This is a genomic window from Nitratireductor sp. XY-223, assembly GCF_004959855.1.
Lineage (GTDB): Bacteria > Pseudomonadota > Alphaproteobacteria > Rhizobiales > Rhizobiaceae > Hoeflea_A.
This window is the reverse complement of sequence record NZ_SPNT01000002.1, coordinates 225,309-452,574: the sequence shown is the minus strand read 5'-3', so window position 1 is coordinate 452,574 and position 227,266 is coordinate 225,309. Positions and strand designations below refer to the sequence as shown.

Annotated in this window: 216 protein-coding genes, 2 tRNA genes, 1 other RNA gene and 1 pseudogene (2 of these 220 only partly in view); 113 read left to right on the top strand and 107 right to left on the bottom strand. The window is 62.8% G+C overall.

The window, feature by feature from the left end; genetic code table 11:
- The 9 genes from E4M07_RS08725 to E4M07_RS08685 form a co-directional block, all read right to left on the bottom strand.
- On the bottom strand, window positions 1-180 hold the 5' portion of the coding sequence (locus tag E4M07_RS08725; protein ID WP_136657920.1) for a DUF1330 domain-containing protein. Its footprint begins 114 nt before the window's first position; 180 of the gene's 294 nt are visible here — the first part of the coding sequence; the start codon lies at window positions 178-180; its stop codon lies beyond the left edge, outside the window.
- Window positions 181-221: 41 nt separating this feature from the next.
- The gene (gene pyrF, locus E4M07_RS08720; protein ID WP_136657919.1) at window positions 222-932 is read right to left on the bottom strand and encodes an orotidine-5'-phosphate decarboxylase; all 711 of its coding nucleotides are present in this window, start codon (window positions 930-932) and stop codon (window positions 222-224) included.
- 79 nt (window positions 933-1,011) lie between these two features.
- Entirely contained in the window at window positions 1,012-1,596 is a 585-nt protein-coding gene (locus tag E4M07_RS08715; RefSeq protein WP_136657918.1) for an NAD(P)H-dependent oxidoreductase, read from the bottom strand.
- 28 nt (window positions 1,597-1,624) lie between these two features.
- Complete coding sequence (pmtA, locus tag E4M07_RS08710; RefSeq protein ID WP_136657917.1) at window positions 1,625-2,221, bottom strand: phospholipid N-methyltransferase PmtA; 597 nt, start codon at window positions 2,219-2,221, stop codon at window positions 1,625-1,627.
- 22 nt (window positions 2,222-2,243) lie between these two features.
- Window positions 2,244-3,383, bottom strand: coding sequence for a molecular chaperone DnaJ (dnaJ, locus tag E4M07_RS08705; RefSeq protein WP_136657916.1), 1,140 nt, complete (start codon window positions 3,381-3,383; stop codon window positions 2,244-2,246).
- 480 nt (window positions 3,384-3,863) lie between these two features.
- Entirely contained in the window at window positions 3,864-5,786 is a 1,923-nt protein-coding gene (gene dnaK / locus E4M07_RS08700; RefSeq protein WP_136657915.1) for a molecular chaperone DnaK, read from the bottom strand.
- Between the two features lie 304 nt (window positions 5,787-6,090).
- Entirely contained in the window at window positions 6,091-6,627 is a 537-nt protein-coding gene (locus E4M07_RS08695; protein WP_169054141.1) for an acyloxyacyl hydrolase, read from the bottom strand.
- A gap of 196 nt (window positions 6,628-6,823) precedes the next feature.
- Window positions 6,824-7,330, bottom strand: a complete 507-nt coding sequence (locus E4M07_RS08690; RefSeq protein WP_206057205.1) for an arsinothricin resistance N-acetyltransferase ArsN1 family B — start codon at window positions 7,328-7,330, stop codon at window positions 6,824-6,826.
- 4 nt (window positions 7,331-7,334) lie between these two features.
- Complete coding sequence (locus tag E4M07_RS08685; protein WP_136657912.1) at window positions 7,335-9,536, bottom strand: transglycosylase domain-containing protein; 2,202 nt, start codon at window positions 9,534-9,536, stop codon at window positions 7,335-7,337.
- Between the two features lie 173 nt (window positions 9,537-9,709).
- On the opposite strand from E4M07_RS08685, the gene E4M07_RS08680 reads away from it, so the two are divergent.
- Both E4M07_RS08680 and E4M07_RS08675 read left to right on the top strand, forming a co-directional pair.
- On the top strand, window positions 9,710-10,828 hold the full coding sequence (locus tag E4M07_RS08680) for an acyltransferase family protein (RefSeq protein ID WP_136657911.1): 1,119 nt from the start codon (window positions 9,710-9,712) through the stop codon (window positions 10,826-10,828).
- 35 nt (window positions 10,829-10,863) lie between these two features.
- On the top strand, window positions 10,864-11,619 hold the full coding sequence (locus tag E4M07_RS08675; RefSeq protein WP_136657910.1) for a class I SAM-dependent methyltransferase: 756 nt from the start codon (window positions 10,864-10,866) through the stop codon (window positions 11,617-11,619).
- Between the two features lie 8 nt (window positions 11,620-11,627).
- Here E4M07_RS08675 and E4M07_RS08670 read toward each other — a convergent pair whose 3' ends face one another.
- The 3 genes from E4M07_RS08670 to rocF form a co-directional block, all read right to left on the bottom strand.
- The gene (locus tag E4M07_RS08670) at window positions 11,628-13,010 is read right to left on the bottom strand and encodes a M20/M25/M40 family metallo-hydrolase (RefSeq protein WP_136657909.1); all 1,383 of its coding nucleotides are present in this window, start codon (window positions 13,008-13,010) and stop codon (window positions 11,628-11,630) included.
- A 379-nt stretch (window positions 13,011-13,389) separates the two neighbouring features.
- Window positions 13,390-14,448 carry an ornithine cyclodeaminase gene (locus E4M07_RS08665; protein ID WP_136658475.1) on the bottom strand — a complete coding sequence of 353 codons (1,059 nt, stop codon included), beginning with the start codon at window positions 14,446-14,448 and terminating at the stop codon, window positions 13,390-13,392.
- 23 nt (window positions 14,449-14,471) lie between these two features.
- Complete coding sequence (gene rocF, locus E4M07_RS08660) at window positions 14,472-15,401, bottom strand: arginase (RefSeq protein WP_136657908.1); 930 nt, start codon at window positions 15,399-15,401, stop codon at window positions 14,472-14,474.
- 116 nt (window positions 15,402-15,517) lie between these two features.
- On the opposite strand from rocF, the gene E4M07_RS08655 reads away from it, so the two are divergent.
- Together E4M07_RS08655 and polA are read left to right on the top strand one after the other, a co-directional pair.
- Complete coding sequence (locus E4M07_RS08655) at window positions 15,518-15,958, top strand: Lrp/AsnC family transcriptional regulator (RefSeq protein ID WP_136657907.1); 441 nt, start codon at window positions 15,518-15,520, stop codon at window positions 15,956-15,958.
- A gap of 68 nt (window positions 15,959-16,026) precedes the next feature.
- On the top strand, window positions 16,027-18,975 hold the full coding sequence (gene polA / locus E4M07_RS08650; RefSeq protein ID WP_136657906.1) for a DNA polymerase I: 2,949 nt from the start codon (window positions 16,027-16,029) through the stop codon (window positions 18,973-18,975).
- 8 nt (window positions 18,976-18,983) lie between these two features.
- Here the strand turns inward: polA and E4M07_RS08645 are convergent, their stop codons facing one another.
- Window positions 18,984-19,424 (bottom strand): NUDIX domain-containing protein, encoded by a 441-nt coding sequence (locus E4M07_RS08645; protein ID WP_136657905.1) that lies wholly within the window; start codon window positions 19,422-19,424, stop codon window positions 18,984-18,986.
- Between the two features lie 152 nt (window positions 19,425-19,576).
- Between E4M07_RS08645 and E4M07_RS08640 the strand changes: the two genes are divergently transcribed.
- Window positions 19,577-20,509: an NAD(P)-dependent oxidoreductase gene (locus tag E4M07_RS08640; protein ID WP_281404979.1), complete on the top strand. Its 933-nt coding sequence runs from the start codon at window positions 19,577-19,579 to the stop codon at window positions 20,507-20,509.
- A gap of 102 nt (window positions 20,510-20,611) precedes the next feature.
- Here E4M07_RS08640 and E4M07_RS08635 read toward each other — a convergent pair whose 3' ends face one another.
- Both E4M07_RS08635 and E4M07_RS08630 read right to left on the bottom strand, forming a co-directional pair.
- The gene (locus tag E4M07_RS08635; protein WP_136657903.1) at window positions 20,612-21,562 is read right to left on the bottom strand and encodes an AEC family transporter; all 951 of its coding nucleotides are present in this window, start codon (window positions 21,560-21,562) and stop codon (window positions 20,612-20,614) included.
- Window positions 21,563-21,661: 99 nt separating this feature from the next.
- Window positions 21,662-22,309, bottom strand: a complete 648-nt coding sequence (locus E4M07_RS08630; RefSeq protein WP_136657902.1) for a GntR family transcriptional regulator — start codon at window positions 22,307-22,309, stop codon at window positions 21,662-21,664.
- 253 nt (window positions 22,310-22,562) lie between these two features.
- On the opposite strand from E4M07_RS08630, the gene E4M07_RS08625 reads away from it, so the two are divergent.
- From E4M07_RS08625 to E4M07_RS08575, 11 genes are all read left to right on the top strand, one after another.
- The gene (locus E4M07_RS08625; RefSeq protein WP_136657901.1) at window positions 22,563-23,726 is read left to right on the top strand and encodes a zinc-binding dehydrogenase; all 1,164 of its coding nucleotides are present in this window, start codon (window positions 22,563-22,565) and stop codon (window positions 23,724-23,726) included.
- A 4-nt stretch (window positions 23,727-23,730) separates the two neighbouring features.
- Window positions 23,731-24,657, top strand: a complete 927-nt coding sequence (locus E4M07_RS08620) for a dihydrodipicolinate synthase family protein (protein WP_169054139.1) — start codon at window positions 23,731-23,733, stop codon at window positions 24,655-24,657.
- A 24-nt stretch (window positions 24,658-24,681) separates the two neighbouring features.
- Complete coding sequence (locus E4M07_RS08615; protein WP_136657899.1) at window positions 24,682-25,131, top strand: hypothetical protein; 450 nt, start codon at window positions 24,682-24,684, stop codon at window positions 25,129-25,131.
- A 131-nt stretch (window positions 25,132-25,262) separates the two neighbouring features.
- The gene (locus E4M07_RS08610; protein WP_136657898.1) at window positions 25,263-26,324 is read left to right on the top strand and encodes a C4-dicarboxylate TRAP transporter substrate-binding protein; all 1,062 of its coding nucleotides are present in this window, start codon (window positions 25,263-25,265) and stop codon (window positions 26,322-26,324) included.
- 58 nt (window positions 26,325-26,382) lie between these two features.
- Window positions 26,383-26,883 carry a TRAP transporter small permease gene (locus tag E4M07_RS08605; RefSeq protein WP_136657897.1) on the top strand — a complete coding sequence of 167 codons (501 nt, stop codon included), beginning with the start codon at window positions 26,383-26,385 and terminating at the stop codon, window positions 26,881-26,883.
- A gap of 44 nt (window positions 26,884-26,927) precedes the next feature.
- Window positions 26,928-28,274: a TRAP transporter large permease gene (locus tag E4M07_RS08600; RefSeq protein ID WP_136657896.1), complete on the top strand. Its 1,347-nt coding sequence runs from the start codon at window positions 26,928-26,930 to the stop codon at window positions 28,272-28,274.
- Between the two features lie 26 nt (window positions 28,275-28,300).
- Window positions 28,301-28,603: a DUF1330 domain-containing protein gene (locus E4M07_RS08595; protein ID WP_136657895.1), complete on the top strand. Its 303-nt coding sequence runs from the start codon at window positions 28,301-28,303 to the stop codon at window positions 28,601-28,603.
- Window positions 28,604-28,633: 30 nt separating this feature from the next.
- Complete coding sequence (locus tag E4M07_RS08590) at window positions 28,634-29,608, top strand: quinone oxidoreductase (RefSeq protein ID WP_136657894.1); 975 nt, start codon at window positions 28,634-28,636, stop codon at window positions 29,606-29,608.
- A 467-nt stretch (window positions 29,609-30,075) separates the two neighbouring features.
- Window positions 30,076-32,547 (top strand): PAS-domain containing protein, encoded by a 2,472-nt coding sequence (locus E4M07_RS08585; protein ID WP_136657893.1) that lies wholly within the window; start codon window positions 30,076-30,078, stop codon window positions 32,545-32,547.
- Between the two features lie 103 nt (window positions 32,548-32,650).
- Entirely contained in the window at window positions 32,651-33,601 is a 951-nt protein-coding gene (locus E4M07_RS08580; protein ID WP_136657892.1) for an adenylate/guanylate cyclase domain-containing protein, read from the top strand.
- Window positions 33,602-33,846: 245 nt separating this feature from the next.
- The gene (locus E4M07_RS08575; RefSeq protein ID WP_136657891.1) at window positions 33,847-35,454 is read left to right on the top strand and encodes an ABC transporter substrate-binding protein; all 1,608 of its coding nucleotides are present in this window, start codon (window positions 33,847-33,849) and stop codon (window positions 35,452-35,454) included.
- Between the two features lie 80 nt (window positions 35,455-35,534).
- On the opposite strand, the gene E4M07_RS08570 is transcribed toward E4M07_RS08575, so the two are convergent.
- Genes E4M07_RS08570 through E4M07_RS08560 form a run of 3 tightly spaced genes read right to left on the bottom strand, consistent with a single transcriptional unit; the run spans window position 35,535 to window position 39,232 of the window.
- Entirely contained in the window at window positions 35,535-37,199 is a 1,665-nt protein-coding gene (locus tag E4M07_RS08570) for an ABC transporter ATP-binding protein (protein WP_136657890.1), read from the bottom strand.
- A 3-nt stretch (window positions 37,200-37,202) separates the two neighbouring features.
- A complete protein-coding gene (locus E4M07_RS08565) occupies window positions 37,203-38,264 on the bottom strand; it encodes an ABC transporter permease (RefSeq protein ID WP_136657889.1) in 1,062 nt (353 codons plus the stop codon).
- An 11-nt stretch (window positions 38,265-38,275) separates the two neighbouring features.
- A complete protein-coding gene (locus E4M07_RS08560) occupies window positions 38,276-39,232 on the bottom strand; it encodes an ABC transporter permease (protein WP_136657888.1) in 957 nt (318 codons plus the stop codon).
- Between the two features lie 431 nt (window positions 39,233-39,663).
- Between E4M07_RS08560 and E4M07_RS08555 the strand changes: the two genes are divergently transcribed.
- On the top strand, window positions 39,664-41,739 hold the full coding sequence (locus tag E4M07_RS08555) for a patatin-like phospholipase family protein (RefSeq protein ID WP_136657887.1): 2,076 nt from the start codon (window positions 39,664-39,666) through the stop codon (window positions 41,737-41,739).
- Window positions 41,740-41,810: 71 nt separating this feature from the next.
- Here E4M07_RS08555 and E4M07_RS08550 read toward each other — a convergent pair whose 3' ends face one another.
- The 6 genes from E4M07_RS08550 to E4M07_RS08525 all read right to left on the bottom strand — a co-directional run bounded on the left by E4M07_RS08550 (window position 41,811) and on the right by E4M07_RS08525 (window position 47,476).
- Window positions 41,811-42,770: a D-glycerate dehydrogenase gene (locus E4M07_RS08550; RefSeq protein ID WP_136657886.1), complete on the bottom strand. Its 960-nt coding sequence runs from the start codon at window positions 42,768-42,770 to the stop codon at window positions 41,811-41,813.
- A complete protein-coding gene (locus E4M07_RS08545; RefSeq protein WP_136657885.1) occupies window positions 42,771-42,968 on the bottom strand; it encodes a hypothetical protein in 198 nt (65 codons plus the stop codon).
- Window positions 42,965-44,320 (bottom strand): amidase, encoded by a 1,356-nt coding sequence (locus tag E4M07_RS08540; protein ID WP_136657884.1) that lies wholly within the window; start codon window positions 44,318-44,320, stop codon window positions 42,965-42,967. The genes E4M07_RS08545 and E4M07_RS08540 overlap by 4 nt, the downstream gene beginning before the upstream one ends.
- On the bottom strand, window positions 44,320-45,684 hold the full coding sequence (locus tag E4M07_RS08535; RefSeq protein ID WP_136657883.1) for a TRAP transporter large permease subunit: 1,365 nt from the start codon (window positions 45,682-45,684) through the stop codon (window positions 44,320-44,322). The genes E4M07_RS08540 and E4M07_RS08535 overlap by 1 nt, the downstream gene beginning before the upstream one ends.
- Before the next feature lie 31 nt (window positions 45,685-45,715).
- On the bottom strand, window positions 45,716-46,315 hold the full coding sequence (locus E4M07_RS08530; protein ID WP_136657882.1) for a TRAP transporter small permease subunit: 600 nt from the start codon (window positions 46,313-46,315) through the stop codon (window positions 45,716-45,718).
- A 72-nt stretch (window positions 46,316-46,387) separates the two neighbouring features.
- Window positions 46,388-47,476 carry a TRAP transporter substrate-binding protein gene (locus tag E4M07_RS08525; protein WP_136657881.1) on the bottom strand — a complete coding sequence of 363 codons (1,089 nt, stop codon included), beginning with the start codon at window positions 47,474-47,476 and terminating at the stop codon, window positions 46,388-46,390.
- 250 nt (window positions 47,477-47,726) lie between these two features.
- On the opposite strand from E4M07_RS08525, the gene E4M07_RS08520 reads away from it, so the two are divergent.
- Complete coding sequence (locus E4M07_RS08520; RefSeq protein WP_169054138.1) at window positions 47,727-48,533, top strand: IclR family transcriptional regulator; 807 nt, start codon at window positions 47,727-47,729, stop codon at window positions 48,531-48,533.
- Between the two features lie 86 nt (window positions 48,534-48,619).
- On the opposite strand, the gene E4M07_RS08515 is transcribed toward E4M07_RS08520, so the two are convergent.
- A tRNA-Leu gene (locus E4M07_RS08515) sits at window positions 48,620-48,706 on the bottom strand.
- A 120-nt stretch (window positions 48,707-48,826) separates the two neighbouring features.
- Complete coding sequence (locus E4M07_RS08510) at window positions 48,827-49,351, bottom strand: methylated-DNA--[protein]-cysteine S-methyltransferase (protein ID WP_136657879.1); 525 nt, start codon at window positions 49,349-49,351, stop codon at window positions 48,827-48,829.
- Window positions 49,352-49,682: 331 nt separating this feature from the next.
- Between E4M07_RS08510 and E4M07_RS08505 the strand changes: the two genes are divergently transcribed.
- Window positions 49,683-49,907 carry an EF-hand domain-containing protein gene (locus tag E4M07_RS08505; RefSeq protein WP_136658474.1) on the top strand — a complete coding sequence of 75 codons (225 nt, stop codon included), beginning with the start codon at window positions 49,683-49,685 and terminating at the stop codon, window positions 49,905-49,907.
- A 463-nt stretch (window positions 49,908-50,370) separates the two neighbouring features.
- On the opposite strand, the gene lepA is transcribed toward E4M07_RS08505, so the two are convergent.
- Together lepA and E4M07_RS08495 are read right to left on the bottom strand one after the other, a co-directional pair.
- Window positions 50,371-52,203, bottom strand: coding sequence for a translation elongation factor 4 (gene lepA, locus E4M07_RS08500; RefSeq protein WP_169054176.1), 1,833 nt, complete (start codon window positions 52,201-52,203; stop codon window positions 50,371-50,373).
- A 99-nt stretch (window positions 52,204-52,302) separates the two neighbouring features.
- A complete protein-coding gene (locus E4M07_RS08495; protein ID WP_206057204.1) occupies window positions 52,303-52,728 on the bottom strand; it encodes a DUF2306 domain-containing protein in 426 nt (141 codons plus the stop codon).
- 105 nt (window positions 52,729-52,833) lie between these two features.
- Here E4M07_RS08495 and E4M07_RS08490 point away from each other — a divergent pair, with 105 nt between their 5' ends.
- Window positions 52,834-53,622: a LytTR family DNA-binding domain-containing protein gene (locus E4M07_RS08490; protein ID WP_136657876.1), complete on the top strand. Its 789-nt coding sequence runs from the start codon at window positions 52,834-52,836 to the stop codon at window positions 53,620-53,622.
- A gap of 3 nt (window positions 53,623-53,625) precedes the next feature.
- On the opposite strand, the gene E4M07_RS08485 is transcribed toward E4M07_RS08490, so the two are convergent.
- Window positions 53,626-54,498, bottom strand: a complete 873-nt coding sequence (locus E4M07_RS08485) for a YiiX/YebB-like N1pC/P60 family cysteine hydrolase (protein ID WP_136657875.1) — start codon at window positions 54,496-54,498, stop codon at window positions 53,626-53,628.
- A gap of 176 nt (window positions 54,499-54,674) precedes the next feature.
- Between E4M07_RS08485 and mbfA the strand changes: the two genes are divergently transcribed.
- Window positions 54,675-55,658, top strand: a complete 984-nt coding sequence (gene mbfA, locus E4M07_RS08480) for an iron exporter MbfA (protein WP_136658473.1) — start codon at window positions 54,675-54,677, stop codon at window positions 55,656-55,658.
- Here the strand turns inward: mbfA and E4M07_RS08475 are convergent.
- The 3 genes from E4M07_RS08475 to E4M07_RS08465 all read right to left on the bottom strand — a co-directional run bounded on the left by E4M07_RS08475 (window position 55,655) and on the right by E4M07_RS08465 (window position 58,263).
- The gene (locus E4M07_RS08475; RefSeq protein ID WP_169054137.1) at window positions 55,655-56,629 is read right to left on the bottom strand and encodes a diguanylate cyclase; all 975 of its coding nucleotides are present in this window, start codon (window positions 56,627-56,629) and stop codon (window positions 55,655-55,657) included. The genes mbfA and E4M07_RS08475 overlap by 4 nt on opposite strands.
- A gap of 99 nt (window positions 56,630-56,728) precedes the next feature.
- A complete protein-coding gene (locus E4M07_RS08470; protein ID WP_246660428.1) occupies window positions 56,729-57,277 on the bottom strand; it encodes a transglutaminase-like cysteine peptidase in 549 nt (182 codons plus the stop codon).
- A 203-nt stretch (window positions 57,278-57,480) separates the two neighbouring features.
- Complete coding sequence (locus E4M07_RS08465) at window positions 57,481-58,263, bottom strand: alpha/beta hydrolase (protein WP_136657873.1); 783 nt, start codon at window positions 58,261-58,263, stop codon at window positions 57,481-57,483.
- Between the two features lie 250 nt (window positions 58,264-58,513).
- On the opposite strand from E4M07_RS08465, the gene infC reads away from it, so the two are divergent.
- From infC to E4M07_RS08425, 8 genes are all read left to right on the top strand, one after another.
- The gene (gene infC, locus E4M07_RS08460) at window positions 58,514-59,050 is read left to right on the top strand and encodes a translation initiation factor IF-3 (protein ID WP_206057226.1); all 537 of its coding nucleotides are present in this window, start codon (window positions 58,514-58,516) and stop codon (window positions 59,048-59,050) included.
- 270 nt (window positions 59,051-59,320) lie between these two features.
- Window positions 59,321-59,521, top strand: coding sequence for a 50S ribosomal protein L35 (gene rpmI, locus E4M07_RS08455; protein WP_136657872.1), 201 nt, complete (start codon window positions 59,321-59,323; stop codon window positions 59,519-59,521).
- 31 nt (window positions 59,522-59,552) lie between these two features.
- On the top strand, window positions 59,553-59,954 hold the full coding sequence (gene rplT / locus E4M07_RS08450; RefSeq protein WP_136657871.1) for a 50S ribosomal protein L20: 402 nt from the start codon (window positions 59,553-59,555) through the stop codon (window positions 59,952-59,954).
- A gap of 124 nt (window positions 59,955-60,078) precedes the next feature.
- Window positions 60,079-61,161, top strand: a complete 1,083-nt coding sequence (gene pheS, locus E4M07_RS08445) for a phenylalanine--tRNA ligase subunit alpha (RefSeq protein ID WP_136657870.1) — start codon at window positions 60,079-60,081, stop codon at window positions 61,159-61,161.
- A 67-nt stretch (window positions 61,162-61,228) separates the two neighbouring features.
- Window positions 61,229-63,643, top strand: a complete 2,415-nt coding sequence (gene pheT / locus E4M07_RS08440) for a phenylalanine--tRNA ligase subunit beta (RefSeq protein WP_136657869.1) — start codon at window positions 61,229-61,231, stop codon at window positions 63,641-63,643.
- Window positions 63,644-63,711: 68 nt separating this feature from the next.
- The gene (locus tag E4M07_RS08435; RefSeq protein ID WP_136657868.1) at window positions 63,712-65,097 is read left to right on the top strand and encodes a nicotinate phosphoribosyltransferase; all 1,386 of its coding nucleotides are present in this window, start codon (window positions 63,712-63,714) and stop codon (window positions 65,095-65,097) included.
- 7 nt (window positions 65,098-65,104) lie between these two features.
- On the top strand, window positions 65,105-66,091 hold the full coding sequence (locus E4M07_RS08430) for a Gfo/Idh/MocA family oxidoreductase (RefSeq protein ID WP_136658470.1): 987 nt from the start codon (window positions 65,105-65,107) through the stop codon (window positions 66,089-66,091).
- A gap of 93 nt (window positions 66,092-66,184) precedes the next feature.
- The gene (locus E4M07_RS08425; protein WP_136657867.1) at window positions 66,185-66,787 is read left to right on the top strand and encodes a nucleotidyltransferase family protein; all 603 of its coding nucleotides are present in this window, start codon (window positions 66,185-66,187) and stop codon (window positions 66,785-66,787) included.
- Between the two features lie 17 nt (window positions 66,788-66,804).
- Here E4M07_RS08425 and E4M07_RS08420 read toward each other — a convergent pair whose 3' ends face one another.
- A complete protein-coding gene (locus E4M07_RS08420) occupies window positions 66,805-67,701 on the bottom strand; it encodes a sulfotransferase domain-containing protein (protein ID WP_169054136.1) in 897 nt (298 codons plus the stop codon).
- Window positions 67,694-70,771 (bottom strand): FG-GAP-like repeat-containing protein, encoded by a 3,078-nt coding sequence (locus E4M07_RS08415; protein ID WP_136657865.1) that lies wholly within the window; start codon window positions 70,769-70,771, stop codon window positions 67,694-67,696. Before E4M07_RS08415 ends, E4M07_RS08420 begins: the two co-directional genes overlap by 8 nt.
- A gap of 259 nt (window positions 70,772-71,030) precedes the next feature.
- On the opposite strand from E4M07_RS08415, the gene E4M07_RS08410 reads away from it, so the two are divergent.
- Both E4M07_RS08410 and E4M07_RS08405 read left to right on the top strand, forming a co-directional pair.
- Window positions 71,031-71,927, top strand: a complete 897-nt coding sequence (locus tag E4M07_RS08410; RefSeq protein WP_136657864.1) for an Lpg1974 family pore-forming outer membrane protein — start codon at window positions 71,031-71,033, stop codon at window positions 71,925-71,927.
- Between the two features lie 274 nt (window positions 71,928-72,201).
- A complete protein-coding gene (locus tag E4M07_RS08405) occupies window positions 72,202-73,095 on the top strand; it encodes an Lpg1974 family pore-forming outer membrane protein (RefSeq protein ID WP_136657863.1) in 894 nt (297 codons plus the stop codon).
- Window positions 73,096-73,154: 59 nt separating this feature from the next.
- Here the strand turns inward: E4M07_RS08405 and E4M07_RS08400 are convergent, their stop codons facing one another.
- The gene (locus E4M07_RS08400) at window positions 73,155-73,532 is read right to left on the bottom strand and encodes a GtrA family protein (protein ID WP_246660393.1); all 378 of its coding nucleotides are present in this window, start codon (window positions 73,530-73,532) and stop codon (window positions 73,155-73,157) included.
- The gene (locus tag E4M07_RS08395; RefSeq protein WP_136657862.1) at window positions 73,529-74,536 is read right to left on the bottom strand and encodes a glycosyltransferase; all 1,008 of its coding nucleotides are present in this window, start codon (window positions 74,534-74,536) and stop codon (window positions 73,529-73,531) included. The genes E4M07_RS08400 and E4M07_RS08395 overlap by 4 nt, the downstream gene beginning before the upstream one ends.
- 129 nt (window positions 74,537-74,665) lie before the next feature.
- Here E4M07_RS08395 and E4M07_RS08390 point away from each other — a divergent pair, with 129 nt between their 5' ends.
- The 7 genes from E4M07_RS08390 (at window position 74,666) to E4M07_RS08360 (ending at window position 82,628) form a co-directional block, all read left to right on the top strand.
- Complete coding sequence (locus E4M07_RS08390; protein WP_136657861.1) at window positions 74,666-76,477, top strand: hypothetical protein; 1,812 nt, start codon at window positions 74,666-74,668, stop codon at window positions 76,475-76,477.
- 116 nt (window positions 76,478-76,593) lie between these two features.
- Complete coding sequence (gene mepA, locus E4M07_RS08385) at window positions 76,594-77,586, top strand: penicillin-insensitive murein endopeptidase (RefSeq protein ID WP_246660427.1); 993 nt, start codon at window positions 76,594-76,596, stop codon at window positions 77,584-77,586.
- Window positions 77,587-77,764: 178 nt separating this feature from the next.
- A complete protein-coding gene (locus E4M07_RS08380) occupies window positions 77,765-78,790 on the top strand; it encodes a glucokinase (protein ID WP_136657859.1) in 1,026 nt (341 codons plus the stop codon).
- Window positions 78,791-78,896: 106 nt separating this feature from the next.
- Window positions 78,897-80,681 (top strand): ABC transporter ATP-binding protein, encoded by a 1,785-nt coding sequence (locus E4M07_RS08375; protein WP_136658468.1) that lies wholly within the window; start codon window positions 78,897-78,899, stop codon window positions 80,679-80,681.
- A complete protein-coding gene (gene dapB / locus E4M07_RS08370; RefSeq protein ID WP_136657858.1) occupies window positions 80,674-81,486 on the top strand; it encodes a 4-hydroxy-tetrahydrodipicolinate reductase in 813 nt (270 codons plus the stop codon). Before E4M07_RS08375 ends, dapB begins: the two co-directional genes overlap by 8 nt.
- A 20-nt stretch (window positions 81,487-81,506) precedes the next feature.
- On the top strand, window positions 81,507-82,142 hold the full coding sequence (locus E4M07_RS08365) for a 2,3-bisphosphoglycerate-dependent phosphoglycerate mutase (protein ID WP_136657857.1): 636 nt from the start codon (window positions 81,507-81,509) through the stop codon (window positions 82,140-82,142).
- A 6-nt stretch (window positions 82,143-82,148) separates the two neighbouring features.
- The gene (locus tag E4M07_RS08360) at window positions 82,149-82,628 is read left to right on the top strand and encodes a GNAT family N-acetyltransferase (RefSeq protein ID WP_136657856.1); all 480 of its coding nucleotides are present in this window, start codon (window positions 82,149-82,151) and stop codon (window positions 82,626-82,628) included.
- A gap of 399 nt (window positions 82,629-83,027) precedes the next feature.
- Here the strand turns inward: E4M07_RS08360 and hemW are convergent, their stop codons facing one another.
- Genes hemW through rph form a run of 4 tightly spaced genes read right to left on the bottom strand, consistent with a single transcriptional unit; the run spans window position 83,028 to window position 85,993 of the window.
- Entirely contained in the window at window positions 83,028-84,197 is a 1,170-nt protein-coding gene (gene hemW / locus E4M07_RS08355) for a radical SAM family heme chaperone HemW (RefSeq protein ID WP_136657855.1), read from the bottom strand.
- 5 nt (window positions 84,198-84,202) lie between these two features.
- A complete protein-coding gene (gene rdgB, locus E4M07_RS08350; protein WP_136657854.1) occupies window positions 84,203-84,829 on the bottom strand; it encodes an RdgB/HAM1 family non-canonical purine NTP pyrophosphatase in 627 nt (208 codons plus the stop codon).
- Window position 84,830: 1 nt separating this feature from the next.
- Window positions 84,831-85,259 (bottom strand): VOC family protein, encoded by a 429-nt coding sequence (locus E4M07_RS08345; RefSeq protein WP_136658467.1) that lies wholly within the window; start codon window positions 85,257-85,259, stop codon window positions 84,831-84,833.
- An 11-nt stretch (window positions 85,260-85,270) separates the two neighbouring features.
- A complete protein-coding gene (rph, locus tag E4M07_RS08340) occupies window positions 85,271-85,993 on the bottom strand; it encodes a ribonuclease PH (protein ID WP_136657853.1) in 723 nt (240 codons plus the stop codon).
- 154 nt (window positions 85,994-86,147) lie between these two features.
- Between rph and hrcA the strand changes: the two genes are divergently transcribed.
- From hrcA to E4M07_RS08325, 3 genes are all read left to right on the top strand, one after another.
- A complete protein-coding gene (gene hrcA, locus E4M07_RS08335; RefSeq protein WP_136657852.1) occupies window positions 86,148-87,224 on the top strand; it encodes a heat-inducible transcriptional repressor HrcA in 1,077 nt (358 codons plus the stop codon).
- A 107-nt stretch (window positions 87,225-87,331) separates the two neighbouring features.
- The gene (gene grpE, locus E4M07_RS08330; protein WP_136657851.1) at window positions 87,332-87,997 is read left to right on the top strand and encodes a nucleotide exchange factor GrpE; all 666 of its coding nucleotides are present in this window, start codon (window positions 87,332-87,334) and stop codon (window positions 87,995-87,997) included.
- Between the two features lie 36 nt (window positions 87,998-88,033).
- Window positions 88,034-88,669, top strand: coding sequence for a trimeric intracellular cation channel family protein (locus tag E4M07_RS08325; protein WP_136657850.1), 636 nt, complete (start codon window positions 88,034-88,036; stop codon window positions 88,667-88,669).
- A gap of 12 nt (window positions 88,670-88,681) precedes the next feature.
- Here the strand turns inward: E4M07_RS08325 and E4M07_RS08320 are convergent, their stop codons facing one another.
- The 3 genes from E4M07_RS08320 to E4M07_RS08310 form a co-directional block, all read right to left on the bottom strand.
- On the bottom strand, window positions 88,682-89,692 hold the full coding sequence (locus tag E4M07_RS08320; protein ID WP_136657849.1) for an adenosine kinase: 1,011 nt from the start codon (window positions 89,690-89,692) through the stop codon (window positions 88,682-88,684).
- A 178-nt stretch (window positions 89,693-89,870) separates the two neighbouring features.
- A complete protein-coding gene (locus tag E4M07_RS08315) occupies window positions 89,871-90,215 on the bottom strand; it encodes a hypothetical protein (RefSeq protein WP_136657848.1) in 345 nt (114 codons plus the stop codon).
- 27 nt (window positions 90,216-90,242) lie between these two features.
- Complete coding sequence (locus tag E4M07_RS08310; RefSeq protein ID WP_136657847.1) at window positions 90,243-90,629, bottom strand: GFA family protein; 387 nt, start codon at window positions 90,627-90,629, stop codon at window positions 90,243-90,245.
- 270 nt (window positions 90,630-90,899) lie between these two features.
- Here E4M07_RS08310 and E4M07_RS08305 point away from each other — a divergent pair, with 270 nt between their 5' ends.
- Window positions 90,900-91,580 carry a class I SAM-dependent methyltransferase gene (locus E4M07_RS08305; RefSeq protein WP_136657846.1) on the top strand — a complete coding sequence of 227 codons (681 nt, stop codon included), beginning with the start codon at window positions 90,900-90,902 and terminating at the stop codon, window positions 91,578-91,580.
- Between the two features lie 19 nt (window positions 91,581-91,599).
- Here the strand turns inward: E4M07_RS08305 and E4M07_RS08300 are convergent, their stop codons facing one another.
- The 4 genes from E4M07_RS08300 to E4M07_RS08285 form a co-directional block, all read right to left on the bottom strand.
- Complete coding sequence (locus E4M07_RS08300; protein ID WP_136657845.1) at window positions 91,600-91,974, bottom strand: VOC family protein; 375 nt, start codon at window positions 91,972-91,974, stop codon at window positions 91,600-91,602.
- Window positions 91,971-92,495: a gamma subclass chorismate mutase AroQ gene (gene aroQ / locus E4M07_RS08295; RefSeq protein WP_169054135.1), complete on the bottom strand. Its 525-nt coding sequence runs from the start codon at window positions 92,493-92,495 to the stop codon at window positions 91,971-91,973. The genes E4M07_RS08300 and aroQ overlap by 4 nt, the downstream gene beginning before the upstream one ends.
- 28 nt (window positions 92,496-92,523) lie before the next feature.
- Entirely contained in the window at window positions 92,524-93,522 is a 999-nt protein-coding gene (locus E4M07_RS08290) for a YHYH protein (RefSeq protein ID WP_136657843.1), read from the bottom strand.
- A 125-nt stretch (window positions 93,523-93,647) separates the two neighbouring features.
- Window positions 93,648-94,319, bottom strand: a complete 672-nt coding sequence (locus E4M07_RS08285) for a DUF4344 domain-containing metallopeptidase (RefSeq protein ID WP_169054134.1) — start codon at window positions 94,317-94,319, stop codon at window positions 93,648-93,650.
- A gap of 222 nt (window positions 94,320-94,541) precedes the next feature.
- On the opposite strand from E4M07_RS08285, the gene E4M07_RS08280 reads away from it, so the two are divergent.
- From E4M07_RS08280 to E4M07_RS08270, 3 genes are read left to right on the top strand one after another with little or no spacing between them, the layout of a single operon-like run.
- Window positions 94,542-95,258 carry a sulfate transporter family protein gene (locus E4M07_RS08280; RefSeq protein ID WP_136657841.1) on the top strand — a complete coding sequence of 239 codons (717 nt, stop codon included), beginning with the start codon at window positions 94,542-94,544 and terminating at the stop codon, window positions 95,256-95,258.
- A 26-nt stretch (window positions 95,259-95,284) separates the two neighbouring features.
- Entirely contained in the window at window positions 95,285-95,860 is a 576-nt protein-coding gene (locus E4M07_RS08275; protein WP_136657840.1) for a GNAT family N-acetyltransferase, read from the top strand.
- Between the two features lie 54 nt (window positions 95,861-95,914).
- Window positions 95,915-97,282, top strand: coding sequence for a dipeptidase (locus E4M07_RS08270; protein ID WP_136657839.1), 1,368 nt, complete (start codon window positions 95,915-95,917; stop codon window positions 97,280-97,282).
- 10 nt (window positions 97,283-97,292) lie between these two features.
- On the opposite strand, the gene nth is transcribed toward E4M07_RS08270, so the two are convergent.
- Window positions 97,293-98,051, bottom strand: a complete 759-nt coding sequence (nth, locus tag E4M07_RS08265) for an endonuclease III (protein ID WP_136657838.1) — start codon at window positions 98,049-98,051, stop codon at window positions 97,293-97,295.
- Between the two features lie 40 nt (window positions 98,052-98,091).
- Here nth and E4M07_RS08260 point away from each other — a divergent pair, with 40 nt between their 5' ends.
- On the top strand, window positions 98,092-98,610 hold the full coding sequence (locus E4M07_RS08260; RefSeq protein ID WP_246660426.1) for a DUF2244 domain-containing protein: 519 nt from the start codon (window positions 98,092-98,094) through the stop codon (window positions 98,608-98,610).
- 89 nt (window positions 98,611-98,699) lie between these two features.
- Complete coding sequence (locus tag E4M07_RS08255) at window positions 98,700-99,575, top strand: methylated-DNA--[protein]-cysteine S-methyltransferase (RefSeq protein WP_136657836.1); 876 nt, start codon at window positions 98,700-98,702, stop codon at window positions 99,573-99,575.
- Window positions 99,576-99,597: 22 nt separating this feature from the next.
- Here E4M07_RS08255 and E4M07_RS08250 read toward each other — a convergent pair whose 3' ends face one another.
- Window positions 99,598-100,833, bottom strand: coding sequence for a penicillin-binding protein activator (locus E4M07_RS08250; protein WP_169054132.1), 1,236 nt, complete (start codon window positions 100,831-100,833; stop codon window positions 99,598-99,600).
- Window positions 100,834-101,021: 188 nt separating this feature from the next.
- Between E4M07_RS08250 and rsmI the strand changes: the two genes are divergently transcribed.
- The 3 genes from rsmI to E4M07_RS08235 all read left to right on the top strand — a co-directional run bounded on the left by rsmI (window position 101,022) and on the right by E4M07_RS08235 (window position 103,541).
- The gene (rsmI, locus tag E4M07_RS08245; RefSeq protein WP_136657834.1) at window positions 101,022-101,906 is read left to right on the top strand and encodes a 16S rRNA (cytidine(1402)-2'-O)-methyltransferase; all 885 of its coding nucleotides are present in this window, start codon (window positions 101,022-101,024) and stop codon (window positions 101,904-101,906) included.
- Window positions 101,903-102,277, top strand: coding sequence for a YraN family protein (locus tag E4M07_RS08240; RefSeq protein ID WP_136657833.1), 375 nt, complete (start codon window positions 101,903-101,905; stop codon window positions 102,275-102,277). Before rsmI ends, E4M07_RS08240 begins: the two co-directional genes overlap by 4 nt.
- A 322-nt stretch (window positions 102,278-102,599) precedes the next feature.
- Complete coding sequence (locus E4M07_RS08235; RefSeq protein WP_136657832.1) at window positions 102,600-103,541, top strand: glycosyltransferase family 25 protein; 942 nt, start codon at window positions 102,600-102,602, stop codon at window positions 103,539-103,541.
- A gap of 111 nt (window positions 103,542-103,652) precedes the next feature.
- On the opposite strand, the gene E4M07_RS08230 is transcribed toward E4M07_RS08235, so the two are convergent.
- From E4M07_RS08230 to E4M07_RS08220, 3 genes are all read right to left on the bottom strand, one after another.
- A complete protein-coding gene (locus E4M07_RS08230; protein ID WP_136657831.1) occupies window positions 103,653-104,645 on the bottom strand; it encodes a BMP family ABC transporter substrate-binding protein in 993 nt (330 codons plus the stop codon).
- Window positions 104,646-104,854: 209 nt separating this feature from the next.
- Window positions 104,855-105,505, bottom strand: a complete 651-nt coding sequence (msrA, locus tag E4M07_RS08225) for a peptide-methionine (S)-S-oxide reductase MsrA (RefSeq protein WP_136657830.1) — start codon at window positions 105,503-105,505, stop codon at window positions 104,855-104,857.
- A gap of 22 nt (window positions 105,506-105,527) precedes the next feature.
- On the bottom strand, window positions 105,528-105,848 hold the full coding sequence (locus E4M07_RS08220; protein WP_136657829.1) for a hypothetical protein: 321 nt from the start codon (window positions 105,846-105,848) through the stop codon (window positions 105,528-105,530).
- 303 nt (window positions 105,849-106,151) lie between these two features.
- On the opposite strand from E4M07_RS08220, the gene E4M07_RS08215 reads away from it, so the two are divergent.
- The 4 genes from E4M07_RS08215 to E4M07_RS08200 all read left to right on the top strand — a co-directional run bounded on the left by E4M07_RS08215 (window position 106,152) and on the right by E4M07_RS08200 (window position 110,536).
- Window positions 106,152-106,242, top strand: a tRNA-Ser gene (locus E4M07_RS08215).
- A 126-nt stretch (window positions 106,243-106,368) separates the two neighbouring features.
- Entirely contained in the window at window positions 106,369-106,836 is a 468-nt protein-coding gene (locus E4M07_RS08210) for a hypothetical protein (RefSeq protein WP_136657828.1), read from the top strand.
- Between the two features lie 362 nt (window positions 106,837-107,198).
- Window positions 107,199-108,080 carry a choline kinase family protein gene (locus E4M07_RS08205; RefSeq protein WP_136657827.1) on the top strand — a complete coding sequence of 294 codons (882 nt, stop codon included), beginning with the start codon at window positions 107,199-107,201 and terminating at the stop codon, window positions 108,078-108,080.
- An 8-nt stretch (window positions 108,081-108,088) separates the two neighbouring features.
- Complete coding sequence (locus E4M07_RS08200) at window positions 108,089-110,536, top strand: FAD-dependent oxidoreductase (RefSeq protein ID WP_136657826.1); 2,448 nt, start codon at window positions 108,089-108,091, stop codon at window positions 110,534-110,536.
- 36 nt (window positions 110,537-110,572) lie between these two features.
- Here E4M07_RS08200 and E4M07_RS08195 read toward each other — a convergent pair whose 3' ends face one another.
- Window positions 110,573-111,565, bottom strand: a complete 993-nt coding sequence (locus E4M07_RS08195; RefSeq protein WP_169054131.1) for a formyltransferase family protein — start codon at window positions 111,563-111,565, stop codon at window positions 110,573-110,575.
- Window positions 111,566-111,776: 211 nt separating this feature from the next.
- On the opposite strand from E4M07_RS08195, the gene E4M07_RS29050 reads away from it, so the two are divergent.
- Window positions 111,777-111,947, top strand: coding sequence for a hypothetical protein (locus E4M07_RS29050; RefSeq protein WP_169054130.1), 171 nt, complete (start codon window positions 111,777-111,779; stop codon window positions 111,945-111,947).
- A 35-nt stretch (window positions 111,948-111,982) separates the two neighbouring features.
- Here E4M07_RS29050 and E4M07_RS08190 read toward each other — a convergent pair whose 3' ends face one another.
- Window positions 111,983-114,193 (bottom strand): adenylate/guanylate cyclase domain-containing protein, encoded by a 2,211-nt coding sequence (locus tag E4M07_RS08190; RefSeq protein ID WP_136657824.1) that lies wholly within the window; start codon window positions 114,191-114,193, stop codon window positions 111,983-111,985.
- Window positions 114,194-114,342: 149 nt separating this feature from the next.
- Between E4M07_RS08190 and E4M07_RS08185 the strand changes: the two genes are divergently transcribed.
- The 3 genes from E4M07_RS08185 (at window position 114,343) to E4M07_RS08175 (ending at window position 117,293) form a co-directional block, all read left to right on the top strand.
- The gene (locus tag E4M07_RS08185; RefSeq protein WP_169054129.1) at window positions 114,343-115,617 is read left to right on the top strand and encodes a tetratricopeptide repeat protein; all 1,275 of its coding nucleotides are present in this window, start codon (window positions 114,343-114,345) and stop codon (window positions 115,615-115,617) included.
- Between the two features lie 35 nt (window positions 115,618-115,652).
- Window positions 115,653-116,585: a FecR domain-containing protein gene (locus tag E4M07_RS08180; RefSeq protein WP_136657822.1), complete on the top strand. Its 933-nt coding sequence runs from the start codon at window positions 115,653-115,655 to the stop codon at window positions 116,583-116,585.
- Window positions 116,586-116,693: 108 nt separating this feature from the next.
- Window positions 116,694-117,293 (top strand): dimethylsulfonioproprionate lyase family protein, encoded by a 600-nt coding sequence (locus E4M07_RS08175; RefSeq protein WP_136657821.1) that lies wholly within the window; start codon window positions 116,694-116,696, stop codon window positions 117,291-117,293.
- Here E4M07_RS08175 and panC read toward each other — a convergent pair.
- The 6 genes from panC to E4M07_RS08145 all read right to left on the bottom strand — a co-directional run bounded on the left by panC (window position 117,275) and on the right by E4M07_RS08145 (window position 123,336).
- Window positions 117,275-118,150, bottom strand: coding sequence for a pantoate--beta-alanine ligase (gene panC, locus E4M07_RS08170; protein WP_136657820.1), 876 nt, complete (start codon window positions 118,148-118,150; stop codon window positions 117,275-117,277). The two genes, E4M07_RS08175 and panC, sit on opposite strands and share 19 nt — an antisense overlap.
- Window positions 118,147-118,992: a 3-methyl-2-oxobutanoate hydroxymethyltransferase gene (gene panB / locus E4M07_RS08165; RefSeq protein ID WP_136657819.1), complete on the bottom strand. Its 846-nt coding sequence runs from the start codon at window positions 118,990-118,992 to the stop codon at window positions 118,147-118,149. Before panB ends, panC begins: the two co-directional genes overlap by 4 nt.
- Window positions 118,993-119,143: 151 nt before the next feature.
- Window positions 119,144-120,823, bottom strand: a complete 1,680-nt coding sequence (locus E4M07_RS08160; protein ID WP_136657818.1) for a Na/Pi cotransporter family protein — start codon at window positions 120,821-120,823, stop codon at window positions 119,144-119,146.
- A gap of 244 nt (window positions 120,824-121,067) precedes the next feature.
- Window positions 121,068-121,811: a copper homeostasis protein CutC gene (locus E4M07_RS08155; protein ID WP_136657817.1), complete on the bottom strand. Its 744-nt coding sequence runs from the start codon at window positions 121,809-121,811 to the stop codon at window positions 121,068-121,070.
- Entirely contained in the window at window positions 121,792-122,751 is a 960-nt protein-coding gene (locus tag E4M07_RS08150; RefSeq protein WP_136657816.1) for an ROK family protein, read from the bottom strand. Before E4M07_RS08150 ends, E4M07_RS08155 begins: the two co-directional genes overlap by 20 nt.
- A gap of 12 nt (window positions 122,752-122,763) precedes the next feature.
- Entirely contained in the window at window positions 122,764-123,336 is a 573-nt protein-coding gene (locus E4M07_RS08145; protein WP_206057203.1) for a LuxR C-terminal-related transcriptional regulator, read from the bottom strand.
- Between the two features lie 363 nt (window positions 123,337-123,699).
- On the opposite strand from E4M07_RS08145, the gene E4M07_RS08140 reads away from it, so the two are divergent.
- The 6 genes from E4M07_RS08140 (at window position 123,700) to E4M07_RS08115 (ending at window position 129,493) form a co-directional block, all read left to right on the top strand.
- Window positions 123,700-124,902, top strand: a complete 1,203-nt coding sequence (locus E4M07_RS08140; RefSeq protein ID WP_136657815.1) for a substrate-binding domain-containing protein — start codon at window positions 123,700-123,702, stop codon at window positions 124,900-124,902.
- Between the two features lie 153 nt (window positions 124,903-125,055).
- Window positions 125,056-125,823: an ABC transporter ATP-binding protein gene (locus E4M07_RS08135; RefSeq protein WP_136657814.1), complete on the top strand. Its 768-nt coding sequence runs from the start codon at window positions 125,056-125,058 to the stop codon at window positions 125,821-125,823.
- A complete protein-coding gene (locus E4M07_RS08130; protein WP_136657813.1) occupies window positions 125,820-126,542 on the top strand; it encodes an ABC transporter ATP-binding protein in 723 nt (240 codons plus the stop codon). The genes E4M07_RS08135 and E4M07_RS08130 overlap by 4 nt, the downstream gene beginning before the upstream one ends.
- Before the next feature lie 9 nt (window positions 126,543-126,551).
- Window positions 126,552-127,544, top strand: coding sequence for a branched-chain amino acid ABC transporter permease (locus E4M07_RS08125; protein ID WP_136657812.1), 993 nt, complete (start codon window positions 126,552-126,554; stop codon window positions 127,542-127,544).
- Between the two features lie 9 nt (window positions 127,545-127,553).
- Window positions 127,554-128,657 carry a branched-chain amino acid ABC transporter permease gene (locus E4M07_RS08120; protein WP_136657811.1) on the top strand — a complete coding sequence of 368 codons (1,104 nt, stop codon included), beginning with the start codon at window positions 127,554-127,556 and terminating at the stop codon, window positions 128,655-128,657.
- Window positions 128,654-129,493 (top strand): alpha/beta hydrolase, encoded by an 840-nt coding sequence (locus E4M07_RS08115; protein WP_136657810.1) that lies wholly within the window; start codon window positions 128,654-128,656, stop codon window positions 129,491-129,493. The genes E4M07_RS08120 and E4M07_RS08115 overlap by 4 nt, the downstream gene beginning before the upstream one ends.
- Here E4M07_RS08115 and E4M07_RS08110 read toward each other — a convergent pair whose 3' ends face one another.
- On the bottom strand, window positions 129,494-130,342 hold the full coding sequence (locus E4M07_RS08110) for an alpha/beta hydrolase (protein WP_136657809.1): 849 nt from the start codon (window positions 130,340-130,342) through the stop codon (window positions 129,494-129,496).
- Between the two features lie 188 nt (window positions 130,343-130,530).
- Between E4M07_RS08110 and E4M07_RS08105 the strand changes: the two genes are divergently transcribed.
- Window positions 130,531-131,082: a class I SAM-dependent methyltransferase gene (locus tag E4M07_RS08105; RefSeq protein WP_206057202.1), complete on the top strand. Its 552-nt coding sequence runs from the start codon at window positions 130,531-130,533 to the stop codon at window positions 131,080-131,082.
- A gap of 6 nt (window positions 131,083-131,088) precedes the next feature.
- Here the strand turns inward: E4M07_RS08105 and E4M07_RS08100 are convergent, their stop codons facing one another.
- Complete coding sequence (locus E4M07_RS08100; RefSeq protein WP_136657807.1) at window positions 131,089-131,673, bottom strand: TetR/AcrR family transcriptional regulator; 585 nt, start codon at window positions 131,671-131,673, stop codon at window positions 131,089-131,091.
- A gap of 86 nt (window positions 131,674-131,759) precedes the next feature.
- Here E4M07_RS08100 and E4M07_RS08095 point away from each other — a divergent pair, with 86 nt between their 5' ends.
- From E4M07_RS08095 to E4M07_RS08085, 3 genes are read left to right on the top strand one after another with little or no spacing between them, the layout of a single operon-like run.
- A complete protein-coding gene (locus E4M07_RS08095) occupies window positions 131,760-132,014 on the top strand; it encodes a hypothetical protein (RefSeq protein ID WP_136657806.1) in 255 nt (84 codons plus the stop codon).
- A gap of 13 nt (window positions 132,015-132,027) precedes the next feature.
- On the top strand, window positions 132,028-133,185 hold the full coding sequence (locus E4M07_RS08090) for an aromatic ring-hydroxylating dioxygenase subunit alpha (RefSeq protein WP_206057201.1): 1,158 nt from the start codon (window positions 132,028-132,030) through the stop codon (window positions 133,183-133,185).
- Complete coding sequence (locus E4M07_RS08085; RefSeq protein WP_136657805.1) at window positions 133,185-134,243, top strand: ferredoxin--NADP reductase; 1,059 nt, start codon at window positions 133,185-133,187, stop codon at window positions 134,241-134,243. Before E4M07_RS08090 ends, E4M07_RS08085 begins: the two co-directional genes overlap by 1 nt.
- 12 nt (window positions 134,244-134,255) lie before the next feature.
- Here the strand turns inward: E4M07_RS08085 and E4M07_RS08080 are convergent, their stop codons facing one another.
- Window positions 134,256-135,122: a LysR substrate-binding domain-containing protein gene (locus tag E4M07_RS08080; RefSeq protein WP_136657804.1), complete on the bottom strand. Its 867-nt coding sequence runs from the start codon at window positions 135,120-135,122 to the stop codon at window positions 134,256-134,258.
- Between the two features lie 130 nt (window positions 135,123-135,252).
- Between E4M07_RS08080 and E4M07_RS08075 the strand changes: the two genes are divergently transcribed.
- Both E4M07_RS08075 and E4M07_RS08070 read left to right on the top strand, forming a co-directional pair.
- Window positions 135,253-136,794 (top strand): trimethylamine methyltransferase family protein, encoded by a 1,542-nt coding sequence (locus tag E4M07_RS08075; RefSeq protein ID WP_136657803.1) that lies wholly within the window; start codon window positions 135,253-135,255, stop codon window positions 136,792-136,794.
- 18 nt (window positions 136,795-136,812) lie between these two features.
- Window positions 136,813-137,910 carry an aminomethyltransferase family protein gene (locus E4M07_RS08070; protein WP_136657802.1) on the top strand — a complete coding sequence of 366 codons (1,098 nt, stop codon included), beginning with the start codon at window positions 136,813-136,815 and terminating at the stop codon, window positions 137,908-137,910.
- A 23-nt stretch (window positions 137,911-137,933) separates the two neighbouring features.
- Here the strand turns inward: E4M07_RS08070 and E4M07_RS08065 are convergent, their stop codons facing one another.
- A complete protein-coding gene (locus E4M07_RS08065; RefSeq protein ID WP_136657801.1) occupies window positions 137,934-138,833 on the bottom strand; it encodes a LysR substrate-binding domain-containing protein in 900 nt (299 codons plus the stop codon).
- A 137-nt stretch (window positions 138,834-138,970) separates the two neighbouring features.
- Between E4M07_RS08065 and E4M07_RS08060 the strand changes: the two genes are divergently transcribed.
- From E4M07_RS08060 to E4M07_RS08050, 3 genes are read left to right on the top strand one after another with little or no spacing between them, the layout of a single operon-like run.
- Window positions 138,971-140,482, top strand: a complete 1,512-nt coding sequence (locus E4M07_RS08060) for a trimethylamine methyltransferase family protein (protein WP_136657800.1) — start codon at window positions 138,971-138,973, stop codon at window positions 140,480-140,482.
- A gap of 27 nt (window positions 140,483-140,509) precedes the next feature.
- On the top strand, window positions 140,510-142,927 hold the full coding sequence (locus tag E4M07_RS08055; protein WP_136657799.1) for an FAD-dependent oxidoreductase: 2,418 nt from the start codon (window positions 140,510-140,512) through the stop codon (window positions 142,925-142,927).
- Window positions 142,928-142,938: 11 nt separating this feature from the next.
- Window positions 142,939-143,706, top strand: a complete 768-nt coding sequence (locus E4M07_RS08050) for an SDR family NAD(P)-dependent oxidoreductase (protein WP_136657798.1) — start codon at window positions 142,939-142,941, stop codon at window positions 143,704-143,706.
- A gap of 64 nt (window positions 143,707-143,770) precedes the next feature.
- On the opposite strand, the gene speB is transcribed toward E4M07_RS08050, so the two are convergent.
- The 4 genes from speB to dctP are packed head-to-tail and all read right to left on the bottom strand — an operon-like array spanning window position 143,771 to window position 147,715.
- The gene (gene speB, locus E4M07_RS08045) at window positions 143,771-144,736 is read right to left on the bottom strand and encodes an agmatinase (RefSeq protein ID WP_136657797.1); all 966 of its coding nucleotides are present in this window, start codon (window positions 144,734-144,736) and stop codon (window positions 143,771-143,773) included.
- Window positions 144,737-144,751: 15 nt separating this feature from the next.
- Window positions 144,752-146,032, bottom strand: coding sequence for a TRAP transporter large permease (locus E4M07_RS08040; protein WP_136657796.1), 1,281 nt, complete (start codon window positions 146,030-146,032; stop codon window positions 144,752-144,754).
- The gene (locus E4M07_RS08035) at window positions 146,029-146,637 is read right to left on the bottom strand and encodes a TRAP transporter small permease (protein ID WP_136657795.1); all 609 of its coding nucleotides are present in this window, start codon (window positions 146,635-146,637) and stop codon (window positions 146,029-146,031) included. Before E4M07_RS08035 ends, E4M07_RS08040 begins: the two co-directional genes overlap by 4 nt.
- Window positions 146,638-146,695: 58 nt before the next feature.
- Window positions 146,696-147,715, bottom strand: a complete 1,020-nt coding sequence (gene dctP, locus E4M07_RS08030) for a TRAP transporter substrate-binding protein DctP (protein ID WP_136657794.1) — start codon at window positions 147,713-147,715, stop codon at window positions 146,696-146,698.
- Between the two features lie 157 nt (window positions 147,716-147,872).
- On the opposite strand from dctP, the gene E4M07_RS08025 reads away from it, so the two are divergent.
- Window positions 147,873-148,751, top strand: a complete 879-nt coding sequence (locus tag E4M07_RS08025) for a LysR family transcriptional regulator (protein ID WP_246660425.1) — start codon at window positions 147,873-147,875, stop codon at window positions 148,749-148,751.
- 137 nt (window positions 148,752-148,888) lie between these two features.
- Here E4M07_RS08025 and E4M07_RS08020 read toward each other — a convergent pair whose 3' ends face one another.
- A complete protein-coding gene (locus tag E4M07_RS08020; protein ID WP_136657792.1) occupies window positions 148,889-149,809 on the bottom strand; it encodes a LysR substrate-binding domain-containing protein in 921 nt (306 codons plus the stop codon).
- Between the two features lie 337 nt (window positions 149,810-150,146).
- On the opposite strand from E4M07_RS08020, the gene katG reads away from it, so the two are divergent.
- Window positions 150,147-152,348 (top strand): catalase/peroxidase HPI, encoded by a 2,202-nt coding sequence (gene katG, locus E4M07_RS08015; protein WP_136657791.1) that lies wholly within the window; start codon window positions 150,147-150,149, stop codon window positions 152,346-152,348.
- Window positions 152,349-152,413: 65 nt separating this feature from the next.
- Here katG and E4M07_RS08010 read toward each other — a convergent pair whose 3' ends face one another.
- Window positions 152,414-152,812: a RidA family protein gene (locus tag E4M07_RS08010; RefSeq protein WP_136657790.1), complete on the bottom strand. Its 399-nt coding sequence runs from the start codon at window positions 152,810-152,812 to the stop codon at window positions 152,414-152,416.
- Window positions 152,813-153,180: 368 nt separating this feature from the next.
- Between E4M07_RS08010 and E4M07_RS08005 the strand changes: the two genes are divergently transcribed.
- Window positions 153,181-153,384 (top strand): hypothetical protein, encoded by a 204-nt coding sequence (locus tag E4M07_RS08005; protein WP_136657789.1) that lies wholly within the window; start codon window positions 153,181-153,183, stop codon window positions 153,382-153,384.
- Between the two features lie 9 nt (window positions 153,385-153,393).
- Here E4M07_RS08005 and E4M07_RS08000 read toward each other — a convergent pair whose 3' ends face one another.
- Genes E4M07_RS08000 through E4M07_RS07985 form a run of 4 tightly spaced genes read right to left on the bottom strand, consistent with a single transcriptional unit; the run spans window position 153,394 to window position 156,356 of the window.
- Window positions 153,394-154,506 carry a pyridoxal phosphate-dependent aminotransferase gene (locus E4M07_RS08000; RefSeq protein ID WP_136657788.1) on the bottom strand — a complete coding sequence of 371 codons (1,113 nt, stop codon included), beginning with the start codon at window positions 154,504-154,506 and terminating at the stop codon, window positions 153,394-153,396.
- A 26-nt stretch (window positions 154,507-154,532) separates the two neighbouring features.
- Complete coding sequence (locus tag E4M07_RS07995; protein WP_136657787.1) at window positions 154,533-154,748, bottom strand: SlyX family protein; 216 nt, start codon at window positions 154,746-154,748, stop codon at window positions 154,533-154,535.
- Window positions 154,745-155,179, bottom strand: coding sequence for a thioesterase family protein (locus tag E4M07_RS07990; RefSeq protein WP_136657786.1), 435 nt, complete (start codon window positions 155,177-155,179; stop codon window positions 154,745-154,747). The genes E4M07_RS07995 and E4M07_RS07990 overlap by 4 nt, the downstream gene beginning before the upstream one ends.
- A gap of 4 nt (window positions 155,180-155,183) precedes the next feature.
- Window positions 155,184-156,356, bottom strand: coding sequence for an iron-containing alcohol dehydrogenase (locus E4M07_RS07985; RefSeq protein ID WP_136657785.1), 1,173 nt, complete (start codon window positions 156,354-156,356; stop codon window positions 155,184-155,186).
- A gap of 174 nt (window positions 156,357-156,530) precedes the next feature.
- On the opposite strand from E4M07_RS07985, the gene E4M07_RS07980 reads away from it, so the two are divergent.
- The 6 genes from E4M07_RS07980 to deoA are packed head-to-tail and all read left to right on the top strand — an operon-like array spanning window position 156,531 to window position 162,732.
- The gene (locus tag E4M07_RS07980; protein WP_136657784.1) at window positions 156,531-158,066 is read left to right on the top strand and encodes an ABC transporter ATP-binding protein; all 1,536 of its coding nucleotides are present in this window, start codon (window positions 156,531-156,533) and stop codon (window positions 158,064-158,066) included.
- Window positions 158,063-159,199 (top strand): ABC transporter permease, encoded by a 1,137-nt coding sequence (locus E4M07_RS07975; RefSeq protein ID WP_136657783.1) that lies wholly within the window; start codon window positions 158,063-158,065, stop codon window positions 159,197-159,199. The genes E4M07_RS07980 and E4M07_RS07975 overlap by 4 nt, the downstream gene beginning before the upstream one ends.
- Before the next feature lie 4 nt (window positions 159,200-159,203).
- The gene (locus E4M07_RS07970) at window positions 159,204-160,175 is read left to right on the top strand and encodes an ABC transporter permease (RefSeq protein ID WP_136657782.1); all 972 of its coding nucleotides are present in this window, start codon (window positions 159,204-159,206) and stop codon (window positions 160,173-160,175) included.
- A gap of 19 nt (window positions 160,176-160,194) precedes the next feature.
- Window positions 160,195-160,587: a cytidine deaminase gene (gene cdd, locus E4M07_RS07965; RefSeq protein WP_136657781.1), complete on the top strand. Its 393-nt coding sequence runs from the start codon at window positions 160,195-160,197 to the stop codon at window positions 160,585-160,587.
- Entirely contained in the window at window positions 160,584-161,375 is a 792-nt protein-coding gene (locus E4M07_RS07960) for a purine-nucleoside phosphorylase (RefSeq protein ID WP_136657780.1), read from the top strand. The genes cdd and E4M07_RS07960 overlap by 4 nt, the downstream gene beginning before the upstream one ends.
- 28 nt (window positions 161,376-161,403) lie before the next feature.
- Window positions 161,404-162,732 carry a thymidine phosphorylase gene (deoA, locus tag E4M07_RS07955; RefSeq protein ID WP_136657779.1) on the top strand — a complete coding sequence of 443 codons (1,329 nt, stop codon included), beginning with the start codon at window positions 161,404-161,406 and terminating at the stop codon, window positions 162,730-162,732.
- Here the strand turns inward: deoA and E4M07_RS07950 are convergent.
- The 7 genes from E4M07_RS07950 to E4M07_RS07920 form a co-directional block, all read right to left on the bottom strand.
- Window positions 162,722-163,246, bottom strand: a complete 525-nt coding sequence (locus tag E4M07_RS07950; RefSeq protein ID WP_136657778.1) for a TIGR02281 family clan AA aspartic protease — start codon at window positions 163,244-163,246, stop codon at window positions 162,722-162,724. The two genes, deoA and E4M07_RS07950, sit on opposite strands and share 11 nt — an antisense overlap.
- A 161-nt stretch (window positions 163,247-163,407) precedes the next feature.
- Window positions 163,408-164,037, bottom strand: a complete 630-nt coding sequence (gene upp, locus E4M07_RS07945) for a uracil phosphoribosyltransferase (protein WP_136657777.1) — start codon at window positions 164,035-164,037, stop codon at window positions 163,408-163,410.
- Window positions 164,038-164,135: 98 nt separating this feature from the next.
- The gene (locus tag E4M07_RS07940; protein ID WP_136658464.1) at window positions 164,136-165,092 is read right to left on the bottom strand and encodes an adenosine deaminase; all 957 of its coding nucleotides are present in this window, start codon (window positions 165,090-165,092) and stop codon (window positions 164,136-164,138) included.
- Between the two features lie 8 nt (window positions 165,093-165,100).
- Window positions 165,101-166,321: a phosphopentomutase gene (locus E4M07_RS07935; RefSeq protein WP_136657776.1), complete on the bottom strand. Its 1,221-nt coding sequence runs from the start codon at window positions 166,319-166,321 to the stop codon at window positions 165,101-165,103.
- A gap of 242 nt (window positions 166,322-166,563) precedes the next feature.
- Window positions 166,564-167,169 (bottom strand): TadE/TadG family type IV pilus assembly protein, encoded by a 606-nt coding sequence (locus tag E4M07_RS07930; protein ID WP_169054128.1) that lies wholly within the window; start codon window positions 167,167-167,169, stop codon window positions 166,564-166,566.
- 34 nt (window positions 167,170-167,203) lie between these two features.
- Window positions 167,204-167,821 (bottom strand): TadE/TadG family type IV pilus assembly protein, encoded by a 618-nt coding sequence (locus E4M07_RS07925; RefSeq protein WP_136657774.1) that lies wholly within the window; start codon window positions 167,819-167,821, stop codon window positions 167,204-167,206.
- A 133-nt stretch (window positions 167,822-167,954) separates the two neighbouring features.
- Entirely contained in the window at window positions 167,955-168,359 is a 405-nt protein-coding gene (locus tag E4M07_RS07920) for a pilus assembly protein N-terminal domain-containing protein (RefSeq protein WP_136657773.1), read from the bottom strand.
- 422 nt (window positions 168,360-168,781) lie between these two features.
- On the opposite strand from E4M07_RS07920, the gene E4M07_RS07915 reads away from it, so the two are divergent.
- From E4M07_RS07915 to E4M07_RS07875, 9 genes are all read left to right on the top strand, one after another.
- Window positions 168,782-168,949: a Flp family type IVb pilin gene (locus E4M07_RS07915; protein ID WP_136657772.1), complete on the top strand. Its 168-nt coding sequence runs from the start codon at window positions 168,782-168,784 to the stop codon at window positions 168,947-168,949.
- A gap of 169 nt (window positions 168,950-169,118) precedes the next feature.
- Entirely contained in the window at window positions 169,119-169,628 is a 510-nt protein-coding gene (locus E4M07_RS07910) for a prepilin peptidase (protein ID WP_136657771.1), read from the top strand.
- 230 nt (window positions 169,629-169,858) lie between these two features.
- Window positions 169,859-170,653, top strand: a complete 795-nt coding sequence (gene cpaB, locus E4M07_RS07905) for a Flp pilus assembly protein CpaB (protein ID WP_136657770.1) — start codon at window positions 169,859-169,861, stop codon at window positions 170,651-170,653.
- Window positions 170,654-170,755: 102 nt separating this feature from the next.
- Window positions 170,756-172,210, top strand: coding sequence for a type II and III secretion system protein family protein (locus E4M07_RS07900; protein ID WP_136658463.1), 1,455 nt, complete (start codon window positions 170,756-170,758; stop codon window positions 172,208-172,210).
- Between the two features lie 17 nt (window positions 172,211-172,227).
- Window positions 172,228-172,944 carry a CpaD family pilus assembly protein gene (locus E4M07_RS07895; RefSeq protein ID WP_246660390.1) on the top strand — a complete coding sequence of 239 codons (717 nt, stop codon included), beginning with the start codon at window positions 172,228-172,230 and terminating at the stop codon, window positions 172,942-172,944.
- 45 nt (window positions 172,945-172,989) lie between these two features.
- Window positions 172,990-174,270, top strand: coding sequence for a CtpF protein (locus tag E4M07_RS07890; RefSeq protein ID WP_136657769.1), 1,281 nt, complete (start codon window positions 172,990-172,992; stop codon window positions 174,268-174,270).
- Between the two features lie 34 nt (window positions 174,271-174,304).
- A complete protein-coding gene (locus E4M07_RS07885) occupies window positions 174,305-175,789 on the top strand; it encodes a CpaF family protein (RefSeq protein ID WP_136657768.1) in 1,485 nt (494 codons plus the stop codon).
- A gap of 44 nt (window positions 175,790-175,833) precedes the next feature.
- Entirely contained in the window at window positions 175,834-176,844 is a 1,011-nt protein-coding gene (locus E4M07_RS07880) for a type II secretion system F family protein (RefSeq protein WP_136657767.1), read from the top strand.
- Between the two features lie 40 nt (window positions 176,845-176,884).
- Window positions 176,885-177,862: a type II secretion system F family protein gene (locus E4M07_RS07875; protein WP_136657766.1), complete on the top strand. Its 978-nt coding sequence runs from the start codon at window positions 176,885-176,887 to the stop codon at window positions 177,860-177,862.
- Window positions 177,863-177,941: 79 nt separating this feature from the next.
- On the opposite strand, the gene E4M07_RS07870 is transcribed toward E4M07_RS07875, so the two are convergent.
- Complete coding sequence (locus E4M07_RS07870; RefSeq protein WP_246660424.1) at window positions 177,942-178,640, bottom strand: tetratricopeptide repeat protein; 699 nt, start codon at window positions 178,638-178,640, stop codon at window positions 177,942-177,944.
- Between the two features lie 282 nt (window positions 178,641-178,922).
- Between E4M07_RS07870 and E4M07_RS07865 the strand changes: the two genes are divergently transcribed.
- The 3 genes from E4M07_RS07865 to E4M07_RS07855 all read left to right on the top strand — a co-directional run bounded on the left by E4M07_RS07865 (window position 178,923) and on the right by E4M07_RS07855 (window position 181,597).
- Window positions 178,923-180,296 (top strand): leucyl aminopeptidase family protein, encoded by a 1,374-nt coding sequence (locus E4M07_RS07865; RefSeq protein WP_136657764.1) that lies wholly within the window; start codon window positions 178,923-178,925, stop codon window positions 180,294-180,296.
- Between the two features lie 90 nt (window positions 180,297-180,386).
- Window positions 180,387-180,737 carry a MarR family winged helix-turn-helix transcriptional regulator gene (locus E4M07_RS07860; RefSeq protein ID WP_136657763.1) on the top strand — a complete coding sequence of 117 codons (351 nt, stop codon included), beginning with the start codon at window positions 180,387-180,389 and terminating at the stop codon, window positions 180,735-180,737.
- A complete protein-coding gene (locus E4M07_RS07855; protein WP_136657762.1) occupies window positions 180,734-181,597 on the top strand; it encodes an NlpC/P60 family protein in 864 nt (287 codons plus the stop codon). Before E4M07_RS07860 ends, E4M07_RS07855 begins: the two co-directional genes overlap by 4 nt.
- Before the next feature lies 1 nt (window position 181,598).
- On the opposite strand, the gene E4M07_RS07850 is transcribed toward E4M07_RS07855, so the two are convergent.
- The 9 genes from E4M07_RS07850 to E4M07_RS07810 all read right to left on the bottom strand — a co-directional run bounded on the left by E4M07_RS07850 (window position 181,599) and on the right by E4M07_RS07810 (window position 195,525).
- Entirely contained in the window at window positions 181,599-184,007 is a 2,409-nt protein-coding gene (locus E4M07_RS07850; RefSeq protein ID WP_206057200.1) for a fatty acid cis/trans isomerase, read from the bottom strand.
- A 68-nt stretch (window positions 184,008-184,075) separates the two neighbouring features.
- Window positions 184,076-185,773: an adenylate/guanylate cyclase domain-containing protein gene (locus E4M07_RS07845; RefSeq protein WP_136657761.1), complete on the bottom strand. Its 1,698-nt coding sequence runs from the start codon at window positions 185,771-185,773 to the stop codon at window positions 184,076-184,078.
- 77 nt (window positions 185,774-185,850) lie between these two features.
- On the bottom strand, window positions 185,851-186,795 hold the full coding sequence (locus E4M07_RS07840; protein WP_136657760.1) for an oxidoreductase: 945 nt from the start codon (window positions 186,793-186,795) through the stop codon (window positions 185,851-185,853).
- A gap of 107 nt (window positions 186,796-186,902) precedes the next feature.
- The gene (locus E4M07_RS07835) at window positions 186,903-188,531 is read right to left on the bottom strand and encodes an ABC transporter ATP-binding protein (protein WP_136657759.1); all 1,629 of its coding nucleotides are present in this window, start codon (window positions 188,529-188,531) and stop codon (window positions 186,903-186,905) included.
- Window positions 188,528-189,673, bottom strand: a complete 1,146-nt coding sequence (locus tag E4M07_RS07830; RefSeq protein ID WP_136657758.1) for an ABC transporter permease — start codon at window positions 189,671-189,673, stop codon at window positions 188,528-188,530. Before E4M07_RS07830 ends, E4M07_RS07835 begins: the two co-directional genes overlap by 4 nt.
- Before the next feature lies 1 nt (window position 189,674).
- Window positions 189,675-190,772 (bottom strand): microcin C ABC transporter permease YejB, encoded by a 1,098-nt coding sequence (locus E4M07_RS07825; RefSeq protein ID WP_136657757.1) that lies wholly within the window; start codon window positions 190,770-190,772, stop codon window positions 189,675-189,677.
- Window positions 190,773-190,811: 39 nt separating this feature from the next.
- Entirely contained in the window at window positions 190,812-192,704 is a 1,893-nt protein-coding gene (locus tag E4M07_RS07820) for an extracellular solute-binding protein (RefSeq protein WP_136657756.1), read from the bottom strand.
- 3 nt (window positions 192,705-192,707) lie between these two features.
- Window positions 192,708-194,513 (bottom strand): extracellular solute-binding protein, encoded by a 1,806-nt coding sequence (locus E4M07_RS07815; protein ID WP_246660423.1) that lies wholly within the window; start codon window positions 194,511-194,513, stop codon window positions 192,708-192,710.
- 247 nt (window positions 194,514-194,760) lie between these two features.
- A complete protein-coding gene (locus E4M07_RS07810) occupies window positions 194,761-195,525 on the bottom strand; it encodes a cytochrome c family protein (protein WP_136657754.1) in 765 nt (254 codons plus the stop codon).
- 152 nt (window positions 195,526-195,677) lie between these two features.
- On the opposite strand from E4M07_RS07810, the gene E4M07_RS07805 reads away from it, so the two are divergent.
- Together E4M07_RS07805 and E4M07_RS07800 are read left to right on the top strand one after the other, a co-directional pair.
- A complete protein-coding gene (locus E4M07_RS07805) occupies window positions 195,678-196,415 on the top strand; it encodes a 3-deoxy-manno-octulosonate cytidylyltransferase (RefSeq protein WP_136657753.1) in 738 nt (245 codons plus the stop codon).
- Window positions 196,416-196,450: 35 nt separating this feature from the next.
- Entirely contained in the window at window positions 196,451-197,317 is an 867-nt protein-coding gene (locus tag E4M07_RS07800; RefSeq protein ID WP_136657752.1) for a prephenate dehydratase, read from the top strand.
- Window positions 197,318-197,341: 24 nt separating this feature from the next.
- Here E4M07_RS07800 and E4M07_RS07795 read toward each other — a convergent pair whose 3' ends face one another.
- The gene (locus tag E4M07_RS07795) at window positions 197,342-197,803 is read right to left on the bottom strand and encodes a DUF123 domain-containing protein (protein ID WP_206057199.1); all 462 of its coding nucleotides are present in this window, start codon (window positions 197,801-197,803) and stop codon (window positions 197,342-197,344) included.
- A 123-nt stretch (window positions 197,804-197,926) separates the two neighbouring features.
- Between E4M07_RS07795 and E4M07_RS07790 the strand changes: the two genes are divergently transcribed.
- Complete coding sequence (locus E4M07_RS07790) at window positions 197,927-198,391, top strand: DUF302 domain-containing protein (RefSeq protein WP_136657751.1); 465 nt, start codon at window positions 197,927-197,929, stop codon at window positions 198,389-198,391.
- A gap of 4 nt (window positions 198,392-198,395) precedes the next feature.
- Here the strand turns inward: E4M07_RS07790 and E4M07_RS07785 are convergent, their stop codons facing one another.
- The 3 genes from E4M07_RS07785 to E4M07_RS07775 form a co-directional block, all read right to left on the bottom strand.
- A complete protein-coding gene (locus tag E4M07_RS07785; RefSeq protein WP_136657750.1) occupies window positions 198,396-199,709 on the bottom strand; it encodes an adenylate/guanylate cyclase domain-containing protein in 1,314 nt (437 codons plus the stop codon).
- Between the two features lie 44 nt (window positions 199,710-199,753).
- Entirely contained in the window at window positions 199,754-200,965 is a 1,212-nt protein-coding gene (locus E4M07_RS07780) for an MFS transporter (RefSeq protein WP_136657749.1), read from the bottom strand.
- Window positions 200,966-201,040: 75 nt separating this feature from the next.
- Entirely contained in the window at window positions 201,041-201,511 is a 471-nt protein-coding gene (locus E4M07_RS07775; protein ID WP_136657748.1) for a 2TM domain-containing protein, read from the bottom strand.
- Window positions 201,512-201,657: 146 nt separating this feature from the next.
- Here E4M07_RS07775 and E4M07_RS07770 point away from each other — a divergent pair, with 146 nt between their 5' ends.
- The 6 genes from E4M07_RS07770 to E4M07_RS07745 all read left to right on the top strand — a co-directional run bounded on the left by E4M07_RS07770 (window position 201,658) and on the right by E4M07_RS07745 (window position 206,010).
- Window positions 201,658-202,353: a DUF2161 family putative PD-(D/E)XK-type phosphodiesterase gene (locus tag E4M07_RS07770; protein WP_136657747.1), complete on the top strand. Its 696-nt coding sequence runs from the start codon at window positions 201,658-201,660 to the stop codon at window positions 202,351-202,353.
- Window positions 202,354-202,461: 108 nt separating this feature from the next.
- Window positions 202,462-202,878 carry a glyoxalase/bleomycin resistance/extradiol dioxygenase family protein gene (locus E4M07_RS07765; protein WP_169054127.1) on the top strand — a complete coding sequence of 139 codons (417 nt, stop codon included), beginning with the start codon at window positions 202,462-202,464 and terminating at the stop codon, window positions 202,876-202,878.
- Between the two features lie 49 nt (window positions 202,879-202,927).
- Entirely contained in the window at window positions 202,928-203,170 is a 243-nt protein-coding gene (locus E4M07_RS07760; protein WP_136657745.1) for a hypothetical protein, read from the top strand.
- Entirely contained in the window at window positions 203,167-203,652 is a 486-nt protein-coding gene (gene bfr, locus E4M07_RS07755) for a bacterioferritin (protein ID WP_136657744.1), read from the top strand. Before E4M07_RS07760 ends, bfr begins: the two co-directional genes overlap by 4 nt.
- Window positions 203,653-203,855: 203 nt before the next feature.
- Window positions 203,856-204,632: an alpha/beta hydrolase gene (locus E4M07_RS07750; protein ID WP_136657743.1), complete on the top strand. Its 777-nt coding sequence runs from the start codon at window positions 203,856-203,858 to the stop codon at window positions 204,630-204,632.
- A 199-nt stretch (window positions 204,633-204,831) separates the two neighbouring features.
- Window positions 204,832-206,010, top strand: a complete 1,179-nt coding sequence (locus tag E4M07_RS07745; RefSeq protein WP_136657742.1) for an ankyrin repeat domain-containing protein — start codon at window positions 204,832-204,834, stop codon at window positions 206,008-206,010.
- 49 nt (window positions 206,011-206,059) lie between these two features.
- Here the strand turns inward: E4M07_RS07745 and E4M07_RS07740 are convergent, their stop codons facing one another.
- Together E4M07_RS07740 and E4M07_RS07735 are read right to left on the bottom strand one after the other, a co-directional pair.
- The gene (locus E4M07_RS07740) at window positions 206,060-207,739 is read right to left on the bottom strand and encodes a pyridoxamine 5'-phosphate oxidase family protein (protein WP_136657741.1); all 1,680 of its coding nucleotides are present in this window, start codon (window positions 207,737-207,739) and stop codon (window positions 206,060-206,062) included.
- Window positions 207,740-207,793: 54 nt separating this feature from the next.
- Window positions 207,794-208,414: a glutathione S-transferase gene (locus tag E4M07_RS07735; RefSeq protein WP_136657740.1), complete on the bottom strand. Its 621-nt coding sequence runs from the start codon at window positions 208,412-208,414 to the stop codon at window positions 207,794-207,796.
- 163 nt (window positions 208,415-208,577) lie between these two features.
- Here E4M07_RS07735 and E4M07_RS07730 point away from each other — a divergent pair, with 163 nt between their 5' ends.
- Entirely contained in the window at window positions 208,578-209,492 is a 915-nt protein-coding gene (locus E4M07_RS07730; protein WP_136658459.1) for a LysR family transcriptional regulator, read from the top strand.
- Between the two features lie 2 nt (window positions 209,493-209,494).
- On the opposite strand, the gene recR is transcribed toward E4M07_RS07730, so the two are convergent.
- Window positions 209,495-210,103 carry a recombination mediator RecR gene (gene recR / locus E4M07_RS07725; RefSeq protein WP_136657739.1) on the bottom strand — a complete coding sequence of 203 codons (609 nt, stop codon included), beginning with the start codon at window positions 210,101-210,103 and terminating at the stop codon, window positions 209,495-209,497.
- Window positions 210,104-210,233: 130 nt separating this feature from the next.
- On the opposite strand from recR, the gene gshB reads away from it, so the two are divergent.
- Entirely contained in the window at window positions 210,234-211,184 is a 951-nt protein-coding gene (gshB, locus tag E4M07_RS07720) for a glutathione synthase (protein WP_136657738.1), read from the top strand.
- Window positions 211,185-211,197: 13 nt separating this feature from the next.
- On the opposite strand, the pseudogene nudC reads toward gshB, so the two are convergent.
- Window positions 211,198-212,154 (bottom strand): annotated as a pseudogene (gene nudC / locus E4M07_RS07715) (NAD(+) diphosphatase).
- Between the two features lie 12 nt (window positions 212,155-212,166).
- Window positions 212,167-212,571 carry an HIT family protein gene (locus tag E4M07_RS07710; protein ID WP_136657737.1) on the bottom strand — a complete coding sequence of 135 codons (405 nt, stop codon included), beginning with the start codon at window positions 212,569-212,571 and terminating at the stop codon, window positions 212,167-212,169.
- Between the two features lie 161 nt (window positions 212,572-212,732).
- Here E4M07_RS07710 and E4M07_RS07705 point away from each other — a divergent pair, with 161 nt between their 5' ends.
- Window positions 212,733-213,128: a DUF3224 domain-containing protein gene (locus tag E4M07_RS07705; RefSeq protein WP_136657736.1), complete on the top strand. Its 396-nt coding sequence runs from the start codon at window positions 212,733-212,735 to the stop codon at window positions 213,126-213,128.
- A 20-nt stretch (window positions 213,129-213,148) separates the two neighbouring features.
- Here E4M07_RS07705 and E4M07_RS07700 read toward each other — a convergent pair whose 3' ends face one another.
- Window positions 213,149-214,039, bottom strand: a complete 891-nt coding sequence (locus E4M07_RS07700; RefSeq protein ID WP_136657735.1) for an AEC family transporter — start codon at window positions 214,037-214,039, stop codon at window positions 213,149-213,151.
- Between the two features lie 171 nt (window positions 214,040-214,210).
- Here E4M07_RS07700 and ffs point away from each other — a divergent pair.
- The 4 genes from ffs to E4M07_RS07680 all read left to right on the top strand — a co-directional run bounded on the left by ffs (window position 214,211) and on the right by E4M07_RS07680 (window position 218,547).
- Window positions 214,211-214,308, top strand: an RNA gene (gene ffs / locus E4M07_RS07695) — signal recognition particle sRNA small type.
- Between the two features lie 104 nt (window positions 214,309-214,412).
- Window positions 214,413-216,212 (top strand): DNA polymerase III subunit gamma/tau, encoded by a 1,800-nt coding sequence (locus E4M07_RS07690; RefSeq protein WP_136657734.1) that lies wholly within the window; start codon window positions 214,413-214,415, stop codon window positions 216,210-216,212.
- A gap of 45 nt (window positions 216,213-216,257) precedes the next feature.
- A complete protein-coding gene (locus tag E4M07_RS07685) occupies window positions 216,258-216,581 on the top strand; it encodes a YbaB/EbfC family nucleoid-associated protein (RefSeq protein ID WP_136657733.1) in 324 nt (107 codons plus the stop codon).
- 94 nt (window positions 216,582-216,675) lie between these two features.
- Complete coding sequence (locus tag E4M07_RS07680; RefSeq protein WP_136657732.1) at window positions 216,676-218,547, top strand: acyl-CoA synthetase; 1,872 nt, start codon at window positions 216,676-216,678, stop codon at window positions 218,545-218,547.
- A gap of 4 nt (window positions 218,548-218,551) precedes the next feature.
- On the opposite strand, the gene E4M07_RS07675 is transcribed toward E4M07_RS07680, so the two are convergent.
- From E4M07_RS07675 to E4M07_RS07665, 3 genes are all read right to left on the bottom strand, one after another.
- Complete coding sequence (locus tag E4M07_RS07675; protein ID WP_136657731.1) at window positions 218,552-219,271, bottom strand: haloacid dehalogenase type II; 720 nt, start codon at window positions 219,269-219,271, stop codon at window positions 218,552-218,554.
- Window positions 219,272-219,416: 145 nt separating this feature from the next.
- Window positions 219,417-220,094: an ankyrin repeat domain-containing protein gene (locus E4M07_RS07670; RefSeq protein WP_246660389.1), complete on the bottom strand. Its 678-nt coding sequence runs from the start codon at window positions 220,092-220,094 to the stop codon at window positions 219,417-219,419.
- 225 nt (window positions 220,095-220,319) lie between these two features.
- Window positions 220,320-222,488 carry a malate synthase G gene (locus E4M07_RS07665; protein WP_136657729.1) on the bottom strand — a complete coding sequence of 723 codons (2,169 nt, stop codon included), beginning with the start codon at window positions 222,486-222,488 and terminating at the stop codon, window positions 220,320-220,322.
- Window positions 222,489-222,718: 230 nt separating this feature from the next.
- On the opposite strand from E4M07_RS07665, the gene E4M07_RS07660 reads away from it, so the two are divergent.
- The 3 genes from E4M07_RS07660 to E4M07_RS07650 all read left to right on the top strand — a co-directional run bounded on the left by E4M07_RS07660 (window position 222,719) and on the right by E4M07_RS07650 (window position 224,556).
- Window positions 222,719-223,483, top strand: coding sequence for an SDR family oxidoreductase (locus E4M07_RS07660; RefSeq protein ID WP_136657728.1), 765 nt, complete (start codon window positions 222,719-222,721; stop codon window positions 223,481-223,483).
- A 155-nt stretch (window positions 223,484-223,638) separates the two neighbouring features.
- Window positions 223,639-223,917 carry a hypothetical protein gene (locus tag E4M07_RS07655; RefSeq protein ID WP_136657727.1) on the top strand — a complete coding sequence of 93 codons (279 nt, stop codon included), beginning with the start codon at window positions 223,639-223,641 and terminating at the stop codon, window positions 223,915-223,917.
- A gap of 195 nt (window positions 223,918-224,112) precedes the next feature.
- Entirely contained in the window at window positions 224,113-224,556 is a 444-nt protein-coding gene (locus E4M07_RS07650; protein WP_246660422.1) for a L,D-transpeptidase, read from the top strand.
- 6 nt (window positions 224,557-224,562) lie between these two features.
- Here the strand turns inward: E4M07_RS07650 and E4M07_RS07645 are convergent, their stop codons facing one another.
- The 3 genes in view from E4M07_RS07645 to E4M07_RS07635 are tightly spaced (at most 39 nt apart) and all read right to left on the bottom strand, a layout consistent with a single transcriptional unit that may run on beyond the window.
- Window positions 224,563-225,108 carry a GNAT family N-acetyltransferase gene (locus E4M07_RS07645; protein WP_136657725.1) on the bottom strand — a complete coding sequence of 182 codons (546 nt, stop codon included), beginning with the start codon at window positions 225,106-225,108 and terminating at the stop codon, window positions 224,563-224,565.
- Window positions 225,109-225,147: 39 nt separating this feature from the next.
- Window positions 225,148-227,136 carry a hydantoinase/oxoprolinase family protein gene (locus E4M07_RS07640; RefSeq protein ID WP_136657724.1) on the bottom strand — a complete coding sequence of 663 codons (1,989 nt, stop codon included), beginning with the start codon at window positions 227,134-227,136 and terminating at the stop codon, window positions 225,148-225,150.
- A 10-nt stretch (window positions 227,137-227,146) separates the two neighbouring features.
- Window positions 227,147-227,266, bottom strand: partial view of an undecaprenyl-diphosphate phosphatase gene (locus tag E4M07_RS07635; protein ID WP_136657723.1) — the 3' portion only. 687 nt of this gene lie beyond the right edge of the window; only the last 120 of its 807 coding nucleotides appear in the window; its start codon lies off the right edge, out of view; it ends in the stop codon at window positions 227,147-227,149.

The following is a 227,266-nucleotide window of genomic DNA, read 5'->3' as shown; positions in this document are numbered from 1 at the left end:
GGCGAATTCGATGACCACGTTGCGTGCCCGCGGTTCGCCCTCGAGCACGTCGATGGCGCCGCCGCGTGCCAGGAAGTTCGCGCCGAAGCGTTCGAAGGCGGGCCTGGCGGTCGACACGTAGTCCTTGTAGCGCTCCGGGTCTTTGACCTCGACGCTGGCAATCCAATAGGCTTTCGCCATGGTTTCCTCCATCGGATTTTGACTTTTTGGTCTAATTATTATTAGAGCGCATTTTCCGTCATGGCGCCATCCATTTCGGAGAGGATCGCCCGGGCCGCCGCAACCGGGTCGGGTGCGGCGACGATCGGCCGGGCGACGACAAGATGGCTCGACCCGTTGCGCAGGGCGTCCGCCGGCGTGACGACCCGCTTCTGGTCGCCGTGGTCGGCGCCGGCGGGGCGGATTCCCGGAGTGACCACCGCCATGTCCGGCCCGACGATCCGGCGCACCGCGCCGGCCTCGGCCGCCGAGCAGACGATACCGCCCATGCCGGCCTCCGCCGCCTGTTGGGCTCGCTTGGCCACCAGCGCCTGCGGATCGTCTAAATAGCCAGCATCGTGCAGGTCCGCGGCGTCCATGGAGGTCAGAACGGTGACCCCGAGCAGGCACAGATCGGATCCCCGGGCAGCCTCGACAGCGGCGCGCATGGCTTTCGGATAGGCATGCAGCGTCAGCATGGAGACGTTCATTTTGACAATGTTTTCAACGCCTTTGGCAACCGTGTTGTCGATATCCAGCAGTTTCATGTCCAAAAACACGCGCTTGCCGTCGGCGATTAGCTCGCGTGCGAATTCCAGCCCCCCGGCAAAGGCGAGCTGGTATCCGATCTTGTAGAACTCGACCGTGTCGCCGAGCGCGGAAACGATTGTCGCAGCCCGCTGCGTCGTCGGCACGTCCAGGCCGACGATCAGGCGCGATCTGGCATCCTGCATTGCGGTACCTCGCTGATTTTGAGAATCGTTGCGGCCTTCGTTTAGGCTGCCGCGAATTGTCTGTCCAGTGCCGGCGTTCCTAACCCGCCCGCCCGTGCCGCTTGCAATGGTCGACCAGCGACCGGCAGGTTTTCTCCAGCATGCCGGCCGCGCGCTCGTCGGCGACCCTTCCGTCCTCGTCGAACGCCGAGGACGCCCCGCCGACCGCGCATTGCTCGGTGATGACCTGCGTGCCGACGGCCATCATGACCGCGCGCAGGTGATAGAGGCAGCGAATGCCGCTGAGCTTGCCGTTCGACGCCGCGCCGAGCGCCACGTATCGGCCGTTCCACGGCTTGAGCCGCCTGCCGCCGTCATCGGAAATGAGGCTGACCCAGTCGATGGTGTTTTTCAGCAGCGGCGGAATCGATGCGTTGTATTCCGGGCTGACGACAAAGAGCCCCTCATTCTCGGCAATCAGGCGTCCGAGGTTCATGGCGCCCATGGGAATGCCCTCGCGTGCCTTCAGGTCCTCGTTGACGATGGGCATGGGATAGTCGAGCAGTGAAATACGGGTGACGTCCGCGCCCATTTGCGCCAGCACGAGCTGTGCGGCATCGGCAAGTTTGGCATTGATCGAGTTGGACTTGGTCGATCCGGCGAAGACGAGGATGCGCGGTGTCATGGTCGTTTGCCCTCAGCCTGCTCCACGCCTAGCCCGCCCGCCGGTACATCCACATCTGCGCCGGCGGGATATTGCGGATCTCGATGCCGAAGCGTGTCACGCTGTAGTGGCCGTGGCCCGGCGGGATGGGTGACGACGGACCATAGGAGAATTGCAGGAACGGCCGGCCCCTCGGGATGCGGCTGAGGACGTCCTCGAGCAGGCGGACCCGCGATTCCACCGGGAAGTTGAGCAGCGGTATGCCGGAAATTACGCAATCGAAACGGGCGGTGCGCAACGCGCCGAGCGTATCGTCGAGCCGGAAGGCGTCGCCGCGTATCAGCCGGACGGCGGGCAGTTCGTCGCGCAGATGCCGGCAGAACTCGGGTGAGTACTCGACGGCGACTAGGTTTTCCGGCGCCACCCCGCGCCGCAGCAGGGCGCGGGTGACGACACCCGTACCCGGACCCAGCTCGAGGACCGGCAGTCCCGATTTCGGATTGGCGACGCTCGCCATGCGCCGCGCCATGTAGACCGAGGTCGGGACGATGGCGCCCACGGTTTTGGGCTGACTGACCAAGCCTTTGAAAAAGCGCAGTTTTCGGCTGAATTTGTCAGCGACATGCTGTTGCAGGTGCTGCCGCATTCACGCGTACTCCCTGATGGCTCTAGTCACTGAGCGTGTCGAAAAAGTGCCGCATCTTGGAGAAGAAGCCGGAGGACTCCGGATTGTTCTCCCGCGATGACAGGGACTCGAATTCCTCCAGCAGCTCCCGCTGCCGTTTGGTCAGCCTCTGCGGCGTTTCAATGGCGATCTGAATATAGAGGTCGCCGGATTGCGACGAACGCAGCACCGGCATGCCCTTCGATTTCAGACGGAACTGGCGGCCGGTCTGGGTGCCTTCCGGGACCTTGACGCGTGTCTTGGCGCCGTCCAGCGTCACCACGTCGAACTGGCCGCCGAGGGCGGCCGTGGTCATTGATATCGGCACGATGCAGTAGAGATCGGCGCCGTCGCGCTGAAAGAACTCGTGCGGTTTGACCGACAGGAAGATGTAAAGATCGCCGGATGGGCCGCTGCGCAGCCCGGCTTCGCCCTCGCCGGCGAGGCGGATGCGTGTTCCGTCCTCGATACCGGCCGGGATATTGACCGAAAGCGACCGCTCCTCGTTGACCCGGCCTTGGCCGGAGCATTTGGAGCAGGGGTCGCTGATCGTCTCGCCGCGCCCGTGGCAGGTCGGACAGGTGCGCTCGACGGAGAAGAAACCCTGCGATGCGCGCACCCGGCCGGACCCGTGACAGGTATTGCAGGTCACTGGCTGGCTGCCGGGCTTGGCGCCGGAGCCGGAGCACTCGTCGCACTGCACCGATGTCGGCACGCGGATCTGGGCCGTCTTGCCGGTGAAGGCCTCTTCGAGCGAGATTTCCATATTGTAGCGCAGGTCGGCGCCGCGTTCGCGGCCGCCCGCATTGCGGCGAGACCGTCCGCCGCCCATCATCTCGCCGAAAATATCTTCGAAAATATCCGAGAAGGCGTGCGCACCGCCGCCGAATCCGCCGCCGAACCCGCCAGGGCCGCCCTGCTCGAAGGCGGCGTGGCCGAACTGGTCGTAGGCCGCCCGCTTCTGCGGATCCTTCAGCGTCTCGTAGGCTTCGTTGATTTCCTTGAACCTGCGCTCGGCCTCGACATCGTCGGGATTCTTGTCCGGGTGGTATTTCATGGCCAGCCGACGGAAGGCGCTTTTCAGGTCCTTGTCGCTTGCACCCTTGGACACGCCGAGAGTTTCGTAGAAATCAGCCTTGGCCATCAGACCGCTTCATGGTTGGTTTGAATCATTTGACCGAGGCGATTTTGGTCGCTGACTAGACGGTTTGCGCGCCGTGGTGCCATCCCACCACAAGCGGGAACCAACGCAGTCAGAGGGCAAAATCGCTCGGCCCATTCAGCTCTGAGTTTCAAATCGATAGTCCTCTCCAGGGTGGCGGTAAATCGGACCATCGGCGTCGTTGCGCCGCTTGCCCGATGTTCCACATCGCGCTGCGCGACGCGCCTAGCCGAGTGAACCGATTTTCCGCCATCAAATGCTTCAACCCAACCATGAAACGGTCTTATATGCTCCGCAGAACGAAATTCACCCGCTCTCATTCGTTCGTTCCGGGCGATGGCTCACGGGAAACGCCCGCCGAATGATTGAATCGGTTTTCCCGGAAAGTCAAAATGCGATTGCAGGAAAACCGGAACGAGCGAACGGCCGGCGGGCGTCTGTCGCGTCCACCGGCCGTCCGGCTTAAGCCGATTTTTTCTCGTCGTCGTCGTTGATCTCTTCGAAATCGGCGTCGACGACGTCTTCGCCTTCCGCTGCGGCATCGGCCGCGGCGTCCGTTTCAGCGGTTTCGGCCTGCTGGGCCTCGTACATCGCCTGGCCGAGTTTCATCGAGGCTTCCGCGAGCGTTGCGGTCTTGGCCTTGATGTCTTCCCCGTCGGGCTCTTCCGCCTCGACGGCGGCCTTCAGGGCCTCGACGGCATCGGTGATGGCCTTGCGATCGTCCTCGCTGACCTTGTCGCCGTAGTCGGCCAGCGACTTTTCCGTCGAGTGAATGAGGCTTTCAGCCTGGTTCTTCGCTTCGACGGCATCGCGCCGGGCCTTGTCCGCCTCGGCATTGCTTTCGGCATCCTTGATCATCTGCTCGATATCGTCGTCGGACAGACCGCCGGAAGCCTGGATGCGGATCTGGTGCTCCTTGCCGGTCCCTTTGTCCTTCGCCGATACGTTGACGATGCCGTTGGCGTCGATGTCGAAGGTGACTTCGATCTGCGGCACGCCGCGCGGCGCCGGCGGGATACCGACCAGGTCGAACTGGCCGAGCATCTTGTTGTCGGCGGCCATTTCGCGCTCGCCCTGGGCAACGCGGATGGTCACGGCATTCTGGTTGTCCTCGGCCGTGGAGAAGATTTGCGACTTCTTGGTCGGGATCGTCGTGTTGCGGTCGATCAGGCGGGTGAAGACACCGCCGAGCGTCTCGATGCCGAGCGACAGCGGCGTGACATCCAGCAGCAGCACGTCCTTGACGTCGCCCTGCAGGACACCGGCCTGGATGGCGGCGCCCATGGCGACCACCTCATCCGGATTGACGCCCTTGTGCGGCTCCTTGCCGAAGAACTGCTTGACGACTTCCTGGACCTTCGGCATGCGGGTCATGCCGCCGACGAGGACGACCTCGTCGATTTCGCCCGGCTGGATGCCGGCATCTTTGATCGCCGCCTTGCACGGATCGACGGTGCGCTGGATCAGATCGTCGACCAGGCTCTCGAACTTGGCCCGCGACAGCTTCATCGTCAGGTGTTTCGGACCGCTCTGGTCGGCGGTGATGAACGGCAGGTTGATTTCGGTCTGCGCCGAGGACGACAGCTCGATCTTGGCCTTTTCAGCCGCTTCCTTGAGCCGCTGCAGCGCCAGCTTGTCGTTCTTCAGGTCGATGCCCTGGTCTTTCTTGAATTCCTTGGCGAGGTAGTCGACCAGGCGCATGTCGAAATCTTCACCGCCGAGGAAGGTATCGCCGTTGGTGGATTTGACCTCGAAGACGCCGTCGCCGATTTCAAGAACGGAAATATCGAAGGTGCCGCCGCCCAGGTCGTAGACGGCAATGGTCTTGCCTTCCTTCTTGTCGAGGCCGTAGGCGAGCGCGGCCGCGGTCGGCTCGTTGATGATGCGCAGCACTTCCATGCCGGCGATCTTGCCGGCGTCCTTGGTGGCCTGGCGCTGGGCGTCGTTGAAATAGGCCGGAACGGTGATGACGGCCTTTTCGACGGCCTCGCCGAGATAGGCTTCCGCCGTTTCCTTCATCTTCTGCAGGATCATGGCCGAAATCTGCGACGGGGAGTAGCTGCCGCCGCCGGCCTCTACCCAGGCGTCGCCATTGTCGGCCTTGACGATCTTGTAGGGAACGAGGCTCTTGTCCTTCTCGACCATCTTGTCGTCATAACGGCGACCGATCAGTCGCTTGACGGCAAATAGCGTGTTTTCGGGGTTGGTTACGGCCTGGCGTTTGGCCGGCTGTCCGGTGAGACGCTCGCCGTCGTCTGTAAACGCGACCATCGAAGGTGTGGTACGCGCGCCCTCCGCATTCTCAATGACCTTGGCGTCTTGTCCATCCATGACGGCGACGCAGGAATTGGTCGTTCCCAGGTCAATACCAATTACTTTTGCCATTTTACATTCTCCTTGAAGCGAACTGTCCGGACCCGTAGCGGCGTTCCATGTGACAGTCCCTAGCGGTATGATCCCCCAGCATCCGGCAGGATGCCGTAGTTGAGCCGTATATAAGAAAGCCGTTATGGGACTGCAAGGCAGGATTCGGATTCGATCTTCGCTCTTAGCGCGACCGCCGATAGCATTGCACAAGCCATTCTGAAAAGCCCTGAATCGCGACGGCCGGCGATTTTCCTGCAATTCACCATCATGGCGGGAAAATACCGTCGCGTTGCAACCGCCGGATGGGTCGCTCCGGTCGTGCCTAGAAGCGGTAACCCATGCGCCCGCCGACCGATTCAAGTCCTATGTTGAAATCCGTCAGGCTGGCGTTCGAATAGTGATTGTAGAACACTTCCACGAGTATGTCTTCGGTGATGTCGACGCCGACCGACGCCTGCAGGTGGAACAGCCAGTCGGACCCGAGATCCTTGGTGGCGCCCGACACCGGGTCGGTTGTCACCTGCGAGCTGTTCCACGAACCGCCGCCGGTGAACCCGATATAGAGCCACCTGGTCAGGTGCACCTGCCAGTTGAGGCCGGTATAGACCACATGGATCGGATTGTCGGAAATGGCGATGTCCGCGCCGATCACCGGGCGCGGCGAACCGAGGGCGGCAAGGATGTCTGGCGATGGCAACAGGATTTCGCCGTTGATCACGGCGCCGGAGAAATGATTGGGCGATGCCGGACCGGTGTCGTACGCTCCCCCACCGAAACGTACTTCCCAGTCCTTGGCATGCTTGCCGATTTCTACTCTGCTTAAGAACGCGTCATCCGAAGCGTACGCAACACCGAACACATACAGTTGCGCCGCAAAAAACGCGGCGACTCCTAACCGAAATCGCATTACAGAAAATGGCCCCCGCCACGTCGATGCGTTAACCAAACAAAACCGTGCCGGAGGGCAATTTGCAAGGCCGATAAATGCACCGGCGGACATAAGGCAGACGCTGTTGCATTTTCGCATCAGTCGGCGTCGTGCGCCCGGCTCCGCGTCAGCGGTCGAGGATGCGTTGCCACCAGCCTACGTCGTGCCACTCTCCGAATTTGAATCCGACCTCTTTGTAGATGCCGACCGGTTCAAATCCGACCGCCTCGTGCAGCCCAACACTTGCCGGATTGGGCAGGGCGATCCCGGCGAATGCAGCGTGAAATCCTCCCCTGGCTAGAACGCCAAGCAATTGCGTATAGAGCAACCGTCCCACGCCTTGGCCGCGCGCTGCTTCGGCGACATAGGCGGAGACGTCGGCGGACTTGCGATAGGCTGCCCGTTCCCGGTGCCTGCCGCCATAGGCATATCCGATAACCGCGCCATTGCGTTCGGCCACCAAAAAGGAATGGGTTCTGAGTGAGTCCTCGATGCGCCGCGCCATGTCCTCGACGCTCGGCACGGCCTCTTCGAAGGAGATGACCGTTTTTTCCACGATCGGCGCGTAGATGTCCCGAATTCCGGGTGCGTCGCCAGTCGTGGCGTTTCTGATCAAGATGTCTGCAGACTTCACAGCGTCAGTTTCCCAGCAGAATGTCGAGCAGCGTTGTCGTCTCGTCGCCGTTGCGCGTGTCGACATCCGCCGGCGGCGGCCGCCGCGATGTCGAGCCGGTGCGCTCCTGCGCTACGCCGCCCGGCCACGAATGTGCCGGCGCGTCGCCGATCGCGCCCGCGGGTCTGCGCACGACCCGTTCGTCCGGGCGGGTCATCGGAACCGCGACACGGCTCGGATCGCTCGGCACCGCGTACTGGCCGGGAAGCCGGGCGATCGACGAGCCGCTGTGGGCCGCCTGCATGAAGCTCTTCCAGGCGAGCGCCGGCATGGCGCCGCCGGTCACGTTGCGGGTCGGCTTGCTGTCGTCGTTGCCGAACCACACCCCGGTCGTCAGGTGCGCGGTGTAGCCGATGAACAGTGCATCGCGGAATGCCTGGCTGGTGCCGGTCTTTCCGGCCGCCTGATGGCTGGCGAGGCGGGCCTTGCGGCCTGTTCCGTCATTGACGGCCCTGACCAGCATGCCGTTCATCATGGCGATGATCTCCGGCCGCAGCACGCGGGGCGGATTGTCGTAGGTGTTCTCGTAAAGCACCTTGCCGTCCGTGGTGCGCACCCGCTTGATGATATGCGGGGTCGCCTTGTAGCCGCCGTTCATGAACGGCGCATAGGCGGCGGTCAGCTCGGTCAGGGTGACTTCCGAGGTGCCCAGCGCAATGGAGGCATTGGTCTGCAGTTTCGATTCGATACCCAGGCGTCGCGCCGTCTTGGCGACATTGTCGGCCCCGGCCTCCATGACCAGTTGCGCTGCGATGGTGTTAAGCGATTTCGACAGCGCCTCCGACAGCGTGACCGGCCCGCGATATTTCTCGTCATAGTTCGAAGGCGTCCACTTGCCGATCCGGATCGGCGCGTCGTTGCGCACGGATTCGGGCGTGCGGCCCATCTCCAGCGCCGCCGTGTAGACGAAGGGCTTGAACGCCGAACCCGGCTGCCGCTTCGCCTTCGTCGCCCGGTCGTACTGGCTGACCGAATAATCGTAACCGCCGACGAGGGCGCGGATGGCGCCCGATCCGTCGATCGAGACGAGCGCGCCCTGCGACACGTTGAGTTTCCGCCCGCTGTGGTCGATGGCGCCGCGGATGGTTTTCTCCGCCTGCTGCTGCAGCCGGAAATCGATGGTCGTGTCGACGATGAGGTCGCGGGTCACCTTGCCGCCGATGAGCGCCTCGATCCGGTCCATGACGAGATCGGCGCCGTAGTTTTCGGCACCGGTCCAGTAGCTCTTGGCACGGGTTGGCGCCTGCGTCATCGCCGTGGTGATCTCGCGGTCGGTAACGAAGCCCTCGTCGCGCATGGCTTCCAGGACGAGCTGGGCGCGTGCCTCGGCGGCGTCCGGATTGCGCGCCGGGGAAAGGCGCGACGGCGCCTTCAGAAGCCCGGCGAGCAATGCCGCCTGCGCCAGGTTGACGTCGCGCGCGGGTTTCTTGAAGTAACGCCTGGAGGCGGCTTCAACGCCATAGGAGCCTGACCCGAAATACACCCGGTTCAGGTACATTTCCAGGATCTGGTCCTTGGTGAAATTGTATTCGAGCCAGAAGGCAAGCAGCACTTCCTGGACCTTTCGCTCGACGGTGCGTTCCGGTGAAAGGAAAAGGTTCTTGGCCAGCTGCTGGGTCAGCGTCGAACCGCCCTGCTCCATGCGCCCGGCCATGACATTGTGGACCATGGCGCGTGCAAGGCCGATGGGGTCGAAGCCGAAATGCGAATAGAAGCGGCGATCCTCGATGGCCACCACCGCCTGGGGAATGTACGGCGACATGCGCGAAAGGGTCAACGCCTCGCCGCCGGTCGCGCCGCGATTGGCCAGCGTGCGCCCGTCGCTGGATACGATCTTGACGTTGGGCGGCCGCTCCGGAACCGTCCAGGTGGTCGCGCTCGGCATCTTGGCGCCGTAATAGGCGACCAGCCCGCCGACGCCGATGGCGAGCCAAAGGCCGATGACGAAGCACCAGTAGACCGATCGCTGCAGGAATCCGGTCAATCCGCGCCGCGCCGATCCGGACCGCGACTTGCGGCGTCCGGATGCGGATTTCCGTTTGCCCTTGCGTCCGCCGGATCCGTGGCCGCCGGCCACCCGGTCGCCGGCGCGCGCGCGCAGGCCGCCGCTGCCCCGGCGTGACATCGACGGTTCGATACGGGTCTGTTTTTTGCGTTTCTTGGCCATGCGTCCCGGTGCTTTCTGATGGATGCCGATTGGACTCTAAATGCGGCAATTTAAGGGGGCGTTAATCGTTTCGCCGAGCGTGGCCTTCGAGATCGCGGATGTTAACGCTTCGCTTGCCTCGTGCTGCTATTTTTCTGCGCAACCGCCAGTTCCAGCCCCTCACGGATCCCGCCATGGCCTATGTGGAAAAACAGTCCCCCGCAGTCGCTGCGGTTCGCGCGACACGCGACTATGTTCACCTGGAATCGGGCCGCGTCGTCTGGGTCGACTACCTGAAGGGGTTCTGTATCCTTCTGGTCGTCATGCTGCACGCCGTTGCCGGGGTCGAAAAGGCGGCCGGTGCCGACGGCTGGATGCACATCTTCATCGAAGTCAGCCAGCCGATGCGCATGCCGGCCTTCTTTCTGGCATCAGGCCTGTTCTTCATGCGCGGTGTGGACAAGCCCCTCGGCCGGTTCATCGACGGCAAGGTTCTCCACTTTGCCTATTTCTATGTCCTTTGGCTGACCATCCAGTTCGCCTTCAAGGCGCCGGGCATGGCCGCCGAGGGCGGCATCGCCGCGCCGGTCGCGAATTATCTGCTGGCATTCGTGCAGCCCTTCGGAACGCTCTGGTTCATCTATATATTGCCGGTCTTTTTCGTCGCCACGCGGCTGGTGCGCGGCCTGCCGGTTCTTCTTGTGCTGGCCGTTGCTGTGCTTCTTCAGGTCCTGCCGGTCCGCACGGGTGCCGTCGTGGTCGACGAGTTCACGTCCTATTTCGTCTGGTTTTTTGCCGGCTACGCATATTCCGGTAAGGTGTTCGCACTGGCCGACTTCGCCCGCCGGAACCCGTTCACGACGCTGACAGCCGCCGCGACCATCACCGTCGTCACCTATTTCGCCACTAGCTGGTCGGCCCCGGTCGCCCTCCTGCCCGAGTGGGCGTCCCGTTTCGCCGCCGCGCCGACGATCGCCTTTTCGATGCTGCCGGTGGTCTCGCTGGTCCTGGGGATCGGCGGAATTGTCGTGCTGGTGTCGCTGAGCGCCCTGCTTTCGGCTTTCGGGCAGGCCGGGTTCATCCGCTGGTGCGGCGCCCATTCGATCGTCATCTACCTCGCCTTCTTCTTGCCGATGGCGGTGACGCGCGTCGTCTTGCTGAAGCTTGGCATCGTGACGGATATCGGCACCGTTTCCCTCCTGGTCTGGATTGCCGCGATCTGCGGGCCTATCCTGTTGTTCTGGATAGTGCAGACCACTGGCTTCGGGCGCTTCCTGTTCGAACGGCCGCGATGGGCGCGGCTTGAACGGTAGGCGCACCCGGCCGGTGCGGACGGGGGGCCGGCTCGATGACAGCGTCCTTTACGATGAACTCCCATCTCGGCAAGCGGATCCTGGCGCTGGTGCGCGAGGGCAACTACGCCCATGCCGGCGAGGAAGAGGCGATCGAGCTGGCACTGGCGGATCTTCCGAGGGACGGTGAACGGGCCCTGCTGGACGCGGGGTGCGGCCGCGGCGGCACCGCGGACTATATGCAGAAAAACGGCTGGGGCCGGGTGACGGGCGTCGATATCGAGCCCGATTCCATCCGCGAGGCGGAGCGCGCCTATCCCGATATCCGGTTCGAGGCGGGCGACATCGCCGATCTCGGCCAGCGCTACGCCGGCTATTTCGATGCCGTGACCATGTTCAATGTCCTTTATGCGATACCGGACCACGCTCGGGCGCTGGCGGCGCTCGCCGAGGCGGCGCGTCCCGGCGCCACGCTGGTGATATTCGACTACGAGGATCCGGGCGGCTACGCCGACCATGCGATCATGGAAGGCGGCGCGGGTTTCCTGGCCAACCCGATGGTCGCCGGACGGATCGCGGACATTCTCGACCACACCGGCTGGTCGGTGACCGGTCGGTGCGACATTACCGACGCCTATGTCGGCTGGTACCGGCGGCTCGTCGACCGGATCAGGACACGGCGCGCCGACATCGAAGCCCTGGCGCAGGCCGAAGGCTATGAGCGCGTGCTCGGCCTTTATTCACAGCTTCTCGGCGTCCTGCGCGAAGGACGGTTGGGCGGCGCGATCATCCGTGCGGAGCGCCGCGCCTGACCCGCGGGTCAGCGCGCCAGCGCGTCGAGGATACGGACCCAGGAGCGCACGCCCTTGTGGAACGAGCGCAGATCGTACTTTTCGTTGGGCGAGTGGATGCGGTCGTCTTCCAGCGCGAAGCCGACCAGCAGCGAATTCATGCCGAGCTGCGACTGGAAATCGCCGACGATGGGGATCGAGCCGCCCATGCCGAGCAGCGCGGTGGGCTTGCCCCATTCCTCCTCGAGGGCGGAACCGGCCTTTGCCAGTTCCGGTGCGTCGTAGGACAGTTGAATAGCGCCGGACGTGCCGTGCTCGGCAAATTCCACCGAGCAGTCCGCCGGAATGCGGTCGCTGACGAACTTGCGGAAGTTCTCCCTGATTGCATGCGGGTCCTGGTCGCCCACCAGCCGGAACGAGACCTTGGCTGATGCCTGCGCCGGGATCACCGTCTTGAACCCCTCGCCGGTATAGCCGCCGGTGATGCCGTTGACCTCCGCCGTCGGGCGTGTCCAGCAGCGCTCGAGGATGCTGCGGTCCCGTTCGCCCGACGGGATGGAGAGCCCGATATCTTCCAGAAAGCCCTTCGGGGGTCCGAGTTCCTCCCACATCGCCATGATGTCTTGCGGCGTCTCGTGAACGCCGTCGTAAAAATGCGGGATGGTCACGCGTCCGTTCTCGTCATGCATGGCGCCGAGGATTGACGACAGTATGTGGATCGGATTGGCGGCATTGCCGCCGTAATGGCCCGAATGAAGGTCCCTGTCCGCGGCCTTGACGGTGACCTCTTCGCCGGTAAGGCCGCGCAAGGCGACCGAGATGGACGGCGTGTCGGCATCCCACATTCCCGTATCGCAGACCAGCGCAAGGTCCGCCTTCAGTTCGTCCGCGTTCTCGTCCAGAAAGGGCTGCAGCGATACGGACCCGGATTCCTCCTCGCCTTCGAACAGGATCGACACCCGGCATGGCAGCGCGCCCGTGGTCTCCTTGTAGGCCCGGCAGGCCTCGACGAAGGTCATGAGCTGCCCCTTGTCGTCGCTCGTTCCCCGGCCGGTGATCACCTTGCGGCCCGGCGTAAGCTCCGTCACCGCCGGCTCGAACGGGTCGCTGGTCCACAGTTCGATCGGATCGACCGGCTGCACGTCGTAATGGCCATAGAACAGCACATGCGGCGCCCCGTCGGGGCCGTCGTGGTGGGCGACGACCATCGGATGGCCGATGGTATCGCGAACGCTGGCGGAAAAGCCGATCTCGGCAAGCGCCTCGACCAGCCATTCGGCGGCCTTGCGGCAATCGGGGGCGTAGGCGGGATCCGTCGAAATCGACTTGATGCGCACAAGCTGCGAGAGTCGGTCGAGGCTGTCATCGAGATTGCTGTCGGCCCGTGACAGCGTGGCGGCGAGATCGGCCATGAAGTGCTCCTGAATACGGGAATCGCAAACGGGACATTAGAGCGAGTTGCGCCGCAAACACAACATCCGGTTTATCGGGCAGTGAGTCTGTGCGGCCGTGCCTGTGTTTGGGGCAAAAAGATGCCACCGTGGCTGGAGGGGAAAGTCACGGTGGCGTTGGGGATGTGAGCGGCGACCCGGAGAGGGGGGGATGAGGTCGCCGCTCATGTCCGGCGTGGCGGGGGACATGCCTCTCGCCAGACATCGGCATTTTTGCTTGCCGGTGACTGTGATTTGGGCTGATGAATGTGGCAATTCAAGGACACAACCGCGAGATTGCGGTCACGACTATGTTACAGTGGAAAAACCAGTTACCCACACCCCTCAAATCTTTGGGGAATCAGGCTGCCGCCGGCGGCTGCTGCGGTCCGCGGAAAGGACTGCTTCCGCGGCCCAGGACGCCGAACAGGTCGCGCGGGTCCTGCAAGTCGGCGATCAGATCAAGTTCCTCGAAGATTCCGTGGCTTAGGGCCTGTTCACGGACATAGTTGAGGGCCGAGAAATCCTCGATCGCGAAGCCGACGGAATCGAACAGCGTGATGTCCCGGGCAGACTGCCGCCCCGGTTGCGTTTCGGCAATCACCTGCCAAAGTTCGGTCACCGGATAATTTTCCGGCAGCTGCTGGATTTCACCCTCTATGCGTGTCTGCGCCGTAAATTCGACAAAGATCCCGGAGCGCAGGAGGATGTCCCGGTGCAGCTCGGTCTTGCCCGGGCAGTCGCCGCCGACGGCATTGATGTGAACGCCCTCGCCGACCATGTTGTCGGTCAGGATCGTGGCGTACTGCTTGTCGGCCGTGACGGTGGTGATGATGTCGGCGCCGGACACCGCATCCTGCGAGGTCGGGCAGATGGTGACATGGAGGCCGCGGCCGGCAAGATTGGCGGCGCATTTGCGGCTGGCGGCGCGGTCGATGTCGTTGAGCCGAATGCGCTCGATCCCCGCAATCGCGGCAAAGGCCAGCGCCTGGAATTCCGACTGCGCACCGTTGCCGATGATCGCCATGCAGCGTGAATCGGGACGGGCGAGGTGCTTGGCGGCCATGGCGGAAGTCGCCGCTGTGCGCAGCGCCGTCAGCAGTGTCATCTCACTGACGAGGATCGGATAACCCGTTGAAACATCGGATAGAACACCGAACGCGGTCACCGTCTGCAGGCCTTCCTTCATGTTCTTCGGATGGCCGTTGACATATTTGAAACCGTAGTGGTCGCCGTCGCTGGTCGGCATCAGCTCGATGACGCCTACGCTGGAGTGGCTGGCGATGCGCGGGGTCTTCTCGAAGTTCTGCCAGCGCTTGAAATCGCCCTCGATGGCGCCGCAGAGCCCTGTCAGGAAATTCTGGAGACCGGTCCGCTCGACCAGCTTGATCATCGCCTCCACGCCGACAAAATGGACCATGACCGATTCCTCCTTGTTCTCGCTCAATAGGACCGCGTCGGGCGGTCCATGACCCGCTTGCCGAACAGGCTGGCAACCAGGTCCACCATCAGTTTCGCGGTGCGGCCGCGCTCGTCCAGGAACGGGTTGAGCTCGACGACATCGAGCGATGTCACCAGGCCGCTGTCGTGCAGCATCTCCATGACGAGGTGGGCTTCGCGGAAAGTGGCGCCGCCCGGAACGGTTGTGCCCACCGCCGGCGCGATCGTCGGATCGAGAAAGTCGACATCGAGGCTGACATGCAACCGTCCGTCGGCGGCGCGCACCCGCTCCAGAAACGCGTTCAGAAGGCTCGGCACGCCATGTTCGTCGATCGACCGCATGTCGTGCACGCTCACGCCGTTGCGGGTCAGGTCCTCGCGCTCGTGCTCGTCGACGGAGCGGATGCCGAACAGGCACACATTGCGCGGATCGACGGTTGCGTGAAGCGGCGGGAAATGCGCCTCGAAACCCGGCTGGCCGGTCACATAGGCGACCGGGGTTCCGTGCAGGTTTCCGCTTTTCGTCGAATCGAGCGTGTGAAAGTCCGGATGGGCGTCCAGCCACAGCACGAACTGGGTGCGCCCCTGCTCGGCCGCATGGCGCGTGACGGCCGGAACGCTGCCCATGGAAATCGAATGGTCGCCGCCCAGAAACACGGGCAATTCGCCCTCCGCGGCGGAGCGGTAGCCCATCTCGCTGAGCGCCCGCGACCAGCCGATGGTTTCGCCGAGGTTGCGGATGGCCGGATTGGCGTGCGTCACGCCGTTTTCAGGCGCCGCGCGGGCGTTGCCCCGGTCCCGGACATGGTAGCCGAGGCCGGTCAGGACATCGCTGATTCCGGCTGTCCTGAGCGCGTCCGGCCCCATCAGGCAGCCGGGCTGGCTGGCTCCGGTCTCCACGGGTGCTCCGATCAGGCTGAGATGGGTCGTCATTTGTGTTGTCCGATTCGCATTTGGAGAATTATCCCTCTTACGATCGGCGGAAAAAACTTGGCAAATGATCCAATTTGAGCTATCGGATGCTCAAAATGGTATGAGAATTATCCGAAATGGACGGTACTGACCAGAAACTGATCTCGGCGCTGCGCCACAATGGCAGGGCCGCCATATCCGACCTCGCCGTCGAACTGGGCGTCTCGCGGGCGACGGTCCGCACCCGTCTGGAGAAACTGGTCCGGTCGGGCGAGATCCTCGGTTTCAGCGTCATATTGCGCTCCGACGCCTTCGAATTGCCGGTGCGCGGCATCATGCTTCTGTCGATCGAGGGGCGCGGCACCGACCGCATCGTGGCGAGGCTGCGCGGCATGCCCGAGATTACCGCGATCCACACCACCAACGGCAAGTGGGACCTCGTCGTGGAGCTGGGCACCGACACGCTGTCCTCGCTCGATGCCGTATTGCACAAGATCCGCCTCATCGAGGGCATATCGGCCAGCGAGACGAATCTCTATCTTGCGACCAAGCGCAGCGCCGAACGTCCGGCGATTTGACAGCAATGCGGCGTCAATTTGCCGTTGCGCCATGGACGCGGTGAAACGCCTGCGTTATCCCTTTCGCCATGAACAAGGACGATCATCTCTTTCTCGTTGACGGCTCGGGATACATATTCCGCGCCTACCACGCATTGCCGCCGCTGACCCGCAAGACCGACGGCCTTCCGGTTGGCGCCGTCTCCGGTTTCTGCAACATGCTGTGGAAGCTCCTGTCGGAGGCGCGCGACACGTCGGTCGGCGTGACGCCCACCCATCTGGCGGTCATTTTCGACCATTCCTCCCAGACCTTCCGCAAGGAGATGTATCCGGAATACAAGGCCAATCGCTCGGCGCCGCCGGAGGATCTCATTCCGCAGTTCGGGCTGATCCGCGCGGCGACGCGCGCCTTCAACCTGCCCTGCATCGAGATGGAGGGATTCGAGGCCGACGACCTGATCGCCACCTATGCGCGGCTCGCCGAGGAGGCCGGCGCCGACACAACCATCATCTCCTCCGACAAGGACCTCATGCAGCTGGTGACCGACCGGATCGTCATGTACGACACCATGAAGGACCGCCGCATCGAGGCCCCGGAAGTGGTCGAGAAATGGGGCGTTTCGCCGGAAAAGATGATCGACCTGCAGTCCCTGACGGGCGATTCGACCGACAATATTCCGGGAATTCCCGGCATCGGGCCGAAGACGGCGGCGCAGCTTCTTGAAACCTTCGGCGATCTCGACACGCTGCTCGAGCGGGCCGGCGAGATCAAGCAGAACAAGCGGCGCGAGAACATCATCGAGTTCGCCGACCAGGCGCGTCTTTCGCGCGAGCTGGTGACCTTGCGCAAGGATGCGCCGGTGGACGACACGCCCGCCGACTTCAGGCTCGAGCCGCAGGACGGCCCGAAGCTGATCGCGTTTTTGAAGGCCATGGGCTTCAACGCGCTGACGCGCCGCGTCGCCGAGGCGACCGAGACCGACGCCGCGGCGATCGAGGCGGCGGACGTGCCGGTGGAATGGGGCCCCGAGGCGCGCGGACCCGACCTCGACGCCGGTGACGCGCCCGAACCGAAGGCGGTGCCGCGCGCAGCGTCGGGCGGCGGCTGGAAGCCGGCGGATCTTGCCGCCGCGCGCGCCAGCGCGGCGGCCGACGCGAAGATCGACCATGAAAGCTATGCCTGCATCCGCGACGCGCAGACACTCTCCGGCTTCATCGCCGTGGCGCGCGAGACCGGCGTTGTCGCGTTCGATACGGAATCCACGTCGCTCGACGCCATGCAGGCCGAACTCGTCGGTTTCTCACTCGCCTATCAGCCGCAGGACGGTGCCTCGAACGCCGCCGGCCCGGTCAAGGCCTGCTATGTGCCGCTCAGCCACAGGAAGGGCCAGGACGATCTGCTCGGCGGCGGACTGGCAGACGACCAGATCCCCATCGACGACGCCCTGGCACAGCTCAAGGCGCTGCTCGAGGATCCGGCGGTCCTGAAGATCGCACAGAACCTCAAATATGACTGGCTGCTCATGAAGCGCTACGGCATCGAGGTGCGCGGCTTCGACGACACGATGCTGGTTTCCTACGCGCTCGATGCAGGCCGCGGCGGCCAGGGCATGGATGCGCTGTCCGACCGCTGGCTCGGCCACAAGCCGATCGCCTACAAGGAGGTGGCAGGCAGCGGCAAATCGGCCGTGACCTTCGATTTCGTCGAGATCGACAAGGCGACCGCCTATGCCGCCGAGGACGCCGATATCACACTGAGGCTCTGGCAGGTCCTCAAACCGCGCCTCGCCGCCGAGGGGCTTGCCTCCGTCTATGAGCGGCTCGAGCGGCCGATGGTGCCTGTGCTGGCAAAAATGGAATTGCGCGGCATCAGCGTCGACCGGCAGATCCTGTCGCGGCTGTCCGGCGATTTCGCGCAGGGCGCCGCCGCGCTCGAGGACGAGATTTACGAGCTCGCCGGTGCCAAGTTCAACATCGGCTCGCCCAAGCAGCTCGGCGAGATCCTGTTCGGAAACATGGGCCTGCCGGGCGGCTCCAAGACGAAGACCGGCCAGTGGTCGACCTCGGCGCAGGTGCTCGAGGACCTTGCGGCCGAAGGCCACGAACTACCGCGCAAGATCGTCGATTGGCGCCAGCTTACCAAGCTGAAATCCACCTACACGGACGCCCTGCCCGATTACATCAATCCGGAAACGAAACGCGTCCACACCTCCTACGCGCTGGCGGCGACGACGACCGGCCGGCTCTCGTCCTCCGACCCGAACCTGCAAAATATTCCCATACGCACGACCGAGGGCCGCAAGATCCGTACCGCCTTCGTGTGCGAGCCTGGCAACAAGCTGGTCTCGGCCGACTATTCGCAGATCGAATTGCGGGTGCTTGCCCATGTCGCCGACATCGACGCGCTCAAGCAGGCCTTCGCCGACGGCATGGACATCCACGCTATGACCGCCTCCGAGATGTTCGGCGTGCCGGTCAAGGACATGCCGTCCGAGGTTCGCCGCCGCGCCAAGGCGATCAATTTCGGCATCATCTACGGCATTTCCGCCTTCGGTCTCGCCAACCAGCTGGGCATCGAGCGCTCCGAGGCGAGTGACTATATCAAGACCTATTTCGAGCGCTTTCCGGGCATCAAGGACTATATGGACAACACCAAGGCCGCGGCGCGCGACAAGGGTTATGTCGAGACGATCTTCGGCCGCCGGGCGCACTACCCGGACATCGCCTCCGGCAATCCGCACATGCGCGCTTTCAACGAGCGCGCTGCCATCAATGCGCCGATCCAGGGCTCGGCCGCCGACATCATCCGCCGCGCCATGATCCGGATGGACCCGGCGCTGGAAGAGGCGGGGCTTGCCGCGCGCATGCTCCTGCAGGTGCATGACGAACTGATCTTCGAGGTGCCGCGGGACGAGGTCGACAAGACTATTCGTGTCGTGACCGACGTGATGGAAAATGCCGCGATGCCGGCCGTCGCGATGAAGGTGCCGCTGAAGGTCGATGCCCGCGCCGCCGACAACTGGGACGAGGCGCACTGACGCGCTGTTCAGCCGCCGCCCAGCAGCGCGACCAGGTCCTCGGGATAGACGGTGTCGGTGGTTTTCAGGATTTCGCCGCGTGTCCACCAGCGGTGCTCTTTCATCACCTGCGTTTCCAACACGGTCCAGCCGCTGCGTGACACAGTGGGCTGTTGCACCGCGATGCGGAAAAAGCGTTCGTCCGCTCTGACGATTTCACCGTCCGGAAGCTGCAGTTCGAATTGTCGCCGCGCGATTTCCGGTCCGACATCGCCGGCTTCGATCCCCGTTTCCTCTCTCAGCTCCCGCAGGGCCGCACGCCTGAAGGTTTCGCCCGCTTCAAGGCCGCCGCCGGGCGTTGCCCAGTAATCCCGGCCGGCGAGCGGTCCGCGCTCGAACACGAAGCGGAAGAGCAGCACCCGTCCACGCGGGTCGAGAACGATCAGCCTTGAGGCAGGGCGTGTGCGCATGGTCCGTCCGCCGATGTCCGGTGTGTGTTTCGAGGAGGCACATCGGATAACCGATTTGCGGCTTCTTGGACAGACCGCGCGGCGTTGCAACGGTTAACCTCTAACGATTATCGATAAAAGTATTGACCTTTGCCGAGGAAAACCCAAGCCTTGTGGCGCAATCGGGGTTGGGAGAAGAAACGATGAATTCCGACGTGGGCATGATCGGACTGGGCATCATGGGCTCGGCCATGGCCGGCAATCTCTTGAAAGCAGGGTATTCTGTAGCCGGCTATGATCCTGATAAAGCCGCCATGGCAGGGCACCGCGAAGCCGGCGGCCTTGCCGCCGGTTCCGCCGGCGAGGTCGCCGAAAGCGCCCCGGTGGTGCTGCTGTCCCTCCCGGGCAGCGCGGCCCTTGCGGCCGTGACCGCCGAGATCTGCGCCAGCGGTGCGGCGGGCCGCATCCTGGTCGAGTTGAGCACCCTGCCGATCGAGGACAAGACCGCCGCGCGCGACGCGCTGCAGGAAAAAGCCGTTGTGCTGCTCGACTGTCCGGTGAGCGGTACCGGCGCGCAGGCGGCGAAGGGCGACCTTGTCGTCCTTGCCAGCGGCGACGAGCAAGCGGTGGAGCGCTGCAGACCCGTCTTCGACGCGATCGCCCGCCAGACCCGCTATCTCGGCGCCTTCGGAAACGGCATGAAGATGAAATTCGTCGCCAACCTGCTGGTCGCCATCCACAACACGGCCGCCGCCGAGGCGCTGCTGCTGGCGCAGATGGCCGGGCTCGACCTTGAGGAGACCTACGCCGTGATCGGCGCCGGTGCCGGATCGTCGCGCATGTTCGAGCTGCGCGGCCCGATGATGGTGTCCGGCCGCTATACGCCGCCGACGATGAAGAACGACGTCTGGCGCAAGGATCTCGACCTGATCGCTGGCTTCGCGGCCAGTCTCGGCTGCCCGACGCCGCTGTTTTCAAAGTGCGACCGGCTCTATGCCGGAACGCTGACGCCGGACCGCGCCCAGGAGGATACCGCCGCAATCAAGCGTGTGCTCGACGACATGGCCGCGGAGCGTGCCGACGAGGAGAGCGGACCGGCCAGATGATCCAGGCCAAACTTGCGACGGTTGCAGGTAAGAATGCACGGGTGGGTCCCTGTCAGAATTGCCCTGGAAGACCCGCCTTACGCCACACGGGCCCGGCCGCAATCAGATTGAAAAAGAACCTGGATAAATGCGTGACAGCGCAATCAGCCACAAAACGAGCGTAATGACCGAAATCGCGGTCGTCAGCGATATCGTCTCGCCAGTTAGCTCCTCCGACAGATGGTATTGTTTCGCAAATATGTACTCGCTCTTGGATGTCGGCAGTGCGGCGGATACCACGACTGCAACGGCGACAAGCGGGTCAGCACCTATCACCAGAACAATCAAAAGAGCGAGAGCTGGCAGGATTATCAGCTTGGTCGAAGCAGCCACGAGAACGATCTTCCCGCTTTCGACAATCGAGGCTGGTTTGATTGACATGCCGACAGCAAAAAGGGCACACGGCGCCACCGCGGCACTCAGTATATCCATGTAGTTGACCACGATTTTCGGCAGAGTGAGCGGGCTTATTGCATAGGCAAGACCGACGATGGTCGATAACACCAGCGGATTCAGCACAGCCTTTTTCATGTGTTCGAGCTTTGAGCCCGAACCATCAGTCGTATCCGATCTGTCTAATTCAAGGAAAAAGATCTGGATGAGGAACAACGCGATGACAACGATGTTGGCCAGAGCGGCCAGTACGATCACCTTGTTGCCGAACAGGGAGTGCAGCAGTGGCAGGCCGATGATGCCCGTGTTGCAAGCAACGGAAATCATGGCCAGCATTGTTGCCGCAACTGGACGTGACTTGAGAACATATATTCCGAAAGCCAGCATAAGGAAGAACACAATCACCAAGGCGCCACCAAAGCCGATGATGAAGGGCCAGTTCAAAAGCGCCCATGTTTCCTCTTGCGCTATGACAACGAAAAGAAGTGCCGGGATGGCCACATAAAAAAGGAACTGGATCAGCGAATCCCCGACCGAGTCCGGAAGCAATTTCAGCCGGGAAAACAGGTATCCGGTGACGATCACCGCAAAAACCGGAAATATCAGTTCAACAACTTCCATGCGTCGCCCTCACAGAGTTATCGGTGAGTCATAAAGCATGTCTTGGCAACACTTGTGAAGATCGCTGCAAAGGCTGACCGCGCCCTTCCAGGCCAATCTCTAGGATACGGAACCACCGTCCGGCTTGTTGTCGAGGACATGCTGTTTCGCCGTTTCATGGGCAAGCGCGCCGTCGCCCGCGGCTATGGCCTCCACGATCGGCAGGTGGGATTCGGCGAGGTCGATGAGGTTGCGGCTGCTGCGCGCCACGTTGACCATGGTGCGCATCTTGACGTTGAGCGTTTCCCACATGTCAAGCAGCACCCGGTTTCCCGAGCCTTCGACGATGGCGCGGTGGAACGCCATGTTGTGATCCGCGAATGCCATTGAATCGCCCTTGCGCGCCGCCTTCCTCATTTTGGCGACACAAGCTTCCAGCCCGGCCTTGAGCGCAGCGCCGTTCCGGGCGGCCAGCTCGCTGGCATAGCCCTCGAGTTGCGCGCGTACATCGTAGATCTGGCGCAGTTCCTCGTCCGAAATGACCCGCACCCGCGCGCCCTTGTTGCGCAGTGTCTCGACCACCCCCATCGCCTCCAGCTCGCGCAGGGCTTCGCGCACCGGCGCCTGGCTGGTGGCCATCTCGCCGGCGATCTTCAGTTCGACCAGCCGGTCTCCGGGTTTCAGGGCGCCGGTCATGATCCGGCTAAGGAGGCGGTCTCGGATCTGCTGTGACAGGGATATTCGGGAAAGCGGCGGTGCAGTCGACATGGTTCTGAAGTTAACGGATTCCCTTGTTGCGGGACCTGTTTCGGGCGCGGTTTATGGCTTCACGATATAGACGATTGCCGCCAAATGCCAAGAGACAAGCCCTGTTTTCGTGGCGAAATTCACGATTTTTTCGATAATCTTTGACCGATTATCGATAATATTTGACTCATGATAGGCGCTGTGTATCATGATCTGAGAAATCGATTTTCGGGGATCGTACAGCCACGGTCCCTTCTCCAGACTGGATGCGTGAATGGCCAGCGAAAGCTCCGTGAAGATGTCGTCTGACATGCCGATACCCGAGACCATGAAAGCCTGGGTCCTCGGCGACCCGGACGAATTGCGGCTGACGGAAAAGCCGGTCCCGGTGCCCGGCAGGGCCGAGATCCTGGTTCGCATCGACGCCGTCGCGATCTGCGCGACGGATCTGGAGATCATCCACTACGGCACACCGGCACTGATCGGCGGCGGCCCGCCCTTCAACAAGAACTTCACGCCGGGCCACGAGTATATGGGCACCGTCGCCGCCCTCGGTCCGGGGGTCGACGAGTTCGAGATCGGCGACCGCGTGACGGTGGAGATCCACGCCGGCTGCGGCCAGTGCAAGCGCTGCCGCCAGGGCATGTATACCTCGTGTCACAATTACGGCCTCAACTACGGTGACCTCGACAAGGGTCACCGCGCCAACGGCTTCACCACCGACGGTGGCTTTGCCGAATACGCGGTCAACAACATCAACACGGTCATCAAGGTGCCGGACGGCATGTCCGACGAGGAGGCCACGCTGGTCGTCACCGCGGGCACGTCCATGTACGGCCTGACGGAACTCGGCGGTCTCGTCGCCGGCGAGAGCGTCGTCGTCACCGGCCCGGGTCCCATCGGCCTGCTCGCCGTCGCTGTCGCCAAGGCGCTCGGCGCGTCGCCGGTCATCCTGACCGGCACCCGCGATGCGCGGCTGGACATCGGCCGGAAGCTCGGCGCGGACCACGTGATCAACGTGCGCGAGACGGATGGCGTCGAGGCGGTCAAGGAGATCGTCGGCACGCGCGGCGCAGACTACGTTGTCGAATGCGCCGGCACCGAGGTCGCTATCAACGATGCGATCCACATGACCAATCGCGGCGGCAAGATCTGCCTTGCCGCCTTTCCGCACGATCCGGCGAAGGTCGACCTGCCGCACGTGGTCAAGAACAACATCTATCTTTACGGCATTCGCGGCGAGGGGCGCAGCGCCACCCATCGCGCCATGGCCTTCATGGCCGGGCGGCGTTTCGACGCCTCGCTGATCCATACCCACACCTTCGCGCTCGACGATCTGCCCGAGGCGTTGCGCTATGCGCGCGAACGGGTCGAGGACGCAATCAAGGTGGTGGTCAAGGCGCGCGGCGTGGGCGAGAAACTGCAGGTGGCGGAGTAGCACCATGAGCAAGGCCAACAGGGGTGTTTACGCTGCTTCTCTCACACCGGTCGGACCCGGCGGCGAGCCCGATGGCAGAAAACTCGCGGACTATTGCCGCTGGAACCTCGAACAGGGCCTTGACGGCGTGGCGCCGCTCGGCACGACGGGCGAGGGCAACTCGCTGCCGCTTTCGTTCCGCATGGAATTACCCGGCCTGTTCTCCGACGCCGGCTTCAAGTCCTCCGAGGTCATCTTCGGCACCGGTTCCTGCGCCGCCGGCGACGCGATCGCCGCGACCAAGGCCGCGGTCGACGCCGGATTTTTCAACGTCCTGGTCCTGCCGCCCTTCTATTTCAAGAATGTGTCCGACGAGGGTCTTTTTGCCTATTACGCGCGGCTGATCGAGGGCGTCGGCACCGACCGGCTCAGGGTCTATCTTTATCACTTCCCGCAGATGTCGATGACGCCCATCAGCATCGGCCTGATCCAGCGGCTGAAGCGCGAATTCGGACCGCTGATCGCCGGGTTGAAGGACAGTTCGGGCGATTTCGAGGGCACCCTCGGATTTGTCCGGGCAGCCGACGATATCGATGTGTTTCCGTCCAATGAGGGTGTGCTCCTGGAGGGGCTGGGCAAGGGCTGTGCCGGCGTGATTTCGGCGACGACAAATGCGTCGGCGGCCCTTGCCCGCGCAACCCTGTCGGCCGGTGGCGGCGAGGCGGCGGCGCTGCAGGAAACGCTGACGGCGGTCCGCGTCGCGATATCGCAGTATCCGCTTAGCGCCGCGCTGAAACAGATCGAGGCCTGGCGCACGGGCGACGATTCCTGGCTGCCGGTGTTTCCGCCGCAGGTCGCGCTGACGCCGGAGCAGAAACAACAGTTGAAACGTGATCTCGAGGCGCTGGAGCCGGCGAGTGGCATCCTGGGTCGCGGCCGCGCCGCCGCGTAACGGGGTCGAGCGAAGGAGAAGAAGATGGCTCAAACCAAGATCGTTGAGCAGCCGAGCACGGGCGACAACCCGCGGGCGCACTGGCCGCAGGAACTGCAGGACGAGTTCGAAAAACACGGCAACAACGGCGCCGTCGGCTCGGTTCTTGTCTCCGAGACCGACAAGGTCCGGGTCTGGCATCTGCATCTGCCGCCGGGCAAGCGCTGCCCTTTCCACCGTCATGTTCTGGACTATTTCTGGTCGGCCCATTCGCACGGCAAAGCGCGCGGCTGGTATGATGACGGCCGCATTCAGGATGTTGTGCATTATCCCGGCGAAACCCTGCATTTCAAGTTCGGGAAGGGCGAGGATTTCACCCACTCGGTCGCCAATATCGGCGACACGGACCTTTTGTTCACCACTGTCGAATTCAAGGACAGCGCCAACGCGCCGCTGCCCATTCCCGAAGAAGTGCGGCTGAAGGAGCCGGCTTGAGGCCCGGCGTGCCGGGCAAAAGCGAACCGACGGAAGGAGAATGCGACAACCGCCGCAGGCGGCAACCAGTTTCCAAGACCCGGGACCGGACGGATTTTGCCGGCCCATTTTGGAATAGAGGGAGGAAGACCATGAAATCGACTGCATTTGCAGCCGCCCTGACGGCGGCGATCGGTCTCGGCGCAGGCAGCGCCCTGGCCGAAAACATCAATCTGCGCATCGGCTCAGGCCACCCGCCGGGCGTTGTCTATGCCGGCCTCATGCAGAGCTACTTCCAGCCGGAGCTGAAGAAGCGCGTCGAGGAGCGGACCGACCACACGATCACCTTCGTCGAGGGGTATTCCGGCTCGATCGTCAAGGTGACCGAGGTTCTGGAAGGCGTTCAGGACGGCATCATCGACATCGGCGGCTTCTGTTTCTGCTTCGAGCCGTCCAACCTGCCGCTGCATGCCTTCCAGGTCATGCTGCCCTTCGGTACGATGGACCCGACGACCAGCCTGAAGACCGCGCAGGATGTCTACGCCAAGGTGCCCTACCTGCAGAGCGTGTTCGAGGACAAGTTCAACCAGAAACTGATCTCGCGCATTGCCGATGGCGGCTACAACCTGGGCACCAGCTTCCCGTGGGAAAAACTGGCCGACCTGAAGGGCGAGAAGATCGCCGGCGCCGGCCTCAATCTCAACTGGCTCGAATATGGCGGCGTGACGCCGGTCCAGAGTTCGCTGGCCACCGCCTATACGGAAATGAAGACCAATGTCTATGAAGGCTGGATCATGTTTCCGAGCGCCTGGGTCAACCTCAAGCTCTACGAGCCCGGCCCCTACTACACGCTGATCGGCTTCGGTTCGATCACCTGGCACGGCCTGACCATCAACACCGACACCTATAACGGCCTGCCGCCGGAGGTTCAGGAGATCCTGCTCGAGGTGGCCGCCGACTATGAGGAGCAGACGGGGATCGTCAACAAGGAACGCTACGCCAAGGATGTCGCGACCCTGCGCGATCTCATCACGGTGACGGAAATCGATCCGGCCGTGCGGGCGGACTGGGCCAATTCGCTGGCGACCTGGCCGCAGAAAATGGCGAGCGAGCTCGACGCACAGGGACTGCCGGCCTCCGAGGTTCTGAAGCTGACCATCGAGGCGGCCGAGAACAACGGCTATACCTGGCCGGTCCGCTACGACATCAAGTAGTCAGACAATCGTGCGGGGCCGCATCGGCCCCGCGCGCCATCCGCACCCGGAACGCTCCATGGCCCTCATTCGTCTCAATGACCGCATCACCAAGCTGCTGATGATCCTGGCGGCGTCCTGGGCCTTTGTCCTTTGCTTCATCGCCCTTGCCGACATCGTGTTCCGCGCCATGAACCTGCCCCTGCAGGGCACCAAGGAAATCGTCGCGAATTCCGTCGTCATGATCGTGTTCCTGCAGCTCGGTTTCGCCATCCGCAGCCGTTCCATGCTCAGTGCCGATTTTCTCATCCACGCGTTCGGGCCGCGGGCGCAGCGGGCGCTGGCGGCGTTCGGCTATCTCCTGGGCGCGGTGTTCTTCGCCATCCTGTTTCACGGCGGCATCGAGCTTGCGCTGCGCTCCTTCGCCAATGGCGAATTCGACGGCGAGGGCGCATTGCGGGTCCCGGTCTGGCCGGCCCGCTTCACGATACTGATCGGCAGCGCGCTGGCCGTCATCAACTATCTGCTTCTGGCAGCGATCGAACTGTTCGATCTGGATGTGGAGGAACTGACCCTTTGAACGCAACCCGTCCCGCCACCAACGCATCGGAGCTTTAGCGCGCCATGTTCGACGTCAACACGGTTGTCGTGATCATTGTCATGCTGCTCGGGCTGGTGCTGCTGGGCGTTCACGTCGCGGTCGCGCTGGGGATAACCAGCGTCGTCGGCATTTATCTGGTCACCGGCAAGTTCCAGATTGTCGAAAGGATGCTTGCGAGCACCGCCGCGGAGGCGCTGCGCGACTTCACATTCGCCGTCATACCGCTGTTCATGCTGATGGGTGAATTCATCGCCCGGTCTGGCGCGATCACCGACATTTACGCTGCCATCAATCGCGGCGTGCGGCGGCTGCCCGGGCGTCTGACGGTCGCCACCGTTATCGGCAACACCATCTTTTCCTTCGTCACCGGCGTTTCCATCGCGTCAGCCGCGGCCTTCTCCCGCATCGCTTATCCGGAGATGCGGGCGCTCGGCTATCACAAGGGCTTTGCCCTCGGCTCCATCGCCGGCTCGAGCTGCCTCGGCATGCTGATTCCGCCGAGCGTCCTGATGATCGTCTGGGGTATATTGACCGAGCAGTCCATAGGCAGGCTGTTCCTGGCCGGCATCCTGCCCGGCTTCCTGCTTGCCGTGCTGTTCCTGATCTATGTGGTCACCACCGCGATCCTGTGGCCCCAGGCGACGGGCGAGCATCGCCGCAAGGAAACGGCGGAGGACGGGGCAGCTGCACAGCCGCAGCCGCCGGAGGCGGACGGTCTCAAGGTGCTCGGCAGTTTTGCAGGCATAGGGTTCATCATCGTCGGCGTGCTTGGCGGTATCTGGTTCGGCATATTCACGCCGACCGAAGGTGCCGGCGCCGGCGCAGCGGTCGCGCTGCTTTTCGCCATCGTCAAGGGCATGCGCGGCCGCGAACTTCTGGCGGCGATCTTCTCGGTCGGCAAGACGGCGGCGCCGATCCTCATCCTCCTTTTGATGGCGGCGCTCTACTCGCGGACGCTGGCCATGACGGGCGTCACCTCGGCGATCCAGAACTTCTTTCTCGATTCGGGCCTTTCGCCCTACGTCATCCTGGCGCTGATGGTGGTCGTGTGGTTCCTGCTTGGCATGGTGATCGATTCCATTTCGATCATGCTGTTGACCGTTCCGATCTTCGAGCCGCTGGCGGCGGCGCTGGGATTTGACCGCATTTCATTCGCGGTGGTCGGCATATTGGCCATCGAGGCGGGGCTTCTGACACCGCCCTTCGGTCTGCTCGTCTACACGGTCAAGGCGGCGATCGCCGACCCGGATGTCGGGGTGCGCGAGATCTTCCGCTATTCGATCCCCTACTGGATCATCATGCTGATCGGCATGGTCTCGATCGTCGCCGTCCCCGGCATCGCCAATTACCTGCCCAACAAGCTCTTTTAAACGAGCGCAGCAAGGAGGAGCCGAACATGCCTGCCTATTGGGTCGCCCGTTCGAAGATCAACGATCCGGTCGCCTACAAGCGCTACACCGATGAGGTCCCGGCGATCATTGCGGCTTTCGGCGGCCGGGTCCTGGCGCGGGGCGGCGATTTCCGCATTCTCGAGGGGCCGGAGAAATTCCACCGTTTTGTCGTCATCGAGTTTCCTTCGCTGGACGATGCCGAGGCCTGCTGGCGTTCCGACGCCTACCGGTCCGCTTCCGCGCATCGCCGCGCCGGCGCCGGCGAGGTCGAGCTGATCCTCGTCGACGGCGGCGATGCGACGACATAAGCGGCAACCAACAATTCTGCGGAGAACAAGATGAAGACCACAGCAGTGATCATCAACGAACAGGGGCCGGCAGAGGTCATGCAGATCGTCGAGACCGAAGTCGGATCGCCGGGCCCCGGCGAGGTGCAGGTCGAACAGACGGCCATCGGGCTCAACTACATGGATGTCTATCAGCGCTCCGGACACTACCCGCTTGCGCTGCCCTCGGGGCTCGGACTGGAGGCGGCGGGCGTCGTGCTGCATGTCGGCGACGGCGTTTCCGATGTCGCGCCCGGCGACCGGGTGGTCTACGGCCCCGTGCTCGGCGCCTATGCCAGGCATCGCAATGTTCCGGCGGCAAGGCTGATCAGGATCCCCGACGGCATCGACGACGCCACCGCCGCGGCCGTGCTGATGAAAGGCATGACGGTCGAATATCTGATGTGCCGGGCCTATCCGGTGAAGGCCGGCGAGGATGTGCTCTTTTATGCCGCGTCCGGCGGAGTCGGCCACCTGGCAGGCCAGTGGGGAAGGCACATCGGTGCGCGCATGATCGGCGTCACCTCGGGACCGGACAACGTCCGCCGGGCGCTCGACAACGGCTACGCCGATGCGATCGACCGCAGGAGCGAGGACATTGCCGAGCGGGTGCGCGAACTGACCGACGGCAAGGGTGTCAGCGTGGTTTTCGACTCGGTCGGCAAGGCGACCTTCGAGGCGTCGATCGATTCGCTTGCCCCGCGCGGCTACTTCATGTCCTTTGGCTCGACAACGGGCGAGGCGCCGCCGGTGCCGCCGAGCCTGCTGCAGCACAAGGGATCGCTCTATTTCTGCCGGCCCACCCTCGCCAACTACGTGTCGGCGCGCGAGGATCTGGTTCATTCGGCGTCGAAAGTGTTCGAGCTGGTCGCTGCGGGTGCGCTCAATGTCTCGATAAGCCAGCGCCGCCCGCTCGCCGAGATCGTCGACGTGCACCGGGCTTTCGAGGCCGGCGAGACCACCGGATCGACCATTATCGTGCCGTGACTGCGGCGCACCGGGCGCCAGCGCCTGGCCTGCAAAGCACAGAAGGCCCTTCCGAAGAAGGACCTTCCATCGCGCCTGAGAATAATGTTCTCGTAATATATATAAAGTAGGCGCTGCTGAAATTTCGCTTCCTCGATCAGAGGCCGCCGCCCCCGAAGGCAATTTCCCAGAGCCTGTTTACAATTAAACTGTACAACATTGACCAACTCCACAACAACGGTTTTATACCGACTATGCCGATTTTTTAACGCAATGCGTAAAATTATCGATTCGGCGAACGCGGGCACGGCAACGCTTCGTTAACCAAACGCTTCAACCAAATCGCAGCAATCCGCTGCTAGGCTTCCCGCGTTTTTGCATTCGGCGACCGACAGGGTGGGGAACCTCGACGGTTGCGCAGCATGATCGCTGTGCACGAGATCCGGATCATGATTTGAGCTGAAGATTGGGCAAAGAGGAGAATCTTCATGGATTCGCCGCTTGAATGCCGTTTAACGGATATTGTCGAGAGCATCCCGGCCGGGTTTTTGATGTGCGATCCGGATGATCGCGTCGTGGCCTGCAATTCTCTGTACAAGCAATGGTTCTTCCCCGGTTGCGAGGAACGGCTTTCGCTGGGCATGACCTATCGCGAATTGCTTGATGCGTTCACCTCGCACAGCCCCTGTGCCACGAAGACAATGGACGCCGAGTGGACCGAGCGGCGCATGGCTCGGCGGCGCAATCCGGAAGCGCCGTTCGAGCATCGCCTCGCCGGCGGGCGGGTATTGCGCTCGTCCGAGATGCGCATGGCCGACGGCTCCACGATCAGCATCCATGTCGACATGACCGAACTGCATCGGCAGAAGGAAGAAGCCGACGCGAAATCCGACCAGCTCAAGGTGATCCTCGAAACGATCGACCAGGGCATCAGCATGTTCGACGGCGATCTCGAAGTCGTCGCCTTCAACGAGAGGTTCCTCGATCTTCTGGAATTTCCGGCCGATTTCGGAAAGACTGCCGGCAGGTTCCAGGACTTCATCCGCTTCAATGCCGAACGCGGAGAATACGGCGAAGGCAATATCGACGAGCTGGTCGAGGAACGCGTGGAACTTGCCAAACAGTTCCAGCCGCACCGGTTCGAGCGGGTGCGCCCCGACGGCACCGTTATGGAGATCCACGGAACGCCGATCCCCGGCGGCGGCATGGTGACCACCTATACAGACATCACGGAGCGCAAGAGCAGCGAGGACGCCCTGCTGAAGCGCGACGAGGAGCTGACCGAACAGAACCGGCGTTTCAACGCCGCGCTCGACAACATGTCGCAAGGCCTGTGCATGTTCGACAAGGACCGCCGGCTGCTGGTCTGCAACAAGCAGTTCCTCGAGCTCTATGACCTGCCGGAGCGTTTCGCGGAACCGGGCACGACCTTCGACGATCTCATCCGCTTCAGGATCGAGCGCGGCGACTATGCCGACATCGATCCGGACAAGCATCTAGAAAAATGGATCGAGATCATCGACTCGGGCGAACCGATGGTGAAGATCCAGACGCTGTCGAACAACCGGACGGTCGCCATCGCCCACCAGCCGATGACGGATGGCGGCTGGGTTTCGACTCACGAGGATACCACTGAACTGCAGCGCATCCAGGCACGGCTTGCGCATATGGCTCATCATGACGAGCTGACCAACCTGCCCAACCGGACGTTCCTGCGGGAGCGTGTCGAGACCTCGATAGCGGCGCTTGGACGGGACAAGAGCTTCGCGATCATGTGCCTCGATCTCGACCGGTTCAAGAATGTCAACGACACGATCGGACATCCCATGGGCGACAAGCTGCTGCAGGCCGTCGCCGAGCGGCTGCGCGGCTGCGTGCGGCAGTCCGATACGATTGCGCGCCTCGGCGGCGACGAGTTTGCCATACTCCAGGTCTCGGCGGACCAGCCGCAGGCGGCGACCGCGACGGCGGAGCGCATCTGCGAGGTTCTCGCCGAGCCGTTCGATCTCGACAATCATCAGGTGGTGATCGGTGCCAGTGTGGGCATTGCCGTCGCGCCGTCGGACGGCTGCGATGCCGACCATCTCATCAAGAATGCCGACATGGCGCTCTATCGCGCGAAAAACGACGGCCGCGGCATCTACCGTTTCTTCGAGGCCGAGATGGATGCGCGCATGCAGGCGCGGCGCAATCTCGAACTCGATCTGCGGCGTGCTTTCAAGAGCGGTGAATTCGATTTGCACTACCAGCCGCTGATCAATCTGGAATCGGACGAGGTGACCGGTTTCGAGGCGCTCCTGCGCTGGCATCACCCGGTGCGCGGCAATGTCTCGCCGGCGGAATTCATTCCCGTTGCCGAGGAGATCGGGTTGATCATTCCGCTCGGTGAATGGGTGGTGAACCAGGCCTGCATGGACGCCCGGCACTGGCCGTCGCACACCAAGGTCGCGGTCAACCTGTCGCCGGCGCAGTTCCGCAGTGAGAACCTGGTGAATTCCGTGTTCGGCGCGCTGGCCCGCTCGCGCATCGCCCCGCAGCGCCTGGAACTCGAGATTACCGAGCATGTGTTGCTACAGCACAATGATTCGACGCTGCATACACTGCACGCGCTGCGTGACATGGGCGTGCGCATCGCCATGGACGATTTCGGCACCGGTTATTCGTCGCTCAGCTACCTGCGCAGCTTCCCGTTTGACAAGATCAAGATCGACCGGTCCTTCATCAACGACCTGTCCAATCAGGACGAGGCCGATGTCATCGTCAAGGCGGTCGCCAGTCTCAGCCAGAATCTCGGCATGATGGCGACGGCGGAAGGTGTCGAGACGGAAACCCAGCGCGAGCAGGTCAAGGCCGCCGGCTATACCGAGATGCAGGGATTCCTTGTCAGCCCGGCCCGCCCGATCGCCGAGATCAATGCCGAGTTTTTCCCGGAGCTTGATCCGAAAAAGACCCGCGCCTGAGCGGCATCTTCATCACCTGCCGCCTTTCATTCGCCCCGCTGAATTCTTATATTTCCGCGTAGGCGCATATCGGTGGTCCTGTGCTTGAGCAGGGGGTGAAATCATGACCGCGACCGGTTCCAGGGTTGAACGTAAGCTGACGACGATCCTTGCCGCCGATGCGGCCGGCTACGCCAGCGCCATGGATGCCGATGAGGTCGGCACGCTTGCATCGCTGCGCGCGGCCCGCGAGATCTTCTCCAAATTCATCACCCGCCACAACGGCCGTATCGCCAATACCGCCGGCGACGGGCTGATCGCCGAGTTTCCATCCGTCGTCGAGGCCGTCCAGTGCGCCATCGAGGTGCAGCGTGAACTCGGCTCGAACGACCGTGAAGGCAGCCTGCGCTTCCGGATCGGCGTTCACCTCGGTGACGTGATGGTCGACGGAGAGGACCTGCTGGGCGAGGGGGTCAACCTGGCGGCCCGGCTGCAGGCCATGGCGGAACCCGGCGGCGTGCTCGTATCGCAACAGGTCTACGACCAGGTGCATTCGAAGCTGTCCGTGGGATTTCAGTATCTGGGCGAAAGGCGGCCCAAGAATTTTTCCGAGGATGTCCCGGTTTATTGCGTATCGTTTGCCGACGAAGAACAGCACGGCTGGTTTGGCCGGCACGGCCGCGGGACATCGCACAAGCCCACGCCGGAAACGCCGAAAATGCCGCACCGGGAAACGCCGCCCGCCGCCGATGCCGGTGAACTGCGCACACGCGTGATCCGGCATGCCAAGACGCTTGGCGCCGTCTGGATCGGTCTCCTGGCGATCAACCTGGCGACCGGTGGCAATTTCTGGGTCCAGTGGCCGGGTATCGTCATGCTGGCGACGATCGGCTTCGAGGCGGCGCCGTTGCTCGCGAGAGGTCGTTATGGCGTCTATGTGGCGCGGCTGGCGGTCGTGGTCGCCACGGCTGCCCTGGTCAATCTCTTCACCTGGTCGGGCACGCTCTGGGTTGTCTGGCCGGCGGGCGCGTTGGTCGTCGCCGAAGTCATTCGCCGCATCAATGCCCGCGCCTAGCCGGCGAACGCCCTCCGCAAAACTCCGATTTCAGGGGCCGCGCGCGCTTTTCACGCAGGCAATATGCCGATGTCGCCCCGTTGCCGACGGGGCCCGGTGACATATATTTCTCGTCAGTCCGAAATGTGTCGCTTCTCGCGCCGATTAACGTCGATTTTCGGAAATCACTGGATTTTCCCCGTCTGTAGGCTAGGCTGGCGGCAATAAAAACAACGAAGTCAAGATGAAACTCTACGGGAGACACTATGAGCAATCGAGATACCGATGCCCTTCTGGCACAGATTATTGAGGCAGCGCGCAGAAAACGCCTGAGCCGTCGCGGCTTTATGGAGGGCGCGTTGGCAACCGGTGCCACGGTTGCCGCAGCCTCGACGTTGTGGTCGACGCAGGTTGCTGCGCAGACGCCGAAGCGCGGCGGAACGTTCCGCGTGGGTGTCCATGACGGCAACACCGCCGACAGCCTGGATCCGGGCACGACGGAAAGTGTGTTCATGATCCAGCTGTCGCATGCCTGCCGCAGCTATCTGACTGAGATCACCAACACCAACGAGCTCGGCCCCGACATTGCCACCAGCTGGGAAGCAACGCCCGACGCGTCGGAGTGGCGCTTCAAGCTTGCGTCCGGCGTCACCTTCCACAGCGGCAAGGCAATGACCGCTCAGGACGTTGTCGACTCGCTCAATTTCCACCGCGGTGAAAACACCACCTCTGCTGCCAAGGCGCTGCTCTCCGACGTCACGGACATCACCGCCGAGGGCGACGACACCGTTGTCATCACCCTTTCCTCCGGCAATGCCGATCTGCCTTTCCTCGTTTCGGACTATCACCTCGTGATCCTTCCGTCCGACGGTAGTGGCGGCGTCGACTGGCAGAGCGGCGACGGCACCGGGCCGTACAAGATCGTCAACCATGAACCGGGCGTACGCACCGAGCTCGTCAAGCATGACGGCTGGCATCGCGAAGGCGCCTATTTCGACGCGGTCCACATGCTCGTCCTGAACGACGCCAACGCCCGTCAGACGGCGCTGATCACCGGCGATATCGACGCCATCACCGACGTCGATCTCAAGACGGTCGGCCTCCTGAAGCGTGCCCCCGGCATCGTCATCGACGACGTGCCCAGCGGCTCGCATGTGACGCTGCCGATGTTCTGCGACCAGGCGCCGTTCGACAATGTCGACGTCCGGCTGGCGCTGAAATACGCCATCAACCGCGAAGAGATCATCGAGAAGATCCTCTTCGGCTACGGCAGCATCGGCAACGACCATCCGATCGCACCGTCGCTGCCCTACTGGGCCGATCTGGAACAGCGTACCTACGATCCGGACAAGGCCAAGTTCCACATGGAGAAATCGGGCCTCGGCAACATCAATGTCAGCCTCTCCGCGGCAGACAGCGTGATGAGCGGCGCCGTCGACATGTGCGTGCTCTATGCCGAGCACGCCAAGGCGGCCGGCATCAACATCGATGTCGTGCGCGAGCCGAATGACGGCTACTGGTCCAATGTCTGGCTGGTGAAGCCCTTCGTCTTCGTTCAGTGGGGCGCGCGTCCGACGCCGGACGTGATGTTCTCGCTCGCCTACAAGGACGACGCAGCCTGGAACGAAAGCCACTGGCAGAACAAGCGGTTCAATGAGCTGCTGCTTCAGGCCAAGTCGGAACTCGACCAGAACAAGCGCGCGGACATGTACAAGGAGATGCAGCTCCTGTGCAAGGACGACGGCGGAACCATCGTGCCGTTCTTCCGCAACCGCACCATGGCGCGTCGCGACAATGTCATGCACGGCGAGTTCATCGCCTCCAATTGGGAGCTTGACGGCGCCCGCGGCTACCAGCGCTGGTGGTTCGGCTAGGACAAGAAGAAAGCCCCGGATCGGTGTGATCCGGGGCTTTTTACAATCCGCCAAAGATGAGCCTGACGGCCCGCCGGTCGTCAGGCTTTCTTTTGATGCGCCGCCTCGCCGATATTGTCGACGCCGCGGCTTTCCAGGAGATTGGTCAGCCAGTCCGGGTCCATCTCCGGAACCGACGACAGCAGCAGGTCGGTGTACTCGTGGTGCGGCGGCTTGAACATCTCGTCCTTCGGGCCCATTTCGACGACCTTGCCCTCCTTCATCACCACGACGACGTCGGCGATGGAGCGGACGGTGGCAAGGTCGTGCGTGATGAACATGTAGGCGAGGTTCAACTCCTTCTGCAGCCGGTCGAGCAGCCGCAAAATGCCCTCGGCCACCAGCTGATCGAGCGCGCTGGTGACCTCGTCGCAGATGATGAAGCTCGGTTCCGCCGCCAGCGACCGGGCGATGCCGACACGCTGTTTCTGGCCGCCCGACAGTTCCGAAGGCAGGCGATGATAGTAGAGCGACGGTTCGAGCTCGATCTGGTCGAGCAGCTGGTCGACCCGCTTCTTCAGGTCGGCCCCGCGAAGGCCGCCATAGAACTGCAGCGGCCGTCCGATAATCTCGCCGATGGTCTTTTTGGGATTAAGCGCCGTATCGGCCATCTGGTAGATCATCTGCGCCTGGCGCAACTGGTCCTTCGAGCGGTCCTGGTAGCGCGGCGGCATGGGGCTGCCATCATAGAGGATCTCCCCCTCGCTCGGCGGCAACAGCCCGGTGATGCAGCGGGCCGTGGTCGACTTGCCGGATCCCGATTCGCCGACCACCGCGACGGTCTGGCCCCGGTAGATGTCGAATGAAACGCCATCGAGAACCTTGACCGGCCCATAGGCGGCCGAGACATTCTTGACCGAAATCAGCGGGGTCTCGTTCGCCGCCGGCGGCGGCTTCTGCTCGCGCTTGAAGCTGCGCACCGCCCAGAGCGACTTGGTGTAGTCCTCTTCCGGGTCGGCCAGCATCTTGCGTGTCTCGGCCTCCTCCACTTCATCGCCCTTCAGGAGCACCTTGATGCGGTCGGCCATCTGGGCGACGACGGCGAGGTCGTGGGTAATGTACAGCGCCGCCGTATTGAACTGGTCGACGATATCGCGCACCGCCGCCAGCACCTCGATCTGGGTGGTCACGTCGAGCGCCGTGGTCGGCTCGTCGAAGATGATGAGATCGGGTCGGCAGCTCATTGCCATGGCCGTCATGGCCCTTTGCAACTGTCCGCCGGACACCTGGTGGGGATAGCGGAAGCCGATCTCCTCCGGGTTCGGCAGCCGCAGCCGCCGGTACAGCTCGATGGCGTCCTCTTCGCTCTCCGACTTGGTGTTGACCTTGTGCAGCAGCGCCGATTCCGTGTGCTGGTCGATCAGCTTGTGCGCCGGGTTGAACGACGCCGCCGCGGATTGCGCCACATAGGCGATGCGCGAGCCGCGCAGCGCCCTGCGTTCGGCCCGCGTCGCCGTTGTCAGGTCCATGCCGTCGAACAGCACCGTGCCGTTGGAAATCCGGCAGCCGTCGCGGGTAAAGCCCATGGCCGCAAGGCCGATTGTCGATTTGCCGGCGCCCGATTCGCCGATCAGGCCCATCACCTCGCCGCGATGCAGCGTGAGGTCGATGCCGTGAACGATCTCGATCCACTTCTCGTCCGAGTAGCCCTCGATCTTGAGGTCCTTGATTTCGAGCAGGACGCTCTTCTTTTCTTGATCGCTCATGGTCTACTCCTTCAAGCCGGAGGAAATGTGCAGCATCCAGTCCACCACGAAGTTGACCGCCACGGTCAGCAGCGCGATCGCGGCGGCCGGGATCAGCGGCGTGACTTCGCCGAACGAGATCAGCGTCGCGTTCTCGCGCACCATCGATCCCCAGTCCGCGGTCGGCGGCTGGATGCCGAGCCCCAGGAACGACAGGGCCGAGATGGCGAGAAAGACGAAGCAGAACCGCAGGCCGAACTCGGCGGCGAGCGGCGCCGTGATGTTCGGCAGCACTTCCTTGGTGATCAGGTACCAGGTGGATTCACCGCGCAGCCGTGCCGCCTCGATATAGTCCATCACCACGATATTGCCGGCGACGGCCCGGGCGAGCCGGAAGATCAGCGGCGAATAGAGCAGGGCGATGACCAGCGTCAGGTTGAGCACGCTGGTGCCGACGATGGTCAAAAGCAGCAGCGCGAAAATGAGCTGCGGGATGGCCATCAGCGTGTCGACGATACGGCCGAGCACCTGGTCGACCCAGCCGCCCATCTGCGCGGCGACGAGACCGGCGAGCGTGCCGACGATAAAGGCGATTGCCGTGGTCATCAGCGCGATGCCGACCGTGTTGCGCGCGCCGTAGATCAGCCGGCTGAAGAGGTCGCGTCCGAGCTGGTCCCCGCCGAGCAGCATCACGTCGTCCGGCGGCGCGAAGGAACCGCCGACGACTTCCGCCTCGCCGAAGGGGGCAATGAGCGGCGCGAAGACCGCGGCGATGACATAGGCGATGATCACCAGCAGTCCGAAGGACGCCGTCAGCGGCGCCGTGCGCATGAGCTTCGCGCCCTCGGGCGGCAGCACCTGGATCAGCGATTCCCGGAAACTGTAGGAAAGTCCGGCCGCCGCGGCGAGCAGCGCCACGCATATGGTGATGTTGACCAGGACCTCGGCACCGAACAGCAGGCCCGAGATCAGTGACACGCACAGCAGCGTGAACAGCAGCAGCAGCGCCGTGCGGTACTTGTAGTAGGCTGCGACACAGCAGGCGAGGATCAGAAACGCGTAGTAGATGATGACGAATGTAAGCATTTATCCGATCCTCACTTCGGGTGGCGCAAGCGCGGGTTGGACAGGATAGCGCCGACATCCGCGATCAGATTGAACAGGATGAACGTTGCGGCGAAGATCAGGCAGCAGGCCTGTACGACCGGAAAATCACGCTTGGTCACGCTGTCGACCAGCAGCTGGCCGACGCCGGGATAGACGAACACAACCTCGACCAGGACGACGCCCGTGATCAGGTAGGCCAGGTTGAGCGCCACCACATTGATGATCGGCGCCAGTGCGTTCGGCAGCGCGTGCCGGGTGATGACCTTGGAATTCGGAACGCCTTTCAGGCGCGCCATCTCGATATAGGGCGAGGCCAAAAGGTTGATGATGGCCGCGCGCGTCATGCGCATCATGTAGGCGGTGACGACGAGCGCCATGGTGATGGCCGGCAGCAGCGTGCGGTACAGCCGCTCGCCCATCTCCATGTCGGGCGTGACGTTGGAGATCGCCGGAAAGATCTGGTTCTGCACGGCGAAGAAGACGATGAGGATGTAGCCGAGGAAGAATTCCGGTGACGAGATCGACACCAGGCTGACGGCATTGGCGACACGGTCGAAGACCGAGTTGCGGTAAAGCGCGGCCAGCACGCCGAGGCCGATGGCCAGCGGCACCGATATGAGTGCCGCAAGCCCCGCGAGGAACAGCGTGTTGGCGAAACGCGGACCGAGTTGCTCGGCGACGGATCGCTGGTTGGCGAGCGAGGTGCCGAAGTCACCCTGAACGGCGCTGCCCAGCCACTCGAAATAGCGCACATAGGCCGGCCGGTTGAGGCCCAGTTCCTCGCGCAGTGCAGCGACGGTCTCCTCCGTCGCGGACTGGCCGAGGATCTGCTGGGCGATGTCGCCCGGAAGCAGTTCCACCGCCCCGAAAATGATTATGGAAACGACAAGCAGGGTCACCAGACCAAGCAACAACCGTTTGCCGATCAACGGCAATACGCCACCCATATTCCCCTCCTTATTAGGCCTCGCGCCGGGCGCAAGGCCAATGTTTATTGAGGGGATGTTCGCAATTGGCGCAGGAATAAGTCAACCTAAATCACACGACTTGTGAATAGGTGAGGGTGTTTGTGAAGCCGCTGGTGGCGACTTGGTGCGATGCTTGTCTGCAAGCGACAATGTGTGTCGCTGCCGGTGTCCCGGGTGGGCGCGCGGACCAGCGCCTGCGACCCCGTCAGGGCCCGAATTTGTAGGAAATGCCGAACAGGACGGCGTGCGTTTTCACGTCCACGTTCATCCCGACGGGCCCCCCGGTCGGCACTACGGCCCGTATCGCGCCCGCACCCCGCGATTGACGGTGATAATTGTCACAGTGCCCGGTGGTGCAAAGGGATAAACTGCCGGTTGAGCCTGTTGGCGATCTTAAATTGGGGGTGGCGATGTCGGACGAGCCGGTCTTCACATTGGGTCTTACCATGGCGGGCGCGGTCTCTGCAGGAGCCTACAGCGCCGGTGTCTTCGATTTCCTGGTGCAGGCGCTCGAGGAATGGGAAAAGGCGCGGGCCTCGGATGCGGCCTTGCCCGAGAACGAGCGCAGGGTTCCCAATCACCGGATCCTCATTCCGGTGATATCCGGTGCGTCCGCCGGCGGCGCGACCGCCGCGCTCGGAACATTCGCGCTGGCCGCGCCGACCCGTCTTCCCACGCCGCAAGAGGCGCCCGGCACGCGCTGTGTTGTGCCGGCGCTCTTCGAGACCTGGGTGGAAAGCGTCTCCTTTACCGCCGGTCGTGAAGGAACGCTGCTTGGGACTTCCGATCTTCAGGACGGCGGCCGGGTCGCCTCGCTGCTCGACGGCTCGGTGCTGCGCAATACCGCGGAAAGGATCATCGGGAAGACCGAGACCGGCGCCGCGCCGCGGCCCTATCTTGCTGAAAACCTGCATATTTTCATGACCGTGACGAATCTGCGCGGCGTGCCCTACGGAATCCGGTTTACCGCCTCCGACAAGGCGGACACCGCCGCCCATGTCATGGCGCTACACGCCGACCGTGTGCACTACCGGTTCAGCAAGGTCGGCAGCGGCAAGTTCGAAAGCGCGTGGCTGCGGGAATATGGCGATTCCGGAACGCCCATGGACGCAGACATGCTGAAGGCCTCCTATGGCGAAAAGCCGGACGGCGCGGACAAGGGCAGGCCCCACCAGTTTGTCGAATCGGCCCTGGCGACGGCGGCCTTCCCGATCGGTCTGCCGGCGCAGCAGATAAATTCCCACACCAGCGACTATGATGACAGGGCATGGCCCTATGCTTCGAAGGAGGGTATCGGTTCGATCCGGCCGGTCTGGCCGAAGAACAATGCCGGCGAGCGCTCCTATGACGTTCATTATGCCGGCGTCGACGGCGGCGTGATCAACAACGAGCCGTTCGAGATCGCCCGCTGGACGATCAAGAAAAAACCCCTGCACAAGCGCAACGAACCCGATGCCGTGTTGGCGGACAGGGCCGTTCTGCTCGTCGATCCGTTCCCGCAGTCGACGGAGTTCATTCCCGATCTCTCCGATGACGAGAGGCTGGCGCAGATCTGCCTGAAAGCGGTCGTCACGTCCCTGTTCCCCACCCTGAAGAACCAGGCGCGGGTCAAGGCGATCGATCTCGCCCGGTCGGGCAACGACAAGCTGGTGTTCAGCCGCTTTTTGATCGCGCCATCCCGTCAGATCGGGCAGGGTGACGACGAACGGGCGGCGGCCGACCCTCTGGCCACCGGTGTCCTTGGCGCCTTCGGCGGGTTCCTCAGCAGCCGGTTTCCGGAGCACGACTACCAGCTCGGCCGACGCAATTGCCAGCACTTCCTGCGTAGGCATTTCCGCGTTGCTGCTGGCAACGATATCACCAAGAGCTGGCCGGCAGGATGCGATCCGAAATACACGATCAAGGACAAGGGTGGCACAGCCTACCGCGTGCTCGTTCCGCTCTTCGCCTCGGCCGATATCGAGGTGACGCGGCCGCAGTGGCCGCGGGTCGGCGACGCGGAAATCGATGAATTCATCGATGCGGTGAAGCGGCGCAGCAACGCGCTGGTAAAGGCGATAGCAGCGACCGAGTTCGACAATTGGTATCTGCCCTGGATCGCGCGGGTCGCCTGGCGGATCAAGCGCGGCGCCGTACTGCGCTGGATCAGGAAAACGCTGACAGCCGATCTCGTGCGCCGCGACCAGCACGAACGCTACGCCGGTCTCTCCGGCGATCTTGAGCACAATGTGCTGGCCTGTCTGTTTGATCTCGATGCGGACGAATGCACGCCGTTAGGGATCGCCGATGCGGTCAACAAGCGCAACGGTGCGAAAACGCACGCGCGGCGAACCGACGAGCGGGAGGTCAGGAAAGTGCTGGACGGCGGGCTTGTGGACTATGTTGAGTCAGAGCGTAACAGCAAATACGCGCTGCGCCCGCCATACAGGCCTTCCGATACCGACACGGTTCTGGGAAGAATTTCCGGCTTCTTCGGCAGGAGGTGATCCGCCGGCGGTGCCTGGCCTGACGCGCCGGCCGATGCGGATACCGGCTGGTCCGCCAGCGTTGCCAGGCGTCACAAGAGATCTTTCGGCGTCCTGCCTGAAAAAAAAGCGTCGACATTGTCGAGCGCGCGAAAGCCCATCGCATCGCGTGTTTCCACCGTCGCGCTGCCGATATGCGGCAACATGAACACTTGCGGCAAGCCGGCAAAATCCGGATTTCCGCCGGGTTCCGACAAAAAACAGTCGAGGCCGGCAGCAGCGACATGACCGCTTTCGATCGCGGCCTTCAGGGCAGATTCGTCGATAAGCGCGCCGCGTGCCGTGTTCACGACGACTGCGCCCTTCGGCAGCAGAGACAGGCGGGTGCTGTTCATCAGCCCCGTGGTCTGCGGCGTTGCCGGGCAGTGCAGCGACAGGAAATCGGCCACCGGCAAAAGGCTTTCCGGACTGTCGTGGAATTGCGCGCCCTTTTCCTCTTCCGGGCCGAGGCGTTTGCGGTTGCAATAGTGGATTTCCATTTGGAAACCGCGCGCCCTTTCGGCCAGGACCCGGCCAACGCGCCCCATGCCGATGATGCCGAGCCTTGCGCCGGTCACCTGCTTGCCAACCATGAAGGACGGCGACCAGAAGTCCCACGCGCCGCCGCGGACCATCTGGTCACCTTCGATGGCCCGCCGTGCCGCGCCGAGCATCAACAGCATTGCGATCTCCGCTGTGGCATCGGAAAGCACATCAGGCGTGTTGGTGACAACGATGCCGCGAGCCTTGAGGGCGGGAAGATCGCAGTGATCGACGCCGACCGAATGGTTGGCGATGATCTTGAGGCGACTGTCCAGTTTCTCGGCGACATCGGCCGTGAAAAATTCGGAATGGCACGGCACGATCCCGTCCACCGAGGCGCTCATGGCGATGATTTCTTCGGCGCTGCTTTCCGTATCATCCCAGTTGATGACGCATTCATAGTCACGCTGTGCGCGTTCAAGTGCGGCGTTGCTCAGGCGGCGCGGAAACCACAGGCGGGGGCGGGCCATTCATTTGTCCTTTTTGACGGCTTCTTCCCAGAAATCGTAGATCGCCAGCGCGATGACGAAAATGACGATGACCATGAACGGAAGGCCACCCCAGAAGCCCGCGAATCCGGTTGAAATGGAATGCGACAGACCAATCACGAAAACCGCCATCAGCGCGGTTCCGATCGCTGCGACGATTATGGTGGCCAGGCGGGTCACAGGGCTCCTCCTTCAGATTGCCGGGCAAGTTCCGTTTGAAACCAGGATGCGGTGCGCAGCAGGCGGTCGTCTTCTTCCGGCCCGCCGACAAGCTGGACCCCGATCGGCAGGCCGGTCTCGCCGACAAGGATCGGCAGGGTGACCGCCGGCAGGCCTGCAAGCGTCCAGATCGTGCAGAACACCGGATCGCCGGTGCCCCCCGATGCGAGCGCCGGCGCCTCGCCGGTCGCGGCCGGCGCCAGTATGGCGTCGAAATCGTTGAAATGGCCGGAAAAGAACGTTTCGGCCGATTGTTTCACCGCCAGCGCGTCCTCATATTCGGCCCGGCTGATCGCCAGGCCGCGCGCCACGATGGGCTCCAGGGTCGGACTCAAACGTGCGCGATGCTCATCGATGATCTCCGCCAGGTGCTGGCAGAATTCATACTCGTGGATCTTGGCGTGGACATCGACAAGTGCCGCCAGCTGCGGGGCGGCACCAAACCGTTCCACCTGGCCGCCGAGGGCGTCAATCACGCTCTCCAGCCCCTCCGCGGCATCGCTGTCCAGCCGGTCGTGATGCGGCAGGTCGAACCAGGCGAAGACCGGCTCGACCGGAGGCTCGCTGCGGGCGCCGCCCAGCATGTCCGGCCGCGGGCGGGCAAAACTTTCGGGATCGTCCGGATCAAATCCGCCGAGCACGTTTGCAAGCACCGCAACGTCTTCGAGGCTGCGGCCGAAGGTGCCGACCTGATCCAGCGTCACGGAAGTCCGCAGGATACCCGTTCGCGAGATCACGCCCCGCGTCGGTTTGAACCCGTACACGCCGCAGAATGAAGCCGGGCGAATGACCGATCCGTTGGTTTGCGTTCCCATGGCAATCGGCACATGCCCGGCGGCGACGGCCGCCGCCGATCCGCTTGACGATCCGCCGGGCGTCCGCGCGGCGTCATGCGGATTGGCCGTGTCCGTCGGGTGCGCGAAGGCAAATTCGGTGGTTTTGGTCTTGCCGAGGATCACCGCACCGGCCTCGCGCAGCCGGTTGACGATCGCAGCGTCCGTTTCGGGCCGGCGTCCGGCACAGATCGGCGTTCCGAGCTCGGTCGGCATGTCGCGTGTGTCGACGATGTCCTTGAGGCCGACGGGAACGCCGTGCAGCGCGCCGGTGGCGCGGCCGGATTTCCGGATGCGGTCCGCTTCCCGCGCCTGCTCCAGCGCCAGGTCGGGATCGACATGCGCCCAGGCCCGGATCTGCGCATCGGTCTGCGCAATCCTTTCAAGGCATGCGGTGACCAGCGCTTCGGATGAAAGCCTGCCGGCCCTCATTTCGCTCACGGCATCCAGCGCCGTCAGGTTCGGAAGCGTCTCGGACATCACGGAATATATTCGCCGAAGAGGTAATCTGGGAACCAGAGCGCGATCTCGGGGAACTGGTACATCAGCACCATGCACAGGATCACGATGCCGAGATAGGGCATCAGGCCCGAGAAGATCTGCATCAGTTCTATTCGGTGTTTCAAGACGCCCTTTAAATAGTAGGCCGACATCGCCATGGGCGGAGTCAGGAACGACGTCTGCAGGTTCAGCGCCACCAGCATGGCGAAGAAATAGGGATTGACGCCGAACGTCTCGAGCATCGGCAGGAAGATCGGTACGAAAATGATCAGGATTTCGGACCATTCAAGCGGCCAGCCGAGCAGGAAGATGATCAGCTGCGCCAGGATCAGGAACTGCCACGGCGCCAGGTTCATGGCGACCACCCAGTCCTTGATGATGTCGTGCCCGCCCAGATAGGAAAATACGCTCGCAAAGGTCCACGAGCCGACAAACAGCCAGCACACCATCGCCGTGGCCTTGGCGGTCAGGAAGACGCTTTCCTTCACCTTTTTCCAGGTCAACGACCGATAGAGGAAAGCCAGCACGAGCCCGCCCAGTGCGCCCATGGCCGCTGCCTCGGCCGGCGTCGCCAGCCCGCCCAGGATGGAGCCCAGCACCAGCATGATCAGCACCGTCAGCGGCACAAAGGAGATGATGAGATTCTTGTAGATCTCCAGCGGCGGCGGAATGTCCTCGTCCCTGGGCTTGGGTGCCAGGGACGGATTGAGACCCACCCGGGTGATCACGTAGACAATGTAGAGCCCGGCGAGCAGCAGGCCGGGAAATACCGCCGCAGCGTAAAGCCGCAAGGGCGACAGCTCGGCAATCGCCGCATAGACGATAAGCATGATAGACGGAGGGATCAGAATGCCAAGGGTTCCGCCGGAGCAGATCACGCCCGCCGCGAAACTCTTGTTGTAACCCGCCTTGGCCATCGCCGGGTAGGCCAAAAGACCCATCAGGGTGACCACCGCGCCGACAATGCCCGAGGCGGTGGAAAACACCGCACAGGTCACCAGCGCGGCAATCGCCAGCGAGCCGGGAAGATGCCGTGCGGCCTGGTAGAGCGAAAAGAACAGCCGGTCGACGATATTGGCCCGCTCGACAACATAACCCATGAACAAAAACAGCGGGATAGCGACCAGCGTGTCGTTTTCCATCACCGAATAGGTGTTCTGGTTCAGAAGGTAAAAGATGTTGTTTTGAAACAGGTCGCCGATGCTTTCGGGGGCCTGGCTGTAATAGGCGTAGTAGCCGAAGGCGACGCCCATTGCGATCAGCGTGAACGCAATCGGAAAACCCAGCAGCACCAGGAATATGAACAGGCACAGCATGAGGATTGCAACTTGCGGGTCGGTCATGAAGCCACTCTTGTTGTTGTCCGTGCCACCATCAGCTGCGGCGCTCCGGATCGTCGTCCAGCAGCGCAGCCCCATCCTGTGTATGCATCAGCATGTCTTCGGTTTCGCGCACATCGTCGAGCCGCTCCAGCCACTGGCCCGAGCGCATGGCCAGCCAGCACCGCATGATCTCGGCAATGCCCTGCAGCATGAGCAGCGCCCCGGCCAGGGGAATCAGCGTCTTGAAAAAGTAAATCTGGATGCGCGCCGGGCTGTTCCAGCTGACTTCCTGGTAGCGCCAGCTGTCCGATGCGATTTCCCACCCGTACCAGAACAGCGCGAGCATGCCCGGAAAGAAGAAAATGATGTAGAGGACAAGGTCGATGCGTGCCTGCCAGCGCACCGGAAACAGGCGATAAATGACGTCGCCGCGCACATGGCTGTCCTGCGCGAGCGCATAGGGTCCGGCCATCAGGAACAGGGCGCCGTACATCTGCACCATCATGTCGAAGGCCCAGACCGTGGGCGCGTTGAGGACGTACCGGACAAAGACCTCGTAACTGACACTCAGCGTCAGGATCAGGATGCACCAGCCGAAGGCGCGGCCCACCCATTGGCTGAAACCCTCGATCGTATGGATGATGTTAACCAAGCGCGTTCTCTCAATCATTTGCCGGGGGCCAAGTCGTTGGCTCCCGGCAAGTCTTCGGTTTTGCGGCGATTATCAGCCGAAATAGTGCTTGTAGGCCAGCTTGTAGTCCGGCTGGTTCAGATTGAGATAGTTCATCACATCCTTCGCGTAGGCCTTCTGGCTTTCGACGACCTTGGCAAAGAACGGGTCCTCGGCGGAAATACGGCCGATAACCACATCCCAGGCTTCAAGCTGCTTGGCCATTACGCTGTCGGGTGTGCGGTACACGTTGACACCCTGCTCATCCGACAGCTTTACAAGGTCGTCCGCGTAACGCTTGGTGTTGTGCCAGTAGAAATTGGAGTTCTCGGCTTCCGAGGCATATTTCAGGATGGCCTTCAATTCGGCGGGCAGGGCCTCATATTTCTGCTTGTTGAAGGTGACCTCGAAGAACTCCTGTGACTGATGGAATGAGGCCAGGTGGTAGTGCTTGGAAACGTCCTGCATGCCGAAATCGCGGTCGGATGTCGGGTTGTTGAATTCGGCGGCGTCGATGAGCCCGGATTTCATGGCCGGCTGGATTTCACCGCCAGGAAGCTGGACAACCGACATTCCCATTTCCAGCAGAACGTCGGCGGCAAGGCCGACGGTGCGGTATTTCAGGCCTTCCATCTGGCCCGCATCGGTAATTTCTTCCTTGAACCAGCCAAGCGGCTGCGCCGGCATCGGCGAATTGAAGAACGAAACGACGTTCAGGCCGAGAGTGCCCATGAGTTCATCGAACAGTTCCTGCCCGCCGCCGTAGTTCACCCAGCCGAGCACCTCCTGTGACGACCAGCCGAAGCAGGGTCCGGTGCCGAAGAGCGAGGCGGTTTTCGATTTTGAATACCAGTACGCGGGCACATAGTGCGCGGCGTCGAGGACGCCCCTGTGGACCGCGTCCTGCATCTGGCTTGTCTTGACGACCGAATTGACAGGCAGCAGTTCGATTGTCAGCGCGCCGCCCGACATTTCATTCACGCGGTTTACATAGGACTGGGCGTTTTCTAGAAAGATGCCTCCGCCCCAGGCGGCCTGCATCTTCATGGTCATCGGTTTGCTCTGTGCAATGGCCGGACTGGCAACCGCGGCAGCGCCCACGAGTGCCGAACCGCGTAAAAAATTACGACGAGTTGTTGTCATGGTACTTCCTCCCTTGATCTTATTCCGCGCGTCAATACCGTGCGCAGCTTCACCTTGTGGGTGATGATCCCATGCTAAATCGAAAATCGTCGATTTTCCATTTTTTTGTTTCGAATAGGCGTTGGCGGTGCAGATTTTGCTTAACTTATTGAAATATAAGGATTTCAAATTTCCATTTTTTTTTGCAATTTCTGACTGTTAAACTAAAGTCGTAGAAAAGAGCGTTGTGACAATGCCCAGGCAGCAATTGTTGGATGACATCGGCAGAAAGACGGGCAAGGCATCCGAGGACGGCTCGGATGTCGTCGTCGCGCTGGACCGCGGTCTGGCCATTCTGGATCGGCTGGCCCGCGGCGGCGGCGCCACCTTGAGCGAGGTTTCCCGGGACACGAAAATCCCCGTCTCGACGACATTTCGCCTGCTTTCGACCATGCGCAAGCGCGGGTTTGTCGAATTCTCCGAAAGCGCGCAGGGCTGGTTCGTCGGAACACAGGCGTTCAGCGTCGGCAATGCCTATCTCAGCCGCATCAATGTGGTGGAGGTCGCGCACCCCTTCATGCGCGAACTGATGGAGCGGTCCGGGGAGACCGTAAATCTCGCCATAGAAAACAACGGCGAAGTGGTTTTCATCTGCCAGGTCGAGGCCAACAATCCCGTGCGCGTGCACTTCAAGTCCGGATCACGCGCCCCGATGCACGCCTCGGGTATCGGAAAAGTCCTTCTTGCCCATATGCCCGACGAATTCGTCAAGAACCTGATTGCCCGGCGCGGCCTTGAGGCCATGACCGAACACACGATCACCAGTCCGGAACAGCTTTTCGCCGAGCTGCGGCGCATTCGCGACAATGGCTGGGCGCTCGACGATGAAGAGCGCTTTGTCAGCATGCGCTGTATAGCGGCGCCCATATTCGATCCCATCGGCAATGTCGTGGCCGGTGTCTCGATTTCGGGCCTGGCAACGCGGCTGACACCGCGTGAACTGGACCGCTACCGCGATCTGGTTCTCGAGGCATCCAGAAAGATCGTCAAGGCGATCGACGACAAGTCCCACGAATAGGCCGGCAATCGCCGCGTGTGAGCGGCATCGGCCAGGCTCGCCAAACGCGGTCCGGCTTGTGCCTGAAATCTCGGGATTATCGGGAATGGTGCCCAGAAGAGGACTCGAACCTCCACGACCATGCGGTCACCAGCACCTGAAGCTGGCGCGTCTACCAATTCCGCCATCTGGGCAATCAAATCGTGCCGGCGTGATGTAAGGCGGCGGCCGGTCCCTGTCAATGTTTTATTTGACGCAATTGCGGCAGCCGCGTCCGGGTTTCAACCAGACGGTCGCACAGGCGGCGCGCGGCGCTAGAGCAGGAAGGGAAAGCCGCCTTCGTGCTTGAGCAGCCGGATCTTCGTCTCGACGCCGCCTTCGCCTGAAAAGCCGCCCATGCCGGTCGCCGACAGCACCCGGTGGCAGGGCACGATGATCGGGATCGAATTGGCGCCGCAGGCCTGGCCGACCGGCTGGCCGTAGGTGTCGAGCTCCTTCGCGATGTCGCCATAGGTGCGGGTCTCGCCAAAGGGAATGGCGAGCATCTTTTCCTGCACCTGCCGCTCGAACGGGCTGGATGAAAGCTCCAGCGGCAAATCGAAAGCCGTGCGTTCGCCGTCGAAATAGGCACCAATCTGCTGCGCCGCCTCCTTCAGCAGCGCTGTCTCTTGCGTCGGCGGATAATCCTCGGTCTCGCGGCCCCAGAAGAGCCGCGCGATCCGGCCGTTCCGCGCGATGATGACGACGATGCCGAGCGGCGTTTGCACGTGGGCGATCTGTTCGCCGGCCTCGGCGCTGCCCGCAATGTCGGTTGTGGCGGTTGGCGATGGATTCGTCATGGGCGAATCCTGCCTCCGGGCGGGGCGCCTGTCAATTCACAGGGCACCCTGCGGGCCGCGATGAATTGTGCAGCTATTTCCGCTGTTTAGACGGGCGGTCCACACAGGTGTGCACAGGCCTTCAACTTTGGTTAGTAACCCAAATATTTCAACAAGTTATATTAATCACGGTTACCCATAGTTTTGTCCAGAAATGATCCTGAACGGGCCATTTTTCCTCCCCTTTGAAACCACAAATCGGGACCAATGTCCTTCTCGTCCGGCGGGGCCGGGCGGACGGATCGCCTCCCAAGCAAGTTGATCCGTTCTGTAAAGTACAAGGAGAGTACCGATGAAGAAGCTTCTTTTGGCGATGGGTCTTGCGGCCTTCTCGACGGCCGCCTCGGCCGCGATGGTCGATTTCAACACCGCCGATGCAGACGGCAATGGCGCTGTCACGATGGAAGAAGCAAAGGCAGCACTGCCGGAAGTGTCACCCGACGCTGTAGCGGCGGCAGACAGCAACGGGGACGGGGTTCTCACCGTAGCCGAATACGAAGCGTTGGCCAGCCAGTAATTGGCGCTACCCCTCTCACATGTTCCCTACGGGCAATATTTGGAACATGTGTGCAACTGGCTGACCGGCGCTTTTGCCGGGACCCCCGCTATGGTTTCCATGGCGGGGGTTTCTCGTTTTCATGTCCTCACGGTTGAGCGCGGCTTCGCCGCTAACCTCCGGACGGGGTGCCGAACGGTCGGCGGCACGCGGTCGCGTGCGTTTGGTGAGTTATTTGGCGCTCACGCATGAGCGGGCCTTCGGCCCTATGCTCCGCGAGGGCGGCCAAAAGTGGCCGACGCGCGGTCGCGCTTGCGGTGCTGTGCACCGAGTTCTGTTTCCTTGGGAGGTTTTAAGGGAAAAGAGTTCGAAGCGCTGCGCGCTTCGCAAGGCCGACCGGCCGTCGCCGCTTATGCGGCGCGCCCGCGCAGGCCAGCCGCAAAGCGGCGGTGCGGCCGTGAGCGCAAACAAATGGCCTGCAGCCCTAGTCCTCCTTCATCTTCAGCGCCGCGATGAAGGCTTCCTGGGGGATATCCACCTTGCCGAACTGGCGCATGCGCTTCTTGCCGGCCTTCTGTTTCTCCAGGAGCTTGCGCTTGCGCGTCGCGTCGCCGCCGTAACATTTCGCCGTCACGTCCTTGCGCAGCGCCGAGATGGTCTCGCGCGCGATGATCGTGCCGCCGATGGCCGCCTGGATCGGGATCTTGAACATGTGGCGCGGGATCAGGTCCTTGAGTTTCTCGCACATTTCGCGGCCGCGCTTTTCCGCCGCCGCGCGGTGCACCATCATGGACAGCGCGTCGACCGGCTCGCCATTGACCAGGATCTGCATCTTAACGAGGTCGCCCGGCCTCAGCTCGGTGATCTGGTAGTCGAACGAGGCATAGCCCTTGGAGATCGATTTCAGCCGGTCGTAGAAATCGAACACCACCTCGTTGAGCGGCAAATCGTAGGTCAGCATCGCCCGTGTGCCGACATAGGTGAGCTCCACCTGGATGCCGCGCCGGTCCTGGCACAGTTTCAGGATCGGCCCGAGATATTCGTCCGGCGTCAGGATGGTGGCGCGGATCCACGGCTCGTGGATCTCGGCGATCTTGACCACATCGGGCATGTCGGCGGGATTGTGCAGCTCGCGTTTGCTACCGTCGGTCATCACCAGCTCGTAGACCACGGACGGCGCAGTGGCGATGAGGTCGAGATCGAACTCCCGCTCCAGCCGCTCCTGGATGATCTCCAGGTGCAGAAGGCCCAGGAACCCGCAGCGGAAGCCGAAACCGAGCGCCGCCGAAGTCTCCATCTCGAAGGAGAAGCTGGCATCGTTGAGCCGCAGCTTGCCCATGGCGCTTCGCAGGTCCTCGAAATCGGCCGCATCGACCGGAAAGAGGCCGCAGAAGACCACCGGCTGGGCCGGCTTGAAGCCCGGCAGGGCCGCTGCGGTCTGGCGCTTGTCCTCGGTGATGGTGTCGCCGACGCGGGTGTCGGCCACCTCCTTGATCGAGGCGGTGATGAAGCCGATCTCGCCCGGTCCCAGCCCCTCCACATTGGCCATTTTCGGCGTGATCACCCCGACCCGGTCTATGAGGTATTTGGCGTCCGTCCCCATCATGCGGATCGTCTGGCCCTTCTTCAGGACACCGTCGATGACCCGCACCAGAACGATGACGCCGAGATAGGCGTCGTACCAGCTGTCGACCAGCAGCGCCTTCAGCGGCGCGTCCGCATCGCCCTCGCGCGGCGGCGGCAGGCGGTGGACGATGGCCTCAAGCACGTCGGGAATGCCCTGGCCGGTCTTTGCCGAGATTTCGACGGCGTCGGAAGCGTCGAGCCCGATCACCTCCTCGATCTGCTCCTTGACCCGGTCCGGGTCGGCAGCCGGCAGGTCCACCTTGTTGAGCACCGTGACGATCTCGTGGTCGTTGTCGATTGCCTGGTAGACATTGGCGAGCGTCTGCGCCTCGACCCCCTGGCTGGCGTCGACGACCAGCAGCGAGCCCTCGCAGGCCGACAGGCTGCGCGAGACCTCGTAGGCGAAGTCCACGTGGCCGGGCGTGTCGATCAGGTTGAGGATATAGGTCTCGCCGTCCTCGGCCTTGTAATGCAGGCGCACGGTCTGCGCCTTGATGGTAATGCCGCGCTCGCGCTCGATATCCATGCTGTCGAGCAGTTGCTCCGACATCTCCCGGTCGGCCAGCCCGCCGGTCATCTGGATCAGCCGGTCGGCAAGGGTCGACTTGCCGTGGTCGATATGGGCGACAATCGAGAAATTGCGGATACGCGAAAGCGGAATACGGGATGAAGCGGTCATGCCACGCCCTATAGATCAAATCATGGGGCGGTGAAAAGCCATTTCGCACGTCTTTTGGACCCGTTTCCGCGGCCCCCCCGGCACGGGAGCGAGACGGGGTGGTCCGCACGGTCAGTCGCCGGCGACCGCTTTGCCGGCCGTGAGAGCAACGATCAGGACTTTGTGCATGATGCGCTCCGGCGCGAAGCTGAAGGCGCCGGCGATCAGAAGCGCGCCCACATAGGTCGACACCATGGTGAGGCGGTGACTGCGGATCATGCCGGCGCGCGCCAGCAGGACCGCGGCAAGAAGGCTTGCCAGCGTCAGGATCGACAGAATGTGGATCGGGCTCCAGCGCCCCCATAGGCGCAGCTCGTAAATTGCGAAGGAGGAAAGTGCGGCGATGGCCATCAGACCGACCCAGACGCGGCCGGCAAGCCTGTGGGCGGGCGAGCCCTTGGGCCGCAGGAATATGACCGCGCCGAGCAGCGCGGCGCCGATGGCCGACACAACGTGTATCTGTATGGCGGCGGATGCCGCGAGCAGGGGTTCCAGCATGAGATCGTCCGGGTCCGGGTGTGAAGCGTGCCGTGGTTGCCATCGCGACATGCCCGGCTACACTTCCCTTCGGAATCACCTTTTCGCGGAAGGCTGGATAAATTCGTGACCGACAGGACCCTGCAATTCACGCTTCGCGAGTGGCGGCGGCTGATCCTGGCGCCGCAGCTTGTCGTGGCGGTCACGGGCGCCGGCCTGGTGCTGGGTATTTCCGGTCCGTTCGGCACCTATGCCACGATGCCGCCCGTGCCGCGCATCCTTTACTGGCTGATCGTCGCGCACGTCACTTTCGGGATCGGGCTGCTTGACGCGCGGCTGATCGCCGAACACACGCCGGCGCGCCACCTCGGCGTTCTGCCGGCCTACGCGGTCGCCGGCGTCGTCGGCGGTGTTCCGATCACGGTGGCGGTCGAACTCATCAACTGGCTGGGCGCGATCGACACGATCGACGACTGGCAGGAAATCGGTGTCTCGCTGGCCTATTGCACGGCGATCAATTTCTGCATCTGCATGGCGGCGGCCTGGTACGATCCGGGTGAAATCGGCGACGAACCGCTAGCGGCTGCGGCGTCGATGCCCAGGCTCCTCAAGCGCCTGCCCATCGAGTTGCGCGGATCGCTGTCGCACCTGTCCATGCAGGACCACTACGTCGAAGTGGTGACGGAAAAGGGCAGCAAGCTGATCCTGATGCGCCTGGCTGACGCGATTTCCGAGACCGAGCCGGTTGCCGGCATTCAGGTCCACCGGTCCCACTGGGTGGCGCTCGGTGCCGTGGCCCGAACGCAGCGCGAAAAGGAGCGGTACTTTGTCGAGATGAAGAACGGCGCCGTTCTTCCGATCAGCCGTTCCTGCCTGCCGGCGGCCCGTGATGCCGGCCTGGTTGTGGCCGCCTGAACGCTACGACCCGTTTTCGGGTGCCGGCGGCGCCTTGCTTTCGTGCACGACAAGGTCCCGTTCCGCCACCGCTTCCTCGCCGTCGCCTGGTTCCCAGTTGAGCTGCTTGTAGTCGAAGCCGTGTTCCAGCGTCGGCTTGACGACACGGAAATAGGGCGACAGGTCGAAATCGCGCGGCGTGTAGAGCGAATGATGCCGGATATGCAGGATCTCGCGCTGTGAATAGCTCGATTGGGCGCTCACGTGCCCGGGCAGACGGCGGATCTCAGGCAGGATCGGATAGCGCACCGACTGGAAGGCCTGCGCCAGCAGCGACGAGCAGATCGCCCGCGTTGGATCGCCCGAGCCGAAGGAAAGCATGCGCCGCCGCCAGCGCACCGGTACCGGCGGTGTCGGCAGGAAATAGCGCAGCATGTCGAGGATGTTCTTCGTGTCGTATTTCAGGCCGATGCGCGAAATCATGTATTCAACGACCGCGCGCCGGTCGTCGCCGGTCAGCCCGACCGGCCGGCAGATGCGGGTGTTGTAGGTGGCGTATTTGCGTAAAGGAACGGCGATGCAGCCCTCGCCGAGCACCACTTCGACGAGCTGCAGCCGTTCGCTCCCCTCTTTCGGATCGCCGCACGCATCGCCGACGAACATCGCGGCGTGCGACCAGGTGGACTGGGTCAGGTATTTGATGGCGGTCGAGATTTTCTGGTTTCCCTCGACCAGCAGCACATCGCCCGGCTGCAGCGTCCGCTCCAGCGTTTCGGCATCGGACGGCGTATAGGGCTCGTAACCGGAGGTTTCGGTGCTTAGCCGCTCGGCAACGAACCGGCCGAGCCGGTCGAGCAGCGTGTCCTTGGCCGCCAGGATTTTTGCGTCGCTCTCCATGACCCCACTATTTGGCGCTATGCGCGCGATATCAAGTGCCTTGGAAGGCCGGTGCGACAACTCTTGTTGAGCCGGAAGGGCACACCGGTCACATGAAATTCAGATATGGCGCGTCGGACCTTGACCGTTTTGTGCAGCCCATTAAATTAGAATAATTCTAAAAAAGGTTGAACACCATACTGAGCCGCATCACCGGAGCCGGACGCCGTTCCTTCTCGTCCTTGAGCGAACAGGAAATCCTGGCGCTCGCCATATCATCGGAGGAAGACGACGGCCGCATCTATCTCGCCTATGCCGACGCCTTGCGCGACAACTACCCGGCATCGGCCGAGATCTTCGAGGAGATGGCCAGGGAAGAGAACGGCCACCGCCGCCGGCTGATCGACCTCTACCGCAAGCGTTTCGGCGAACGCATCACGTTGATCCGGCGCGAGCATGTGCGCGGGTATATGGAACGCCGCCCCTTGTGGCTGACGAAGAGCATGTCCGTCGAGAACATCCGCGACGAGGCAGAGCGCATGGAGCGCCAGGCCTGGCGGTTCTATCTCGAGGCGGCCCGCAAGGCAGAGGATGCGGCGACGCGCAAGCTGCTGGGCGATCTGGCCGAAGAAGAACGCGAGCACGGCTCCATGGCGCACCGCCTTGCCGAGGCGCACACGCCCGAGAATGTCCGCAAGCAGGAGGCCGGTGTCGAACGGCGGCAGATGATCCTGACCTATATCCAGCCGGGCCTTGCCGGCCTGATGGACGGTTCGGTATCGACGCTCGCGCCGATCTTCGCGGCCGCCTTCGCCACCGGCGACACGTGGCAGACCTTCCTCGTCGGCCTGGCCGCGTCCATCGGCGCCGGCATTTCGATGGGTTTCACCGAAGTTGCGTCCGATGACGGGGTCATCTCGGGCCGCGGCGCGCCGATCAAGCGCGGTCTTGCCACCGGCATCATGACGACAGTCGGAGGCCTCGGCCACGCCTTGCCCTATCTCATCCCACATTTCACGCTGGCGACGACGATCGCCATCGCACTGGTGTTCGTCGAGCTGTGGGCGATTTCCTGGATCCAGCACCGTTTCATGGAAACGCCCTGGTCGCGCGCCATTTTCCAGGTGGTGCTCGGCGGCGCCCTGGTGTTCGCCGCCGGCCTGCTGATCGGAACGGCCTAATCGGTTCCGTAGAGGTTTTCCAGCGCCTCGTGCCGCGCCCGGAACGTCGTGTGTGTGGTGCCGTCCTCGGAATCGGCGGCTTCTGCGTCGGGTGCCTCGATCGTGTTGCCGCCGGCCTTGGCCGCGGTCTCGACCCGCTCATCGGCGAGGATCATGATCCGCTCGCCGTCGCGCATCTCGCGGTCGGCCTGGGCAAGGCCGATGCTGACGCTGCTCCACGCAGCGCTGTCGTCCTGCGCCGCAGGATCGCTGCGGATTGCCCGCAGCAGCCGCGCGCAGGCGCGGGCCGCCGATTTTGCGTCCGTGTTCGGAAAGACGATGGCAAAACGGTCTTCCGCGGTCCGCCCGATGCTGTCATAGGCGCGTGTTTCCCGCACCAGCGTCTCGGCCAGCCATTGCAGCAGGCTGTCGCAGGCCGCGTCGCCCCGCGAGTCGCTGATCGCGGCATAGCGGTCCACCTTTATGACGGCCACCGAAAGCGGCATGTGAAAACGCCGGTACCGGTTGAACTCGGCATCGAGAATGTCGGTGAGGTGCTGCGAGTTGGGCACCCCGGTCAGGCCGTCGACCAGCGACTGCGAGACCAGCCGCCGGTGGGCGAATTCGAAGTCCCGGATGCTGAGCATCGCCTGGATCCTTTCACCCTTGACCACCGGCATGTGGCGGATCTTCTTCTCCACCATCAGTTCGTAGATGTCGTCCATCGGATCGTCGAGACCACAGGTAATCACGTCGGTCGTCATGATATCGGCGACGGATTTCTGGAAATAACCGTCCTGGAAACTGACGATGGAGCGCACCAGGTCGCGCTCCGAGATTATGCCGAGAATCTTGTCTCCGTGACCGACGACCGGCAGTGCGCCGATATTGTACGCGCACAGTATATGTGCCGCGTCGAACAGGCTTTGTGTCGACTGGATGGTCTGCAGTTCAAGTTGAAATTTCTGTGCAAGCAATTCTGAAATACGCATGATTATCCCCGCCCGGAACAGTGTTGCGGGACAATCGTGCGGATTTTTCATTAACAATGGGTGCATCGGCACCCCGATATCCTGCGGGTCCGGCGTCCTTTATTCGCCCGGGATCGAGCCGACCATCAGTTCGTCGCCATTTTCGATATCGACCCAGCGGCCGGCGTGGAAGGATGCCTGGCGCTTGAGATAGGTGTAAGGCGTTTCGGTCCACACCTTCACCTCGTCCTCGAGATTGTCGAGTACGAAATCGCCGTCGGCGGTGCGCAGGGTCAGCACCGCGTGGCCTTCGCCATTGGGCTTGCGCACAACGGTGATCAGAAGATCGGACTCGGAAAAGCCGCGCTCCATCAGCATGGCCCGCTTCAGAAGCACATAGTCCTCGCAATCGCCGACGACGTCGGGATAGGACCAGACTTCCTCGCGGCCGTGAATCTCGTAGTCGGTCATCGGCAGGACGGCGTAGTTCACCGATTCATTGACGTCGTGCACAACGGTCCAGCCGAATTCGGTGACGCGCGGCGGCGCGGTCCGCGTGCCGCTTCCGCGGCATTCCTCGCGGTTGCGCTTGCAGAATTCATAGTGGCCGATCGGCTGGGAAGTGATGTTCCCAACGACCATCGACGTGCCGATCGGTTGCGCCGCCATGACGATCGGCGTCGACGAAACCGCGACAAGACAGCCCGCAAGCATGGCTTTTAAAATCACGCCCTTCATAGACGGCCAGTCCCTGTTCACCCCTTGTTATCCTTAACAAACAGTTAACAGGTCAGAGGGGACTCAAGTCAACAAACAAACCGGCCGAGTTGGAAATATGGTTACCGGACCGGTGGACAAGTGTTGCATTTTAGTCAGTCGTGCAGCATCTGGGCGGCGGCGTTGAGCAGCAGACTGATGTCCTGCGGCCGCGAAAGCCGGTGATCGCCGTCGCGCACCAGCGTCAGCACCACGTCGTCGGCCGGCAGGTGTTCGATCAGCCGCAACGCGTGGGAATAGGGCACGTCCGGATCCTCCATGCCCTGTATGATGTGGACCGGGCAGCCGGTCTCGATCATGCCCGTCATCACCCGGTTGTTGCGCCCGTCCTCGAACAGGGCGCGCGTGAAGACGTTGGGGTCCGGCCCGTAAGGTGTCTCTTCCTCGTAGTAACCCTTCGTGTCCAGGTCCCGTTTCTGCGCCTCCGTCAGCAGCGGCTCGTGCAGGTCGCTGGTGAAATCGGGCGCCGGCGCCAGCAGGAGCAGCCCGCTGACCCTTTCGGCTTTGCCCGATTTCCTCAATTCCTGCAGCATGCGGATCGCGATCCACCCGCCCATGGACGATCCGACGAGGAGCTGCGGGCCGGCGGTGAAGCGATCGAAGACCGCAAGGCTCTCCTCCAGCCAGCGCGAGATGGTCCCCAGTTCGAAGTCGCCGCCGGATTCGCCGTGGCCAGAATAATCGAAGCGCGTGCAGGCATGGCGCTTTTCGTCCGCCCAGCGGTCGAGTTCCACGGCCTTGGTGCCAGCCATGTCGGACCGGTAGCCGCCGAGCCAGACGATGCCGGGCCTGTCCGGCGGTCCGGCGCGGTGGCGTACGGCAATGACGCGGGCCTCAGGCCCCGTGCCGACTTCAATTTGCGTTGCCGATTGTGTCATGTCGAATCCCCGTTGGCAGCCGTGCTTGCCGGTGATCCGGCCCCTGCCGATTTACCGTCCGCGGGTCCGATCGTAAACCGAAACAGGCGCCCGTGGGATGATCGGAGGCCGATCGCGGGTGATTTTTTTGGCAAGTCATGCTATTGACTTGACGGCGGCGATGGTGACATTGCCGCTTTGGCCGGCGCGTCTTTGGCGTGTACGGCCGATTTGCGTAGCCAGTGACGAAACAGCCAAGGAGACTACGGCCATTCGCAGACCATTCAGAGCGCCGCCACCCACCAACACGGGACCGCGCGCCAACGACGACATCCGGGTTGCCCGGGTGCAGCTGATCGATGACGAAGGAAACAACCGTGGCGAGGTTGCCATAGAAGAAGCCCTGAACATTGCACAGGACGCCGGGCTTGATCTCGTCGAAATCTCGCCGAACGCCACACCGCCGGTGTGCAAGGTTCTCGATCTCGGAAAACTCAAATACCAGACGCAGAAGAAAGCCGCCGAGGCCCGCAAGAAGCAAAAGACCGTCGAGGTCAAGGAAATCAAGATGCGGCCCAACATCGACACGCACGACTATGACGTGAAGATGAAGGCGATGAACCGCTTTTTCGACAGCGGTGACAAGGTCAAGGTGACCCTGCGTTTCCGCGGCCGCGAGATGGCCCACCAGCAGCTCGGCATGCAGTTGCTGCAGAAAGTCAAGGAAGACACCGTCGACATCGCCAAGGTCGAGGCCGAGCCCAAGCTCGAAGGCCGGCAGATGATGATGGTCCTCGCGCCCAAATAAAGCACCACGTTTCGACGCGGACCGGCCGGCAAACGGTTCACATGCCGCTTGCGCTCGCGCGCAATGGCCGCTATAAGGCCGCGTCCGAACCGTCCGGCAGGGCATGCCGTGGCGGTTTTGAATGCAAAACCACGACCCCGAACGACGACAAGGCCGGGTCCTGAAAAGGGCGGACGGTCGGCGTCGGCCAGATAACCCGCCGGCAACGTCCGTCGGGGCGGGGCGAACAACAAGCGGTTCGCCATGGCGGGCCAAATACGGAGAAGCAAAATGCCCAAGATGAAGACGAAATCGTCTTGCAAGAAGCGGTTCAAGATCACTGCTTCGGGCAAGGTCAAATCAGCCGCCGCCGGCAAACGCCACGGCATGATCAAAAGATCCAACAAGTTTATTCGCGATGCACGCGGCACCATGGTTCTTTCGGAGCCTGATACCCGCATCGTGAAGAAATTCATGCCCAACAGCCTCTAAGGCCAGCACAAGCATTCAAGGAGCTTAGATCATGGCACGCGTCAAACGGGGTGTGACCGCCCACGCAAAACACAAGAAGGTTCTGGCCCAGGCAAAGGGCTACTACGGCCGCCGCAAGAACACGATCCGCACGGCGAAGGCCGCCGTCGACCGGTCGAAACAGTATGCCTACCGCGACCGCAAGACCCGCAAGCGCAATTTCCGCGCCCTGTGGATCCAGCGCATCAACGCCGCGGTCCGCGAGCACGGCCTGACCTACGGCCGCTTCATCGACGGCCTGAACAAGGCCGGCATCGAAGTGGACCGCAAGGTTCTTTCCGATATGGCGATCAACCAGCCCGAGGCCTTCGGAGCGCTGGTTGCCAGCGCCAAGGCGTCGCTCGCCTACCTCAAAGACACCACACCGAATGCTTTTGAAAGCGCTGTCCGCTAAGCCAGCGTTTTCCCAAGGCATGACATGACGAGTTTGGGAAACCCGCGCTGGCAGGGCCGGCGCGGGTTTTTTCATGAGAAAGCGACAGATGCTGAACACCAACGGTTCAACAGGAACACAGACGATGAGTGATCTGGAAGAGCTCGAACGCTCCATACTGGCCGACATTGCCGCGTCCGACAGCGAGCAGGCGATCGAAACCGTGCGCGTGTCGGCGCTCGGCAAGAAGGGCAGCATTTCCGAAAAGCTCAAGACGCTTGGCAAGATGAGCGCCGATGAGCGCAAGGTCATGGGACCGGCGATCAACGGGCTGAAGGCGCGGGTGACCGACGCCATCGCCGAACGCAAGGGCGCGCTGCACGATCTGGCCATCGAGGCGCGGTTGGCCAGCGAGACGGTGGATGTCACGCTGCCCGTGCGCCGCTCGCCCGCCGAAGCCGGCCGCATACACCCGATCTCGCAGGTTGTCGACGAGATCACCGCGATCTTCTCCGACATGGGCTTCTCGATCGCCGAGGGCCCGGATATCGAGACCGACTACTATAACTTCACCGCGCTGAACTTCCCCGAGGGCCATCCGGCGCGTGAAATGCACGACACGTTCTTCTTCCGGCCGGATGCGGACGGCGAGCGTATGCTGCTGCGCACCCACACCTCGCCGGTGCAGATCCACACGATGGAGCGGCACAGTCCGCCGATCCGCATCGTCATTCCGGGAAAGACCTATCGCTGCGACAGCGACGCGACCCATTCGCCGATGTTCCACCAGCTCGAGGGCCTGGTGGTCGACAAGAGCGCCAATGTTGCCAACCTCAAATGGGTCCTGCAGGAATTCTGCAAGGCCTTCTTCGAGGTGCCGCATCTCAACATGCGTTTCCGGCCGTCCTATTTCCCGTTCACCGAGCCGAGCCTCGAGCTCGACATCCAGTGCGACCGCTCCGGCAACGAAGTCCGCTTCGGCGAGGGCACCGACTGGATGGAGATCCTCGGCTGCGGCATGGTCAATCCCAATGTGCTGCGCAATGTCGGGCTCGATCCGGACGAATACCAAGGATTTGCCTGGGGCATCGGCATCGACCGGCTGGCCATGCTGAAATACGGCATGCCGGACCTGCGCGCCTTTTTCGACGCGGACGTGCGCTGGCTGAACCATTACGGTTTCAGGCCGCTTGACGTGCCGACGCTTTTTGCCGGCCTGACCGGCTGATGGGCGGCCATCACACAAAGACAATGGCCGCCCGGCGGCACAATCGATCGAGACCACGGAAGAACCGATGAAATTCACACTCTCCTGGCTGAAGGAACATCTCGAGACCGAAGCGACGCTCGACGAGATCGTCGAGGCGCTGAACATGATCGGCCTCGAGGTCGAGGACGTCGACGACAAAGCGGCGCTCAGGCCATTCGTCATCGCACGGGTCCTGACCGCCGAGCAGCATCCCGACGCCGACCGCCTCAAGGTGCTGACCGTCGATGCCGGCAGCGGCGATCCGGTGCAGGTCGTCTGCGGTGCGCCCAATGCCCGCGCCGGCCTGATCGGCGCCTTCGCGCCGCCCGGAACCTACATTCCCGGGATCGATCTGATGCTGTCGGTCGGCAAGATCCGCGGTGTCGAGAGCCACGGCATGATGTGCTCCGAGCGCGAGTTGCAGATGTCGGACGAACACGAGGGCATAATCGACCTGCAGGAGGAGCTCGAGATCGGCACCAGCTTCGCCGCCTATGCCGGATTGGACGATCCGGTGATCGAGATCGGTCTGACGCCGAACCGGCCCGACTGCACCGGCGTTCGTGGCATCGCCCGCGATCTGGCCGCCTACGGCCTCGGCACGCTCAAGGACGGCACCACCCCGCCGGCCGGCGGCACGGAGCCGTGTCCCGTGGGCCTGTCTCTGGAATTCGGCGACACGCAGCCGCTTTGCCTCGGTTTTGCGCTGCGTATGGTCAAGGGCGTCAAGAACGGCCCGAGCCCGCAATGGATGCAGAAGCGGCTGACGGCCATCGGCCTGCGCCCGATCAACGCGCTGGTCGACATCACCAACTACGTCACCTTCGACCGCGGCCGCCCGCTGCACGTTTTCGATGCCGGCAAGGTGCACGGCGACCTTGTCGTGCGCCGCGGCCGCGACGGCGAGAAGGTGCTGGCGCTCGATGAACGCGAATACGAGGTCAACGACGGGATCTGCGTCATTGCCGACGATGAAGGCGTCGAGTCCCTCGCCGGCATCATGGGCGGCGAGCGCTCGGGCTGCGACGGGAACACCACCGATGTGCTGATCGAATCGGCGCTTTGGGACCCTTACAACATCGCCCGCACCGGCCGCGACCTCGGCATCATTACCGACGCCCGCTACCGCTTCGAGCGCGGCGTCGATCCGGCTTATATGGCCGAGGGCATGGAGTACGCGACCAGGCTGGTCCTGCAGCTGTGCGGCGGCGAGCCGACGCAGCCGGTCATCGCCGGGTATTCGGAACCGGAAAGGAAGATCGTGTCCTTCCCGGTGTCCGAGGTCGGGCGGCTCACCGGAACGGATGTGCCCCGAAAAGAGGCGCTTGCCATCCTTTCGCGCCTCGGTTTCGAGCCGGCGGGAGACGGCGATACCGTCAATGTGGCGGTTCCGACCTGGCGCCCCGATATCGACGGCAAGGCGGATCTCGTCGAGGAGGTCATGCGCATCTACGGCGTCAACCGTATCGATCCGCAGCCGCTGCCGCGCAACACCCACATCAACGAGCGCATCCTGACGACCCTGCAGATCCGCACCCGCTCGGTGCGCCGCGCGCTGGCGGCACGCGGCATGCTGGAGGCGGTGAACTGGTCCTTCATCGCGGCCGATCAGGCGGCGCTGTTCGGCGGTGGCGGCGAGGCACTGAAGCTTGCCAATCCGATTGCGGCGGACATGTCCGACATGCGGCCTTCGCTGTTGCCCGGGCTGCTCGCCGGCGCACAGCGCAATGCCGACCGCGGCCATGCCGACATCGCGCTCTTCGAGGTGTCCGACATCTACGAGGACGGGACCTATGCCGGCCAGCACCGGCAAGCCGCCGGCGTGCGCCGCGGCACGGCCCGGCTCGAGGGAAGCGGGCGGCACTGGGACGGTTCGGCCGCGCCCGTCGGCGTCTTCGATGCCAAGGCGGACGCGCTGGCCGCGCTCGAGGCCTGCGGCGCGCCGGTCGGCCGCGTGCAGATCGAGGCCGGCGCTCCGGACTGGTATCATCCCGGCCGCAGCGGCGTCATCAAGCTCGGGCCGAAGGTTGTTCTCGGCACGTTCGGTGAGTTCCACCCCAAGGCGCTGGACCGCATGGATGTGGACGGGCCGGTCTGCGGCTTCGAGATCCGGGTCGATGCGGTGCCGGAGCCGAAACGCAAGGCGACCCGCACCAAGACGCCGCTTGAAATCTCGCCGTTCCAGGCGCTCAAGCGCGACTTCGCGTTCGTGGTCGATGCCGATGTTGCCGCCGCGCAGATCATCAGCTCGGTCACCGGGGCCGACAAGAAGCTGATCGCCGACGTGCGCGTGTTCGACCTGTTCGAGGGGCCGTCCCTTGGCGCCGGCAAGAAATCCGTTGCCGTCGAGGTCGACATACAGCCGACCGACCGCACGCTGACGGATGCCGATCTGGAAGCGCTCGCCGGCCGTATTGTCGACAATGTCGGCAAAAAAACCGGTGGTGTTCTGCGCGGATAGGGTATGGTGGGGCCTGTTATGCTGACTGTGAGCATAAGTTGGCTCCATCTCCGGGCGAGGGCTGGATTATGAACATGATCCTGAATACCGACAGCTACAAGTATTCCCATTTCGCCCAGTATCCGCCGGAAACGGCGGCGATCTCCGCCTATATCGAAAGCCGGCCGGGCGGGCGGCACGACAACGTGCTGTTCTTCGGCCTGCAGATGTTCCTGAAGGAGTATCTCACCCGCCGCATATCGACGGCAGACATCGACGAGGCGGACGAACTGGTCACCGCCCACGGCCTGCCCTTCAACCGCGACGGATGGGAAACGCTGGTCAGCCGCCACGGCGGCAGCCTGCCGCTGTCCATCGAGGCCCTGCCGGAGGGCTCCGTGGTGCCGGCCGGAACGCCGCTCGTCCAGATCCGCAACACCGATCCGGATTTCTTCTGGCTGCCGACCTTCATCGAGACGGCGCTGCTGCGCGCCGTCTGGTACCCGTCGACCGTTGCGACGGTGTCCTATTATGTGCGTCAGATCATCACCGAGGCGCTGGAACGGTCCTGCGACGACTACACGGACGTGCTGCCGTTCCGGCTGCATGATTTCGGTGCCCGCGGCGCGACGTCTCTGGAACAAGCCGGCCTCGGCGGCGTTGCCCATCTCGTCAGTTTCATGGGCACCGACACTGTCTCGGGTATCGTCTACGCCCGCAAGTACTACGCCGAGCCCATGGCCGGTTTCTCCATACCCGCCGCCGAACACTCGACGATGACCGCCTGGGGTGAGGAGCGCGAGGCCGAAGCCTACGGCAACATGATCGAATCCTTCGGCGGCGACGGGAAGATGGTCGCCGTCGTGTCCGATTCCTACGATCTTTACCGCGCCGTTTCGGAAATCTGGGGCAAGGAGCTGCGCTCCAAGGTCGAGCAGATGGGCGGCACGCTGGTGGTGCGGCCCGATTCCGGCGATCCGGCGGTCGTGCCGATCGACACGGTCGACATGCTGGGCGCCATTTTCGGCTATACGACCAACGCCAAGGGATACAAGGTCCTCAACCCGGCCGTGCGGGTGATCCAGGGCGACGGCGTGACGCCCGATACGATCAAGATCATCCTCGACAGGCTGATGGGCCGCGGCTGGTCTGCGGAGAACATCGCCTTCGGAATGGGCGCCGGACTGCTGCAGAAGGTCAACCGCGACACGCTGCGTTTCGCCATGAAGGCCAATGCGCGGCTCGACACCGCCGGCAACTGGACCGGGATCCACAAGGATCCGAAGACCGACCCCGGCAAGGCGTCGAAACGCTATCGGCAGGCGGTGGTCATGCAGGACGGCGCGCCCGTGGCCGTGCCGCTGAAGGAGCTCGGCGCGCGCGAGAATCTCATGCAGCCGGTCTGGGAAGACGGCACTCTACTCAAGGATTGGACGCTGGCCGAGATCAGGCAGAGAGCGGCCGGAAAGGAATAATATGGCATTGTTCAGATGGGGCGTCCTTTCAACGGCGAATATCGCGCAGAACCAGCTGCTTCCGGCCATGCAGGATACCCGCAACGGTGTTGTCTCGGCTATCGCCAGCCGCGACGAGGCAAGGGCGCGGCAGCTCGCCGACCGGTTCGGGGCACCGCACGCCTTCGGGTCGTACGACGCATTGCTTGCCTCCGATACGGTTGACGGCGTTTACATCCCGCTGCCCACCAGCGATCACGTTGCCTGGAGCCTGAAGGCGGCCCAGGCCGGCAAGCATGTGCTTTGCGAAAAGCCGATTGCCCTGAAGGCGGACGAGATCGACGCACTCATCGCCGAGCGCGACCGCTCGGGCAGGATCATATCCGAGGCATTCATGGTGTTTTACCACCCGCAGTGGCACAAGGTCCGCGACCTGATCGCCGGCGGCGCGATCGGTCGGCTGCGCCACGTCAGCGGCGTCTTCACCTATTACAACACCGATCCCGAAAACATGCGCAACAAGCCGGAACTGGGCGGTGGCGGGCTTCCCGATATCGGCGTCTACCCGACCGTTTCGACGCGCATCAGCACCGGCCTGGAGCCGCAGCGCGTGCGCGCGGCCGTCGAACGCGATCCGCAGTTCGGAACCGACATCTATGCCGACGTGACGGCCGATTTCGGCGATTTCATCATGGATTTCTATTGCTCGACCCAGATGGCGCTGCGCCAGGAAATGCTCTTTCATGGTGAAAAGGGCGCCATCGAGGTCACCGCCCCGTTCAACGCCGGCGACTACGGCCACGCGGTCGTCAACCTCCACAACCAGGACCGTTCAGAGGCGCAGGTCTTTCGCTTTCAGGGGGTGCGCCAGTACCGCAACATGCTTGAGACCTTCGCCGACGTTGCGCTCGGTAACGGCGGTGAACTGTTTTCCCTGGAAAGTTCGAAGGCCAATCAGAAACTGATCGATGCGGTCTACCGCGCCGGTGAGAGCGACGGCTGGGAGACAGTCTGAAGCAGCCCGGCTTCTTGAATTTGACGCCCCGGCCGATCATCATCATCGCCTGTACCGCGTCGATTCGCCTTCATTGGGACCACAGAGGTTTTCTTGGATCACCTGCGCTATGCCGGCCTGCCTTTTGCGCGCCAGCGCGCCGTCCTCATCGACATCGTGCGCGATGAGCCGATCGTTCGCGATGCCCTCGTCGCGGCCCGTGAATTCGGTCTGCCGCAATGGCGCATCGTCGCCGGCGCCATCTACAACACCGTGTGGAATGTCTTGACGGACCGCCCGTCGGGCCACGGCATCAAGGACATCGACCTGTTCTACTACGAGCCGCACGACCTGTCCTGGGAGGCCGAGGACCGGGTGATCAAGCGCGGCCACGATGCTTTTTCCGGCGCCGCATTGCCGGTCGAGATCCGCAACCAGGCGCGCGTACATCTGTGGTTTCCCGAAAAGTTCGGCGAGGAATACGCGCCGCTGGAAAACGGCGACGAGTCGATTTCGCGGTTTTCCTCGAAAACCCACGCCGTCGGCATTCGCCTTGAAGAAGATGATAGCCTGGACGTATGCGCACCGTTCGGGCTCGACGACATCTTTTCCTTCAGGGTCGTCCCCAACCGGGTGCTGTACAATGAGCCCGGCTACACGGCAAAGGCGGAACGGGCGCTGCAGTGCTGGCCCGAACTGGACGTCGAGCCCTGGTAGCACCCGCGGCGCTGCGTTCAGGTGCCGGCCTGTTTGGCCTCATAATCGATCGGCCAATAGCCGAAACGTTCCATTTGCTCCCGGTGGTCGTCGACAATTCTCCTGAACTGCTGCGGAGACAGCACCTCGCGCCACTGATCGGTGCGGCCCTCACGGAAGAAGCGCTTGGCCTTTTTCGGCTTTTCCCTGAAGCCTTCCTTCTTCTCCTGCTCCTGCAGCTTCTCAAATGACGACATTTCAATGGCCGCGTCCAGCTGTTCGTCGGTCGGCCTGAGCAGCAAATGGCTCGCCAGTGCGCCGAAGGTCTTTCGCGGATCCGCCTTCATGTCCTCGTAGCGCATGATGTAGATCGCCCGGTGGTCGTTCCTGGTCCAGCTGTGGACGTGCTGGCTCCAGGACCCGTAGACCTCATAGACCGATTTCTCGGTGACCGGCGTCTCGACGTTGTCGCTGCCCATGGCGTCGATGGTGTCGTCAAGGGTCTTCGACATGTGATGAGAGTAGGAGACGGCGACATCCAGCGGGTTGCGGACAATGTAGATCGCCCCTGACGTCGCGGCGAAATTGATCGTCGGGAAACCACGATCCATGACCAGTGCGTTGTGGGTCTTGACGAAGGACAGGCCTTCGCAGTCATCGGCGATCTGCTCCTGGACCTTGAGCCGGGCTTCCGCAATCTCGCTTTGCTCGGCCTCCATGGGATGCTTGCCTATGATCTTTTCGTAGCGTTCGCTGCTCAGATCCCAGGTGGTGAACTCGTTCATGCTGTTGATGTCTTGCGCGGATCGTCCCGATCCCCGCATCAACTGAAGCAGGTTGTGCAGGAACGCCCGGGTCCAGGTGTTTCCCGACTTGGGATAGGACGCCAGCCAGACAATACCCCGCGGAACTTCGTTTGGGTCGTTTTCAGTCATGACGTCGGCGCTCGATCTGGTAAACCGCATTTGCGGCAAATGGACCCTCCAGACGGGAGTGCTCGCCGGTTGACCAACGGATTTCAATTTCGTCGATCTGCGTTTCGGGCCCGAGGCCGAAATGGGCCTCGATGGGGTCGAAGCTGTTGAAACCGCCGCCTAGCTGCAGTTCGCGCATTTGATTGTGTTTCTCCGGGCCACCGTATTTGATGGTGATTTTCGAGCCGACGCCAAAGCGATTGCCGATTTCGTCAACAATGCCGATCCGAACGGAATTCCGGTCCTGCGCATTGTTGATGTAAGCGACCATCGGTGCATTGATCGGAGCTGCGATCATGTCCAGATCGCCGTCATTGTCGATGTCGCCGGCCGCGGCCGCCGGCATGACGAAGTAATCTTCAAGGCCGAACTGCTCGGTAGCATCGATGAATTTCATTTCGCCGAGATTGCTGAAATAGACATTCGAGGGAGAGGCACCCTGTCTCGGCCACCAGCCATTGACCACGTATATGTCCTGCAGGCCGTCATTATCGAAGTCGGCTATCTTGTTGTCCCAGCTCCAACCGCCGAGTTCGAGTCCCGCCTCTTCTGTCCCGTCCCTGAAGCGTCCCTCGCCGTCGCGCTCGAGCAGCACGTTGCGGCCGGGTATTTGCGGAACATAGTCAGCTAAGGGAATGTCCTCAATTTCAGGCGAGGGCAGGAAGTGGACGGCGCAGAATTTTCGTGCCAGCGGCTGGTGCGGCTTTATGTAAAGGCAGATGTCCGGCCTATTGTTCTGAATGGCCAGATCTTTCACCATCATCGCCTTGCAGGCTTCGATGTCGTCACCGCTGAGTGACAGGCAATTGACCGCAAGGGACGGGTCGAGTTTCCGGCCAGGCCGATACCAGGTTCGGATGTCGACGTTTTTCTGGCACTCTCGACGGTCCGCATCCCGTTCTATCTCTGAGCAGTAAAGCGCGTTTTCCTGAAAATTGATCCGCTCGGACGCATCTTCGGCCTGACCTGCAATCTGGGCTGTGTAGATTTCTGGAACCAGGTCGTTGTTGAGATCCGCCGTTTTGATACTCATTGTCGTTCTTGTGGAGTTTTCGATAATGCCCTGTTCGGCGCCGATATTCTCGAATTCCCCATCTTCCCGTCCGACATAAAAGATATCCGGAATGGCAAAGTCATTGCCGACGATCAAATCGAGCTTTTCGTCGTTGATGTAATCGCTGAGCAGGATCGACAGGGTCTCGCCCGGCACGGCGGAGAGTTCGGAAAACCGTTCTCCGCTTAATGCTCCCTCGTTGAATACAATACGGTTGCGCGATTCTTCGCCCGGCAGGCGCCGGTACCAGCCCGATGCCCAGTTTCCGACGGCCAGATCCAGATCGCCGTCCTGATCGACATCGCCGAAGGAGACAGCCATGGCGACCCGGGCATCATCGCGGTTGCGCGTTTCGGTAATGCGGTCGTTGTCGAACTTGCCGTTTTGGCTCCAGACCACGCGGTTGCCGTCGGCATAGGTTGCCAGGAAGAGGTCGAGCCAGCCGTCATTGTCAAGATCGACCGGCACGGCATTGACCACTTTGAGTTCATCAATGGCGGGCAGGTCGAGTTCGACCGGTTGAAACCGACCGGAGCCGTCATTGGAAAAGATCCTCAGGCCTCCATCCGTCCTCGCCAGGACGAAATCGAGGTCGCCATCCCGGTCGAGATCGGCGAGCGACACGCTGCCGTTGGTCGTCCAGAAGGGCGCCCACATGTCCTCGAAGGCGAACTCGATGGGCCGGTCAATGCCGATATGGTGCGCTTCGATCCGGCGGAACGGCGTCTTTCCCTCAGCCGAAGAAGGGGCGAAGGCGCGCAGTTTCGTTATCGTGACCGGGCTCTCTCCGCCGGCATCCTCCGACAGGCCGGCAGCGCTGGCTGTGCCGACGAAACCGATGCCGGTATCGGAAAGCAGCAGATCCAGCGCCTTTCCGGTCTGCCATTCGTGATACCGTTCAACGATCAGCCCGCCGGCCAACGAGACGACGAAGATCGCTGCCGCGAGCATCGCGGCAAAGCGGAAAGAGACCATGCGCCAGACAATGAAATACGCGTAAATACTGAAAATACCGAGTGAAAACAGCATGACCGAGACGAATGCGACCGGCAGCCCGGCCGCCATCAGCGCGGAAACGAGAACGACGTCGAATGCGATGGGCACCGGCAGAAAGAGGCTGAACAGCGCGACGGCCGCAAGATGAAACAGGCTCACATTCAGATCGTTCAGATAATCGTAGGGCAGCAGGTGCGCGGCCGCCGCGCCGAGGGCCCCGGCCAGCACCATCAGCGGCACGGTCATGCGAATGATGTACCAGAGATTTTCGAGGAACAGCCTGATCGTGTCGGCGAAATCCGTCCAAAGACCGCCTCCCCCCTTCACCGGGATATCGATGGGACACGCCACGGCATTCTGCTCCGTTGCCTGCCCTTCGAGGTTTGAAGAATGGCGGCCCGATACCGCCATCGGGACGACAATGAAGATGACGACAAGGGACAACGCGATTTTCGAGACGACGAGGTAGACGGGAAGCAAGGAGAACATCATCGTCAGGACGATGATGTTGAAGGTCGGAGATGCGAGCATAGCGGCCAGCGACGTCTCCAGGCGCGCACCTCCCTTGTAGATTCCCTGCGCGATGGGCGCAGCGCAATTGACGCACACGCCGAGCGGTGCACCCATGCCGAATCCCAGTAGCGTGTTCAGATATTTCGATCTGAAGGCACGCCGCCGCAGCTGGCCGAGAAGGGTCAGGAACGCCGCACCGAAAAGGACGCCGAAAACCATTCCCTGCAGGTTTGTCTTTATCCAGTTGACGGTGGACAGAAGGATCTTCTTGGCAAGGGGATCGCTTTGTTCAACGGGGAAAAGCGCTTCGAAACTCAACGGATCTTCGAGCTGAATGGCGCCTCCCATCAGCGCCTTGTCTCCAAGGGACGGATAACGGGAGGTTGTCCAGAAGGTCAGCAGGATTGCGGCCATGATGGCGCCGGCGATCAGCACGCGCCTTGTTCCGACGCCTGCTTCCAGACGCATGCGAATTTCGCCTCTTGTATCCTCACGGTTTGACAACGGGAGTACCCTTGGTCGCGGATCTATGGATTGAACTGGCTACCACTCCGTTTGCACGATTGCCACGTCCAATTGTTGCAAAGCGACAACATATACAAAAAATTGCCCTGCTCTCCGATTTTTTGTGCCTCGCCTTGTTGAAGCGTGAATCAGAATGGGGTTTTGTGATCAAGGGATTGCTATCTTTTTGCAGTTCGCTCAATGCGAATGAGGGGTCACCAAAATGGCAGCTGGCAAGCGTAGAACGCGGCGCGCATTCAGGGTGGTGTTGCTGTCGACGGTTTCGGCCGTCGCTCTGGTGGCTCTGGTCGAGGGCGATACGGTTGCTCAGGAACGGATATCGTCCTGGTGGCTGGAATTCGGCGGCATGTACGATTTCTGGGATGCCTCCGACGCCAATCAGTATTTCATCCTGCCAGGCAATACGGTCAAACCCGGCGACGGGTTCCATATCAGCGGCGAGGTCGGCGCCTATATCGGCGACACACCATGGTATGCCACGCTGGGTGGAAAGTGGGGCAAAAGCCAGGATGAGACGGCGTCGTTCTATTCCGGTGCCTTTACCACCGGCGGCTCGGTGGAAAGCAGTGAGGAACACGCGGTTGTCGATTTCCAGGTCGGCCGCGATGTGGGTCTCGGCATTCTCGGCCTTCCGGAGGGCGCCTTGAAGGCGAATGCCGGTGTCCGTTACACCTATTTCAAGGGTTCTGAGTCAGGCATTGGCACTTACAGCGGCTTTGGCACAGGGCCAATCGGCAACACACGCAAATTCAGCGGGCTGGGGCCGCGTATAGGCATCGAGGGTTCCGTACCGTTGCAGGACAGCAAGTTTGCTGTCGATTTCAGCGCAGGCGGCGCGATCCTGTTCGGCAAGCAGAAGACATCGATCAATAGCGACGTGTCGTTTGCTACATACGCATTCACACGCCGGGATACCAAGGCCGTGCCCAATGTCGACGCGTTTTTGGGCATCTCCTTCAATGACGCGAATTTCTCGGTGAGCGCCGGATACAGCGTCGATGCCTATTTCGGCATGGTCGATGCGGGCTACTTCACCAATGTGGACAGCGACCGGATTTTTCACGGCCCCTCCGTGAAGCTGAAAGTCAAGTTCGACTAGTTTTTATTCCGCCGGCGTGGGAATTTCCTCCATGAGGGACCAGGTTCGACGCGCCGCCGGGTGAGCCGCAAAGAAGCCGGCTATTCTTCAGGCAAATCTGGTGTGATCACTGTATGTTGCATTGTGACAACACCTGCAAAATATCAGTAAATATTCATTTTTTTTGCCTGTGAGTTTATTGAATCCAAAGGCGGAATCAGATTGTGTCAAATGGCGCGGGCGGCGCGACAATTTGATTAGCCATTGTATTTGTTGATTGTGAGAGGGGCCCAAGATGAATCCTGGCGAGCGCAGATCCCGGCGCGAATTGCGGATAGCGTTGCTGACGACTGTCTCAGCGGTTGCACTGGTCATCCTGGTTGAGGGCGACACTGTCGCCCAGGACCGCAAGACATCCTGGTGGCTGGAAGTTGGCGGGATGTACGATTTCTGGGATGCTTCGGAATCCAATCAGTATTATTTCTCGCCTGGCCATATGATCAAACCCAGGGACGGTTTCCATATAAGCGGCGAGATCGGGGCCTATTTCGGCGACACGCCGTGGTATGCTTCGCTGGGTGGAAAGTGGGGTAAGACCCGAGAGCAGTCGGCGTCCTACAGTTATAGCTCCTTTATCACCACCACCGCCGCCGTGGAAAGCCGGGAAGAACACGCGGTGATCGATTTTGAGGTCGGGCGCGACGTGGGTCTCGGCATACTCGGCATACCCGAGGGAACGCTGAAAGCCAAAGCCGGCATCCGCTACACCAATTTCAAGGGCACCGAAGACGGCACGTTCAGCGGATTCACATCCGGAACGATCCGCAATACCCGGAAATTCGAAGGCTTTGGACCGCGCATCGGCCTTGAGGGTTCGGTACCGGTCAGGGACAGCAAATTCTCGGTGGATTTCAGCGCCGGCGGCGCCATCCTGTTCGGCAAGCAAAAGACGACCCTGACCAACATATACCCCACCTATGCTACGAGCATCGCCCGCAGCGAAAACAAGACCGTGCCGAATGTCGACGCGTTTCTGGGAATCTCGTTCAACGACGCAAATTATTCCTTGAGCGCCGGCTACAGCGTGGACGCCTATTTCGGCATGGTCGATTCGGGCTACACCACAGGTATGAACAGCGATCGGATTTTCCACGGTCCCACCGTGAAGCTGAAGTTCAGGTTCGACTAGATCCGGTTCCGCCGGCCATTTCGGCCGGTGGGGTTACCACCACCCATGATCGACCGGACCTACCGCCCGAAGACCAGCTTGGCGTAGCCCGTGTAGGAAAAGATGGTCGCGGTGGCCGATCCGATGGTCAGCGCGATGACCGGGCGCAGGTCCGGGACAAACACGATCAGCCCGGAATAGACGAGATAGTTCAACAGGCTCGTGGCGATCCCCACGCCGCCGTAGCGCATGCCCTCGACGGCCGCATGGCTGCTGCTCTTGCCGAACGTGAAGTTCCGGTTGAGCAGCCAGGTGACCTGCAGCGCAACGGCAATGGCGATGAGTCGTGCAGTAAAGGGGTCGAGCGCCGAGAAGCGCAACAACCCCATCAAAATTACCGCATCCGTCACAAATCCAATTCCGCCGACAACGACGAAACTAAAGAGACGTTTTATCATGCAGCGATTGGTTTCCTTGCCTTGCCGCCTGATGGGCGCTGATCATCTCCGACCGGGCGCGGCTCGCCGCGTGTCGTCGGGAGACCCATATACAGCATCCTTTTGTGTTCTGCACGGCTTCGGGCCAAAGAATCCAAAATAACGCCCGCGACAAAAAACAGCATGGAAATCATCAAGAGCGCGATCGCCGCGATCCATGTCGGAACCCGGCTCACGGTCCCGGTTTCGAAATATTCGGCAAGCACCGGTGCCATGAAGGCAAGGCTGGCGACGAGCAGGGCGCCGCTGATGCTCGAGAAGAACAGGAACGGCCGGGTCTCCTTGACGAGCAGCATCAGCATCCAGAGGATCTTGAAGCCGTCCTTGAAGGTTGAAAGCTTGCTGTCAGAGCCCTCCGGGCGGCGCCCGTAGTCGAGCGTGAGCTCCGAAACGGGCATGCGCAGCATCGACGCGTGCACCGACATTTCGGTTTCGATCTCGAACCCGCCGGACAGCGCCGGAAAGCTCTTGGCGAAACGCCTGTTGAAGACCCGGTATCCGGAAAAGATGTCGGTGAAATCACTTCCGAACAGCGCCGTGTAAATAAAATTGAACAGCCGGTTGCCGAAGGCATGGCCGGAGCGGCCGGCATCCGCGGTCACGCCGCGGCGCGTGCCGACGACCATGTCGCTGCGCTCGGTCACCAGCGTGCGCACCAGATCAGGCGCATCCTCGGGTGCATAGGTGCCGTCGCCGTCGGCCATGACATAGATGTCGGCATCGATATCGGCGAACATGCGCCGCACCACGTGGCCCTTGCCCTGACGCGGCTCGCGCACCACGGTGGCGCCGGCGCGGGCGGCCAGAATTGCCGTCCGGTCGCTGGAATTGTTGTCGTAGACGAAGACATGAGCGTTCGGCAGTTCGCGCCGGAACCCCGTAACGACATCGCCGATGGTTGCCTCTTCGTTGTAGCAGGGCAGCAGAACGGCGATCTGCAGGTCGTCGAAAATCAAATCTGACATCATGGCCTCGTCTTGTCGATTGCAGGCAATGGGCCCGGACGCGCTCGCGCGCGCCTTTACTATTTCTTGGGAAGGTTAAGGCTAGGTTGCGCCGTGGCAATTAAATCGGATGTCTGGGGAGACACGGACTTGACGAGCGTCGGCGAATCCAATCCGGGAACGGCATCGGGCGGCGAAGACCGCATTTTCCTGCCGGTTCTGCTGACAGCGCTGCTGACGGCGTTGTTCCTGGCGGGCATGCATTTTCTCTATGGCACCGACTATGTCGGGGACGACAATGACGACGTGATGCGTCTCGTGCAGATCCGCGATCTCATGGCCGGTCAGGGCTGGTTCGATCTCACCCAGTACCGCCTCGGTCTGGAGGGCGGCACCCAGATGCACTGGTCGCGTCTGATCGATGTGCCGCTCGCCAATCTCATCGGCTTCTTCTCCCTGTTCATGGACATGCGCGACGCGGAGGCCGCGGCGCTGTTCGTGTGGCCGCTCATCCTTCTTGTCCCGCTGTTCATCGGCATCGCCGCCGCGGGCCGCAATCTCGGCGGCCGCTCCGGCATGCTCGTCGCCCTGTTTCTCGGCGCATTCTTCGTCATCGCGCAGAACCGCTTCCGGCCAGGCGCCATCGACCATCACAATGCACAACTGGCACTGATCATCCTGATGCTGGCGGGATTGACCGATCCGAGGCTGAACCGCGTCTGGTCGGCCGTTGCCGGGGTCGCCGCGGCGCTGGCCATCGTGATCGGCGCGGAGACGATGCCGCTTGTTGCCGCCGGATGCGCCGCGATGGCCGTGCTCTGGGCCTGGATGGGCCGGCCCGCCATGCAGGCCGCCAGCGCCTTCGGCCTGTGCTTCGCGGCAACGCTCGCCGGCTGTTTTTATCTGCTGACGCCGCCGAACGCCTACGGTGCGGTCGTGTGCGACGCGTTTTCGGGCGGGTTCTATTTTCTCGGCACCGCCGGCGGCGCCGTGCTGTTCTTCCTGGCCGCGCTGACCAGCGACCGCAGCCGCGCGGCCCGGTTCGCGGCCCTGGCCGGTGCTGGTGTCGCCGTTGCCGTCGCGGCCCTTCTCATCGTCCCGGAGTGCCTGCGCAGCCCGCTTGCCGATCTCGACCCGGTGCTGCGTACCATGTGGCTTGACCGGGTGGCCGAAGCGCGGTCCGTCGTCAGCCAGCTGAAATTCAGCCCGGAAAACCTGACCGGCTTCTATGCCGTTCCCCTCATCGCGCTGATCGCCTGTGTCTGGCAGGTCCGCCGCGGCGTGCGGCCCCGGCAGAACCTGTGCTTTGCCGCGGCAATCGTCGTCGCCTTCCTGATCTCGCTGGTGCAGGTGCGCGGTTCGGTCTTTGCCAACCTCCTGGCCGTCGTTCCGCTCTCGGCCATCATCGCCGAGAAACAGCAGCTGTACCGCGCCCAAAACAGGCTCGGACTTGCGGCCGCGCAATACATCCTCCTGGCGGTGATCTCCATCCAGTTCGTCTGGATGATCGGCGGGGCCGTGGCTGTCGACGGCGTGGACTCCGTCAAGACCCATTCCACCGAGGCCGAAGAGAAACTGGCCATGTGCGACGCGCCGCGGAACATGGCGGCACTCGCCGCCGAACCGCCGGGCGTTGTCTCGGCCGTGTCCAATCTCGGCTCCGACATCCTGCGTTTCACGCCGCACCGCGTGCTCTCGGCGCCCTATCACCGCAACCAGGGCGGAATGCTGACGCAGCTTCAGATCGCCATGGGCACCGTCGACGATGCCGAGGCTTTCATCCGCGGGTCCGGCGTGACGCTGGTTGCCTTCTGCCCGTCGGACCCGGAAGCCCGCGATATTGCCAGCAAGTATCCGGAGAGTTTCTATGCCGGGCTGGCGGAAGACCGGATACCGGCCTTCCTCGAGCCGGTCGCGATCGCCTCGGACAATCCGATCCGCCTCTACCGGGTGATTGAATAGAGATTGCGCATAAATTGGCGTAGTATGGCGCCGTGCGATTTGGTCTGCCAGGAGCCTTTCCGATGATGGTACGCATTGCGCATGCGAAGTTGCTGAGCGGCCTGCTGTCCGTGCTGATGGTTGTTTTCAGTCTCGGGCAGGCCTCGGCAAACGACAAGACACCGGCAAAGCAGCTCTTCGGCGGCAAGAGGCTGCCGGCCGTCATGCCGGCCCAGGCGCACGGGTTCTATTCCAAGGGCTGCCTGTCCGGCGGCATCGCGATCGCCACTGACGGACCCTACTGGCAGGCGATGCGCCTGTCGCGCAATCGCCGCTGGGGGCATCCCGCACTGATCAAGACGATCGAGAAACTGTCGAACGATGCCGCGCTGAAGGACGGCTGGCCGGGATTGCTCGTCGGCGATCTGTCGCAGCCGCGCGGCGGACCGATGCTGACCGGGCATGCATCGCACCAGATCGGACTTGACGCCGACATCTGGCTGACGCCGATGCCGAACCGCCGCTATTCGGCCGATGAGCGGGAAGCGACCAGCGCCATTTCGGTCCTCAAGGCCAAGTCGGTCGTTGTCGATCCGAACGTGTGGACCGACGCCCACGGGCGCCTCATCATGCGCGCCGCAGGCTACCCCGAGGTCCAGCGCGTCCTCGTGCATCCGGGGATCAAGAAGAAGCTGTGCGAGACCTGGAAGGGCAACCGCAGGCACCTGAACAAGGTCCGGCCCTACTACGGCCATCACTACCACATGCATATAAGGCTGCGCTGCCCCAAGGGCTCGAGGGGCTGCAAGGCGCAAAACGCGGTACCCGCCAGTGCCGGGTGCGGCAAGGAACTGGACTGGTGGTTCAATGTGGCTCTGAAGCCGAAGAAGCCGCCGAAGAAGACCACCAAACCGACCAAGCCGAAAAAGCCCAAGCACATCATGCTGTCGGACCTGCCGACGGCCTGCGCGGTCGTCCTGAATTCGGCCGGACCCGCGTCAGAGGCGGCGGTGACCTCCAGGGCCGGGGGCAGCGCGCAGACGGCCTACGCGCCGGTCAAGCCGGTCCAGTCGCCCTTTGCCTTGCCGGCCCTGGTTCCGGTGCCCAAAGAGCGTCCGTTCGTGCAATAAGACTGCAACATTTCCCGATTAAAGCGGCTTTGAAGTAAAATAAGCACCGCAGCTGCTTTCAATTGCCTTTGCAATTCCCTATAGGGAGAATTCAAATCGATTTAATGCGGCGGATTTAAGCTTTGGCGATGCCCCGGCAGGGCGCGCCGACGTGTCTGATTTCGGAGACCTACGGAACATGCCCAATATCATGGACCAGGAAGCAATCATTCATTTCCCGATCCTGATCGGCGACATCGGCGGAACCAATGCGCGTTTCGCCATTCTCGTGGATGCCTATGCGCAGCCGAAGGAATTTCCGATTCTTGCGACAGCCGATTTCGAGTCCATAGAAGAAGCCATTCAGACCTGTGTGCTCGACAAGACCTCGGTGCAGCCCCGTTCGGCGATTTTTGCCATTGCCGGACCGGTCGACGGCGATGAAACCCGCCTGACGAACTGCCCCTGGATTGTCCGCCCCAAACAGATGATGCGCGACTTCTTCCTGGAGGATGTAATCGTTCTCAATGATTTCGAGGCGCAGGCCCTGGCGGCCGCGTCGCTGGACGAGGAGCATCGGCACAAAATCGGCGGCGGAGAGATCGATTCCAACGCCTCGCGCGTCGTCCTGGGCCCTGGAACCGGTCTTGGCGTTGCCGGGCTGGTCTATTCCAACCACAACTGGATACCGGTCCCGGGAGAAGGCGGCCACATCGATCTGGGCCCGCGGACGGAGCGCGATTTCGCCGTTTTTCCGCACCTTGAACGTATCGAGGGCCGCGTTTCGGCCGAACAGATCCTGTGCGGCAGCGGCATGGTCAATCTCTACCGGGCGATCTGCAAGGCGGACGAAATCAAGCCGGTCTTCAAGGCGCCTCACGAGATCACCGCGGCCGGACTGGAGGCCGATGATCCCGTGGCGACGGAGACCCTGTCCCTGTTTGCCACCTATCTCGGCCGGGTCGCCGGCGATCTGGCACTGATCTTCATGGCGCGGGGCGGTGTTTTTCTGTCCGGCGGAATCGCCCAGAAGATCGTCCCGGTCCTTGAAAAACAGGAGTTCAGGGCCGCGTTCGAGGACAAGGCGCCGCACAGCGCACTGCTGCGGTCCATCCCGACAAGCGTGATCACGCATCCGCTCGCCGCGCTCTTCGGTCTCGCATCCTTCGCACGCACGCCGGTCCGCTTCGGTGTTGCGACGGAAGGGCGCCGTTGGAGGGCATAGGCAAAGCCCCTCGAAGCGTATATAGAGCCGCTGTACAGAACAGATCGGGACATAAGCAGTGGCACAATCAGACGAAAAGCGGATCGATCCCTACACGATCATCGGCATGCTCAGACGCATCCTGTCTGAGAATGTGCGCGATTACGTCGGGACCTACGCATTCGCTATCATGTGTCTTGTCGCCGTTTCTATGTCCACGGCATTCATGGCCTGGATCCTGCGCGATATCGTCAACGAAGCCTTCGCCAAGCAGCGCATCGAGGTCATCTGGACGATAACCGGTGCGATCTTCATCGCCTTTGTCGTGCGGGGCCTTGGCACCTACGGCCAGGCGGTGGCGTTGGCAAAGATCGGCAACAACATCGTCGCCCGCTATCAGCGCCGGCTGTTCTCGCACCTGATGGAGCTGGGCGTCGGCTATCTGGGAGAAACCCGTTCGGCGCAACTGGCCGCCCGGATCGGCCAGAACGCCAGCGGCATCCGTGATGTGCTCAACCTGACAATCACGTCGCTGGCAAAGGACCTGCTGACGCTCGTCGCCCTTGTCGGCGTCATGTTCTATCAGGACTGGCAGTTGACCCTCGCCGTGTTCCTGGTCGGACCGCCCGTGGTGCTTGCCCTGCGCTACATCGCCAAACGCCTGCGCAGCGTCACGCGCGAGGCCGTGCTGGTCAACAGCCGCGTCTACGGCGTCATGCAGGAAACGATGCAGGGCATCGCCATCGTCAAGGCCTTCACGATGGAGGACCAGCTTCGCGGCAAGGTGGACGAGCTGGTCGCCGATGCCGAGGCAAGGTCGAACCGCATCGTGCGGCTGACGGAACGCACCGGCCCGCTGACGGATTCGCTGGCCGGTCTGGCCGTTGCCGGCATCCTTGCCTATGCGGCCGTGCAGACGGTCAATGCACAGGAACTGCCGGGTGCCTTGGTCTCATTCATAGGCGCGCTGCTTTTCGCCTATGATCCGGCGCGCCGGCTGGCGCGCCTCCAGGTGAACATGGAAAGGGCGATCGTCAACGCCCGGATGATCTACGAGGTGCTCGACATCGATCCGCACCAGCCCGATGCGCCGAATGCCACGGAACTGCAGATTTCAAAAGGCGAGATCCGCTTCGAGGACGTCGAATTCGGCTACGCCCTGGCAAGCCCCGTATTGCATGGTGTCAGCTTCACCGCCGAGGCGGGCAAGACGACCGCGCTTGTCGGTCCGTCCGGCGCCGGCAAGACGACGATCGTCAATCTTCTGCCGCGTTTCTACGACCTCGGCAGCGGCCGCATCTTCATCGACGGTCAGGACATCGCCAATGTGACCAAGCACTCGCTGCGGGCCGGCATCGCCTATGTCTCGCAGCATCCTTATCTGTTCGAGGGCTCGATCCGCGACAACATCCGCTACGGCCGCCCCGATGCCACCGACGAGGAAGTCGAGCAGGCCGCAAGGCTGGCCTATGCCCACGACTTCATCCTCGAGCAGCCGCAGGGCTACGACACGCCTGTCGGCGAGGGCGGCTCGACGCTGTCCGGCGGACAGCGCCAGCGGATTTCGATCGCCCGGGCGGTGATCCGCAACGCGCCGATCCTGCTTCTCGACGAGGCGACTTCGGCGCTCGACACCGAATCGGAAGTGCTGGTGCAAAAGGCGCTCGACGATGCGATGAGCGGGCGCACCGTCCTGGTCATTGCCCACAGGCTTTCGACCATCGCCCGCGCCGACAAGATCATCGTCATGCTGAAGGGCCGGATATCCGAACAGGGCAGCCACGCGGAGCTGGCGGCGCTCGAAGACGGAATCTACGCCAAATTCCTGAAACTCCAGGCACTGGGCCTTGACGGAAACGAGGATCTGGGAATTCAGATGACACCGGCAAAAAGCGAGGTCGAACATGGCTGATATGCGACTGGCCGTCGTTGGTGCAGCCGGCCGCATGGGCCAGGCTCTCATCCGGGCGATCGACGCGGTCGACGGCGCCGTGCTCGCGGCTGCGGTCGAGCGCGACGGCGCCGATGCGCTCGGGCGCGATGCCGGGGAACTCGCCGGTATCGGCCAAGCGGGCGTTGCCGTCACCGATGATCCGGCAGCCGCCTTTGCGGTTGCCGATGGCGTTCTCGACTTTACGGCGCCAGCCGTGTCGGTGAATTTTGCCGGCCTCGCGGCCGATGCAAACATCGCGCATGTGATCGGCACGACCGGCCTCACCCCCGAGCACGAGGACGAGATCCGCGCCGCCGCGGCGCGCACGCCGATCGTCAAATCCGGCAATATGAGCCTCGGCGTCAACCTCTTGAGCGTCCTCGTGCGCCAGGCTGCAAGGGCCCTGGACGCCGCCGACTGGGATATCGAGGTGGTCGAGATGCACCACAAGCACAAGGTCGACGCACCGTCCGGAACTGCCTACCTGCTCGGCGAGGCGGCTGCTGAGGGCCGCGGCATCGATCTGGCGGACAACAGCGTGCGGGTGCGCGACGGTCAGACCGGTCCGCGCCCGCAGGGCACGATCGGCTTCGCAACGCTCAGGGGCGGCTCCGTCGTCGGCGAGCATTCCGTAATGCTTGCCGGTGAAGGCGAGGTCGTGGAACTCACCCATCGTGCCCTCGACCGCTCGATCTTCGCGCGCGGCGCCGTCAAGGCCGCGCTTTGGGCCCGGGGACGCGATCCCGGGCTCTACTCCATGCTCGATGTCCTTGGAATTTCCTGAACCCTGAAAGGCGGAAACTCATGTCCGGAACCCTCGTCCTCGTTCGCCACGGCCAAAGCGAATGGAACCTGAAGAACCTGTTCACCGGGTGGAAGAATCCTGACCTGACCGAACAGGGTCTGGAGGAAGCCGAGACCGGTGCAAAGGCCCTCAAGGATTACGGGATCCGCTTCGACATCGCGTTCACATCGGTGCTGGTGCGCGCCGAGCGGACCTGCCAGATCATCCTGGACGGCGTCGGTCAGCCGGACCTTGAGACCATTCATGACCAGGCGTTGAACGAGCGCGACTACGGTGATCTCGCGGGGCTGAACAAGGACGATGCACGGGCCAAGTGGGGCGAGGAGCAGGTGCATGTCTGGCGCCGCTCCTATGACGTTCCGCCGCCGGGCGGCGAGAGCCTGAAGGACACCGGCGCCCGGGTCTGGCCCTATTACATGACCGAGATCCTGCCGCGTGTCCTGGCCGGCCAGAACGTGCTCGTTGCCGCGCACGGCAACTCGCTGCGGGCGCTGGTCATGGTTCTCGATCGCCTCAGCCGGGACGAGGTCACGGGCCTGAACCTGGCGACCGGTGTGCCGATGGTCTACAAGCTCAAGGCCGATTCCACCGTTTCCTCCAAGGAAGTCCTGGGGGACATGTCCAAGGCGCATTGAACCCCCATGACTGAGATCACGGTTCGTCCGGCGCGGCGGGAGGAGGCCGAAAGCCTGTCGGCGCTGTGCCACCGATCGAAGGCCCACTGGGGCTATGACAAGCGTTTCATGGAATTCAGTCGTGACGCACTGACGGTCGATCCCGAGCGCATTGCCGGGGGTTGGGTGCTGGTTGCGGAGCTCGATGGGGTGCCGGCCGGCGTCGCGGCGATCGGACCGGACGGCGACGGATTCGAGATCGACCAGTTCTTTACCGATCCGGATATGATGGGCAAGGGCGTCGGTGCACGCCTCTTTGTCGCATTGCTCGATCTGGCGCGTGCGCGGGGCATCGAGCGGCTGTCGATCCTTTCCGACCCCAATGCCGCCGGCTTTTACGAACGCATGGGTGCCCGCCATGTCGGCAGCGCCCCGTCCGACGCGGTGCCGGGCCGCACGCTACCGCTGCTGGAAATCGTTGTCCCGCCATCAAATGCTTCTATTTAGGGCCAAGACTGTCTAGGGTCTGCCGGCAAGCGGCAACCAAAATCGAACCTGCAGCGGGGCACGGCGTGAAAACGAAATTGTTTCAATTTTCGACACTGGCCGCATTGGCCATGTTGATTTCCGGCTGTGTGTCGGAGGTCGGATACGAGGCGGGCACCAGTTCCTATGCGCAGTGCAGGGCGGCAGCCTGGGAGCGATATCCTCCGAAGCCGGTTCTGAACCAGGAGCCCGGCTATATCGGCGACAGATGGGTCCCCTGCGGCGACGGAAGCAGCAGGCTCTGTCCGCCCGCCAGCGCGTCGTACTACGCTGATCAGGGAACCTACTGGGACTACAACAGGACGCCTCGACAGCTCTTCCTTCGGCGGTGCTTATCCGGCTAACATAATACGAAACAGCTCAGGCGGCGAGATCCGCAACGACGGCGTCCAGCACCAGCATGCCGGCCGGCGTGCAGCGCAGCCGCGAGTTGCCGAGCCGCTCGAGCAGCCCGTGCGACACGAGAAAGCTCTCCTTGTCCGGATCGACCGAGCGCCCCGAAAGATCGCGCCAGCGTGACAGGTCGAATCCCTCGCGCAGGCGCAGGCCCATAAGCATCAGCTCGTCGGCCTGGGCCTCGGTGTCCAGCCGCTCCTCCGACTCCATGCCGTGACCCAGCGATTCCACCTGTTCGAGCCAGTGCTCCGGCAGCCGCCGGTTGACGGTCCCGGTCTTGCCGCCCGAATGCGACAGGCGGCCATGGGCACCGGCGCCCAGCCCCACATAGTCGCCGTAACGCCAATAAGTGAGGTTGTGACGGCTTTCCGCTCCCGGAACCGCGTGGTTGGAGACCTCGTAGGCCGGCAGGCCGCTGGCAGCCGTGAGCGCCTGTGTCGCATCGTACAGATCGGCGCAATGGTCGCCGTCGGGAACCTTGAGGCGGCCGCTTTTGTAGAGTCCGTAGAACGGTGTTCCCTGTTCGATGGTCAGTTGGTAGAGCGACAGGTGATCGGCCGCGTGCCCGATGGCCTGGTCAAGCTCTTTCTCCCAGGCCCCAACGCTTTGGCCCGGACGTGCATAGATCAGGTCGAATGACAGCCGCGGAAATATCGCACGCGCCAGTTCGATTGCCGAAAGCGCGTCGGCGACACTGTGCAGGCGGCCGAGAAACTTGAGATCGTCATCATTGAGCGCCTGGACCCCGAGCGAGACGCGGTTGACGCCCGCGGCCCGGTAGCCCCGGAACCGGTCGGCCTCGACACTCGATGGATTAGCTTCGAGGGTGATTTCGGCATCGACGTCGACATCCCATGCCCTGCCGATCGCCGACAGGATCTCGTCGACCGTTTGCGGTTCCATCAATGACGGCGTTCCGCCGCCGAAAAAGATGCTGGTAACGGAGCGCGGGCCCGTCTTTGCGCGCATCTGCTGGATTTCGCGTTGAAAGGCGGCAACGTAGCGCGGCTGGTCGACCGGATTGTGGCGCACATGGCTGTTGAAGTCGCAATAGGGGCACTTGGCCGCGCAAAACGGCCAGTGCACATAGATCCCGAATCCCGGATCGAGATAACTCAGCGTCGCCCCACCCATCGTTTTCAGCCTTCAAGGCACTCTTCGGCAAACCGTTTGAATGCTCTTGCCCTGTGCGACAGCGCCTCATCCTGGCCATGTCTCCAGCCGTGCTTCTGATCCGCGCTCATTTCGCCGAATGTGATGTCGTGCCCATCCGGCTGGAAGATCGGATCGTAGCCGAAACCCCGGTCGCCGCGGGGAGGCCAGACGATGGTGCCTTCAACTTCGCCGCGGAAATATTCCACATGACCGTCCGGCCATGCAAGACAAATTACCGATACAAACCGCGCCTGTGGATTGTAGGGAGACCTGGACTGCAACTCGGCATGAACTCGCTCCATGGCCATCGGGAAATCCCTGTCGGGCCCCGCCCAGCGGGCCGAATAGATGCCGGGTGCGCCGTCGAGCCCGTCGACGGCGAGGCCCGAATCGTCCGCAAGCGCCGGCAATCCGGCGGCCGTCGCCGCCGCCACCGCCTTCAACCGGGCGTTCGCCTCGAATGTAAGGCCTGTTTCCTCGGGCTCCGGCAGGTCAAGTTCGCTTGCCGTCGCCAGCGTGTAGCCGAGCGGATCCAGGAGCGCCTTCAGCTCGTCGATTTTGCCCTGGTTGTGGCTGGCGATAACCAGCTTCTTCTCGGTAAGTCGCCTCAAATCAATCATCCGTTTCTGTGCCGAAACCCCAGATGCGGGGTTCGGCGAATTCGATGCTGTTTCCAGCCGGATCGCGTATATAGATGGAGCGGCCGCCGCCCGGCCATTCGAAATCCGCCTCGATGGCGATGTCCGCGTCAAGCAGCGCCTTTTCGATCGATCGAAGTTCGTCGGCGGTTGCGCCGAAACAGATGTGGCCCTCGCCGCGGGTGCCGTGAACCGGCACGGGCATCGCCGGGTTGTGCGGCGGCTTGACCGATTCGTCGGGATTGAAGATCAGCACCATGCCCTGGCCGCAGCGGAAGAAGACGTGCCGGTCGCCCATGCGGGTGACCTTCTCAAGGCCGAGCAGCCCGCCGTAGAACCGTTCGGCCGCGTCGAGGTCGTCCGCGTAAAGCGCCGTTTCGAGAACGTGACCGGGCGCCTTCATCGCATGGACCGTCACTGGGCCGCCGTGGCCTGCTGCTGCAGCTCCACAAGCGCGGCGATTCCGTTCTTGGCAAGACCGAGCATTGCGTCGAAATCCGCTTCGCTGAACGGCGCGCCCTCGGCTGTGCCCTGGATTTCCACGATGCCGCCGGAACCGGTCAGCACGAAGTTCGCATCGGTCTCCGCGGATGAATCCTCCGTGTAGTCGAGATCGAGCACGGGCTGGCCGAGGAAAATACCGCAGGAGATTGCCGCGATGTGGTCCTTGAGGACTTTTTCGGTCGACACCATACCCTGCGCCTCCATCCATTTGAGGCAGTCATGCAGCGCCACCCAGGCGCCGGTAATCGACGCGGTCCTTGTGCCGCCATCGGCCTGGATGACATCGCAGTCGATGGAAATCTGCCGCTCGCCCAGGGCTTCGAGATCCACGACGGCACGCAGCGAACGGCCAATAAGTCTTTGAATTTCCTGCGTTCTACCGCTCTGCTTCCCGGCCGAGGCCTCGCGGCGCATGCGCTCGCCCGTGGCCCGCGGCAGCATGCCGTATTCGGCCGTCACCCAGCCTCTTCCGGCGTTGCGCAGCCACGGCGGCACCCGTTCTTCGAGGCTGGCCGTGCACAGGACATGGGTGTCGCCGAACTTCACGAGGCACGATCCCTCGGCGTGTTTGGAATAGCCGCGTTCGAAGGAAACCGCCCGCATTTCGTCGGTTCTTCTGCCTGATGGGCGCATAAGGGGACTCCCGATTTGTTCTCCGATAGGTCCTAGCGCCCCTTTGCGGCGCTTGCAAAGAAAATGCACTATATAGGCAGTATGCGATTTGATTTTTTTGCGGCAACGGGGAAACTAGGGCCGATAGTCGTGCAGCTACAGCGAGACCGTCTGTATGAGTGAGGAAACGCGATTGGGATCGGCACAGCCCGCACCGCTCGACGAACGGACGCGGGAGATCTTTCGCAGCATTGTGGAACTCTACCTCGATTCCGGCGATCCGGTTGGATCCCGGAACCTGTCGCGAGTCTTGCCGATGGCGCTTTCACCCGCCTCGGTGCGCAACGTGATGAGCGATCTCGAGGAGCTCGGCCTGATTTACGCGCCCCATATCAGCGCCGGCCGCCTGCCGACGCAGCAGGGTCTGCGCTTCTTCGTCGACGCCTTCATGGAGACAGGCAACCTTTCCACCGAAGAGCGCGACATGATCGAACGGCAGGTCAGCAGCATCGAGCGTGACCAGTCGGTCGAAACGCTGCTGACGGAGGCCAGCCAGATGCTGTCCGGCCTGTCGCGGGGCGCCGGCCTTGTCATCGCCAACAAGAGCGATGCGGTCATCAAGCATATCGAGTTCGTCCGGCTGGAGCCGACACGCGCCCTCGTCGTGCTTGTCGGCGGCAACGAACAGGTCGAGAACCGCATTATCGACTTACCTGCCGGTGTCACCGCCGCGCAATTGACCGAGGCCGCGAATTTCCTCAACGCCCACCTGGCCGGACACACGCTGGCCGAATTGCGCGGCGAACTGAAGCGGTTGAAGAACGAGGTCAGCCGCGAGCTGGATGCCCTGTCCCAGACGCTTGTTGAGCGCGGCGTCGCGGTATGGTCGGGCAGTGCCGAGGGACAGCCGGCACGCCTCATCGTGCGCGGCCGTGCCAATCTTCTCGACACCATATCCGATATGGAGGAGGTCGAAAGGCTGCGGCTTCTGTTCGACGATCTCGAGAAGAAGGACGGTCTGATCGAGCTTCTCGACCTGGCCGAGGAAGGCTCGGGCGTGCGCATCTTCATCGGTTCGGAAAACAAGCTGTTTTCGCTGTCCGGCTCGTCGCTGATCGTCGCGCCCTACCGCGACAGCGACGACCGCGTGGTCGGTGCCGTCGGCGTCATCGGCCCGACACGCCTCAATTATGCCCGCATCGTGCCGATGGTTGACTACACGGCCCAGATGGTCTCGCGAATGATCCGTTGAAATATGCGTTTGCGGCCTGTTGAGACGGAGCAATCCCTTGATTTTTTCCGTCGAAACCTCGATATGCGGTGCAACAAATCAAAACAGCGTGAAGGAAATGTCGCATCATGTCCGATGAGACAAGAAAAACGGGTTGGGGTGAGCAGCCCGGAGCGCAGCCCGCGGATCAGGCCGCAGCGGACGCGGCGGAGAAAGCTCAGGTCGATGGCACCGAAGCCCCGGACGACGCTGCCGCGGCGGCGGCGGAGCCTTCTCCCCTGGATCTGATCGCCGCGGAACGGGACGAGCTGAAGGACAAGTATCTGCGGCTCGCCGCCGAAATGGACAATCTGCGCCGCCGCACCGCGCGCGACGTCAAGGATGCGCGTTCCTATTCGGTATCCAATTTCGCCCGCGACATGCTTGCGGTCTCCGACGATCTCCGCCGCGCCCTGGACGCCATTCCCGCCGAGGCGCGCGAAACCGGCGATGCCGGGCTCAAGGCATTGATTGAGGGTGTCGAGTTGACCGAACGTTCGATGCTTTCGGCGCTTGAGCGTCACGGCGTCAAGCGGTTGTCGCCGCACGGGCAGAAATTCGATCCGAATTTCCATCAGGCGATGTTCGAGGTGCCCAATCCCGAGGTCCCCAACAACACGGTGGTCGAGGTCGTCCAGGACGGCTATGTCATCGGCGACCGTGTGCTGCGCCCCGCCATGGTGGGTGTCGCAAAGGGCGGCCCGAAGCAGGCGGCCGAAGCGCCGGCCGAAGAGGCCTCCGAAGACGCCGAATAGGCTTGCCGTCAGCCGCGCCGGCGATATGCTTGCGTTGTGACGATTCTGACTTTTCTCGACTATACCGGTGTCGCGGTCTTTGCCGCGACCGGTGCGCTCGCCGCCTCGCGCAAGCAGCTCGACATTATCGGTTTCCTGTTCTTTGCCTGCGCCACGGGCGTCGGCGGCGGCACGCTTCGCGACCTGGTTCTCGGCCTGACGCCGGTCTTCTGGGTGCGCGAGCATCTCTATCTTTTGATCTGCGTGGTCGTGGCGGTGCTGATCTTCTTCACCGCCCACCGGCTCGAATCGCGCTACCGCTGGCTCCTGTGGCTGGATGCGGCGGGCCTGGCGGTCTTTTCGGTCATGGGCGCCGTCATCGGCTTGTCGGCGACAGGTTCGCCCGTTGTCGCGGTTGTGACCGGCGTGCTCACGGCCACGTTCGGCGGCGTGCTGCGCGATCTCGTCTCCGGCGAGCCGACCGTGCTGATGCGCCGGGAAATCTACGTGACGGCCGCGCTACTCGGGGCGCTGGTCTTCGTGCTGGCCGTGCGCATCGGCCTTTCCGGCCCGCTGGGGTCGGTTCCGGCCTTCTTGGCCGCCTTCATCCTGCGCGGCGGCGCCATCCGCTACGGCTGGACGCTGCCGTCCTACCGCCATTCCCCCGGCAGGCCGCCGGACGAGATCTCCTGAAAGAAAATCGGTCTAACCCGCTAGTTCCGCCGCGATCAGACCGCTGTCGATGCCGGCCTGCTTCAGCGAGCGGTGCGGGCGCGGCCCGATCTGCTGGATGACGAGGCCTGCGGCAAGGCTGCCGAGATGGGCGCAGTCCTCCAGCGACCGACCGGTCGTGTAGCCGTGCAGGAAACCCGAGGCGTAAAGGTCTCCGGCGCCTGTCGTATCGACCAGTTCGGCGATCTCGATAGCGTTGACGGAGATCCGCTCGCCCTTGCGCGCGACGGTCGAACCGTGCTCGCTGCGTGTGACGATGGCGAGCTTGCAGTCGGCCTCCATGGCGTCGAGCGCCGTCTCCAGCGAGGCGGTCTGGTAAAGCGACATCGCCTCGTGCTCGTTGGAAAAGACGATATCGACCGTGCCGGAGCGCATCAGGTCGAGGAACTCGTCGCGGTAGCGGTCGACGCAGAACGGGTCCGACAGCGTCATCGACACCTCGCGGCCGTGGGCGTGGGCGATCTTCGCGCACTGGCGGATCGCCTCCTTGGCGCGCGGCGGATCCCACAGGTAACCCTCGAAATAGGTGACCTTCGAGGCCGCGACGATCTCCTCGTCGACATCCTCCGGGCCGAGTTCCACGCAGGCGCCGAGATAGGTGTTCATCGACCGTTCGCCGTCGGGCGTCACGAAAATCATCGAACGCGCCGTCGGCGGCGGGCCTTCAAGCCGCGAGGTGCGGAAGACGACGCCCTGCGCGGCGATGTCGTGCTCGTAGATATCGCCCAGCGCATCGCGCGCCACCTTGCCGAAGAACGCCGATCTGCCGCCGAAACTGGCGATCCCGGCCGCCGTGTTGCCGGCGCTGCCGCCGGATGCCTCCACCGCCGGGCCCATGCGGGAATAGAGCAGTTCGGCGCGCTCCGCGTCGATCAGGTTCATCGCCCCCTTGGTGATCTGGTTTTCGATGAGAAAGTCGTCCTCGCATCGCGCGATGATGTCGACAATGGCATTGCCGACGCAAAGAACGTCGAGTTCTTCCATGAGGCGTAAGGCTCCGGTGCGGTTCGTCCGCCGACCGTCCTAGACGGTTTCGGCGCCGATGAGAAGCGCCGGACGGTGGAAAAGGCTCACAGCAAAGGTTTTTCGACCGATGTTGCATGGAATTAATCCGATGGACTATTCGGTGACTTGACCACGCAAACGGCTGCGTTGGACTGAACTATTCAGACGCGGTGGCACGGTCCCATATCGCTTCAAATTCTCCTGCCGAAATTTCTGCCGCCAGGAATTCATCATCTGCATTAATTTCTTCGATCGACGGAAACGCCGATTCAGGCATGACATCGCGCCAGTTCGGACTTGCGAAACTGTACGCAAGCAGCCTTCCATCCCGGAATCGGCGGACACATCTTATCGACCACCTCGCCTTATCGAGCTCATCATAATAATCGCAGGGATCGTCGCCCGATGCAGTTTTCCAGACGACATGGCAATAGCTGGCAGGGACTCCTCTACCCATTTCAGACAGCAGCCGGCGTTCCTGTTCGTAATCAAATTCGCTCATTGCAGGCTGGCTCCCAGATCCAGGTCTCTATTGATCGTTCTGCGGCAGCCCGTCGGCGATTGCGTAGTAGTCGCCCTTGTCGGCCACGAAGATGTGCCGCTCCAGCGTTGTTCCCGTCGGGGTGTCGAAGGCGCCCATGGCGATCGCGGTCCAGTTATGCTTGTCGCGGTCGAGCGGGTCCCAGAAGAGCGACGAGCCGCAGACCTTGCAGAACCCCCGCCGCGCCTTGGTCGAGGAATACCAGGTGACGTATTCTTCACCGCGCACGGTGACGGCGTCGCGCGGAACATCGGTCGAGGCCTCGAAATGCCCCGAGTGCTTGCGGCATTGCCCGCAGTGGCAGGCACTCGGCCGCGGCAGGTCGCAATCGACCTCGAATGTCACTTTGCCGCACAGGCATGATCCCTTGTGCATGGTTGTTGGTCCCTTTCTCGGTATCCTTGCTTGTTCCCGCGACTGGTTTGCTCAGAAAACGCGTCAGCCACACGTATTGGTCGCATTTTCTACTCTTCAAACCGCTGATTTTAATGTCATTTTAACAAATCGCTTATTGTATCTAAACAACGTCAAACGCCTTCTTTAGCCGACTGAGGTGCCGATTTGTTTTTTGCCAGTAAGAGGATGCCAAATTACCGGCACTCGGAAGGTACGCGAGGTCAGTATTTCAGACGGCTGTGGGAGCTGATGCGCCACATCCGCGCCATGTCGTTGTATCACACCTACAGCCTGCTTTGGGACCGCAAGTTCGAGGGCATGGAGCAGATAGCGACCCGGGGAACAGTCTTTCCGGATCAGCTGTCTCCGGTCAACAGCGCCCACGCGAACCTCACTTATGAATACGGCCCGTCCCCAAGGCCGGTGGTGGAATGGCTGCTCAAGGCGCTCAAGGTCGATTTCAGCCAGTATTCCTTCGTGGATATCGGCTCAGGCCGCGGCCGCGTTCTTCTAACGGCGGCGACCAAGCCGTTCAAGCAAGTGCACGGTGTCGAGTTCTGCAGCGTCCTGCATGAACAGGCTTCAAGGAACATCGCCGGCTATCCCGGCGAGCGCCTGCAATGCCGGGACGTGCAGTCCATTTTGTGCGATGCCCTCGACTATGAAGTGCCCGAAGGCAATTGCGTCCTCTATTTCTTCAATCCCTTTGATGTCCAGCTGGTCGAGCGCGTGGTCACGAAGTTCCTCGACAGCGCCGCGCGGAACGGCAACCGCGTCATCGTCATCTACTACAATTCGAAAGTGCCCGAACTTCTTTCCGGGGACCGCCGGCTGGCTTTCCGGCCGTTGTCGAAATTGTGCCGGTTGCGGCTGAAGCTGTTCAGCCCGCATCCGGTTCAGGTCTACGAACGCGTCGTCGGCGAGGCCTGACGCTCACGCCGAACGACATTCAATCCTGTTGGGAATTGCCCTTTCGCGGGCCGATGATCTCAGCGACCGTTCCGTCGGGAAGCCGAAAGTGCTGCCAGGCGTTGCGTTCGTTCTGCTGGATTTCCGTCAGGAACTCTATTCCCTTTTCGACGAGCGCGGCGCGGCAGGCATCGAAATCCTCGACTTCGAATCCGATCACCGGCCCGGTGTCGAAGAACCGGTGAAAGTCATCGTCCGTACCGTAGATTTCGACGGCCGTCCCGTCGGCTGCAACGAATGAAACGGAAGCCTCCGACGCGTCTTCTTGCGATGCGCCGAGACAATCCCGAAAAACCGCCGCCACCTCATCGAGGCGGCTGGTCCTGATGCCGACAAATCCGATTTTCCTGATCATTGCAATGCGATTTCCCCGAGCGCCCGTGCCATGGCTGCGCTGGCATCTCCACTAAGGCACTCTGCAACAACAATATCGTGAAAGGCCTCGGAACCGGCGGAACGGCCCTCTCGTATATCCACCGCGATCGCCGCAACGATCGCATTGCCGAGGCGCAGCAACTCCGGGCGGATGACCTCCACGAGATCGGCGCCTTGCGCCGGGCGCGCTTCGCCGGACGACCAGCGTCCGATCCAGCAGGCCTGGATATGCTTCGCGGCATCGATCTGCGCCTGGAAGAAGGCGCGCGTCGTTTCCGGCACCAGCCCATGCTCGGCGGCGGCCTTCACCACCGCGTCGAGCACCACCGCCTCGCGCGCCAGATCCTCGACCGGAATGTCACGCTCCGCCTTGTAGATGGCGACGTCCTTCATCAGCGACAGGCGCTCGGCGATCAGCGGCGGCGCCGTCGCATCGGCGGCCGCGATGCCGGGAAGCAACAGGAAAAAAAGGAACGGGATAGCAGCCGGCCGTAGCATCATTTCATCCTTTCGGCACCATCGTGGAATGTTATCGCCTGCCGGCACTGAAGGAGCGGTCCGGCGTGCCCTTGAGGCACGCGATCGCCCAGGGAAACGCATCGATGACATAGTAGCCGTAGGACCCGTTCACGGTCATGCCGTTGCATTCGTCGAGATCGCCCTCGCCGGTGAACTCGTAGTCGGCGCGGTAGAGCCCGTCATAGGCGCCGCCCGGATTTCCGGCCCCGGAGGGGCGTTCGCCGCTGCGCAGGGCATATCCGGAAACCGCCTTGCGCACGGTCCCGTCCGCATCCTTGAAATAGGACCCGTAGACGGGAAACCCGTCGGCGGCAAAGCCGATCAGCGGCGAGCCGTCCGGTCCGGGATCGTCGTCGAACAGGGCCATCGGATTGCCGTGATAGTGATACCGCCCGTCGGGCTGGGTGTGGCCGTGGTGGTCGTCCTCGGCAAAGGTTGCCAGCGGCGACATGGGATCGATGAGCCAGGGATCGTTTGCCGCGCAGCCGGCCAGCACATTGCCGTTCCTGTCGGCGCGCCGACCGTCCGGGTTGTAGCAGCCGGCGGACAGGATATCGATGACGACGCCGTTTAACAGGATGGCTTCGTAGCGGCCGTGCGAAAGCGCGGTCGGGGCGCCCGCGGCCTTCGGCGAACGGGGGATATCGAAGCGCTTGCCGATGGCGGCAATGGGCGTCGCGAAGGGCCGCTTCGAGCCGCCGCCGAAGCTGTGGTTGGGAATGCCGTTGGAGGTGACGGTGCAGGCACCGTCTTCAACGGAAACGATGACCGCACCGGTAAAGGTGCGGTTCTGCTGAAGATCGTTCGCCTCCGAAATCGACGATTGCGCGTAATCGGCGCAATCCGGCGACGTGCCGGTCAGGATCACATCGGTCATGTCGACGCTGTCCGGGTCGCTCTCGACCGCTCTAAGGATTTCCTCGGCGTCCTGGGCAAGGCTCGCAGACGCCGAAAACAGGAAGACTGCGGCGGCTGTTGCAACGGCCATTGGCGTGGAATAACGCGGCATGTTCAATCGTCCCATTCTCATGATGCGTGAATTTCGAAGTATCTTTCACCCGATGGTTTAAATGTCACCCAACAAATTGCTTCAAATTCGAGACTGTCGACCCGGCGGGGTCCCGAAGGAGTGGCCTAGAGCCTTTTTTCAAGCGCCAGCATGTGGTCGACGAATTCGGTGCACATGGTCAGGATCCGGCCGTCGCGGTCATAGAACGCATTGGTCTGCCCGCAGGATTCGACCCGCACGACAACCGGGTTGCTGAGCGTGTAGTTGGCATTGAAATCCGCGACTTCGTCGGCAACGATTGCGTTGAGCACATCGGCATGGCGGCCCGATCCCGGAACAAAGACAAGCGTGTCCTTCTGCGCGCGGGACGACATTTCATCGAGAACCGATCCCCAGGCATCGGAAGCCTGTTCGTATTCCGTCGGGCACCAGTCGGCGCGTTCCGGCGGCAGGCCCAGGTCCTCGGCCAATGCGGCGCGGCGTTCCGGAGCGGCGCCGTAAAAGATGCAGACGTGGTTGTAGAAGCGTTGCTCGTCCGGCCCGTGCGTATCCCAATAGACAATTTCACTCATGCCCTGCGGATCATTCAGATAGCCGAGCGCTGCGTCGAAGGCGATCGCCTGCGCGTCCTCTTCCAGGAATGTCTCGTGGATCAGAAGTGCCGACAGGACATCGGCGGCATCCTCCTCCTGGCCGAAGATCGGCACATCTTCGGTATGGATGATCGCATGGCCCATCTCATGGTAGAACACGCCGATCATGTTGGCCTGGACGAAATCGAATTGGCCATCCGACATTTCCGAACGGGCCGGTCCGACAGCGAGTACGGACACGCAACAGAGGGCACCCAAAGTCAGCATTCGCATCCGGCGGCTTCCCGTATGACGGTGGAGCATTGGTGTTCGACTGACATAAGGGCGCCCCGGTGCAAATGCAATCGAATGTAAGACAATCCCGTGTGCATTGAACACGCCGTGCCAATGCCTATCTGAAAGCCATGCTCCACCGGAACACCGCCCATGATTGTTGAAGCCGCGCGTCTTGCCGGGCGCAACCTTTTTGCGCCGGAGACCCGATCCGCCTTCTGGAAGATCCTCGGCATCACCGTTTTGCTGCTGATCGGGCTGTGGACGGCCCTGCGCGGCCTGTTCGTCACCTACGCGATGCCCTGGCTGGACCAGCTCGTTCCCGGCATTCCCGAGTGGGCCGGCTGGCTGGGCATCGTCTTCGGTATCATCGCCAGCCTCGGTCTTGCCGTCGGCCTTGCGCTGCTGATCGCGCCGGTGACGGCGGTCGTCGCCGGCTTTTTCCTCGACGGGGTCGCCGAGATCATCGAGAACCGCGACTATCCCGCCGATCCGCCGGGCGAGTCCGTGCCGATCGGCCGCGCCATCGTCTACACGGCCAAGTTTCTGGGCGTCGTCATCGCCGGCAACATCGTCGCCGTGATCCTCTTGTTCGTTCCGGGCATCAACATCATCGCGTTCCTCCTGGTCAACGGCTACCTTTTCGGCCGCGAGTTCTTCGAATTCGCCGCCATGCGCTTCCGCAGCGAGGAGGAGGTGAGGCGCATGCGCTCCAGATATCGCGGGACGATCTTCGCCGCCGGCCTCGTCATCGCCGCGTTTTTGTCGATCCCGCTGGTCAACCTGCTGACGCCGCTCTTCGCCGCCGGCTTGATGGTGCACCTGCACAAGATGCTGGCCGCGAGGGATCCGGAATTCGCGCTGCGCTGACAAAAAACAAAAGGGAGGTTTCAGACATGCCTCTGCCCCACGAACGCCCGACCGACAGCGCCGTCGCGAAAGGGATCGCCGGGCAACTGGCTGCCGTCGTTCCGGTCATCGAAACGGAGCGGCTGCGGCTCAGGGCGCCTGCGATCGGCGATTTCCAGGCCTACGCGGAAATCGTCGAATCGGCCGCCGGCCGGTTCCTGCTCGACGAACCCGACCGCGAGGGTGCCTGGCACGACTTCGCGCAGATGACCGCCACGTGGATGCTGCAGGGCCATGGCGTGTGGACAGTCGAAAACAAGCGCACGGAGGAGCTCCTCGGTTTTGTGCTGATCGGCATGGAGCCGGGCGACCACGAGCCGGAACTCGGCTACATGTTCCGCGAAGGCGCGCAGGGCAGGGGCTTTGCGACGGAGGCGGCCCGCGCCGCGAAGGCTTACGCGTTCGAAACACTGCAACTGGAAACGCTGGTGAGCACGATCGACAAGGAAAACGCCCGCTCCTGCGCTCTGGCCGAGCGCCTCGGCGGCGTGCGCGACAAAAAGGCCGAGGCCGCCCACGGGAATGCGATCCTGGTCTACCGCTACCGGCATGAAACCGGTTAAATGGTCAACGCCGTATCGACGACGCGAAACCCCGAAATCCGCAGGAGAGAATCGATGGAGTGGCAGGCATATCTTGATCGTGAGCAAGACCGGTTTGTCGACGAGCTGATCGAACTGGTCCGGATACCGTCGATCTCCGCCAAGCCGGATCACGCGGCCGATGTCGTCGCGGCGGCCGAATGGGTCGCCGGCAAGCTGAAGAGCATCGGCATCGAGAACGTGTCGGTGATGCCGACCGACGGCCATCCGGTCGTCTACGGCGACTGGCTGCATGCACCCGAAGGCGCGCCGACGGTGATGATCTACGGCCATTTCGACGTCCAGCCCGCGGAGCCGCTCGATTTGTGGGAGAAGCCGCCCTTCGAGCCGGAAATCCGCGACGGCCTGATGTACGGGCGCGGTGCGTCGGACGACAAGGGCGGAATGATGGTGCCGATCGTCGCGGTCGAGGCGCTGCTTGCGACCACGGGCCGCCTGCCGGTCAACCTGAAGTTCTTCTTCGAGGGCCAGGAGGAGATTGCTTCGCCCGACCTTCCGCCTTTTGTGGAAGCGAACCGTGAGCGCCTCGCCGCGGATATGATCTTTTCCGCCGACGGGCTGCAATGGGACGAGAACACGCCGCAGCTGATCATGGGCCTGAAAGGCATCGTCTCGCTGGAAATCGTCGTCACCGGGCCCGACGCCGATCAGCATTCCGGCCTGCGCGGCGCCGGCATCGGTAATCCGGCCATGGGGCTCGCGCAAGTGCTGGCGACGCTGAAATCGCCCGACGGACGCGTCACCGTCGACGGCTTCTACGACGATGTCGTGCCGTTGTCGGAGGAGGACCGCCAGGCCATCGCCCGGGTTCCGTTCGATGAGGCAAAGTTCCTCGCCGAAACGGGCGCGCCGGCGGCGGTCGGCGAGCCCGGCTATTCGACGCCCGAAAGGCTCTGGGCTCGCCCGACGCTCGATGTGAACGGGCTGACGAGCGGATGGCAGGGCGCCGGCACCAAGACCATCGTTCCGGCAGAGGCCAGCGCCAAGGTCACCTGTCGCCTCGTCGCCGACCAGTCGCCGGAGCGCATCTTCGATCTGATCCGCGACCATGTGGAACGCGTCCTGCCGGACGGCCTGCGCGCCGAGGTGAGAAAGCTTCCGGGCCGCGGCGATCCGCTGCTCGTCCCCCACGGACACAACGCCACCGCCGCGGCTGCCGCCATTTTGGAGGAAGTTTACGGCAAGACGCCCTACCGGACCCGTGTCGGCGGCTCGATCCCGGTCATGAACACCCTCCTGGAGGTGCTCGGCGTACATCCGGTCATGTTCGGCTTCCAGCATGACGACGAGAGGATGCACTCGCCGAACGAGTTCTTCCGCCTGTCCGCCTTCCGGCGCGGCCAGACCGCCTATGCGCGGTTGCTGGAATCGCTCGCCGGCTGACGGCGTAACCCTATCCGAACGGCACCAGCGCCGCCGGCACGTCGCAGGTCTTTTCCTTCGATTTGCACAGGTCCGCGACGACGCAGGCCGGGCAGTCCGGCTTGCGCGCCTTGCACACATAGCGTCCGTGCAGGATCAGCCAGTGGTGGCCGTGCTGCAGATAGGGTTCGGGAATGGTGCGCAAGAGATTCTGCTCCACATCGTCGACGGTCTTGCCCGGCGCCAGCCGCATGCGGTTGGCGATCCTGAAAATGTGGGTGTCGACCGCCATGGTCGGCTGGCCGAAGGCCATGTTGAGCACCACATTGGCGGTCTTGCGGCCGACGCCCGGCAGTTTGGTGAGCGCGTCGCGGTCGGCCGGCACTTCGCCGTCATAATCCTCGATCAGCGCTTTCGACAGCGCGATGACGTTCTTTGCCTTGTTGCGGAAAAGACCGATCGTTCGGATATGCTCGCGGACCCTGTCCTCGCCGAGATCCAGCATCTTCTGCGGCGTGTCGGCGATGGCGAAGAGCGGCCGCGTCGCCTTGTTGACGCCGGCGTCCGTCGCCTGCGCCGAGAGCACCACCGCGACAAGCAGCGTATAGGGATTGACGTGCTCCAGCTCGCCCTTCGGTTCGGGCCGCTGGACCGAGAAACGACGGAAGATCTCGGCGATTTCATCCCTTGTATAGGCGCTTTTCGGCAGGCGCTTGCGCTTCGCGCCGGCCTTTTTCTTCGTACCGTTTCGTGATGTCGGGGCTGGGGAATTCGTTTTGGCCTTTTCCATGAACCCTCTATATTCTGTGGTCATGAGGGAACGCAATGCCATGCGTGGCGAGGGGCCGGAAAACGAGGAAAACGACAAGGCGGCCCGCACCAATGAAGCGCCGGTTTTCGAGGCGCTGCTGACGCCCCACCGCTCGCTCGGGCGTATCGGATTCGTCGTGCTGATGTGCATCATGACGGTTGCGACGATCGTCCACGGCATCGTCTTCGCGATCGCCGGCGCGTGGCCGATATTCGTCTTCCTTGTCCTGGACCTCATTCTTGTCTTCGGCGCCTTCTGGCTGAATTACCGCGCCGGGCGTGCCCGCGAGATCGTCAGCGTCTCGCGCACCGATCTCTCGGTCTCCAAGATCGCCCCGTCCGGACGCACCCGCAATTACCGATTCAACCCGTTCTGGGCACGGTTCCACGTCGCGCGCCACGACGAGGCCGGCATCACCGGCATGCGCATCACCGGGGAGGGCCGCTCGACCGATATCGGCTCGTTCCTGAACCCGGACGACCGCGAGTCCTTCGCCGAGGCGTTTTCGCTGGCGCTTGCGTCGGTTCAGAGGCGATAGACATTCGCACACGATCGGCGCAAGAAACGGGTGGCGCGAGCCCCTCCGGCGTGCTTGTCTGGGCCGAAGCAACAACGACGCACCCGCTCATGAATATCGACCAGACCCGCGAAATCAAAGAGGCCCGGACCGATCCCGACTACGAGACCGTCCGCCATGCACTGGAGCTGATCGCCACGCGCTACCGCAGCCAGCCCTCGCTGGAGGAGGTCGCCGGCGCACTCGGCCAGTCCCCGACGCAGCTGCAGAAGACCTTCACCCGGTGGTCGGGCCTCAGCCCCAAGAGCTTCCTGCAGGCCGTCACGCTCGACCGCGCCAAGAAACTCCTGTCGCAGGAGGGCCTGCCGCTGCTCGATGCCAGCTACGAGCTGGGCCTTTCAGGCCCCGGACGCCTGCACGACCTGTTCGTCACCCACGAGGCCGTGTCACCGGGCATCTGGAAGGCCAAGGGAGAGGGTCTGGTCATCCGCTACGGTTTCCACCCCTGCCCCTTCGGCATTGCACTGATCATGGCGACCGACCGCGGCCTTGCTGGTATCGCCTTTTGCGATCCTGGCGGCGAGCGCGACGCGCTGGACGACATGTGCGCCCGCTGGCCCCGCGCCCGCTATGTCAGCGAGCCGTCGGCCACGGGCCCGCTCGCCGAGCGGTGCTTCGATCCGGCGCGCTGGAATGCCTCGCAGCCGCTGCGCGTCGTGCTGATCGGCACCGATTTCCAGATCCGCGTCTGGGAAGCGCTATTGGAAATTCCGCTGGGTGCGGCGATGACCTACGCGTCGATCGCCGGAAGAATCGGAAAACCGTCGGCGCCGCGGGCGGTCGGCGCGGCTGTCGGGCGCAACCCGATTTCCTTCGTCGTGCCCTGCCATCGCGCGCTCGGAAGCACCGGCGCGCTCACCGGCTACCATTGGGGCGTCACCCGAAAGCGGGCCATGCTCGGCTGGGAGGCCGGGCACCTGGTCTAGACTTCACCGTGCTTTATATGGATCAGAATTGCGCCGGCTCGAAGCCGCCACCGAAGCTCTGCGGTGCCGGATCGACGACAATCGCCTCGCCTTCCTGGATCTGGTAGACCGCAAGCCCGCGCTGCGTCTCGCCGTCATTCATGAAGCGGAAGATGCCGGTGACGCCGCGGAAGCCGGCCGGCCGTTCAAGGTTCTGCCGCGACAGGGCCGCCGGATTGCCGGTCGAAATCAGGTCGGCGACCAGCGTCACCGCATCGTAGCCAAGGCCGGCATTGACCGACGGCTCCGCCTGGAAGCGTTCCTTGTATTGCACTTTGAAGGCCTCGAAGCCGGTCTGGTCCATATCGGCGAAGATGGCGCCCTGCAGATAGGCCGACGACAGCTTCGACGAGCGCCACTGGCCGGTGCCGATCAGCCGCTTGTCGCGCAGCTTGACGCCCTCGGCCTGCAGCACACGGGCGATCGCGGCCGGCGAGGTGCCGCCGTCCGGGATGAAGATCGCGTCGGACTGCTCCACCGCCGGCAACACCTGCTGCACCGCGGCAACGACCGATTCATTGTTGTACTCGTAGCGCGACACCCCGTTGAGAACGCCGCCGCGCTGCTGCAGCGTGGCGCGCAACTGCCGTTCCACCAGCGTGCCATAGGCGCCCTGCGGCAGGATCGCCGTGAAGGATGTCAGGCCGATGCCGGTGGCATAGGCCACCGTCCGGTCGACCACCTGGTTGGGCAGGAAGGACATCAGGAAGACACCGCCCGAGGCCGCCGACGGGTCGGACGAGAAGGCGATCATGATGCGGTTCTGCGGTCGTGCGACCGAGGCGGCCGAGGTCACGCTGCCGGAAAACACCGGGCCGAGGATGATGGCCGATCCCTCGCGCACCGCTTCTTCGGTGCGCGCTATGGCGCCGGCCGCCGTGCCGCCGGTGTCCTTGATGACCAGCTCCATCGCCTGCTGGCCGCGTGCTTCAATGGCAAGCTCGGCGGCGTTTCGGTACTCGGCGGCGATGGCCGCGCCGTTCCCGGGCGCGGTCTTGGGCAGAAGCAATGCCACCCGCACCGTTCCGGTTCCCAGCACCTCGCCGACGGCCGGGCCGGTCTTGATGGGCAGGCTTTCCGGGACCGCGGGCTCAACCGCCGTGTTGCCCCCGCGCGAAAATCCGTAGTCGACCGCCTGGCAGCCGGAAAGGACAAGGCCCGCGGAGAAAAGCGCCAGCATGGCCGGTCGGCGAATGAGTGAGCGCAGAGTGTTTTTCATTTGTGGTCCCGGCCGCGTGTGTGGCATTTGCCCGTGGGGCAAGATGCGTACATATTGCCTAAACACCCGCAGGTAAAGATCAAGGCGAAGGCGGTGCATCTCACAGGATAATCGGAATCCGATCCGTTTACCTAGAGCAAATCTGATCCGGTTTTTGCTCTGACGCGCGTTCGGATAAACGGGGTTTTATGCAGGGATCATTTCAAATCGGCGCACATGCGATACCGGCCGGGCCTCTGGAGCCGGCGCTCTATCTGGTGGCGACGCCGATCGGCAATCTCGCCGACATCACGCTGCGTGCCCTGCAGGTTCTCGCCTCCGCCGACATCCTGGCCTGCGAGGACACGCGGGTCACGAGGACGCTGCTGTCGCGCTATGCGATCGCGAACCGACCGGTCGCATACCATGAACACAATGCGGCGCGCGCCGGCCCGAAACTTGTCGCCGCCCTGAAGGAGGGCAAAAGCGTCGCGCTGGTCTCCGATGCCGGAACGCCGCTTGTCTCCGACCCGGGCTACCGGCTCGTCGAGCTGGCGCTTGAAGACGGGATAACGGTCATCCCCGTTCCGGGTGCTTCGGCGCCGCTGGCGGCGCTCGTGGCATCGGGGCTGCCGAGCGACAGTTTCCATTTCGCCGGTTTCCTGCCCGCCAGGGACAAGGCGCGCCGCGACCGTCTCGATTCGCTGAAGGACGTGCCGGCAACGCTCGTCCTTTTCGAATCGCCGCGCCGCCTGGCCGCGGCGCTCGCGGCTGCCGCCGACGTGCTGGGCGCCGGGCGCTCCGCCGCCGTCTGCCGTGAACTCACCAAGGCTTTCGAGGAGATCCGCCGCGCGCCGCTCGGCGAACTGGCGCGGCACTATGCGCAGGCCGATACGGTCAAGGGCGAGATCGTGCTTGTCATCGGCCCGCCCGCCGATGAGCCCGCCAGCCCGGAGGATGCGGACGCGCTGCTTCTGGAGTTGCTGAAATCGCATGCGCCCGGCAAGGCCGCGACGGAAGCCGCCCAGCGCACCGGCCTGCCGCGCAAGGCACTTTACCAGCGCCTCCTGAGCATGAAGGACGCAGCACCTTGACCCGCGGCCCGCTTCACGGCGGCGCTGAGCGTCGGCGCGCCTATCGCCGCGGCCACATCGCCGAATGGCTCGCCGCGGTTGCACTGATGGCCAAGGGCTACCGCATCGTCGCGCGCCGCTTCAGGACCCGGGCCGGGGAGGTGGACCTGATTGCCCGCAAGGGCGACCTCGTGGCCCTTGTCGAGGTCAAGGCCCGCGCCAGCGAGCAGGCGGCCATCGACGCGGTGACAGGAACCGCAGCAAGGCGTATCGCCGCGGCCGGAGACATCTGGCTGTCGCGCCAGCGCGATGCCGCAAGGCTCTCCGTCCGCCGTGACATCATCGCCGTTCTTCCGCGCCGCTGGCCGAGACATTTTCCGGACGCGTTCTAGATCCGCCTGGCCCAATACTCCGCGTCATGGCCTGACGGACGGTCCGGTGACCTGTTTTCAGAATCATCCTTACATCTTACGCGGTGAGCGTATAGACGCGCCAATTTCAAGTGTTTGACAGGCGCTTTGTATTTGTTGAAATACCAAGTATTGAAAAACACAAGCAGAACTGGCTAAAATACTGGAAGAAAGCACAGGGAGAGAGGAGCTTCTGCTTGAGAGGCAACGTTTAGCCTCGGCGCAGAGCTGGAGAGTGGGGGATTTAACCTGCAGACCGGTCAACCTGATCTGTTGAGGCCGTTCCCCGAGTAAAGAAGTATCAATGTCTCATAGTTTGTTGGTGAAATCGCCGGGCGCGACGGCGCGCCGTGCCGCCGGGCCGCAAGAGCCGAAGAAAAGGGCCCTGAAGGTCTATCTGATCAACCTCGATCGAAGCGCCGACCGCCTGCGTTGGTTTGTCGGTGCGACACGCAGGCTCGATTTCGATCTTGTCCGGATTCCGGCCGTTGACGGATCCCTATTGCCGGAATCGAAGGTCGCCGAGTACGCCGGCAGGGCCAGCGGGGAATTCGGACTGACGAGGGGCGACATCGGCTGCTTCCTCAGCCACCGCAATGCCTGGAGACTGATCGCCGAAGCGCCGGATCGCTGGGCGTTCGTCGCAGAGGACGATGCGCATTTCTCGGACGATAGCGCTCGGTTTTTTCAAAGCGACGACTGGCTGCCGGACGATGCCGATATCGTGAAAGCCGAAACCGTGTTCCAGAATGTCCGTTTGTCCGGTCAAAGGAGGCGGGTGTACGAGCATTATTTGTCGCGCATGCGTTCCAGTCACGTCGGCACCGGCGGTTACTTCATCAGCCGCGACTGCGCCCGCTATCTTCTGGACAGGACCGACGGCCTGATGGAACCGGTGGACCAGCTCTTGTTCAATCCGCGACTGGACCTGTTCAAAACGCTGCGGATCTATCAGATCGAACCGGCGCTCTGCGTCCAGGATTTCAATCTGCGCGACGGGCGGAAGGTCGGTTTCGAGACGACCATAATGGACTGGAGCCGGCACACGTGGACGAATCCAAAGCGGCGCGGCATTGCAAAAATCAGGCACGAGGCCTGTCGCCCGTTTGTACGCCTCTTTCGTTTTAGCATGCGTGTTGCAGGTTTTCATCGCGTCGGGGTGGTCGAATTCGGCTTCGATGACCGGAAAACAGTGCGTGTGGAGGCCGTTCGTCCGCGCCGCGCTCAGCAACACGCCGCGGTATGATCGCCGCGGCGGCGCGACGCGCATTGCGCCGGATTCCATCCATGCCTGCATAAAAAAACCGCCGGACGGGCTGTCCGGCGGTTTCGAATGTTGTCGGCTTGATGGAGCCGGTCAGTACGGGCAGTTCTCGTCGGACGTATAGTCGTGGACGGAGATCTTGCCGGCAATGATGTCGGCCTTTGCCTGCTCGACCGCGTCGCGCATGTCCTGATCGACGAGCTTGGCGTTGTTGTCGTCCATGGCGTAGTCGACGCCGTTCTCGGCAAGGCCGAGGACATTGAAGCCGTAGGTGAATTTACCTTCCTTGGCATCGTCGAACGCGTTGTAGACGGCAACGTCGACGCGCTTGAGCATCGAGGTCAGGACCGCGCCCGGCTGCAGGCCGTTCTGGTTGGAGTCGACGCCGATGCCGAGCTTGCCTTCGTCGGCAGCCGCCTGCAGGACGCCGATGCCGGTGCCGCCGGCGGCAGCGTAGACGACGTCCGAACCCTGGGCGATCTGCGACTTGGCGATTTCGCCGCCCTTGACCGGGTCGTTCCAGGCGTCCGGCGTGGTGCCGGTCATCGCCTCAAGAACCGTCGCATCCGGGTTTGTCGCCTTGACGCCACCTGCATAGCCGCACGCGAACTTGCGGATCAGCGGAATGTCCATGCCGCCGATAAAGCTCACCGTGCCCGATTCCGAGGCCTTTGCGGCCATCACGCCGACCAGATAGGAGCCTTCCTGCTCCTTGTAGACAATCGAACGCACATTCGGCAGGTCAACGACCATGTCGATGATGGCGAAATCGGTGTCGGGATGTTCGGCCGCAACCTTCTCAAGCGCTGCAGCCCAGGAGAAACCGGCCATGACAATCGGGTTGTTGCCGTCACGGGCGAATTTACGCAGCGCCTGCTCGCGCTGGGCGTCGTTCTGGATCTCGAAGTCGCGGTATTCGATGCCGGTATCGGCCTTGAACTTCTCCGCGCCGTTATAGGCCGACTCGTTGAAGGATTTGTCGAACTTGCCCCCCAGATCGTAGATGATCGCCGGTTTGATATCCGCAGCCAGCGCGGTTGCCGACATCGCAGCCATAGCGAGAATGCTGAGTAGTGTACGCTTCATATTCACCAACCCTGTGTTTTGTTTCGTTTTTTTCCTTTTCGCCGCGTCCAGGATGCGGCTTCCTCAAAGCCTCTTGAGCCGGTTTCCGGCAAGGCTTGCGCATATCCTTACATGGCTTCCTGTAAAGATCACGCGAAAAATGAACCGTTTGATCAACAATTTCAATGGATTTGTCGGCTTATGCTTTACGGCGCGAGCCGGTGCGGAACCTAGGGTGCGGAGCAGGCCACGCCCGTGCCCCGGACGCCGCAATAGCCGTTCGGGTTCTTGGCCAGATATTGCTGGTGATAGTCCTCGGCGAAGTAGAATGGTCCCGCCGGCGCGATTTCCGTGGTGATCGACCGGTCGAAACCGGCGTCGCGCAGCGATTTCTGGTACTGCCGGCGGCTTTCTTCGGCATGTGCGGCCTGCGTCTCGCCGACCGTGTAGATCGCCGAGCGGTAGGTGGTGCCGACATCGTTGCCCTGGCGCATACCCTGTGTCGGGTCGTGTCCCTCCCAGAAGATTTTCAGCAGGTCGTCATAGCTGACCTTTTGCGGATCGTAGACGACGAGCACCGTCTCTGCGTGGCCGGTCATGCCGGTGACCGTTTCCTCGTAGGTCGGGTTCGGCGTCTGGCCGCCCGCATAGCCGGCGGCGGTCACATAGACGCCGTCGCGCTGCCAGAAGAGCCGCTCGACGCCCCAGAAGCAGCCCATGGCGAAATAGGCGGTTTCCATGCCCTCCGGATAGGGTTCCTTGAGCGGATGGCCGTTGACGAAATGATGGCTTGCCGTCTCCAGCGGCGCCTCCCGGCCGGGCAGCGCCTCGGCCGCGGACGGCATCTGGGTCTTCTTGGAAAACGGATTGAGGCTGATCATGGCAGAACTCCGCGTTATCGCTCTAACGGGCCGCGAACCGGCCGGCGGGCCGCGGCTTTCGCCAGGCGATGAGGTAGAAGAACAAGGCCAGGACAATAAACACCGCCCAGGTCGGCTGCAACAGGATCCACTGCACCACCGGGTCCCAGATATAGGGGTGCAGATTGCGCTGGATCACCGCCTGGGCGAGATTGAGCGTATCCGGGCTGATCGAATACCACGAGGCGCCCAGCGGCGTGATCACCACCTCGGAGGCGGCAACGGAACGGATCGTGTCGACGACGGCGCTGATAACGGCGACGATCAGCGCCAGGAGGCTGATGGCGCGAAGAAGAAAACGCATTTCTGCTTTGACTCCTATCCCCTTCTTTTTCTTTTTAAGGACCCCCGGAATGCCGGAGCGCCACCGGCCCTTACCCCCATGAATAGCGCATGAAATGCTCACGGGGAAATCAACTGCTTGAAATAATGATTGAGGCTCTGGAAAACTTTGCCTGGCCGATTGGCCTTTGGGCCGGCAAACCGGTATTTTTTCTGCGTTTATCTGTCACGCAAGCGTCAGATTCCGGTTGATCCTTGAGGCGTCTTGACTATAGTGCGCGCCGGTTCGCCCGTCTGCATCGCGCTGGCGGTCGGATCCTTTCGCGGAGAGGTGGCCGAGTGGTCGAAGGCGCACGCCTGGAAAGTGTGTAGGCGGTGATACCGTCTCGAGGGTTCGAATCCCTCTCTCTCCGCCATTCTCATGCTTGCAAAAATGATGCATCACCCGTGAACGGGCGCGAGCCGGCTTGAACCCTGACGGACCTTTCGGCCCTGCCGGATCCTCGAGGACTTCGAGAATTGTGAATTTGGAACGGCGACCTATGGACATGGCGAATCTCCTAAATGGTGACACCGCACAGGTCAGAAAGTTCCATAGCCTCGATCGAATGGTGCAAAATGCAATCCAGCCGTGTATCGTCCGGCGAGCATTTCGAGTTTTCGAATTAACGGATTTTCTGATGAAGCGATTTTCGACACTTGCGGCAGTTGCCGCACTTTCGGCAGGATGCGTACAAACGCCGGAATCTATAGCGCCTGCCTATGTCTCATTGACCGAGTACCGGGACCTGTCGTGCTCTGAGCTGCGGCGCGAGTCGAGACACCTGGACCAGGCGTTGGCCGAAGCAACGCCGCGGCAGAAAACCGCCGCCAGCAACGATGTTGCCGCCCTGATCATTATCGGCGCGCCGATCTCAAAGGCGTCAGGCAAGGACCTCAGCGAGCAGATCGCCGATATCAAGGGCCGGCAGAAAACCTTGAAGCAAACGCAAATCCAGAAGGGCTGTTGAACAGCGTCCGGGGTTCTCGGCGTGGCAACGATTTGGCGCCGGTATTCGGTCATGTGACAGTCTCAGTCGGTGTACGCAAATTGCTGCCACGGCGGTCGACTGAAAGACAAAAAGAAAGAAATGAAGATCTATTGATAAAAGAAAGCTCTTAAAAAACAAAATATTATGCGAATTCAGCGGTTTCCTCTCGCCGCCATTTCTTTGCTATCAGCGTATAAAATCTCAGCTTTTTTTTGGAGTTTCAGGCTCCCTGGCTTGGTACATTTCACTTGTGCGTCCGCTTCTCGCTGCCCGAAGCGGGTCGCAAGGTTACAGATTCTTCACGGTCGGCTATTTTGACAATGCAAACAGGAAACTGAATCATGAACCAATCCGACCTGCCGTCCCATATTCGGACCCTGCCGATCTGGCAGGGTAAGATAACGGTCAAAGAGCTGGCAGGGGGGATTACCAATGTGAATTACCTGGTGGAGGACGCCGCCGGCAAATATGTGGTGCGCGTCGGCCGTGACATTCCATTGCACCACGTGATGCGCTTCAACGAACTGGCCGCCGCGCGCGCCGCCCATGCGGCGGGACTTTCCCCTGCCGTGGTCCACGCCTCGGACAATCTGATCGTGCTGGAGTTCGTCGAAAGCCGCACGCTGAGTGAAGAGGACATCCGCGATCCGGATATGCTGGTCCGTGTGCTCGACCTTGTGAAGGCCTACCACAGGGAGATGCCGAAGAATTTGCGTGGACCCGCCCTGGCATTCTGGGTGTTCCATGTTATCCGGGACTACGGCGCGACCCTGGAGATACTGGGCTCGGACCACGCCGCGCTCATACCCGAATTCGTTCAGGCTGCAGACATGCTGGAACGGGCGGCCGGACCCTTTGACATCGTCTTCGGCCACAATGATCTGCTCAGCGGCAATTTCCTTGACGACGGGCGGCGGCTGTGGCTGATCGATTTCGACTATGCCGGCTTCAATAGCCCGCTGTTCGACCTGGGTGGCTTTGCCTCCAACAACGGCCTCAGTGCAGCTCAGGAAAACTGGATGCTCGAGACCTATTTCGAAGCGCCGGTCACCGATGAATTGCGGCACCGTTACAGCGCGATGAAATGCGCTTCGCTGCTGCGCGAGACGATGTGGAGCATGGTCTCCGAGATGACGTCCGATATCGATTTCGATTATGCGGCCTACACATCGGAAAACCTCGCGCGATATCGCGCAGCCCATGAAGAATTCCTGCTGAGCTGAGCGCCGACATGACCAAAATTCCATCGACCGCGAAGGCTGTAATCATCGGTGGCGGCATCGTCGGATGCTCAACCGCCTATCACCTGGCAAAGCTTGGCCTGACCGATACGGTGCTGCTGGAACGCAAGAAACTGACCTCGGGCACGACCTTCCACGCGGCGGGCCTGGTCGGGCAGTTGCGCGCCAACGCAAACATCACGCAACTGTTGGGATATTCCGTGGATCTCTACAATAGAATAGAGGAGGAAACGGGTCTCGGAACCGGCTGGAAGATGAATGGCGGCCTGCGGCTGGCCTGCAGCGAGGAGCGCTGGATCGAGGTGAAACGCCAAGCGACCACCGGGCACAGCTTCGGTCTGGAAATGGAATTGCTGACGCCCAAGGAGGCTCAAGAGCTGTGGCCGCTCATGGATGTCTCCGATGTGATTGGCGCCGCCTTTCTGCCAACCGACGGGCAGGCAAACCCTTCGGATATCACCCAGGCACTGGCCAGGGGCGCGCGTATGGCCGGCGCCAAAATCTTCGAAGACACAAAGGTCACGGATATCGAGATCGACGATGGCAGGATCCGCGCCGTCATCACCGAACACGGCCGCATCGAATGCGAAAAGGTGATCTGTTGCGCCGGCCAGTGGACGCGCGACTTTGCCAAACGGTTCGGTGTGAACGTGCCGCTGGTGTCCCTGGAGCACCAGTACATGGTGACCGAGCCGATCGACGGCGTCTTGCCGAACCTTCCGACCCTGCGCGACCCGGACCGGTTGACCTACTACAAGGAGGAAGTCGGCGGCCTCGTCATGGGCGGCTATGAGCCAAACCCGGTCCCCTGGGCTGTCGATGGCATTCCGCAAGGCTTCCACCACACGCTGCTGGACAGCAATTTCGACCATTTCGAGCAGCTGATGGAGTTGGCTCTCGGCCGTGTTCCGGCTCTGGAGAATGCGGGCATAAAGACGCTGACCAACGGCCCGGAGAGTTTCACGCCGGACGGCAATTTCATTATCGGCGAGGCACCGGAGCTCGACAACTTCTTCATCGGCGCGGGCTTCAACGCCTTCGGCATCGCGGCAGGCGGCGGAGCGGGAATGGCCCTGGCGGAATGGGTGCACAAGGGCGAGCCGCCCTTCGATCTTTGGGCTGCGGATATACGCCGTTTCGGCCGCCCGCATTTCGACACCGATTGGGTTCGCAAGCGAACCGTCGAGGCGTATGGCAAGCACTACACCATCGCCTGGCCGCATGGGGAACATGATTCCGGCCGTCCCCTCCGTAAATCGCCGCTTTACGACACGCTGGCCGCGCAAGGGGCCTGTTTTGGCGAAAAACTGGGATGGGAGCGCCCGAACTGGTTCGCGGACGCGTCCGGCGGAGAGGTGCCGAAGGACGAGTACAGCTTCGATCGACAGAACTGGTTCGAGGCCGTGGGACGCGAGCACAGTGCGGCCCGGGAAGCCGCGGTGTTGTTCGATCAGACCTCCTTCGCCAAATTTGCATTGAAGGGGCCGGACGCGGCAGCGGCGATGAACTGGATTTGCGCCAATGATGTCGACAGGCCGACCGGCACGCTGGTGTACACGCAAATGCTGAATGACAGGGGCGGCATTGAATGCGATCTTACGGTCGGCCGCGTCGCACGCAACGAGTTCTACATCGTTACCGGAACCGGATTTGCAACGCGCGACTTCGGCTGGATCAGCGGCAACCTGCCGGACGGTGCAAATTGCCAGCTCCATGACATCACGTCTTCCCGCGCGGTGTTGTCGCTGATGGGCCCCAGGGCGCGGGCAATCCTGGAGAAGGTTACGCGCGACGACGTTTCAAACGAAGGGTTCGGGTTCGGCACCATTCGCACCATCGCAATAGCAGGGTGCCCGGTCCGGGCACTGCGGGTGACCTATGTGGGCGAATTGGGATGGGAACTGCATCTGCCGGTCGAATACGCGCAAACCGTCTACAGCGCGTTGATGGAGGCCGGTGCCGGTCACGGGCTGATAAACGCGGGCTATCGCGCCATTGAATCCTTGCGGCTGGAAAAAGGCTATCTGGCCTGGGGTGCCGATATCGGGCCGGATCATACGCCGCTCGAAGCCGGACTGGGCTGGGCCGTGAAGCTGAACAGGAATATCGACTTCAAGGGACGTACCGCGGCGGAAGCGCAGAGGGCCAATGGCGTCAAGAAACTGCTCGCCTGTTTCACCGTCGATCCGGCGATCGTGCTTTTGGGCCGCGAAACGATCTATCGCGACGGCGAGCGCGTCGGCTGGCTGAGCTCCGGCGGCTATGGATATACAGTCGGAAAGTCGATCGGCTACGGCTATGTGCGAAACCCCGAAGGCGTCGATGCAAACTATGTGAACGCCGGTACCTATGAACTGGAGGTCGCGACTCAGCGCGTGCCGTGCGAGGTAACACTTCTTCCGCTGTACGATCCGAAGGCGGAGAGGGTGAAAGCATAGACTCGCAATCCCGATCCCGAAGGCCGCTCCCGCAGCTCAGTCCGGATCGCTTCCCCGCAGGAGCCGGGTCATTTGGTAGAGGGCGACCGGAATGGATGCGTGCTTGAACATCGAGACCGCCTTTCTCATGCGCAGCAACCGTATCCTTGCATCGCGGATATCCATCTCGATGAAAAGCGGCGTAAGCCGCGGTGCCTCGCCGGTCGGCGCTGAGACCACTGAGAACGACCGGTGGATCGCGATCGACTGGCGCCTGCCGGGGAGGTCGGGTGCGACGGCGCGGAACTCGACACCGGCCGGCATGGAAAACAGCCGCCGGACATCATCAGCCGTTTTGCGCGGCTCGACACAGAAATCAATGAGACTGCTTTTTCGGTAACTGCCGGAGCCCTCGACCTGGGGGACGGCCTCAAGCGCACCTTGAAGGTAGGACTGCAGCTCCGCTCTCGCGATTTCGGCGGCGGCCAGGGCGAGCCGGTAGATCCAGACGTTGAAATTCTCCCCCGGCGCCATCGGCAGCTTGCGCTGGGCGATGATGTCGCCCGTATCGATCCCGCTGTCGAGGCGGTGGACGGTGATGCCGCCATAATTGTTCACCTCGCCGTCGACCAGCAGGCTGAAGGTCGGCTTCGGCCCCTTGTAGAAAGGCAGCAGGGCGGGATGCACATTGACCGCCCGTTTGCCGAATTGGTCGAGCATCCAGTCCGGAACGATCTGATGGGTCATCAGCGTGATCAGGGTGTCCGCGCCTGTCGCCGACAGCAGATCGCTCGTTTCCGGCCGGTTCTTCAACGGCCCGTTGCGGACCACAGGAATGGCGTGGCGCCTGATCTGCTCCTCGAGGGTGGGCACGGCGCTTGCCAGGGAAAGGAGCTTCTGGGAGGAATCCGAAGCGAGCGATTTCTCGTCCTTTGTCCAGAACGCCGCGATCGTGTTCCCGCATGCGAGCCAGGCGTCGACGAATGCGGAACTGATGAGGTTGTTTTCCGCGATGATCAAGGCATGGAACCTGTCCGGTGCATCAGCCAATTTCGTCTCCAGCGCAGTCCGCGGGTCGCACCATGGATGGCCGGCAAAGGGTGCGTCGCTCGCGATATATTACGTGCGAAAACCGCGGTTTGAATTCTCTGGCAAACAAAAATGCAGGAACCTTCGCGCATGGTCCATTCCGTAACGCGTCGCGGGGTCAACACGCCATCAACCATCCGCTGGACCGGTTCAACCTGACTGGAGATTTGCCGTGAAACTGACTGCGCCAACGAACCTCGTCTTCCTGATATCCCTCATCATCGCCGTACTCGGCATCCTTTCGGGCATAGGCGCCGTCTCGCTGATCTCGATTTCGGCCTTCTGGATGGTCACCATCGGCTACGCCATCCTCGCCGTCGGCTGCCTTCTGAGGGGGCTGTAGGCGGAACGCGCAGTACTGGATCCGAAAAGCGGTCGCTATTTTTCCGTAAACCGGTAGACGCCGTTCCATTCCTCGGGCGGCGCGGCGGCAAAGGCCGCCAGACGGTCGAGATAGGTCTTGTAGAGCCCGCTCAGCACCGGCGGCGCGACTTCCTTCAGCGACCGTGCCTGCTCGTAGGCCGCCTCGAAGTCGCCGGCGCGATAGGTCTCCAGAAACGCCGATTGCGCACCTGTCAGCACCTTCGGGCTGAGCCCGTTGAGCTGGTTCTCGTCGAACACCGTGTGCAGAACCAGCGGCTCCTCCCGGCCGACAACCTGGACGCTGTCCACCTCGAGGACCACCTGCGGTCCCGGCGCAGGCGCGTCTTCCAGCACGGAATCGGCGAGCAGCACCGAGAGGCGGTAGGCCTTGGTGATGCTTTCGATCCGCGCGGCCACGTTCACCGCGTCGCCGATGGCCGAATAGTTGAAACGCTGCATGGAGCCAAGGTTGCCGACACAGCAGGCGCCCGAATTCAGCCCGATGCCGATCCTGATGTCGAAGCCCTTTTCCGCGTTCAGCAGTTCGAGCCGCCTGGTCATGCCGAGGGCCGCCTTCTGGGCGGCGGCCCGGTGGTGCGGAACCGTCAGGGGCGCGTTCCAGAACGCCATGATGGCATCGCCCATATATTTGTCGATCGTCGCGCCGGTCTTCAGCAATTCGTCGGTCATCGGCGTCAGGAATTCGTTGAGGAGCCGCGTCAGGCCCTCCGGATCCAGGTTCTCCGACAGGGAGGTGAAGCCGCGTATGTCGCAGAAGAGCAGCGTCACGTCGCGCAGTTCGCCGCCGAGCTTGAGCGAATGCGGGTCGGTCGACAGCTGGTTGACCATGGCCGGCGAAAGGTAGCGGCCGAAGGCGCCGCGAATGAAGCGCTTTTCCCGTTCGCTGCTGAGATATTGCGCGATGGTGACCGAGACGAAGACCAGCACCACGGCCAGCGACGGCAGCAGCGGGTCGAGCAGCACCTGGCGCGTCGAGAAAAGGTACCAGGACACCGCCAGGATCAACGCAAGCAGCACCAGCGCCGATGTCGTGCCCATGAAGGGCCGCCCGGGCCGAACCGTGAAGATCAGCACCGCGGCGACGAAGATCGCCAGGAAATACTCGACCCCGGGCATATAGTCGGGACGGTTCAGGAAGGTGCCGGAGAGGATTTGATCGATCAGTTCGGCATGGATCGCGACCCCCGGAACCCCGGAGCTCAGGGGCGTTGCCCTGAGATCGTGCAATCCGACGGAACTCGTCCCGATCAACACGATATGTCCGGCGACGCGCGGCTCCAGCGGTCCGGGATCGAACGGCTCGGCCAGCAGCGCCCGGGCCGGCATGCTGCTGTCCGACATTTTGCCGGAATAGTAGACCCACAGATTGCCTTCGCCGTCGGTCGGTGCCTCGAAGGCCCCGATGCGCACACCGACGATCGCCGGCGCGCCGGCTTCGACCTCGCCGCTCGCACCGGTGCTCATCACGACGAAGTTCGAAGCCTGCTGGGCGACGCGAAGCGCCTCGATGCCGAAAGACGGATAGAGCGTGTCGTTGGCGTGGGCCACAAGCGGAACTTTCCGCACGACACCGTCAAGGGTCGGCAGATAATTGATGAACCCGAGCCCTGCGGCCGCCTCGTCGAAGGCGGGGAGACTGAGCACCCCGCCGCTGTACGGCAGGAGGATTTCCTTCGGATCGCGGCCGCCAAAGGCGAAACCGGCCTTCGGATTCGGCAGGTCGGACGAAAAGTCATGCGTCAGCGCGAAACTGGTGATCGTCGGATTGCGGTTGAGGATCTTGGTGAAGATGACATCGTTGTCGAGTTCGGGAATCCCGTTGGGGAACGACACCTCGGCACCGGCTTCGCGCAGGCTCTCCAGCGTCCGGCTGAGCGAGGTGCGGTCCTTCTCGGGAAATGTCACATCGAAGGCGATTGCCGCGGCGCCCAGTTGGCCGAGCCGGTCGACAAGCAGGGCCAGTTGCGAGCGTGGCCATGGCCATTGACCGATTTCGCTGATCGACTGTTCGTCAATGTCGACGATCAGGATCGGTGCGCCGGCCGGTTCGCGCGGCTTGAATCGCTGGTACTCATCGAATATTTGTGTCGTCAGCCGTTCGAACTGACCCTCTCCAAGCGATGCGGCAATGAAAAGCAGCGCCAGGGAAAGAAGACCGGCATAAAATGCCATGAGTTGCGGGGAACGGCTTTTCCAGAAATACAAGTCATTTCCTCTTTTTATTGTTGCCGCAACGGATTCTAACTGACTGAAACACGTGTTTGATTTACAAATGCTCTGAAATCGTCCTACTATATTTCGACGAGGGGCGCATGTTGAGTGGGGACATGCTGAAATTATTGAAGAAAACGGCTTTGTCTACGTTTTTTTCGTTGGCGGTGGTCGTCGCTGCCGGCGCGCAGGATGTCACCTATCAGGACATTCTGGACAATCCCGACGATCTTGAACTCAACTATCTGTACGCCCAGCAGCAGGTTATCAAGGGAGACCTGGAGCAGGCGGCCGCCGCGCTCGAGCGTGTTTTGCTGCTCCAGCCCAACTGGGACAATGCTCGTCTGTTTTACGCGCTTGTGCTCTACCGGCTCGACGATATGGCCGGCGCCAAGCGGGAACTGACGATACTTTCGGACCGGCCCCTGAGCGCCGGCCAGTCCAAGGAAGTCAGAAAATACCTGGCGCTGGCCAGCGCCAAATCAAAGAGCACCCGCCTGACCGGCCGGATCGCGGCCGGGTTTCGGGTCGACAGCAATCCGGATCTGACAACCAGCTCAACGGTCGATCTCAACGGAAACCCGCTCGATACGGATGCCCGGGTCGACGGTGCCTTCACCGCCGGCTCGATGTTGCGCCTCGAGAGCGATTTGCCCGGCGGCACCGGCAGCTACGGTTTCGTCCAGCTCAACACCAACCTCAACGAGCAGTTCAGCGTCAGCGAGGCGGATTACATCACCGGACGCGTCCGCGCGGGCGCCAGCCTGTTTTATGACGACCTTCAGATCACCCCCTATGGCGTAACGCAGCTCCTTGTCCTGGACGGTCAGGTGTACCGGACGGACTACGGCGGCGGCGGCCGTGTGAACTACAGCATCACCCCGCAGGTATCGGTCTTTGCCGCCGGGGAAGGCGTGTTCCAGAACTATGAGGCTGTTTCCACCGATTCGGTCGGCAGCGCCCGCAACGGGTGGCTGGCCAAGGCGACCGGCGGATTCACGGTTCGCCCGACGGAGCGGAACCGGATCACGGCGCGGGTGACGGGCTACTTCAAGGACGCCCGCAACGACAGCTACAGCTACGATGCCATAGAGATCGCGGCGAGCAGTCTTTGGCTGCTCGGTCAGGGCCAGTACATCCTGGCGTCGGCGTCCTATCGCTGGCAGGACTACGATCAGCCCGATCCGACCTATTCGGCCACCGTGACGCGTGAGGACGAGCTGTTCAAAACCCGGCTCGCCTACGGCGTTCCGCTCGACGTCATGCTCGAGAAAATCAATGTGCCGACGGCGGAGGTCACGTCGAATGTCAATTTCCAGGTCGGTGTCAACTACTTGAACCAGGATTCAAACATCCCCAACTTCGTAGCTGACAGCGTTTCGGCCGACATCATGCTGATCAAGCGATTTGCGAATTGAATTTGGCGGGGCGCAGGGAGAGACGGAGAGATGTCATGACCGCCCTATCGAGCCGTTATCTTGCAGTGGCCGTTTTCGCGGTCGCCTCGATCCTTGTCCCGGTGCAGGCCTACGCGGCGGCGAAGATCGGCGTCAGCGCGGCGGTGCGCGGCAAGGTCTTCGTGAAAAGCGGCGAGACCAGCGATCAGCGGCGCGCCAAGGTCGATGAGAGCATCCTGCTGCAGGACGAGGTGCTGACCAAGCAGGAAAGTGCCCTGCAGATCCTGCTGCTCGATCAGTCGGTATTCACCATCGGCGAGAATTGCGAGATGATCATCGACCGCTTCGTCTACGATCCCGACCGGAAGGCCGGGGAGATGAGCGGCACCGTGCTCAAGGGCGCCTTCCGCTTCATGAGCGGCCGCATCGGCAAGGCCAATCCGACGAAAGCCAACATCAACACGCCCGCCGCGACCATCGGCATTCGCGGCACGATGTTCGAGGGCGTGGTCGGTCCGGACGCGATCAAGCTTGCCCAGCTGCTCGGCCTTGCGACCCAGGGCGCCGATCAGCAACGGGCCGTCCTGGTGATCCTGCGCGGACCCGGCCGCAACACCAATTCGCTGTCCAACAACGGCATTATCAGGGTCGGAAACAGCGCCGGCCAGAAGACCATTTCGTCGCCTAACTACGCGGTTTTCGTGCCGGGTCCCGGCCAGCCGCCCATCGGTCCAATCAAGGTGACGCAGGAAGTGCTCGACTATTTCGACTTCTACCTGCGTTCGCTCCCCAACGGCCCGACCTTCGGCAACGACGATAACACCGGAGAAGGACAGTCCGGGCAGGATGCGTTCAACGTTCCGGGCGGCGATTTTCCGCCCCTCAACGACCTTTTCATCGACGAGCTGTTCGACAATCAGTTCGAGGAGCCGGATATCCCCGATTGTAAAGTCAGGGACTGCGACGACTACTACGACATCGAGGGTTAGAGGCCGGCCTTCTCAATCGCACAAGACCATGTCGGTTTTGGGCGCTGATTGCGGCCGCATTTCGTGTTTCGTGTCTCGTTCGGAGACTGCGTTACATGGAGAGATGCGGTGCGGGACTACTCATCATTCGGGCAACTCCTGGCCCATTTGGCGCGACTGTATGAGGGCGAGGGCAGGGCTGGTGGAGACCAGGCCGCCGCGGCCTTGAATGCGGCGGTCTCCAACCTCCCAAAAAACCTCCCGGAACCCTACAATTATCTCCCGGGAATGGCGGAACGGGCGCTTGAACGCGACCCGCACCCGGACGCGCCGATCGTTGCCGCCGCCCTGCCGCTGATCCGCTGGTTCCATGTTTCCGACAGCCTCGGTTCGATCGGAGCGGAGATGGGCGGCCGCATGATGGTCTGCGAATTGCTGGGCCCGAACGGCATGATCTTCAATGACAGGGTGCGCGTCGGCCTGTTCGTGCAGTGCCCGCATCTCGACTATGTCACCCGCAGCCACAGCGCCGAGGAAACCTATATCATTCTGGGCGGAGAGGCGTTCTGGAGCAGCGGCGGGGCGGAACCCGAATTGAAGACGGCCGGCGACATCGTCTTCCATCCCTCCGGCATACCGCACTACAGCGTCACCCGCGAGCAGCCGACCATTGCCGCCTGGCGCTGGTCCGGCGACATCAGTTACGAGGCCTACGCCTGCACCGGCTGATTGTCTTGGATAGGGGTGACCGGAACATTGTCGATCAGCCTGACATCTCCGAGCCATGCAGCTGCGAGCAGCCGCGCCGGCCGATCGAGGCGGTCAAGCGGGCAAAGTCCGTCGTCAGAGCGCAATTCCAGATACTCAACTTCGCGGAAACCGGCATCAAGGAGGGCCTTTCTGCCCGATTCCAGGGTCTCGGCAACCGGTCCACCGACGGACAGCCGCTCTGCAACGGTGTGCAGAACATCGGATTTCGCGGGAGCGGTAAAGCGTTGCGATGCCGATAGCCGAAGATTTCGTGATGACATGGCGAGCCCGTCATCCTCTCGCACCGTCGGGCAGGCGACGATCTCGACGGGTATGTCGAGGTCGCGCACCAGGCGCCGGACAACCTGAAGCTGCTGGTAGTCCTTTTCCCCAAAATAGGCGTGATCCGCACCGGTCTGCAGAAGGAGCTTGGTGACGATGGTGGCGACGCCGTCGAAATGCCCGGGTCGCTGCGTGCCGCACAACCCCTCACTAACCCCGCCCACCGAAATATTGGTGGCGAAACCGTCCGGATAGATCTCCCCGACATGGGGCGCGTAGAGAATATCCACCCCCAGGGGGCGGAGCTTTTCGGCATCCTCTTCCTCGGTTCGCGGATAGTTGGTCAGGTCGTCTGCGTTGTTGAACTGTTTCGGATTCACGAACAATGTGACGATAACACGGTCTGCCTGAGAACGGGCGATGCGTACGAGGCTGAGGTGGCCGTCATGAAAGGCGCCCATTGTCGGCACGACGGCAACGGTTTCACCGTTGCGACGCCACCCGTTAACGACCGCGCGCAAATCGGCGACGGTCCGGATTGTGGCGATACTCATGCCGCGTCTCCCTGATGCACCGGTTGGGCGCGGTCGCCGTAAACATGCTCGGCTGCCGGAAATCGCCCTTCGCGCACTTCTTGCGCATAGCTGGCGATCGCATCGGCGGCGGCTGTGCCGAGTTCTGCGAACGCCTTCACGAATTTCGGACGGAATTCGGCAAACATGCCCAATGCATCCTCCGTCACAAGTATTTGCCCGTCGCAGGCAGGCGATGCCCCGATACCGATTGTCGGTATGGAAATGTCCTTGGTGATCCGGCGCGCCAATGGCTCCGGGACCTTTTCCAGCACGACAGCGAACGCGCCCGCCTCGGCAACCGATGCAGCGTCGTTGCGGACACTGTCTCCGTCTTCGCCGCGTCCCTGCACCCCATAGCCGCCAATGGCGTGCACCGCTTGCGGTGTCAGACCGATATGGGCCACGACCGGGATTCCGCGTGCGGTCAGAAACGCAATGGTCTCGGCCATGGTCTTGCCGCCCTCCAGCTTGATAGCGGCGCAGCCGGTCTCGCGCATGATCCGGGCAGCATTGCAAAATGCCTGTTGCGGTCCTTCTTCATAGGTGCCGAAAGGCATGTCGACGACCATCAATGCGCGTTCCAAACCGCGCCGCACTGCCCTTCCATGCATGATTATCATCTCGAGATCCACGCCAAGCGTCGAAGGCAGGCCATGCAGGACCATTCCGACGCTGTCCCCGACAAGCACCATATCGCAATGGGAATCGACCAGCCTTGCCATTGGCGTCGTATAGGCTGTCAGACACACGAGCGGTGTCGTGCCCTTCTGTTCGCTGAACTGCGGTGGTGTTAACGATCCGGCCCTGACTACAACACTCATCGCGATCCTCCCCAAAGCGTAATCAAAGTGTATGTTGCATTGCACACGCACATTGTGCGGCTGCGAACACTAGTTGCCGGATGTTAGAGTGTCAAATTGGTACGCTCAGCGCAGGGATCGGTTTGGAAACTTGCCCCCGTGGCGGGCGCAGCTATGCCGCTGAAGGCGCCCCGCTCGCACCGCTGTCACGCGATGCACCACGGCGTTCCAGTATGGGATAGGCAACGGAAGTCAGCAGGCTGTTGATCTGCAGCAGGTCGCGGATCATATCGAGGTGGATCTCACTGCTTTCGATGCTTTTGACCGTTCCCTTGCGCAACCGCTCCATGTGCCGGTTGAGGCTCGCCTGTTCAAGCTGACGTACATTCCGTTTTTCCTCCGTCAGCGCGCGTGCCGAGCTGACATCGGCGGATGCCAGAACGTTCAACGCAAGCTGCAGGTTGTCGGCGACACGTGCATGCAGGTCGCGCAACTCGTGCCACCCGTGTTTGGAAAAGGCCAGCTTCCGGGCGCGTTTCTTCTCGGCAAGCGGCAGGAGGTTTTTTACCGTGATGTCGCCGATCTGCTCGAGCCGGATGCAAAACCACATGAGCTCATTGCAGCGCTGCTTCTCCTCCTCGGACAGGTCGTGGCGGCCGACCTCGGTAAGGTAGCGCTTGATATTTGCGTGCAGTTGATCGACCTCGTCGTCGAGCCCTGCGATCTGCTCGATGGTCTTGCGGTCACCGTCGGAAAAGGCCTCAAAGGCCTCCTGCAGCATGATCGTCACGGTGTCGCTCATTCTCAGGATTTCGCGCAGGGCTCCCGTGATGGCTTGCTTCGGTTGAAGCATGTTTCGCGGATCGAGCGAGGTCGTTTGGTTGATGTCCGATGACTCACCCTCGCGATCGGACTGCCCGGCCGCCGGCCGCAAGGTCTCGATCAGACGGATAACGGGCCCGACCAGGGGCAGTCCGACGACAACCACTGCGGCGTTGACCGCGATATGCGCGCCGACGACAACCGCTGCCGGCGAAGTCCCGGAAAAAATGGCATCGGCGTCGATCCACCGCAGCGCGATCACACCGGCCACCGCCAGCGCAGCGCGCAGTACGAAGTTGGCGACCGGGACGGTGGATGCCGGAGGTTCCAGTGTTCGGGTCAGCAGCGTGGCAATGATGCCGCTCCCCAGATTGATCCCCAGAAGCAGGACCAGTGCCAGACCGATCGGCACGATATCGGCGGCGCACAGCGATGCAAGCAGCAGCACGGCCGCGACACCCGAATGCATGAGCCAGGTCAGCAGCGCGGCCAGCAGAAAGGCTGTAATCGGGTCCTCCCTGAGAAAATCGATGACCAGCGGCAGCAGCCGGCTTTCCTTCAGCGGCTGGGACGCTTCTCCAAGGAGGCGCAGGGCGAGCAGCATCAGCGCGATGCCGATGACGATCCGCCCCGCCTGCCGCACGCTGCGGCGTTCCCCGGTCAGGAACGTCGTGACACCGGCTACGAGCAGAACGGGAACGAGGAGCGACAGGTCGAGCGACAGGATGCGCACGACCAGCGCCGACCCCAGATCCGCACCGAGCAGGATCGACAGGCCGACCGGCGCCGTCATCAGACCGCTGGTCAGCGCGCCGGTGACGAGCAGCGCTACGGCAGTGGAGCCCTGCAGGCCGACCGCGAGGACCATTCCGGATCCGGCTGCGCCCAGCCGTGTCGCCGCTGCGTGTTCAAGGAACTGGCGCAACCGCGCACCGTGCGCGCGGTCGACGCCGGTGCGCACCATTCTGGCCGCCCAAAGCAGCAGAGCCACCGCACCGGCGATATTCAAGAGTGTAACTGAGCCTGACATTTGGATACTCACAGATCTGCACACGTGCAGATGTTGCCTTTCAACATGGTCTCAAACGACGAGATTTTCGGAAGTTACAGTCAGGTAGTGCACACAGTGCGCTTTTTTGCAACAAAAAAGACCTGCGCCACCCGAATAATCGGAGGAATTATAACAATAAAAATAAATAGCCGGCTTTATAGCTAGATTTTATAGTGTAATGGCGGTGGTTTGGCGGGTCCGGGCGGATTACGGACTGCTTGCGCTATCGCGATTCAGCCTCGGAAAAGCACGAAAGTGCCTGTTTGGCCGCCCGGACAGCGTTGCCATCGGCCGCGATGAGCGATTCGCTCGCCGAAAATCCGAGGGCGGGTATGGCCGGATCGAACTGCCGCGTGGCGCGGCTGAAGGAGCCGTGGATATCGCGTACGCCCGTCTGTTCGACGATTTTCGCGACATTGCCGGCATTGATGCCGCCGCCCGCCATGATCGACAGCCGGCTATCAGCGTACTCGACACAGCGGCGGATTTCCTCGATCCCGGCAGGCGCGGAATGGGCGCCGCCCGAGGTCAGTATGCGTTCGATCCCGAGATCAGCCGCAATGTCGATGGCAAGCACCCTGTCGTCAACCAGATCGAAGACGCGGTGCAAGGTGACGAAGAGACCGTCGGCGGCATCGACGAGCGCCTCGACGGATGTCTCGTCAAGCCGGCCGCCGGCTCCCGCTCCGATGACGATACCGGCAAGACCCACCTCGCGGCAGGCCTGTACATCGTCGATCATCTGATCGACTTCGCCTCGGCTGTAGTCGAAATCTCCGGCGCGCGGCCGGATCAGGGCATGAACGGGCACAGAGACATCCGCCGCCGCCATCATGAAGCCGGCACAGGGTGTCAGTCCTCCAAGCTCCAGCGCCGAGCACAGTTCAATCCGGTCTGCGCCCGCGTCGGCCGCCGTGCGCAGGGACTCCAGATTGTCGACGCAGACTTCAAGGCTGATCGTGCTCATTCGGTCCCCCCGCTTCCCTCAGAAGCTGTGCATAGATGCCCCAAAGGCCGCCGTTCTGGCCAGTCTGTCCCTTGACGACCAGCGGCTCGGGCCTTGGCTGCAGGATTTTGCGCTGCACTTCACCGTTTATAACTGACAGAAGGGCAGGTGCATTGGACAAGCCGCCGCCGACCGGCACGATACGCGCGCCCGTGATATTGAGGGTCAGCGCCAGCGCGTCGCTCAGCAGCGAAACATAGGAGGCGACGGTCGCGGCACAGCCGGTGTCGCCGTCGGCCCAGCCGTCGATGATGGCCTTGCTGTCGCGCATCGGGTTTCCGGCGGCCGCATGCATGGCCTCGAGACCGCGTGCGCCGCCGATTGTGTTGATGCAGCCCTTTTGCCCGCAGGCGCAGGCGAATTGCGGCACGAACCCCGGCAAGGACGGGTCTTGTTTCTGGATGAACGGTCCATGGCCCCACTCGCCGGCGGTGCCGCCGAATCCGCGAAGCAGCGCGCCGCGATAGACCTGCGCGCCGCCGACGCCGGTGCCGAGAATGATCGCGAAGACATTGTCGAAGGCGCGCCCCGCGCCGAATGTGGCTTCGGCCATGGCGAAGCAGTCGGCATCGTTTTCGACGCGAATTGCCTGTCCCATCGGCCCGCCGAGCCGCGCCTTCAGCGCTGCCGCGAGGTCGGAGGCGAAGTCGACGCTTGCCAGGAACGGCAGTTGCGCCGCGTGGACGGAGCCGTTGTCGGCGTCGATGCTGCCGGCAATGGAGACACCGAGGCGATCCTGCGGTGCGAAGCCGTTTGTCTCCAGGAACGCGGCGGTTCGGTCCACGAACGCACCGTATTCCGGGGGCGTTGCGATCGTGCCGACCTCTTCAAGGCCGTCGCCGTTGCCGGTTCCCAGCTTGATGAACGATCCGCCGATATCGAGGCAGTAAATCTTTTTCATCTGGATTGGAACCTAGCCCGGCATGCCGCCGACATTGGACAACAGTTCGGCGACATTCGATGCGCCCAGCTTCTTCAGCAGCCGGGCCCGGTAGGCTTCCACCGTGCGCGGCGAGATTTCGAGGATCCGGGCAATATCCTTGCTCGTGCGTCCTTCGCCGAGATGCATGACGATCTGGCGTTCACGCATGGTCAGCGCGATCACCGGTCGTTCGTGCGACAGGTCCGCCATGCTCCAGACGGCGTGGGCGAGGGGCTCGTCGCGGGTCAGCGAGTTGCCCCGCACCCGGCACCAGAAGAGCGATCCGTCGCGGCGCGCCATGATGCGCTCGTCCGAATAGCGACCGGTATCGCGCAGTGGCTGCAGGCCGATATTGCCGATCTTCACGAACTCGTCGAGCGACGGGTAGAGGATCGCGAACGACTGGTCGCGCAGTTCGTCGCCCTCGTATCCGAACATCGCGGCAAAGGCCTTGTTGTAGAACCGGATAATCCGGTGCTGGGTCATCACGATGCCGACCGGCGCTTCGTTGAAGGCCATTTCGAGCATGGCCTGCGGTTCCATCGGGGAGTGCGGCGGTATCATGGGACAGTCGCTGTACTACGGTTTTCCTTGAGGTCTGGCTATTCGGTTACCGACCGGTCGGGTTTTGTTGGCGGATATATTGTGTTTTCAGCATGTGTCTCGATCAGTTTCGGGTCGAAAAACTTGAGGAGAAACAAAAACTTGCACGCGGACTGCCGAATTGCGGCACCGTTTGGATCAAGGCGTATATTCCATCGCGATTCAACCCCTGACGGTAGCGTATTTCTACCATCTTGATCGCCGAGCGCCAAACACGGGATAATGGGCCATCCATCGCACAGAAGGTCCGGCGATACACGAACCCCGTTCACGCAAGAACCGGGGACGACGGCGTATTGTTGCCGGTCCGGGAGGAGGAGAAGCATGAAGAAACTGGTTTCCACCCTGGCCGTGGCCACGGCGCTGTCGCTTGCAGGCATCGCATCCGCCGCGGACGGTCCCGTCAAGATCGCGCTTGTCCACGGTCTGTCGGGCTCAACGTTCGAGGCCTTTTCGAAACAGAGCCACACGGGTTTCAAACTCGGCCTCGAATACGCAACCGGCGGCACGATGAAGATCAACGGCCACGACATCGAAATCATCGAGAAGGACACGCAGTTCAAGCCCGATGTGGCGCGCGCCGTGCTCGCCGAGGCCTATGGCGACGATGACGTGCTGATCGCCGTCGGCGGGACCTCGTCGGGCGTCACCAAGGGCATGCTGCCGATCGCCGAGGAGTATGAGCGCATCCTCCTCGTCGAGCCGGCGGTCGCTGATTCGCTGACCGGGCCGGATTCCAACCGCTACGTCTTCAAGACGTCGCGCAATTCGTCCATGGATATGCAGGCCCAGGCGCTGGCGCTGAAGCCCGGACCCGACCTGCACGTGGCGACGCTGGCCGAGGACTACGCCTTCGGCAAAGACGGCATCGCCGCCTTCAAGAAGGCCCTGGAAGGCTCCGGTGCGACCATCGTCGCCGAGGAATATGTGCCGCTGAAGACGACGGACTTCACCGCCGCCGCCGAGCGCATGTTCGCCGCGCTCAAGGACAAGGACGGCCGCAAGGTCATCCTGATCTACGTTGCCGGCGGCGGCGATCCGATGGGCAAGATCAAGGCGATGCAGCCCGAGCGCTACGACATCGAGATTTCGACCGGCGGTCATATCCTTCCGGTCCTGCCGACCTACAAGCGCGTCCCCGGCATGGAAGGAGCGATCTACTACTATTTCGAGAACCCGGACAATCCGATCAACGACTGGCTCGTCGAGGAGCACAACAAGCGCTTCGGCTCGCCTCCGGACTTCTTTACCGCCGGTGGCATGGCGGCCGGCCTTGCCGTCGCCAAGGCGCTGCAGAGCACCGACGACTGGGACACCGAAAGCCTGATCGAGACCATGGAAGGCATGTCCTGGGACACGCCCAAGGGTCAGATGACCTTCCGTCCGGAAGATCACCAGGCGCTGCAATCCATGTACCATTTCAAGATCAAGGTCGATGACGCTGTCGACTGGGCCATTCCGGAGCTCGTCCGCGAGATCAAGGCGGGCGAGATGGAGATCCCGGTCGGCCGCAACAACCAGGAATAGGGTCTCGCGCCCGGAGCCTTTCCGCTGCCGCCCGCGCGGGGTGGGAAGGTTCCGGACACGCCCTGTCCGCTGCGCCGGAACGGGGCCCGCGGGCCTGACTCTGTTATCCTGACATCTGCTATCCTGCACATGAGTGAGACAACGGTAGACGCCATGACCTCCGTATCATTGCGCACAGAGGACCTGACCATCCGTTTTGGCGGCCATGCCGCGGTCAATGGGGTGACCTGCGCATTCACGGCCGGTGAGCTGACGGTCATCGTCGGCCCCAACGGCGCCGGCAAGACAACCTATTTCAACCTGATTTCCGGGCAGTTGCGCCCGTCCGCAGGCCGCATCGTAAAGGGCGACCGCGACATCACTGCGCTCAGCGCCTCGGCGCGCGCCAAGTCGGGCATCGGCCGCGCCTTTCAGCTCACCAACCTGTTTCCCCAGCTTTCGGTCCTGGAGAACGTGCGCCTCGCGGTGCAGGCACAGCACGGGCTCGGACCGGTCATCCTGCGCAGCGCGCGGTCCTTCTCGAACCTGCGCGACGAGGCCTATTCCTATCTGGAGGCAACCCGCCTGCAGGCCGCCGCCGGGCTTCCCGTGACGGCGTTGCCCCATGGTGACCAGCGCAAGCTGGAGATCGCGCTGCTGCTGGCGCTCAAGCCCGACATCTTCATGTTCGACGAGCCGACCGCCGGCATGTCCGTCGACGAGGCGCCGGTCATTCTCGAACTGATCGAGGAGATCAGGAAGGACACCGAAAAGACCGTCCTTTTGGTCGAGCACAAGATGGACGTCGTTCGGTCCCTCGCCGACCGCATCATCGTCCTGCACAACGGCGAGCTGGTCGCGGACGGCAATCCCGACGAGGTCATCGCGCTGCCCCTGGTGCGCGACATCTATCTCGGCATGCCGGCGGAGGATGCGGTATGACCGACCCGATCCTGGAACTTGCGGGCGTCAGCACCGATATCGCCCAGTATCACATCCTGCACGACGTTTCGCTGAGCGTGCCGGAGGGCGGCGTTCACGTGCTCCTGGGCCGCAATGGCGCCGGCAAGACGACCACGCTGCGCACCATCATGGGCCTGTGGCAGGCGCGGGCCGGCGCGATCCGCTTCCGCGGCGACGACATTGCCGCGCTGCACACCAGCGATATCGCCCGCAAGGGCATCGCCTTCGTGCCCGAGAACATGGGCATTTTCGGCGGCCTGACGGTGGAGGAGAACATGCGCCTCGCCACCCATGACGGCAGTTTCGACCGCGACAGGCTCGGCCGCATCTACGCCCTGTTTCCGGCGCTCGAGACATTCTGGACGAAATCCGCCTGGTCGCTCTCCGGCGGCCAGAAGCAGATGCTGGCGATCGCCCGGGCGATCATCGAAAAGCGCGACCTCATCCTCATTGATGAGCCGACCAAAGGTCTCGCGCCGGCGATCATCCTCTCCATGGTCGATGCCTTTCGCGAGATCGCCAGGGAAACGACGATCCTGCTCGTCGAGCAGAATTTCCTCTTTGCCAAATCGCTGGGCCAGACGGTGGCCGTCATCGACGACGGGCGCATCGCCCACACCGGAACGATGGCCGAACTCGTAGAGGACGCGGCGTTGCAGACACGGCTGCTCAGCCTGTCGCTCGATGCGCATCAGTAAGGGACTGTTATGGAATCCTTCAATTCGGTATTCGAACGCTTCGGAGGCATCAATCTTCTGCCCGCCATCCTCGCGCTGATCGCGTTCGTGCTGATCGGCTCGCCCTCCACCTGGGTCACATTGACGGTGGCGGGGCTCGCCATGGGTATGATGATCTTCCTGATGGCCTCCGGGCTGAGCCTCGTCTTCGGGCTCATGGATGTGCTCAATTTCGGCCACTCGGCCTTCGTCTCCTTCGGCGCCTTCATCGCCGCATCCGTCCTGGCGGCACTCGCCGCCTGGGTTGCCGCCGACAGCGTCATTCTCAATCTCGCTGCCCTTTTCCTTGCCATCGCCGCGGCGGCGCTGTTCGGGCTGATCGCCGGATGGGCCTTCGAGAAGGTCATCATCAAGCCGGTCTACCGCGATCACCTGCGCCAGATCCTGATCACCATGGGCGCGCTGATCGTTGCCGAGCAGATCATCCTGGCGATCTGGGGCGGTTCGCCGATCTCGGTGCCGCGGCCGCATTTCCTGTCCGGCTCGCTGATCATCGGCGATGTCTCCATAGAGCTCTACCGGCTGTTCGCGTTCGCGCTCGGGCTCGTCGCCTATGTCGCGCTCTACGTGATCCTCAACCGCACGCGTGTCGGCCTGCTGGTGCGCGCCGGCGTTGAAAACCGCGAAATGGTCGAGGCGCTCGGGTTTCGCATCGACCGGCTGTTTGTCGGCGTCTTCGTGCTCGGCTCGGCACTGGCCGCGATCGGCGGCGCCATGTGGGCCGGTTACGAGACGCTGATCACCGCCGCCATCGGCTCGGAAATGATGATCATCGTGTTCATCGTCATCATCATCGGCGGGTTGGGCTCCATCGAGGGATCGCTGCTCGGCGCGCTGATGGTCGGGCTGATGGGCAACTACGTGGCGTTCCTGGCGCCGAAAATGGCGCTGGCCTCCAACATGATCCTGATGATGGCGATCCTGTTGTGGCGGCCCTACGGCTTGCGGCCGGCGGTCAAATAGGGGCGGACCATGAGCGACATTGCCATCGACACAACCACAGACGCCGCCCGCGGCCGCACCGGAAGGCTGATCGTCTACGCCATCATCGGCGTCATCGGCATCTGCCTGTTCCTCGCGCCCTTCCTGTTTCCGGATGTGCGCAGCCAGGAGGTTGCAGCGCGCATCTGCATCTTCATCGTGCTCGTTGCCAGCTACGATCTGCTGATCGGCTATACCGGCATCGTCTCCTTCGCCCACACCATGTTCTTCGGTCTCGGCGCCTATGGCACGGCCATCGCGCTGAAACTGATGGGTCCCGGCTGGGACGCGATCCTCCTCGGCGGCGCGCTCGGCCTCATCGTCTCCCTCATCCTGGCGGCGCTGGTCGGGCTTTTGTCCCTGCGCGTCAAGGCGATCTTCTTCGCCATGGTCACGCTCGCGGCCGCCTCCGTGATGGCGGTGATGGCGAGCCAGTTTTCCGATTTCACCGGCGGCGAGGACGGCATCATCTACAAGGTGCCGAAGCTCTTCTCGCCGGCGACCAAGCTCCTGACCGACGAGGACGGCAAGGTGCTGCGCATCTTCGGCGCCAAGGCCAACGGCAAGATGGCGGCCTACTACTTCGTCTTCTTCGGATCGCTCGTTCTTTACCTGATCATGCTGCGCATCGTCGCCTCGCCGCTGGGCACGGTCCTCGAGGCCATTCGCGAGAACGAGATGCGGGCCGAGGCGCTCGGCTACCGCGTGGTGCTGTACCGCACGGCCATCTTCTGCATCGCCGCGCTGATCGCCGCCGCCGCCGGTATTTTGAGGGCTGTCTGGCTGAAATACACGGGCCCGGAAACCTCGCTCTCCTTCGCCATCATGATCGATATCCTGCTCATGGTGGTCATCGGCGGCATGGGCACCATGACCGGCGCCATCATCGGCGCCACGCTCATGAGCCTGGCCCAGTTCTACCTGAAGGACCTGATGGAGGTGGCGTCCGAGGCGACGGCGGGCATTCCGCTGCTGCCGGATCTGCTGGCCCCCGACCGCTGGCTGCTGTGGCTCGGCGTCCTCTTCATCCTGCTGGTCTATTTCTTCCCGGCCGGCATCGTCGGAACACTCAACAAAAAGGGCGGGCACCCATGACTGAGCGGCGTTCAGTGTATATCGAGGCCGGCGGTCACGAACTGCATGTCAGCGAGTGGGGGGACCCGGAAAGGCCCTTCGTCATGATGTGGCACGGTCTTGCCCGCAACGGCCGCGATTTCGACGAGGTCGCCGCCGTGCTTTCGAAGGACTATTTCGTCGTCTGCCCCGATACGATCGGCCGCGGCCTTTCGAGCTGGTCTAAAAACGGCGGCGCCGACTACAGCCTTCCGGTCTATGGCCGGAACGCCGTCGCGATCCTCGACCATTACGGCGCCGACCGCTTGCGCTGGGTCGGCACCTCCATGGGCGCGCTGATCGGCATCCGCCTGGCCGCCGAGGCCCTGCGGGGCCGCATGAGCCATCTTGTCATCAACGACATCGGCCCCGACATTCCGCTGGAGGCGCGCCGGCGCATCGCCGACTATGTGGGCAGGCCGCCGGTCTTCGATACCGTGGTCGAGATGGAGGACTGGCTGCGCACCAGCTACGTGCCGTTCGGCGAAAACCCGGATTCCTTCTGGCGCCGGCTGATCGACGCTTCCGTGCGCCGCAACGATGCCGGCCGCATGACCGTGCACTACGATCCGCTGATTGCTTCGCAATTCACCACCCACAAATCCGACCTGGATGTCTGGCCGCAATATGATGCGATCGAGGCGAAGACCCTGCTGGTCCGCGGCGCCGTCTCGGACGTGCTGCCGAAGCCGGTTGCCGACGACATGCGCGCCCGCGGCCCCCGGCCGGACTATTTCGAGATCCCCGGCGTCGGCCACGCGCCGACCTTCGTCGACGTCGAACAGCAGCGGATCCTGATGGCGTTCCTGGAGAGCTGATCAGGCCGGTTTCGCGGTTTCAGGCCCCGAGTGCGCTTCGGCGGTTGCCGAAAGACCGGTCAGGAATTGCCCGATCGCACGGTTGACCTCTTGCGGCGTCTCGATTGTCGATGAATGGCCCGCGCCTGCGATCCGCACAAGGCTTGATCCCGCGATAGCCCGGTGCATCTTCTCGGAGTGCTCCGGCACCGTCGCGACGTCTTCCTCCCCGACGATGATGAGGACGGGCATGTCGATCCGGCCGATCTCCTCGGCAACACCGGCGCGGTCGACGACGCCTTTGACCGCCCTTGTAATGCCGATACGGTCGTTGGCGGCCAGGCGCTCGCGCCAAAGCGCTTTATCTTGCCTCCGGTCCGGATCGTTCAGGAAAGTCTGTCCGAACATGATCGGCATGACTTGTCCAACGACCAGTCTCAGGCCGAACCACCGTGCGATGAAGTTGAGTAGCCGGTAACGCGGCACGTTCGACTTATCCTCCGGCTCAGCCGACGTTTCGATGAGGGTGAGGGAACGCAGCAGTTCCGGACGCCGCGCCGCGAGACGCATCCCGACGAACCCGCCCATGGACAGGCCGACAAAGTGGCAGGGCGCGACGCCGAGGGATTCAATCAGGCCGGCCGCGTCCTCGGCCAGCGTTTCCATGTCGTAGCCGCTTTCGGTCACGGCGCTTTTGCCTTGCCCCCTGTGGTCGAACGCGATGCAGCGGTAGCTGCCTTTCAGCGCTTCGATTTGCGCGGCGAACATATCCGCGCTCATAAGCAGCCCGTGCGAGAAAACCACCGTCTCGGCGCCGGCCCCTTCGTCCAGATAGTGAATATTCGCGCCGTTGATTTGCGCATAGGGCATGACCCACCTCCAACGCGAGCATAGCACGGCCGGCGAAAGCGGCGTAACGGTTGCTTTCGAACGCGTTTGACAGCCGAAAGCCGCACCTGTTTGATGGCACTGTCGAGCGAGCTTGGATAGCGATGTCCCTCTACAGCCGTTTTATTCTGCCGCGGATGATCAATGCATCATGTTCAACCAAACCGGTCATGAAGCAGCGGGAGAAGATCGTTCCGCTCGCAAAGGGCCGCGTGCTGGAGATCGGCGTCGGGGGCGGACTGAACTTTCCTTACCTCGACCGTGACCGGGTCGATTGCGTGTTCGGCCTCGATTCCTCTGCCGCAATGATGGATGGCGCCATAAGGAATTCGGCAAAGACGGGCATTGAGTTCAAGCCGCTGGTTCTGGACGCGGCGCAAATTCCGTTGGACACGGATGATGTGGACACCGTCCTCGTCACCTACACCCTGTGCAGCATCGACGCGCTGGGTTCCGCGCTCACAGAAATGCGCAGGGTGCTCAAGCCGACCGGTCGGCTGCTGTTTTGCGAACACGGCGCTGCGCCGGACAGAAACGTGAAAACCTGGCAGAAACGGCTGACGCCGCTGTGGCGGCGCATCGGCGGCGGCTGCCGCCTCGACCGCGATCTGCCCGCCGAAATCCGCAATGCCGGATTTCGCATAACGTCGCTGGAGCAGATGTATCTTCCCGGAACGGCGCGCATCTTCGGCTACAACAGCTGGGGCGTGGCCACGCTCTAGCTGCCGTCAGCTGTCGGTCAGCGAGGCGACAAGCATGAGCGCCGCGTCCTTGGACGCGCGCCTCAGTTCGCCCATGCCGCCGAGCATCGTCAGCGAATCGACGTTGAAATAGATGCCCGTCACGCCCGTCGCCACCGCCGAGACCCTGTCTGGCGCGGCGCCGGGATAAGCCTCCTGCAGTACGGACGCGATGGCGGCGATGAAATCCGCGATCCAGCCTTTCATCCGTCCGGCAAGCACCGGCCGGTCCGCCGCCGCGGCAATCAGCGCCTCGGCGACCAGCACATGCGTGTCGTTGCTGTGCCTTATGTCGAACAGGATATCGACCAGTGCGCGGGCCCGGCCGCTGTCCGGCAGCGCGGGGACGAGATCGCGGATCCGCTGTTCGGACACGTCGAAGAACCGTTCCACAAGGGCATCGAACAGGTCGTCGCGGTTTCCGACATTGTGGCGGATCAGCGCCCGGGCAAGTCCCGCCTGCTTTGCCACCCGCTCGAGCGTCGCGCCATCGATGCCGAAGCGTGCGACGCATTGCTCATAGGCATCGAGGATTTCCGCCGTCCGCTCCGCCTTGATGCTCGGTCTTCCCATTTCCGCTCCATATTAATTGTCGATCTTGACAATAAAAAATTAGCGCTTAATTGTAAATTATCAATGCTGACAATAAAGGGCATGATATGGCCGAAATCAGAGATATGAAACCCTTGACCATCCTGGCCATCGTCGTCCTGGCCGTTTCGACGGCGATGGGCTGGTTGTGGGTGTGGGGGCTGCTTTACATCTACTGGGCCCTGGCGGGCCCGATGACCGGCAGCGCCTTTGTCCTCGAAACCGTCCAGCGCAGCGCGAATCCGGTGCTGTTCTGGATCATCAGCGCCGCCTGGTGTGCGGCCGGTGTCTGGACCCTCACGCACGGGCTCGGCCTCGTCTGACAAGGTGACCGCCATGGCTGAAACACCGATGCTCCACCGCCTTCCCGTCGCCGCCTACACGTCCCGGGATTGGTACGACCGGGAACAGGAGATGATCTTCTCGCGCACCTGGCGCTATGCCGGTTTCGCGGAGGATATCGCCGAGCCGGGCCAGTACATGGCCGTTCAGGCCGGGCTCAACAACATCTTCATCGTTATGGGCCGCGACCGGCGCCTGCGTGCCTTTCACAACATCTGCCGTCACCGCGGAACGCAGCTCATCCGCGCCGTCGGCAAAGCGCAAAAGGCGCTGACCTGCCCCTATCACGACTGGACTTACGATCTGGAAGGCAACCTGATCTCCATCCCGGACGAGGACCGCGAATACGGATCCGTCGACAAGTCCTGCCTCGGTCTGAAGCCCGCATCCGTCGATTTGTGGCGCGGTATGCTGTTCGTCCATCCGGACCCCGGGGCCGGTTCGATCGCCGAATGGTTCGGCGATATCGAACCGATGCTCGGGCCGCACCGGGTCGAGGAGCTGGTCGAATATCCCGATGCCCGCAATTCCTACGAGATCCGGGCCAACTGGAAGATCGTCGTTGAGAACTTCATCGACGTCTACCACCTGTCGCACCTGCATTCAGGCACCCTCGGCATGTACGACCACGCCAGGGCCGAATACGGCTTTGTCGGGCCGCATTACGCGTTCTGGGAACCGCCTTCCGCCGACTACGGCGCGGATATCGGGAAGAACGCGCCCTATCCGCTGGTCATCCCGGCCGAACAGGCCGGAACCTGGGTCCCAATGCTGTTTCCAGGCATCGGGCTGGCCGAAAGCGAGAGCGACTGGACCACCTTCATCGTCACGCCTCTGGCGCCCGATTTGACGCGCGTCGAAAACCGTTCGCGCGTCGCCAATGTCTCTGATTGGGAATTCGGCAGGCAGGCGAGCCGCTCGGCCGGGTTCTGGCGCGGCCGGGTCCGCGGCAAATATTCGTCTGAGGACGCCGCCGGCGAGGACGATCCCATGGCCGACGGCGACTTCACCGCCGAGGACATCTATGCCTGCGAGCAGCAGCAGAAGTCGCTGCAGAGCCCGCATTTCGAGGTCGGCCCGGCGGCGAAGGGCGAGAGCCCCGTTCTGGGGCACCAGGAGGTGGTGCGCGACTATGTCGAGGGCCGGCGCTGATGCGCGGTTTTCACAATTTGCGCGTGTCCGCCGCGCGCCGGGAGATCGACGGCCGGGCGAAGTCGGTGACATTCGACGTGCCGGCGGCGCTTGCGGAGACCTTTTTCTGGCGGCCGGGCCAGCACATCACGCTGCGCCTTCGCCTCGATGGCGAGGAGGTCCGCCGGTCCTATTCGGTCTCCGCCTCGCCCTTTTCGGGTGAGCCGTTGCGGATCACCGTCAAGCGCGTCGGGAACGGCCTCGTGTCCAACCACATCAATGACCACGTGAAGACAGGCGATGTCCTCGAAGTCATGCCGCCCTTCGGCGGTTTTTGCCTCGATCCCGGTGCGAAGCTGCGGCGCACCCACTATTTCTTCGCCGGCGGCAGCGGCATTACCCCGCTCTACGCGATGCTGCGCTCGGTCCTGTGCGCCGAGCCGCATTCCTTCACGCACCTCGTCTACGGCAACCGCGACGCCGGCTCTGTCATCTTCCGGCAGAAGCTCGATGCGCTGCTTGAAGAATACCCGGAGCGGCTGACCGTCTCGCATGTGCTTTCAAAGCCGTCCCTCTTCTCGTCCTTCGGCTACTGGCGGCGCGGCCGCATCGACCGGGCGGCGCTCGATGCACATTTCGGCGAGAACCCGCCCTACGCGCAGGACGCGCAGTATTATATCTGCGGCCCCGGCGCGATGAACGGCGCCGTTCGTGCCGGCCTCAGGGACCTCGACGTTCCGGCGGACCGCATTCACATGGAGAGCTTCGGCGGCGAGGCTGCGGTCGACGACAGCGTCAGCGGTATCGCCTCGAGCGCCACCGTGCGGCTGAACGGAGCCGCGCACCAGGTGACGGTCGCTGCGGGCCGGACACTGCTTGATGCGATGCGCGAGAGCGGCCTCGAGCCGCCTTTCTCCTGCCAGTCCGGCGTCTGTGGCGCCTGCGTCGCAAGGCTCACCGGCGGCAAGGTCCACATGCGCGCCCGCATGGCGCTGGAGGACGCCGACGTGGCGAAGGGCAAAATCCTGACCTGCCAGTCACTGCCGGTGACCCGGGAATTGGATGTCCGGTTCGAGTAACCGCTGCCTGTGCTAGCGGACCGATTTGAGCCAGCGTCGAAAAACATCGACATCCGGATTGTTCATTGCGCCCGCTTCATAGGCGAGAAAATAGCCATAGTCTGAGAGCTCGAAGGTGCTCAGCCGCTTCAGCCGACCGGCCTCGATCTCCGGATCGACTAGCGCGTCGTTGAGCGCGACGCCTTGACCGTCCATCACCGCCTGGACGCGCACATTGGGATCGGGGATGATCAGCGTGTCCGCCCGCCCGTTGTGGGGAAGCCCCGCAACGGCATACCATCGCGACCAGGCGTCGCTGTCTTCCCGGTCGCGCAGCAGGGTGAACGCATCGAAGGCCGCTTCAAGCCCGTCCCGTTCCACGCGTTCCAGCGCTCCCCGGTTTCCCGTAGGCCAGGCCGGGCACGGAAACAGGTCTTCAATGACGACGTCGTCCCAATCGCCGTTGCCCCATCGGACCGCGAGGTCGATGCCCTCGCCGCGCAGGTCCATGAGGTCGATCATCGGCTGGATGCGCAGGCGGATATCGGGATGGGCGCGCATGAAATCCATCAGCCGCGGCGACAGCCAGCGCGAGGCGAAATAGGTGGTAACGCCGATCGTCAGTGTGCGGCTGTCGGAATGCCGCATTTCGGCAATCCTCTGCTCGACGGTCTCGAAGGCCGAGTGCACGGTGGCCAGCAGTTCCTGTCCCTTCGACGTCAGTGAAATGCCGCGGGCGTGCCGCTTGAAAACCGCAAATCCCAACTCGGCCTCGAGCTGGCGCATCTGATGGCTTACGGCGCCCTTGGTCAGCAGAAGCTCGTCGGCTGCGGAGGCGAAACTGCCGTGCCGCGCGACGATGGTGAACACCCTCAAATTGTCATAGTGCCGGAATCGCATATCAAGAGACTAATTTCATTAGTCGCTCAGTGCAAAATTTTTCGATTTTTTTCGTCTCTTGTTTGTCGGAGGATGGATTAGGGCGGTCAGATGCCGTTTGCGCTAGTCATTTGGAGTAATTGGATTGAACGTGGATATAGCCAGGAATCCGCTTGCTTCAACTCCCCGGCGGCGCGGGCGTCGCTCCGGCCGCCCGTTGGACGTGCCGAGGCGCACCACGCAAACCCGAACGATTCCTGCCTATGGCCTGCTCAGCGAGCGGGCGCTCGTTGAGATCGAAAAACAGGCCGACTGGATTCTTGAAAAAGTGGGTGTGGAGTTTCGCGGCGACGAAGTTGCGCGTGACTTGCTGCGCGATGCCGGCGCATCTGTCGACGGCGACCGTGTGCGCTTTGAAGCGGGCCTTGCGCGCGCGCTCTGCGCCACCGCGCCCGAGCGTTTTTTGCTGCACGCGCGCAATCCTCTTCGGACCGTTACCCTGGGCGGCGACCATATCGTCCTGATGCCGGGTTACGGCTCGCCCTTCGTCACCGATCTCGATCGCGGCCGCCGCTATGCGTCGATCGAGGATTTCCGCAATTTTGTCCGGCTGACCTTTATGTCGCCGGCGCTGCATCATTCGGGCGGCACGGTGTGCGAACCGGTCGATATCCCCGTGAACAAGCGGCACCTCGATATGGTCTACGCGCATCTGCGCCTTTCGGACAAGCCCTTCATGGGCGCCGTGACCGCGCCGGAAAGGGCGCGCGATTCCATTGATATGGCGCGCATCGTGTTCGGCCGGGAGATCATGGAATCCCATGCCGTCATTCAGGCCAACATCAACGTCAATTCGCCGCTCGTCTTCGACGAGACCATGTCGGGTTCGCTGCGCGTTTATGCCGAGGCCGGCCAGTGCGTGTGCGTTTCGCCTGCCATCTTCGGCGGGGCGATGGGACCGGTCACGCCGGCCGCGACAGCGGCGCAGACCCTTGCGGAAGCGATGGCCGGCATTGCCCTTGCGCAGTGCGTCCGGCCGGGCTGTCCGGTGGTTTTCGGCAGCTTCCACTCGACCATGGACCTTCGCAGCGGCGCACTCACCTTCGGAACGCCCGAGGCCGGTCACGTGACCATGGCGCTGTCGCAGCTCGGCCGGCGGCTCGGCGTGCCGGTTCGCTCCGGCGGCGGCCAGATCACCGCCGCCAATGCGCCGGACGGTCAGGCGATGCTCGACAGCGCCAATGCGCTCTGGGCGACAATGATTTCGGGTGCCCACCAGGTCTGGCACGCGGCCGGATGGCTCGAGGGCGGACTGACCATGTCCTATGAGAAGTTCGTCATGGACGTCGACAATTGCGGCGCCATGCTGCGCTTGCTGGAAGGCATGGCAGTGGATGACGATGCGTTCGCCCGCGCGTCCTACCAGGAAGCCGGACCGGGCGAGAATTTCCTGTCGACGGCGCACACACTTCGTCATTGCGCGATCGCGAACTACCAGTCGGTTCTGCCGCAGGCAGGCCCTTTCGAGACCTGGCGCGAACGCGGCAGCCAGAGCGCCGCCGAACGCGCCAACACGGTCTGGAAGTCGGTGCTTGCTGCCTATCAGCCGCCCGAGATCGACCCGCATATCGACAAGGCGCTGCAGGACTTCATGGCCGAACGCAAATCGGCCATGCCCGATGAATGGTACTGAACGACCCGGAGGATTTTCGTGACTGAAGAACGCACCCGCACATCGGCGCTCGCCTCGCGCCACACCGCCCTCGGTTCCGGCCTGGAAGACTGGAACGGCATGGGCACGGCCTGGACCTACGATACCGATCCCGACGACGAGCATGACGCGGTCCGCGAGGCCGCCGGCATGTTCGACATGTCGCCGCTCAAGAAGATCATCGTTTCCGGTCCGGATGCGGCAGCGGTCCTCAATCATCTGGTGACGCGCGACATCAGGAAAATTGCGCCGGGCACATCCGCCTATCTGTCTGTATTGACCGACAGGGGCACCATGGCGGACGATGCGATCCTCTACAACAACGGAGAGGGCCAGTGGATGATCGTCCACGGCTCGGGCGACACGATGGCGTTGCTCCGGGCTTCCGCCAGGGGCAGGACCGTGTCGATCGAATTCGACGACGACCTGCACGACCTGTCGGTCCAAGGCCCAGACTCTCTCGCGATCCTCAACGAACATTGCAACGTCAATCTGGGCGCACTGGCCTATTTCCGGCACGCGCCCATGACGCTTTTCGGCCATCCCTGCCATGTATCCCGCACCGGCTATTCCGGCGAGCGCGGTTACGAGATCTTTGCCGGAAGTTCGGCGATCTGCGCCATCTGGGACGGGCTGGTGGAGGCCGGCGTCATGCCCTGCTCTTTCACGGCCCTGGACAAGCTGCGCATCGAGGCCGGGCTGCTGTTCTACGGGTATGACATGACGGCCGATCACACGCCCTACGAGGTGGGCCTCGGATTTACCGTGAACACCACGAAAGGCGACTTCCGCGGCCGCGGGGCGCTGTTGGCCTCGAGGGGTCGGGAGAAGATTGCCAATGTCTGCCTCGATATCGATCACAACGACATGGTCGCCGGCGGCGAGGAGCTATCGGTGAACGGCGAAGCCATCGGCATCGTCAATAGCCCCTGCCATTCCCGCAGGCTCGGCAAGTCGCTGGCGCTGGCGCACGTGGCCCCGTCGGCCGCCGTGCCTGGCACGCGGCTTAAGCTCAATGGCGCAGACATCGACACGACCGCCACAGTCGTTTCGATGCCGATCTACGACCCGGAGAAGCTCCGCACGCACCAGGCGTGAGGAGACCGCTTCGCTGACTTACCTCAAGCCGCCTGGGTCTTGAGCCAGCTAAGCACACGCTCGGCCTTGGCTCCGTGCGGCCGGTTTTCCGGCCACACGACATAGTGGCCCTGGCCGACATTGTAGTCGCCGATATCCAGCCGCTCGAGCAGGCCCTGGTCCACCAGGACCTCGACGATATGGTCCCATCCATGGGCGATGCCCTCGCCGGCGATGGCCGCCTGGATGACCAGCGCATAGTCGTTGAACAGCAAGCCCCCGCCGGTGTCGACATAGTCCAGCCCCTGCGCCGCGAACCAGTCCCGCCATCCGGCGCGCGGCCGGAACGGCTCTTCCAGGTGGACGAGCGCATGCGACAGGAGATCGGCGGCGTTTTCCGGCCGGCCGGCCGTTTCGAGATAAGCCGGGCTGCACACCGGATAGATGATTTCCGGCCCCAGCCGCAGCACATTGTAGCCCGGCCACTGGCCGGAGCCGAGCCGCACGCCGAAGGAGAGCCCCTCGCGCGCCACGTCGATATCCTTGTCGGTCGTCTGCAGCCTGATGTCGATATCCGGGTTGTCGCGCCGGAACGTCGCCAGCCGCGGCAGCATCCAGTAATGGGCGAAGGCGGTGGAGCAGGACAGGGAAACGTGGTCCTCGGGATGGCCGGCGACCGCATCGGCCGAATTCAGGATGTGCATTAGCCCAAATGATACGTCGGCATAGAAACGCTCGCCCGCCTCGGTCAGGCTGATGCTGCGGTGTCCGCGCTCGAAGAGCCGCGTTCCGAGCGCCTGTTCGAGTTTCTTGACCGACAGGCTGACCGCCGGCTGGGAAACATTGAGTTCGCCCGCGGCCTCGGTAAAGGACAGATGCCTCGCTGCGGCCTCGAAGGCGAAGAGGGAAGCTGGAGACTGGATGCGCTGGTACAGTTTTCGCATTACTGCAGTTTATGCGATGACAAAGATTTTTCAATCGTCACAACACATGAAATTGCGTCTAGGTTCGGCGACGATCCATTTGCGATAGGATGTCGATGGCAACCGCGTCCGACCGGTCAATTTGGGATAGGGTGCACATGAGGACAGCATCGAGACGGGCCCGCAGAACCGAGCGCCCCGCGCCGGCAATGCCGGCATTCATCACACGCAAGCTTCCCTTCGTCGAATACATGCGCGAAGAGGGTCTCGTGCGCATCGAGGAGCAGGCCGACAGGCTGATCGAGGAAATCGGCATCGAGTTCCGTGACGATCTCAAGGCGCTGCGCATCTGGAAGGAAGCCGGGGCGGACATCAAGGGGACCCGGGTGCGCCTGCCGCGCGGCATGGCGCGCGAGCTGCTTAAAACCGCCCCGACAAAATTCACCCAGCATGCGCGCAATGCCGCCCGCACCGTCGAAATCGGCGAGACGAGCACGGTATTTGCGCCGATCTATGGCGCCCCCTTCACCCGCTGTCTCGAAAAGGGCCGGCGCTACGGAAGCTTCGAGGATTTCGACAAGCTCTCGAAACTCGTTTCCATGCTGCCGTCGCTGCATCACATGGGGCTCGTCATCTGCGAGCCTTGCGATCTGCCGGTCAACAAGCGGCATCTCGACATGCTGCTCGCGCACATGCGCAATTCCGACAAGCCGTTCCTCGGCGCGATCACCGAAAAGAGCCGCGCCGAGGACAGTGTCGAAATGGCGCGCATCCTCTTCGGCGAGACCTTCATGCGGGACAACTGCGTGATCATGGGCAATGTCAACACCAACTCGCCGCTGCATGTCGACAAGGTGGTGACCGAGGCGATCCAGGTCTATTGCGGCGCCGGCCAGGGCATTGTCGTCGCGCCCTTTATTCTCGGCGGCGCCATGGGGCCGGTCACGACGGCCGCCTCGATCGCCCAGGCCCTGGCCGAGGCCATGGTCTGCGGCGCCTTCAGCCAGCTCGTCAAGCCCGGCGCGCCCTTCGTGCTCGGCAATTTCCTGTCATCGATGAGCCTGAAGAGCGGCGCGCCGACCTTCGGCATGCCCGAGCCCGTCGCCTCCAACTACATCATCGGCCAGCTCGCCCGCCGCCTCGGCGTGCCGCTGCGCTGCGGGGGATCGCTCACCGCCTCCAAGCTGCCGGACGCGCAGGCCGCGGCCGAGAGCGCCGACAGCATGCATTCGACTGCCATGGGCGGGGCCAATTTCGTCCTGCATTCCGCCGGCTGGATGGAGGGCGGCCTCGTCACCGGTTTCGAGAAGCTGGTGATCGATGCCGACCGCCTCGGCGCTTACCAGAAGCTGCTCGGCGGCATCGACACGGACGACAACGCGTTGGGCACCAACGCCTATGAGGATGTCGAGCCGGCCGGCCACTTCCTCGGCTCGGCCCACACCATGCGCAACTACGAGACCGCCTATTACGATGCGGTGCTGTCGGATTCCGAAAGCTTCGAGCAATGGACGGAGCGCGGCGGCAAGGACACCGCGCAGCGCGCCTTCGAGCGCTGGAACAGGATGCTCGACGAACATCAGGCACCGCCGCTCGATGATGCGATCGACGGGGCGCTCGCCGACTACGTCGAAAAGAAAAAACGGGACATGCCCGACGCCTGGTACTGAACGGCGCGGCCCACGGAGTCTTTAAAAATGCAATCACATGCAAAAGTGGTCATCATCGGCGGTGGCGTTGTCGGCTGCTCGATCCTGTTTCACCTTGCCAAGTTCGGCTGGCGCGACGTCGTGCTCCTGGAGCGCAACGAACTGACGTCCGGCTCAAGCTGGCACGCCGCCGGCCAGATCCACACCATCAGTTCCGATCCGAACATCTCGCGCCTGCAGGGCTACACGATCAACCTCTATCGTGAGATCGAGGAGCTCTCCGGCCAGTCCTGCGGCATGCATTCGACCGGCGGATTCTATCTTGCCTCCAACCAGGACTGGTACGACTATCTCAAGCGCGAGCGCTCCAAGGCGCGCTACATGGGCCTCGACCAGGAATTCATCTCCGTCGAGGAGGCGGCGCGCCGCCACCCGCTCATCGATCCGAGCCGCTATGTCGCCGCGCTCTGGGATCCGCTCGACGGCGATATCGACCCGTCCGGCGTTACCTACGCCTACGCCAAGGCGGCGCGCCATTATGGCGGCACCTACCACACCCACACGCCGGTGATCGAAACCAGCCAGAAGCCGGACGGCTCCTGGGACGTGGTGACCCCGAACGGAACGATCAATGCCGAATACATCGTCAATGCCGGCGGCCTGTGGGCGCGCGAGGTCGGTCATCTGTCGGGCGTCGATCTGCCCGTACAGCCGATGGAGCACCACTATCTCATCACCGAGGCGATCCCAGAGATCGTCGAGCGCGATCCGGAGGACCGGCTGCCCGCCGGCATCGACTACGAGGGCAACATCTATTTCCGCCAGGAGCGCCAGGGTATGCTGCTGGGCACCTACGAGCCGCGCTCGACACCCTGGAAGGTCGGGGGCACGCCGCAGGATTTCGGCCACGAATTGCTGGCGCCGGATCTCGACCGCATCGCCGACCGGCTGGAACTCGGCTTCGAGCGCATTCCGGCGCTTGGCCGCGCCGGCATCAAGGACATGATCAACGGCCCCTTCACCTTCGGTCCCGACGGCAATCCGATGATCGGGCCGGTGCCCGGCATGCGGAACTACTGGGTCGCCGTCGGCGTCATGGCGGGTTTCTGCCAGGGCGGCGGGGTCGGCCTGTGCATGGCCGAATGGATGATCGACGGCGAGCCGTCCATCGACGTGTGGGCGATGGACGTCGCCCGCTTCGGCGAGTTCGCGACGCCCGAATACGGCACCATCAAGTCGTCGGAGAATTACGAGCGCCGTTTCGTCATGACCTTCCCGAACGAGACGCTGCCGAAGGGCCGCCGCCAGAAGACGACGGCACTCTACGACCGGCTGATCGCCAGGGGCGCGGTGATGGATGCGAGCTTCGGCCTCGAACACGTGCTGTGGTTCGCGAACGGTGCCGACGACGCCCACGAGGAGCCGACCTTCAAGCGCTCGCGCGCCCACGACTACGTGGCCGACGAGGTCAAGGCAGTGCGCGAGACCGTCGGCATGATCGAGATCGCCAATTTCGCCAAGCACGCGGTGTCCGGTCCGGGCGCGCGGGCCTTCCTCGGCCGGCTCTGCGCCGGGCGGGTGCCGAAGCCGGGTCGCCTGTCGCTGACGCCGCTTCTTACCGAGGCCGGCCGGCTCTACGGCGATCTCACGGTCGCCTGTCTCGACGAGGAGCGCTTCATCCTGTTCGGTTCCGGCCCGGCGCAGGAGATGCACCGCCGCTGGTTCGAGAAATACCTGCCCGATGAGGGCGTTTCCTACCGCAACGCCTCGGATGACTGGCACGGCATCGCCATTTCCGGTCCGAATTCGCGCGAGTTGCTGCAGCGCCTGTGCCGCGACGACGTGTCGGGCGAAAGCCTGAAATTCCGCGATATCCGCCGCACCTACGTGGCGGGGGTCCCGGTGCTGCTGGCGCGGGTCTCCTTCTCCGGCGAGCTCGGCTACGAGATCTATTGCGCGCCGCAATATCTCATCAAGCTTCATGAGCGCCTGGAAGAGGAGGGCGCCGATCTCGGTTTGAAACCCTATGGAAACCGGGCGCTCATGTCGCTGCGGCTGGAAAAGAACTGGGGCGCCTGGACGCTCGATTTCCGGCCCGATTTCACCCCCGCCCAGTCCGGCCTTGACGCCTTCATCGACTGGGACAAGGATTTCATCGGCAAGGAGGCAGCGCTCGCCGAACGCAAGACCGGCCCCGACCGCAGGCTTGTCGTCATGACCGTCGAGACCGGCGATATCGACGTCAGCAATGACGAGGCGATCATGAAGGACGGCGCCTGCGTCGGCTATGTCAGCTCCGGCGGCTATGCCCACCATGTCGGCAAATCCATGGCCTTCGGCTACGTGCCGCCGGAACTCGCGGCGGACGGAACCGCGTTGGAAGTGGAAATTCTCGGAAACCGTTACCCGGCAAGGGTTACGGCGAAACCGCTCTACGATCCCGAAGGGACTAGGATGCGGGGGTGATTGGAGGTCGGATGTTCGCGCTCAAGGGCCATACGGCAATCGTCACGGGCGGCGCCAGCGGCATCGGTCTCGCGACAGCCCGGATGCTGGCGGCTCTGGATGCCAGCGTCGTTATTGCCGATCTGAACGAAGAGGCCGGGCACGGCGCCGTTGCCGAACTGACGGCCGATGGGCGCAAAGCAATCTTTGTGCGCGCGGATGTGGCCGATGCCGACGACGTGAACGCGCTGGTCGCCGCCACGCTGGAGAAATTCGGATCGCTCGAGATCCTTATGCATTTCGCCGGGATCGGCATGGAGCAAGGCGCGCTGGACACGACGCGCGAGAACTGGGACCGGATCACCGGCGTCAATCTCACCGGCAGCTTCCTGATGATGCAGGCGGCGGGCCGCGTGATGGTCGAAAATGGTTACGGCCGCATTGTCGCCATGTCATCCATGGCCGGCATCCGCGGCGGCACGGGCCGCACCGCCTATGCCGCCTCGAAGGGCGGCGTCGCGGCGATGATGCGGGTGATGTCGGTGGAATGGGCGAAAAGCGGCGTGACCGTCAATGCCCTGGCGCCGGGCGCCATCGAAACCGCGCTGGTCAAGAAGATGCACGACGCGGAAACCCGCCGCGCCTATCTCGCCGGCATCCCGATGGACCGCTACGGCACGCCTGAGGAGGTCGCCGCCGCCGCCGTCTATCTCGCCCTGCCGCAATCGGGCTATATCACCGGCGTCACATTGCCGGTCGACGGCGGCTTCGACGCCAGCGGCGTCATCAAGGACGGGTGACATTCATCGCCAACCAGCTTTGCAATTCGGATGGCCGCTGCCTGGTCGCCTGCCGCGTGGCAGCCTATTTCCTGTTGTGGAAGATGAAACCGATGAAGTTGAGCAGAAGTTGCGCCGCAAGGATCTGTGTGCTTTCCGTCGGGTCATAGGCGGGTGCGACTTCCACAAGGTCCAAGCCGACCACATTGCCGCGTCTGCTCAGCCCCTGCACGATTTCCAGTACGTCATAATAGTTGAAGCCGCCATGGCTGGGCGTGCCTGTCCCCGGTGCGATCGAAGGGCAGAACGCGTCGATGTCGATAGTCACGTAGTAACGCGCACCGCTTGGAATGCGGGCCAGGATCCCTTCGGCCCCCAAAGCGCGGACCTGACGGACCGACAATATGTCGGAGCCGCGCGCGCGGGCCTCGTCATAGCCCTCCCTGGCGGTTGACGACACGTTGCGGATGCCCAGTTGTGTCATGCCGCAGACGTAGTCTTTTTCGATAGCGCGGCGCATCGGGTTTCCGTGACCGAAGGTAACGCCGTGGCGCTCGTCGACGAAATCCAGATGGGCGTCGATCTGCACAATGTGGATCGGCCCGTGCTGGGCGCAGCTGTCGGAAAAGGCATCAACGCAGGGGATATTCACGGAATGATCCCCACCGATCACAACTGGCAGCGCGCCGGCCTGGAGAATTTTCCGCACGCCATATTCGATATTGGCGTGACTTTCCCGGGTCCTGGTGTGGATGATATCAGCGTCGCCGATATCGACCATGCGCACATTGCCGCCAAGGTAGGTAACATCGTCTTCGTGATCATAGGCGCCCGCGTGCCCAAAGCTGAATAAGGTGGAAGCATCGCGTACTGCTCGCGGCCCAAACCGGGCTCCGGAACGCCACTGGGTCCCGAAATCGAACGGCGCGCCGAGGATGGCGACATCGGCATCGATCCGGTCCCAATCCCGGACATATTCAGATTTTCCGAAGGTCGAGATGCCGACAAAGGGCAGGTTCAAACGACCGGCTTCGTATCCATGGCCTGGCATAATCATATCTCCGGGTTAACGATAGGCCAGTTCCGGCAGGAACAGGGCGATCGGAGGGAAGGCAATCAACAACCCGGTGACCAAGAGCAGAATCACCAGGAAAGGTGGCACGCCGCGCACCACGTCAACAAAGGGCCGCCGGAAAACGGCTATCGCCGTAAACAGGTTGCAGCCGAAAGGCGGTGTTGCCGCGCCGATTGCTACCTGCAGGGTGATCAAGACGCCGACCAGAACGGGATCGAGCCCCGTTGTCTTGATCATCGGTGCGAAGATCGGAACGAGGATCAGGATTACGACAATCGAATCGACAAACATGCAGCCGATAAAAAAGGCCAGGTTGATGGCCAGAAGGACCATCAGCGGCCCGGCATCGTTCAGTCCCAGCGCCTGAATAATCGTCTGCGGTACCTGTGCGAACGATAGCGTCCACGAAAAGGCCGCGCCCGCCGCAATCAGGATGAACACGACGGAAGTAATGGCCCCGGTTGACAGGGCTATGCCCGGAAGGTCGCGCATCCGGATCGAACGGAAAACCAGCGCTTCGAGAATGACCGCGTAGAGCACGCAGATCGCTGCTGCTTCGGTTGGCGAGAAGACACCCCCATAGATGCCGCCAACGATGATGAGCGGGAAACCCATCGGCCAGACGGCGCGTCGCGTCGCCAGCAGCCGTGACTTCCAGTTGGCCCGCGGCAGTACGGGAATGTCGTGTCGATAGGCGTACCACATGCAGTAGGCAGAAAAGAGAGCGACAATCAGCAGACCGGGCAGGATTCCAGCAATGAAGAGCTTGGAAATCGAGGTTCCCGAAACAACGCCATAGATGATCATGCCGATCGACGGCGGGATCAGATAGGCAAGATCGGCAGCGTTGACGATCAGTCCGATGGCGAAACTGTCATTGTATCCTGATTTCAGCATTCTGGGACGCATTGCGCCGCCGACCGCGACAACGGTCGCCTGGGTCGACCCGCATACGGCGCCGAACAGAGCGCAGGCACTGGTCACAGAAATCGCCAGTCCGCCCTTTATGTGACCCATGAAGCTCATCACAACGTCGATCAGGCGATTGGCTGAATGACCGCGCGTGATGATGTCTGCGGCGAGAATGAACATCGGTACCGCCACCAGCGCCGCCGGTTTCACGCCTCCGATCATCTGCTGAATCAGGATTTGCAGGCTCATATTCGGGAAGTAGACAAGAAAACCGAGGACCGCCGCAGAAATCAGCGGCATTTTCATCGGGAACCCGGCAAGCAGGAGGACGATCATCACCGCCAGCATCAATTCGGTCATTTGGAGACCTCCTGCTCGTCTGCATCGTGGCGGCTGAGCGCGGCGACGGTTTCGGGGTCTTCGTAACTGTCGACCTCGACGTAGGACACGTAGATCTCGTTTTCTGAAAAGTTGAGATTGCGGATCGCGGTCAGCAGATATTGCACGGCGGTCAGGGCCAGCCCGGCGACCACCCAGATATATGTGAGATAGAGTGGAACCTGCAGTGCGGGCGTTATGCGCCCGCGGTTCGCGACCTTCTGCACATATTCGATCGCATACCAGGTCAGAACCGCCATCATGACCGCCGTGGTGAGCGCGATCACGATCATCAGCGCCTTGCGCAGCCGTTGTGGCAAGGCGTCGTAGACCGCCGACATGCGGATATGGATTCCCTTTCGCGTGGCGTATCCAAGTCCCATGAACGTAATCATGACCATCAGGAACTCGTTCAGTTCCTCGGAGAAGTAAATTGACTGAAGGAATACGTAGCGACCCAGAACGTTGGCGATGGTGTTCGTCGCCATCAGGATAATACCCCAGCTCAGGATGAGCATCTCGACCCTGCAGACCGCCGCATCCAAATTGCCGAGGAACCTGAGGGGAGCCGGCTTGCCGTCCTGCATTTTCTCCTCCCGGGCGATGGCCCCTGCGCGATCCGGCGCGGGGGCCAGGCCGGTGCTGTTAGTTGGAGGCGGCGATTTCCGCCTGTAGGGCATCGAGCAGCGCTTGGCCGCGATCGCCCGCAGCGTCAACATAGGCCCTGGCGGTGTCACCGCTGCGCGCGCGGAATACGTCGCGCTCTTCCTCATTCAGCACGACGAGTTTGATCTCGGGCTTGGCTGCGGTGATGATATCCAGGCGTTTCTTGTTGAAGTCGGTTACGACACCGTCAATGAAACCGGTCATGCCTGCCATGGTTTCGCGCACCAGCTGTTGCCGCTCGGGCGACAGGGTTTCGAACCAGTCGGAACCGGCGACAACCGTGGTGACAAGCTCCTGCTCACCGGCCCATATGAGGTGACTGGTCACTTCATAGAATTTCATTTCCTCAATGGTCGGGATAGGGTTCACCTGTCCGTCGACGGCCCCGAGTTGCAGCGCTCCGAACACTTCGCCGAAAGGCAGCGGTGTCGGACTTGCGCCAATATTTTTATATGTTTCCAGCAGGATCGGCGACACCATCACCCGCATCTTGAAATTCGAAAAATCTTCCGGCGTGCGGATTTCCCGGTTTGTGGTCCAGACCTGAGGGCCTTCCGAGTACATGGTCAGAACTTCGAGGCCGCGCTTCCGGAAATCCTCATTCAGGTCGCTGTAAATTGTTTTCGAACCGCTCAGGATGCCGGAGATTTCGGTCGGATCGGAGGGCAGGAGATAGGGCAACAGAAAAACCTGGCTTTCCGGTACGATCGTACCGAGATTGCCGATGGAAACATTGGTGAACTGGATGATTCCGTCGGAAGCCTGTTCAACAGTTTCGGTCGGGGTGCCAAGCGTGCCCATCGGATAGACGGTCACCGTCACGTCGCCATTGGTCGCGGCCTCTATGCGGGATTTGAATTCCTGCGCATAGGCATCCATGATGGATCCGGGGATCTCCTCAATGGCGAATTTCCAGTCCTCCGCCATGGCACCGACCGGTGTCGCGGCGAGCACAATCGCGATGGCGATTGTTTTCAGTTTCGCGAATGAAAAGCTCATCTTGTCTGTCCTCCCAGAGGTTTCAGTCCGTCGCTGATCCGGGAAGAAAGACCATATCCTATTACATGAAACAATATCGAATATTATATACTTACATTCTCAGAATTCATGTAATATCGCGTAGCGGCACCGGTTCGGGAGAAGGCGATTGAAACTGATGCAAAACAACCTGCTGGAAACATTCGTCACCGTGGTCGAATGCGGCGGATTTTCGGACGCACAATACGCACTGGGCATCACGCAATCGGCGATAAGCTGCAGGATACGCGACCTTGAGCTGGCGCTTGGCTACCGGGTCTGTCAACGCGGGCGGAGCGGCTTCTGCCTCACGGAGCGCGGCCAGATCGCCTATGAAAAGGCATGCGCCATGCTTCGCCGCGTGCGTGATTTCGATGCCGAGTTGACAGAGTTGCGGGACACGATCACCGGTGAATTGCGCATTGGCGTCGTCGACGCGGTGACTAGCCTTCCGGGGTTTCCGCTGGTCGCTGCGCTTCAGCGTTTTCTCGGTCGCAAAAACGACGTTCGGCTCGAGATCGTCGTGGCTTCGCCAACCGATCTTACCCAGGGTCTAATCACCGGGAGCGTGCATGTTGCCATTGCGCCGTTCAAAAACAAGGTGGCCGAGCTCAGCTACACCGAAGTCTGTACCGAGGGACACAGCCTTTATTGCGGCCGCCAGCATCCGTTGTTCGACGCCTCGGCAGACGCGATCACCCCGGAAATCCTGAACCGGTTTCCAGTCTGCCAACGCTCCTACGACACGGCGGCGGGGCCGGCTTTCGGTTCGGCCTTTCCGAAGGCCGTCGTCGCCAATATGGAGGCGATGGCCATGTTGATCCTCAGCGGACGCTACCTCGGCGCGTTGCCCGATCACTATGCGCAAGGATGGGTGGCCTCCGGAGATCTCAGAACGCTCGACCATCCGGAACTTTCGTGGAAATCGGAATTCCATCTCGCAGTGCGCCAATCGCAGGCGCAACGTCGTGCAGTTGAACTGTTGGTCAAAGATGTCCTGAGCAGCGCTGGGATCTGAAAGAAGCGGTATGCGGGAAAAGGAAGAATAACCTTCCCGGTCAGGATCATCGCCGCACGGCCTATGCCGCCTCGAAGGGCGGCGTCGCGGCAATGATAGGGCGCGTCATCAAGGACGGGTGACACTCCGTCCCGCTATCAAACCGGCACCGTATCCCGCCGCGCCCGCATTGTCTCGGCCGATCGGCGGACAACCTCGGCGATCTGCCGCAACTGGCCGGCCAGCGGGCTGGTCTTGCGCCACACCATGCCGATGGTCCGCGACGGCTGCGGGTTCCGGAACGCGGCGACGGAAACCGATGCCGAGCGCGTTTCCACCGCCACCGCCATCTCGGGAATGAGGGTGACGCCGATCCCGGCGCTGACCATCTGCACCAGCGTCGACAGGGAGCTTCCGTCGAGGAGTTCCCGCGGCCGCGTCGCATGCATGTCGCAGAAGGACAGCGCCTGGTCGCGGAAACAGTGTCCCTCCTCCAATAAAAGCAGCCGCATCTCGCGCAGCATTTCGCGGCTCGGCACCGGCTTGCCGGCATCCTCGCCCGGACGCACCAGGACGAAATTCTCGCTAAAGAGCGCGACCTCCGTCAGCGACGGTTCGGAGACCGGCAGGGCCAGGATGGCGGTGTCCAGCCGGCCTTCGGCCAGTTCCTGGATAAGCTTCGGGGTCACGGTTTCGCGCACATGAATGTCCAGCCCGTCGTGCAGGTCCGAAAGATCGCCGATGATCGTCGGCAGAAGGTAGGGCGCGATTGTCGGGATCACCCCGATCCGCAGCCGGCCGACCAGCCGGTCGCGCGCGGCGCGCGCAAGGTCCGTCAGCTCGTTGACCGAGCGCAGGATGTCGCGGGCGCGGGCCGCGAACTCCTCGCCGAAATGGGTGAGGCGCACCTGGCGCGCGCCCCGCTCGAAGAGCTCGGTGCCCAGCGTTTCCTCCAGTTCCTTGATCTGCATGGAAAGGGCCGGCTGGGAAATCGCGCATGAATCCGCGGCCCGCCCGAAATGACCATGCCGGGCCAGCGCGTCGAAATAGCGGAGCTGTTTGAAGGTCAGATTATTCATAAGAACATCTTATCGCCGCAATCAAATAATTCAACTTAGACTAATTATAATGTTCTGCTATATGTGAGGAAGCGAATCCGGAAATCGGCCCTTGCCCATCAATTGCCTCATGGCGGCGCGCGACGGGGTTGGAGCGGATTTTCGACCATCCGGAATACCGGGTTCTTCATCCGATTTGAGCCAGGTCATATTCGCCTGCTGCATTGTCGCTAATCTGGATGATCGGAAATCCGGTTGATTGCGGCCTACCGGCCGTGGTTCCGGATCGCATTTCGGAAGATCAAGCCTATGCGTTCTATGAACGGTTCAATTCAAAGAGTCTTTACGGGAGAGAATGATGGACGGAAGCAATCCTGAAACTTCGGGCGGATGCCCTGTCATGCACGGCGCCACGTCGCTCGGAATGCTGTCGAACCGGGACTGGTGGCCCAACCAGCTCAACATCGCCATCCTGCGCCAGAACTCGTCGCTTTCCGATCCGATGGGCGAGGGTTTCGACTACGCCAAGGAGTTCGAGAGCCTCGATCTCGACGCGCTCAAGCAGGACCTTAATGCGCTGATGACGGATTCGCAGGAGTGGTGGCCGGCCGATTTCGGCCACTATGGCCCGCTCTTCATCCGCATGGCCTGGCACAGCGCCGGCACCTACCGCACGGCCGACGGGCGCGGCGGCGCCGGGGCCGGCCAGCAGCGCTTCGCGCCGCTCAACAGCTGGCCGGACAACGTCAATCTCGACAAGGCCCGCCGGCTGCTGTGGCCCATCAAGCAGAAATACGGCCGCAAGATCTCCTGGGCCGACCTGATGATCCTTGCCGGCAACTGCGCATTGGAATCCATGGGCTTCAAGACCTTCGGCTTCGCCGGCGGCCGCGCCGATGTCTGGGAGCCTGAGGAAGACGTCTACTGGGGCAAGGAGACCGAGTGGCTCGGCGACAAGCGATACAGCGGCGACCGCGAGCTCGAGAATCCGCTGGCGGCGGTGCAGATGGGTCTCATCTATGTGAACCCGGAAGGGCCGAACGGCAATCCCGATCCCCTGGCCGCGGCCAAGGATATTCGCGAGACCTTCGCCCGCATGGCCATGAATGACGAGGAGACCGTCGCGCTGATCGCCGGCGGGCACACCTTCGGCAAGACCCACGGCGCCGGCGATGCCGCGCTGGTCGGGCCCGACCCGGAAGCCGCGGGCATCGAGGAGCAGGGCCTCGGCTGGAAGAGCAGCTTCGGCAGCGGCAAGGGCGGCGACCAGATCGGCAGCGGCCTCGAGGTTATCTGGACAACGACGCCGACCAAGTGGAGCAACAATTTCTTCTGGAACCTGTTCGGCTATGAATGGGAACTGACCAAGAGCCCGGCCGGCGCCCAACAGTGGCGCCCGAAGGGCGGCATGGGCGCCGAGACCGTGCCGGATCCCGCCGATCCGAACAAGCGGCACGCACCCTCCATGCTGACGACGGACCTGTCGCTGCGTTTCGATCCGGAATACGAGAAGATCTCGCGGCGCTTCTATGAGGACCCGGATGCGTTCGCCGACGCCTTCGCCCGCGCCTGGTACAAGCTGACCCACCGCGACATGGGCCCGCGCGCCCGCTATCTCGGCAAGGAAGTGCCGCAAGAGGAACTGCTTTGGCAGGATCCGATTCCCGCCGTCGACCATGAGCTGATCGACGACAAGGACATCGCCGACCTGAAGGCCAGGATCCTAGCAGCGGGCCTTTCGATCCCGGAACTCGTCGGCACGGCATGGGCCTCGGCCTCGACCTTCCGCGGCTCCGACAAGCGCGGCGGCGCCAACGGCGCACGCATCCGCCTTGCGCCGCAGAAGGACTGGGACGTCAACCAGCCGGTGCAGCTCGCCAAGGTGCTGGAAGCCCTCGAGGGCGTCCAGTCGGCCTTTAACGGTGCGCAGTCCGGCGGCAAGAAGGTGTCGCTCGCCGACCTGATCGTCCTCGGCGGCTGTGCCGCCGTCGAACAGGCCGCCAAGGCCGCCGGCCACGATGTGACCGTGCCCTTCACGCCCGGCCGCATGGATGCCGCGCAGGATGAGACGGACGTCGAATCCTTCGCCGTTCTCGAGCCGGTCGCCGACGGCTTCCGCAACTACCTGAAGACCAAGTTCGCCATTTCGACGGAGGAACTGCTGGTCGACAAGGCGCAGCTCCTGACGCTGACGGCGCCGGAGATGACGGTCCTCGTCGGCGGCATGCGGGCGCTCAACGCCAATGCGGGCGGCTTGCAGCACGGCGTCCTCACCGACCGCTCGGAGCAGCTCACCAACGACTTCTTCGTCAACCTGCTCGACATGGGCACGGAATGGAAGGCGACCTCGGACGAGGAAGAGGAGTTCGAGGGACGCGACCGCGACAGTGGTGAGGTCAAATGGACAGCAACGCGCGCCGATCTCATTTTCGGCTCCAACTCCGAATTGCGGGCGGTGGCCGAGGTCTACGGCAGCGGCGACGCGAACGGCAAATTCGTCGCCGATTTCGTTGCCGCCTGGGACAAGGTGATGAATCTCGACCGCTTCGACGTGAAGTGATCCCGTCCCGCTGAACGATCAGGGCGCGGCCGCAACCCGGCCGCGCCCTTTCTTTTTGTGCTTTATCAATCGGACGGTTCGGTGCTGGCGATCACCCGGATCTCGACCACCGCGCCCTCCCGGCGCAGGCCCGCCACCTCGACCGCGGTCCAGGCGGGATAGGGCGCATCCACATAATCGAGGCGCACGGAATCGAACAGGTCGAAATGCTCGCGCAGGCCCACATGGTAGGTCGTCATCTCGACGATCGCCTCGAAACCGAGCCCGGCCTCCCGCAGGATGAACCCGATCTTGTCGAAGGCGTTGCGCATCTGCGCCTCCGGGTCATCCGGCATGACCCCGTCCGCATCGCCGCCGGTCGAGCCGGTCAGGAAGAGATGATTGCCGGAAAGCACCGCCGGCGACATTTTCAATTGCTCCGCCGCCTCCCGGAGCGCCGGCGGCACGATGGCCCTTTTGGTCATGGGAGTTCCTCGCCCTGGATTTGATGGCGCATTCCTAGTCAAGCCGGCACGACTTCACAATGTCGTCGGCGGCCGAAATCGTTAACACCTTGTTAACCATTGGGGCGCAAACTGGACAGATTAAGTTGTTCCGGAGTTACTGCATGAACCATGAATGTACTGGTTCAGCTACCAAGTGCGTCTGACGCATGTAAATGAATATACCTCTCGTCAGACAAGCTTTATTGGCTGCGAAAGGTATGAAGATGCGGAAATTAAGACTTAAGAATCCAGGAAAGTTACTGGGTATTACATTGGCATCGGCGGTTGTATGCTTGTCGACACAGGCGCCGGCCGCCGGATTGGCTTGTGGCGACCGGACTTCTCTGTTGAAAGCCCTTGCTGACAAGTACAAGGAAGCGCCGCGCGCGCTCGGGCTTGCCTCGTCCGGCAAGGCCGTATTCGAGGTCTACACGTCGAAAACCGGCACTTGGACGATCCTCATGACGACGACGACGGGCATGACCTGCATCATGGCCGCCGGCCATTCCTGGGAAGAGGCCGTCGAAATGGCGGAAGGTCCGCAGGCCTAAGGCCCGCGATCAGGACACTGCCGCCAGTGCGGGCGGCAGTTCCGCTTCGAATATGTCAAGTGCCTCGTCGGGCCCGACACTGATCCTGATGCAGCGGTTGAGAGGGGCGACGCCCGGCATGCGCACGAAGACGCCGCGCGCGACCAGGGCGTTGAGCAGCGCCGTCGCGAATTCGGCATCCCGGCCGCAGTCGATGGCAACGAAATTCGTTGCCGATTGAAGCGTCTCCAGCCCGTTGGCACGGGCAATCTCATCGATCCGCTGCCGCGCCGCATCGATCCGCCCGCAGGCGCTTTCAAGATAATTCTGGTCCTTCAGAGCGGCGAGCGCCGCGATCTGCGCCATCTTGTTGACCCCGAAATGGTTGCGCACCTTGTTGAAGGAGGCGATGGTTCCGGCCGTGCCGAAGGCGTAGCCGCAGCGCAGGCCCGCGAGCCCGTAGCCCTTGGAAAAGGTCCGCATGCGTATGACGTTCGGCCGGTCGATGAGCGCCGCGACCGGCGGCAGGGCGTCTGGCGGCGCCATTTCCCCGTAGGCCTCGTCGAGGATGAGCATCGTCTGTTCGGGCAGCGCCTCGGCAAAGGCCGCGACGGCATCGCCGGCATGCCAGGTGCCCATCGGATTGTCCGGATTGGCGAGAAAGACGAGCGGCGCGCCCTCGCGCCTCACCGCGTCAAGCAGGCCGTCCAAATCCTCATGGTCGTCGCGGTAGGGGACGGTGACAAGCCGCCCGCCGAACCCGGCGACATGGTAGTTGAAGGTCGGATAGGCGCCGAGCGAGGTGACGACCGGCGTATCATGGCCGACGATCTGGCGCACCACGAGCCCGAGCAGCCCGTCAATGCCCTCGCCGATGACAATCCGGTCCGCCGCGATGCCGAGATGCGCCGCCAGCGCAGTGCGCAGGTCGTGGTTTTCCGGATCGCCGTATTTCCAGACCTCATCTGCGCCGGCGCGCATGGCTTCCCTGACCGACGGCGCCGGGCCGAAGCCGCTCTCATTGGCGCCGATGCGGGCGCGGAACGGCTTTCCGGCGGCGCGTTCCTGGGTTTCCGGTCCGACAAACGGAACCGTGGCCGGCAGCGACTGGACGAGCGGGGTGAAACGGGAGAATTCGGTCATCGGTGGCGGTTATCCGGTTGTTCGCTTCAATAATGCGGTGGCTTGGTGTCCGGCGGCGCCTCTCCGGACGTCTCCTCGAGGGCCAGCAGCCGGTCGACCAGCTTTTGCTGTTGCGCCTTGAGGAGGTCGATCAGCTTCCATTGCTTCTCGACCTGCTCCGAAAGCTCGTCGATCGTATGGGCCTGATGGGCGATATGTTCCTCGAGCCTGGCGATCTGCCGGGCCTGCGTTTCCCCGGTCATAGAAGCGCGCCCTCCAGCGTTTCGCGCCAGTGCGCGTCGAGCGGCTTCGGCCGGCGCGTCCCGCGGTCGACATAGACATGGACGAAGCGGCCCTGGGCGGCCGCCGTCGCGTCCTCGTCGCGGAACAGCGCGATCCGGTAGATCACCGAGGACGAGCCGATGCGCTCGACGCCGATGCCGGCGTCGATGCGGTCCGGAAAGGCGAGCTCGGCGAAGTAATGGCACCCGGTCTCGACGACGAGGCCGATGGTTTCGCCTCTCTTGAGGTCGAGCAATTCCTTCTCGACCAGCCATCCGTTGATCGCCGTGTCGAACAGCGCGTAGTGCACGACATTGTTCATGTGGCCGTAGATGTCGTTGTCGGCCCAGCGGGACTGCAACTGGCGGAAGACGCGGAAACTCTCGCGCCCGAGCGGGGCAGGGCGGTTCATGGCGTCACCACGCGGCGCGGTAGATGGCGAGCGCGTCGGCCTCATCGACGTGGCGCGGATTGTTGACGAGCAGCCGGGTCTGCTTCATGGCGTCGCTGGCCATTTTCGGCAGCGCCTCCTCGCCGATGCCGACATCGCGCAGCCGCTGCGGCAGGCCGATATTGGCCGAAAGCGCCGCGAGCCGTTCGATGAAGGCCGCGCAGTCCTCCTGCGCCCCGCCGCCGGCTTCGAAATCGGCGAAGGCATGGGGGCCGAGTTCCGCGTAGAGCCGGTACGAGCCGTTCTCGGCCTCGGCCGCGTTGAAGCGCAGCACCTGCGGCAGCACCAGTGCGTTGGAGAGCCCGTGCGGGATATGGAACGTGCCGCCGATCGGGTAGGCCAGCGCATGCACGGCCGCGACCGGCGAGTTGGCGAAGGCCATGCCGGCGAGCGTCGAGCCGAGCAGCATGGCGCCGCGCGCCTCCAGGTTGTCCGGCGTGAAAACCGCCGCCTCGATATGGGTGCCGAGAAGTTTCAGCGCCTCGGTGGCAAGCATACGCGAAACCGGGTTGTTGTTGGCGTTCTTCGATGCGTAGGCCTCGATCGCGTGCACCATGGCGTCGATGCCCGTTGCAGCCGTCGCCGGCGCCGGCAGGCTGACGGTGAGTTCGGCGTCGAGAATCGCAGTGTCCGGCAGGATGACCGGCGAGGATACGCCGCGCTTTTCCTCGCCGCCGACGGTGATGATCGAAACGGGCGTGACCTCCGAGCCGGTGCCCGCGGTGGTCGGGATCAGCACCAGCGGCAGGCGCGGGCCTTTCGCGTTGCCGACGCCCCAGGCCGCGTCGATGTCCTCTCCCGAGCCGGCCAGCAGGGCCGTCAGCTTCGCCACGTCGAGCGACGAACCGCCACCCAGCGCCACCACCCCGGTGGCACCGCAACCCCGCGCCGCCTCCACGGAATTCATCAGCGTATCGAGGCTCGGATCGGCCTCGACGGCGTCGAAGACGGTCACCGAATGCCCGGCATCTTCCAGTGAGCGAATGGCGGATTGGTCGAGGCCGACATTGCGGATGCCACTGTCGGTCACGAACAGGACCGATCGCCCGAGCTTTTTGCCGGCGATCTCGGCAATGCCGCCGGACGCGCCCGGGCGCACGATGATCTGCGCGGTCGTATGAAACGCGAATGCCGACATGGTTCCTCCACTCAATCAAATCCAGTTCACACATTAGGCCGCTTCCGCTTTAAAGGAAATCGTGCAACTGTTTAGGTCGGAACTGGGAAAAAAAGCCGGGTTTCGGGCTGGCATCGCCTAGGGCAGGTGAATATGGTGGTCAATTATACCAATTGATAAAAAAACGGAAGGCGCATGAGCGATCTTGCTATCGAATTGAGGGGCATCGACAAGAGTTTCGGTCCGGTTCATGCCAACAAGAACATCAATCTGAGCGTCCACAAGGGAACGATACACGGGATCATCGGCGAAAACGGCGCCGGCAAATCCACACTGATGTCGATCCTCTACGGCTTCTACCAGGCCGATGCGGGCAAGATCTTCGTCAATGGCGACGAGATCACCATCCGTGACCCGAATGTCGCCATCGCCGCCGGCATCGGCATGGTTCACCAGCATTTCATGCTGGTCGACAATTTCACAGTCCTGGAGAATGTCATGCTCGGCGCCGAGGAAAACGCCATCCTCAACCGCGGCATTGTCAATGCGCGGGCAGAGCTGAAGCACCTGGAGGACGAATACGCGCTGGAAGTCGATCCCGATGCGGTCATCGAGGAACTTCCGGTCGGACTGCAGCAGCGGGTCGAGATTCTCAAGGCGCTCTATCGCGGCGCGGATATCCTGATCCTGGACGAGCCCACCGGCGTGCTGACGCCGGCCGAGGCCGATCACCTTTTCCGCATTCTGGAACAGCTGCGCGACCAGGGTAAGACCATCATCCTCATCACCCACAAGCTGCGCGAGATCATGGCCATCACCGACGAGGTCTCGGTGATGCGCCGCGGCGAGATGGTGGCCACCCGCAAGACGTCGGAAACCAATGTCGAGGAGCTGGCCGAACTGATGGTCGGCCGCCGCGTGCTCCTGCGCGTCGAGAAGGGGCCCGCGGATGTCAAGGACGTCAAGCTTTCGGTTGACGGGCTGACGGTGCGCGACAATCGCGGTGTTGTCATGGTCGACAATGTCTCCTTCGAGGTACGGGCCGGCGAAATCGTGGGCATTGCCGGCGTCGCCGGCAACGGCCAGTCGGAACTGCTGCAGGCGATCACCGGCATACGCCGCGCCGAGAGCGGGACCGTGCTGCTCAGTGACAAGCCGATAGATGTCACCGGCGACGCCGATCCGCAGGACTTGCGCAAGCGCGGGCTCGCCCATGTGCCGGAGGACCGGCACCATATGGGCCTCGTCCTCACCTTCGAGGAAAACGAGAACGCAATTCTGGGCTACCATTACGATGACGAATATCTGAACGGCCCGATGCTCAAACTCGATGCGATCCGCAGCCACGCCGCCTCCAGCGCCGAGAAATACGATATCAGGCCGCCCGATGTGCGCCTGAAAACGTCGAACTTTTCCGGCGGCAACCAGCAGAAGATTGTCCTGGCGCGTGAAATGGAGCGCGATCCGGCGGTGCTGGTCATCGGCCAGCCCACACGCGGCGTCGATGTCGGCGCCATTGAATTCATCCACAAGCGCATCATCGAGATGCGCGACGCCGGCAAGGCCGTGCTCCTCGTCTCGGTCGAACTCGACGAGATCCGTTCGTTGTCCGACCGGATCCTGGTCATGTTTGCGGGCCGCGTCGTCGGCGAGCGGACGCCGGAAGCAACGGAAGGGGAATTGGGACTGCTGATGGCCGGTGTCGAAGAAGAGCAGGAGGCGGCCCAATGAGTGTTCCATACGCAAAATTGCCGCTTTGGGTCGAATACGGCCTGATCCCGCTGATCAATCTCGTCGTCGCGTTCCTGGTGGCCGGCCTTGTCGTGCTGCTGGTCGGCGAAAGCCCGATTCGCGCCGCGACGTTGCTGGTCCAGGGCGCCTTCGGCTATGGCGAGGGCCTTGGCTTCACGCTCTATTACGCAACCAACTTCATCTTCACCGGCCTTGCCGTCGCGGTGGCCTTCCATTGCGGCCTGTTCAACATCGGCGGCGAGGGTCAGGCCTATATCGGCGGCCTCGGGGTTGCCATCGTCGCGCTGGCGCTTGACGGGATATTCCCCTGGTTCCTGACGCTGCCCTTCGCGATCCTGGCCGGCGCGCTCTTTGGCGCCGCATGGGCCTTCATACCGGGCTATCTCCAGGCAAAACGCGGCAGTCACGTGGTCATCACCACCATCATGTTCAACTTCATCGCCTCCAGTGTGATGGTTTACATGCTCGTCGAGGTGCTCAAGCCCATCGGATCGATGGCGCCGCAGACCGAGACGTTCCTGCCTGGCGCCCACATACCGACGCTTGACTGGCTGCTCGGCATTTTCGGCCTCGATATCGGCGGCGCTCCATTCAACCTGACCTTTGTGATCGCCCTGGTCGCGGCGTTCCTCGTCTGGTTGCTGATCTGGCGCACCCGCCTCGGCTTCGAGATCCGAACCATGGGCGCCAGCCCCACGGCGGCGCGCTATGCCGGCATCAAGGAAGTCCGCATCATCATCATAACCATGCTGATATCGGGCGGGCTTGCCGGAATGATGGCGCTGAACCCGATCATGGGCGACCAGGACCGGCTGCAGCTCGACTTCGTCGCCGGCGCCGGATTCGTCGGCATCGCCGTCGCCCTCATGGGCCGCTCCCATCCCGTCGGCATCATCCCGGCGGCGATCCTGTTCGGCATGCTCTACCAGGGCGGCGCGGAGATCGCCTTCGAGATGCCGGAGATCTCGCGCGACATGATCACCATCATCCAGGGTCTTGTGATCCTCTTCGCCGGTGCGCTCGAGAACATGTTCAGACCGGCGATCACGACATTCTTTGCAACGCTCAGCGGCGCCGGAAGACGGTCCGAAGCGACGGCGGCCGGGGAGTAGGGCGATGGATTATTTTCAGATTATTCTGGTCACGCTCGAAGCCACCATCCGGCTTTCCGTCCCGCTCATCTTCGCGGCGCTCGCCGGGCTTTATTCCGAACGTTCCGGCGTCTTCGATATCGGCCTTGAGGGCAAGATGCTGGCGGCGGCCTTTGCCGGCGGCGCGGCCGCGGCGGTCTACGGGTCGGCCTTTATCGGCCTCGCCGCAGCCATCCTCATTTCCGTGGCGCTGGCGATGGTGCATGCCTTTGCTTCCATTACCCAGCGCGGCAACCAGATCGTCTCGGGCGTTGCGATCAACTTCATAGCGCTCGGCTCCACGGTGATCCTCGGCCAGGCCTGGTTCCAGCAGGGCGGGCGCACGCCGCAACTCGGCGAGGGCAGCCGGTTCGAGGCGATCCGCCTGCCGCTGACCGACACGCTCGAGGACGTTCCGGTCATCGGGCCGATTTACGAGAACCTGATTTCCGAGCACTTCCTGCTGACCTATCTGGCCTTCGCCCTGGTGCCCTTCACCTGGTGGGTGCTTTACCGCACCCGTTTCGGTCTGCGGCTGCGCGCCGTCGGCGAGAATCCCGGCGCGGTCGACACGGCCGGTATTTCGGTCACCCAGATGCGCTATCTCGGCGTGCTGTGCTGCGGCATTCTGTGCGGCTTTGCCGGCGCCTATCTTTCGATGGCCGTCGCCGCCGGCTTCGTCAAGGGCATGACGGCGGGCAAGGGCTTTATCGCGCTCGCCGCGCTGATCTTTGCCAAGTGGAAGCCGGTCAACGTGATGCTTGCCTGTCTGCTTTTCGGCTTCCTCGACGCGCTGGCGATCCTGCTGCAGGGCCAGGAACTGCCGGTGGTCGGCGAGGTTCCGGTCCAGTTCATGCAGGCGCTGCCCTATGTGCTGACGGTCATCCTGCTGGCCGGCTTCATCGGCAAGGCGATTCCGCCGAAGGCCGGCGGGCAGCCCTATGTGAAGGAACGCTAGTAGCGTATTGGAGCGTTCGATGTCTGACGACCTGTTTGTTGCGGCCCGCGATGCGATGAGCCGCTGCCACGCACCCTATTCCGAATTTCCGGTCGGCGCCGCGCTGCGGGCCGATGACGGGAATATCTACACCGGCGCCAATGTCGAGGTGGCCTCCTATCCGGAAGGCTGGTGCGCGGAAACGACGGCGATCGGCCACATGATCATGGCCGGTGGCCTCGAGATCACCGAGGTGGCTGTTATCGCCGAGAAAATGGACGCTTGCACGCCCTGCGGCGGCTGCCGCCAGCGTCTGGCGGAGTTTGCCGGCCCGGATACGAAAATCCACCTGTGCGACGCCAACGGGATCGTCAAGACGGTCACGCTTGGCGAACTGCTTCCCTATGCCTTCGACGCGGATGCCCTGAAATGAACATCGCCCTGTCTGTGCTTGTCAAAAAACTGAACGGGCTTATGCCCGAAACCGCGATCGTGCTCGGCTCCGGTCTCGGGTCGCTCGCCGGCGAGGTGCGCGATCCTGTCCGCGTGCCTTACGAGGACCTTGAGGGCTTTCCGCACAGCGGCGTGTCCGGCCACGCGGCGGAGGTGGTCGCCGGCCATCTGGGCGAAACGCCGGTGATCATGCTGTCGGGCCGTGCGCACTACTACGAGAAGGGCGATGCGTCGGTCATGCGCGCGCCGCTCGAGACCCTGCACGGTCTCGGCGTCAAGCGGCTGATCCTGACCAATGCGGCCGGCTCGCTGCGCGAGGACATGCCGCCGGGATCGGTCATGCAGATCACCGACCACATCAATTTCTCCGGTTCCAACCCGCTGATCGGCGAGCCGAGCGACCGGCGTTTTGTCGGCCTGACCAATGCCTATGACGCGGACATGGCGCAGGAAATGCGCGATGCGGCGAAGGCCACCGGCACGGACCTTCACCAGGGCGTCTACATGTGGTTCTCGGGGCCCAGTTTCGAAACCCCGGCCGAAATCAGGATGGCGCGGACTTTCGGCGCCGACGCCGTCGGCATGTCGACCGTGCCGGAAGTCATACTGGCGCGCTTCCTCGGCCTGCGCGTTGCTGCGGCATCGGTGGTCACCAATCTCGCCGCGGGAATGAGCGGCACCGAGATTTCCCATGACGAGACGAAAGAGATGGCACCGCTGGGCGGCCAGCGGCTGGCAACGATCCTGAAGGCGATGCTGACGCGCTGATCGCCGCCCGGACAACGGAGACGGGAACATGAGCTTTCTACCGCAGGAAGTCATCCGCAGGAAACGCGACGGCAAAGAGCTCGAAACGGGTGAGATCGCCGATTTTGTCCGCGGGATCACCGATCACTCGGTCTCCGAGGGCCAGATCGCGGCCCTGGCCATGGCGGTGTATTTCAATGGAATGACGAGAGACGAGGCGGTCGCGCTGACAACGGCGATGCGCGATTCCGGGGACGTGCTGGCGTGGCCGGAAATAGACCGGCCGGTCGCCGACAAGCATTCCACCGGCGGTGTCGGCGACAATGTCTCGCTGATGCTGGCGCCGATCGTAGCGGCCTGCGGCGCTGCCGTTCCAATGATATCGGGGCGCGGCCTCGGTCACACCGGCGGCACGCTCGACAAGATGGAATCGATACCGGGCTACCAGGTCGTGCCGTCGAACGCGTTGTTCCGCAAGACGGTCGCGGATGTCGGCTGCGCCATCATCGGGCAGACCGGCTCACTCGCGCCGGCCGACAAGCGGTTCTACGGCATCCGCGACGTCACCGCGACGGTTGAATCGGTGCCGCTGATCACCGCGTCCATCCTGTCCAAGAAGCTGGCCGCCGGGCTGCAGGCGCTGGTGCTCGACGTCAAGACGGGCAATGGCGCCTTCATGGCCGATCCCGAGGCGGCCATCGAGCTGGCAAGAAGCCTCGTTTCCGTGGCCACCGGCGCCGGGCTGGCCACCTCGGCGATCATCACCGACATGAACGAGCCGCTGGCCAGCGCCGCGGGCAATGCCGTGGAGGTGCGCAACGCCGTGGAATTCCTCACCGGGCATCACCGGGACGCGAGGCTCGAGGCGGTGACCATCGAAATCGCCAGGCAAATGCTGTTCGACAGCGGTCTGTCCGACAGTCTCGAGGCGGCGGCCCAGGCGGCGCGCGACGCGCTCGATTCTGGCCGGGCCGCGGAGAAATTTGCCGCCATGGTCAGCGCCCTTGGCGGGCCGGCCGATTTCGTCGACGCCTATGAGACCCATCTGCCGAAGGCTCCGATCGTCCGCGACGTGACGATCGACGGGACGGGCTATGTGAGCGCCATCGACGCCCGCGGCATCGGACTTGCAGTTGTCGCGCTCGGCGGCGGCCGCACCCGGCCCCAGGACGATGTCGACCCGTCCGTGGGCCTCACCGACCTGGTCGCGCACGGCACCAGGCTGCAGCCCGGCGACTGCGTTGCGCGCGTGCACGCGGCCAGCGAGGCCGCCGCCGACGCCGCGGCGAGAAATGTCGTGCAAAGCTACCGATTGTCCGACAGCAGACCGGCTGCCGCGGAGGTCATCCTGACGCGGATCGAGGGCGCTAGCGGGTAAGCACCAGTTTTCCGTCGCGGGCCTGGTAGGACGAAAGACGGTTCAGGAAACTCATGCCGATCAACGTACCGGCCAGCGAATCGTCGTCGAGCACGAAAGCCTCGACATTGCGGATGCGGATGGACTTGAGCGCCACGGAATCCAGTTCGACACGGGCGGCCTTGACGGTCCCGTTGGCCGTCGTCACGCGGTATGTGAACATTGCCGGACTGAGGAACACACCGACCTGCCGGGCCGTCGAGCGGTTGATCGCGACGGCGGTCGCCCCGGTATCGACCAGCCCGGTCACCGTCCGGCCGTTGATCCGGAAATCGCCGCGGAAATGACCCCTCGGATCGGCGGTCAGCACCACGTCCCGGCCCCCGACATAGGAAGTGGCGACAGGCTCCGGCGCGATGACTTTGACGGTTTCCTGTTTCTCGGGCTTTTCAAGCGTCAATTGGCCGTCGACGATCTTGGGAACCGCGATCGCGATCCCGGAGACCATGCCCGCGAGGAGGACAATCCGCATCATGATTAACGCCCTTGTGCTTGTTTGCACGCAGTACAGCAGGAGATTCCTAACGGACCGTAATCCCGGTCCTGCACACCGACAGTGTGTGCGGCACTGGTTAGGGAAGCGTTAACTTATGGAGGCAGTTTACACTGATTCGCGGAGCGAGGCTGACGTCGGGCTTACTTCGTTCCGTACATCCTGTCGCCGGCATCGCCGAGACCGGGAACGATGTAGCCCTTGTCGTTCAGGTGACTGTCGATGGACGCAGTGAAGATCGGCACGTCCGGATGCGCCTTGCCGAAGGCCTCGACACCCTCCGGCGCGGCAAGCAGGCACAGGAAACGCAGATTGTGCGCGCCGCGTTCCTTGAGCTTCTCGACGGCGGCGATCGACGAATTGGCGGTCGCGAGCATCGGGTCGACGACGATGACCAGGCGGTCGCTGATGTCCTCCGGCGCCTTGAAGTAATATTCGACCGCCTGCAGGGTCTCGTGGTCGCGGTAAAGGCCGATATGGGCGACGCGTGCCGACGGCACCAGGTCGAGCATGCCTTCAAGCAGGCCGTTTCCGGCCCTCAGGATTGAAGCGAAAACGAGTTTCTTTCCGGCAAGCACCGGCGCGTCCATGGCGGTGAGCGGCGTTTCGATCGCCTCGTGCGTCAGGTCCAGTTCGCGCGTGACCTCATAGCAAAGCAGGGTCGATATCTCGCGCAGAAGCCGCCTGAACCCGGCGGTCGACGTGTCCTTCTTGCGCATGATCGTAAGCTTGTGCTGAACCAGGGGATGGTCGATGACAGTGACGCCGCCCATGTTTTGTTATCCTTCTTTTGCGTGCCCGGCATTGTGCATCCCCGGCAGCCGTGCGGCAAGGTGTGGCAACGCCCAAATGCCTTGCGGCCGATGGTTTGTCACAGTTTTGCGAGAAGCGCCGCGCGCGTCTCCTCGTCGACGAATGCGGCCTCGAGCGCCGTCCTTGTCGTGGCCAGGAGATCGTCGTCGGAAAGGCCGAATTCGGTTTGCGCGATGGCGTATTCCGCACCGAGGCTGGTGGCGAAATAGGGCGGATCGTCGGCGTTGAGCGTCACGCGCACGCCGGCGTCCCTGAGCGCCCGAAACGGGTGGTCGTCGAAGCCGGAAAAGACCGAAAGCGAGACGTTCGACCCGGGGCAGACCTCGAGCACGATCTCCTCCCTTGCGAGCTGTTCGACGAGCGCCGGATCCTCGATCGCCCGCACGCCGTGTCCGAGGCGCGTCGGTCGCACATGGTCCAGCGCGTCGCGGATACTGTCCGGACCGGCAATTTCCCCCGCATGGGTGGTGATGCCGAGGCCCGCGTCGCGGGCGATGTCGAAGGCGCGGGCAAAGTCGGCGTGCGAGCCGATGCGTTCGTCGCCGCCCATGCCGAAGCCGGTCACAAACGCGTGCGGCTGCGAGGCCGCGAACCGTGCCACATCGATGGCCGCCCCGGCATCGAAATGGCGCACGCAGGTGATGATCAGGCGACCTTCGATGCCGTGCGACTCGCGCGCCCGGCGGATGCCCTCGCCAAGCCCGTCGACATAGGCCTGTGGGCTGAGGCCGGCGCGGGTCGCGTGATCCGGCGAGATGAACACCTCGCTGTAGATAGCGCCTTCCTCCGCGATGGATACCAGGTAGCTCTGCGCCAGCAGCGCGTAGTCCTCCTCGGTCCTGAACAGCGCCGCCGCCGCGTCATAGGCGGTGAGGAAACTGGTGAAGTCGTTCCAGACGAAGCGTTGACCGTCGATCAGGTGCTCCATGTCGACGCCGTATTTCTGCGCCTGCCGGCGCACCAGGTCCGTCGATGCCGCACCCTCGATGTGGCAGTGAAGCTCGGCCTTGGGAATATGACGGGTCAAATGAAGCTCCTTCCATGTCGCCCGGGCGCGAGGCTCAGATGAGCGGCGACGCTTTCGCCGATATCGGCAAAGGTTTCCCTGATCCCGGCCGAGCCGGCGGTGACGGCGGATCCGAAGCACAGGATCGGCACGCGCTCGCGGGTGTGGTCATTGCCCCGCCAGGTCGGATCGCAGCCGTGGTCCGCCGTGATCACGACGAGGTCGTTGCGTCTCAGCTTGCGCGCGATCTCCGGCAGGCGCGCATCGAACCGTTCGAGGGCAGCCGCGTAACCGGGGACGTCCCGGCGGTGACCGTAAAGCATGTCGAAATCGACGAAATTCGTGAAAACGATATCGCCGTCGTCGGCGTCGTCCATCGCCGCCAACGTGGTGTTGAACAGCGCGTCGTTGCCGTCGGCCTTGCGCATCTCGCTGATGCCCTGGTGGGCGAAGATATCGCTGATTTTCCCGACGGCGATGACAAGGCGGCCGGCATCGCGGGCGCGATCGAGCAGCGTCGGTTCCGGCGGGGGAACGGAATAGTCGCGTCGGTTTCCGGTTCGGTGGAAATCCGCCGGCGTTTCGCCGACAAAAGGCCGCGCTATCACCCGCCCGATATTGAGCGGATCGACCAGCCTGCGGACCGTTTCGCACAGGCGATAGAGGCGATCGAGGCCGAAATGGGTTTCATGGGCGGCGATCTGGAAGACGCTGTCGGCGGATGTGTAGAAGATCGGCTGGCCCGAGCGGATGTGTTCCGCGCCATGGGCGTTGATAACTTCGGTTCCGGAGGCATGGCAGTTCGCGAGACTGCCGGAAAGCTCGCATTCTTCGTAGATCCGTTCCAGCAGTTCGGCCGGGAATGTCTCATCGCCCTCGGGGAAGTAGCCCCACTCGAACCGAACCGGCACGCCGGCGATCTCCCAGTGGCCGGACGGCGTGTCCTTGCCCAGCGAGACTTCGTTGGCGCAAGCGTAGCGCCCGATCGGCCGGACGGAATCGTCCATTTCCGCCGGGACGCGGCCGGTCGACAGCACGGCCGCCTGAACGAGGCCGAGCGATGTCAGGTTCGGCAGCAGGAGCGGTCCCTGTCTCAGTCCCTGCCGGTCGCCGAGACCGATGGCGCACTGCTCCGCGATATGTCCGAGGGTGTCCGACCCCGCATCGCCGAACCGGTCGGCATCCGGCGCTCCGCCAATGCCGAAGGAATCGAGAACAAGGATGATCGCGCGGGCCATGGATGTCCTTTTGGTTATTATTATTCAATGCGCCTAGAGCGATTTGTGATTAGCTTGATACATTTGATGGCGGAAAATCGGTCCATTCGGCTAGGCGCGCCGCGCAACGGTTCGATGACGCGGCGCGCCTCAAACTATTACGCGACACGGCGGTCGACAATAGCGATTTTTCTTGAATGGAATTGCGGCGGGCCTGTTGAACGGCGCGGGCGCGCCGTTCTTCTCACACGGGCGAACCGGGATCAGGTATTGCAGTCGCTGCAGGTGATCGATGTGCCAAGGCGCGGCCGCATGAAATAGGTCTCGTTGAGATTGAGCGAGCTCATCGCCGACCCGGTGAACGGTATCGAGGTGATGAAGTCATGAACATTGGTGATCTCGCCGCGGATATAGAAGGCATCCGCGATCATCAGGCTCGTCGGAATTTCAGCCGTTATGTCGTCGCCAACCGACGGCGGCGTGGTGCCGGTGCTGCCCCAGGACCAGGAGACCGTCGCCTCGTCGCCGGCGCCGTTTATGGTCACCGCCGTATAGACGAGATCGACATCGTCACTGGCATAGGGCGCGAGAATGCTGCCGGCCACGTCTTCCATGTCCTCGAGTTCGTCCTTGGACGTCGTCGTTCCCTGGGTGATCAGGTCGAGGGTGATATTGCCGGCCCGGGAGACCTTGGTATCAACGGACAGCGCGACGGTCATCTCGACGGCGCCGATGTAAAGGACAACCAGGATCGGTGCGACAAAGGCGAACTCGACCGCGCCGACGCCTTTCTTGTCGCGAATCAGGGAACGGGCGCAATCGAGCAGGCGCGTCATTGATGTGCGGTCCTGGTTGGCATTCGGGATCATTTGAGCGTCTCCGCAATCGGTTCGTCGGCCGCCGTCATTCGTCATAGGCTTCGTTGCGATAGGCCGTGGTGGCCACGATCAGGTAGTAATTCGCCTGGGATTCCCCGTCCGCAGTGATGTTTGCGATATAGGGGCGGAACAGGTCGACGGTGACCCTCCAGGTGTAGTAGGCGCGCAGGACGTTGATCGTCGATGCGCCGCCCGGATCGAAAGCGAATGCGCTGTCGTCGAGCTGGCCGCCGGAAATCGGAACATCCGTCGGAATCGAGGCGAAGTCCCCGTAGTTCTGCAGGTCGACATAGAGCCTGTCATCGACATCGGTGCCGCAGGTGAACATGATCGACACTTCGCTGCACAGCCTGGCGCGGAACTCGTCTTCGGTGACGTCCGTCGACTCGCCGGTGGCGAATGTCATCTGCCCGGTCCGCATCTCGCGGCCCAGCTTGTCAACGGCGTAGTTGAGCGTCTGCTCCGCGGCAAAGGCAATGCAGGTCTCGATAATGGCGAAGATGAGCAGGAAAAACGGGATCGCCAGCAGCGCGAATTCAATCGCCGCACCGCCGTTTTCGTCTCGCTTCAGCCGGAACCAGGAATGTTTCAGCCGCTTCTTGCGCACAGATCCGCTGTGCGCTCTGCTAAATAGGACCCGCATGACAACTCCGCTACATGGACCTGCCGGCAAATCCTAAGGCAAAGGAGTTTACAATCCGTATCCGAATTCGGTCGCATTCGACAAAGTATCTTTGCCGGTTGTTAACCGCATCCGGACTTCGAAATGGAATGACCTATTCCAGGTCCAGCTCCTCGCAAGAAGGCGTGCAGGACAGAACCTTCCGCTCCGTCTCGCGATAGACCTGCATCGTGTTGTGCGCTTCGAGCGAGACGAGGACGCGCTCGTCGACGATCGCATTGCCGTCATCGTCCAGAATGACCAGGTTGGTCGTGCCGAAGCTCTTTCCCGTCAGGATAATGGTCTGCGAATCGCTGACCGTGGCATCCGCGATATCCGCATTGCCGACGATCACCCGGCTGACGGGACGGTCGAGCTTGATCACCCGCGCATAGTCGAGTTCGACCCGGATCGTGTTTTCCGCCTTCGACGGAACGACGGCAAGTGCCAGGGCCGCTGCGCACAGCGTCAGCGCGAGGGTCTGTCTTCCCTTCGAACGGATATCTAACAGTTTGAACATGAAATGCTCCTCGAGCAGCGCCTAATGATGAAACTGCCCCAAAATGTCGCCCGGAATGGTGAATGAACGCTTAACGCGGGTCCCGTGCGGAACAAAAATGTGAACCGGGCATCAAAAGGGCAGGGCCGCGGCGGCCGGCCGTGTCGCGGCTGACGGCGGCTGTCTCGTGTGCCACTCATTATATTATATATCGCGAGAGGCGGCTGATTCTTCACAATTCCGGGGGCAGGGATTTTGCCCGGTCCGTTCGGTCGCAGTCGCATTAATCATGCATTCACCACACCGCCGCTCCGTTGCGGTGAACGATTCGGTAACCACGTTTTTTAAGAGGTTTTCAAATCCTGTTCGCTAGTTTGCTCGCATCCGATCAGCGGAAATAAGTTGACGGAAGTGCTGAACAAGTGGAGCAAGGAGTATTCCAAATGACTAAGGTTTTTGCACGTTTCATGAAAGACGAGTCCGGCGCGACCGCCATCGAATATGGCCTTATCGCTGCCCTGATCGCTGTTGCTGCCATCACCGCCATGGGTCTGGTCGGTAACGGTCTTAAGAACACGTTTGACGAAGTTCAGACCGAGCTCAACAGCTAAGTCTGACTGATGGTGACAATCGTCCTCATCGGCGATCACCAGTAAAAATTTGCACCGCCGGGGTTTTTCGATCCCGGCGGTCAATTTTTCTTAAGGCATGTACGCTCATATTCTCACGACCGCGATATACCGGGCCAGCCCGGGACGGGTCCCCGTTTAGGAGAATGAGATGATCAATGCGGCAATAATGGTGATATTCCCGTTGTGTCTCGCCTTTGCGGCGTTGATGGACATGCTGACGATGACGATACCGAACCGGGTGTCGCTGATTCTCCTCGCATCGTTTGCTGTTCTGGCGCCCATGACCGGCATGGACTGGGCGACATACGGGGAGCATTTTGCCGCCGGGCTCATCGTCTTCGCAGTCTGTTTCGTGCTTTTCGGATTCGGTGCCATGGGCGGCGGCGACGCCAAGCTCCTGACCGCAACGGCGGTGTGGTTCGGGTTGAACATGCTGCTTCTGCAGTATCTGATCTATGTGGCCCTGTTCGGCGGACTGCTGACCGTTGCCCTGGTGGTGGCGCGATCCGACCGGTTTGTTGCCTTCCGCTTTGGTCCGGTGGATCATCTGCTGAATTCGAATGTCGGCATTCCGTACGGTGTCGCCATCGGCGCGGCGGCACTGATGTGCTACCCGTCCACGGAACTGGCCCGGTACGCACTGGCGGGCGGAGGCTGACCGGCAATCCGCCGAGGCTGCCCGCTGAATCCGCTGCTGATTCCTTTTGTAATTTCCGGTTGCAGAAGCAACAACAAAAGACTGGAAATTGCAGCCCCCAGGACCCTCCTGCCCGGTACGGCGCATTAATTTGCCGTTAAGTAAGATTGGTAGCGCCGCATTAACCATAAGTACACGATTCATCCCGCATTGTTCCGCCAACGATTGGAACTGTGTCTCGGGGAAACGGTATGAAGCCCGCACGTTTAATAGTCTTGGCCGTCGCTCTGGTTGCCGCTGTCGCAGCCGGATATCTGATTTTGAACATTACCGGCAATCGCGATGACCAGCCGGTCCGCCAGGTCGTCAAGAAGGTGCAGACCGACGAGGTCCTTGTCGCATCGAGCAGCCTGCCGATCGGTTCTCGCCTCAGCAAGAAGAACCTGGACTGGCAGGACTGGCCGGAGGATGCGGTCAAGGACGGCTTCATCACCCGCTCGACGCGTCCGGATGCCGTCACCGAGCTGACCGGCTCGATTGTCAGGCTGCCGGTGTTCGAGGGCGAGCCGCTCCGCACGGAGAAGGTTGTCGATGCGGGCACCAGCATCATGTCGTCCATCCTGCCCTCCGGCAAGCGCGCGGTTTCAACCGGCATCTCGGTTGTAACGAGTGCCGGCGGATTCATCCTGCCGAACGACCGGGTGGACGTGATCATGGTCCGCAATTCGGATGAGGCCGGTTTCCTCACCGAGACGATCCTGGAGAACATCCGGGTTCTGGCGATCGACCAGCGCATCCAGGAAGACGAGGACGGCAAGAAGACGGCCGTTGGATCCACCGCCACGCTGGAACTTACGCCCGAGCAGGCGAAGATCATTGCCGTAGCGCAGCAGATGGCCGCGCGCCTGACGCTGGCTCTGCGCAGTGTCGCGGATGTTCAGGATCCGGACACCGGCGGTGCCGAGTACCTCCTGAGCGGAGAAGAGGGCGGCACCATCCAGGTGATCAAGTCGGGCACGATAACCAATGTCGGCGCAGCAAATTAGACCGGGGACAAAACAGTGCGTAGATCAAAAATTTCAGCTCTTGCATCAACCTTTGGTCGCCAGACTCTGTATGTCGGTGCGGCTGTCGCCCTAACCGCGGTCATGACCGGCGAGCCGTTCGTCGCCGCCGCCCAGGCCAACGAGGCGTCCATCAAGGTCCGCAAGTCCGGCGCCGGAAACGTCAAGGAAGTCAAGCTGGGACTGAACAAGGCGGTCGTCGTCGACCTGCCGGCCGATGCCCAGGACATCCTGGTGGCCGATCCGACGGTCGCCGACGCGGTCACCCGCACGTCGCGGCGCATCTACATCTTCGGCAAGGCGGTCGGCCAGACCAACATTTTCGTGTTCGGTCAGAACGGCAAGCAGATCGTCAGCCTCGATCTCGCGGTCGAACGCGACATAACCGGCCTGCAGCGGCAGCTCGCGCGCTTCATCCCGGATTCCGATATCCATGTCGAAATCATCAGCGACAACATCGTCCTGACAGGAACGGTGCGCACGCCGCAGGACGCATCGCGCGCCAGCCAGCTGGCCGAGATCTTCCTGAAAGGCGGTGAGGCGACGACCCGCAACATCACCGCGGTCGGCGATGGCGGCGATGCGGCGATCTTCGCGGAACAACGCCAGGTTTCCCAGATCATCAACCTGATCGACATCGAGGGCGAGGACCAGGTCACGCTCAAGGTCACGGTTGCCGAGGTCAGCAGGCAGATCCTCAAGCAGCTCGGCTTCAACACCTATTTCACCGGCTCGAGCGGCGGAACGGCCTTCTCGTCGATCAACCCTGTCGGGCTCGGCAAGGCGTTGAGCAACACCTCCGGCCTGTCGCAATTCAATCTCGGTGATTATTCGATCCAGGCCTATGTCCGGGCCATGGAACAGGCCGGCGTGATGAAGACGCTTGCCGAGCCGACATTGACGGCCATCTCCGGCGAGCGGGCGACCTTCTTTGTCGGCGGTGAGTTCCAGCTGGTCACCGGCCAGTCGGTCGATTCCAACACCGGGACCATCACCTACAGCTACGAAGCGAAGGAATGGGGCATCAGTCTTGCATTCACGCCGGTCGTCCTGTCGGCCGGCCGGATAAGCCTGCGGGTCCTGACCACGGTTTCCGAGCCGACCTTCGAGGGCAGCGTGTCGTTGAGTGGCGCCAACGGCCTCGGCGGTGTCACCGTCAACGGCGTTCGCCGCCGCGAGGCCGACACGGCCGTTGAACTTCCCTCCGGCGGTTCCATCGTGATCGCCGGCCTGGTTCGCGACGATCTGCGCCAGGTCATGGGCGGTTTCCCGGGCCTTTCCAAGGTGCCGGTGCTGGGAACGCTCTTCCGCAGCCGCGATTTCGTACGCAACGAGACCGAGCTGGTCATTATCGCCACGCCCTATCTCGTCCGCCCGGTTGCCCGCAACAAGCTTGCCCGGCCGGATGACAATCTCAACGCGACCAGCGATGGAGCCGCGAACTTCCTCGGCCGTGTGAACCGGGTCTACGGGCAGATGGAAACCGATCTGCCTCCGGGCCGCTACCACGGCGTGGTCGGATTTATTTACAAGTGTTGAGGGGTTGGAGTCACATCATGACGCATATGGACACTGTCTCGATGAAACGGCTAGCGCACCACCCCCGGGGTCATGGATCACTGATTTCGGTCAAGGCGGCGATGGTCATGGCGGCTGCGCTTCTGGCCGGCTGTGCCAATGTTCACGACATTGAGGTCGGTGCGGTGCCGGACGATTACCGCACCAATCATCCGATCATGATCGCCGAAAAGGCGCACACGATCGACGTTCCCATCGCCCGCGGCGAACGCAAGCTCAATTACGGCAGGGTCGCCTCCGTTCGCGGCTTCGCCTCCGAATACCGCGAAATGGCGTCCGGATCCGTGCAGATCATGACGCCGGTCGGATCGCCCAATGCCGGCGCCGCCTCGCGCATCGCCAAGCAGGTTCGCGGGATCCTGGTGGAGGAGGGCATACCGGCCCGCCGCATTGCCTATACATCCTACCAGGCGGCGGCGCAGAACGATGCCGCGCCGATCCGCCTGAGCTTTGTCGCCATCAGCGCCCACACCAACCAGTGTGGCAAGTGGCCGGAGGATCTGGTTACCAACACGATGGAGAACAAGCACTACGACAATTTCGGATGCGCGACGCAAAACAACCTGGCGGCCCAGATCGCCAATCCGTCGGATCTGATCGCACCGCGCGGCATGACTCCGATCGATGCACAGCGTCGCGACGTCGTCATTGAGAACTATCGGAAAAACGGTTCCTACGCCACGCCCAGTGAATAGCTGAGGTCTTGAGGGCATTTGGAGAACGCAAGGCAGGATGACCAAATGAGTGAGGTTGCTGAAAATCCCGGTGTAGATCAAAGCCTGATCGATGTGGGCGAGGATAACAGCGCGATGGACAATCTTCGTCCCTTGCCGCGTATATCGATACAGGCCTTTTGCGAATCGGACAGCCTGATGCAGACCATCAGTGCCCTGGCCGAGGACCGGCGGCTGGCGCGGGTGCATATGCGCACGATCAGCGGCGGCCTGGAAAAGGCCTGCACGATGTACGCCTCTTCGCCGACTCCGAACCTGATCATTCTGGAGAATTCGCTGAGCGGCGACGAACTGCTGAACCAGTTGGCCGAACTTGCCGACGTGTGCGACCCGACGACCAAGGTCATCGTCATCGGCTACGACAATGACGTGTTCCTCTATCGCGAGCTGATCCGCAGGGGGATCTCGGAATATCTGGTCGGGCCGGTCTCCATCGCCGATGTCATCCATGTCGTGTCGACAATCTTCGTCGATCCCGATGCCGAGCCGCTTGGTCGGACCATGGCCTTTATCGGCGCCAAGGGCGGCGTCGGATCCTCGACGGTGGCCCACAATTGCGCCTGGGGTATCTCCAGCCTGTTCGAGACGGAAGTCATCCTGGCGGATCTCGACCTGGCGTTCGGAACGGCAAACATCAATTTTGACCAGGATCCGCCCCAGGGCATCGCTGAAGCGGTGTTCGCGCCCGAACGGCTCGACGACGTCTTCCTCGAGCGGCTGCTGTCGAAATGCGCTTCGCATCTGTCGATGCTGGCGGCGCCGTCGATGCTTGACCGGACCTACGATTTCGGCGGCTCGACCTTCGAGCCGGTGCTCGAGATCGTCCAGCGTACCGCGCCGGTCGCGGTCCTCGACGTGCCGCATATGTGGACCAACTGGACCAAGGCCGTGCTTGGCGAGGTGGACGACGTCGTCGTCGTCGCAACGCCGGACCTGCCGAACCTGCGCAACACGAAGAACCTCATCGACACCTTGAGCAAGCTGCGGCCGAATGACCGTGCGCCGCGCCTGGTTCTCAATCAGGTCGGCGTTCCCAAGCGGCCGGAGATTTCGGTCGCCGATTTCTGCGAGCCGCTCGAAATCGACGCCACGGCGATCATACCGTTCGACGCCCAGCTGTTCGGAACGGCATCCAACAGCGGTCAGATGATAGCCGAAACCGATGCCAAGGCGCCGACCGCCGAGACCTTCTCGCAACTCGCCCACGTGCTGACGGGCCGTGCGGAGGTCAAAGCCCAGAAAAAATCCGGGCTGACGGGCCTGCGGTCCCTGCTGGCACGCAGATAATCCGACCGAGGGTTCCAAGTTTCAGGGGTAATACATGTTTGGCAAACGCGGAAAAGACGGATTTGGAAAGGTCGAGGAGACAGTTGTCGCCACGCCTCCCCTCGCGCCGGAGCTGGAGATGGAAAAGGAGCCTGAAGAGGCTCCTCCGCCCGCCGAATCGGCGCCCATGTCAAGCAACACCCCGATCGCGCCCGGCGGCAGCCGTCCTGAGAAGAAGAAGCGCACGTCCAAGAAGTCGGAAAACTACTACACGACCAAATCCCAGGTCTTCTCGGCGCTGATCGACACGATCGACCTGTCCCAGCTGTCCAAGCTGGACAACGAGAGCGCGCGCGAGGAAATCCGGGATATCGTCAACGATATCATCACCATCAAGAACTTCGCGATGTCGATCTCCGAGCAGGAGGAGCTGCTCGAGGATATCTGCAACGACGTTCTCGGCTACGGTCCGCTCGAGCCGCTGCTCGCCCGCGACGAGATCGCCGACATCATGATCAACGGCTCGGGCATCAGCTATATCGAGGTCAACGGCAAGGTCGAGGAAACCGATGTGCGTTTCCGCGACGAGAGCCAGCTGCTTTCGATCTGTCAGCGCATCGTCAGCCAGGTCGGCCGGCGCGTCGATGAATCGAGCCCGATATGCGACGCCCGCTTGCCCGACGGCTCGCGTGTCAACGTCATTGCGCCGCCGCTGGCCATCGATGGCACGGCATTGACGATTCGTAAGTTCAAGAAGGACAAGCTCACCCTCGATCAGCTCGTCAATTTCGGCTCGATCACCCCGGCCGGCTCGACAATTCTCCAGATCATCGGCCGTGTCCGCTGCAACGTCGTCATCTCCGGCGGAACGGGCTCCGGCAAGACGACCTTGCTGAACTGTCTGACCCGCTACATCGACGAAACCGAACGTGTCATCACCTGCGAGGACTCGGCGGAGCTTCAGCTTCAGCAGCCGCATGTCGTGCGCCTTGAGACACGGCCGCCCAATATCGAGGGCGAAGGCGAGGTCACCATGCGCGACCTGGTCAAGAACTGCCTGCGCATGCGTCCGGAACGCATCATCGTCGGCGAGGTCCGCGGGCCTGAGGTGTTCGACCTTCTGCAGGCGATGAATACCGGTCACGACGGCTCGATGGGAACGATCCACTCCAACTCGCCGCGTGAATGTCTGAGCCGTATCGAGTCGATGATCGCCATGGGCGGCTACTCGCTGCCGGCGAAGACCGTGCGCGAGATCATCGCCGGCTCGGTCGACGTCATCATACAGGCCGCCCGCCTGCGCGACGGTTCGCGGCGCATTACCCACATTACCGAGGTCACCGGGATGGAGGGTGACGTCATCATCACGCAGGATCTGATGACCTTCGATATCGATGGCGAGGATGCCAACGGCAACATTGTCGGCCGTCACATGTCGACCGGCATCGGCCGGCCGCATTTCTGGGAACGGGCCCGCTATTTCGGCGAGGAACGCCGTCTCGCCGAGGCAATCGACAGCCTGGAACAGGCCAATGAGTAGGCACCCGGCAGACCGGGACGTAAAAGTGGGAAAGGGCAGTCGATATGTTCGGAATTGAGATGCCGGTCCTGTTGATTATCCTGCTGGTGGCGATCGCCGCCGGCGGCCTTGCGTTTACGGTCCTGTTTCCGTCGATCGAGACCCAGAACAAGTCGGACCAACGCTACAAGCAGGTCAAGCGCGCGGAAACGGACATCAAGGCCATAAAGATGGCGCGCGAGAACATCAACAAGGAGGCCAAGCGGCGCAGGTCCGTACAGGAATCGCTCAAGGACCTTGAGGAAAAGCAGAAAAAGAAGGTCAACTACTCGTCGCCGCCACTGAAGATCGCGCTCTACCAGACAGGCTGGGGCATCAATGTCGCCCAGTTCTACATCGCCAGCCTGCTTTGCGGCCTTGCATTGGCTGCCGCCGCATTGATCATCGGAACACCGCTGTTCGTCGTGGCCGGGATGGCTGTTGTCGGTGGCCTGGGCGTGCCGCGCTGGATCGTTTCGTTCAAGCGGGCGCGTCGCTTCAAGGCATTTCTCGACGAATTCCCGAACGCCCTCGACGTCATCGTGCGCTCGATCCGCTCGGGCCTGCCGATCAATGACGCGCTCCGGATGATCGCCACCGAGGCGCAGGAGCCGCTGCGCACCGAGTTCAAGCGCATCGTCGAGGCCCAGCAGCTGGGCATGACCGTGCCGCAGGCCTGCGAACGGCTGCACGAAAACATCCCGATGCCGGAAACCAGTTTCTTCTCGATCGTCATCACGATCCAGGCGCAGGCGGGCGGCAACCTATCGGAAGCGCTTGCAAACCTGTCGCGCGTCATTCGCGACCGCAAGAAGATGAAGGCAAAGGTCAACGCGCTGTCGATGGAAGCCAAGGCTTCCGCCGTCATTATCGGTTCACTGCCGTTCTTCATCATGGCCTCGGTCTACATGACGTCGCCGGGCTACATCATGCCGCTTTTCACCGACCCGCGCGGACACCTGATCCTGGGTGCGTCCGCCATCTGGATGGTGATGGGTGTGCTGGTAATGCGCAACATGATCAATTTCGACATATGAGGCTTGAGCCGAAGCCGGTGATTCAAAGAGTAACCCTGTCATGATCAAGACGCTCACAGATCCAACATTCGTTGCGGCAGTTCTTGTCGGAATCGCTATTTTCGCCACGATGGTTACGGTCATCATGCCGTTCTTCGAGCGCGGCGACCTGAAGGCGCGCATGAAATCGGTTGCCCTCGAGCGTGACGAGATCAGGGCACGCGAGCGGGTGCGTCTGAATGCCGAGGCCAATTCACGCGGCTCGCTTCGGCATGACAACAACACCTCCATCCGCCAGTTTGTTGAAAAGCTGAACCTTCGGGAGGCGCTGGTCGACAGCACCACCGTCAAGAAAATGCGGATTGCCGGTTTTCGGACGCAGAACGCCCTGAACATATTCCTGTTCGCGCGGTTTACGCTTCCGTTCGTCTTCCTGGTGGCCGCGGTGTTCTACGTTTTCTGGCTGGACGGTTTTGCGGATCAGCCGACCGCCATACGGGTTCTAATCTGCATTGGTGCGGCGTATCTGGGGTTCTACGCCCCCAACATCTACGTTTCCAACAAGACCGCGAAACGGCAGAAATCGATCCGCATCGCCTGGCCCGATGCGCTCGACCTGATGCTGATCTGTGTCGAATCGGGCGTATCGATCGAGTCCGCGTTCCGGCGTGTTGCCGACGAGGTCGCCAACCAGTCGGCGCCGCTCGCCGAGGAACTCGTGCTGACCACCGCCGAGCTCTCCTATCTCGACGAACGCCGCAAGGGTTTCGAAAACCTCGGCGACCGCACCGGGCTCGAGCCGGTGAAATCGGTCTGCCAGGCGCTGATTCAGGCGGAACGGTACGGAACGCCGGTTGCACAGGCACTGCGTGTCCTGGCCCAGGAAAGCCGCGACATGCGCATGACCGAGGCTGAGAAGAAAGCGGCCGCCCTGCCGCCGAAGCTGACGGTGCCGATGATCCTGTTCTTCCTGCCGGTTATCTTCGGCGTGATCCTCGGGCCGGCGCTGATGAGCGTCTTCGACACGGTCGGATTCTGATAGAGCGGCACCCACTGCCCAATAAAAAACCCGGCCGTAACGGCCGGGTTTTTGTTTGCCTGCTTGGCGCCGGGGCGCGTTAGCTTTTCTTGTCTTTCAGTTTTGCCCAGGCGTTCTGCTGGGCCATCATCGAGCGCAGGTAGGCGACATTGGCCTGTGCCTGCTCGCGGGAGAGTTCCGCCTTGGCGATTTGCTCCGCTTCCTGGAAGCGGCCCTGCAGGCCGACGACGAGCGCCAGGTTCTGGCGCACGCGGCTGTCGGCACCGGGTTTTGCAACTGCCTTTTTCAGATAGGTCTCGGAAGTCGGCAGATCGCCGGAGAGCAGATAGGACATGCCGAGATTGGACAGAACCGAAGGTTCGTCCGGCATGATGTCGAGCGCCTTGCGGTAGAGCCGCCGCGCCTCGTTGGACTTTCCGAGCTGATCGAGTATCGCGCCTTCAGCGGAAAACAGTCTCCAGTCCGGCTGGTCCGGCGTCTGCGCGCGCTTGATCGTGTCGAGCGCCGCCTCAAGCTGTCCGGCCGAGGCCTGGGCCTTTCCGTAGCTCGCCAGCACGTCGCGGTCGGCAGGATGGTGTATGGCGACCTGCTGCATGACGGCTAGCGCCTGGTCGTCCCGCCCAGTCATGCGCAGCAGCGTGGCATAGTTGATCCCGACGGCCTTGTCCTTCGGATTGGCCTTGTAGGCCGATGCGTATTTCCCCTCGACCCGCGAAAGCTCCGAACTGTTCATCTGCGAAATCGGCTTGCTGCCGGCCGAGATCGAGCCGGTTTTCATCTTGCTGACATTGGCACAGCCGGCGAGGGCGGCTGTCAGGGCGATGGCGCATACCGTTCTTGCGAGTTGTGACCGGCGTATTGTTCTGGAATTCCCCATTCGACGACCCCGTTTCCGTCTGTTTTGCACGGTTGCCGGGGCAGTTCAGCGACTGCGAACAATCTTGCGGCCCGGTGATTCCACTTTGCCGCGGAATGCTTTAGCTTCGGATGATCTGCCCTCCGTTCAATAAATATTCTGTTAACCCTAATGGATGGTTAACAACGCCAGCCGAGGTAACCCATGACGACCGATTGTTTTGTCGATGCCGATGAAGCCAGCCTTCCGGTGTTCCTGATCAGCAAGGAAGACATCGAGCAGAAAAGACCGGATCCGGCCGTGCAGTCGTGGATCGACCAGACGGGTTTCGGAGCATCGGAAGGTGAGTTCCAGCTGCTGCCCGGCGAGGACCGCACCGTATCGGGGGCCCTGTTCGGAATCGGCGGCGGCGTTGACGACAGGCCATTCGCCGCCGGCGCGCTGGCCCGGAAGCTGCCGGCGGGCAACTGGCGGCTGGAGAATGCCGGCGGCGCCGCCTCGCTGATGGCGCTGGGTTTCGGCCTCGGAAGCTACCGTTTCGACCGTTACAGGAAGCGCGATACAAAAGCCGTCAGGCTTGTTTGCGCAAGCCGCGAGGAACGGGTGTCTCTGGAGCGAATATTGCGCGGCTGCTGCCTCGCCCGCGATCTCGTCAACACGCCCGTGAACGACATGGGGCCGGACGAACTTGAAAAGAGCCTGCGCGACCTGGCATCGCAGCATTCGGCAAAGGTGGCGAGCACCGCCGGCGACGCGCTGCTGGACGAGAATTTTCCGATGATCCACGCGGTGGGCCGGGCGAGCAGATCGGCGCCGCGTCTGCTCGATCTGACCTGGGGACGCGAGGACGCGCCCAAGGTCACGCTCGTCGGCAAGGGCGTTTGCTTCGATACCGGCGGCCTTGATATCAAGCCCGCCGCGGGCATGCTTTTAATGAAGAAGGACATGGGCGGCGCCGCGAATGTGCTGGGCCTCGCATCGATGATCATGGATGCCGGTCTTCCCGTGCGCCTGCGCGTCTTGATACCGGCGGTCGAGAACGCCATTGCCGGCAATGCTTTCCGGCCCGGTGACATACTGACCAGCCGGAAGGGCCTGACCGTGGAGATCGGCAACACCGACGCCGAGGGGCGGCTGGTGCTTGCCGATGCGCTGTCGCTCGCCGACGAGGAGGCGCCGCAGCTGATGATCGACATGGCAACGCTCACCGGTGCGGCGCGGGTGGCGTTGGGGCCGGATCTGCCGCCCTACTATTGCCGGGGCGATGCTTTCGCGGCGGCACTCGATGCCGCTGCCGTGGAGGTCCGCGATCCGGTCTGGCGCATGCCGCTGTTCGATCCCTACGACCGCAACCTGTCCTCGCCGATCGCCGATCTCAACAATGCGCCGCCCGGCGGCATGGCCGGATCGATCATCGCCGCGCTGTTTCTCGCCCGGTTCGTCGAAAAGGCGCAGGAATGGGCGCATTTCGACATCTATGCATGGAACCCGAAGCAGAAACCGCACGCGCCCGTCGGCGGGGAGGCCCAGGCCATACGCGCCCTGTTCCATCTTCTGTGCACCCGTCATCCGGCATGAACGGGTACGCTGCCCGCCTGGTTTTGACGGCAACGGCCGAGAATGATACGGTAGCGAAACAATCACCGGTTTCAGGGGTCGGACAGCAAAATGAGCCTGGCACTCAGCCCATCGCAGGCGCTGCATCTCTGGCACAGCGCGTCGCTCAGGCTGGTGCAGTCGGATGCGCATGACCTGACGCTGCGCCAGCTCAGCATATTGCTCCACATCTACCTCGTGCCGCCGCCGCACACGGTGCGCGGCCTTGCGGCAACGCTCGGCGTGACCAAACCGGTCATTACCCGGGCGCTGGATTCCATGGGAGCGCTGGGCCTGGTGCGTCGCACGCGCGACGAGAAGGACAAGCGCAACGTCATCATCCAGCGCACGGTCGACGGCGCGCTCTATCTTGAGAGGCTCGGCGACATCATCATTGACGAGGGACGGGAGTTGACCCCTTGAGCGGCGGTCTCGACAGTCGGCTCAATGCCTATCGCTCCGATCTCGCAGACATCGCGCTGAAGGACCGGGTCAGCGCCACGAATTATGTAGCCGGGGAACGACGGATCGTCACCAAGCCCGTCCTTAATATGCGCGACCTTCCGGACGACGGATCAAGCATTGGCACGCAGGCGCTGATGGGCGAAGCCGTCACCCTCTTCGAGGAGCGCGACGGCCGGGGCTGGGTGCAGTTGGAGACCGATGGCTATGTCGGCTACGTCGATACCGGAGGGCTTGGCCCGCCCGGCGCCGAGCCGACCCACATTGTCACGGTTCCGAGGACCTTTCTCTACCGGGCCGCCGATCTGCGCAGTCCGGTTCGGACCGTATGCTCCATCGGCAACCGGCTCGCGGTAACAGGCAGCGAAACGACGCGCGGCACTGAATACCTGCTGCTTGACGGCGGCGGTGCCGTGATCGCCGCGCATGTCGCACCGTTGCCCTATCGGGCCGATGACTATGTCGGCATTGCCGCGATGTTTCTGAACACCCCGTATCTCTGGGGCGGACGTTCGGGTTTCGGGGTCGACTGCTCCGGTCTGGTGCAGCTCGCGATGGCGATGTGCGGCACGTCGGCGCCGCGCGATACCGACATGCAGGAAGCGGGTCTGGGCGAACCCGTCGATGCCGGTACGGACTATGCGGGCCTCAGGCGCGGCGATCTCGTCTTCTGGAAGGGGCACGTGGCGGTCGTCGAGGGCGGGGGGACCGTGCTTCATGCCAGCGGCCACGCCATGCAGGTGGTACGCGAGCCGCTGACGCAGGCCATCGACCGGATCGGCCGGCTGTTCGGGCCGCCGACGACGACGCGCCGGCCCTGATCTATTCGATCCGGTCATCGGACCGCGGATCCTTGTAGCGGTTGAGGTCCAGCAGCCCTGCCTGCAGCGGGTTTTCGGAATTCATCGCCGCCTGCACCCGGTCCACGCTGGCCCAGAATCCGGGGCTCGCGCGGCGCACGCCGTATTGCCCGACAAAGCGCATGTAACCGTCCTGGTCGGCAACCGAAACCAGGTCGGCCAGGAAGGCGGGCAGCTCCGTCTCGGTGATCCTGAAGTAAAAATTCGGATAGCTCGCAAACTGTCCCGGCACGATGGTCAGCCGGTCGTCCTGCGGTTCGCGGCGATAGGCTTCGCGGAACAGGAACGCGACATTGCTGTGCGCCTTGTCGTGCGCCAGCGTGAAGATCAACGGTGTGTCCGGCGTCTCGACCACAAGCACCGCAATGTCCGGCAGATATTTGACCCATGCGCCCTTTCGGCTGGCAATCGCCCGCAGCCGGCCCGGCGGCGTGTCCGGATCGGCGCATTGCGCGCCGGAGCAGCGGTTGATGGGATCGGCCGTCGGCCACAGCCGCGGCCCCCTGGTCAACAGCGACAGGAGAAACTCCGTCTTCGGATCGTCCGTCTTAAAGTCGATGGCCGTCGGCGTACTGGTATCGACAGGCTGTTCCTTCCAGCGGTCGACCAGCTCGGCGAGCGGGCCGCGATACCAGCTGTCGTGCAGCGGCGCGCGCACCTCCGGCGGCAGGAAGGAAAGGAAGATCGTTTCGCCCTCGCGGCGCAGATTGTCCATGTAGAACCGGGTGGTCAGCTGGTGCTCGATACTGCCGAACACGTCGAAACCGGCGACGAGGTCGTAATAGATGCGCTCGAACAGCGGATAGTCGATCACCCAGGCGGTCTCCGGGACCGCTCCAACGAAACCGGTAACGACAGAGGCGTTGTCGAAGTTCCTGAATACGGTCAGGTGTGCGTCGGGATTGCTGCCGTCGCCGTCCCAGATGTCGGAATAGGCCGGTCCCTCGGCATAGGAAGGCGCCGCCCGGTAGCGCCGGTCCCTGAACCGCAGATATTCCACCGGCCCCGAGGCAAGAAAACCGGCCAGCCGGTCCTCGAGGCCGCCCTCCGCATGCGCGACCGGCAGTTCCAGAAGCGGCGCGGCCTCACGCAGATAGGAGGGCTCGGTCACCGACAGGTCGGCCGAAGGATCGAGGAAGGACACCCAGAACCGGTCCTCGATCACATCCACAGCCACCTGGCCGTAGCAGACTGGGCCGCGGATGAAGCTGCGCACGAAGAAGAGCGCATCGTCGAGCAGGAACCGGTAGCGTCCCTCCGCCGGCATCGCGGAGAAGGTCGAAAACGGATCGCCGCCGGCCGCCGCCGAATAGGGCGGCAGGGCCTCGACGTCCCAGTCGCCGGACAGAAACAGCGACCGGTAGCGCCCGATCCGTTCGGGTCCGATCTCGTAGACCACGTGTTCCTTGTGCAGGATCGTTCCGTCGATCGGAACGATCCGGTAGTAGAACGGTTTTTCGCCCGGATCGTCGAACGGCCGTCTCGTGGCGATTTCGTCCGCCGCGGTCCCCGGCGGCGTGCGCGACCGGATCAGCCGGAAGAACCGGTCCGGGGTATCGTTTTCGATATGCAGATGGGCAAGGAACAGGTGCTCGTAGATGTAGCGCGCCACCAGCCTGCTGCGGTTGTCCTCGCCGTTCAGGAATGTCTCGACCGCGTCGACGCGAAGGCTGACCTCCTCCGGCACATCGGTTTTTGCGCTCGGCAGCGGCGCGCCTGATGTCGCCCAATCCGACAAAAGGCGGTACTCGCTGTCGCTCAGGGGCGCCGTGCCGTAGGGCATGCCGCCATGCGGATGGCCCGCGGCATAACCGTCCAGTTCATCGGGTGCCGGGCAGCTCAGCTTGCGGTGAAGGTCGAGGCTGACATCGTCCGGAAGCGCCTCGTTCGCCGGTGGCGGGTTGGCCCGTCCGAGATCGAGGAGACCGGAGATGATCGACGGATAGGCCTCCGGCGCCGCGGCGTTCTTCATCACCGGATAGAATCCCAGCTTTTGCCAGCCGGCCTGTGTCGTGGCATCGATGCCGAGCCGTGTCAGCGGCGCGTCGTTCAGGCGAGACGGATCGTACACCCGTTCCTTGCTGGCACCGCGCAGCAGCCCGTCGGCGGAGGAAAGCTTCAGTTGGCAGGGCGCATCGTAGCAGCCGTGGCACACGACGCAGCGCTTTTCGACGACATCGAAAACGCCCGACCATTTCCGGTCCGAAGCCATGCGCTGCGCCGTGTCGAGAACCGGAATCGGGGGATATTCGCTTGTATCTGCCGCAGGCTCGTCATTGCCGCATGCCGCCAGTGCCGAGAGCGCGACGACGGACAGCAATGTCCTGAGCGGCCAGGCACGAAGCCGGTTTTTTCTCGCACGGCGAACCATGCGGCGAGTTTAGCCGTGCTTTTATATTCGCTGTCAACGGCCTTGCCGCACGCGCAGGCGCCGGTAAATCACGCAGGAACGCCGGCTGCCTCGAGCCTCGACCGCAACAGCGCGCGATCCTCGTCCCTCCGGAAGGGATAATTGTCGACGATCGTAAGGTCGATGCCGAGACGCTCGACCATCTCCTTGAATTCGCGTGTGTCCGTGATTTCAGGCTTGTCCGCCGCAGACGCGGCGTAGACCATGCCGCAATTGGAGATGAACGGCGCGCGCTCGTGGCCCTCGCGGGCATACTGGAAGGCCGTTTCGCTCTCGCCTGCCAGCACATAGGCAAGCCCGATGGAAAACAGCAGCACGGGGAACACCATGCTCTCCGACATCATATCGAGATTGTCGATCAGGTATTTGGCGCCCTTTTGCGCGTTGCCCTCGAAAACCTCCACCAGTCCCTGGGCCGCCTGAAGTTCCTGATAGCCGGGATTGATCTGCAGCGCCCGGTCGATATCCGACCTTGCGCCGTCATAGTCGCCGTGCAGCCACAGGCGGCCGAAAGCCCTGGCCATGAAGACGACGTCCGACTGGGGGCCCAGGCTGACGGCCCTGTTGGCAAGATCCATGACCCGCGGCGGATCGACCTCAGAGCGGCGGCCGTATCCGGCAAAGAGCGGGCTCAGCAGCGACATCGCAAGCATGGCCAGTGCCATCGGGTTGTCCGGCGACTTGGAAAGCGCCTTTTCGAGCGCCGCCTGCGCACCCTCGGCGCCTTCGCGGCTCCAGCGGGCATTGAGGAAGGCCGCCTTCGAAAGCAGTTCCTGAACCGACAATTCCGCGTTCGGCCGTTCTGCGTGTTCCGCGCCGTCCTGTGTCGTGGTGAAGCTGCGCACCATCACGGAAATGCGCCGCGCGACCCGTTCGATGAATTCGTCCCGGTCGTCCGCATCGCTTTGGAAACGCTCCGTCCGGATGGTTTCGCCGCCCTTGCCGCCGGAAAGCGTCATGTCGAAGCGCACCTTCGAGCCGGAGACGCGGCAGCGGCCACCGACGACATATTTGGGCTCGATCTGGTCATTGCGTTCCGAGACGACCTTGATGCCGGTGCGGCGCGACATGAGCAGCAGGAGCTCGTAGCGGATTTCCTCAGCCATGTCCGCCGCTTCCTCCTCGGAACCGGATACATGCAACTCCTCGATCAGCACGACCGGAACGTGGTTCGCGGCTGCTTCCTCGGAAGACTCGGACAGAAGCGACTCGCCCTTGGCCGTTTCGGGCGCCCATCCGTAGACGGCCGTATCCACCGTGATGTTCTTCAGCCGCTGGATGCCCAGTTCCTCGAACTCGGTGCCGGTTTTCCGGTCGATCAGCTTGTAGACGTCGCCCGACACGATGACGGCGCCGGGTGCGGCGATTTGCTGTAGCCGGGCGGCGATATTGACGCCGTCGCCGAATATGTCCTCGTTTTCATGGATGATGTCGCCGACATGGATGCCGATGCGGATCTCGACGGCGCCGTCCTGGCTCAGGCGTTCCTGGATCGCCGTCGCGCAATTCACCGCACCGACGATAGAGTCGAACTCCGCCAGCCAGCCGTCGCCCATGTTCTTGATGATGGAGCCGGCATGCTCGGACACCGACGGCTCGAGCAGTTCGCCGCGAAAGGCCCGCAGACTGGCCAGTGTGGCTTGCTCGTCTTCGGCCATGAGCCGCGAATAGTCGACAATGTCTGCGGCCATGATCGCCGCGAGCTTGCGAGACTGCTCCTTGGACATGGATTCCACCTATCCTCGTCTGCGCCGGGTCGTGCGAAGGGGCCACGACCGGTTCTGCGCCATCCCGTTGGGGTCCGTCAGTCCTGAATCTGTGGTTCGCGACCGTCAATTGCAACCGCAAAACGCTCGCCGGTCAGTTCCTCGGTGAGCGCCCACAGCCTTTTCGCGTCATTTTCGCTGCGCGCCTGGGAGCGCATGCGGGCGAGACCGGGCGGACCGCGCATTTCCATGATGCCTTTCGGGCCGAAGTACTGCCCGCCCTCGACGTCCGCGCCGAGCGCGGCAACGAGTGTCGGCTGTGCGCCTTGCGCCGGCGGGTGGGTGAAGAACGGCATGAGCGTGACACGCAGCAGGGCGTAGAGGACGGGGTTCATGTGCCGCGGGAGTTCCGTGCCCGAGACGCCGGGATGGGCGGCGACCGACAGTGTCTTCCTTCCGGCGCGCCGGAGCCGGCGGTCAAGCTCAAGCGCGAACATGAGGCACGCCAGCTTGCTCTGGCCGTAGGCCCGCGCTCCGGTCGGGCCGGACCCCGATCGGAGACCTTCGAAATCGATCTGTGCGTTCTTGTGGGCGATGCTGGCAAGCGAGACGACCCGGCTTTCCGCCGTGTCGGGCATCAGGTCGATCAGCCGCGCCGTCAGCACGAAATGTCCGAAATAGTTGGCCGCCATCTGGATTTCGAACCCGTCCTCGCTGACCGCGTGCGGCGGGATCATGACGCCGGCATTGTTGATCAGCAGGTCGAGACTGGAATGGGTCTCGCGAAATCGGTCGGCGAATTCCCGGACCGATGCCAGGCTGGAGAGATCGATTGCCATGACCTCGATATCGCCGCCCGGCGCGACGCGCAGGATGTCCTGCCGCGCCGCCTCGGCGCGTTGCGGGCTGCGGCAGGCCATGACAACCTTCATCCCGGTCCGGGCGAGCCCGATCGCGGTTTCCTTTCCGAGGCCCGCATTCGCACCGGTGACGACGGCTAGACGACCGGTCTGATTCGGGATTTCGCTCAAATCGAGGTTCATCGGTTCTGTCCCCGCGGCACGATGTCGGAAAACGACTGGACTTCATATGGACATATTGACACTGTTTGTCAATATGTTAAAAAGGCGGGCCATGAAGGGCAGATGTGCTAGTCGCTCACCACACCCGACGTCGTGGCCACCAGCTCGAATGCCGCCGCCATCAGCGCCTTGGTGTAGTCGGTCTGCGGTTCGTCGAAGATCTGGTGGGCCGGACCCTGCTCGACCACCTTGCCGAACCGCATGACGATGACGTTGTTGGCAAGCGCCCGCACCACCTTCAGGTCGTGGCTGATGAAGAGATAGGCGAGGTTGTGGTCGCGCTGCAGCTTGCGCAGCAGGTCGACGACCTGCGCCTGCACGCTCATGTCGAGCGCCGAGGTCGGCTCGTCCAGCATGACGAAGCGCGGATTGAGCACCATGGCCCGCGCGATGGCGATGCGCTGGCGCTGCCCGCCGGAGAATTCATGCGGATAGCGCCACCGGGTCGACGGATCGAGCCCGACCTCCTCGAGCGCCGCCGCGACGCGCCGGTCACGCTCGTCGCGGCTGAGGCCCGGTTCGTGGATGCGCAGGCCCTCGGAGACGATCTCGGCAATCGACATGCGCGGCGACAGCGATCCGTAGGGATCCTGGAACACCACCTGCATCTGGCTGCGCAGCGGTTTCATCGCCGAAAAGGAGTAACTCTCGATATTCTTGCCGACGAAGGCGATCTGGCCCTTCGACGAGATCAGCCGTGTCAGCGCCAGGCCAAGCGTCGTCTTGCCCGAGCCGGATTCGCCGACGATGCCGAGCGTCTGGCCGGCCCTGAGCGTCAGGTCGATGCCATCGACCGCCTTGATATAGTCGGCCGTGCGCCTGAGAAACCCCTTCTTGATCGGGAACCAGACCTTGACCTGCTTTCCTTCGATGACGATCGGCGCGCTGTCGTCGGATTTCGGCGGCTCGCCCCGCGGCTCGGCCGCCAGCAGGTGCTTGGTATAGTCGTGCTGCGGGTTCTCGAAGATTTCCCGTGTCGGGCCGGCCTCGACGATCTTTCCCTGCGTCATGACGCACACGCGGTCGGAGATCTTGCGCACGATGCCGAGATCGTGGGTGATGAACAGCATCGACATCTTGTGGTCGGTCTTGAGCCGGTTGAGCAGTTCGAGGATCTGCGCCTGCACCGTAACATCCAGCGCCGTGGTCGGCTCGTCGGCGATCAGCAGCTCCGGGCGGTTGGCCAGCGACATGGCGATCATGACCCGCTGCCGCTGCCCGCCGGAAAGCTCGTGCGGATAGGATCCGAGACGCTTTTCCGGGTCGCGGATACCGACCTGGTTGAGAAGCTCCAGCGTGCGCGTTCGGGCCGCCTCGTCGTAGAGCCCCTGGTGCAGTCCGAGGATCTCGCCGATCTGCCGCTCGATCGTGTGCAGCGGGTTGAGCGAGGTCATCGGCTCCTGGAAGATCATCGTCACGTCGTTGCCGCGCACGTCGCGCAGCTTGGTGTCGTCCGCCTTAAGCAGGTCATCGCCCTTGAACAGGACCGAACCGGACGGGTGGCTGGCCGCCGGATAGGGCAGGAGCTTCAGGACCGAGAGCGCCGTGACGGACTTGCCGGAACCCGATTCGCCCACCAGTGCCACGGTCTCGCCCCGGCCGATGTCGAAGGACACCCGGTCGACGGCGAGGGTCCGGTCCTCGCCCTGGCGGAACTCGACCGAAAGATCGCGTATGGAAACAAGCGGTCCGGTCATTGGAATGTCTTTCTCGGATCGAAGGCGTCGCGCGTTGCCTCGCCGACGAAGATCAGCAGCGACAGCATGATGGAGATGACGAAGAAGGCCGTCAGCCCGAGCCACGGCGCCTGCAGGTTGTTCTTGCCCTGGGCGATCAGCTCGCCGAGCGACGGCGAACCCGGCGGCATGCCGAAGCCGAGGAAGTCGAGCGAGGTCAGCGTCGTGATCGACCCGGACAGGATGAACGGCAGGAAGGTGAGCGTCGCCACCATGGCATTGGGCAGAAGGTGCCGGAAGATGATCGTCGTGTTGCCGACGCCGAGCGCCCGCGCCGCGTTGACATATTCGAAATTGCGGGCGCGCAGGAACTCGGCCCGCACCACGCCGACAAAGGCCACCCAGGAAAACAGCAGCATGATGCCGAGCAGGATCCAGAATCCGGGCGGCAGGATGGCCGCCATGATGAGCAGGATGTAGAGCACCGGCATCGACGACCAGATCTCGATGAAGCGCTGCAACAACAGATCCGTCCAGCCGCCGAAATAGCCCTGCACCGCTCCTGCCGACACGCCGATAATCGCCGAAAGGCTCGTCAGCGCCAGTCCGAACAGCACCGAGATACGGAAGCCGTAGATCATGCGCGCAAACACGTCACGGGCCTGGTCGTCGGTGCCGAGCCAGTTCATGTTGCCGATGATGCAGTCCGGGTCATCGACCCCCAGCGGATAGGCAGAGCACCGCTCCTCCTTGCTCATCAGCCAGAAGGGCCGCGTCGGCGCCGAGCTGGGGATATAGGAATTGGCTGTCCGGTATGAATAGCGGACCGGCGGCCACAGCATCCATCCGTTGGCCTCGATCTCGTCGCGGATGAACGGGTCGCGATAATCGGTTCGCGCCAGGAATCCGCCGAACTTCTCCTCCGGGTAGTCGACAAGCACCGGCACCAGCAGCTCGCCCTTGTAGGAAGCGAGGATCGGCCTGTCGTTGGCGATCAGCTCGGCGCCGAGGCTGAGTACGAAAATGACGAGGAATATCCAGAACGACCAGTAGCCGCGGCGGTTGGCCTTGAAGTTGCGCCAGCGCCGTTTCGCCGTCGGCGAGAAAAAGCCGGACGGCGGCCCGGTCGGCACTTCCACGGTCTGTCTGACGCTCTGGTCCATGTCAGACGTCTCGCCGTTCGAAGTCGATGCGCGGATCGACCCAGGTGTAGATGAGGTCGGATATGAGACCGACGACGAGGCCCATCAGCGAGAAGATGAAGAGCGTGCCGAAGACCACCGGATAGTCGCGGTTCAGCACCGACTGGTAACCGAGGCGGCCGAGGCCGTCGAGCGAGAAAATGGTCTCGATCAGCAGCGATCCGGTAAAGAACGCGGTGATGAAGGCCGCGGGGAAGCCGGCGATGATGATCAGCATGGCGTTGCGGAAGACATGGCCGTAAAGCACCTGCCGCTCCGTCAGGCCCTTGGCGCGCGCCGTCGTGACGTACTGCTTGCGGATCTCGTCGATGAAGGAATTCTTGGTCAGCAGCGTCGTCGTGGCGAAGGCGGCGAGCGAAAGCGAAATCAGCGGCAGTGTCAGGTGCCAGAAATAGTCGATGATCTTTTCCCACCAGGAAAGCTCGGCGAAATTGTCGGAGACGAGGCCGCGCAGCGGGAACCAGTCGAAGAACGATCCGCCGGCGAACAGGATGATCAGCAGGATGCCAAACAGGAAGCCGGGAACCGCGTAGGCGACAATGATCACGCCGGAGGTCCAGATGTCGAAGCGCGAGCCGTCCGCCACCGCCTTGCGCACGCCGAGCGGAATGGAAATGATGTAGGATATCAGCAGGATCCACACGCCCAGCGAGATCGAGACGGGCATTTTCTCGATGATCAGGTCGATCACCGTCACGTCGCGGAAGTAACTCTCGCCGAAATCGAAGCGGATATAGTTCCACATCATGGTCAGGAACCGCTCGAGCGGCGGCTTGTCGAAACCGAACTGCTTCTCGAGCTTGGCGATGAATTCTGGATCGAGGCCCTGGGCACCGCGGTATTTGGAGGAGAAGTCGTCGCCGCTGGCCGTCGGCTGGGTCTGGAAGTCGCCGCTGCCGGAAATGCGGTCGAGCGCCGAATTGCCCTGGCCGGTCAGCTCGGCGATCACCTGTTCGACCGGGCCGCCGGGTGCGAACTGGATCACAAGGAAGGTAATGCCCATGATCCCGATGATGGTCGGGATCATCAAAAGCAGCCGCCTGATGATATAGGCGCCCATTAGTCTTTATTCCCCTGCTTGTTCTTATTGTTGTTTGTATCAGGCCTTGCCAATCTTAATTGCCTTTTCCTGATCGAGCCACCAGAGCCGTTCCACCGGCCATTCGTAGTCGGGCTTGGGATCCTTGAAGCCGAACATGTCCCAATAGGCAACCCTGTGGTTGGCCGAATACCAGTTGGGTATCCAGTCCTGGCGCGCCCGGTTGACCCGGTCGATGACCCGCATCGCCGTAATCAGCTCCGCCCTGTTCTCCGCGGCCTCGACGTAGTCCAGCAATTGTTCGTAGACCGGGTCATCGACGCCCGGAAGGTTCATGGAGCCGGGCCGGTTGGCGGTCTGCGGCGCGAACATTGTCCGTAAGGATTCGGCGGTCGGTGTGGCCTCGAACGACACGGAATATCCGACCATGTCGAAATCGAACTCGTCGAGGCGCAGCTGGAACTGCGCCGGATCGACCAGCCGGATCGACGCGTCGATGCCGATGCGGCGCATGTTCTCGACAAATCCGGAAAGCAGCCGCTCGAAGACCGGTGACCGGATCATCACCTCGACGGTCAACGGTGCGCCATCCTTCTGAAGCACCGTGCCCTGGCGGCTCCAACCGGCATCGTTGAGCAGTTTCACGGCCCGGCGGAGCAATTGGCGGTCGCGTCCCGAGCCGTCGGAAACCGGCTGCAGCACCGCCTCGCCGAAGGTCGCGGGCGGCACCCGGCCGCGGATCGGCTCGAGCAGTGCGAGTTCCGCCTCGTCGGGCAGGCCGGAGGCGACGAATTCCGAACGCTGGAACAGCGACTGCGACCGCGTATAGGCGCCGTAGAAGATCTTGTCGTTGGTCCATTCGTAGTCGAAACACAGATTGATTGCCTCGCGCACGCGGATGTCCGCGAATTTGGGGCGCCGCTGGTTGACCGCCCAGGCCTGCATGATCGGACGTTTTTCGGACGGGAATGTCGTCTTGACCACCCGGCCGTCTGTAATGGCGGGAAAATTGTACTCAAGCGCCCAGGTCTTGGAGGTGAATTCCTCGCGGTAGACGATGTCGCCCTTCTTGAAGGCTTCGAAACCGGCCTGCCGCTCGGCGAAGAATTCAAGCCGCAGCGCGTCGAAATTGTCGAGACCGCGCGCGGTCGGAAGATCGCGCGCCCAATAGTCTTCCACCCGTTCGAAATCGATGAACTTGCCCGGCTCGAACCGGCCGGGCCTGTAGGGGCCAGACGACAGCGGCACGTCGAGCGAGCCGCTGGTGAAGTCGTGGGTGTCGTAATAGACGGCCGACAGCACCCGGATATTCGCCGCCGACAGGATCGATTGCGCCGATTGATCGCCGGAGAACCGGATTTCGACGGTTCTCTCGTCGAGAGCCACCGCGTCGGTCAGGTCGCGCAGCGTTGTCGAGATGGTCGGATGTCCGTCTTCCTTCAGCGTCAGGAAGCTGAAGACGGCATCCCTGGACGTTACCGGCGTGCCGTCGTGGAACCGCGCTTGCGGGCGGATGCCGAAACGCCAGGTATTGCGGTCTTCCGAGCTCTCAACCCATTCGGCCAGGTGGCAGTAGAGCGCGTCCGGCTCGTCGATGGCCCGCACCATCAGTTCGTCAAAGCACAGCTCCATGCGCGGCGGCGCATCGCCGCGCAGAATGAAAGTGTTGAGCGTGTTGAAGGTCTGGTAGTTCTGGTTGTAGTACCAGTTGGGCGGCAGGAACGAAAAGGTTCCGCCTTTCGGCGCGTCCGGGTTTACAAAGTTGAAATGTTTGAAATCCGGTTGGTAGCCGAGTTCGCCGAAGGCGGAAATGCCGTGCAGTTTCTCACCCGCCGGGTTCTTCGCGAAGGCGAGGCGCGCCGGGATCGCCAGGCTGGCGGCCGCGGCGCCCGAGGCGGCAAGGAACCCGCGACGGGTGAGGGGTCTTTTCAGTCGGTCGGCCGGGTAGGTCATGGTTTATTGCGCCGCGTCCTTCGACCACCAGATCGTCGGAAATCCGACCGAATAGGTGGGCAGCGGATCGGGATGCGCCAGCCGGTCCGAATAGGCGATGCGCGCCACCCGGCTGGTGTAGCTCGGAATGATATACTGATGCGCCAGCAGCACCCGGTCGAGGGCCTGCGTCGCCGCGATCAGCTCCTCCCGGTCGGCGGCGAAGACCACCATCTTGATAAGTTCGTCGACGCCTTCGTCGGCAATGCCGGCATAGTTCGCGGAACCCTGCCGGTCCGCCGCCGCCGAACCCCAGTATTCGAACTGTTCGTTGCCCGGCGACAGCGACTGCCCCCAGGCATTGTAGATGATGTCGAAGTCGCGGCTGCGCTCGCGGTTTGCATATTGCGCCGCATCGACCGAGCGGACCGTGGCGTCGACGCCAATCTTTTTCAGGTTCTCCACATAGGGAAGCGCCACGCGCTCGATGATCGGGCCGTTGAGCATGATTTCAAAGGTGAAGGGCTCGCCCGTCTCGGCATTGACCATCTTGCCGCCGCGGATCTCGTAGCCGGCCTCACGGAACAGTCGCACCGCCTCACGCAAGTTGTTGCGCTGTTTTTGCGGGTCGCCGCCGACCGGGTTCTCATAGGCCGTTGAAAAGACCTCCGCCGGCACCTTGTCGCGTACGGACTCCAGGATCTCCAGCACCCGGCCCTCCGGTTTTCCGCTGCCGGAGAGCTCCGTTCCGTAGAAGAAGCTGTCGATGCGCTGATACTGGTCGAAAAAGATCGTGCGGTTGAGGTCTTCGAAGTCGAATGCGTGGTTCAGCGCCTTGCGGACCAGCGGGTCCTTGAACTTGTCGCGCCGCAGGTTGGGAATGAAGCCGACCATGACGCCCGAGGACCGGTAGGGATTTTCCAGCTCCTCGCGCACGATGCGCCCGTCCCGTGCGGCCGGGAAGTTGTACTCGTTGGCCCAGCGCTTGGCGGCGTTCTCGACCCAGAAATCGATCGTGCCGGCCTTGAATGCCTCGAATTCGACATTGCGGTCGGCGAAATAGGTATAGTTGATCTCGCCGTAATTGTTGCCGCCGACATTGACCGGCAGGTCCTTGCCCCAGTAGTCGTCGACCTGTTCGAAGAGCACGGTCGAGCCCGGCGACAGCCGGGCAATCCGGTAGGGGCCGGACCCGACCGGCGGCTCCAGCGTCGTCGCCTCGATCGAGCGTTGCCTGCCCGCCGCGTCCGTTCCTTCCCACCAGTGTTTCGGCAGGACGAGCAGCTGGCCGATGATCTGCGGCAGCTCGCGGTTGTTCTTCTCGTCGAAGGTGAAGGTCACCTCGTTCTCGCCGGTTTTCTCGGCGCCGGTCACGTGCTGGTAGTAGAACTGGCGCTGCGGATCGAGTTCGACGGCTTTCTCGAAGCTCCAGATGACATCCTCGACGGTTACCGGCTCGCCATCGTGCCAGCGCGCCTCCGGCCGCAGCCGGTAGCTTACGGAGGAATAATCGTCCGGATAGCTGACGGCCTCGGCGATCAGGCCGTACTCGGTCGAGATTTCATCCATGGCCGGCGCCATCAGGGTCTCGTAGACGAGGCCCATGCCCTGCGCCAATTCCCCTTTTGCCAGGATCGGGTTCAGCGTGTCGAAAGTCCCGCCGGCCGACACATTGACCCGGCCGCCCTTCGGCGCATCCGGATTGACATAGTCGAACCGTTTGAAGTCCGGCGGATATTTCGGTTCGCTGATCAGCGAAGCGCCGTGACGCCAGACCCGGTCGTCGGCGAGCGTCGCGCAGGGATCGATTGTCGTGAAAAGTCCGGTCAAAAGTAATGCGGCGATCGCCGCTGCGGGCGCTTTGCGTTTGAACAGCAAATAAACCGTCAAAACAGTCTCCTGATTGTCCGACCACATCCTGCGATATTGCCGGAAGGGCGGACCATGTTCAATGCGTCGCCCGCGTCTGACAATAGGGCAAATTGTGACAAAGAACAGGCATGAATGACGGCGCGCTGCCGATAGCAACAAAAAAGCCGGGCTGGGCCCGGCCTTTCCGCTACACAATTGTGTGAAACTATTCGGTCGCCGACGGTTCCGGCTTTTCCTCTTCGGTCGCCGAGGATTCTTCCGTCATGGCCGGCTTCTCGCCGTCCTCGGCTGCAGAACCTTCCGTCATCTCGGGCTTGTCGGCATCGCTCGCGGCGGCGTCGTCGGCCGGAGCCGTATCCGAAACCGCGGCCTCTTCGGCGGCCGGTTCAGTCTCCTCGGAAGCCGGCGCCATGTCCTCTTCGCTCGGCAGCGGCGCCGGTGAATCGCTCAGCGAGCGCATATAGGCGATGAGGTCGGCGCGCTCGTCGGCTTTTTTCACGCCGGCAAATCCCATGGCCGTGCCGCGCATGTAGCGGCGCGGCGCCTCGAGAAAGGCGTTGAGGTTCTCATAGTGCCACTTCTTCTCGCCGCCCTCGGAATAGTCCTGCATCGCCGTCGAATAGCCGAAGCCCGCGGCGGCAGCCACGGGACGGTCGACAACGTCCCAAAGGTTGGGTCCGACACGGTTGGCGCCGCCTTCATCGACCGTGTGGCAGGCGGCGCATTTGCGGAAGGCCCTTTGACCGCCTTCGATGCTGGCGCTGGCGAGCAGCGGGGAAATCGGCTCAAGCGTATCTTCCTCACCCGCCGAAGCGGTGGCCGTGGCACCTTCGCTGGCCTCGAGCGCAAAACCTTCCGCTTCCGGTTCGCTGGAATGGAAGATCGCGTCGGATGCGATGGAAACGGTCATTACAACGAAAGCGACGGCGAGAAAGGCACCGGCCGCGGCGTTGAGAAATGAGGAGTTCATTCGCACGGGCTCCTTGTCAAACCGGTTCATCCCCGAAACCGGCACAGTCTTGATTTCGCGCGGAACCTATGTCTTTTGCTTGGCGGTTGCAACACTGTTTATAACGAGTCCAATAAGTCATTGATCTCAGGGGCTCACTTTTGGAATCACCGATGGCGTCCCAATCGAATCTCGTCCTTATTCCGGCCCGCCTGGGCTCCAGCCGACTGCCCGGAAAAGTACTCGCTGATATCGCCGGCGAGCCGATGATCGTGCATGTCGCGAAGCGGGCGCGCGAGGCCGGTATCGGGCCGGTGATCGTCGCCACCGACAGCCCTGAGGTCGAGGCGGCGGTCACGGCTGCCGGGTTTGACGCGGTAATGACCCGGTCGGACCACGCCTCGGGCTCGGACCGGATCCATGAGGCGCTTCAAACCGTTGATACTGAAAAGAAATTTGACGTTGTCATCAATATCCAGGGCGATCTGCCGACGATCGAGCCGCATGTGATCCGGGCGGCGTTGACGCCGCTGGAGAACCCGCAGACCGACATCGGCACGCTTGCGGTGGTGATCACCGACGAGGAAGAAAAAACCAACCCCAACGTGACCAAGGCCGTCGGCTCGCCGATTTCCGACAACCTTATGCGGGCACTTTACTTCACCCGCGCGACGGCGCCCTTCGGCGAAGGTCCGCTCTATCATCACATCGGCCTTTACGCCTATCGCCGCGACGCTTTGTCTCGCTTTGTGGCGCTGCCGCCCTCGGCGCTGGAAAAGCGCGAGAAGCTGGAGCAGTTGCGCGCCCTCGAAGCCGGCATGCGCATCGATGTCGCAATCGTTGACTCGGTTCCGCTCGGTGTCGATACTCCCGCCGATCTGGAGCGGGCAAGGCATTTAATGAGCCGCTGACAGCATTCCCATCTCAATCATCAACGGATCCGCAAATGGCTGAAATGAAGAAGAAGATCGCCTTCCAGGGCGAAATCGGCGCCAATTCCGACATGGCCTGCCGCGACATGTTTCCGGACATGGAGCCGATCCCCTGCCGCACCTTCGAGGATGCCTTCAATGCGGTGACGAGCGGCGAGGCGGAACTGGCGATGATCCCGATCGAGAACACGATCGCCGGCCGGGTTGCCGACATTCATTACCTGCTTCCCGAATCCAACCTCCACATTGTCGGCGAGTATTTCATGCCGATCCATTTCCAGCTCATGGTCGTTCCCGGCGCGTCGATGGAGGGGATCAGCACCGTGCACAGCCATATCCATGCGCTCGGCCAGTGCCGCAACATCGTGCGCCGGAACGGCTGGCAGCCGGTGGTCGCGGGCGACACGGCCGGCGCCGCGCGGCTGATTGCCGAGACCGGCGATCCGTCGATGGCGGCATTCGCCCCGCGTCTGGCGGCCGAGCTTTATGACCTTGAGATCCTGCAGGAGGATGTCGAGGACACCGACACCAATGTGACGCGCTTCGTCGTGCTTTCGCGCGACGACCAGTGGGCCCGCCGCGAACGCCCCGACGATCTCATCGTCACGACCTTCGTTTTCAATGTGCGCAACATGCCGGCGGCGCTTTACAAGGCGATGGGCGGCTTTGCCACCAACGGCGTCAACATGACGAAACTGGAGAGCTACCAGCTTGAGGGCAAGTTCACGGCGACCCAGTTCTACGCCGACATCGAGGGACATCCGGAGGACAAGGGCGTTGCGCTGGCGCTCGAGGAATTGCGCTTCTTCTCCACCAAGGTGCGTATTCTCGGCGCCTACAAGGCCCATCCCTTCCGCACCGCGCAGGCGCGCGGAGAGTAAGCCGCCGGCCGCATGGTGGGAGCGTCAGTACCGGGCCGCCAGGAGGTGCGCCTGACAGTTGCGGCAGTCGCTGCTGCCGAAGCCTTTCACGGGGACCGTGTAGCGGCCCGTCGCGATGAGGCGGCCGACCAGGTCGCATTCAACGCCGTGCGGCACCGCGAGCGCCGCCACCCTGGCGGCGCGCGGGGTCAGCCGGTCGATGTGCCAGTGGATTGCCTTTTCCCTGCGCAAGTGGCGCGCCACTCGCGCGCCGATACCGCCGCCGCCCCGTGCGCATCCGGCATAAAGGTACCAGCCCGGGCGGAACCGGTAGTCGGCGCCCCGGATTTCCACCGCTAGAGGGTCTTCAAGACACAACGCCAGGACATATGCGCCTTTGAGCGGGGCCGCGTCTGGCGGGTTTTCGCCGGTCATCCATCGGCCGCGCAGGGCCAGAAGGTCGTCGGCGAGCCGGCCCGGAACCGGTATTGCGTCAGTGCCGTACATCGATCGATGGTCCGCTGGTTTTCTTCGCAGTTCCGCGAAATGTTACCGCGGCCACCAGAGTTCGGCCACAATCGATTGCCGGAATGGCCTCACCGCTGCGAACGCACATTGCAGGAGACCGAAATGCGCACGAGATCCTACTTCCTCAGCATAGCCTCCATCGCCGTGGCCGGTTTATTCGCCGGCCCTGCGGCGGCAGACGACACCCTTGTCGAGGTGCCGAGCCCGCATTCCGTTTCGCAGACGATGGACCGTCTGGAACAGGCGGTCGAGGCCGCCGGCGCCACGGTTTTCGCGCGGATCGATCATCAAAAGGGCGGCCGCACCGTTGGTATGGATATTCCCGACAACGAATTGCTGATCTTCGGCAACCCGCGCCTCGGCACGCCGGTGATCCGCGATGCGCAGGCCGCCGGGCTGGACCTGCCGATCCGCGTGATCGCCGTCGAGACGCCGGACGGAACGGTCCTGATCTACCGGGCGCCGGCGGCGATCGGCGAAAAGCACGGGCTTGCCCCGGACCATCCGAGCATTGCGCTGATGACCGGGGCGCTGAAGAACCTGACGGCGAAGGCGGCCGAGCAGTAGCCGGTCAGGCCGCTTCGTCGAAGGTAAAGACATTGACGGGGTTGCTGCGCCCGCGCACCGGCGTCGCCGCGACTTCGCGGAACGCGAACTCGCTTCCGGCCGCATCGGCCGTTGCCTGCAGGAACATGGCCCTCGTCCCGTGTTCCTTGTTGAGCGCTTCGAGGCGCTGGGCAAGGTTCACCGTGTCGCCGTAGACCGTATAGGCCTGTCGCCGCCCGCCGCCGACGCATCCGGCCGCAACCGGCCCGGTCGCGATCCCGATGCGGATGCGGATGGTCTCGCCCTCGAATTCGCGCGTCGCGCATGTATCGAGCAGCGCGCGTGCCGTCCTGACCGCCTGCCGGGCGTGTTCCTCGACAGGCAGCGGCGCGTTGAAGGCGGCGACCACCGCGTCGCCGACGAAGCTGATCACCACGCCGCCCTGGTCGGACACGATATCGGTGACGGCGTCGAAATAGGTGTTGAGCAGCGCGATTACGCTTTCCGGCGACTTGTTTTCCGACAATCGCGTGAAGCCCTCGATGTCGGCGAACAGCACACTCGCCGTCCGGCTTTCGGGAAGCAGCGAGGTCTCGGATTCCAGAAGTCGCTGCGCGATCTGCGGCGGTACGTACTGCCCGAAGACCTCAAGGGCACGGGCGCGCTGCCGGTCGGCCGTCGCACGGGCCCGAACGACGCCGCGGGCCCGATGCACAACGAGGGCGATCACGGCCGTGCAGGACAGGATGAAGAAGCTTTCGACGAACCGGGTCTGGCTGCCGACGAAATCGGGATTGAGGAACAGGTTGATGAATTCCTCGCGGCTCGGTCCGACCGGCAGATCGTCCCACGAAAGTGTGCGCTCCATACCGCTGACAATCCAAAAGTAGGTCGCCCACAAGGAGGCGGTGATCAGCGCACCGACCCACAGCACCAGCCCCGGCGTCAACGAAAGGGCGGCAAGGGCCACCAGGGCGAACGTGTATTCCACGCCGAAGGTCCGGAAAACGAATATCTGCGGAATTTCACTGCTTCCAAGGCTGAGGGGCATGAAAGTGAGCAGTGCCGCGATCGCCAGAATATCAACAGAGAAAAAGGCGTAGCGGTGCCACCAGCGTTCGGCTTTGGTCCCGACCATTCGATGCTGGACGAGGCCGCTGATAAGGAAAAGCGCCATGACGCCCGCGCCGATCAGGTTGGTGGGATAGTTGGCGGCGGATATTGTGATTGCCATCATCAGCGCCAGCACGACCGTGCGCGCCTTGAGCATCAGCTTGAGGCCCGCCTGTTCGGCTGCGGCGAGATCCTGTTCCACGTCGGCGTGGGCGATCGTATTCATCGGCTATACATAGTCAGCGGCCGGCTGCATTCAAAGGCCGGACGTCATGCGGTCCGTGTGCGGCTGTGCGATTTGAGGAATATCATCGCCATGATGGCGATGTTCAACACGTTCCACAAGATGCCGTTGATGAAGGCCATCTGGTAAGACCCGGTCTGGTCGTAGATCCAGCCGGACATCCAGCCGCCGATCGCCATGCCGAATATGGTTGCCATCAGGACGGTGCCGACCCGGGTTCCCGCTTCCCGGGCGGGCAGGTATTCCCGCACGATCAGCGCGTAGCTCGGAACGATCCCGCCCTGCGAGAGGCCGAACACCAGGCTGACCGCGTAGAGCGAGGCAAGCCCGTCGAAGGGCAGGTAGAAGAACAAGGCGATGCATTGCAGCGTCGAGCCGATCAACAGGGTCAGAACGCCGCCAAGGCGGTCGGCGATTAGGCCGAAGGCGATGCGGGAGACGACACCGCCCAGAAGCATGAGCGACAGCATCTCGGCGCCGGCGACCGGGCCGTAGCCGAGATCGACGCACAGCGACACGAGATGCACCTGCGGCATCGCCATGGCGACGCAGCAGCCGAGGCCGGCGACGACCAGCAGCAATTGCAGGCTGCGCGCCGAGAACTGCACGGACCGGGCATTGGCCGCGGCGAGGTTGTCGGCCCTCTGCGTCGCTTCGAAAGGAATGCGGCGGCGCAGCAGGAACGACAGGGGCACGATAATGGCGACCATGCAGACCGCGAGGATCACGTAGACGGCCTGCCAGCCCGATCCGCTCAGGACCGGACTGAGGAGGGTCGGCCAGATGGCCCCGGACAGGTAGTTGCCGCTGGCCACGATGGCGACCGCGATGCCGCGGCGGCGCAGGAACCAGTGCGAGATGTCGGCGATCAGCGGTCCGAACCCGACAGCGGCGCCGAAGCCGATGAGCAATTGATAGGCCGACAGGCTGTAGATGGAGCCGCTCTGTGCCGCCAGCAGGTAGCCGGCCGTCATGCAGAGCGCCGCACCGTTGAGCGAGCCGAAGACGCCGATGCGGTCCACCATGCGGCCGATGAAGACGCTGCCGAACGCGAAGCCGACCATGGTCACCGAATAGGGCAGGGACGTATCGGCCCGGTCGATGCCGAAGGTCTGCTGCACCGCCGGCATGATCACGACGATCGCCCACATGCCGACATTGGCCGTCGCCGCAATCGCCAGCGTGACGGCCAGCCGTCTCCAGGAATAGGCACTGTCGAGCTCTGTGGGATTGGTCATGCGCGGACACTATTGCCACCGTTATCGCTTGTCTAATGGTTTGATGCGCAGACATCCGGCGAAATTTCTCGTGCGTCAGGTCCGATTGCGTTGCAGCCGCTTTTCGACCTGGCGCTTTTCCCAATCGACCCCGAACAGGGACAACACCTCGAATACCGAAAACCCGTGTGAAAGCACCCCGAGACCCCAGCCGAGTGTCGGCCAGAGAAACCAGGGATAGTGTGTTCCGACGAAGAGATTGGCCACGGCCATTGCGATCACCGCGATCACATAGATGGCCAGGTGACTGTAAAACCCCTTGATATCACGCACATATTCGATGGCTTCGCGCTCCGTTTCCGTCATTTCCGCTGTCTTGTACATCTCCATCTCCTTGGACAGTGTGGCAATGTCCGTATCGAAGGCCGCGGCCAAGGCGCCAAGCGATTCAAGGCTGGCCGGTTTGCCGCGTTCGATGCGCTGGATGGTGCGCACGCTCAATCCGCTCAGTTCCGCCAGCGTTTCCTGCGGCCAGCCTCTTTCGATCCGCAATTTTCGAATGAACATCGCTATTCTCCCGAGTTACGCCCGGTCGGGCGCTCCACCATTCAACGAAAATTATACACAGACGCCATGCCAGCGCCCCGACACCAACGCGACACGGCGCCTCGTTTGCTTCCGATTTGTTTATAAAACCGGCCTATCCTCGCGCTATGTCTAACTCGAAAACGCGTGAAACCGATCTTTACGATCCGGTCAAGTGCCTGCTCGAAGCCCAGGGCTACGTGGTCAAGGGCGAGGTCGGCGCAGCCGACATCGTCGCCTTGCGCGGCGATGAAGACCCCGTCATCGTTGAATTGAAGACGGGATTTTCCCTTTCGCTCATGCACCAGGCGATCGATCGCCAGCGCGTGACCGACGCGGTCTACGTGGCCGTTCCGCGGGGCACGGGCAGGGCGTTCGCGGTGTCGCTTCGCAAGAACCTGAAACTGTGCCGCTGCCTGGGGCTCGGCATGATCATTGTGCGGCTGAAGGATGCAACAGCGGAGGTAGTGCTCGATCCGGCGCCCTACAGGCCGCGCAAGGCGCCCCGGCGCAAGGCGCGGCTGCTGCGCGAATTCGCACGGCTTGACGGCGATCCGAATACAGGCGGGTCGACAAGGAGGGGGATCATCACCGCCTACCGTCAGGACGCGCTGCGGTGCCTTTCCTTCCTTGAGCGCAACGGTCCGACCAAGGCGGCCCGGGTGGCCGCAGGCGCCGGGGTGGAAAAGGCCCGGCGGCTGATGGCCGACAATCATTACGGCTGGTTCGACCGGGTCGACACCGGCATCTACGCGCTCAGTCCCAACGGCTGCCGCGCGATGGGCGACTACGCCGACGAGATTGCGCGGATTTCCGCTCCCTAGGCGCTGACAAGCCCGCCGCTCCCTGTGCCGGCATGCCGCCTTTGCCACAAGTGCCATCCCCGTGTTGCGGGATATGGTATGGTTGGAAAAAACACAGGGAGACCGACCATGACACCGACACCCTATCTGTTTTTCAACGGCCAGTGCGCCGAGGCGATTGCCGCCTATGCGGAGATTTTCGGCGGCGAGATCATGGAACAGATGCCGGCATCCGGCATGCCGGCCGAATTCCAGGTTCCCGAGGAGCGCCAGGGATGGATCATGCATTCGCGCGTGCGCATCGGCGATGGCGACCTGATGGCCTCCGACAACATCATGGGCGAGAGCGCCGGGATGGAGGGCTCCTCCGTGATGCTGAGTTTTCCCACAGCGGACGAAGGCAAGACGGTCTTCGACAGGCTGGCGGAAGGCGGCGAAATCCAGATGGCATGGGCCCCCACCTTCTGGGCCGCCGGGTTCGGAACGCTGACCGACCGTTTCGGCGTCAAATGGATGATCGGTTGCGACGAGCCGCCACAGGGCTGAGCCGCATGCAGGTGGTCTTTCCGGACCGGAACATCGCTGGAGGCGCCGCATGATCCTGTGCTCCTGCTGCGTTATTCGCCAGGATGAGTTGCGCGCGGCCGTGCGGGCCCTTATCACTGAAAATCCGAAGGCGCCGGTGACGCTCAACCGCGTTTACCGGCATCTCGGCCGCAAGCCGGACTGCATGGATTGTTCGCCGCTGCTGACGCGGCGGATCAGCATGATTTCGGCCGACATCATCGTGCGGGAAGACATCTTGCGCGGTCAGGACATACCAAGGAGATTGAAATGAAAGGCAATAAGAAGGTTCTTGATTACCTCAACAAGGCCCTCAAGCACGAACTGACCGCATCCAGCCAGTTTTGGCTGCATTACCGCCTGATGGACGACTGGGGTTTCGGAAAGCTGGCCTCCAAGTGGCGCGAGGAGGCGATCGAGGAAATGGAGCACGCGGACAAGCTCATCGTGCGCATCATCTTCCTGGAGGGCCATCCCAACCTGCAGACGCTCAATCCGCTGGTCATCGGCGAGACCGTCCGCGAGGTGCTCGATGCGGATCTTCGGGCCGAATACGAGGCGCGCGGCCTCTACAAGGAGGCGCGCGAAGCGTGCCGGGACGAGGGCGACTATGTCACCATGGGCCTTTTCGAGGAGCTGATGTCCGACGAGGAAGGCCATATCGACTTCCTCGAGACCCAGATCGATCTCTACGACACGATCGGCGACAAGCAGTACGGCCTGCTCAACGCCTCGCCGGCGAATGACGGCGACTAGGGCATGTAATCATAAACGGTCGAACCTTTGTGACGGCTTTCGGACAATGTACCGCGATTGATCAATCGACTGTGCACGTCGGCAATATGGACAAAGCGGACCTTTGACGACTTGCGCAACACCCAAGGTCCGTTAAATCTGGCGTGACGAAGCCACGGTGGTGTGTTCACTATCCGGCAGCCCTGTTTCATTGGGAGTTTCAGATGCCAAATGGCTCTTTACCTCCAGTCTTGCTTTTGACCGGCACCAACGCTGCGGCTTGGACGATGGATAATGTCCGTATGTCCTTCGAGGCTTCCGGTTATGTCTGCCACAGCCTCACCTACCGGCATCATGACCTGCCGCCCGGACCGGAACGCGACGCCAAGCTCGTCGGGCTAAGCATCGCGGATTTCATGGACGATGCCCGGCAAGCGATTGGAGAGATTGGCGAGAGTCCGGTTGTTGCAGGCCATTCTCTTGGTGGGGTTGTCGCGCAGCTCCTGGCGGCCGAGGGAGCCTTGAGAGCGGGCGTCCTCCTCAACAGCAGCATTGTGAACGGCATTTTGCCGACGACGGACGGGGAGCGTGAACTGGGAAAGCTGTTCATTTCGGCAGGCGCTTTCTGGGAGCAGGCGCTGGGGCAAGATCTCGAACTTCTGACGAAGTATGGGCTGAACACGCTGCCGACCGATATGCAACGTGACATCCATGCGCGTCTCGGCACCGAATCCGGTCGGGTGCTTTTCGAGTTTGTCTTCTGGATGTATGACGTTCACCAAACCACGCTTGTTGACCACAACAAGGTTTCCTGCCCCCTGCTCTTCATTTCAGGAACCGAGGACAAGGCCGTGGCGACGAGCACCGCGCGATTGATGGCCGAGCGCTACGAAACGGCGGACTTCCTCGCGGTCGACGGGGCATGCCATTACATCCAGTTTGACGACCAATGGCCAGAGACAGCCGCCAAGGCGCTTGACTGGCTGAGCCGAAAACTCTGAGAGGACTGCCCGTTCCGCGGACGCCCTCATTTTGCACCCGGAGTTGACTGAATCCCGTCTGCCTTCGTAAGGTCCTGTCTGTCGTCAGGGCGACATTCGGTCCGCGAAAAGGGTTGAACCCACCTTCAGCTTGCAGTCACAGAAGCTTTTTTCCTGCCCGCCGGCGCGGACACCGGGCTTTGAGGAAAGAAGGATTCTGATGACCGGCACACTTCCAGAAAACGCGAATATCGAGTGGCTCAAAAAGTCGGCGAAACAGTTGCTGCGCGAGTGGCGCGCGCAAGGCCGGGACGCCAGGCTGGCCGACGCGCAGTTCCAGCTTGCCCGCAGCTACGGTTTCACCAGCTGGCGAGCCATGAGACAGGCGATCGACCGTCTGCGCGATCAAGGCCATGAAGGAGCCGAAGGCTCCGAAAGCAACGCGGCCGATCGCTTCCTGAAGCAGGTCGGATCCGGGGACATGACCGCCATCAAGGCGGCGCTCCGGCTGCGGCCCGGCCTTGTCAACGCGGTCGGCGCCCATCCGTTCTGGGGCGGCCGCCCGCAGCCGCTTCATGTGGCCGTCGAAACGAAACGGCTGGCCGTTTTCGAATATCTGCTCGATGCCGGTGCCGACCCGGCGGGAATAAATGCGGGTTACGACAACTGGTCGCCACTGATGCTGGCATTGTCCCGCAGGCTGGACGCCATGAGCAAGATCCTTGTCGACAAGGGCGCGCCTGTCGGTGTTTGCGAAGCCCTGCTGATGGCCGATGACGCCAGGCTCGAACAATGCCTGGCGCAGGGCCCGGCCGTTCTTGAACAAAATGTGCCCTCTGGATCGCTCTTGTCCCTGGCGAGGACGGAAGCGGCCATCGCGCGGCTGATGGAACTCAATGTGTCGCCGGATACTAGGGATCGCTGGGGCGCCGATGCCATGGAAGCGCTCAGCAGGCTCGGCAAACGGGGGCGGGTGCTGGTCCGGGCGATGGCGCGTTACGGAAAGGAGATCAAGCCGGAGGAACTCGCGCGGCTCGGAGACCGCGATGCACTGGTGGCGTTGTCGCGCTCAGAGCCCGACGCCGCCTGGTCCGATGCGGCCCTTGTGGCGGCGGTCGATTTCGGCCATCACGAGATCGTCGAATGGATGCTCGCGAACGGCGCGAACCCAAATGCCCAGGCGACATTCGGCGCGCGGCGAGCGGCGCTGCATTCGGCGGCCTGGAACGGCGACCTGCAAATAGTGAAGATCCTCGTCCGTGCAGGCGCCGATACGAGCGCGCTGGACGAGGAACACCAGAACACGCCGCTCGGCTGGTCCAGGGTTGCTCGGCAGGTCACCAACAATCCGGACTGCGAGGAAGTCGAGGCCTATCTGACCGGGCTTGAAAAGATCTAGCGCGTGAAGGGATCGGAACCGCGCCCGCTCAGCCCGGCAGCCGGGAAAATCAGCGCGGTTGCTGGATGGCGGGCGCCTGGTGCGGACCGAAAGTCTCCGTGTGGATGCGGTCTGATTCAATGCCCCGCCGGACCAGCCCGTCGGTGACGTCCGCCAGAAAACCCATCGGCCCGCAAATCAGGTATTGGGCGGCCCGCGCATCCGTCAGCGCGGCCAGCATCCCGGCGTCGATGTGGCCTTCGTCGTCGTAGTCGCGTCCGGCAAGGTCTTTGTCCCTCGGTCGGCTGTAGACGACGCGCACGCTGACGTTCGGATGCTTCGAGGCAAGCGCCCGCACCTCTTCGGCAAACGGATGATGCGCGCCGTCGCGTGCGCCATGGACGAAATGGACCGGTCGGTCTCCAGCATGCTCCGCCAGCGCGTGCAGCATGCTGACCATCGGCGTCACGCCGACACCGGCGCTCACCAGCACAAGCGGCTCCGCTCCCTTCGGCAAGGTGAAATCGCCACCGGGTGCTTCGGCTTCAATGATTGCGCCGGTTTCCAGGCTGTCGTGCAGGAAGCGCGAGACGAGCCCCTTTGCCTCCCGTTTGACGCTGATGCGGTACCTTTGCGTGCCCGGCGCGCCGGACAGGGAATAGGTGCGCGTCACCTTGCTGTCGGTGCCGGGTATCGAAAGCTCGATGGGCAAGTGCTGCCCTGCTACAAATTCCGGCAGTGGCCCGCCGTCCCGCGCTTCGAAGACGAAGGATGTGACGTCGGCGCTTTCGGGCGTCTTTTCGATGAGGCGGAGCGAGCGGACCATGCCCGCATCCGTGTCCCAGTGCAGCGGCAGGGCGTGCGGCAGCGCGACGACCTCCTCGATCTCGAGCGTCACGGCGCGCCCCGTTTCCGGTGTATTCTCCGTTTGCGCCGCGTTCCATTCGACAAAGGCGCGGCCGGTCAGTTGAAGCATGCTGCCGGTCGCGAAATCGACGAACAGGAGACCAGCCCGCGGATCGAGGGTGATGTTGCCGATCGAATTGTAGCGGTTGTTGCCGGCGTAGTCGGGGAAGCGGATCCGCTTGCCGTCGATCACCTCGACGAACCCGGCTTCGCCGCCCCGGTGCGACGCATCCATGCCGTATGCCGGGTTGTCGCCGAGCCCGCGATAGCCGCTGGCAATGAACAGAGTGTCGGCGGTGGCAATGAAGGCCATTTGCCGGTCGGTCAGCGTTCGTCCCCGCCTGGGAGCGCCGGCACGGTGGCCGTCAACGTACTGTGGGCCGCGGGCGTGAATATATTGCGGGCAGTTGCCGAATGTCTGTTCGACATCGATTTCCAGGCCCGTCGCTGTTGATGTCGCGAGCCTGCCATTGATGCGGTTGCGCCGCCGCGTGGTGAATTCGATGCCGAGGATCCCGATATCGTCGCCGTCCTTGAAGGCATGTTCGAGCGCATCGCCCGATGGCGGTCTTGCGTCGATCGCCAATCGGCGGGGATCGGGCGAGCGGACAAATCCGTCCCGCCCGGTGAGCACCGTGGCCCAGGGCCGGCCCTGCGCATCGCGGGCGGCGACCACGAGATGGGGCAGCGCGGCATAGAAGGACCGGTGCTGCTCGGGCATGTGATCGCGGATCGCGTGGCGGGCCCAGGTTTCGATGCCGCGCGCGCCCAGCCGCTCCTGCACGGCCTGTTCGCCGTCATGAAACGGGGAAAGGTCTTCGTTGAGTGCCGGATTGTTCAGCATGGTGCATCTCCGTGTGGAAGAGGCCGGGCGCGCCGCGGCCCGGTGTTTGGTTGATCAGGCGGCGAGCCCGGCAGGCGTCGCCGCCATGGCGACGAATCCAGGCAGGTTCTCGATGCGTTTGAGGTGCGCGCGGATGTTCGGGTAGCCCTCAAGCGAGACATTCCCCTCCGGCGCATGCGCCGTGTAGCTGTAGATCGCGACATCCGCGATGCTCGGCCGCGTGCCGACCAGCCAATCGCGCCCTTCGAGATGGGCTTCCAGCCGGTCGAAGGCCTGTGCTGCAACGGCCGCGGCGTGGTCGGCGTCGAGATCGGCTCTGAAAACGGTGATGAGCCGCGCGGCGGCGGGACCGTTGGCGATGGGACCGGCGGCGAAGGAAAGAAACCTCTGGACCTGCGCCTCGAGGGCAAAATCTGTCGGCAACCAGTCGGGCGCATATTTGCGTGCGAGATAGACAAGAATGGCGTTGGAATCGGCGATAACAGTCTCGCCGTCCTCGATCACCGGCACCTGCCCAAACGGGTTGAGGGACTGAAATGCCGGCTGCTTGTGCTCCCCGGCAAGCAGATCGACATCGACCAGCGTATGGCCGATGCCCGCGAGATTGGCGAAAAGCACGACCCGGTGGGAATGGCCGGACAGCGGGTGATGGTGAATGCGAATGGCGTTTGACATGTTCTTTCATCCTGTGGGTTCGATTCGAACCGGCGCCGATTGCCCGGCCGCCGATGAAAGAAGGATAATTATCTACCAATGCGAAGATAACCGTATATATTTTTCATTAATTATGTAAAATTTTGACATAATAATGGGCACACCAAGAGACGGGCTTCTGACAATGGACCAGATTGAGGCCATGCGGGCATTTGTGGCGGTCGCGAAGGAAAACTCCTTCACCGGCGCGGCGGGACGGCTCGGCAAATCGACGAAGCTCGTGAGCAATCATGTCGCTGCGCTGGAGCGCCGCCTTGCGGCGCAGCTTTTTCACCGCACCACCCGCAGCGTGACCCTCACCGACCTGGGGACGGCCTATCTGGAGCGCTGCCGGCCCCTTCTCGATCAGTTCGACGAGCTGGACGATCTGGTGCAGGACCGGCACCGGGCCCTGTCTGGTCCGATACGCATCACCGCCCCCACCGGCTTCGGTTCAGCCTGGCTCGTGCAGGCGCTCGCGCCGTTTCAGACCGAGCATCCGGCTATCGAGATCGACCTGCACCTGACCGACAAGCGGGTCGCGCTGGTCGAGGAGGGTTTCGATCTCGGCGTGCGCATCGGCATACTGCGCGATTCGACCCTGCGGGTCCGCAAGCTGGCGGACATGCCGCTCGTCGTGTGCGCGGCGCCGTCCTATCTCGAAACGCATGGACGGCCGGCACACCCGCAATCGCTGGCCTCGCACAATTGTCTGATCAACGGCGACCGGCAGGGCCCCGAGACATGGCACTTTATGCGCGAGGGCGAGGCGCTTTCCGTTCGGGTGACCGGCAATTTCACCGCAAACATGCCCGCCGCCGTTGCCGCGATGGCAATCGGCGGGCTCGGGATCGCCTGCTCGCCGCGCTATGCGGTGGAGCCGGCACTGGCTGACGGCCGGCTCGAAGCGCTGTTCGAGGACAGCAACGCAATGGATTTCGGGGTCTATGCGCTTTATCCGCCGAACCGCCATCTCACGGCCCGCATGCGCGCGCTGATCGACCACCTCGCCGCCTATTTCGGGTCAAGGTCGAGCGCCTGGGAGCGCCGGCAATCTTGAAACTACAGCGTCGTGCGTGATCTCAGCGCCGCCGTCAGCGTGCCTTCGTCGAGATAGTCCAGTTCGCCGCCCACCGGAACGCCGTGGGCGAGGCGGGTGATGGTGACGTCCAGCCCGTCGAGCTGGTCGGTGATGTAATGGGCCGTCGTCTGGCCCTCGACCGTGGCATTGACCGCGATGATGATCTCCTTCGCCCCGTCGCCGGCCGAGATCCGCTCCACCAGCGGCTTGATATTGAGGTCGTCGGGACCGATGCCGTCGAGCGGCGAAAGCGTGCCGCCGAGCACGTGGTAGCGGCAGTTCATCGCCGCCGCCCGTTCCAGCGCCCACAGGTCCGACACATCCTCCACGACGATGATGGTTCCGTGGTCGCGCCGCGGATCGGTGCAGATGGTGCAGGGATCGCGCGTGTCGACATTGCCACAGGTCGTGCACACGGTCACGCTGTCGCGCGCCGCCGCCAGGGCCTCGGCCAGCGGTGCCAGCACCTGCTCTTTCTTCTTGATGAGATGCAGGGCCGCCCGGCGTGCCGAACGGGGCCCGAGCCCCGGCACCCGAGCCAGGAGCTGGATCAGCTTTTCGATTTCCGGTCCGGCGACGCTTTTTGCCATAAGCCCTATTTAGCGCGATTCGCGGGGAAAGGCAGGCCCCGGCAACGGGCGGCAATTGCGTCGGGGCCGTTGCATTTGCGGACAACGGCTTTATGTGTGTGGGGCATCAATTGCAGGACGGGAACCGGGCATGGCGCAAAGTCTGAAAGTAGCGGTCCAGATGGACCATGTTTCGACCATTCAGATCGAAGGCGATTCCACCTTCGCCATGTGTCTTGAGGCGCAAAACCGCGGCCACCGCATGTTCCACTACACGCCGTCGCAGCTCTCGCTGCGTGACGGCACCGTCTATGCCCAAATGGAGCCGATGACCCTCCGCGACGAAGTCGGCGATCACTATACGCTTGGGGAGGGGGTGCGCACCGACCTGTCGGAGATGGACGTGGTGCTGCTGCGCCAGGACCCGCCCTTCGACATGTCCTACATCACCTCGACGCACCTGCTGGAGCGCATTCACCCGCAAACGCTGGTGGTCAACGATCCGGCATGGGTCCGCAACTCACCGGAAAAGATCTTCGTCACCGAGTTTCCCGATCTCATGCCCGAGACCCTGATCACCAGCGATCCGGACGAGATCGCCGCCTTCCGCCGCGACATCGGCGACATCATCATCAAGCCGCTCTACGGCAATGGCGGCGCGGGCGTTTTCCACCTGCGCAAGGAGGACCGCAATCTCTCCTCGCTGCTGGAGATGTTCGAGCAGCTCTACCGCGAGCCGCTGATCGCGCAGCGCTACCTGCCGGACGTGCGCGCCGGCGACAAGCGCATCATCCTCGTCGACGGCGATCCCGTCGGTGCCATCAACCGGGTGCCGGCGGAGACCGACGCGCGCTCCAACATGCATGTCGGCGGGCGGGCCGAGCCCGTCGGCCTGACCGAACGCGAGCGCGAGATCTGCGCCCGCATCGCCCCGTCGCTGAAAGAACGCGGATTCCTGTTTGTCGGTATCGACGTCATCGGCGACGTGATGACCGAGATCAACGTCACCTCGCCGACCGGCATCCGCGAGGTCAAGAAGTTCGGCGGCGCCGATATCGCGGCGCTGTTGTGGGACGCGATCGAGGCCAGAAGGGCGGGCTGAACCGGAATACCGTTCAGCCTTTGTGCACCAGCCAGTCGCGGATGAGGTGATGGGCGATCGCCCCCGGCGGCGGCGAGGTGAGGTCCTCGGCACCGGTCTGTTGGCTGAGTAGGGAAGCTGCCTCCTCGCGGTTGAACCACCGGCAGTCTTCGATCTCCCGCGCGTCGATCTCGATTTTGGTGGAGACCGCCTCCCTTTAGCAGCCGATCATCAGCGTGTGCGGCATCGGCCAGGGCTGGCTCGCGTGATAGCGCACGCGCCCGATCCGGATGCCCGATTCCTCCTGGGTTTCCCGGCGCACCGCGTCCTCGATCGTCTCGCCCGGCTCCAAAAAGCCGGCGAGGCAGGAATACATGCCGGGCGGAAAATGCGGGCTGCGGCCGAGCAGGCAGCGGTCGCTTTCGGTGTCGACCGCCAGCATGATCACCACCGGGTCGGTGCGCGGAAACAGCAGATGGCCGCAGTTGGAGCATTCCCGTCGGTAACCGCCGGCCTTTGAACGGGTCTCGCCGCCGCAGCGGCCGCAATGGCCGTGCGAGCGCGCCCAGGCGACAAGGCTCGCCGCCTGCGCCATCTGGCCGAGTTCGTCCCCCTTCACCAGGCCCTGGATGTAGATCGAGCGGTTGTCGATGGCCTTGACCGTGTCGGGCAATTGCTCCGGATCGAGCCGCACATGGGCCGCAATACGCGGCGCATCGCCTTCGGCGAAGCCGAGAAGCACCGCGTTGTCCATGTCGGGATCGAAAGGCTGGATCTCTTCAAGGCTGTGCAGGGCGTTGAAACCGTCGCCAACCTTTCTCAGGAAGGCGCGGCCGTCGCCGATCGCGAAAATGCGTGCCCTGGGCGAGGCCAGTGCCTGCTCGAGGCAATCGTCATCGCGGTGTTCGGATCTGCGGTCGAGGCTGTTTCCCGCAAAGGCGACATGGCTGCTCGGCTCGCTGCCGTCACCGGGCGCATCGAAAATGGACAATTGTGCCGGTTCCTAAAGTTCCTTGACGATCGCTTCAATCAGCGCGTTGGCGCTATTGGTATCATAAGGCTCGGCTTTTCCAACCCCCCATACCGGTCCCGGCCAGGCGGTGTCGCCCGGGCTGCGCGCGATGACATGCAGGTGAAGCTGGCGGACCTTGTTGCCGAGCGAACCGATATTGATCTTGTCGCATTCCGTGACGCGCTTGAGCGCCCGCGCCGTCTCGCCCGCTTCGAAGGTCAGCAGTGTCTGGTCCAGCGGCGTCAGGTGGTATATTTCCTCCGCCTCGATGCGCTGCGGAACGAGCAGGAACCACGGCCAGCGCCTGTCGTTCATCAGCCGCAGCTGGCAAAGACCCAATATGGACACGAGGCGGCTGTCCGCCTCAAGCTGCGCATCCAGTATGAAACCGCGCATGCCCGTTCATCCCGTCGCTACTTTGCGCCCGTTGCTACTTTGCGAAAGACTAGCAGCTTTTTTTCCGCTTGGCCCGCATTTGATGCCCGTATTGACCGCAATCGAATCTGCGACCAGTCTTGTCACACCCTGTTCACGCTACGATTCTCAAGGACCGCACAATGAAAATCTCCGGGACGTTTGACGTAAAACTCGAACCGCTGGACGCCGCGACAGCCGGCGAGAACGGCATCGCCTTCGGCCGCATGTCGATCGACAAGACCTATCAGGGTGCACTGGAAGGGCGCTCGCGCGGCGAAATGCTGACCGTCATGACACAGGTCCAGGGATCGGCCGGCTATGTGGCGGCCGAACAGGTCACCGGGTCCCTGTCGGGGAAACGGGGGAGTTTCGTTCTGCAGCACTACGGCAACATGAAGGGCGGCGGGGAGTTCCTCATGCTGCAGGTCGTTCCGGATTCGGCCACCGGTGAACTTGTCGGCCTCACCGGAAAAATGGACATCCGCATCGAGGACGGCCAGCACTTCTACGATTTCGACTACAACCTGCCGGATTAGGGCGGCCTTCCGAGACCGCGCTAGTTGATCCAAAGGGTCAGCGCCAGGGGCACCACGACGATCGTCAATAGCGTCGAGATCAGGATGAAGCCGGCCACCTCGTGGGCGATTTCCGCCATGTGGCGCTCGACGAAGAGATAGGTGGACGCGGCCGCCGGCATCAGACAGCACAAAATCATCACGCCGCGCTCGGTGCCGGTAAAGCCGAACGCATGCACCAGGCCGAAAGCGACAACCGCGGCCATGGCGATGTGAAAGAGGCTGAGATAGACGGCCCGCCAGACGGTTTCCGGCCTCAGCGTTGCCAGCGTGTGACCGAGCGTCAGCAGCATCAGCGGGATGGAAAGGCCGCCGAGGATCGTGAACGCACCGCCGAGTGGCTTGGGCAGTTGCGTGTCCGTGCCCAGCAGCACCAGCGCGATCAGCACGGCGTATATGATCGGCGATCTGGCCAGGTCGCGCAGCGAGAATGTTCCCGAAGGCACCCACACGCCGACCGTGAAGATGCTGACCAGGATGACGATGACAAAGCCCATGGCATAGGCCATGCCTTCATTGCCGAAGGCGAGCAGCGCCACCGGCAGGCCGATATTGCCGACATTGTTGTGCATCATTGGCGACAGGAATGCGCGCACCGACAGGCCCATAAGCTTCAGGAATACGAAGCCGATGATGCCGAAGCAGGCAACGGAACAGGCTGCGGCGAATGCCATTATGAGGAAGCGGTCGAGCTCGATATGGCCGGCCGACAGATGCGAGATGATCAGCGTCGGATAGCCGACATTGGTGATCACCGTCATGATGGTCTTGTTGTCGAACGGCGCCTTGAAGAGCGCCAGGCCATAGCCGACGCCGGCGCAGATCAGCACCGGCACGATGACATTCAACACGTTCAGGAATAGCGCTTCCAACCGGCAAGTCCTTCCATAGAGCCAGCGGGAGCATAGCCGCGCGACGGGCCGGATTAAACGGGTTTGCCGCTCATCAACAAAACAATTGCAAGGGTGCGCAAAATTGGGGTCCTGACAGTTTTTTGCAGCCGGCACTTGCATTTGCCGCGCCGATTGTCGATATGGAGCGCGGGAGGTTGGTGGTGGACGAGCCACTCGCCAACCGGGTCAGGTCCGGAAGGAAGCAGCCCTAACGAGCCACGGCACGGGTCACCGTGCCAGCCTCCCACCCCCAATGCCGTCGACGGGTGGAACGCCGTGCTATTGACGCGGCCGTACCGCCGGGGCGACACTCCGTCAGGCAACACGGTATATGCCGGGACTGAACACCTAGATGAACGACGGCAAGACACCAGACGAAAACGGCTACCGGGTCCTCGCCCGCAAGTACCGCCCGCGGGATTTCGGCGATCTGATCGGCCAGGAGCCGATGGTCCGCACCCTCACCAACGCCTTCGAGACGGAGCGCATCGCCCAGGCCTACATGCTGACCGGCGTGCGCGGCGTCGGCAAGACGACGACGGCGCGCATTCTGGCGCGCGCCCTCAACTACCGCACGGACAGTGTCGACAAGCCAACCATCGATCTCGCCACGCCCGGCGAGCACTGCGAGGCGATCATGGCCGGCAGCCATGTCGACGTCATCGAGATGGACGCCGCCTCCCATACCGGCATCGACGACATCCGCGAGATCATCGAGCAGGTGCGCTACCGCCCGGTAACCGCCCGCTACAAGGTCTACATCATCGACGAGGTGCACATGCTGTCGACACAGGCCTTCAACGGCCTGCTGAAGACGCTCGAGGAGCCGCCTGCCCACGTCAAGTTCATCTTCGCAACCACCGAGATCCGCAAGGTCCCGGTGACGGTCCTCTCCCGGTGCCAGCGCTTCGACCTGCGCCGTATCGAGGCGGCCGCGCTGATCGCCCATTTCCGCGCCATTGCCGAAAAGGAAGGCGTTGCGATTGACGACGAATCCCTGGCGATGATCGCCCGCGCGGCCGAAGGCTCGGCGCGCGACGGCCTCTCGCTCATGGACCAGGCGATCGCCCATGGCGGCGGCACGGTCGAGTCGGCGGCGGTGCGCGACATGCTCGGCGTTGCCGATCGCAGCCAGGTCGTCGAACTCTTCCACCAGGTCGCGAAGGGCGATGTGACGGCGGCCCTGGCGACATTCCGCGCGCTCTATGACGGCGGCGCCAACCCGACCGTCATACTCACCGACCTCGCCGATTTCACCCATCTGGTGACACGGCTGAAATTCGTCGCCGATGCGGCGGCCGATCCCGCCCTGAGCGAGGCCGAGCGCACCCGCGGCAATGAGTTTGCCGACGAGCTGTCGGTGCCTGTGCTGTCGCGCCTGTGGCAGATGCTGCTGAAGGGCATTCCCGAGACCGAGCAGTCCAGCCGGCCGGTGAGCGCCTGTGAGATGGTGCTGATCCGCCTGACCCACGCCGCCAACCTGCCGTCGCCGGGCGAGGCTGTGAAGCAGTTTACCGAGGCGCTCTCGCGCGAACCGTCGCCACCCGCAGACCGTCCCTCCAACGGCGGCCGCCCTGCCTCGGACGACGCGCCGCAATCCGCCTCCGCGGCCTTCGACAATGGCGGTCCCCCGCCGGGACCTTCCGGGTCAGGACCGGTGGCCATGCTGCGCCCCGTCGAGGACGGCATGCCGCAGGCGCAGGAAACCGCGCGCCCGCAGCCGATCGTCGCCACCATCGCCGATCTGGCCGAGCTTGCCGGCGACAACCGCGACGCCAAGCTGAAGGCGATGATCCGCAAATATCTGCGCCCGGTGAAGATCGAGGCCGGACGGCTGGAGGTCGGTCTTGCCGAAGACGCGCCGAAATCGCTGATCGGCGAACTGGACGGCAAGCTGAAACAATGGACCGGCATGCGCTGGATCATCGCCATCAGCCGGGAACGCGGCGGCCACACCATCGAGGAGATGGAAAAGGCCCATCGTGCCGAACTCGTCAGCGATGCCGGCAACGACCCCGATGTCGCCGCAATCCTGAACCAGTTTCCGGGTGCCCGCATCACCGATGTGCGCATCAGGGCCGAGGACATGGAGCCGCCCGCTTCGCAACAGAGCGAAGACGGCGACATTCTTCCCGACGACACAGACAGTTGAAAAAAGCGGCCGCCGGCGGCGCCGCGCAGGAAACGGAGACGTAAGATGCGTGACCTCATGGGCATGATGGGCAAGGTCAAGGAAATGCAGGAGAAGATGGCCAGCCTGCAGCAGGAGGTCGAACAGCTCGAGCTCGAGGGCACATCGGGCGGCGGTCTCGTCACCGTGAAGCTCAACGGCAAGGGCAACATGCTGTCCATGTCCGTCGATCCCTCGCTGATCAAGGAGGACGAGGCCGAGATCCTCGAGGACCTCATTGTCGCCGCCCACAATGACGCCAAGTCCAAGGTCGAGGCGGCCGTCCAGGCCAAGACCCAGGAACTGACCGCCGGCCTTCCCATTCCGCCCGGCATGAAACTGCCGTTTTGAGCGGCAAGGGGCGCATTGCCAACCGTCCAGAATTGAACAAGTATGGGGCCCCGAATTACGCCGGCGCACCGCCGGGATTCCCAGACAGGACCCCATGCCCTTTGCACCCATTGCACCGATCCGCTCCATTGCCGACATAAGGCGGCTTGAGGAGGTGCCGCTCGCCGAGGCGGTCACGGTAAAAAGCACCTACGAGATCTTCGCCGAATCGGCGCGCGCTTTCGAAGACAAGACCGCGCTCACCTTCCTGCGCACCGGCGATCCTCGGGATCCGCCGATCCGCTGGAGCTACCGGCAGCTATTCGAGGGCATCAACCGCACGGCCAATCTCCTTCACGGCCTTGGGCTCGGGCCGGACGACGCGGTGGCCGCGCTGCTGCCGGGCTGTCTCGAATACCACCTGGTTCTGTGGGGCGGCGAGGCGGCCGGCATTGTCCAGCCGCTCAATCCGCTCCTGTCGCTCGAAAAGCTTGCTGAACTGATCCGCGCCGCCGGCGCGAAGATCCTTGTCGCCTACGGCGCCGAGGAGGATGCCGGCTACTGGTCGAAGGCCATGGCCCTGCGCGAAGCCGTCGACGGGCTGACGGTGCTGCGGGTCGCGCCGCATGACGAGGAAACCCCGCCGGGCCACGGCGGCGACGTCGACTTCCAGGCGCTGCTTGAAGACCAGCCGTCGGACCGGCTCGTCAGCGGCCGCGAAATCGCCGCCGACGACATCGCCGCCTATTTCCACACCGGCGGCACCACCGGCGCCCCGAAGCTCGCCATGCACAGCCACGGCAACCAGGTCTTTACCGCCTGGGCCAGCGTCCAGCTTCAGGGCATGACCCCCAATGACGTCAGCATCAACGGCTATCCGCTGTTTCATGTCGCCGGCGTCCTGCCGGGTTCGCTCACCGCGCTGTCGGCCGGCGTCGAGACCATCATTCCGACGACGACGCTGTTTCGCAACCCGGACATACGCGCCAATTACTGGCGCCTCGTTGAGAAATACCGCTCGACATCGCTCTCGGCCGTGCCGACGGTGCTGGCGGCGCTCGCCAATGTGCCGGTGGGCGGTGCCGACATCTCCTCGATCCGCTATTGCCGCACCGGCGCCGCGATCCTGCCGCCGGAGCTCGCCGAGCGCTTCGAGGCGCTTTACGGGCTGCACGTGCACGAGGCCCTCGGCATGACCGAGATGGCCGGCATCAGTTCGATCCGGCCGCCCGGCGTGCGCGGACCCGCCGGCTGCGTCGGCTTTCCCATTCCCTATTCGCAAACGCGCATCGTCGCGCTTGACGCCGATGGCGGCCCGTCCGAACGCGACTTGCCGGTCGGCGAGCACGGCATGATCCTCTTCAGGGCGCCGAACGTCTTTCCCGGCTTCCTGGATCCCAAAGCGACGAAGAAAGCGTTCACCGGGGACGGCTGGCTGGCGACCGGCGATGTCGGCTGGCTGGACGACGATGGCCGCCTCAACCTCACCGGGCGCTCCAAGGACCTGATCATCCGCAGCGGCCACAATATCGATCCGAAGGTGATCGAGGACGCGCTGGGTTCGCACCCGGCCGTACAGCTCTGCGCCGCCGTCGGCGCGCCGGACGCCTATGCCGGCGAGCTGCCCGTTGCCTTCGCCGTGCTGATGCCGGATGCCGAGGCAAATGAGGCGGAACTGCTCGACTGGACCAACGCCCGCGTCGACGAGCCGCCGGCGCGGCCGAAATCCGTGTCGGTGATCCCGGCGATGCCGATGACCAATGTCGGCAAGATCTTCAAGCCGGAACTGCGCCGGCTGGCGGCGGAGGGCACGGTGCTGGAGGTCTTGAGCGAGGAGGGTGTGGAAGGCGCTGCAGCGGAAGCAGCCCTGTCGCCCGACGGCAGGCTGTTGGTGGCAGTTACGCTACCGGCCGGGATGGATGCTGAGAAGAACGACGCGATCGCCGCGCGGTTGGAACCGCTGCCGGTCGCGATCACAATGACTTAGCCGGCTATTTTGATTGCAGAGCCTCGGCCAGGCCTGTGACGGAATCCGTTACGATGTCCCAGTCCTCGCTCGCCTCAAAATCCGCCGATTGGTCGACGCCGTATTCGTAGGGTCGGTATAAATAGGCAGTACGCATGCCGTGCGCGCGGGCCGCCGTCAGATCGTCATTATGGGCGGCCGTCATCATCACTTCGCCGGGTTTCAGGCCGAGCAGCGCTATGGCGCCCAGATAGACTTCCGGATCGGGTTTGTAGGCCTTGAAGAGATTGGACGAGAAGACGAAATCCCACGGTATACCGGCGCGTTTCGACATGCTCGACAAAAGAACGAGGCTTCCGTTTGACAGCGGGCCGATCAGATAGTCTGCCTTAAGCCGGATAAGTCCAGGCAGGCAGTCCGGCCAAGGGTCGAGACGGTGCCAGAAAAGGTTCATATCGGCCTTTTCCGCATCGCTCAGCGCGTCCGAGATTTCAAATTCCCCGAGGATTTCATCAAGCCGTTCGCGGTGAATGTCGTCGAGCGCCATCCATGGACGTTCGCCGCTGCGGACCTTCGCCATGCCGGGCACGTAACCGGCCCGCCATGCCCTGGCGAAGGCATCCCAGTCGACGCCCTCGATGCCTTTGTTTTGTGCCAACTGCGCGCCCAGGCGGGCAATGGAGCCGCGCCAGTCGACAATTGTACCGAACGTGTCGAACAGGATCGCCTTGACGCTTTCGGCCATCTTCAAACGCCTCCGTTGCGGATTTCTAGCCCGCCAGCGCCGCTTTCATCTCCTGGCGGCCGCGGTGCAGGATCGGCTCGGTGTAGCCGTTCGGCTGCGCGCGGCTCTTGAGCACCAGTTCGAGCGCCGCATCCATCATGCCTTCTTATCGGAGCAGTTCGACGATTTCGGCATAGCCGTGCTCTTCGGCCAGTTGCAACGGGGTTTTGCCCTGTCGATCGCCTATGGATTTGTCGGCGCCGGCGTCTACGAGCGCCTTCACGATACGAACGTGATCGGGACCGCCATCCCCAAGCACGACCGCTTCAATGAGGGCGGTCCAGTCCAGATTGTTGACATGATCAAGCGGTGCGCCTGCATCGATGAGAATTTGCACGACTTCGACATGACCGAGATGTGACGCCCAAATAAGGGCGGTGCCGTCATATCTGCTGGTCACGTTGCCGGCGCTGGCGCCAAGTTCGAGCGCCAGTGCCAGGAATTCCGGATCGTCTGCGACCGCGGCGATCGTGACGATGTGAAACAGTTGTTGGTCAAGCGCGTTGAGGTCGGCGCCGGCATCGGCCAGTTCCCTGAGCACCGCCTCGTTTGAAGCGAATGCGGCAATGTGGGCGGGTGTGCGGCCCCTCGCATCGCGCATATCCGCGTCCGCACCCGCGGCCAGGAGTTCACGGACGTTTTCGATATCTCCGTCGTGAGCAGCCTTGAGCAGCCCGTCGTAGGCAGCGACTTCCGCCGGACCGGGCGGAACCTGCGCATGGGTTTTGGTGGCGAGCAGGCTTACGCCAACCGCGAACACGAGAAGTGAAAATAGTCTGCTCAATATGCATCTCCTTCGAGATGCTACCTTACGGGTCAAATCCCGCCATTTTGCGGCGATGGCAGGTTTTTCTCCCCCGGGGAACAAGCAGAAAGTCGGACAAGCGGATCTGTTCTGCGCGCGAACCTTGTCAGTGTCCCAAAAGCCCGCACGCCTGTCCTTGAGGTCAAACGACCCCAAGGTCCGCATCTGCAGTTTAGGCGCTTGACGCCGCCATCCAACAGCCGGCTAACCAGCCAGCGCCGCCTTCATCTCCTGGCGGCGGCGGTGCAGGATCGGCTCGGTGTAGCCGCTCGGCTGCGCGCGGCCCTCGAGCACCAGTTCGAGCGCCGCCTGGAACTCGATGGAGCTGTCGAAGTTGCCGGCCATGTTGCGATAGGCCGGATCGCCCTCGTTCTGCTTGTCGACGACGGAGGCCATACGCTTCATCGTCTCGACGATCTGGTCTTCCGCGACGATGCCGTTATGCATCCAGTTCGCCATGTGCTGGGCCGAGATGCGCAGCGTCGCCCGGTCTTCCATCAGGCCGACATTGTTGATGTCGGGCACCTTCGAGCAGCCGACGCCCTGGCCGACCCAGCGCACCACGTAGCCGAGGATGCCTTGCGCGTTGTTGTCCAGTTCGCGCTGGATGTCCTCGTCCGTCCAGTTGGGGCGTTCGGTGACAGGCACCGAAAGGATATCGTCGAGCTTGGCGCGGGAGCGGGTTTTCAGGTTGGCCTGCACCTCGGCCACGTTGACCTTGTGGTAGTGCGTCGCGTGCAGCGTCGCAGCGGTCGGGGAGGGCACCCAGGCGGTGTTGGCGCCGGCCTTCGGGTGGCCGATCTTCTGTTCCAGCATCGCCGCCATCAGGTCCGGCATCGCCCACATGCCCTTGCCGATCTGCGCATGGCCGGAAAGCCCGCATTCAAGGCCGATATCGACGTTCCAGTCCTCATAGGCGGCGATCCACGGCGCCTGCTTCATGTCGCCCTTGCGGATCATCGGGCCGGCCTCCATCGAGGTGTGGATCTCGTCGCCTGTGCGGTCGAGGAAACCGGTATTGATGAAAACGACCCGGTCCTTTGCCGCGCGGATGCATTCTTTCAGGTTGACGGTGGTGCGACGCTCCTCGTCCATGATGCCCATCTTCATGGTGTTGCGGGCCATGCCGAGCGCGTCCTCGACGCGGGCAAAGGATTCCGAGGCGAAGGCGACCTCCTCGGGGCCGTGCATCTTCGGCTTGACCACGTAGATCGAACCCTCGCGCGAGTTGTTGTGGCGCCCGTCCGGGCCGATATCGTGCAGGGCGATCAGGCCTGTGATCATGGCGTCCATCAGCCCTTCGGGCGCCTCGTTCCCGTCGCGGTCGAGGATCGCCGGGTTGGTCATCAGGTGGCCGACATTGCGGATCAGCATCAGCGCCCGACCGGGCAGTGCGAAAGCCTCACCGTCGGGATCCTTGTATTCCCGGTCGGCGTTGAGGCGACGTGTGAACGAGCTGCGCCCCTTGGAGACCTCCTCGGTCAGGTCGCCCTTCATAAGGCCGAGCCAGTTGCGGTAGACAAGGGTTTTGTCCTCCGCATCCACTGCAGCGACGGAATCCTCGCAGTCGACGATGGTTGTCAGCGCCGATTCAAGGATCACGTCCGATATGCCGGCCGCATCCTCGCGACCCACGGCGCTTTCCGGATAGACGATAATTTCGAGGTGCAATCCGTTCTTCTTCAGCAGAATTGTGTGCGGCGCTGCGGCATCGCCGTTGTAGCCGGCAAACTGCGCCGGGTTTTTCAGGCCGCGTGCACTGCCGTCCTGCAGCGTGATCACCAGCTCCCCGTTGTCGACCGCGAGCGCGCTGACCTCGGACCAGCTTCCCTCTATGGGCACCGATTCGTCCAGGAAGGAGCGGGCCCAGGCGATGACCTTGCCGCCGCGGACCCCGTTGTAGCTGCTACCCCGTTCCGCGCCGCCCTCGTCCGGGATCGCGTCGGTGCCGTAGAGCGCGTCGTAGAGCGAGCCCCAGCGGGCATTGGCGGCGTTGAGCGCGTAGCGCGCATTCATCACCGGGACCACGAGTTGCGGTCCGGCAATGCTGGCGATCTCCGGGTCGACATTGTCGGTCTCGATGCCGAACGCGCCGCCCTCCGGCTGCAGATAGCCGATCTCGCGCAGGAAGGCCTTGTAGGATTCGAGATCGGTTGGCGCGCCGTTCTCGCGATACCAGGCATCGATCTGTTCCTGCATGGCCTCGCGGATCGCAAGCAGTTCGCGGTTTCGCGGCGCAAGGTCGTTGATGAGGTCAGACAGCCCCTTGAAGAACGCATCGGCGTCGACGCCGGTACCCGGAAGTGCCTCTTCGGTGAGAAAATCGTGCAGTCCCTGATCGATCGACAGGCCGTGTGCGGTGACCATTGCCATGAGGCGCTCCTTGAAAAGCAGTGACTTAAAACTCGCGCCTGCATCCCATATCCGGCGATTTGATGTCAATTTAACAAAGCTGAGAAAGATTTGTTCCAATTTGGAAAAAATGAGAGGCCCGTCGCCAGGAATGAACCCGCGCAAGCCTATCGATTTGCCCGGCAATTAACGGGAAGCCGCACATCGGCTGATCTCCTAGGAAAGCGGCATTCGCAACAGGAGATCGAACAATGAACAGACTGGAAGGAAAAACCGCCATCGTCACCGGCGCGAGCTCGGGGATCGGCCGAGCCACCGCGCGACTGTTTGCCGACGAGGGCGCCAATGTTGTCATCGCGGCCAGGCGCGGGCGTGAGCTCGACGAACTCTCGGCGGAGATAGCCGCCAGGGGCGGAAACGCCGTTGCGCTCGCCGGTGATGTCCGGGACGCCGCCTATGCGCAGGCCCTTGTGCAACTGGCAACCGAGAACTTCGGCGGCCTCGACATCGCGTTCAACAATGCCGGCACGCTCGGCGCCATGGGGCCTGTCCGCGACGTGTCGCTGGAAGGGTGGCGCGAGACGCTGGACACCAACCTGACAAGCGCCTTCCTGGGCGCCAAGTATCAGGTGCCGGCAATGCGCGCGCGCGGAGGCGGCTCGCTCATCTTTACGTCGACATTTGTCGGGCACGCGATCGGATTTCCCGGCATGGCGGCCTACGCGGCGAGCAAGGCGGGACTGATCGGCCTCGTGCAGGTTCTGGCGGCCGAACACGGTGTCGAGAATATCCGTGCCAACGCCATTCTGCCGGGCGGCACAGACACGCCGATGGGAGCGGCCGTGGCCGACACGCCGGAATCACGGTCCCTCGTTGAAGGCATGCACGCACTCAAGCGCATTGCCGCCCCCGAGGAGATCGCATGGTCGGTGCTGCATCTCGCATCCGATGAGTCAAGTTTTGTAACCGGTGCGGCAATCAGCGTGGACGGCGGTATCTCGATCAGTCGAACCTGATCGGGCAAAGGAAGGATCCGGTCACGGGGCGCTCACGCTTGCGTGACCGGTCGGCAATGGAATTATTGCGATTTATACGTTAAATTCGTGTCATGAGGGGATTTGTATTTGTTTTTGTGCTGTGTACGCTAGTTTTGGCCCAACTGGCCGCTGCGTTGACACCGGCGTCAGCCGCCCGTGCGACGGTCTCCGCCATGGTGCAGACCGATGACGCCAGCAAGCCGGTCGTCCTGACGGAACCGCGGGACACGTGCTGTTTCTACACATTGATGAAGCGCATGAAACGGGCCGGATCCTGCGGCGCCGATTGCACTTATCTGCCAGTCCAGACCGACATCCGTTTCGTCAAGCCCGTTGCCGTTTACGCCGGGAGCGAACCGCATCCAGCGGCGTTGCCCGGCAACCACAAGCTGTTGCGCCCGCCCATTTCATGACTTGCCAGCCGGAGCGAAGAACAACGCTCCACCCCTGTCCAATGTCAATGAAACGGGATGAGACCCATGATCAGCAGACGAAATCTATTGCTTGCTTCGGTGGCTTTTCTGGTGGCCCAGAGAGCAGGGACCGCTGCCGCCCACCATTCCAAGAGATACAGGAACTTCAAGGTTCACCCGCGCTACAAGCCCCAGATGGTACGTTTCAAGGGATACGAGGCCGGCACCATTGTCGTCGATCCGCGAAATCACTTTCTCTATCTGGTCGTCTCGCCGCAAAGGGCGCGCCGCTATGGCGTCGGCGTCGGCAAGGCGGGCTTGCGGTTCAAGGGCGTGGCCTCCATCCAGCGCAAGGCCAAATGGCCAAGCTGGCGGCCGACCGATAATATGATCCGGCGCGAGCCGCGAAAATATGCCCGCTATGCAAAGGGCGTTCCGGGCGGCCCCAACAATCCGCTCGGCGCCCGCGCGCTCTACCTCTACCGGGGCGGGCGCGACACCTATTACCGCATCCACGGCACCACCCAGCCCGACACGATCGGCCGCTCGGTGTCCAATGGCTGCATCCGCATGGTCAACGACCATGTCATCGATCTTTATGAGCGCGTGCCGCTGGGGACGAAGGTCGTCGTGATCTAGCCGGTGTCATGAAAGCGACAGCCGCATGACGCGGCGCCATTTTCCGGCTCGTCCCACATGCCTGAAGCCGGCCTTTTCAAAGGCCGGCACACGTCCCATGAACCCGTAGCTCGGTGAGTCCTTCTCGACAGGATAGGCTTCGATGGTGCCGGCGCCGCGCTGGCGGGCCTCCGCGATCGCGGCGCCGATCAGGCCTTCCGTCATGCCCTGTCCCCGAAACTCGCGTTTGACGAAGAAGCAGGCGATCGACCAGACCGACCCGTCACCCTCGTGATCGCCCGGCCCGCCAAGTTTTCGGTAGGACGGGCGCGGTGCGACGGAACACCAGGCCACCGGTTGTTTTTCCGCATAGGCGATGATGCCGATCGGCGTCCCTTCGCTCACCTGCGCCCGCAGCGCGGCTTTGAGCGATGCCTTGCCCTTGTCCGCCGGTTTGCGGCGCCAGGCCATGCACCAGCAGTAATGCGGGCCGCCGCGCGCTTCGAAGAGAGCTTCGAGATCCGTCCAGCGCGTGTTGTCGACCGCCAGATATTCAACCTGATTGCAGGTCATGATCCGGTTTACAATTCCTTTGCGTGCACGATCACTGTTTTATCGCACGATCCGCGGTCGCCCGTCGGCCGTGGCGATGACCCGCGCCTCGACCAGGCTGCGGATTCCCTCGATCTCGGGCGCCTTGACGATTTCCCTCAAGCTCACGACCGGCTCGTCCGCGCCGGCAGCGAGGGCCTCATCGTGGGCCGCGGTCTCGGCGATTGCGCGCGCACGGTCCATCGCCTCGTCCTCGTTGAGGAACCGCTCGCTCAGCCCCGCGCCGTTGACCGCGAAGACATCCTCCTGCGGCGTGGTGACGAACACGATCACCGTCGAGCGGACATGGCCGACCACGGCGCCGATGGCATTGGCGACGTCGGCATCGTCGGGGATGGCGCTGTCGCTGGAGAGCATCGCCGCGATATCCGGATAATAGCTGGCCGCCGACGCGCCGAGGCCGACAAGCGGCCGGTCGAGCGTCAGGTGGAAGCGGACAATGCCGTGGACGCGCTCGAGTGCCCGGTCGACCGAGCGCGAGTTTGCGGCATCGATCCGCGTTTCTCCCTCCTCGGCAAGGCAGGCCGAAAGGATCACCTCGCAGGACTGCCGCGTCAGCCGGTCGACCGTCATCTGCGCCAGTTCCTCGGCGCTTTCGGCGACCGGCTTCCCGGCGCCGCTCTTGCGCCGCGCCAGGAGCCGTGCGCCGAGCACCGCGGCGTCGCCGTTCCAATTGCTTTGGCGTTTCAGCACATGCATGGCATCGGAGGGCGTGAAACCGGCGACATGCACGAGGCCGCGCGCCACGAGCCTGTCGAGCGTCGCCTTTTGCGACGCCGAACTCAAAAGTCTGTCGAGCGGTATGAGTGCTTCAGTGAGCCGGTCGAACAGCGCCCGCTCCTGGGGCTGAAGCCCGGTCGCGAACCGTTCGGGAACGCCGGTCCGGCAGGCAAATCGCCCGTCAAGGCGCCCGGCGTGGCCGGTATCCAGCTGCCGCTCGAGCGCGGCGATCACCGCCGCAGCGTCGATATGGGCGGCCAGGCTGAGTGGCATCAGCCGGCGCGGGCCGAGCTCCAGCCGCGTCTCCAGCCCGGTCTCGCTGACATGCACCTCCGAATCGCCGCCGAGGCCGAACGTGTGCATCGCCACGGCCTGGACCATGGTGCGGAAGCCGCCGACCACGGCGCCGTCCGGGTCAAGCCGCGGCAGGCCGTCCTCGAGGATGGCCACGTCCGTTGTCGTGCCGCCGATGTCGGAGACCACCGCATCGCTCATGCCGGTCAGGTGCCTTGCCCCGACGAGGCTCGCCGCCGGGCCGGACAGGATCGTCTCGATCGGGCGCTGGCGGGCGATGGTGGCCGCGATCAGCGCGCCGTCGCCGCGCACCACCATCAGCGGTGCCGTGATGCCGCACCTTGAAAGATGCCCCTCCGTCGCGTCGATCAGCCGGTCGATCATGGCGACGAGCCGTGCATTGAGAAGCGTTGTCAGCGCCCGGCGCGGGCCGCCGAGCTTGGAGGATAACTCGTGGCTGCAGGTCACCGGAAGACCGGTGCGGGCGCGGATGAAATCGCGCACCGCGATCTCGTGCGCCGGGTTGCGCACGGCGAAATAGCCGGCGACGGAAAAGGCGGCCACCTCCTCTTTCAGCGTGTCGATCTGCGCTTCCAGCGGGCCCATATCCAGCGGGGTTTCCCTGCCGTGCACATTGTGGCCGCCGGGCAGGAAGGCGACCGGATCGCCGCCGAGCGCTTCGGCAAGCCCGTCGCGTTTGAGATCCTCTTCCTGGAATCCGATCATGACGAGCGCGACGCGCCCGCCCTGTCCCTCGACGAGCGCGTTTGTCGCAAGCGTCGTCGAAAGGGAGACGAGCTCGACATCCTCGACCGCCGTGTCGCCTGCCGCAAGGACCCCGGAGACCGCCTCGCCGATCCCCACGGCAAGGTCGTGGCGGCTGGTCAGCGCCTTGGCCTTGGCGAGAACGCCGTTTTCGCGGCTGTAGAGCACGGCGTCGGTATAGGTGCCCCCGGTGTCGATCCCCAGAAACATCAGATATCTCCTAGGGCCAGAAATAAAGGCCGATCAGGCCGGCCGTTCCGACCACGATGCGCCACCAGGCAAAGAGCGCGAACCCGTAGCGGGATACGAAGTCGAGCAGCGAGCGCACGACGATCACGGC

Coding starts and splice junctions, on each gene's coding strand:
- hrcA (WP_136657852.1), top strand. CDS start 86,148: ATGAGTGAGGAAACGCGATTGGGATCGGCACAGCCCGCACCGCTCGAC.
- aroQ (WP_169054135.1), bottom strand. CDS start 92,495: ATGATGCTACGGCCGGCTGCTATCCCGTTCCTTTTTTTCCTGTTGCTT.
- recR (WP_136657739.1), bottom strand. CDS start 210,103: ATGGCAAAAAGCGTCGCCGGACCGGAAATCGAAAAGCTGATCCAGCTC.
- E4M07_RS08365 (WP_136657857.1), top strand. CDS start 81,507: ATGTCCGGAACCCTCGTCCTCGTTCGCCACGGCCAAAGCGAATGGAAC.
- E4M07_RS08120 (WP_136657811.1), top strand. CDS start 127,554: ATGAGCGACATTGCCATCGACACAACCACAGACGCCGCCCGCGGCCGC.
- E4M07_RS07980 (WP_136657784.1), top strand. CDS start 156,531: ATGAGCGATCTTGCTATCGAATTGAGGGGCATCGACAAGAGTTTCGGT.
- E4M07_RS08320 (WP_136657849.1), bottom strand. CDS start 89,692: ATGGAAGAACTCGACGTTCTTTGCGTCGGCAATGCCATTGTCGACATC.
- E4M07_RS07825 (WP_136657757.1), bottom strand. CDS start 190,772: ATGGGCGCCTATATCATCAGGCGGCTGCTTTTGATGATCCCGACCATC.
- E4M07_RS08150 (WP_136657816.1), bottom strand. CDS start 122,751: ATGAAAAAGATTTACTGCCTCGATATCGGCGGATCGTTCATCAAGCTG.
- E4M07_RS07765 (WP_169054127.1), top strand. CDS start 202,462: ATGACACCGACACCCTATCTGTTTTTCAACGGCCAGTGCGCCGAGGCG.
- E4M07_RS07875 (WP_136657766.1), top strand. CDS start 176,885: ATGATCAAGACGCTCACAGATCCAACATTCGTTGCGGCAGTTCTTGTC.
- dnaJ (WP_136657916.1), bottom strand. CDS start 3,383: ATGGCCAAGGCTGATTTCTACGAAACTCTCGGCGTGTCCAAGGGTGCA.
- E4M07_RS08210 (WP_136657828.1), top strand. CDS start 106,369: ATGGACATGGCGAATCTCCTAAATGGTGACACCGCACAGGTCAGAAAG.
- E4M07_RS08465 (WP_136657873.1), bottom strand. CDS start 58,263: ATGACACAATCGGCAACGCAAATTGAAGTCGGCACGGGGCCTGAGGCC.
- E4M07_RS08400 (WP_246660393.1), bottom strand. CDS start 73,532: ATGATAAAACGTCTCTTTAGTTTCGTCGTTGTCGGCGGAATTGGATTT.
- panC (WP_136657820.1), bottom strand. CDS start 118,150: ATGAGTATCGCCACAATCCGGACCGTCGCCGATTTGCGCGCGGTCGTT.
- E4M07_RS08685 (WP_136657912.1), bottom strand. CDS start 9,536: ATGGCCAAGAAACGCAAAAAACAGACCCGTATCGAACCGTCGATGTCA.
- E4M07_RS07970 (WP_136657782.1), top strand. CDS start 159,204: ATGGATTATTTTCAGATTATTCTGGTCACGCTCGAAGCCACCATCCGG.
- E4M07_RS08300 (WP_136657845.1), bottom strand. CDS start 91,974: ATGATCAGGAAAATCGGATTTGTCGGCATCAGGACCAGCCGCCTCGAT.
- mepA (WP_246660427.1), top strand. CDS start 76,594: ATGGTTGTTTTCAGTCTCGGGCAGGCCTCGGCAAACGACAAGACACCG.
- E4M07_RS08105 (WP_206057202.1), top strand. CDS start 130,531: ATGAAGCAGCGGGAGAAGATCGTTCCGCTCGCAAAGGGCCGCGTGCTG.
- E4M07_RS08180 (WP_136657822.1), top strand. CDS start 115,653: ATGACCGCCCTATCGAGCCGTTATCTTGCAGTGGCCGTTTTCGCGGTC.
- katG (WP_136657791.1), top strand. CDS start 150,147: ATGGACGGAAGCAATCCTGAAACTTCGGGCGGATGCCCTGTCATGCAC.
- E4M07_RS07745 (WP_136657742.1), top strand. CDS start 204,832: ATGACCGGCACACTTCCAGAAAACGCGAATATCGAGTGGCTCAAAAAG.
- E4M07_RS07895 (WP_246660390.1), top strand. CDS start 172,228: ATGACGCATATGGACACTGTCTCGATGAAACGGCTAGCGCACCACCCC.
- E4M07_RS08525 (WP_136657881.1), bottom strand. CDS start 47,476: ATGACAACAACTCGTCGTAATTTTTTACGCGGTTCGGCACTCGTGGGC.
- dapB (WP_136657858.1), top strand. CDS start 80,674: ATGGCTGATATGCGACTGGCCGTCGTTGGTGCAGCCGGCCGCATGGGC.
- E4M07_RS08535 (WP_136657883.1), bottom strand. CDS start 45,684: ATGACCGACCCGCAAGTTGCAATCCTCATGCTGTGCCTGTTCATATTC.
- E4M07_RS08080 (WP_136657804.1), bottom strand. CDS start 135,122: ATGCGATTCCGGCACTATGACAATTTGAGGGTGTTCACCATCGTCGCG.
- E4M07_RS08020 (WP_136657792.1), bottom strand. CDS start 149,809: ATGAATAATCTGACCTTCAAACAGCTCCGCTATTTCGACGCGCTGGCC.
- E4M07_RS08555 (WP_136657887.1), top strand. CDS start 39,664: ATGTCGGACGAGCCGGTCTTCACATTGGGTCTTACCATGGCGGGCGCG.
- E4M07_RS07830 (WP_136657758.1), bottom strand. CDS start 189,673: ATGGACCAGAGCGTCAGACAGACCGTGGAAGTGCCGACCGGGCCGCCG.
- E4M07_RS08125 (WP_136657812.1), top strand. CDS start 126,552: ATGGAATCCTTCAATTCGGTATTCGAACGCTTCGGAGGCATCAATCTT.
- E4M07_RS07760 (WP_136657745.1), top strand. CDS start 202,928: ATGATCCTGTGCTCCTGCTGCGTTATTCGCCAGGATGAGTTGCGCGCG.
- E4M07_RS08255 (WP_136657836.1), top strand. CDS start 98,700: ATGAATATCGACCAGACCCGCGAAATCAAAGAGGCCCGGACCGATCCC.
- E4M07_RS07640 (WP_136657724.1), bottom strand. CDS start 227,136: ATGTTTCTGGGGATCGACACCGGGGGCACCTATACCGACGCCGTGCTC.
- E4M07_RS08475 (WP_169054137.1), bottom strand. CDS start 56,629: ATGCGTATTTCAGAATTGCTTGCACAGAAATTTCAACTTGAACTGCAG.
- E4M07_RS08680 (WP_136657911.1), top strand. CDS start 9,710: ATGGCCTATGTGGAAAAACAGTCCCCCGCAGTCGCTGCGGTTCGCGCG.
- E4M07_RS07710 (WP_136657737.1), bottom strand. CDS start 212,571: ATGCGCGGTTTCATACTGGATGCGCAGCTTGAGGCGGACAGCCGCCTC.
- E4M07_RS08615 (WP_136657899.1), top strand. CDS start 24,682: ATGGCTCAAACCAAGATCGTTGAGCAGCCGAGCACGGGCGACAACCCG.
- E4M07_RS08160 (WP_136657818.1), bottom strand. CDS start 120,823: ATGTCAGGCTCAGTTACACTCTTGAATATCGCCGGTGCGGTGGCTCTG.
- E4M07_RS08585 (WP_136657893.1), top strand. CDS start 30,076: ATGGATTCGCCGCTTGAATGCCGTTTAACGGATATTGTCGAGAGCATC.
- E4M07_RS08260 (WP_246660426.1), top strand. CDS start 98,092: ATGCGTGGCGAGGGGCCGGAAAACGAGGAAAACGACAAGGCGGCCCGC.
- E4M07_RS07870 (WP_246660424.1), bottom strand. CDS start 178,640: ATGAAAACCGGCTCGATCTCGGCCGGCAGCAAGCCGATTTCGCAGATG.
- E4M07_RS08145 (WP_206057203.1), bottom strand. CDS start 123,336: ATGATACCGCCGCACTCCCCGATGGAACCGCAGGCCATGCTCGAAATG.
- E4M07_RS07885 (WP_136657768.1), top strand. CDS start 174,305: ATGTTTGGCAAACGCGGAAAAGACGGATTTGGAAAGGTCGAGGAGACA.
- E4M07_RS07665 (WP_136657729.1), bottom strand. CDS start 222,488: ATGGCAATGGTCACCGCACACGGCCTGTCGATCGATCAGGGACTGCAC.
- E4M07_RS08230 (WP_136657831.1), bottom strand. CDS start 104,645: ATGAAGCGTACACTACTCAGCATTCTCGCTATGGCTGCGATGTCGGCA.
- E4M07_RS08665 (WP_136658475.1), bottom strand. CDS start 14,448: ATGGTCCATTTTGTCGGCGTGGAGGCGATGATCAAGCTGGTCGAGCGG.
- E4M07_RS08510 (WP_136657879.1), bottom strand. CDS start 49,351: ATGACGAATCCATCGCCAACCGCCACAACCGACATTGCGGGCAGCGCC.
- E4M07_RS07675 (WP_136657731.1), bottom strand. CDS start 219,271: ATGGCCGAAAGCGTCAAGGCGATCCTGTTCGACACGTTCGGTACAATT.
- E4M07_RS08280 (WP_136657841.1), top strand. CDS start 94,542: ATGATTGTTGAAGCCGCGCGTCTTGCCGGGCGCAACCTTTTTGCGCCG.
- E4M07_RS08435 (WP_136657868.1), top strand. CDS start 63,712: ATGAACATGATCCTGAATACCGACAGCTACAAGTATTCCCATTTCGCC.
- E4M07_RS07780 (WP_136657749.1), bottom strand. CDS start 200,965: ATGACCAATCCCACAGAGCTCGACAGTGCCTATTCCTGGAGACGGCTG.
- E4M07_RS08625 (WP_136657901.1), top strand. CDS start 22,563: ATGGCCAGCGAAAGCTCCGTGAAGATGTCGTCTGACATGCCGATACCC.
- bfr (WP_136657744.1), top strand. CDS start 203,167: ATGAAAGGCAATAAGAAGGTTCTTGATTACCTCAACAAGGCCCTCAAG.
- E4M07_RS07750 (WP_136657743.1), top strand. CDS start 203,856: ATGCCAAATGGCTCTTTACCTCCAGTCTTGCTTTTGACCGGCACCAAC.
- E4M07_RS08635 (WP_136657903.1), bottom strand. CDS start 21,562: ATGGAAGTTGTTGAACTGATATTTCCGGTTTTTGCGGTGATCGTCACC.
- E4M07_RS08305 (WP_136657846.1), top strand. CDS start 90,900: ATGCGCCACATCCGCGCCATGTCGTTGTATCACACCTACAGCCTGCTT.
- nth (WP_136657838.1), bottom strand. CDS start 98,051: ATGGAAAAGGCCAAAACGAATTCCCCAGCCCCGACATCACGAAACGGT.
- E4M07_RS08090 (WP_206057201.1), top strand. CDS start 132,028: ATGGCTGAAACACCGATGCTCCACCGCCTTCCCGTCGCCGCCTACACG.
- E4M07_RS08485 (WP_136657875.1), bottom strand. CDS start 54,498: ATGGAGAGCGACGCAAAAATCCTGGCGGCCAAGGACACGCTGCTCGAC.
- E4M07_RS08655 (WP_136657907.1), top strand. CDS start 15,518: ATGGACGGTACTGACCAGAAACTGATCTCGGCGCTGCGCCACAATGGC.
- pheS (WP_136657870.1), top strand. CDS start 60,079: ATGAGTGATCTGGAAGAGCTCGAACGCTCCATACTGGCCGACATTGCC.
- E4M07_RS07845 (WP_136657761.1), bottom strand. CDS start 185,773: ATGTCCAAGGAGCAGTCTCGCAAGCTCGCGGCGATCATGGCCGCAGAC.
- E4M07_RS08110 (WP_136657809.1), bottom strand. CDS start 130,342: ATGCCCTATGCGCAAATCAACGGCGCGAATATTCACTATCTGGACGAA.
- E4M07_RS08715 (WP_136657918.1), bottom strand. CDS start 1,596: ATGACACCGCGCATCCTCGTCTTCGCCGGATCGACCAAGTCCAACTCG.
- E4M07_RS08060 (WP_136657800.1), top strand. CDS start 138,971: ATGAGGACAGCATCGAGACGGGCCCGCAGAACCGAGCGCCCCGCGCCG.
- E4M07_RS07810 (WP_136657754.1), bottom strand. CDS start 195,525: ATGAACTCCTCATTTCTCAACGCCGCGGCCGGTGCCTTTCTCGCCGTC.
- E4M07_RS08250 (WP_169054132.1), bottom strand. CDS start 100,833: ATGAAAAACACTCTGCGCTCACTCATTCGCCGACCGGCCATGCTGGCG.
- E4M07_RS08065 (WP_136657801.1), bottom strand. CDS start 138,833: ATGCGAAAACTGTACCAGCGCATCCAGTCTCCAGCTTCCCTCTTCGCC.
- E4M07_RS08140 (WP_136657815.1), top strand. CDS start 123,700: ATGAAGAAACTGGTTTCCACCCTGGCCGTGGCCACGGCGCTGTCGCTT.
- rocF (WP_136657908.1), bottom strand. CDS start 15,401: ATGACGACCCATCTCAGCCTGATCGGAGCACCCGTGGAGACCGGAGCC.
- E4M07_RS07915 (WP_136657772.1), top strand. CDS start 168,782: ATGACTAAGGTTTTTGCACGTTTCATGAAAGACGAGTCCGGCGCGACC.
- E4M07_RS07820 (WP_136657756.1), bottom strand. CDS start 192,704: ATGACCTACCCGGCCGACCGACTGAAAAGACCCCTCACCCGTCGCGGG.
- E4M07_RS07890 (WP_136657769.1), top strand. CDS start 172,990: ATGAGTGAGGTTGCTGAAAATCCCGGTGTAGATCAAAGCCTGATCGAT.
- E4M07_RS07730 (WP_136658459.1), top strand. CDS start 208,578: ATGGACCAGATTGAGGCCATGCGGGCATTTGTGGCGGTCGCGAAGGAA.
- E4M07_RS08035 (WP_136657795.1), bottom strand. CDS start 146,637: ATGCAGGACGGCAAGCCGGCTCCCCTCAGGTTCCTCGGCAATTTGGAT.
- E4M07_RS08315 (WP_136657848.1), bottom strand. CDS start 90,215: ATGAGCGAATTTGATTACGAACAGGAACGCCGGCTGCTGTCTGAAATG.
- E4M07_RS07920 (WP_136657773.1), bottom strand. CDS start 168,359: ATGTTCAAACTGTTAGATATCCGTTCGAAGGGAAGACAGACCCTCGCG.
- E4M07_RS07685 (WP_136657733.1), top strand. CDS start 216,258: ATGCGTGACCTCATGGGCATGATGGGCAAGGTCAAGGAAATGCAGGAG.
- E4M07_RS07950 (WP_136657778.1), bottom strand. CDS start 163,246: ATGATGCGGATTGTCCTCCTCGCGGGCATGGTCTCCGGGATCGCGATC.
- E4M07_RS07740 (WP_136657741.1), bottom strand. CDS start 207,739: ATGCTGAACAATCCGGCACTCAACGAAGACCTTTCCCCGTTTCATGAC.
- E4M07_RS08095 (WP_136657806.1), top strand. CDS start 131,760: ATGGCCGAAATCAGAGATATGAAACCCTTGACCATCCTGGCCATCGTC.
- E4M07_RS08405 (WP_136657863.1), top strand. CDS start 72,202: ATGAATCCTGGCGAGCGCAGATCCCGGCGCGAATTGCGGATAGCGTTG.
- rpmI (WP_136657872.1), top strand. CDS start 59,321: ATGCCCAAGATGAAGACGAAATCGTCTTGCAAGAAGCGGTTCAAGATC.
- E4M07_RS07865 (WP_136657764.1), top strand. CDS start 178,923: ATGACGACCGATTGTTTTGTCGATGCCGATGAAGCCAGCCTTCCGGTG.
- E4M07_RS08345 (WP_136658467.1), bottom strand. CDS start 85,259: ATGAAGGCGCCCGGTCACGTTCTCGAAACGGCGCTTTACGCGGACGAC.
- E4M07_RS07660 (WP_136657728.1), top strand. CDS start 222,719: ATGAACAGACTGGAAGGAAAAACCGCCATCGTCACCGGCGCGAGCTCG.
- E4M07_RS08135 (WP_136657814.1), top strand. CDS start 125,056: ATGACCTCCGTATCATTGCGCACAGAGGACCTGACCATCCGTTTTGGC.
- E4M07_RS08575 (WP_136657891.1), top strand. CDS start 33,847: ATGAGCAATCGAGATACCGATGCCCTTCTGGCACAGATTATTGAGGCA.
- E4M07_RS08420 (WP_169054136.1), bottom strand. CDS start 67,701: ATGACTGAAAACGACCCAAACGAAGTTCCGCGGGGTATTGTCTGGCTG.
- E4M07_RS08620 (WP_169054139.1), top strand. CDS start 23,731: ATGAGCAAGGCCAACAGGGGTGTTTACGCTGCTTCTCTCACACCGGTC.
- E4M07_RS08590 (WP_136657894.1), top strand. CDS start 28,634: ATGAAGACCACAGCAGTGATCATCAACGAACAGGGGCCGGCAGAGGTC.
- E4M07_RS07850 (WP_206057200.1), bottom strand. CDS start 184,007: ATGGTTCGCCGTGCGAGAAAAAACCGGCTTCGTGCCTGGCCGCTCAGG.
- E4M07_RS08050 (WP_136657798.1), top strand. CDS start 142,939: ATGTTCGCGCTCAAGGGCCATACGGCAATCGTCACGGGCGGCGCCAGC.
- E4M07_RS08670 (WP_136657909.1), bottom strand. CDS start 13,010: ATGGCCGATCTCGCCGCCACGCTGTCACGGGCCGACAGCAATCTCGAT.
- E4M07_RS07800 (WP_136657752.1), top strand. CDS start 196,451: ATGGCTGAAATGAAGAAGAAGATCGCCTTCCAGGGCGAAATCGGCGCC.
- E4M07_RS08610 (WP_136657898.1), top strand. CDS start 25,263: ATGAAATCGACTGCATTTGCAGCCGCCCTGACGGCGGCGATCGGTCTC.
- E4M07_RS08155 (WP_136657817.1), bottom strand. CDS start 121,811: ATGAGCACGATCAGCCTTGAAGTCTGCGTCGACAATCTGGAGTCCCTG.
- E4M07_RS07880 (WP_136657767.1), top strand. CDS start 175,834: ATGTTCGGAATTGAGATGCCGGTCCTGTTGATTATCCTGCTGGTGGCG.
- speB (WP_136657797.1), bottom strand. CDS start 144,736: ATGCCAGGCCATGGATACGAAGCCGGTCGTTTGAACCTGCCCTTTGTC.
- grpE (WP_136657851.1), top strand. CDS start 87,332: ATGTCCGATGAGACAAGAAAAACGGGTTGGGGTGAGCAGCCCGGAGCG.
- dnaK (WP_136657915.1), bottom strand. CDS start 5,786: ATGGCAAAAGTAATTGGTATTGACCTGGGAACGACCAATTCCTGCGTC.
- hemW (WP_136657855.1), bottom strand. CDS start 84,197: ATGGGTGGGGCGACGCTGAGTTATCTCGATCCGGGATTCGGGATCTAT.
- E4M07_RS07990 (WP_136657786.1), bottom strand. CDS start 155,179: ATGAACCGCCCTGCCCCGCTCGGGCGCGAGAGTTTCCGCGTCTTCCGC.
- E4M07_RS08505 (WP_136658474.1), top strand. CDS start 49,683: ATGAAGAAGCTTCTTTTGGCGATGGGTCTTGCGGCCTTCTCGACGGCC.
- E4M07_RS08565 (WP_136657889.1), bottom strand. CDS start 38,264: ATGCTTACATTCGTCATCATCTACTACGCGTTTCTGATCCTCGCCTGC.
- E4M07_RS07995 (WP_136657787.1), bottom strand. CDS start 154,748: ATGACCGGGGAAACGCAGGCCCGGCAGATCGCCAGGCTCGAGGAACAT.
- E4M07_RS08055 (WP_136657799.1), top strand. CDS start 140,510: ATGCAATCACATGCAAAAGTGGTCATCATCGGCGGTGGCGTTGTCGGC.
- E4M07_RS08495 (WP_206057204.1), bottom strand. CDS start 52,728: ATGCTGGAACCCCTGCTCGCGGCATCCGCCGCCATACAGATACACGTT.
- E4M07_RS08550 (WP_136657886.1), bottom strand. CDS start 42,770: ATGGCCCGCCCCCGCCTGTGGTTTCCGCGCCGCCTGAGCAACGCCGCA.
- E4M07_RS07935 (WP_136657776.1), bottom strand. CDS start 166,321: ATGGCCCGCGCGATCATCCTTGTTCTCGATTCCTTCGGCATTGGCGGA.
- E4M07_RS07840 (WP_136657760.1), bottom strand. CDS start 186,795: ATGAACCTCGATTTGAGCGAAATCCCGAATCAGACCGGTCGTCTAGCC.
- E4M07_RS08470 (WP_246660428.1), bottom strand. CDS start 57,277: ATGGCGGCGCAACCGATCGGCACGTCGATGGTCGTTGGGAACATCACT.
- E4M07_RS08130 (WP_136657813.1), top strand. CDS start 125,820: ATGACCGACCCGATCCTGGAACTTGCGGGCGTCAGCACCGATATCGCC.
- E4M07_RS07960 (WP_136657780.1), top strand. CDS start 160,584: ATGAACATCGCCCTGTCTGTGCTTGTCAAAAAACTGAACGGGCTTATG.
- E4M07_RS08605 (WP_136657897.1), top strand. CDS start 26,383: ATGGCCCTCATTCGTCTCAATGACCGCATCACCAAGCTGCTGATGATC.
- dctP (WP_136657794.1), bottom strand. CDS start 147,715: ATGAGCTTTTCATTCGCGAAACTGAAAACAATCGCCATCGCGATTGTG.
- E4M07_RS08595 (WP_136657895.1), top strand. CDS start 28,301: ATGCCTGCCTATTGGGTCGCCCGTTCGAAGATCAACGATCCGGTCGCC.
- E4M07_RS07975 (WP_136657783.1), top strand. CDS start 158,063: ATGAGTGTTCCATACGCAAAATTGCCGCTTTGGGTCGAATACGGCCTG.
- E4M07_RS07860 (WP_136657763.1), top strand. CDS start 180,387: ATGAGCCTGGCACTCAGCCCATCGCAGGCGCTGCATCTCTGGCACAGC.
- pmtA (WP_136657917.1), bottom strand. CDS start 2,221: ATGCGGCAGCACCTGCAACAGCATGTCGCTGACAAATTCAGCCGAAAA.
- E4M07_RS08220 (WP_136657829.1), bottom strand. CDS start 105,848: ATGCGTTTTCTTCTTCGCGCCATCAGCCTCCTGGCGCTGATCGTCGCC.
- rsmI (WP_136657834.1), top strand. CDS start 101,022: ATGCAGGGATCATTTCAAATCGGCGCACATGCGATACCGGCCGGGCCT.
- E4M07_RS07785 (WP_136657750.1), bottom strand. CDS start 199,709: ATGAATACGATCGCCCACGCCGACGTGGAACAGGATCTCGCCGCAGCC.
- E4M07_RS08580 (WP_136657892.1), top strand. CDS start 32,651: ATGACCGCGACCGGTTCCAGGGTTGAACGTAAGCTGACGACGATCCTT.
- E4M07_RS07735 (WP_136657740.1), bottom strand. CDS start 208,414: ATGTCAAACGCCATTCGCATTCACCATCACCCGCTGTCCGGCCATTCC.
- E4M07_RS08285 (WP_169054134.1), bottom strand. CDS start 94,319: ATGTCGGATGGCCAATTCGATTTCGTCCAGGCCAACATGATCGGCGTG.
- E4M07_RS07795 (WP_206057199.1), bottom strand. CDS start 197,803: ATGTACGGCACTGACGCAATACCGGTTCCGGGCCGGCTCGCCGACGAC.
- E4M07_RS08010 (WP_136657790.1), bottom strand. CDS start 152,812: ATGACCAAAAGGGCCATCGTGCCGCCGGCGCTCCGGGAGGCGGCGGAG.
- E4M07_RS08560 (WP_136657888.1), bottom strand. CDS start 39,232: ATGGGTGGCGTATTGCCGTTGATCGGCAAACGGTTGTTGCTTGGTCTG.
- E4M07_RS08040 (WP_136657796.1), bottom strand. CDS start 146,032: ATGACCGAATTGATGCTGGCGGTGATGATCGTCCTCCTGCTTGCCGGG.
- E4M07_RS08415 (WP_136657865.1), bottom strand. CDS start 70,771: ATGCGTCTGGAAGCAGGCGTCGGAACAAGGCGCGTGCTGATCGCCGGC.
- E4M07_RS08000 (WP_136657788.1), bottom strand. CDS start 154,506: ATGACCGAATTCTCCCGTTTCACCCCGCTCGTCCAGTCGCTGCCGGCC.
- E4M07_RS08380 (WP_136657859.1), top strand. CDS start 77,765: ATGCCCAATATCATGGACCAGGAAGCAATCATTCATTTCCCGATCCTG.
- msrA (WP_136657830.1), bottom strand. CDS start 105,505: ATGATCAGCCTCAATCCGTTTTCCAAGAAGACCCAGATGCCGTCCGCG.
- E4M07_RS08310 (WP_136657847.1), bottom strand. CDS start 90,629: ATGCACAAGGGATCATGCCTGTGCGGCAAAGTGACATTCGAGGTCGAT.
- E4M07_RS08085 (WP_136657805.1), top strand. CDS start 133,185: ATGCGCGGTTTTCACAATTTGCGCGTGTCCGCCGCGCGCCGGGAGATC.
- E4M07_RS08630 (WP_136657902.1), bottom strand. CDS start 22,309: ATGTCGACTGCACCGCCGCTTTCCCGAATATCCCTGTCACAGCAGATC.
- E4M07_RS08360 (WP_136657856.1), top strand. CDS start 82,149: ATGACTGAGATCACGGTTCGTCCGGCGCGGCGGGAGGAGGCCGAAAGC.
- E4M07_RS07650 (WP_246660422.1), top strand. CDS start 224,113: ATGGTACGTTTCAAGGGATACGAGGCCGGCACCATTGTCGTCGATCCG.
- E4M07_RS07790 (WP_136657751.1), top strand. CDS start 197,927: ATGCGCACGAGATCCTACTTCCTCAGCATAGCCTCCATCGCCGTGGCC.
- E4M07_RS08205 (WP_136657827.1), top strand. CDS start 107,199: ATGAACCAATCCGACCTGCCGTCCCATATTCGGACCCTGCCGATCTGG.
- E4M07_RS08290 (WP_136657843.1), bottom strand. CDS start 93,522: ATGCCGCGTTATTCCACGCCAATGGCCGTTGCAACAGCCGCCGCAGTC.
- E4M07_RS07930 (WP_169054128.1), bottom strand. CDS start 167,169: ATGATCCCGAATGCCAACCAGGACCGCACATCAATGACGCGCCTGCTC.
- E4M07_RS08675 (WP_136657910.1), top strand. CDS start 10,864: ATGACAGCGTCCTTTACGATGAACTCCCATCTCGGCAAGCGGATCCTG.
- cpaB (WP_136657770.1), top strand. CDS start 169,859: ATGAAGCCCGCACGTTTAATAGTCTTGGCCGTCGCTCTGGTTGCCGCT.
- E4M07_RS07770 (WP_136657747.1), top strand. CDS start 201,658: ATGTCTAACTCGAAAACGCGTGAAACCGATCTTTACGATCCGGTCAAG.
- E4M07_RS08540 (WP_136657884.1), bottom strand. CDS start 44,320: ATGTCCGAGACGCTTCCGAACCTGACGGCGCTGGATGCCGTGAGCGAA.
- E4M07_RS07985 (WP_136657785.1), bottom strand. CDS start 156,356: ATGTCGGCATTCGCGTTTCATACGACCGCGCAGATCATCGTGCGCCCG.
- E4M07_RS07925 (WP_136657774.1), bottom strand. CDS start 167,821: ATGCGGGTCCTATTTAGCAGAGCGCACAGCGGATCTGTGCGCAAGAAG.
- E4M07_RS08375 (WP_136658468.1), top strand. CDS start 78,897: ATGCTCAGACGCATCCTGTCTGAGAATGTGCGCGATTACGTCGGGACC.
- E4M07_RS07900 (WP_136658463.1), top strand. CDS start 170,756: ATGACCGGCGAGCCGTTCGTCGCCGCCGCCCAGGCCAACGAGGCGTCC.
- E4M07_RS07775 (WP_136657748.1), bottom strand. CDS start 201,511: ATGTTCATTCGAAAATTGCGGATCGAAAGAGGCTGGCCGCAGGAAACG.
- E4M07_RS08115 (WP_136657810.1), top strand. CDS start 128,654: ATGACTGAGCGGCGTTCAGTGTATATCGAGGCCGGCGGTCACGAACTG.
- E4M07_RS07835 (WP_136657759.1), bottom strand. CDS start 188,531: ATGACCGGACCGCTTGTTTCCATACGCGATCTTTCGGTCGAGTTCCGC.
- E4M07_RS07910 (WP_136657771.1), top strand. CDS start 169,119: ATGATCAATGCGGCAATAATGGTGATATTCCCGTTGTGTCTCGCCTTT.
- E4M07_RS08570 (WP_136657890.1), bottom strand. CDS start 37,199: ATGAGCGATCAAGAAAAGAAGAGCGTCCTGCTCGAAATCAAGGACCTC.
- E4M07_RS08235 (WP_136657832.1), top strand. CDS start 102,600: ATGTCTCATAGTTTGTTGGTGAAATCGCCGGGCGCGACGGCGCGCCGT.
- E4M07_RS07690 (WP_136657734.1), top strand. CDS start 214,413: ATGAACGACGGCAAGACACCAGACGAAAACGGCTACCGGGTCCTCGCC.
- E4M07_RS08100 (WP_136657807.1), bottom strand. CDS start 131,673: ATGGGAAGACCGAGCATCAAGGCGGAGCGGACGGCGGAAATCCTCGAT.
- E4M07_RS08395 (WP_136657862.1), bottom strand. CDS start 74,536: ATGTCAGATTTGATTTTCGACGACCTGCAGATCGCCGTTCTGCTGCCC.
- E4M07_RS08600 (WP_136657896.1), top strand. CDS start 26,928: ATGTTCGACGTCAACACGGTTGTCGTGATCATTGTCATGCTGCTCGGG.
- E4M07_RS07805 (WP_136657753.1), top strand. CDS start 195,678: ATGGCGTCCCAATCGAATCTCGTCCTTATTCCGGCCCGCCTGGGCTCC.
- panB (WP_136657819.1), bottom strand. CDS start 118,992: ATGAGTGTTGTAGTCAGGGCCGGATCGTTAACACCACCGCAGTTCAGC.
- E4M07_RS08275 (WP_136657840.1), top strand. CDS start 95,285: ATGCCTCTGCCCCACGAACGCCCGACCGACAGCGCCGTCGCGAAAGGG.
- E4M07_RS08645 (WP_136657905.1), bottom strand. CDS start 19,424: ATGCGCACACGCCCTGCCTCAAGGCTGATCGTTCTCGACCCGCGTGGA.
- polA (WP_136657906.1), top strand. CDS start 16,027: ATGAACAAGGACGATCATCTCTTTCTCGTTGACGGCTCGGGATACATA.
- E4M07_RS08200 (WP_136657826.1), top strand. CDS start 108,089: ATGACCAAAATTCCATCGACCGCGAAGGCTGTAATCATCGGTGGCGGC.
- rph (WP_136657853.1), bottom strand. CDS start 85,993: ATGCGCCCATCAGGCAGAAGAACCGACGAAATGCGGGCGGTTTCCTTC.
- pyrF (WP_136657919.1), bottom strand. CDS start 932: ATGCAGGATGCCAGATCGCGCCTGATCGTCGGCCTGGACGTGCCGACG.
- deoA (WP_136657779.1), top strand. CDS start 161,404: ATGAGCTTTCTACCGCAGGAAGTCATCCGCAGGAAACGCGACGGCAAA.
- E4M07_RS07705 (WP_136657736.1), top strand. CDS start 212,733: ATGAAAATCTCCGGGACGTTTGACGTAAAACTCGAACCGCTGGACGCC.
- cdd (WP_136657781.1), top strand. CDS start 160,195: ATGTCTGACGACCTGTTTGTTGCGGCCCGCGATGCGATGAGCCGCTGC.
- E4M07_RS08025 (WP_246660425.1), top strand. CDS start 147,873: ATGCAAAACAACCTGCTGGAAACATTCGTCACCGTGGTCGAATGCGGC.
- E4M07_RS08270 (WP_136657839.1), top strand. CDS start 95,915: ATGGAGTGGCAGGCATATCTTGATCGTGAGCAAGACCGGTTTGTCGAC.
- E4M07_RS07645 (WP_136657725.1), bottom strand. CDS start 225,108: ATGACCTGCAATCAGGTTGAATATCTGGCGGTCGACAACACGCGCTGG.
- gshB (WP_136657738.1), top strand. CDS start 210,234: ATGGCGCAAAGTCTGAAAGTAGCGGTCCAGATGGACCATGTTTCGACC.
- rplT (WP_136657871.1), top strand. CDS start 59,553: ATGGCACGCGTCAAACGGGGTGTGACCGCCCACGCAAAACACAAGAAG.
- E4M07_RS07680 (WP_136657732.1), top strand. CDS start 216,676: ATGCCCTTTGCACCCATTGCACCGATCCGCTCCATTGCCGACATAAGG.
- pheT (WP_136657869.1), top strand. CDS start 61,229: ATGAAATTCACACTCTCCTGGCTGAAGGAACATCTCGAGACCGAAGCG.
- E4M07_RS08410 (WP_136657864.1), top strand. CDS start 71,031: ATGGCAGCTGGCAAGCGTAGAACGCGGCGCGCATTCAGGGTGGTGTTG.
- upp (WP_136657777.1), bottom strand. CDS start 164,037: ATGGGCGGCGTCACTGTCATCGACCATCCCCTGGTTCAGCACAAGCTT.